Here is a 214,201-nt window from a genome sequence, read left to right as displayed (position 1 = left end):
ATTATCTTCAAACCAAATCAAACCCTAATACATTATATCTTACTTATTATTGTATCTCAGTTTTTAAGATACTATCTTTATTAATTTGAATAAATATTATAAAAAGAAATTCCAAACAAGGCCGAATCGTATAGCAAAATCTCTATAAGGGTAGTTTGGTGAAGAAAAATAATTATAACCTGAGAAAGCTGCGTTAAAATGTTCAGCCTTTAAAAAAATACGTGTTTGCCTTATTTTGGCATTAATAAAGAAATCTAATCTTGGAAAATTTCCAATCTCTGTATCGTTCTGAGCATAGAATTCTGCTAATACTGGATCATAAGCATCCATATTATACCCAGTAAAATAATTAAATGTTATACCGGTCTGAAGAAATAGAGCTTTTTTAAAGAAATGATTAGAATAGTATAATGTATTTCTAGTAATAAAATCAGGAACATTAAATATTTGTTCTCCGTTTAGAACATTTTGATACATTATAGTATTGTCTAAGGCAAATTTTCCATATTTAATTTCTTTAGATACCTTGATTTTAAAATAACTGATTTGCTCTGGGCTTTGAAATGGCTTTACTCCATCAATACCATCAACCTTTCCGAAAAAAGTATAATTGTCAATATTAGTAAAGTCAAATGCAACATTTGCTATTTTAGATGACTCTAAGTCAAAAACAAACTGTCTAGTACTTTCATTTTCAAAAGAATCTACATTATTCCAATTATAATTAATATAGTCACTCTTGTATAACAAATAATTATAATTAGGAGCAGACGATTTTAGAGTTACAGAAGCCTTAACTTTGATGTCATCATTAAACTTATATTTGCCATTTGCGGTAAGCATATTCCCTTCAAAATCTCCACTTATATTAGCTAAAAATTCTCCTGACAAATGAAATTCACCAAACTTCTTATTGTATTTAGCACCTAAAGAAACAGTACTACCTTTAATTCTATTAGGCAATACCTCATTATTTAAAACAGTAACACTATTATAACCATAATTATAATCGGTATAGTCCATGTTTAGTTGAAACTTTCCCAATGTTTTATTATCATAGTTCAAGTATAATCGATTGTAAAAATTTTCAAGTGTAGTTCTATCCACAATAGTGCCTACAAACGCATCTCCAAAGAAATCATTTTCGAGACTCTGATCAAATTGGTAATACTTGTCTTCAAAATAAATAATTTGTCCACCAGTCAAACTATTAGCTATTGAATCAGTTCCTTTACTAATCTTATATTCATGTTCTAGGTAAAAACGTTTTCCTCTTAAAATACTTTCTGCGTTTTCAAATTGAGGATCAAATACTGCTCTATCAATGAACTCTTCATTTCCCGATTCAAAATTTTCAATATCCTCATCTTTAATACCTCCATTTTCTTCATTTAATAAATCTTGAGTAACTATATGTGCTCTTAAATTATATCTATTACTCTTAGTATGATAATTAGTAGTAAATCTAAAATTACCAGTACTAGTTAAGGTGTGCTGATAACTACCAAGCGACCTCAAACCTTTATAAGCAACTGAAAAATTAAATTGTGGAGATGTATTAACAGAAAAAAAAGCGTCTAATACCTGACCTTGTTGAAATGCGGTTTTAAAAAAGAGTTCTGTAAACGGTGTAGGTACATAGTAATAATTAACATCCTCAATCTCCATGTAATTAAAATGACGAGCTCTAGCTCCAAACAAGGGTAAAGCTGAATTATTATCAAAATTTTTACCTAAAGAGTTATAGGTCTGTCCAATATTTGAAAACGATATTAATTCAAAATTATCTTTTCTAAGGTAATTAAACTTATAATCTTTATGGATTGATAAGGTGGTATCGACATAAGTACTATCCCTCTTATGTGAAATGATCATATATTGGTCTATAGTAGCTTTCTCTTTATATAAATCTTCGTTTTTAGTACTTGAACTTGATACACCAGAAGTGTCTAAAGCAGACGTGTTTTGCGCCTGTAGCCTCTTGTCCTTATTTTGAGAATTAGAACTTAAGCCAAACAAGAAAATAAAAAATAAAAAAAGTACTCTCATAATGGTCAAATATACTTTTAATACCAATAAGTAAATCTTAAAAAATTAATAATTTCCAACATAAACAACAAAAAAAAGCGCCTAAGGAAAACCTTAGACGCTTTTTTTATAAAACAAATATATTATATACTATTGTTTTGTAAATGTATAAACAGTTTCCTGTTCTCCAGTACTATCATCACATTGCGCTTCTATATCTTCAACAAATGTTAAACCAAAAGTACTATCATCATCATTGTCATAAGTTGATGGGTTTATAGCTGGACCGAATGAAATAGATCCTCCACAACCAACACCTGATGGGTCAAGAGTTCCATTAGCTAATACATTTCCACAGATCATTCCAAAAGAGAAATCAACTGGTGGATTAGCAAATCCAAAACTAGGGTAACATTTAACGTTGAATCTTCTTTCAGTAGGACTGTCGCCTTCAAATACATTAACTACCACACCAGTTCCTAATGCTGGAGCATTACCTGCAGCAGGAACACCACCAGTAACGAAGTCTATCATATAGTCACCTGTAAAATCAGCTCCTAATGGACAAAATCTAATGATATTTAAGTTAAACTGTACTCTATTTCCTAATTGAGAATCTTCAACTGAAGTTAAGTTTAATTTTAAAGACTTACCTTCTAGAGTAGATGCAGCATAAGGAGCACTTACTGTAATAAAACCAACAATTGAATTTGCTGGTACTTCAAGATTTGACAATAAAGTAAAATCTACACCTTCAACTGCAACAGATGAAGGATCTATAGTATAAGTAAATGTTCTTGCAAAAGATTTAGATTCAGACACACCAACTACCACATCATAAGTAGATGAAGGTGAGTCAGGAGATACTTGCAAAGTTCCAGAATCACCAGGCACGAAATAAGCAACAGATTGTCTGTCATCTAAGAAACTCGTATCATCATCTTTACTGTCACATGATACAAACACAAGTAACGCAGCGATGAAAAGGAGTCTAAAATTGAATATATATTTCATAATTATTATTATTTTAAATTAAAATTATTGAGGTACGTAAGTAGAAACTCCGTTTTCACCGTATCCAGTACATGTCCATGATGTAGTAATAACACCAGTCATTCCATCTACTGAGTTAGTTCCGTTTGGTAAAATATCTCCCCAAGGATCTACTTGACCGATCCAAGAAATATTTCCACAGATATCTGTAACTTCCATATCGAAACTTGTTGGACCTGTTCCATAAGCACCAGAATAAGGACCACCATCATATAAACCTCCTGAGAAATCTTGAATAAAATAAGCACCATTTCCTAAAGGAGCCCATGCCATCATTTGTGTATTCACATCGAAATCTGGTAAGAAATCATGAAAACCATAAGTAGTAGTAACTTCATACATACCACCTAAATCTGATTCACATAATTTAAAGATTCCTAATTCATATGTAGTATCAAATCCAGCTGCAGATGCACCTGAAAGGTTAAGAACAAGTGTAGAACCTGTTTCTAAAGCTCCAGCAAACAATCCATTTATTTCAAATGAACCTACGTATGATCCAGCAGGAATAGTTACAGAATTAGAACCTAAAGTAAATTCAACGCCTTCTACTGCTGTAGAAGCATCAGTATCAACTGATACTGTAAATGTTCTAGCTACTGCACGTGTTGTTGAAGACACAACTTCAATTGAAGTACTTGGATTATCAGAAGTCACAAATAAATTACTTGCTGTTTCTGTAAAATACGTTACCGTACCTTCGTTGTATACTTGTCTGTCATCATCTTCATCACATGAAAACATGAATGTTGATAAGACAACTGCTGTTAATAATAAAATTGTTTTTTTCATAATTTTTTTTTTTAGTAACAAGGGTTTTGAGAAGAAGCAGGATTTACATTAATCTCTGTAACTGGAATAGCCAATTCGAATAAGCAATCTCCAGCTGGTAAGTTTAAGAATAATGGTGGAGTACCCGTACCATCTGCAAGTTGACCTGCATTAGTTCTTTGAATAGATTGACCTTGACGTTTGATATCAAAGAATCTATGACCTTGGAAAGCAAGTTCTAAACGTCTTTCTAACTGAATAGCATCTTTAAGTGCTTGACCTGTTTCTCCTGCAGCAGGAATAACATATCTCTGACTTCTAACTAAATCTAATGCCGCTAAAGCTGGACCATCTTGATTTAAATTAGCTAAAGCTTCAGCTTTATTTAACTGAACTTCCGCAGCTCTTATAACTTTAATATCTACAACTCCTGAACCAGCATTTATTGAGCTAGAATTATGTATAGATACGTGGTTATAAAGAACACCATCAAATGGAGACGTTTCAATGAAAGCTCCAAGTCTTACATCCTGAGGACTATATAAGTTAAAGAAACCAAAGTCAATTACATACTCAGAGAAAATCCCACTTGTTAATGTTTGACTATAAGGAACTGCTGTTGAAACATCAGTATCAGCATCACGATTTATAAGTTTAAATAAAACTCCATCATCACTAGAATCATCCCATAAGCCAGTAAAATTACCAAACTGAGCAACTGAACCAGTCACAGCGTCTGCTGCATCTGAAGCTTGTTGATATTGACCATTGTATAAGTATACTCTAGACAATAAACCATTAATAGCATCCGCATTGAAACGTTCTATACCATTACTACCAGATATTTTTGCGCTTGCAGCAACTAAATCAGCAATTACAGAAGTATAAACTTGCTCAACAGTATTTCTACCTAGAGTCTGACGAATATCAGAACTAAAGTTAAGTGAAATACCTAATGAAGAATTAGCTCCAGCTTCTTGCGTTGGAATCATTCCAAACACATTGTTAATATCAAAATGTGCTAAAGCTCTAGCGGCTAAACATTGTGCTTCGATGTTATCTCTTTGCGCACCAGCAGACAACTTAGAAGTATTTTCTAAGATAAAGTTTGCATGTTGAACAACATCATAAGCATTTACCATGAAATTACCTCTAGTGTTATTCGGATTGTATCTCCACTCAAAAGTAGTTCTCTGAGTTTGTCTTGCATCTAAATTAATGATTAAGTTATCTGCCAATACATCTGGGAAAGACATAAAGTCTGCTCCATAATATGTTGATTCAATCATCATACTATATAGACCATTGACAGCGATCTCAAAATCATTAGCATTATTTAATGCTACATCTACACCCACCGCATTAAACGGGTTAAGATTTAAGTTCTCTTGATCACACGAGCTCATGAATGCCATGGCGAATATCGTGCTTAAAATTATTGTGTATTTTTTCATCTTTTTCATGTTTATTAAAATTGAATATCAAATCCAATAGCTATTGTAGCCGTTGTAGGGTAACTATATAAAGAGAATTCACCTGGAATTGTACCAGAACCTGCAGTTTGAGTTTCACCCGAACCGATACCTACTTCTGGATCACCTTTATATTCAGGAGCGTATGTCCAAAGGTTTGTTCCAGCAGCATAAATTCTAACATTATCTAAAGACATAGCATCAGTAAAACGTTTTGGTAAAGAATAACCAAGTTGTAATGAACGTAATCTGATATAATCACCTTTCTGTAGGAATCTATCTGAAGTTTGTGCAGCATCTGCAGCAAATCCTGCTGAAGATGGTCTTGGTAATACATTTGTGTCTCCTGGGTTTCTCCAGTAGTTAAATGCATCTAATCTTTGGTTACTACCTTCGATACCATCACCATCAGCTAACATATTAGACTCCATAGTGTTATAGATATAGTTTCCAACTTTCCAATAGAAGTTAGCATTTAAATCCCATCCTTTGTATGAAACACTAGTTCCAAAACTACCATCCATATCAGCAAATGGAGATTTACCAGATAAAGCAACTTCATTACCAGCGGCAACATTTGTTACATTACCATCAGTATCCAAGTATAAAGCTTCACCGTTTGCAGGATTAACTCCAGCATAACGAGTTAAAAAGAATGTATTTACTTCTTCACCAACTCTAAGTACTGAAAAGAAATTACCTGTTGAGAATAAATCACTTTCATCAATACCTGGAGTACTTGAATCATCAGTATCTACTAATTTAGTAACTTCATTATCATAAAGGTTTAAGTTAGCATTAACTGTCCATTTGAAATCTTGAGTTCTAATAATATCACCAGCCAATTCAAATTCCCAACCTTTGTTCACCATTTCACCCAAGTTACCTGTTACTGTTGGTCCACCAACTGAAAAAGGTAATTGTTCGTTTAATAGTAAGTCTGAAGTTGTTCTGTTGTAATAATCAACTAAACCTCTTACTCTGTTATTTAATAATCCGAATTCAACACCAATACCATAGTTCGTATTCTGTTCCCATCCTAAGTCTGGATCACCAAAATTTTGTGGTTCAAGAGTAGTCTGTCCGTTATAAGCGAAAAATCCATAAGTAGTAATAGGTTGGTAGTTACCAATTTGGTCATTACCAGAAGTTCCATAAGAAGCTCTTAACTTTAATGTATTTATTGTATTACTCTTAAAGAAAGCTTCATTGTTAATATTCCAAGCAACAGAACCACTATAGAAAGTACCATACTTAGTGTTAGCACCAAATTTAGAAGATCCATCACGTCTTACAGTAGCCGTTGCAATATATCTGTTGTCATAGTTGTAATCTACATTACCTGCTACAGAGAACAAAGCATTTTGAAATCTAGTACCACCAATATTATCAGGAGCAGCTGCTACATCTAATACTGAAGGGCCTCCAACAACGAAACCTGTACCAGAAGCTAAATATGATCTAAAGTCTCTTTTAACAAATTCTGTTAAAGCAGTAAGTTCTAAGTTGTGCTTTTCACCAAATGTATTAGAGTATGTTACCTTGTTTAACCAAGTGTAAGTAAAATCTGCCGATCCACTATCTGTTTTGTCTCCAGTAGGAATTCCAGCATTAATAATTAAATCTAAAGTAGATCCAGGTTGTAAGAAATTCTCTCTTCTAAACTGATCGAAAATACCAGACACTTGAGTTAAGAACTTCACATTATCATGTAATTTAAAATCTAAATACACGTTACCTAAGAATCTATTATTAATTCTAGTAGTTAAGTTTTCTCTAAGTTCACTAGATACAGGATATCCAGCCGAAGTTGGATTCAATACAGGTGCACCATTAGAATCAAATACTACATCACCATTAGCATCTCTTGAATAGAAAGGCTCGTATGGGTTGTAATCGTACATTGCTCTAAATGGGTTTTGCACGTTGTTTCTATCTCTTGGATCTCCTTGCTTAACACCTGAGAAAGCTAAACTTGTCCCAATTGTTAACCATTCTTTTGCATCATAATCAACATTTAAACGTCCAGATGATCTGCTATAACCATCAATATCTCTAACGATACCTGTATCTTCATCATATCCTAAAGAGAAGAAGTAACGCATGCGCTCTTCACCACCTGAAATAGACATAGAGAATGATTGTTGTAAACCATCTTGTAATAAATCTTCTTGCCAATCGTGATCTAAAGCTAGTAAAGCTTGTAATTCAGAGTTAGAAGAAATAGAAGCTCCTGTCCCAATCCCTAATTCTCTTTCATATTGAAGCTTTTGAGCCGAGTTCATCATAGTAAAGTTATCTTTAACTTTTCTACTACGACCTAATCTTGTGCTAATTTTGATAACGGCTTCTTTTCCTTTCTTACCACGTTTTGTAGTAATAAGTACAACACCATTACCACCACGTGCTCCATAGATAGAAGTTGATGCAGCATCTTTCAAGACACTAACAGACTCAACGTCATTAGGATTAATAGCGTTAACGTCATTTTCGTTTACTTGAGCACCATCCACAATATATAGTGGTTGATTACCAGCATTGATCGAACCAATACCACGTACTCTAATAAACGCCGTTTGACCAGGCTTACCATTTTGGGCAGTAACCTGAACACCCGCAGCAACACCTTGAAGCATATTATCTATACTTACTGATGGTGCAATTTTTTGTAAATCTTCAGCGGTAACATTTGATACTGCAGAAGTAAGTTCATCTCTAGATTTAGAACTGAATCCTACTACGACAATTTCTTCAAGGGTTTCAACATCCTCGTCCATTACCATATTCATTGTATTACTGGCAGCAACTAAAGCAGTTACTTCTTTCATACCTATAAATGAAAAAACCAAAGTTTCTCCAGTACTTGCTTTAATGGTATAATTACCATCAAAATCTGTTTGAACTCCTCTTGAAGTCCCTTGTACAATTACATTCACACCAGGCAATGGTAAACCATCTGCGGCCGATGTAACTGTTCCCGTGATCGTTTTCTCTTGTGCAAAAGAAAATTGCATCACAAACGCCATAAAAAGCGTCATTAACCATGTTAACTTTAATTTCATAAAACAATTATTTGAGTTAGTCTAGCGCAAACATCTTAATAATATATTAAATAAACAAGTATTTTTGCCAAAAAAATGTTAACAACCTAACAATTAAAATGTTCATTAAATAATTGCACAACCAATGCTTTTACTGACATTAAGATGCATTAGTTTATAAAAGGTTGCGTTAAAATTTTAACTTTGTCCAAACTTTAACATTATTGAACCTTTTAGCTAACTTTTCAAAATTAGATTTAGAATGCGGAACCGATGAAGCAGGAAGGGGCTGTTTAGCTGGTCCAGTGACCGCTTCTGCTGTTATTTTACCTAGTGATTTTGCAAATAATTTATTAAACGATTCAAAGCTACTTTCAGAAAAAAAAAGATTGCATCTAAAACCTATAATAGAAGCAGAAGCTATTTCATTTGCTGTTGATCATGTCTTTGAAGACGAAATTGATAAGATCAATATTTTAAACGCTTCCATTTTGGCAATGCATAAATCCATAGAAAAACTAAAGCAACAACCTAATTTTATAATTGTTGATGGAAATAGGTTTAAGCCATTTCATTCAATTCCATATCAAACTATAATCAAAGGAGACAGCAAATATCTTTCAATCGCAGCGGCTTCAGTACTGGCCAAAACTTACAGAGATGCCTACATGGCTAAAATTCATGAAGAATTCCCGATGTACAATTGGATAAAAAACAAAGGTTATCCTACTAAAGAACACAGACTGGCAATAAAAAAATATGGAGCTACTAAATACCATAGGAAATCTTTTAGATTATTGCCCGAACAATTAAATTTAGAACTGTAACTTTTTATATTTGTAAAAACCTTTTCAATGAAAAACATTTGGTTACTAATCGTTTTGTGCGTTTTAACTTTAGGTTGTCAGAGTGATAAAAAAACAGCAGCAGACCTTTTTAGTTGCATTCCCGAAAATTCTTCAGTAATTATAAAAACTAATTCCTTAGAAAGTTTAAAAAGTGCAATAAATTCAAATTCTTTAATCCAAGAACTACTTAATTATTCTCAAATTGAGAGTTTCAACAAACAATTAAAACCAATTTCATTCCTTAAACCAGAAAGTGAATGCTTCATTACGTTGTCTAAAGACCAAAATGACAGCATAGAAATTAGTTTCATCACAAATTTCAAGACTTCAATATTTGAATTGGATTCGATTCCGAATATAATCTCTGAAAAATTTACTTCAAACAACAAAACCATTTTAAAAACCGAAATAGACAACTCCATCTTCTACTCCACTATCAATGACAGTATTTTATTTATTTCGAATAGACTAAAATTGGCAGAAGCTTCTTTTGAACAAAAAGAAGTCGATCTTGAATTAAAAAAATTGCTCACCGTTTCTAACAAAAACAAATCACTTTCGGTATTAATCAATCTTAAGCAAAATGCATTTAATCCATTACACTTTAAAAATCCTGAATTAAATGCCGTTCAATTCTCAAATTATCTCCTTCTAGATGGTGATATTTCACAAAATGACATCGTTTTAAACGGAATCACAAAGGCGAGCGACTCGACTAAGAGTTTAATAAACATCTTTAAGAATAGTATTCCACAAGAGAATAAAATAGCGAACGTAATTCCATATGACAGTGACTATTTCCTAAGTTTCACGTTTAGCGACATAACCGTTTTTGAAGAACAATTACTAAAACGCAATCCTAACGATTCTATACTACCAGACATATATCCATTTGAAACTATAGTAGAAAGCGGTTTTGTTGAAAAAGACAATAAGAGAGCAATCATTCTTCAATCTATTGACGCAACATCAACTCTAGAAGATTTATCATTAAGTAATAATTCGACATATAGATCCGTTGATATTTATAATTGGGATGAATCTGAATTAATAAACAAATTGTTTTCACCTTTAATACCTGAAACAAACATTTCTTACTTTGCTAACATTGAAGACTTTTTCATTTTGACAGAAGATGTAGATTTCTTAGAAACAATTATTGCAAATTTTCAAAATAACACAACACTTTCTGAAACTAGTCGATTTAAAGACATGATGCTAAATCTGAGTGATGAATCCTCAGTGTTTATTTATACCAATGAAAAAGATCTCAACACTATTTTAAATTTGAATTTTAATGACGACAAAAACTTAAATTTAAAAGATTACAAAACCTCCGCGATACAATACATTTACGATACAGATTTTGCACATGTTAATGCTATTTTTAAAACGAATAAATCAAGAGCTAGAAACAATACAGTTGCTGAAGATTTAAACATTTCACTAGATGCTAGTATTTTAAATGAACTTCAACTCGTAAACAACCATACCAACAATCAAAAAGATATAGCTATCCAAGACGTAAATAATAACCTCTACCTCATTTCTAACCAAGGGAAAATATTTTGGAAAAAACAACTTGACGACAAAATACTTGGTAAAATCGAACAGATTGACATGTATAAAAACGGTCGATTACAGTTAGTATTTGCTACTCCAAAGAGAGTCTATGTATTGGATAGAAACGGAAGAGACGTTTCTTCTTTTCCTCTTAAATTTAATGACAAAATCACACAACCTCTATCTGTTTTTGACTACGATAATAAAAGAAAATACCGATTGATGGTTACCCAAGGCAAAAACATTTTAATGTACGATCAAAAGGGTAAAGTTGTAAGTGGGTTTACATATAAATCTGGAAAAAACATTATTGCAACACAGCCAAAACATTTCAGAATTTCCAGAAAAGACTATATCATATTTGCCGATGGTAACACTATGGAAGTTTTAGATCGTGTAGGTAAAAGAAGAGTTAACGTTAAAGAATCAATCGATTTTTCAGGAAATGAAATATTTCTTTATAAAAATAATTTTACCACTAGTAATTCATCTGGAGAATTGTTGGAAGTAAACCAAAAAGGAAATGTGAATCACAAAAATCTAAATCTTAGCGAGAAACATTCCATTACCACTACTAGTAAAACTTTAGTCGCATTATCAGATAATAAACTGACGATAAAAACCAATACTATTAATTTAGATTTTGGAGATTACACACCACCAAAAATATTTTATATCAATGATAAAATATATGTAAGTGTCACAGATTTACAAGCAAAAAAGGTATATGTTTTCGACAGTCAGGCAAAACCAATAAACAACTTCCCTGTATATGGAAATTCATCAATTGAAATGGATGATATCGATAATGATAATTCTATAGAAGTTATTGTGAAAGGTGACGACAATTCTATCATTATTTACGAAATAAATTAAACAAAAATCACATCTTTACTTAAGTAAAACGACAAAAATTCAGCATGATTAAACGTACTAAAGCCTCAATTTCAAAATGTATTCTTCACAAAGTTGGTAACAAATTTAATAGCACCAAAAATGCGTTTTCTGAAAAAGAACTTGAGTTTGACGAGATGAGCTACGATCTTATTTTACCATATCTTTTACGTCCTTTTAGCAACTTAGCTGAAACCTATCGTTTTAATCACCATTCTAATGTTGAACTCAATGAAATTAACAGTTATGCGTCACAATTATTAAATGATGATTCAAATTTTATAGAAACATCTAAACATATTGTCATGCATTTATTTGAACAATCAAATTCTGCTCAAATAAAAACTGGAGATGTCATTATTTGTAAAATTCATGATTTACAATATGAAGACTATGAAACTGATGCAATTGGCATTTTTAAAGTTGAAAATAAATCGCACTTTTTTCAGACTTATCTAGAGAACAATAGCTACGACCTTATTACACAAAAAGGCATCGCTACAAAAAAGGTAGACAAGGGTTGTTTAATCCTAACTGCGGCAGATGGTGAAGGTAAAATAGTATTAAGCGTTGACCACAATAATTATGACTCACAATATTGGATAAAAGGCTTTTTAAATGTAAAATATCCTGATGATTCTAATGAACATACTAAGAATTATATCGAGATGTGTCGTGAGTTTTCAAAGGAGGTAATGCAGCCTCAATTTGGCGGACAAGAACAAAGTAATTTCTTAGCAAAAACAGTCGATTTTTTTAAAGAAAATGAGATTGTAAATATTGAAACATTTAAAGAAGATGTTTTCGAAAAAGAAGATACAATTCAACTATTTGAAGACTACAAAAAAGTCTATGAAAGTGACCATAACATTTTGATTAGAAACCAATTTGATGTCTCTGAAATTGTACTAAAAAAACAGAAGCAGAAAATTAAAACTGAAATCAAATTAGATACCAATATTCAAATAAAACTGGATGTAGATGCACCTGATGCTTCCGCCGAATACCTAGAACGAGGTTACGACGAAGACAAGAAAATGCACTTCTACAAAGTGTTTTTTAATGAGGAAGCTTAGGTGAGTCACAAAAGGAAGGGCTAACTAAAAAAACTCCGCTTCAAATAGCACTTTAAAATGCTTTAAAAGCTTTTTCTTTACTTCAGCCTCATCTACCTTATCAACTCCTAATTCAACATTGAGAGACGTCACAGCTTTACCTCTAATACCACAAGGAATGATATTATCAAAATATCCTAAATCGGCATTTACATTTAGAGCAAAACCATGCATTGTTACCCAACGGCTAGCGCGAACTCCTAAAGCACATATTTTACGAGCAAATGGTGTTCCAACATCCAACCAAACACCTGTTTCTCCAGGACTGCGTTCGGTTTTTAAACCGTATTCGGCTAAAGTAAGAATAATCATTTCTTCTAAAAACCTGAGATATTTATGTATGTCTGTAAAGAAGTTATCTAAATCCAATATTGGATACCCAACTATTTGTCCAGGGCCATGATACGTAATATCTCCACCTCTATTTATCTTATAAAACGTTGCTCCTTTTTGAACCAGTTGCTCTTCTGATAACAACAAATTTGAAACATCACCACTCTTACCTAAAGTATAGACATGAGGATGTTCTACAAACAGAAAATAATTATCCGTTTGTAGGTTTAAACTTTCTCTTCTATTTCTGATTTTAGTATCTAGAATCCCTTTAAAGAGTTGTTCCTGATAATCCCAAGTATCTTTAAAATCTTTGGTGCCTAAATCTTGTAATTCTATGCTTTTATTCAAGGTCTAATCTTCTAAAATTACATCTAAAGTCATCGTTTCAGGTGACTTTATCATGTCTATAAAATTCGCTTTTAAAGTAACTGTTTTTCCATCTTCACTTATGACAGCGTTCTCATTAGTAACAGACTTAACCGCTTTTGGAAAACGATATAAAAGTGTATAACTCATTGATCCGAACATGTCTTTAGCTTCTCCCATATCTGAAACCTCTTTATCTAAAGCTTCAATATCTTCAGACGATTGTTTGTAATCCTTTTTTAAGGATCTAGAGAATGTCTTTCCATCGTATGAAAAATCAACATATTCAAACATATTCTCAGATGCTCTAGAAACTGCACTTTCGTCCATTTTAGAATACTGAGCATTATCTTTAGAGTTCAACTGTTTTGCTTGTTCTATTTTTTCTAAGACTTCAGGAAGCTCATCAAGACTGGTGAATGAAGACCCAAATCCAAAATCAAAAACACCATTAGCCTCATCCATATGCATTTTCATAACAACACTTTCTAAAGATTTTAATAGTTCTTGTTCTTCAACTGGTAATGTTGCAATACTATCGGCTTTTTCGACAAGCATATCTTTAAAATAAACAACACTATCTAGCTTAACTTGCTCTTTTCCTTCTTTATTTTGTCCACCACCCATTTCTTGCTCCATCTTTTTCATAACTTCACTCATATCGTAACGCATAAGGAATTCACCAGAGCCATCTTCATTAAAAGTGATCTCTTCAGTAAAATTACAACTGGTTAAAATTGAAAGACTAAAAAGCAAGAGTATAATACGTTTCATATCTTAAAAATTAAGTTGATAAATATGAAAACAAAGATACGTAATTTATCGTTCAGGATTGTTTAAAATAACTAGGGCTGCAATGACGCCTGGAACCCAACCGCAAAGCCATAATAAGAAGACAATAAAAATAGAACCACACCCTTTCCCTATAACAGCTAAAGGTGGACAGATAATAGCGAGAAGAACTCTCCAGAAACTCATAATATTAATTTTGATGATTGATGATGTAACTATCTGACGTCTTCTTTATTAATTTGTTACACTGAAATAATTATAGTTAAGTACATTTTCTATTAAAAGAAATTATAGTAGTTTAGTGCTGTGAGATATTTAACAGTATTAGCTGCTCTTGTTTTCTTCGGAAACTCTATGAATGCTCAACATCATTTTGATGGTTACATCGATAATGAACGTTGGCAAAGTGACGTGTATTTATCCGTAATTGAAGACTACCGAACGCTTCAAGGTATTAATGATGAACAAATTATCACCAAGGTCGCTTCAGACACATCTGGCTATTTTCAGTTTAAAGGGAATCAATTAGAGACACAACAAAAAATTTACAAACTACACGTTGACAATTGTGAGACTTACAATCAAGGCAGCAATCATTTTGATGGTCATTGTGCAGATAGTAGAGACATTCTTTTTATTGCTAAAAGCACTGATAGCATCACTTTCCCGCTATCCTTTGAAGCACAAATGTTTTGCGATATCATCTCTAACAACCCTAAAACCGCATCTTTTATAAAAATAGATTCATTAAAAGAAGAAATGAAGTTCGCTTATACCGAATTCAGAAGCAAGGCTAATAGAGACTTAAACAACAAAAAATGGTTTAAAACGCTCCAAGATTTTGGTCAAGATCTTAACGAACCACTTGCCGAACTCTATATTTATGCCTTTTTATCAGATAGAAGTAATCAGTTTCATAATTACTATCTCGAAGATTTAAAGACTAACACCTATTACGATGAATTATTAGAGCGATTACAGAACAACTATCCAAATTCATCTTATACAATACAATACAAAGCTGAATTGAATTCAGATAAATATATCATGTCTCCTTCGGCAGAAAAGAAATCAATTTTAAATTGGACCAATTTAGTCATCGGATTATTAATTGCATCTGTATTATTAAACCTTTGGTTTGTGTTTTCGGCTAAAAAAAGAAAGCTAAAAAAACATACCAAAGCTAAAGAACAATTGACCAAGCAAGAACAAAATGTTTTAGACCTTTTACTAGAAGATAATACCAATAAAGACATTGCAGAAGCTCTTTTTGTAAGTGTTAGTACTGTAAAAACACATGTAAACAACGTGTATAAGAAACTTAACGTTAATTCTAGAGATGAGCTAAAGCTACTGTTTAATAGCTAGTTACAAAATTCAACCTAAGGACTAGTACTCATTTCCAACCCCAAACAACCCTCTTTTTTTATTTCAAACCATGATGTTTGTGATCGTATTAATCAAAAAACGAACACTTATGAAACATCAAGTATGTATTAAAAAACGAAACAAATCAAATCACCTCATCTCAGCAGTAAGCTTATTATGTATTATGCTTTTTAGTTGTATTAATTTCGGACAAGAACTAGATTCTAGTGAGGACCTTGGTGTCTTCCATTTTGAAGAAGAGGTTATCGATTATGGTAGCATAGCCCAAAATGATAATGGCGTTAGAACTTTTAAGTTCACAAACAGAGGACGTGCTCCAATTGTTATTTCAAAAGTAAAAACAACTTGCGGATGTACCGTTCCGACTTACCCAAAAAAAGCCATATTACCTGGTGAATCTGGAACTATTGATATCAAGTATGCAACAAACCGAGTTGGTACATTCTCAAAATCAATAACGGTTATTTCAAATGCAGATAACGGTCAGAAAAAATTACGAATTAAAGGAAATGTCATTGCTAAACCTAAAGCATCTGTAAATTAAAAGTTATGAGAAACTATACTTTAATTCTAGTAACAATTTTGTTTTCAATTGTTACTAATGCTCAAGACATCAATAATGAAATTGCAATTGATGATGAAACCCCTTTTTTGCTCGGAAAAATTAATAAAGACGGTTTAACCTCGGAAAACTATAACCAATGGTTTTCAAAAAACTTTGAAAACTATGAGCTTGACCAAGCCACAATAAAAGCAATCGGTTCAAAACTCCAAGAGTATCAAATCACACTTTTTATGGGAACATGGTGTGGCGATAGTAAAAAGGAGGTGCCTCGTTTTTACAAAATTTTGGAGGCATGTGATTTTCCTGAAGACCAACTCACTGTGATCGCATTGAGCCGAAAATCATACATGTACAAGCAAAGTCCTAATCATTACGAAGCAGGATTAAACATTCATCGTGTACCAACTTTCGTCTTTTATAAAGACAGAAAAGAAGCCAATCGTATTATTGAACATCCAGTAGAATCTCTAGAAAAAGACATCTTGAGTATTCTAACTTCAGATGACTATCAATCTAACTATGAGATTGTTACTAAAATTAGTAATGTTTTAAAAGAAGACGGACTGAATGGCTTGAAAAAACAGAGAAAAAAACTGGTAAAAGCCTTTGATGGAAAAGTAAGTAGTATGTATGAATTAAATACCTATGGCCGCATCTTATACTCTACTAACAGAAGTAATGAAGCAATTGAGGTCTATAAATTAAATGCAAAATTGTTTCCAGAAAACCCAAGAACTCATATGAGTTTAGCAAATACTTTAGGCATTAATGGAAATCCAAAAGAAGCTGTAAAAGTTATTGAAAAGGCCATCAAGTTATTTCCGGACAACCAAGACCTTGTAGATAATTTAAAGGCTCTAAATAATTAGAATACCAAAGAAGTTATTGACATCGTCAACATAAAACTATAACAGAAACAGAATGAAAACAACCGGTATAATAGTAATATTATTAATATCTGTAAGCATTTCAAGTGCGCAAACGTCAATTCTAAATTTATACCCAGAAATTAAGCTTCCAAAAGACAGTTTAGAAAGTCAGAAATTAGTTTCATCATTAAATAAATTCTTGATTGCCGCTCAAGCAGATGCTAAAATAAATGAATGGGTCTATGAACCAGAGTTTTTGCAAACCACTCTTTTATTGGACGAAATTGAAGGCATTCATAAAAAAGAAGATTCCATTTTTTACAAACCTTACCTTCTTGATATTAATGCAATAGAAAAGGAGCAATATATTATTCAAATTGCTTATCTCGGAACAATAGACGAAACACCTTCAATTAGAGCAAGTATTGAATTAATCGCACATAAAATCGAAAATAAATACTTGTTTTCGTCGCCATTAGTTCGTAACACAAAACATTGGAAATCAACTTCAGTTGAAAACTACACCTTTTACTATCGAGACACAATAGATCTCAAAAAGGCTAAAGAATATCAAAGATTAACGGCTTTCCATGACAAAAAACTCAACATTGATCCCAAAAACACAAGCGTCTATCTTTTTGAAGACGATTTAATCTCACAAAAGTACTTTGGTTTAAATTATAAGCTAGATTACAACGGAAGAGGCGCAAGTATTGTTTGGAGTGTTCTACTTGAAAACCAAGATATTTATGTCATAAACAATTCTATTCTAATTGAATTTGATCCTCACGATTTATGGCATAATCGACTAAGCAAAGTAATATCCAGAAGAAAAGTAAATCATGCTGTAGATGAAGGCATTGCTACACTTCATGGTGGAAGTTGGGGTTTCAGTTGGCAAGAGATGTTTACTGAGTTTCAAAATCAGATACAAATTGACAAACATACTGATTGGTTAAAGTTAAGAGAGCAAAAATCATATTTTGAAACTCCAGGACATAAAAATCCAACAGAATTTATGATTACTGCTTTATTCGTAAAGAAAATTGAGAATGAAAAAGGATTCTCAGCTGTCTGGGAATTGCTAAATGCCAAAGAGGAAGACGCCTATTTCAAAACATTAGAAAAACTTACCGGAATTACCAAAAACAACTACAATAAGGAAGTTTGGAAATTGGTTAAACAAGAGATTACAAATAAAATATAAGTTATGAAAAAATTGAAAAGCCTATTTCTCATTTGTACTGTGTACTTTATATCAACCCAACTTATAAATGGACAGGAAAAGCAAAACTTTCTGTTTACAAAAGGAGATAATAACATTTCAGTAATCACAATGGGAGATACTAGTTCTCCTCACTGCACAATTATTGAATATCCCGAATATTTAGTCCTTCATGAAATTCCCAAGATTCCCGTCGAAAAGAATAAGGAAAACTCAATAACGACAGAGGATGACAAAGCCAAACCTCTTATTACTTTTATAGATAGTATTTACTTAAACAAACCCATAAAATATATTCTCAATTCTCATCATCATAGCCATAGCTTATCAATCATTACTCCATTTCTAGAAAATGGTGCAAAGTTGGTAACAACCAAAGAGAATATTAAAACCCATAACAAAAAAGGTCTTTTTGGTAATAAAACGAGTGATTCCTATTCTGAATCGATTATTCAAATTTCTTCTGATACTACTTTATTAGCGGAAACAAAAAATCCAATAGATGTATTATATCTGAAAAAATCAGACTACAATAGTATTCCTACAGAAACCTATTTGTTTTTCAACTTTCCTGAGCAAAAATTACTGGCCACTTCCTGCATGGTTTATCTGAAAGATATTAATGAAAAATATGGATATAAAGGAATTGTATATAACAATAGACTAATCGATGTAAATAAAATAATAACAGACAAAAATCTTAAAGTCAAAAACACTTTGCAGTTATATAAATTCACATACGATAACGGCAATCGAAAACCACCTATTTTCTCCATATCTCATCTTGAAAAAGTGTTGGAACATAGTTGGCATAGAAGGAAACTCTCCGAACATTTCCAAAGTATGAGCTATGAAGAACTTACGACAAATAAGGACAACTTATTGGAATACCATATTGAAAATAGCATATACCACATCATTTTAAATCATGCCGTTTATGAATTGATTGAGAAGAAAGACTACCCAAAAGCAGTATTACTAGCACAAATTTTACTTCTTTATGAACCAGATAGAATTGATTATATAGACACTTTAGGTGAAGCACATTTCAATAATGGACAAATCAACATGGCAAAGTATTATAATGAAATCATAAAGGAGTCAAAATCAAATACTGAGGAAATAGGTTTGGTCATGTGGGAAACAAACCAAAAGGATAGACTAAAAAACAGTAACTAAAAAACCATAATCAAGACTCAAAACTATTCTTAATCAAATTAGTACTATATTTTTTGTAAATAATGTAATTTTGCACCTTTAAAATACATTTAGCATGCAGCTTTCAGAACAAGAATTAGTACGACGCGAAAAACTCGCAAAATTAAGAGATTTGGGTATTAACCCATATCCTGCAGATTTATTTCCAGTAAATCATACATCCAAACAGATTAAGGAAACTTATGAAGAGGGTAAAAAGGTGATTATTGCTGGTCGTTTGATGCGTAAAAAAATTCAAGGAAAAGCTTCTTTTGGTGAAATCCAAGATTCTGAAGGTCGTATCCAAGTATATTTCAATCGTGATGAAATTTGTCCAGGAGAGGACAAAACTAAATACAATGAGCTTTTTAAAAAGTTACTAGATCTTGGTGATTTTATTGGAATTGAAGGTGAATTATTCACTACACAAGTTGGAGAAATCACTGTTAATATAAAAGATTATAAATTATTGAGCAAAGCCTTAAAACCTTTGCCGCTACCTAAGACGGATAGTGAAGGTAATACTTTTGATGAATTTAATGACCCAGAATTACGTTACAGACAACGTTACGCTGATTTAGTTGTTAATCCACATGTAAAAGAGGTGTTTGTAAAGCGAACAAAACTCTTCAATGCCATGCGTGATTTTTTCAACACGGCTGGTTATTTTGAAGTTGAAACACCAATATTACAACCTATACCAGGAGGAGCTGCTGCAAGACCATTTGCAACGCATCATAATACTTTAGACATTCCGTTATACATGAGAATTGCTAACGAATTATACCTTAAACGATTAATTGTTGGTGGATTTGATGGTGTGTATGAGTTCTCAAAAAACTTCAGAAATGAAGGAATGGACAGAACACATAATCCTGAATTTACAGCAATGGAAATCTATGTGTCTTACAAAGATTACAACTGGATGATGGATTTCTGTGAGCGTCTATTAGAGCATTGTGCAATTGTCGTAAATGGAACTACTGAAGCAACATTTGGAGAACACAAGATTGATTTCAAAGCGCCTTATGCTCGTATTACCATGGCAGATTCTATAAAGCATTTTACAGGTTTTGATATCATAGGAAAAACAGAAGATGAGATTCGCCAAGCTGCAAAAGGTATGGGAATTGAAGTGGATGATACGATGGGTAAAGGAAAGCTAATTGATGAAATCTTTGGTGAGAAATGTGAAGGAAATTACATTCAGCCAACCTTTATTACAGATTATCCAAAAGAAATGAGTCCGTTGTGTAAAGAACATCGAGATAATCCTGAATTAACAGAACGTTTTGAGTTAATGGTCTGCGGAAAAGAAATCGCAAATGCCTACTCAGAATTGAATGATCCAATTGATCAACGAGAACGTTTTGAACACCAGTTGAAACTGGCAGCAAAAGGAGATGATGAAGCTACAGAATTTATTGATCACGATTTCCTTCGTGCACTAGAATATGGAATGCCTCCTACATCTGGAATGGGAATTGGAATGGATAGACTAATTATGTTCTTAACCAATAACCAATCGATCCAAGAAGTATTATTCTTTCCTCAAATGAGACCAGAGAGAAAAGCAGTTGAAATGAGTGAAGAAGAGAAAGCCGTATTTGAAGTGCTAAAATCTAATTCGCCAATAGCGTTAAACGATTTAAAAGTGCAATCTGGTTTGAGTAATAAAAAATGGGATAAGACCATTAAAGGCTTGACTAGTAAAAAGGTCGCTAAGGTGATTAAAAATGATGATGGGTTATTTGTTGAAATAATTTAAAAACAATTCATAACAGTATAACTAAAAAGAGTCACAACAATGTGACTCTTTTTTTATTCAAAATACATATATTTAAAACCTCAACAGTAGTCACTAATCATACAACATGAATAAACCATTAATTTCGTCATTCTGCCTTGTATTCGCATTTTTTCAATTAACGGTGTCTGCCCAAAATGACACCATTTGGTACGATCAGGAATGGAATGAATCCACAAAGATATATGCTGAATTTTTTAGACCTACACCAAAAAAGGTAAAAGGAAAATTCATAATTAAAGATTACTATATCAGCGGTAAATTGCAAATGGAAGGTCCTTCTGTAGAGCAAGACACTACAGTTTTTGATGGTGAAGTCACACATTATTTCAAATCTGGAATCACACAAAGCACAGTTAATTACCTCAATGGTAAACCTCATGGACGAGCAACTGAGTTTTTCGAAGATGGACTACTTAAAAGCACAAGTTCTTTCGATAATGGAAGTATGAATGGTGAGTATAAAGAATACTATTCAAACGGACAATTAAGAGGAACTGTAAACTACAAGAACAATGTTTTAGATGGTCTTTATCAAGAATTTTACGACAATGGCAACAAAAAGACTTTCGTCTCTTATAAGGATGGAAAAAGGTCTGGAGATTACAAAGAATATTTTCAAAATGGTAACATCCAATATGCTGCATATTTTGAGAACGACATGCTTCAAGGTGATACAAAAATGTATGATTATGATGGCAAACTAAAGAATTCAGGCAGTTTTATAGACAATCAAAAAAATGGTGTCTGGACCAGTATTAGCAGTGATAATCAAGTCGTCACTAGAACCTATGAAAAAGAAGTTTTACAAGGTGAAATGACCTTTGAAATGGAACAGACAAAAATACCTTTTATACAATATTACAAAGGCACAGGTATGTATGAAAACGGAAAACTAACCGCTTGGAAGTTAGAAAAAACAATTAAAGACGATTATAAACCATTCCGAGTTATGGCTATTGAAAATGGTGTTGAGATTTGGAAAAACTATGATGATTACGGAAACCTCTATTCAGAAGTGTCTTATGACGAAAATAACGTTGAAAATGGAAATTGGAAGTTTTACCATTCAAATGGCCAACTCAAACATGATATAACTTTTGAAGCTAAAGATTGCTATAAAAAAATAAGAGAACAGGTTATTATAGAAATTGAAGAAATTGAAGAAACTGTAATTGAATCAGTTGAATCTGCTGAAGATAGTGATTACAATGACGCAAATGGTAAACCAGGAATACCTAGTTCGTATCTTCCAAATGAATTAACAAATCAAGAGGCATTTGATTTTACATACAAATGTGGAGCTTCTACTCAAGGTAATTATACACAGTATTACAAAAACGGAAAGCCAAAACTAAAAGCCACTTTTAAAAACGGAAAACCTATTGGAGATGTTCAATTTTTTGACGATTCAAATAAAAAAACAACATTTAATATTGTTAATGATTCTTTAGCCTTTAATAAGGCAATTAAAGTAACTGCAATTAAAACCGAATCCTATGTAAAGTTGGATTATTCTACCATTGAACCAGCACCTTTAGAAATGATTGTGTATTATGAAGATCATTATGGAGAATCAAACATTAGAAAGACTATCGTTCATCCATTACTTAAATATTACTTCAGTAACCTTCCAACAGATTCACAATTTTTCTTAGACATAAAAACAAAACTAAATGAAGATGAACACATGAGTTTTGAAACCAAAAGATTCAACTCAAGCCTCTATTATTCATTAGAAATCTATAAAGAAAATGTATATGACAATTAAAAAAATAGCCATAGTTTGTGCCTGCCTTTTCATGTTTACAAGCTGCCTTGAACAAGAGCTAGTTTTAAACATAAATAAGAACGGGAAAGCCAATCTTAAATACTCAGTAATTGTTGAAGACACTTATGCTGGTGAAGAAGCTCAAATTGCAGTTTGGGGAATGGTCAACAGCTTCCCAGAGTTAAAAGACAACTACACTATTGAGAAAAAAGCAATTGACGATGGTGGCTATTTCAACAACAAAACAGCTTATGAGTTTTCTAATAATGACTTAGTCGATTTGAAATCCAATCAGAATATTGACTTTTATGAAAAAGATGGCGTGTATTGGTTTGAAATGAAAATTCCTTCTTTAGAAATTGATAACGATGACGATGACGAAGTGATATACAGCCTTACGATTACACTTCCGAAAGAAATTGAAATGGCTACAACAAGTCGATTTTCATCAAATAGAGCAACCTGGAAAATTCATAAAAGTGACCTAAAAACCGGAATGGTATTAAAAGCATTTACCGTAAAGTAATTTTCAATTATATCATTTCAGTATCCTGATTAAACCATGAAATAATTTTTAATCAATCTAAATTGCTTAATTTCAAAGATTAAAAACAACTTCACATCGAATTTATCTTCTAAAAATCTACTTTTTCATTATCTTAGCAGAACGCTATTAATGAGAAAAAAATTAGACCCAAATTATGAAAAAGCTAAGTTTCCTATTCATATTTGCATGCACACTTTTAGCCTGTAATAATGACGACGACACAATAGATTCTTGCAATAAAGCAACAAGCCTTCTAGCAGAGGATATTACAACAACAAGTGCAACTATTAATTGGAACGATGCAAACAACGCATCGTCTTACTTTGTTGAATATGGTGTTTCAGGTTTTTCGATAGGCTCAGGAACAATACTTATTGAGAGTGATACAACCGCAGATTTACAAAACTTAACACCAGAAACGACTTATGATGTTTATATACAAGTGGTATGTAGCACAGATAATTTAAGTATGTATTCTGATGTATTTAGTTTTACTACTGCCATATTACCAGTTATTCCAGAATTTAGACCAACCCTATCCGAATTGAATTTATTCACGGGAAACTTGGGAGATTTGAATCCAACAGTTTTTGCGTTTGAATACGATTTAAACACAAAACTATTTACAGATTACGCACATAAACAACGTTTAATTGCTTTACCTGATGGAGAGAAAATGACTTATAATGGAGATGGATTCCCATTATTTCCTGACAATACAGTTATTGCAAAAACATTTTATTATAACAATAATGAAACCGACTTATCACAAGGAAGAAATATTATTGAAACTAGACTCCTGATTAAAATAAATGGCGCTTGGGAACTTGGAAACTACAAGTGGAATGAATCTCAAACTGATGCAGCATTAGACATTGATGGAGCAGTAGTCCCTGTAACTTGGATAAATGCTGAAGGTGAATCTCAAAGTATCGGTTACGAAATTCCTTCAAGTACCGATTGTTTTACTTGTCATAGTAACACTTCTGAAACCACACCTATTGGTCCAAGATTAAGAACATTAAACTTTAATATTAATGGCTCTAACCAATTACAAACCTTAATTGATAATGAAATGCTTGAAGGATTAACAGATCCCGCAACAGTAAGTGTTTTACCAAATTGGGAAGACACTAGTTTAGGGTTAGAAAGACGTGCAAGAGCTTACATGGATATTAATTGTGCCCATTGCCATATTGAAGGCGGATTTTGTGATCAACAGTCTGGTTTAAGACTGTCTTATGAAACAGATTTTGGTGAATCTAATATTTCTGCAAGCAGTAGCAGCATCTTGGCTAGAATTCAAAATACCATTCCAGAATACGGAATGCCATATATTGGAACCACTATACTTCATGATGAAGGTGTATCTCTACTTGTAGATTATATAAACTCATTAGAATAGACAATCAAAAATACAAAATAAAGAAAGCCTCTTTTTAGCGGCTTTTTTTTCGTTAAAAAAGTATTAAAAGCCTAGTTTGACAAGATAAATAAATTAGGATTTCTTATTTTCACGTACTAATTTAAAACTCAACCATTTTGAAAAATCTCTCCATTAAACTACTCTTCGTAGTTTCGGTTTTTTTTGTTGTATCCTGTTCTTCAACAAAAGAAGCCAGCAAATCAAAAAAAGGTGCTACTGAAGCAGCTAAAAAACCCACTAAAAAACCTGGCAAAAATGACATTCAACCTTATAGCAAGGTAATTACAAAAGACGCAAAAAGTGATGAAGGTTTATTTACTGTTCACACTTTAGACGAGAAATACTTTTATGAAATTCCAGATTCCTTATTCGATCGTGAAATGCTAATGGTATCTCGGATCTCAAAAACCGCAAGTGGCTTAGGTTTTGGTGGTGGAAAAATAAACGAACAAGTTTTACGTTGGGAGAAAAAAGGAAAAAAAGTAATAGTACGCGTTGTATCATACAACGTATTTGCTGCAGATTCACTTCCTGTAAATGAAGCTGTTAAAAACTCAAACTTTGAACCGGTATTATTTACGTTTCCAATAAAAGCTTTTGGGAAAGACTCAACAAGTACTATCGTAGATGTGACACCACTATTTGAAAAAGATGTAAAATCTCTTGGTTTACCAAATTTCGCAAGAAAACCTTATAAAATCTCACGTTTAGAAAGTGACAAATCATTTATAGAAAGTGTTAAGAGTTATCCAAGAAATATTGAAGCGAGACACGTAAAAACATACGCTGCTGGTTCTCCTCCATCTAATTCAAGTACTGGAAGTATTTCGATAGAAATCAACAATTCTATGATTCTTCTACCAGACACCCTTATGAAACGTCGTTATTTTGATGAACGCGTTGGATGGTTTGCAAGAAGTCAAACAGATTATGGTTTAGAAGATCAGAAAAGTAAATCTTTAGAATTTTTAGACCGTTGGAGACTTGAAGTACGTGATGAAGACCTAGAAAAATTTAACCGTGGAGAACTCGTTGTTCCTAAAAAACAAATCGTGTATTACATTGATAGAGCTACTCCTAAAAAATGGCGTAAGTATCTCAAACAAGGTATAGAAAATTGGCAAGTTGCTTTTGAAGCAGCTGGATTTAAAAATGCAATTATTGCTAAAGACCCACCAACGGTAGAAGAAGATCCTGAATGGAGTCCTGAAGATGTACGTTATTCTGTAGTACGTTATTTGGCTTCTCCAATTCCTAATGCAAATGGACCACACGTTAGTGATCCTAGAACTGGTGAGATTCTTGAAAGTGATATTAATTGGTATCATAACGTAATGACGTTATTACGTGGCTGGTTCTTTGTTCAAACGGCTGCAATCAATCCTGACGCTCAAAGTCCACAATTTAAAGATGAAGTTATGGGACGATTAATTCGTTTTGTATCTGCTCATGAAGTTGGACATACACTTGGCTTACCTCACAACATGGGAAGTAGTGTTGCTTATCCCGTTGAAAAACTGCGTGATGCAGCCTTTACTCAAGAATTTGGTACTGCTCCATCTATTATGGATTATGCACGTTTTAATTACGTTGCACAACCTGGAGATGAAGGTGTTGCTTTAATGCCAGATATTGGTGTTTATGATAAGTATGCTATTTCTTGGGGTTACAAACCTATTATGGGTAAAACTGCTGATGAAGAAAAGCCTGTTCTAAATCAATGGATTATGGATCATGCTGGAGATCCAATGTATCGTTTTGGACATCAACAAGTTGGTGATGTACATGATCCTAGTTCTCAAACTGAAGATTTAGGAGATGATGCTATGTTAGCTAGTGATTACGGAATCAAGAACTTAAAGCGTATCGTTCCTAATTTAATAGATTGGACCACAGAAGCTGGTGAAGATTATGATGACTTACAAGAAATGTATGGACATGTATTATCTCAGTTTAGACGTTATATGGGACACGTTTCTAATAATATTGGTGGTGTTTACGAACATTACAAAGCTGCAGATCAACCAGGTGCTGTTTATACTCCTGTAGCTAAAGATCATCAGAAACGAGCAATGACCTTTATACAAGAGAATTTATTTGATACACCAGAATGGTTAATTAATAAAACTATATTAGATCGTATCGAATATTCAGGTTCAGTTGATCGTGTTAGAGGTTTACAAGTAAGAACTTTGAATAACATCATGAGCTTAGGTAAAATGCAACGTTTAACTGAAGCTGAAACCTTTAATGGAAATGATGCTTATGCACTTACTGACATGATGAAAGATATGCGTCAAGGTATTTGGAGTGAATTGCGTAATGGAAGAAGAATTGACACTTACAGACGTAATTTACAACGTGCACATATTGATAGATTAGGATATTTAATGACTGCTGAAAATCAAAGAAAAGCTCCTGCTTTTGGAGGTTATCAAAAATCGACAGCTGTAAATACTAGTCAATCTGATATTAGAGCAGTTGTAAGAGCTGAATTAAAAACGCTTCGTAGTCAATTACGTTCTGCTCGTGGAGCGGATTCTATGAGTAGAATTCATATTGCTGATGCTTTAGAACGTATTGATGCTATTTTAAATCCGAATGGATAAAATTACAAGTATATAAATTGAATAAAAAAAGCTTCAGAGATTTCTGAGGCTTTTTTATTTTAAAATTGAAAGAATACCTTCTTTGTATAAATCAAAACTTATTAGGTTATTATGACCTCCTCCATCAATGGTAATAAATGAGGTGTTATCACTTGGAGCAACAGATTTTAATTTTTCCGCAGAACTATACGGAATTACTTTATCATCTGTTCCGTGAAACATCGTAATTGGACATTTTACGCTTGTAATAAATTCATTCGTTGGAAACTCATACTTCAGGAGTGCAGTTACAGGAAATAAAGGAAAACGATGCTTTGCTACATCTAAAATACTGTAATAAGGTGTTTCTAAAATGAGTTGATTAGGTTGGTGTTTTGATGCTAAATACGTTGCAATTCCTGTCCCTAGAGAACGACCATACAACACGATATCTTCTTCAGAGTACTGCTTCAACAAATAATCATAACAAAATTGAGCATCGTCATAAAACCCTTGCTCACTCAACTTACCTTTACTCTTTCCATAAGTTCTGTAATCCATAATGAGTACATCATAATTTTGCGACACAAAATGCTCTCCTATAATTCCCCAACGGCTTAAATCACCAGCATTTCCATGAAAATATAAAATGACGCCTTTAGGGTTTTCAGTTTTAAAATGTATCGCATTTATAGAGACATCTTCTGAAGTTTGAAAAAATAGCTCTTCAAAAGGATATCTAAATTCATATTGAAAATCTTGAGCCAAATTACTGGGCAGAAATAAAATCTTTTCTTGTAAAAAATAAAGTGAAGCTCCAATCATAATATAGAGTACTAAAAGAAATTTAAGAACTCTCTTAAGCCTTCTTCTTAGTCGGTTTTGATGAGTGAATAACATTAATGCTTGTGGTTTTTAAATCTATGGTTTTAGTCGTTTTATTTACAATATCATCCAACATGCTATGGTAAGACTCGAAATTATTTAAGTTTTTATGTCCACCTCCAATAACCGTGTGCAATTTTGTTAGCTTAGGATTCACTTGAGATAACTTAACACTGGTTTTGTATGGAATAAGTTTATCATGCGTTCCATGAATGATATGAATTGGGCATTGAACATATTTTAACCATTTGTATGTTGGCAGAGGATATTTCATGAGTAACGATAAAGGCATAAAAGGCGCATAACGAGCTGTTACTTTAGTTAAGCTATAATAAGGAGCATCGAGAACCAACATTTTAGGATGATTCATTGAAGCTAGCTTAGCTGCAAATCCAGAGCCAAGGGACCTTCCGTAGAGAATAATCCTATCTTCTGTAGTCATTTCTTTCAGTTTATTATAAACCAACTGCAAATCACGCTTAATTGCTTTTTGCGAACGTCTACCTGTACTTTTTCCAAACCCTCTATAATCAACCATCAATACATTGTAGCCATGTCTCGTAAAATCTACTGCAAATTTTCCCCAACCTTTTATACTCTTAGAATTACCTTTAAGATATAATACAACACCTTTACTTTCTCCTTTAGGGAAAAATCGTAAGCCATTGATTACAGCTCCATCTCTAGTTTCCAAATTATACTCCTTTGTTTCTTGGTTTTCATAATCAAATTGAAAATCTTTAGGAAGTTTTTCTGGCTTAAACAGCATGTAGTCTTGAAGATAGTATAGTGCAATACTAATAGCAATGTAAATTATTAATACTGGGATAAGAATAGACAACCAATATGGCATGCTGAGGATTTTATGTATAGACAAGATAGGAAATTAAATGAGAATCAGTTTTTGAATGCATACTGCTAAGATTTTCTAACCTAAAATCGTTTACTTTGTAATTCAATAATAGATGAAATGTATTTTTTACCTGAAAAACTAGATGAGTATGTTGTTGCGCATTCTCAAGGAGAACCTGAATTATTACAACAGCTCACTAGAGAAACGTACCAGAAAATTTTGCAACCCATTATGCTAAGCGGTCCTTATCAAGGTAGAGTGCTGAGTATGATTTCGAAATTGAAATCTCCAAAAACCATTTTAGAACTAGGTACTTTTACTGGTTATGCCACCTTATGTTTGGCTGAAGGATTACAAGCTGATGGTGAAATTGACACTATCGATGTTAATGAAGAGTTAATGGATTTTCAGCGAAAATATTTTGACAAGTCCGAATTTGGAAAGCAAATACATCAACATTTAGGAAGCGCAATAGATATTATACCCAAATTGAACAATACTTATGATTTGGCGTTTATTGATGCTGACAAACCTAATTACTCAAATTATTTTCATTTGATTGTAGACAAGATGAATCCTGGAGGAATCATTCTTTCTGATAATGTGCTATGGCATGGAAAAGTGGTTGAACCCCTTGAGGACAAAGATATTTCTACAAAAGCTGTGTTGGAGTTTAATACACTTTTAAAAAAAGATAATCGTATTGAAACCGTGATGCTACCTATTCGTGATGGATTGACTGTGAGTCGGAAAAAATAATAAAAACTATTGCTCTCTTTTTATAGATCCTGAGAAGTCTTCAATTTCATCTTTTACTTTATTGATTTCTTCTGTAATGTCTTCTGTGATTTTGGTATCTACTTTATGGTTTTCTGAAGATTTTTTAATTTCGGACTTTACTTCATTAGACGCGTCTCTTAGACTTCGCATCCCTTTACCTAAACCCTTTGCAACTTCAGGAATTTTATCTGCACCAAAGACCATCACAGCTATAAATAGTATGAACATGACCTCTGTGGTACCAATAAATAAAAATGTTGCTAATAGATTCACAATGCAAATATACTAAGATGTTTGGATTGGACGGAAATTGACGTCTAAATTATTTCTCAATTTTATTCTATTCTAATCTTCACTACCCTCAACTTGGATATTAAATGCAAGGAGTTTATCAATTAAAAACTCAAAAAGCTTAATATCGCTTTCTAGTTTACAGGCCTCTAAAAATTTTGGATCTTCTGACGCATAATAGAAAAATTCCATCTTTAAGGTTTCTTCCAATTCTATATGTCCAAAAAGCTCATCAGATAATTCGGCAATGGCCTTATCCATACAAGCATCTTGTTTTTCCAATCTTACCAGATGCTTTAATTTCTTGGTTCGCCCTGAAATTCTATTCAAAATCTTATGAATATTAACAGTTGCGATCAAGCCATAGTAATACACAAATTTACCTCCATCAGCTTCAAGTACTCGACGTTCTTTTTGAGTTTTAGGTTTTCCTGTATAACCTGGAATTCCCACATCATAAAAGTTAATATCAGCCTTTGCATCACTGTTATTTATATCAGACGATAAATCTCCTGTAAGCACCTTACCAACAATTACTTCATCTAGTTCGTTGACTCGATCTTCGAGGTTTATTATAATAAATTTAGCACTAATGATTTCTTTTGTAACTACTATTTTTCTTGTAATATACTGAACGCTAGACACTAGAATGGTATCATTAACTTGGGTAAGAATTTCAAACGCACCTTTACTATCTGTTATAGTATATTCTTCAGCAGAAATATTTAAAATATGAATCCCTTCAAGTTCTGAACTTGCTACAACTTGGCCTTTTAAATTAATTGTTTGTGATATACCCACAAAAGTAATAAGGCAAGCTACAAATGAAAATAATATACACTTAGTCGTTTTCAATTTGAGATTTAAATTTTTCTAATTTTTGCTGCAAAAACTCTAGCATTTGAAAGTCATTATTTAATTTACTCAATGGTAAAAATTTTGGATCATCAGTCACAAAATAAAAAAACTCTACTCTTTTTGACTCCTCTAGATTATCAATATCAAACAGCATTTCTGACAAATCAGACATGACCTCACGCATTGCAATATCAATATTTTCTCTTGCTATTTGTCCTTTTAATTGTTTGGTCCGACCAGAAAGCCAGTTAAGAATCGGAGTTAAAGGCACCAAACCTCCACCCGAAGTTGCTTCATGTAACCGCCGTTCGGACTGTGTTTTTTGTTTACCAGTATAACCAGGAATTCCTAAATCATAAAAATTTATTTCACGCTTAACTTCACTGTTTTCAATGTCAGACAACAAATCTCCAGTAAGTATTTTACCAACTACGACTTCATCTAACTCTGTAATCTCATCGACAAGATCAACCGTTATAAATTTAGATTGAATTATTTGTGGTGTTACTACAACCTCTAACGGTTTATATTGAATGGCAGAAATTAAAATGGTATCGTTTATAGATGCTGAAATTTTAAATTCTCCATCATCATTTGTGATGGTAAATTTATTTGCAGTTTTGTTTATGACATGAATACGATCAATATCTGAACTAGCAGAAACTTTCCCACGTATTTCAGTTGATTGAGAAAACACATAACCAAACTGAACAAAGCTTAAGATTAAAAAAGTAACTTCTTTAATCTTTATCATTCTTTTTATTTAAGAATGTTTTGCTTTTCTGATTCAAAACTTCAAGAAATTCTAATTCTTTTCCGTAGTTGAGCAAACTAAAATCAAAGTCTTTATCATCTTCTACATATCCAATAAATTCTTCTACACGATGCTCTGGAATATCAAAATTATCGACTAAAAACGAAGACCCAAAATAGTATTTAATAGAACTCACTGGTACTTCAGAAATTCCAGCTGCTTTTTTATCTTTCACTTTAGATCTAAATAAAGGAAGCAGTAATTGATCAACCACATTTCGGATATTTAAACCATTAACCATAGTTTGCGATTGTGAATGCATTGCTATGTTATTTATTTCAGATCTGTTATCATCGGAGAACTCATAATCATCACTTCTTTTAATTCCGAAATAAAGCGCATCTAATTTTGGATTATATGTTTTTACACTAGTAATATCCATATCTAAATCTCCCGAAAGCCCTTTAGTCATAACTAATACCTCATCTAATTTATTAATCTCAACGATCAAAATAACACGAATGCGTTTTGATTCTAGAATAGCTTTGCTGACTTTGAAATCAAAATTTTGATATTGTAAAGCTCTAACTTCAATAAAATCATTTAAAGCAACAGCAATAATAAACTCACCGTTTTCATCAGTTACAGCACCTTTATTAGAAGATGTATTATAAACTGTTATCCCTTCAATATCATTGCCTTCAACAATGATTTTACCTTCAACAACAACTCTTTTAATGTCTTGGGAAACAGCATAAAAACTTATGCAAAACAGTAATATTGACAATAGCTTTTTCATAGGTTAGTTATTTGATATAAAAATAATTTCAATTGATTTAATTTCAACATAAAGCCTTGTAAACTTTTGTTAAATTAAAGGTTTACTTAAATTTACAATAATTAAAATGAAGTCCATAATGAACCTTAAATGGTTTTAAATATTTAACAATGAAAAACATCATCATAGCTAGTACGTCAACAATTCATGGTAGTGGACCATTAGAATATTTATTAGATGAACTTTCTGTTTTTTTTAAAGATACTTCGGAAATACTTTTCATTCCGTATGCAAGACCAGGAGGGATTTCTCATGATGAATATACGTCAAACGTTAATAAAGCATTTAGTCAAATAGGGAAAGTAGCTCGTGGTATTCATGAATTTGAAGACCCAAAAGCAGCAATTGCAAATGCCAAAGCTATTTTTACTGGTGGAGGCAACACCTTTGTACTCGTAAATCAACTTTATAAAAATGATTTATTAGCTCCTATTAAAGCTGCCGTTAATTCTGGCACTCCATATTTAGGAACTAGTGCAGGAAGTAATATTTGCGGACTTACAGCCAACACGACTAACGATATGCCAATTATCTATCCACCAAGTTTTAAAACTTTTGGATTTGTTCCGTTTAACATAAATCCTCATTATTTAGATCCAGATCCAACAAGTACGCATAAAGGAGAAACAAGAGAAACTCGTATAAAAGAGTTTCATGCCTTTAATACACAACCTGTAGTAGGAATTCGCGAAGGAAGTTGGTTGGCAGTAAAAGGAGATGCTATTATTCTGAAAGGACCTTTAAGTGCAAGAATATTTGAACATAACAAAGCGCCTTATGAAGTTGATACTGAAACTGATTTAAGCCACTTGAAATAGTTAAAGCGTTTTCAAAAAATGATAGCCTAAAATTTCAAAACCTTCATTGTAATAAAACTTATGAGACGGATAGTTTTGAACGTAAGTATTTAGTTCTAAAGTTTCAACACCTTTTGTTTTTACATGACTGTAAATCCATTCTAAAAATTGTTTTCCCAAACCTTTATTTCTGTAATTTTCTGCAATGAAGACGTGATCTAGTTCTACACTTTTTCCAGCATAATGACGCGTACAATACCAAAGCCCAGATACACCAATTAATTGATCTTTATCATAAATTACGGCACATTCATAGTTTTCTGTTACCATGTCTGCAAAACGCTCTTTTAAAAGTGCATCAGAAGATTTATGGCTCGTTAATTGTTGTACCAAAGGTATGATGTCATTTATTTGTGAAGGGTTTAAAATCTGAAACTGAAATGACATAAATATTAATTTTAAAGTGAAGATAATTATTTTTAACTGAAAATGAATTAGTAAATTCACTTGTGTATTAATCTAAAACGCATTGAAACGTAGACAATTTATAAAATCAACTTTAGCTTCAGGCTTAGCAATATCGGTAATTCCACAATTAGCATTTCAAACTAATACAACTAAAATTAGTTATGAAGAATTGATAGGAAAGGGGAACCCTAACCTTTATGGTGATGGTTATCAATTACGAAAAGAAGCACATGATGCTTTAGTAAGCCTAAAAAAAGAAGCGCTTAAAAGTGACATTCGTATTCAAGTTGTGTCTAGTTATAGAGGATACAACCACCAAAACAAGATTTGGGAACGTAAATACAATAGAAATATTAATAATGGATTAACTCCACAAGAAAGCATCAATAAGATTATAGAATACTCAACCATACCAGGAACATCTAGACATCATTGGGCAACAGATATCGATATTATTGATGTCAATGTAGCACAACCGTCAACTGTATTGCGCCCTAGTCATTTTGAAGACAATGGTTGTTATAGAAAACTGAAACTTTGGATGGATGAAAATGCAAATGCTTTTGGGTTTTACTTAGTTTATACAAATGCACAAAATCGTCAGGGTTTTAAATATGAGCCATGGCACTATAGTTATAAACCACTTTCAAGTCAGTATTTATTAGAATACAAGAACTTGAATATTAAAAATATTATAGCGAATGAAAATTTATTAGGGAATGCATATTTTTATGATGATTTCATTTCTAAGTACTTAAACGAAAATATTTTGGATATAAATCCGGAACTTTTGTAAATTTAAAGCACAAATAACCGAAATCATGAGAGGAAAGAATTTTAAAATCAGACTGCTAATTGGTGTAGCAATAGCATTGTTTTTTGTTATAAAAAGATGTAGTCAACGTGAAGAAAATCCATATACTGGTCGCATGCAAACCATATCGATGACACCAGATAAAGAAATACAAATAGGTCTTGCCAGTGTTCCAGGTATGACACAACAGCATGGTGGCTTACATCCAAACGCTCAGTATCAGGCTCTAGTTGATGATATTGGTAACAAATTAATTAATAATAGTATCGCTAGCGAGACTCCATATGAATATGAGTTTCATTTGTTAGCAGATCCAAACTCCATTAATGCATTTGCATTACCAGGAGGTCAGATATTTATTACTTATGCCTTGTTTTCAAAATTAGAAAATGAAGATCAACTTGCAGGTGTTTTAGGTCATGAAATTGGTCATGTATTAGGTCGTCATAGTGCAGAACGTATTGCCGAAAGTGAATATTGGCAAGGTTTAGCAACAGCAGGTTCTGTTGGAGGAGATATTGGTAGTTTAGTTAGTGGTATTGGTCAAAATACATTGTTGACAAATGGTAGAGATGATGAATTAGAGAGTGATGATTTAGGTGTAAAGTTTATGTTGAATGCAGGATACCATGCAGAAGAAATGATTGATGTTATGGAAATTTTAAAAGCTGCTGCAGGTCCTAATCGAGTTCCAGAGTTTCAAAGTACACATCCAGATCCAGAAAATAGAATAGAAAAAATAAAAGAGTCTATTGCTAAATACAAAAAGACGCTTTAAAAAAAGCGTCTTTTCTACTAACTAACTCAAATAATTGTCATTTATAATGACTTGTATTTTAAGATTCTAAACTTCTTAAATATGATAAGGCATCTTTAGCATTTGATGCTTCTGCATATTTTTTTGCAGTCAAACCTTTGTCACTTTTAGCTTTCAATTTTGCTCCATTTTCAACTAAAAGTTTTAAAATATCTAAACGGTTATACTTTGCTGCATACATTGCAGGTGTCATACCTTTAGAAGATTTGTTTACATTAATTCCTAAGTCTATTAATTTTTGAACTGTTTCGATGTCTCCTTTTACAATAGAGATACAGAATGGACTTACGGTTGATTTTTTTACAACTACTTCATAAGTTGAAGTATTACTAATTACATTTTTTGCATTTAATGCTGTTACTGAAAACGCCATTGCGATTGCAACGATAATTACTGATTTTTTCATGATGAAAGATTTTAATTAATTGATTGTTTTTGATTATACTAAATAGACGCTATATTTCTTAAAGTGTTACACATAAAAAACATAAATAACATTTCTTTAACTATTTTAAACAAATATGTTAAGAGCATCTTAAATCTAAAAACAGCTATAACTACCTTTAAATCATTGCTTCATGTATTTTTTAAATACTTTATTTTATGATCTAATAATTATCATTTCGATTTATAAACTTTTATCTTTGAAACCAAATACAACACAATGAACAAAAAAGTTATTTTGATGATTCTTGATGGTTGGGGAAAATCTCCTGACCCAAAAGTTTCTGCAATAGACAATGCCAATACACCTTTTATAGATTCACTTTACCATACCTATTCTCACGCATCTTTAAGAACTGATGGACTTCATGTTGGCTTACCAGAGGGACAAATGGGAAATAGTGAAGTTGGCCATATGAATCTTGGAGCTGGAAGAATTGTTTATCAAGATCTCGTTAAGATTAACTTAGCTGTTGAGAATAATACATTAAAAGACGAACACGTATTAATTGATGCATTTGACTATGCTAAATCTAATAGCAAACCTGTTCATTTTATAGGATTAGTTAGTGATGGAGGTGTTCATTCACATATTAATCATCTATTTGGATTGGTTGACGCAGCAAATAATGCTGGCGTAGAAGAATCCTACATACATGCATTTACAGATGGTCGAGATGTTGATCCAAAATCAGGGTTTGGGTTTATTACTTCATTAGAATCTCACATTAAAGGTACCAAAACGAAACTAGCTTCTGTTACTGGCCGTTACTTTGCGATGGATAGAGACAAACGTTGGGAACGTGTAAAATTAGCATACGATGCGGTCGCTAAGGGCATTGGTGAATACTCTAAGAATGCAACGGATTCTATTCAAAACAGTTATGATAATGATGTAACTGATGAATTTATTAAGCCAATTGTAATGGTTGACGACCATGACAATCCACTAACCAAAATACAATCTGGAGATGTTGTAATCTTTTTTAATTTCAGAACAGATAGAGGAAGAGAACTTACCGAAGCACTTTCTCAGGATGATTTCCATGAGCAAAATATGCACAAACTGGATTTGTATTATGTGACCTTAACTAATTATGATGATTCATATAAAGGCATCAAAGTTGTTTACAATAAAGATAACCTCACAGAAACGTTAGGAGAAATATTAGAAAAACATCACAAACAACAAATTCGAATTGCTGAGACTGAAAAATATCCTCATGTTACTTTTTTCTTTTCGGGTGGACAAGAAAAACCTTTTGAAGGCGAAACACGTATTTTAAGAAACTCTCCAAAAGTAGCCACTTACGACTTAAAGCCTGAAATGAGCGCTTTTGAACTTCGTGATGCATTAATTCCAGAGCTTAAAAAAGGAGATGTTGATTTTGTGTGTTTAAATTTCGCCAATGGAGACATGGTAGGTCACACAGGAGTTATGGAAGCTGCGATTAAAGCATGTGAAGCCGTTGATATTTGTGTTAAAGATGTTATTGAATCTGCTTTAGAAATGGACTATACAACTATTCTAATTGCCGATCATGGAAATTGCGAAACTATGATTAATCCTGACGGTTCGCCACATACTGCGCATACTACTAATCCGGTTCCAATTATTTTAATTAATAATGACAAGACTGTTATTAAAGATGGGATATTAGGTGATATAGCACCTACAATTCTTAAACTTATGGATATTGATCAACCTGAAGCAATGACGCAAAAATCATTGGTAAACCTTTAAATCTAAAAAGATAATTATTGTATTTTTGCCACTTATAAGGATTAACCTATGAACTTTTTAGATAAACTTGTCATTGCCATAGATTTTGACGGAACTATTGTTGAGGATGCCTATCCAAAAGTTGGAAAAGCACGCATTTTTGCATTTGAGACTATGAAGCGTTTACAGCAAGATGGCCATCGTCTTATCTTATGGACTTATAGAAGCGGCTCTAAAGTTGATGACGCTGTAGAATTTTGTAAAGAGAATGGTATAACATTTTATGCCGTAAATCAAAGTTTCCCTGAAGAGCAATACGACAACAAAGTCAGTCGAAAAATTTATGCAGATATCTACATAGACGATAGAAATATTGGTGGTGTTTTAGGTTGGGGCGAAGTATATCATTTAATCGCTAATGAAACACTCGACATTAAAACTACCAAACCAAATAAAGGTTTTTTAGGACTCTTCAAGAAATAGTCAATTACATCATTTCAAAATAAGCTTTATCTATGTCTTCTCTGTGATCTGGGTGAGCAATATTCACTAAGGCATTAACACGCTCTTTAATCGTTTTGCCATATAAGTTAGCAACACCATATTCGGTAACTACATAATGTATATGTGCTCTAGTCGTCACTACTCCTGCTCCCATTTTTAAAGCCGGTACTATTCGGCTAATTCCTTTTTTAGTCACTGAAGGTAATGCGATAATGGCTTTACCACCTTCGCTTAATGATGCTCCTCTAATAAAATCCATTTGTCCACCAACACCTGAGTACATTTTTGAACCGATAGAATCAGCACAAACCTGACCTGTGAGATCGACCTCAATAGCAGAGTTAATAGCCACCATTCTTGGGTTTTGTTTAATTACCGATACATCATTTACATAATCTGAAGATCGCATTTCAACAAATGGGTTATTATCAACATAATCGTATAAGCGCTGAGAACCCATTAAAAAAGTAGCCATAGCTCGACCAGGATTTACGCCTTTGTAATTACCATTAATCACATCCTTTAGAATTAAATCTATAACGCCATCTGAAAACATTTCAGTGTGTAAGCCTAAATCTTTATGATTATGCAATTGTGATAACACAGCATTTGGAATATTACCAATTCCCATCTGTAAGGTGCTTCTATCTTCAATTAAATTAGCTACATAATCTCCAATTTTGGTTTCAATTGGTGTTGGCTCAGTAACTGGATGTGCAGGCAACGGTTCATCGCACTCCACAAAGGCATCAATTTCTGAAATATGAATAACGCCATCACCAAAAGTTCTTGGCATTTGTTTATTAATCTGAGCAATCACATGATCTGCATTGTCAATCGCAGCCAAGGTCGCTTCAACCGATACACCTAAAGAACAGTAACCGTGTTGATCTGGAACAGACACATGGATTAGAACCACTTTTAAATCAACTATGTTACGTTTAAATAGCAAAGGAACTTCGCTCAAAAAAACAGGCGTATACGAACCATTTCCCGCTTTTAAAGTATGTCTTACATTTCGTCCTATAAAAAAAGAATTCACATGAAAGCTTTCAGCATATTCTGGATTAGCATAAGGTGCATCACCTTCAGTATGTAACTGGCAAATAGTAACATTGCGCAATTCGGCATGTCTAGCTGCAAGTGCGTTAACAAGAACCGATGGTACAGCTGCTGCTGCTTGAATATAAATTTTATCGTTTGATTTTACAACTTTTAGAGCTTCTTCAGCACTGACTGCTTTATACATTTGATGTCGATTTAATAATGATACAAAGTTAGTATAGAATTGATATTTAAAAACTGTCAAATATCATGTTTAAGTTAAAACTTTTAAATTTTAAATTTAAGTATCTTTGCGCATATTTTTTAATGATGATTATAGTAAAAACAAAAGAAGAAATCGAATTAATGCGTCAAAGTGCATTAGTTGTTTCTAAAACCTTAGGAATGCTGGCTAAAGAAATAAAAGCTGGTGTTACCACAAATCAATTAGACAAACTCGCTGAAGATTTTATTAGAGAACAAGGTGCTATACCTGGTTTTTTAGGACTGTACGATTGTCCGTCAACTTTACTTTGTAGCGTTAACGAGGCTGTTGTTCATGGTTTACCTACAGATATTCCTTTAAAAGGTGGAGATATTGTTTCTGTAGATTGTGGTTCAATAATGAATGGTTTTTATGGTGATCATGCGTATACTTTCGAAATTGGAGAGGTAGCACCAGAAACAAAGAAACTGATTCAAATTACTAAAGAATCGTTGTATGTTGGTATTCGTGAATTAAAAGTTGGTAATCGTGTTGGTGATGTTGGTTATGCTATTCAAAACTATTGTGAAGCTCATGGATATGGTGTTGTACGAGAATTAGTTGGTCATGGCTTAGGTAGAAAAATGCATGAAGATCCTGAAATGCCAAACTATGGTCGAAGAGGTCGTGGAAAAAAATTCATTGAAGGTATGGTTGTAGCAATAGAGCCTATGATTAATGGTGGAACTCATAAGGTTAAACAACTTGACGATGGTTGGACAATTGTTACTCAGGACGGAAAACCAAGTGTTCATTTTGAACACGATATTGCTATAGTAGATGGCAAACCTGAAATTTTATCAACCTTTGCATATGTTCATGAAGCTTTAGGAATTACCTCTACTGAAGAAGATGAATTCAGAAAAGAAGACCTTGTACTCTAAAAGATCATGAAAATAAAGTATTTATTAGTTGTTATTTTAATTGGATTTTTGTGCACCATTGTTGGTACCTTATTTAAAATACAACATTGGCAATTTGCAGATGAAATTTTTACTTTAGGATCATTGATAAAAGTGATTTTTATAGTTCTTTTAATATGGAAAATCCTAAGTTCAGATAAATCTAAAGACTTTTTAAACTGGTAGTTTAATTTGAAAAAACTCTTCAAAATAATTCTAAATACAATTCCTAGACCTTTACTAATTAGGTTAAGCTATGTTGCTCGACCTGTTCTTGCTTTTTTTTTAAGAGGAAACACCTTTACAGATCCAATAGATGGGAAGGGTTTTAGAAACTTTTTACCTTATGGCTATGGCAATCAACGTAACAACGTCTTATCGCCTTCTACACTATCACTAGAACGCCACAGATTGTTATGGTTGTACTTGAAAGCGGAAACAGATTTTTTCTCAGCAGAAAAAAGTGTACTTCACTTTGCTCCAGAACAGTGTTTTTTAAATCGCTTTAAAAAACTTAAGCATATTAATTATACAACTACAGATTTAGAATCTCCAATTGCTGACGTAAAAGCAGACATTTGTGACCTTCCGTTTGAAGATGATAGTTACGATGTGATTTTATGCAATCATGTGTTAGAACATATACCTGATGACACGAAAGCTATGCAAGAATTGTTTCGTGTATTAAAACCTGGAGGTTATGGTGTTTTTCAAATTCCACAAGATTTATCACGAGCGGAAACGTTTGAAGATAATACAATTACAGACCGAAAAGAACGCGCAAAAATATTTGGCCAATACGATCATGTTCGTGTATATGGTCGAGATTATTTTGACAAACTTCGAAGTATTGGCTTTAAGGTAGAGGAAGTTGATTATACGGCTAAACTTTCCGAAGCAGACGTTACTAAATATTGCCTAGCAAACGGTGAGATTATCCCTGTAGTTTTTAAATAAAAAAAGCTAAACTAAATACATTTAGAACAACTTTTTATATAATAGATTAATAGCAATTATAGGACACACATATTTTAAAAGGTCACATAAAAACTACTTTTTAAGAACTTTATAAGTAGACTCTTTTCCGATACTAAACACTTTTACCAGATATAACCCTTCAGTTAAATTTGAAACATCAAGTGTTGTTGCATTGCTTTCTATAACTTGTTGACCTAAAAGGTTAAATACTTCTACTTTTTGTATTGGCACATTTGATTGTATGTGAAGTTCGTTTTGTGCAGGATTTGGGTAAATAGTAACGGTTTCGGTAAAAAACTCATCTGTGCTTAAGTTATCACAATCTTCATTGTAAGTAGCACTAGCATCTTTTAACCAAGTGACTGGAGGTGTAAACCCATCATCAATTTGTATACAATTTAAATCTACATTGCTTGTAGCATTAAAATCTAAAATATCCAAGTTATAGTCATTGGCAACATTTAAATTCGTTAGGACATTATTAGAACAATTGAAGTTAATTAAGAATAAATTAGACACATCTATACTTGTTAAAACATTATATGAACAATCTAAACTATAAAAAGATGGTGAGAAACCAGGTAGACTCAAACTTGTTAGTAAATTATTACTACAAAGGATGCTTTCTAATTGAGTATTATTTGAAACATCTAAATTCGTCAAATCATTTCCAGAACAACTTAAATACAACAAGTTAGCATTATTAGACATGTCTAAATTAGTTAATGCATTGTCATTACAAGATAAAGTCTCTAATAGAGGATTACCTACATCTAAAACTGTTAAATTATTACTATCGCAATTTAAACCATATAAGTTTGGATTGTTTGCAAAGCCAATTATATCTATTGCATTATAACTACAATCCAGATAGCCCAAAAATGTATTATTTGATAAATCTAAACCTGTTAGCGTATTATTAGAACAATTTAGAAACTGTAAATTAGTATTATTTGACACGTTCAAATCAAAAAGAGCATTATAATTACAAGATAAATCCGATAACATTGTATTATTAGAAATGTCTAAACTCGTTAAAGAATTGTTTGAACAGGATAAGGTAATTAATCCTGTATTAGTAGATACATTTAAACTTGTTAAATTATTGGAACTACAATACAAGTCTGTTAGCTGAACACAGTTTGAAACATCTATACTTGATATTGTATTGCTTTCACATCTTAATTCTTTTAATAGTGTATTACTTAAAACATTTAGACTATTCAAATTATTATTACCACATCTTAATTTATTTAATTGCGGACAATTTGAAACATCCAAATTAGCTAATGCATTGTCATTACAAAACAATTCCCGTAATATAGTATTGGTTGTTAGTTCTAAACTAGGTAAAGCATTATTGAAACAACTTAGCTCACGCAACATTGAATTACTTAAAACATCTAAGCTGGTTAACATATTACTACCACAATATAAAAATTGTAATTCAAGGTTGTTAGAGACATTTAAATTTGTTAATGTATTATTATTGCAGAATAACTCTAGCAATGCTACATTACTAGATACATTTAAACTTGTTAGTGTATTGTTACTACATATTAACCTACGTAATGCACTATTATTTGAAACATCTAAGCTAGTTAATGCATTATTATTGCAGGTTAACTCTCGTAATTCTGTATTACTTGAAACATCTAAACTAGTTAATTCAATATTACCACAATCTAACATTTCAAGATTAACAAATGCTTCCAATCCTGTCAAGTCCAAGATATTAACATAATTATTAATATCTATTTCTCCATCATAAGCCATTGCTTCTGTGCAACTAATTTCATCATCATTATTAGTATCTATACCTAACCAACTACTAAGCAAATATGATTTAAAGTCAGCGTCTGGAATATTTACAAAGTCTGTACATTGAGCATTTGAATTTAACGGAAAAGCACTAAGTAGTAAAAAAAGGAATATCGTTTTCATGATATAGCATTAAGAATTAGCACTTTAATATAACCTTTTTTTTTGTTAATAAGGAAATCCGTTTAAGGGCAGCGTTTCAAGTTCTTGTTCATTATTTTCAAATACTAAAAACACCTTTAATTCTTGATATCGACTTCAACTCATTTTAAAAAAATAACGTTATGATAAAACCTACAATTATATAGAATAGTACAAGAAATAGTTCTAATTTATTCTTTCTAAAATAATTCATATGTTATAAAAAAAGAGAAAGTTGAGCTTATAAACACAGCTCAACTTTCTTTAAATTAATTATTAGTTTTTTATAAATCGTTTTGTTGAAACAAATCCATTTTGATCTTCAATACTAATAATGTACATACCATTAGACAGATTTGAAATATCTATTTGTGTTGAAGTACTTTCTATTACTATTTGACCTTGAATATTCAAAATAGCAACACTTTTTAGAATAGTTTTCATTTGAATATTCAATTTAGAACTAGCTGGATTTGGATACAGTTTAATTTGATTTTCTCCTAAACTAAAATCATTAATTCCTAAAGTAGAACTATACTCATATGCTCCCATATCTACAGTAGTACCAAAAATTCGTTGGTTTCCTTGTAAATCGGCATTACCAATTACATAAGTATTATCTCCTGTGTTTACTGCTGGAGAACTTGCTGTTAATGTATAATCGTTGGTTAATACATTTGCAAATAATGGATCAACGTTAGAAGTATTATTCTTCACCGAAGGAGGAACTGTAGAAAAATCATCTTCTGCTATAGAATTATCAACAGAAATCGCATTAACAAATGTTGTATGACCTCTAGTTAATGCTGGAGTTACAACATTTGACGCGCCTTTATTTCCATAAAAAATAGTATTAGAAATTGTAGTACTATGTGCAGAACCAGTTCCTTTTGATAAACTTACAGCACCACGTTGCGTACTTGCTTGTGTACCAATATCTGTATTCTCTGCAAACGTACAATTAACAATATTAGATGTTAATGTTACTCCGCTTCCACTAGCTCTTAACCATATAGCGCTTCCTGTATACCCATTTGTTCCTGTATTATTTTGGGATGTATTACTATAGAATAAACTATTTGCTATGGTTACACTATATACTTGACTTGCTCCAGTAGCTGTATAAACTCCTCCACCATAAGAACATAGATTGTAGTGAAAACTACTATTTTGAATATCTAAATGTCCACCTGAATCGAATCTAGAATAAACAGCAGCTCCAGCAATAGCGAAATTGTTTCTAAATGTTGAATTTTTAAGACGCAAATCTGTAACGGTATAACTTTTAAAAATTGCACCACCAAATCTGTCGTCTCCAGATGTCGCATTGGCTTGCCCACCTTCAACTACAATACCGTCTAATAAGATGTTATTCCCGTCGATTTTCACTACATGATATGCATTTTCGTCACGTCCATTTCCGTTATACGAAACTCCTGAATCATCATTATTGATATCACCACTCATTATACTTTCTGTAGTAATAAAATTTCTTTCACTTAAAAGAGTTTCTGTTCCAACAAATCCACCATAAATTTCTAAATCGTTTTGAGTAATAGTAAATCTATTAGAGCGACTTCCTGTTGGTGGTGTATACGTTCCTCCAGCAATCCATATTTTATCTTCATCTTGTGCAACAGCTAATGCGTCTTCTAATAAAACAAAAGCGTTTTGCCAGTTTACACCAGTATTCAATCCAGTTGCATTTTCATTAACAAAAATTGGAGTATCGAAACCTACGGTTGTCATGGTGTATGCACCTGGAACTCCAGCACAATATGCTCTTACATAAATATCATAAAAACCAGCCGTTAAACCTACTACTTGATGGCTTGCTGTTGTTAAACCAGTTATTGATGCACCAATATTCATTGGTTGCCCACTTTCTACATAAATTAAATCATAAGGACCAGAAGAATTAAATGAATGCGCCCAAGTTATATTTGTTAGGTTGGTTCCGCCTTGTACTTCTGCAATTAGTATATTAAATATTTCGTTACATGCTGTTCTTAACTCATAAGCTCCTAGATCAACAGTAGTTGAAATAATACGATCTTCTCCTGCTAAATCTGTAATAACATCATTTAACACTTTAGAATTGTCTCCAGCATCTATTCCTGGTGAACCACCTTGTAACGAATAATCGCCTCCTGATAAATCTGTAAATAAAGGATTGTCTGTAGTAACATTAACTCTCCAAACTGCTGGGAAACTTAGTAAACCGTCCTCTGCAATAACATTATTTGCTCTTTCGATATTAGCACCAAATCCTTGAGAATTTAACACATTCCCATTTCGTGAGTTATTCCAGAAAATAGAATTGTATGCATAGAAAGCCATTTGTCCTTGTGTTCCATCTGTATATATCGCACCTCTAAACGCATAAGTTAATGTACCTTGATCTGTATTGTTTACGACTGTACAGTTACGCATATATAAGTTTAAATCTCCTGCATTATTAGCTTTAAAACCACCTGCTGGACCGGTTTGACCTTGTCTTCCTGGCGCATCTTCAATTTTATTCGCATCAAATAAAACATTTTGAAGGTTCACGTTGGCTATTTGACTTGATGATTTAAAAAAGTAAGCATATATACCTGAGTAGTATGTACTCAAATTATTTCTGAAAATAGCGTTTTCTATACGTACGTTATCTGTTCTATTTAATTGGCATAACATTCCTGCTCCAGAATTAACAGCTACGTTGTTCTGAACAATTATATTACGCATTACCAAATTGTCTGATTCTACATTTTTATGAATACCAGCACCACTTCCAATAGCCTCTCCACCACTTACCGTAAAACCATCTATCGTTACATCATCTGCTATTAAGATATGTAATACACGTAAACTGTTATCTGCTCTTGTTGTGTTACCAAAACTAAGTATAGCATCATCATTTGCAAAAAGATCACCAGATAATACAGTTGGATTTGCTGATATATCTCTTTGTGATAAGCTTGTTTCTGTTCCTGAAAAACCACCATATACTTTAGTATTATCTTCTGTAATATTGAAACTAATTGCTGTATCAATAAAATCTGGAACATATGTTCCTGTAGCCACCCAAATATCTGTACCAGTAGTATAATTTGTAAATGCTGTTTGTAAATCTGTATGAGCATTTGCCCAAGACGCTCCATCATTTAATCCTGTCGCTGTTTGATTTACATATACAATTCCTGAACTTGTTGTAAACTGATTAAAACCTGACCATGCTGATGGCGAGCCAGAATCACAATGTTTTCTTATATATACATTGTATGTTGTATTTGGAGCTAGATTAGGAATAACACCATTAATAGTACCTTGACTATTTATAATTGTAGCACTTGCAAATGCCATTCCATTTTCGACAACTGCAATATCATAAGTACCTGCTTCTGGAAAAATAATATCCGTTGCTGTTGTAGATGTATTGGTTATAGAAAACTCTGCTGTAGTTGGTGGAAAACAAAACCCTAAGTTGTTTGCTAACGCATTAACTTCTGGAGTTGATAATGCTCTTTCATATAAATAAATATCATCAATCTCATCTAAATATACATTTGCATTTGTTAATGGTGAAGCAGTAGTTTTGTTTGCTATCGTTAAGTTTTGATTCGCATTTAAAGGATTGTCTATAGAAAAAGAATTTTGATTCGTTTTTGTGAATGATTGTGAAACACCGTCTATAAAAATATGAAAATTATAAGTTAAGAGGTACTGTGCATTTGCAAAATTACCAACCTCTGGATAAGTACGAGTCATCGTTACAACAACATGATGCCACTCATCATCATCTATTAATTCTGTATTAGTATAATCAAAAGAGTTTTGTGTATTTGCGCCTCCTGGAGCATTACTTTGTACGTAAGAACCTTGAATTCCTACTTGCCCATCTTTTTGATAGATATGAAATCCTGTTTCAAATGTTCCGAAACCTGCTCCAGAACGAAAACTTTTATCAAAAATAGTTCTATAATTCGAATCGTTTGTTGCTGTTTTTATCCAAAAACTTAAAGAGCTATTTGTAGAATTAAAATTCCCTCTTGTAAGATAGTCTCCATTAAGTTGTTTAGCATTTGTTGTTGTCGCAAAGCGATCATTTACATTTAGTGTTGCTGTTCCTGTTTGCGCCAAATCTTCAGCTCCTGGTGTTACCTCATTTATAAGACTTCCGCTAGTAAAAGAATATCTAGCTATTTCGTCGGTAGGTAGTTGAGCAAAGCCAAAGAAGCTTGCCATTAAGCATAAGATTAAAAGTAATTTTGATTTCATAATAAATTTGGTTTTAATTATTGTTATAAAACAAATATCTACTATGAAGACTCAGTAATATCAAGCCAATTTCTGAAATGTTAGTTTCGACTTCTAAAACAAAAAATCTCGTAAGTTCAACACTTACGAGATTTTAAATACTGTTGAAGACTATGCTTTACTGTTTGATAAATCGTTTGCTTAAAACGTTTCCTGATTCGTTTTCAATTTTAATTAAAAAGAGTCCGTTTGACAAACTTGACACATCAATATTTTTATTTTGAGTCCTTAATATTTCCTTTCCTAACATCGAATAAATAATAGCTTGATTAAATCCTTGAGCGATTTCAATATTTAAAACTGAAGTTGTTGGGTTTGGATATAGAGATACTGTGTTCAATGTAAATTCATCTACGCTTAATGTAGAACAATTTGTACTAAAACTTGCCATGGTATCTTTGCCTACCGCCCAATTTGCATCACTCCAAGCAACATTATCTACTTCTATACACGTTAAGCTTGAATTGTCTGCAGCATAGAAATAATTAAAATTACTGTTATTTCCATTTGCTACATTTAAACTTGTTAAAGACGTATTATTATGACCATATAAAGTTGATAAGACTGTATTAGCAGACAGATCTATACTTGTTAGCGAAGTAGCGTTACAACGTAAATAAGTTAAAGCTGTATTGGTAGATAAATCTAAACTTGTAAATGGATTATCACCACAATATAATTCTAATAAAGCTGTTGCACCAGAAATATTTAAACTTGCTAACGAATTCTCATCACAATATAATTCTGTTAAAACTGTATTAGTAGAAACATCTAAACCTGTTAAAGAATTATCACTACAATACAATTCTGTTAAAGCTATGTTATTTGAAATATCTAAACTTGTTAAAGCATTAGTAGAACAAGATAAAGACATTAATACTGTATTAGCGGAAACATCTAAACTTGTTATAGCGTTCTGAAAACACGATAGCATAGTTAAAGCTGTATTAGCAGAAGTATCTAAACTTGTTAAGGTATAATTACTTCTACAATACAATTCTGTTAAAGCAATATTATTTGAAACATCTAAACTTGTTAAATCATTATAAACAACATTTAATATTGTTAAAGCCGTGTTATTCGAAACATCTATACTTGTTAATGAATTATAAGCAGTATTTAGTTCAGTAATATTAGTAAAAGCTTCAATACCTGTTAAATCTAATATAGATAGGTTATAAGCATATATAGTTCCCGTAAAAGCAGTAGCTTCAGTACAATCTATTTCTGTATCGTTATTAGTATTTATAGCTGTGTTTCCTACTAAATAAGATTTAAAATTTGCATCTGGTATGTTTACGGTACAAGTTGGTCCTGTATATGGCGTAAATACAATATCATCTATAGTAAATCTATCAACACCATTAGCACTTGTAATTGTAAATGCTGTAACATTTGTCCAGTTAACATTAACATTAACACCTATTGCCCCTCCAATACTTTGTACTACATTAGAATTTGTTCCTCCAATTGGTGTAAATGTCCAATCATCAGTAGCACTTGAATTTCCATCAAGCGTATAAATAGATTGAATATTTATAGCAGCATTAAAACTAACAGTCAATGAAGTTGTATTAGGTCCACTGCTTACAACATAACCACTAGATCCAGCAAAACCACCACCATGAATATGCTGAAGAGCATTTGAAGAGTTTGTACATTCAACTTGTACACCAGAAATAGTCTGCCTTACGTAAGTCCCACCTCCATTGATTGTGGTTCCGCCTTCCCAATTAAAAGTTTGAGCATTACTACTCATCGTAAATACTGTAAGTAACAGTAAAAGTATTCTTGTTTTCATAAAAGGTTTAATTTTAGATTTATGAGAGCAAATATCCTATAAGACATATTTAAAAAATAGAGGCAACTTCTGAAATACAATTGTCAACTTCTAAAACAAAAAAAATCTCGTAAGCTTAAAAAAACTTACGAGATTTTAACAAAAACTATAACTTACTGCTTGATAAAACGTTTTGTTGAAACGCTACCATTTTATGTTTCTAAACCATACTAGCCTATATTTTGAACAATAGTTAAGAACTCTTCCTTTTTGTCATTAGAGATCGATACGGTTTTGTTATTTTCCATCACGATATAACCACCATCTTTTTTAATATATTCTTTGATGTAAGATAAATTGATAAGGTGTGAGCGATGCGGACGATAAAAAGATTTTATATCATGAAGGATATCTACAAAGAACTTTAGAGGTTTACTAACTAAAATACTTCCATCAGAAGTAGTTGAAACATTAGTGTACATTCCATCTGCTTCTAACATAATAATGTCTGTAAAATCTACAAACTTAATACCATCGGCATTCGGTAAACCTATTTTTTTAAAGTTAGAATCTTGTAGACTTGATTTTAACTCAGCTAGGCGAGTATCAATTTGAGAGTTACCCAAAAATGCTATAGCTTTATTAACAGCTTCTTTTACTTGACTTGGTCTTACAGGTTTCAATAAATAATCTATTGCAGACAATTGAAAGGCTTGTATAGCGTATTCGCTATAGGCTGTGGTGAATATAATTTCAAAATTATAAACCTCTTTTTCAATAAAATTTAAAATCTCAAGGCCAGAATGTTCAGGCATTTCAATGTCTAAAAAAACAATACTAGGCGTTTCTTGTTTTATAAGTTCTACTCCAGAAAGCAGATCTTCAGCTTCAAAAATTTGTGTAATTTTTGGGCAGTTTTCTTCAATTAAAATGCGCAAAACTTGTCTTGCTTTTTTTTCGTCGTCTATTATAAGTGCCTTCATATTATTTTTTTAAGATTGGGATTTTCAACATCACTTTAGTTCCTGTAGCTATATCATTCTCTTTTAAATCTATAAACTCAACACCTATCTTTTTATCGCGACCATAGTTTAACAAATCTAACCGTTCTGTTGTTGCTTTTAAGGCAAAGGACTTATGCTGTGATTCTCGTTTCTGATTGATTTCTTTAGATTTTTCTCTACCAATACCATTATCTTCAATGACACATTCTACTATTTTATTAGAAAATTTAGATATAGAAACACTCAGTTTTCTATTATCTTTTTTGTGCAACAAGCCATGCTTTAAAGCATTTTCTATATAAGGCTGAATAAGCATTGTTGGAATTTTCATCATCTCAGAATTCGCTGCATCAGTTACTTCAAAAGTATATTCTAACTGTTCTTCAAAACGCAACTTTTCGAGTTCTAAATAAAGATTTAAATTATGAACTTCGTCTGGAATAGAAATGAAACCCGTATCACTAAAATGAAGATAATTACGGATTAAATCTGCAAACTTTCCTAAATAATCACTAGCTAGATTTTTTTGATTCAAAACAATATAATCTTGAATAGAATTTAATGCATTAAATATAAAATGAGGGTTCATTTGTGCTTTTAAAGCTTTTAATTCTGAATCTTTATACTGCTTTTCTATTGCTAATCGTTTTTGTGTTTCTCTAAGTTCAATCGTTACTAATTCTGCATTCTTTTCAGCTTTCAATCGACTAAAATAAAAGACTGATGCCAGTAATAATAGGCCTGCAATAGTTATAGAACCTATAAACAAGTTTTTATTTTTCTGACTCTCGAGTTTTGTGATAACAACTTGCTGTTCTGCTGTTTCTTTCTCTCTTCTCGTTTTTTCTGTATCGTACTTTATTTCAATATCGCTAATGGCCTTTTTCTTTTCTATACCTAAAACGCTATCACGTACAATCGTTTCTTTATTTGAATAATACAGAGCATTTTTGTAATCTAACTTCTTTTCATAAACTTCTGACAACACTCTAAAATTGACCTCTAGGTTAGCTAAATTTGGATGCTTCTCTTTTGATAACATTATCTCAACTTCCTTTAATTGTTGCACAGCCAAATCATATTCTCCTAAAAACATTGAATTATTTCCAATATTTTGCATAGTAGCAATGATTCGTGTTTGATCTCCCATGTCTTCAAAAACAGGAAGTGACTTTTTTAAATACTCGTTTGTCTTTTCATGATCTCCTTTTTCATTATATAATGAGCCTAAGACACTATAAATCATAGCCTTTAAATAAGGTCTCTTTTCAATAGACTCTGCATGTTTGGCATATGTTATAGCATCATCCGTTTCATCTAGTTGGTATTTAACTGCAGCAATTTGCAAACACACTTCAGACAAAAACTCATCATCTTCTTTAACTTTAGGGTTATTGTACAATGATTCTACTAAATCTAAGGATTTACGATATTCTTCAATAGCATAATAAGCACCTGAAAGATTATATTTAGTTATGAGATAGTTTTTTTCATCTTCTTTGCCTTGGTCCTCATGATCTTTAAGCATTTCAAGTGACAATTCTATTGCTTTAGTATAATCACCTTTAGATTGATAAGCAGAAGAAAGGGATGTTTTAGCATCAATTATTAGTTCAAAATTCTGTAGTTTTTCTCCTATTTCAAGAGCTTTTTTACTAAACACAAGAGAAGAATCAATATTACCCTGTATTCTATGATACAATGCTTTTTCTTTAATCCATTTACTTTGAAGGCTCTCATTTCCATCTTCAATACTTTTATTAAGCAACTTGGTTAAAACATATAAGTGTACCTCAGAATCTCTGTGACGGTAAAAATTAATAAATTCAACTGATTTTTGTCTTTTTAAGCTATCAACTTCTATTTTAGAAAGTATTTGTTCTAAACTGTCTATTTCTCTTTGTTGAGCATTAACAAATTGAAATGAAAGGATTGTGATAAATAATAGTAATGCGTTTTTCATAAGGGTAGCATAGAATGCAAAAGTGATGTAAAATTAGATATAACAACCCTTTGAATTGCTGAAATGCGACTTTGGGTTTGTAATACAAATATTCTATTGCTCTGGAAAGTTATTTATGGACAGTGTTTCAAATTCTTGTTTATCATTCTCAAAAACTAAAAATGCTTTTAATTCTGGATGCGATTTTAAAAACTCGGTCACTTTCTCAATTCCCATTGCTTGAAAGGCTGTAGCATACCCATCTGCGGTCATACAATCTTTAGCAATTACAGATACACTTAAGATATTGGTTTTTGTAGGATAGCCTGTTTTTGTATTAATAATATGTGCATACCGATTTCCGTTGTCATCCGTTTTAAATTTTCGGTAAGTGCCTGAGGTTGCCATACCAACATTGGACAATGTAATTCCTTTTAAAACCGATTGCTCACCATCAAATCGCGGCTCATCAAGTCCTACTCTCCAAGGTGTTTCTTTTTCCACATTCCTTCCACTCGCACGAATCTCTCCTCCTATTTCTACAAGATAATTCGTGATGTTTTTATGTTTTAAAAAATCAGCAATCACATCTACACCATAGCCTTTAGCAATAGCATTAAATTCAATATAGGTTTGTGGTTGTTTGTTGACGTTATTATCAATCATCATCACTCTATCAAATCCAACAAAGCGCATGAGATTTTCAATCGTTGTACTATCGGTTAAAAACTTATTTTTATCAGCTCCAAAACTCCATGCATTAACCACGTCTCCAATCGTTGGGTCAAAAGCGCCTTCTGTAGCTTTATAGATTTTTTTTGATGCTGAAAACACCTTTACAAAATGTTTATCCATCACAATAGTTTCATTTCTATTTAACTTAGAAATATCTGAATCGGGAATATAAGTTGACATCGATTGATTAACAACAGCAAACAAACTATCAAACTCTTTGGTATAATTAATTTCAGAATTATAAATTACAGAAAATGAAGTTCCAAAAACTGGACCTGAAACTTTAGTATTTTCTAGTGTTGACTGAATTTGTTTTGTTTCCTCTTTACAAGAAAACAATACGAATAGCATTAATACAAACGTAAATTGTTTCATTTAATTAAGATTATGTTCGATGACTTGAATACCATTGTATTCTATGAGATAGTCTTCATTGAGATAGACTGGCAAGTCTTCGCCATTAGGATTTCCTAAACCAACACCTGCATATAAGACTTTTGCGTCTTTATCAAACGCGTGCTTTTTAAAAGTTTCCATCCAGACCATATCAAAATTATTAGGATTTTCAGGAAGCAACACAGCTTTTACAATCACAAAAAAGTACTGACTATTTTTATCAATACACACAAATTGAGGGTGTTTTTTCAACTTGCTATTAATGGCTACAAACTCAAAACCTCGTTGTTCTAAATCTTTACCAACGTGATTCATTGCCAAGTTGTGAATTTCTTGCTTTGTAAGTGCTTTACTCATACTGCAAAGATACAAACTTGCTATTTAAATCTTACAAATTTTGAGCTACTGAATGTATAATTAGACACAGGAATCTCTGCATCTTTTTTAAGTTGATACCAAGGTGACATATTTGAATCTTCAAGATTCTTAACCAAATGCACACTTTGAGCAGGCGTATTGCCTTGAAATAGTAGAAATAACTTCTCGCCTTGATCGTTAACTACCTCATCGCAAATCATAACGATATGACCTGGAGAACCGCCTTTGATGAGCATATCACCAATTTTAAGTGTCTTAGCATTATTGACTTTAGCGAGTTCATTGTATAAGGACAAAGTTCCAGAATACATATAAATTAAATTGAGATATTTATAAAAATTGTCTTTTGTATGATTAGCCTGAGCTGTTTTACTAAAAGTAACTTTATTGCCATTGATTTTTGGCCGAAAGCCTTCTGCATATTTGTTCCATGAACAATAATGACCAGAAGTGAAATTAAAACCAATTTCATCTTTACGATTATTATCCCATAGGAATTCACTTCGTATTCTAATTAATGCATCTGCGCATTGTTGCAGACCATTTTTAGGGACAGGGATTTCCAATACACCAACATGTCCACCTTGCCAGAAATATTGAGAAGCGTCATAGTTAATTATTTTGCTTCCAAAAGGTTTAAGGTTATAGTTTCTAAGGTAATCTTGGAAACTACCTTCGGTATAGATAACACGTTTATAGCCTTTAGGAGCATTAACTCTAGATAAAATAGTGAGGTTGTCTTTATTTATTAAATTCGAAATTTCAATACTTTCTATACCTGAACCAATCGTATTTTCTACAGATTTATACTGCACTGCACCAGCACCTAAAACAATAAGTGTAATTAAAGTTGCAATAATCATAAGTAGATTTTTCATATATACTGGAACGCAATAATTTATATATTTCGTATTAAATACTGAAAAATTAACTTTTGATTATGATATATTACTTATTGATTATGAAATGATGGAGTACAAAAAAACCAACTCGATTGAGTTGGTTTTTTTATTTTGTATTACTTAGATATACTAATAATAAGTATACTCATATCTCGTTGCTTGACCTGGAGCACCTCCAGATTCTGTATACGTACGTTCTAATACTGTTGGGTAGTTATTTGAATTAAACTGGTAGCTAAAAGCTATTGTTCCCATTAATTCATCAGTATCTGCATTATACTCATTAGCTGAGTTTATATTATTAATTGTTGAAAACCCATAAAGTTTTCTAAATGCATCTGGTTTAACTTTAGCATAAGGATGATTTTTATCATCGTAAGTATACGTTAAATAACTAGGTGTCCAGAAGTAATCACTATTCTCATACCTTGACATATTTCCGCTTGCATTATATTCTAAATCTTCAGTATTTGACATACTAGATACATCATCACACGTATTAAACTCAGCGTCCTCTTCATAATAGTGTGTAAACATACTTACATACTGTGCGTTGTTATATTCAAATTCAATTTTATCAACCTCAGGATCATCAAATGAAGACTGTACGTTGTCATAAGTAATGTCTTGGCATATACCAATAATCAGATCATTATCATATTCAAGGTAATCTATCTCAGTTCTTACGTCATCAAACGGATCTGTTTTTACTTCTGTAAATGATATCATGATGTCATTTGCATCATATTGGAACGTCGTAATTGTTTGTCCATATATTGTTACTGAAGTCAATTTAGTAATATTCCCAAGAGCATTGTATTGGTAATCATACCGTTCTTCAACAACACCACCTGCTGCCACTTTTTTAACGGTTTTAATTAATGTACCGTTACTACCACCTGGTAACATGCCATCATCATCGCTACTACTACTATCATCTGATGAACAAGAAAATACAACTAGTGCTAGGGCAAATAAAAATAAATGTCTCATAAAGTAAATTTTAATTGATTTCAACAAATATAGAATAATGTTTTAACAAGCCAAATACTACAAAACTATTAAGGGCTTATATATAAAAAAACAACCAACTCATAATGAGTTGGTTGTTTTTTTATTTGATATCCGCATCAATAACGAATTCATAATTATCTTCAAATATAACTTAGTAGCCTAGCCTCCGAAATCATCGAATCTAATGTGTTCATCTGGAATACCAAAATCTTCACCCATTTTTTGAACTGCTTGATTCATTAATGGTGGTCCACAGAAATACAATTCAATATCTTCTGGTGACTCATGGTGATTTAAATAGTTATCAATTACACAATTGTGTATAAATCCTACAAAACCATCACCAGCTTCATCATTAATATCAGTTTTAACTTTCCAATTATCTTGTTCCATTGGTTCAGATAATGCTAAATAGAATTTAAAGTTTGGAAAATCTTTTTCTAATGCTCTAAAGTAATGTATGTAAAATAATTCAGCTTTAGAACGTCCACCATACCAATACGTTACTTTACGTCCAGTTTTTAAGGTTCTAAATAATTCGTATAAATGAGAACGCATTGGAGCCATACCAGCACCACCACCTACATACAACATTTCTGATTCAGAATCATTGATAAAGAATTCACCATAAGGTCCTGAAATTATTACCTTATCTCCTACTTTTTGATTAAAAATATAAGACGAAGCGATACCAGGATTTACATCCATCCAGCCACCTTTGGCACGATCGAAAGGAGGTGTTGCAACACGAACATTAAGCATAATTTTTCTTCCTTCAGCAGGATAAGAAGCCATAGAATAAGCTCTTTCAACGAGTTCTTCGTTTTTCATAACCAAAGGCCATAATCCAAACTTCTCCCAATCTGCTTTAAACTTATCTGGCTCTCCTGGATGATCTTGTGGATGTGCAGAAACATCCATTTCTGAAAACTTAATTTCACAATTAGGAATTTCAATTTGAATATATCCTCCAGCTTTATAATTCATGTCTTCAGGAATTTCAACAACAAATTCCTTAATAAACGTCGCCACATTATAATTAGAAACTACAGTAGCTTCCCATTTCTTAATTCCGAAAACTTCTTCAGGAATTGTAATTTCCATATTCTGCTTCACCTTCACTTGGCAAGATAAACGTGCACCATGTGCTAATTCTTTTCTGCTGAAATGTGGTACTTCTGTAGGCAATGCTTCACCACCTCCAGAAAGGACGTGACACTCACATTGTATACATGTTCCACCACCACCACATGCTGATGGTAAGAATATTTTTTCAGCTCCTAGAGTCGTTAATAATGTACTTCCAGATGCCACTTCAATTTCTCTTTCACCATTAATCAAGATTTTTACTGGACCAGATGGTGATAATTTTTGTTTTACAAATAATAACAACGACACTAGCACTAATGTTACTAGTAAAAACGCTGCTACTGTTGCTAAGACGGTTCCTAATGTTCCTGCTGCTAAAATCATACTACTCTTCTATTTTAGTGTTGTTAGCTAAATCTGTATTTTCTTCAGTTGCTACTACTTGTACTTCAACTGTTGTCTCTCCACTTGTTGTTTCTGTTGCTTCTTCGTCACCACCAGTTAACATTCCTCCAAAACTCATAAAACCAATAGCCATAAGTCCTGTAATAATAAATGTAATTCCTAATCCTCTTAATGCAGGTGGCACGTTAGAATATCTAATTTTCTCACGAATAGCTGCAATCGCTAAAATGGCTAAGAACCAACCTATACCTGATCCAATCCCGTAAGTAGTTGCTAAGCCTAAAGTTGCAATTTCTCTAGATTGCATAAATAATGAACCTCCTAAAATGGCACAGTTTACAGCAATAAGTGGTAAGAAAATACCAAGTGAGTTATATAATGATGGAGAGAATTTCTCTACCACGATTTCTACCAATTGTACCATTGTTGCAATGGTTGCAATAAACATGATAAATGATAAGAAACTTAAATCATAATCTGCATACTCTGCTCCTAACCAAGATAAAGCTCCAGGTTGTAATACATATTGATCCAATAACCAGTTCAAAGGCACTGTTATAGCTAGTACGAAAATCACAGCAGCTCCAAGACCAACTGCAGTAGTTACTTTTTTAGATACAGCTAGGTAAGAACACATCCCTAAGAATGTTGCAAATACCATGTTATCTATAAATATCGATTTAAAAAATAATTCTAAGTGTTCCATATTCTATATTTTGATGACATCCTGAACTACATTCAGAATGACAATTCAATTTTTAATCTTCTACTAATGCTTTATTTCTTGAACGTTGTACCCAAATAATAATTCCTACTACGATTAATGCCATTGGTGACAATAACATGAATCCGTTATTCTCATAACCAATAGAATACAATCCAGTTTTTTCAATTGGATCTCCCAATACAGGAATCCCTAATAAAGTTCCTGATCCTAAAAGCTCTCTAAAGAATCCTACTATAATTAATATCACAGCATAACCTAAAGCGTTACCAATTCCGTCTAAGAAAGATTTCCAAGGACCATTACCTAAAGCAAAGGCTTCAAAACGTCCCATGATAATACAGTTTGTAATAATTAATCCTACAAATACTGAAAGTGTTTTACTTAATTCATAAGCAAAAGCCTTTAATACTAAATCCACAATAATTACCAAAGTTGCCACAACGATAAGTTGTACAATAATTCTAATTTTTGAAGGAATAATGTTTCGCATTAAAGAGATCACCACGTTACCAACACCTAATACAAATAGTACAGATATTGACATAACTATTGATGCTTCTAATTCAGCAGTAATTGCTAAAGCAGAACAAATCCCTAATACCTGAATCGTAATCGGGTTATTATCTGCTAAAGGGTCTTTTATTAAAGCTGCGTCTTTTTTTGAAAGTAAGCCCATACTATTATTTTTTTAGGTTTTTGAAATAAGGTACATAAAGCTTCAAATCGCTTCTAATCATTGCAGAAACACCGTCACCTGTAATAGTTGCGCCAGCGATTGCATCGACCTCATTATCTGTTTTATCATTGTTTTTAGGATCAGCATTACCTTTAGCAACATTAATCCCTTTAAAACTTCCATTAGACATTAAATGTTCTCCAATAAAGTCGTCCATGAAGTAGCGTTGTTTGATATTAGCACCTAAACCAGGAGTTTCTCCTTTGTGATCAAAATAAGCGCCTTGTACTACCATGTTTTCATCCATAGCTACATAAGCCCAAATAGCATCCCAAAGACCTTTACCTCTAATTGGAGCGATGTAATATTTTTTACCTTTTTCATCTTCTCCAACAAATAATGGTAATTGTCTTACTCCACCATCTTTAGCTTTAGCTTGCTCTTTTTTTACATCAATTAAATACGCTTGATCATTCTCTGTTGCCTGACCATTATAGCTTACAACTAATTGCTGCTTAATGAATTTATCAAATAATTCAGGTGCTTCCTCTGTAGTTACAAAATTTGCAGAAGTCCCTTCATTATTATTAATTCCCATTGCATAGAGAATATTTTGTTGTTTCTCTAAACGTTTGTTTTCTGTAATAGTTGGTTCTAATGCTGAAGCTAAGTAAGCCAACAATGATCCTACTACTAATACCATGATTATGGCAAATATTAGAGTATACGAATTTTTATCTGTTCTCTTTTCCATCGTTAAGCTGTTTTAACTTTTAGACGTTTCATACGACGTTTTACATTTCCTTGCACTACATAATGATCGATAGTTGGTGCAAATACATTCATTAATAGAATGGCTAACATAACACCTTCTGGATATGCTGGATTAAATACACGAATCATGATTGAAATAAATCCAATTAGAAATCCGTAAATCCATTTTCCTTTATTAGTTTGTGAAGCCGTTACTGGATCGGTTGCCATAAAGACAGTTCCAAAAGCAAATCCACCAATTAATAGGTGATGCCAAAATTCTGTACTCATTAAGCCATAGAATTTACTTGATTCAGTAATCCATCCTGAACTCACAACACCATTAAATATTAATCCCATTACTAAAGCTCCTATAGCTGAAGACAACATGATTCTCCAACTTCCAATCTTCGTGAAAATCAAAAACAATCCAGCTAATAGAATTAATAATACTGATGTTTCTCCAACAGAACCAGGAATTAATCCATAGAACATATCCATGACCTCATAACCTACTTCTTTATTTTGTGCTAAGCTACCTAGAATAGTTTCTCCTGAAATTGCATCAAGATTTTCACCAGCTGCTATCATTTGATCACGCTCAACTGCGCCTTCAACCCAAACTTTATCTCCAGACATCCACGTTGGATACGCGAAGAATAAAAAGGCTCTAATAGTTAAAGCAGGATTTAGAATATTCATTCCTGTACCTCCAAACACTTCTTTACCAATAACAACACCAAAGGCAACTGCTACTGCTAGCATCCAAAGTGGTGTATCAATTGGTACAATTAAAGGCACTAACATTCCTGTTACTAGGTATCCTTCTTCTACTTCGTGACTATTTTTCATAGCAAATAGAATCTCAATAGCTAAACCCACACCATAAGAAACTATCACTAATGGAATCACCTTCCAGAAGCCAACCATAAAGTTGTCCATAGTCCAAAATGCTGAACTAAAGAAACCTCCTGTTGCTTGTTGAATGTCTCCAAAAGCTAAATGATGTTGATATCCAGCATTAAACATTCCGAAGATTAAACAAGGTACCATCGCCATAATAACGGTATTCATGGTACGCTTTAAATCATCGGCTACTTTAATGTGAGTCCCATTATGAGTTGTCTCATTAGGTAAGAATAAAAACGTATGTATTGCAGAAAATGCTGGCAACCATTTTTTGTCCTTATTCTTTTCTTTAAAATTATGTAAACTACTTTTTAAACCCATTATCCTATTTCTTTAAGCATTAAGTCTAAACCTTTTCTAATAATATCTTGATGTGGCTGTTTAGACACGCATATAAATTCTGTCAATGCAAAATCTTCAGGTGCAACCTCGTACATTCCTAAAGCTTCCATTTCATCTAAATCTTCATATTTACAAGCCTTTAATATTTGCATTGGATAAATATCTAATGGAAATACTTTTTCATAAGAACCTGTAACAACAAAAGCACGATGTTCACCATTGGTATTGGTGTTTAACGCAAATTTTTTCTTAGGTGTTAACCAAGAAAAAGTTAGAGCTCTTGACGTTGAAATTTTATTAAAAACTGGTTTAGTCCAGCCAAAAAGTTCATAATCGTCACCTTCAGGGATTACAGAAATCACATTATCGTAATACCCTAAACTTCCATCTGGCTTTAATTGTTTCCCTGATAATACATTACCAGAGATAATACGATCGTTACCATCTTTTTCTACTCCATTATCGTAGACCATAGTAGCAACTTCGCTTCCTATTCTAGTTTTGAAATATCTTGGTTTCTTAACGGAAGAACCTGCTAAAGCAACAACACGCTCAGCATTTAGTTTTCCTGTCATTAATAATTCACCAATAATAACCAAGTCTTGAGCATTAACAGTCCAAACAACTTCGCCTTTATTTACTGGATCAATTTTATTGATATGAGTTCCAACATTTCCTGCCGGATGAGGACCAGATACATTATGAATTGTTGCATCAGTCATACTCGCCAAAGGCGAATTTCTCGATCCAACACCAATATGCACTTGACCTTCAGTTAATTTTGAAAGCGCAGAAACAGCGGCTTGTAATTCAGCTTCTTTACCTTGTAAAACAAAGTCTAAATCAGCTGCCAAAGGCGCAGTTGCATAACCTGAAATGAAAATCGCTTTTGGTGATTTTTCAGGATTAGCAATAACGTCATACGGTCTTTGCTTTATAAAAGGCCAACATCCTGAGGCTAATAAATGAGCTTTAGTTGTTTTGGCATCTGAGTTCATATTGAACTTACCAAAATCGTTATAAGACTGTTCTCTGTCTGCTTGAATCTTAACAGCATCAATACGTCGTTTAGGACCTCTTAATACTTCAATCACAGTCCCAGAAACTGGAGAAACAAACTTTACCTCTTCATTTGATTTATCATAAAAGATAACATCGCCTGCTTTTAAGGTAGTTCCTTCTTTTGCAACAAGTTTTGGAATAACGCTGTGAAAATCTTCAGGTCTGATAGTGCAGAAATTACTTATAATGGCTTGTTCTACTGATTTCTCAGCTTCGCCTACAAGTTTTATATCTAGACCTTTTTTAATCTTAATGTCTTTTGACATACGCTTTTTATTGAAATTAGTTGTCTAAAAATCGGTGCAAAAATACGAATTAAATGAGTAAAAAAACAGCATATTTACGAAGTTTGTTATTTTTATTTGTTCTAAATAGAAGAATTTAAGCCAGATATAAAAACTGGCAACCATTAATTTGTTAAATGCTGTAATTAGAAATTTTACTGGAACGTAAAATTCAAGAAGATACCACGTGTTTTCATCGTAGTGACATTTCCAGTCCAAGGGCTATTTGGATCAACATCCTTTACAATTTCATCATTCATAGCGAATACACCTCTAATGGATGGCGAAAATTTAAACCACTGGTTATAAAAATCAACACCAAAGCCCAGCTCATAAAACAATACATTCTTTTTAGTTCTGAACTGACCTGAACTATTATCATCTGGATTCTCTTCGTTAGAAGATAAATTTAGTGATGCAGATATACCTCCAACAATAAAAGGTTTAAAATTATTAACTCGCTTTGTAGATATTTTTAGTAGTAATGGAAAATGCACATAAGTTGATTTCACCTCACGCAACAAATCTGAATCATTAAACTCTAAGCCATTGAAGTAGCTTGGATCATACATAATATTTCTCTGCGAAATAAATAGTCCTGGTTCAAATCTTAAATCTAAATAGTCATTGATCCGTAAGTTAGAAACCAGACCAACACTAAACCCAACACTTGTTTCAACAAGGATATCTTTTTTGTCTTCCTCATAATTAAATTGGTAATCATAACTATTAAGACCAAGGAAAAATCCCCATGACAATCGAGCTTTATCAAAATTTTCGTTGTTCTTAATTTTTTCCTTACTAAACAATTGTGCAGTCGCTGTTTGCGTTACAATTAATAAGGCTAAGACTATAAATACTCTCTTCATAAATTTACATTATGCTTTGGATGCACTGTAAATAGTTGCAACACCAAAGGTCTGTGGTTGATCTACAACGTTATTAAACCCAGTTTTACGTAAAATATTGTTTAATTCTTCACCAAAAGGAAAAACCGAAGCCGATTCACATAAATACGAATAGGCAGATTGATCTTTGGAGAACACTTTTCCAATAGTAGGCAAAATATATTTAGTATAAAAGTTATACCCTTGTTTAAATGGCGTTTTTGTTGGAACAGAAGTTTCTAGTATTACAAAAACACCTTCTGGTTTAAGAACGCGATAAATTTCGTCTAAACCTTTTTCTAAAGTTTCAAAATTCCGTACTCCAAAAGCTACTGTTATCGCATCAAATGAGTCATTTTCAAAAGGCAATTTTTCAGAATCACCAAGGACCATACTAATTTTATCTCCTAAATTTTTGGTTTTGATTTTATTTCTACCAACTTCCAACATGCCATCACTAATGTCTAATCCAACAATTGTTTCAGCATTCGTTTTAGCCAAACTAATTGCCAAATCACCAGTTCCTGTAGCAATATCTAATATGTTTTTGGGATTAGTTTTAGAGACAATATCAACAACTTTATTTCGCCATTTAATATCAATACCAAAAGAAATAACGCGATTCAACCCATCGTACTCTTTTGATATATTATCAAACATTTGAGTTACCTGCTGTTTTTTATTTAGGTCACTATCTTTATATGGTTTTACTTTTGACACCTTCAATTTTTTAGCAAATATAAATAACTATCTCATAGAATTTATAAATTTATGCTACGAATTATTATCAAGCTTCATTTACTTAAATTGAGATAATATTATAGTATATTTGTATGTTTTTTCAATACATTTTATTTAATGAAAATAATAATTGCTGGAGCAGGAGAAGTCGGGTTTCATTTGGCAAAACTATTGTCTTACGAATCTCAAGAGATTACACTTATTGACATTGACAAGGAGAATTTAACCTATGCTAATGACCATTTAGATATACGAGTTTTAAAAGGTGATGTAACCTCTATTGCTATTTTAAAGGAAGCAAGAATTAATACTTCAGAGCTTTTTATTGCTGTAACCTCTTCTGAAACTACTAATATTACGGCCTGCGTTCTTGCCAAACAATTAGGAGCAAAACGAACAATCGCCAGAATATCTAATTCTGAGTTTTTAGACAATAAAGACGAGGTTGGATTTACAAAATTTGGCATTGACGAGTTAATATCTCCAGAAGCACTTGCTGCTTCAGAAATAGAGTTATTACTTAATCAATACGGTTTCAATGACACTTATGAATTTGAAGAAGGTGCATTGACGATGCTTAGTTTGCGTTTATCAAGAACGGCATCATTTGTCGGCAAAACTGTTAAAGAAGCTGCCCAGGTATTTCCAGAATTACATTTTATTCCTATTGCTATTCAACGTTTCGGAACGCAATATACCATTATACCTAGAGGAGACACACAATTTAAAGAAGGAGATAAAGTCGTATTTATAACTTCTAAAGGTGGTGATGATGAACTTTTTGAACTTTCAGGTCGCGTAAAAGCTGATGTGAAAAATGTGATGATTCTTGGTGGAAGTAAAATCGGATTTAAAACGACAAGAGATCTTTGCGAGAGTAAATTCAATGTAAAAATTATAGAGAAAGATAAAGATACTGCTTTTGACCTAGCTGATGATTTACCAAATGCCTTAGTCATTAATGGTGATGGCAGAAATGTAGAACTTTTAGATGAAGAAAATATTGGTGATATGGATGCCTTCATTTCGGTCACTGGTAATTCTGAAACAAATATAATGTCTTGTTTAGTTGCTAAATCAAAAGGCGTTAGAAAGACTATTGCATTAGTAGAGAATATGGATTATTACCAATTATCACAATCTATTGGTATTGATACACTCATTAATAAAAAACTTCTTGCAGCAAACAACATATTTAGATATATTAGAAAAGGTGAAGTTTTAGCCATGACAAAATTGAGCAATATGAATGCTGAATTGTTAGAGTTTGAAGTCAATTCACCAAATTCAAAAATCACTAAAAAACCTATTAAAGATTTAGATTTTCCTCGTTCTGCAATTATTGGAGGGATTATTAGAAACGAAACAGGTGTTATTCCTTTAGGAGACTTCATTATACAAGAAGGCGACAAAGTTGTAGTCTGCTGTTTACCAAGATCAATAACAAAAGTTGAATCGTTTTTCTTCTAGATTATTAATTAGACAATAGAAACACACAAATGAAACTCAATTACAAAATCATTCTCCATTTTTTCGGGTTGTTATTGTTATTTAATGGTGGTTTCATGCTATTGGCTGCTTTAATAAGTTTTATTTACAAAGATGGTGTTACGACTGAAATTCTATTATCTGGAGTACTTATAATTTTAGTAGGCGTTATTTTGATGGTTGTTACTAAAAACCATAAAAAAGAATTAAATAAGCGCGAAGGCTATCTTGTGGTTTCTTTTGGCTGGATCGTGATGGCATTGACAGGAACGCTACCATACATCTTAACTGAATCTATTCCCAGTTTTACTAACGCATTTTTCGAGACCATGTCTGGTTACACAACCACAGGAGCCTCAATTTTAAATGATATTGAGTCTTTACCTAAAGGTGTTTTATTCTGGAGAAGTCTAACACATTGGATTGGTGGTATGGGAATTATCGTTCTCGCAATTGCTATTTTACCATTATTAGGTATTGGAGGTATGCAACTTTTTGCTGCTGAAGCTCCAGGTCCTAATGCAGATAAACTTCATCCTAGAATTACAGATACAGCAAAACGTCTTTGGCTCATTTACTTTGGATATACAGCGGCAGAAACAATTTTATTAAAAGTTGCAGGCATGTCATTTTTTGATGCCATAAATCACTCATTATGTACCTTATCAACTGGAGGCTTTTCAACTAAAAATGCAAGTGTTGCGTTTTGGAACGGACAACCAATCATTCAGTACATCATTATGGCATTTATGTTTTTGGCAGGCACTAACTTTGTTCTGAGCTACTTTGCGTTTAAAGGGAAAGTGCAAAAAGCCATAAGAGATGAAGAGTTCAAACTCTACTTTAAATTTATTGCATTATTTACAATAATCGCTGCACTTATTATCTATTTTAAAGCAGACTTCTCAATATCATCAATTGACCATCCAATGGTCTATGGTAAAGGCGAAGCATCTATACGACACGGTTTATTTCAGGTATTGGCCATTATTACAACTACAGGATTTGTAACAGCAGATTACACGCTATGGACACCATTTCTAGTTGTATTCTTTTTCGGATTAATGTTTTTAGGAGGATCGGCTGGAAGTACATCAGGAGGTGTTAAAGTTGTTCGCCATATGATCATGATAAAAAATGGCTTCCTTGAATTTAAACGTGCCTTGCACCCAAATGCAATATTACCTGTTCGCTACAACAAGAAAAGTGTTTCTGGAAACATTGTATTTAATATTTTAGGATTCTTTATACTCTACATGATTTCATTTATTGTTGGCGCATTGGTTTTTTCTATGCTTCAAATCGATTTTGAATCTGCAATAGGGCTTTCAGCTTCAAGTTTAGGAAATGTTGGACCTGCTCTTGGTAATTTTGGACCAGTAAACAACTATTCTGAATTACCTGCACTTGGAAAATGGTGGTCTGCTTTTTTAATGCTTATTGGACGTCTAGAACTCTTCACTGTCTTGATATTATTGACTCCATTTTTCTGGAGAAACAGATAAATTTTAAAATATTTTTCAATTTTAACAATTTCAAAATCTATTAGTATTGATAGGTAACTCGGGGAATTTAGCCTTTGATTTTTAATGATTTAGAACTTATATCGATGTAACATTTAATTCAATTGTACGTCTTATTAGTATAACCATTAATAATCAATCATCATGGAATTAACAATTACACAAGAATTAGAACCGTTACCCATACGTAGCTTAGAACCAGAATTTAAAACACCTTTCGGCTTATTAAATTCAAACTATAAAAACGTTGTTAAATGCAATTTTAATAACCACAATTCAACTTCAATCTTTGGTATTAAGCGACGTGTAAAAAGCAGACGATATCAATTTACTTCAAGTATTGAAACTCTTTTAAAAGTGTCTGTTTTTGTAATCGCCTTAGCAGTTATTATTTAGTACTGCCTTACAATTAGTCCTTTTAACTGGTACGATTGAGCACTTCCTCAAAAACTATCTTTTACATTCAGAATTAATGCTATTTCGTTTAGTGATTTATTACATCGAAACGCATTATATACTCTAGCTACAACGTATTGACGTCTGAAGTATTTCAGAATAAAAAAAGATATTATGGGAATTGCATCGATGAATGCCTCAATAAATAGTAATAGAAAATTATTAAAAAACGGAAAGCGTAAACCATTTACTAAAATGAATGGAGGCTCAAGTAAAAGTAAAGGCTACAAGCCTTATGTTTTACCTAAATTGCAGCCTCATGTACTAAAACGAATTCGATTAAAAGTAAAAAGAGAAAATCGAAAACTGTTAATCAAGAAATTAGTTATTGGTTTTATAACTTTAGTCTTAATGTTGTTATATGCCAAATATTTAATCAAATAATTATGCCATTAGGAGAATCAATGATAAGCTCACTAAAGAGCAACCAAAGCATTAAACTGGATAAATCAAAAAGATTTAAAAAGACTCTTGGAGGTTATGGGAAAAACAAAAAAACTGAGTTTGATTTCCCAGCAGCTAGTCCTGAATTTTTAAAACAAATAAGATCAAAAGCAGAAAAGGATCACAAAAGAAGTCAGATTATTTTTACTGCCTTTTTTATAGTACTTTTTATACTTGCGATTTATGCAGGGTACTTCTACAATATTATTTAAGTAAGAGCCTCTTTTATTCGTCTGATCGCTTCAATAATCTGCTCTTGCGATGCGGCATAAGATATTCTTATACAATTAGGGTTTCCAAAGGCTTCACCAGTAACAGTAGCAACATTAGCATACTCTAATAAAAATAACGACAATTCTGTAGCATTATTAATAGTTACACCTTGAATTGTTTTTCCGAAGTAATAAGACACATCAGGAAACACATAAAAGGCTCCTTCAGGAACATTTGTTTTAAACCCTTCAATATGACTTAGCAATTCTAAAATAAGCTCACGTCTTACTTTAAATTCGTCAATCATGAATTGCACTCGAGAAGGCGATGCATTTAAAGCAGTAATAACTGCTCTTTGTGCTATACAATTAGCTCCACTTGTAATTTGACCTTGCATTTTATTACACGCACGAGCAATCTCAGCAGGAGCACCAATATATCCTATTCTCCAGCCTGTCATTGCAAATGCTTTAGAAACTCCGTTTACTGTAACCGTTCTATCGTACATGTCTTCAAATTGAGCCATACTTGCATGTCCACCAACAAAATTGATGTGTTCGTATATTTCATCAGATACCACAATAATATTTGGATAGTTTTGCAAGACATCTGCCAAAGCTCTTAATTCTGATTTACTATATACAGAACCACTAGGATTACATGGAGAACTGTACCAAATCATTTTAGTTTTTGGAGTAATAGCAGCTTCTAATTGCTCTGGAGTGAGCTTAAAATCATTTTCAATTGAAGTTGTAACTTCAACAGGAACACCTTCATTTAATTTTACAATATCACTATAGCTTACCCAATACGGACAAGGTAAAATCACCTCATCGCCTTTATTTAAAATAACGGCAGCAATATTAGATAACGATTGTTTTGCGCCAGTAGAGGCCACAATTTGTGGTAAGGTATAATTAAGATGATTATCTCTTTTAAATTTTGTGATAATAGCTTCCTTTAATTCGACATAACCATCAACAGGAGTATACGAATTATAATTATCATCAATAGCTTGTTTAGCCGCTTCTCTTATAAAATCTGGAGTATTAAAATCTGGTTCTCCCAGACTTAAACCAATGATATCTTTACCTTCTGCTTTCAATTCTCTTGCTTTAGCAGCCATTGCAAGAGTGGCAGAAGTTGACATGTTTAAGACTCTTTCTGAAAGTAGACTCATTGTGATTAGTTATTTTTGAAATGCAAAATTGAATTAAGCCATGCTAGGCTTTCTACCTAATACTTTTAACTGATGATAATGCTCTGAAATAGCAGTCCATATAGAGTTGTATTCATTATAAGGTAAACTAAATTCATTGGCAGTTTCTCTAACTATTTTTGCTATGTTTTTATAATGAACATGACTAATATTAGAAAACAAGTGATGTTCAACTTGTCTATTTAAACCTCCAGTATAAAACTCTACCATCCAGCTTTTAGGAGAAAAATTAGAAGTTGTAAATAATTGGTGAATTGCCCAAGTGTTTTTCATATTACCATTTTCATCTGGTAAAGGCATTTCCGTATTTGGCATTACATGAGCCAATTGAAAAATGACACTTAGAATGATTCCAGCCGTGTAATGCATAATTAGAAATCCGATTAAAACTTGCCACCAAGCATAACCTAATGCTATTGGTAAAACAACCCAAATAGAATAATAAATTATTTTTCCAATAATTAATTTCGTCCATTGTGTTGCAGGATTAGGGAAATCGCCATAAGACAATTTTCTTTTAAGGTATATGTAGGTTTGTTTAAAATCTGTTGTAATAGCCCAGTTAACAGTTAACAAGCCATATAATAAAAAGGCATAATACTTTTGATATCTATGGATTTTCAACCATTTAGAATGCTTAGAAAAACGAATTATTCTTCCAGCATCAATATCTTCATCGTGTCCTTGAATATTTGTATAAGTATGGTGCAACACATTGTGCTGTACTTTCCAATTATAATCGTTTCCCGCTAATATATGAATACTACTTCCCATTAGCTTATTAACCCATTTTTTACTAGAAAAAGAACCATGGTTTGCATCATGCATGACATTCATTCCTACTCCTGCCATTCCGATACCAATAACCATCATACAAATAATTTGTAGCCAAGTTGGCACATCAACAGTTAATAATAAGACTAATGGTCCTAGTAATAATGAGAACATTACAATAGCTTTTATGTACAGCTTCCAATTACCTGTTTTTTTAATATTATTTTCTTTGAAATAGTCATTAACACGTTTGTTTAATGTCCTGAAAAATTTAGCAGAGTCTGTTCTTGAGAAAGATAGCGTTTGCTTTGTCATAGTATTGTTATTTTTAAAAACTAACGTAAATTAAGTAGCCTTCGTATAATGTCGCAAATATAAATAATTAATGCTTCCTTAATGCTAAATATATCGTAAAAATATACACATAAAAATGCATACTTTTGTTGAAAATTCGAAACGATGCAACTCTTGAAACAATATTTCACAGATTTAACTGACACTCAATTACATCAGTTTGAGCTGTTAGAAACCTTATATAAAGATTGGAACCTTAAAATTAATGTGGTCTCTCGAAAAGACATTGATGAATTATACTTACGTCATGTGTTACATTCGTTAGGCATTGCCAAAGTGATATCATTTTTGCCCAATACAAAAATTTTAGATGTTGGTACAGGTGGTGGTTTCCCTGGAATTCCGTTAGCTATATTGTATCCAGAAACTCAATTCCATTTGGTAGATAGCATTGCAAAAAAAATAAAAGTAGTCGATGAAGTTGTTGATGGATTGGGCTTAACTAATGTAAAAACAACTCATGATCGTGTTGAAAATATTGATGGCCAATATGATTTTATAGTTAGTAGAGCTGTTGCTGCAATGCCAACATTTGCGCATTGGGTAAAAGGAAAAATCGCAAAAGAGCAAAAGCATGAACTTAAAAACGGGATTCTTTATCTAAAAGGAGGCGACTTAACAGAAGAATTAGAAACCTACAAGACTGCAACAGTTTATAATTTAAGTGATTATTTCAATGAAGAATTCTTCGAAACTAAAAAAGTGGTTCATTTACCTTTAAAATATAGAGGATAAGTAAGCGACTGTTTGAAAATGCAAAAGAAATAATTGCAATTCCACACATAACCTTATAAAAAATCACATTATTGCTTTTTCTATTGTCGAAAACTGATATTGTAAGTGCTACAAGTCTCCAGTTAGTTATAAGGTTATTTTGCTTTATTATTTTAGTTCTAAAAAGAAGTAGTAAGGTTTAAAGACAAGCCTGTGTTTTCAGGCACAATTCTACATACACCTCCTACACAAAATAATCCACCGCGTTGTCTTCCATAGTTAAGTGCTACTCTTGTAGCTCCTTTTGTATAACTTCCTCCAAAATTATAATAATGAATTTGCTCATCCTTAATGTCATTACCATAATTATAAATATCTGCAACGTAAAAAGCCAAGTTACGATTCACAACATACTCTAGAGTACCTCCAGCCCAGTTTTTTTTATCTTCTTTAGTAGACAGATGTTGCGCTTCAAGTCTTATTGATTGTCCATTACTGAGTTTTCTAGTAGTTTCAACAACGATAATATTAGAATTGATTTGTTCATCATCAGGAATGTAAGAACCTTCAATAGCTAAATTTTTGTTTATTGCCAGGTTTTGGTAAAAAAACACGCTACTCCAATCTTTAGACCATTTTTTCTTAACTTCAAGATTAACATCTCTGTAAAGTTTTTCGCCAAATTTAAATAGCTCACTACTGTAAGACGAATTAGCTTGATCAAATGTAGCATCCAAAAGCGACCAGTACGACATATTTGCAGTTAATTTTGTACCATATTTGCCACCAATAGATGATCCTTTTTTAAAGGAATAGTACATATCTAATTGACCACCAATTTCTCCAGCTTGTCCTCCATAGTTTTGAATAAAAAGAGAAGATTGTGCTTGATATAAATAGATATTAGACAATGAGTAATCTTGTTGTTTTGTTAAGGCTGGAGTAAAATTAATACTTCCCATACCATAAGGGTTTTCACCTGGCTTTGATAATTGTCTGTCAGAGAAAAACGACATATTTTCTAAACGTCTAAAAGTACCAGATAGCCCAAAGCCTTTAACAGTATAACCTGTTGTTAATAACATGGCGCTACCATCAAAGTATTTCCCTTCAATGATTTTTGGTTGCCCTAAGGACGCAGAAGAAAACAAAACATCTTTACCCTTTAAAGAATATTCCGAGTTAACAAAAAACTTACCAAAGTCTACATCAAATCTAAATGCATATGAATTAATTAATTCAGGAAAATCTGTGGTGTCAAAAATGTTAGTTGGGTCAAACTCATCAATAGGAGCAGTAAAATCTTCATTTTTACCAACATAACTTGCTCCAAAGTTAAATGCAGACAATCCTTCGATATGTAACACTTCTTTTAAATCAACATTTAGATCTAGACCAAAAACGTCTCCCTCAGAATGTTCAAAACCAATTCTATTGTTACCATATAAAGCAGTTACATTTAAATAATTGGTTGGCATGTATTTGATACGTCCACCTCTTAATGCATTATTAAGACCTAATTGTCTTTCTTCAAAAGACCTTAATAATAATCCACTACCAAATTGCTCATAAAAATGACCTGCCGTAATATCAAGTTTTTTATTTCTAAAGTTGATATAATAATTAGATAATTCTGTCCCTTTATATTCTGGAAAGTAACTTAGAAGAGGCAATGGTTCGTAGCTTTCTGCTTGTAAACCAATAGTGAAGTTGTCTAAAAAACCATAATCTAATCTTAAATAACTGTTCGCTCTTAGATGTTTGTTTTCTAGTTCAAACTCAGGAATTGGATCATCGAAATCTCCTAAAACTGCATCATTTACGTACCATTGAGCATTAGTCTCAAAACTACCAGATAAATTATTTAAAAATTGTTTAACTATTGTTTTTGTCTTTGATTCCGTTTCTGTTTCTGTTTCTGTTTCTTGTGCAAAACTTACTATAGGAAGTATTAGCAAAAATAAAACCGTAATTTTTTTCATAAATAGGGATTGATAGGGATTGGTTAATTTGTGTATAGACTTAAGAGTGCTTTTTAATTTCTTCATAAAGGTCATCCTCAGAACCTGGTGTGTATCCTGAATGCCTATGAACAATCTTTCCGTTCTTAATTATTAATGTGAGTGGAACAGTAGATGCTCCTAATTCTCTTTTTAAATCGTTATTAGTATCTAATAATATTGTAAAGTCCCAGGCTTTTCCATTAACTAATGGTTTTACTTTGCTCACTGTTCTAGAATCGTCAACCGAAATTGCATAAACCTTAACGTTTGTTTCATCTTGCCAATCTATGTAGACATCATTTATTGCGTCTAATTCTTTTTTACAAGGAACGCACCAAGTTGCCCATAATGATACTACAATAAGATCATTCTCTTTACTTATTTCTTCTAATGTTGTGATATCACCATCTAAAGTTTTAATTTTTGCGCTAGGTAAGTTTTCTTGAGCTGTGAGATTAAAACTCACTGTAAATAGAAATATATAAAGAAGTTGTTTCATTAGTTAATTTTTGAATTATTTGATAAAATTAGTGTTTTATTATTGAAGATTTCAATAATAAAATTATAAATTGCTGGCTTATTTAAAAAAAAAAAAAAGAATATCAGATATACTGAATCTCTTTTAAATTATTAACAAAATATATACCAAAGATGAAAATTAAAAGTATTGTGAAAGAATTATTAGCATTATCCTTCGTGATTTTTGCATTTGCTTGTAGCAGCTCAGATGATGGAGATGGATCATCCTCATCCTCATCAATAACGGTAACCGGAAACTCATCATCTATTTTTCTTGGAGAATCTGTAACTTTTACAGTAGTAAACAATAATGGAAATAATGTGACAGCGAGTTCAGAGTTAAAAATTGGGGATACAGTAATTACAAACCCTTACACATTTAGTGCTCTTGGTAGCTATGAAGTTACGGCAACTAAAGGAAGTTTATCAAGTTCTACTACAATTACAGTATTAGAAGTGCCAGAGCCAACATCTTTGATACTTTCAGCAAATAACGAAGCTTTTTGGTATGATACTGGTAGTACACAGTTTTCAGTAGTGGATGATTTAGGCAATAACTTAACAGGACTGGTAGCTTATAGTGCTGATACAGTTACATTAAATAATCCTGCTACTTTCGCAAGTGCAGGCACTTACAATGTTGTAGCTACTTTTATATTGGAAGATAATTCTATAATAACTTCTAATACGCTTGTAATAAATGCAGTTGAGTCAACGCACACGACTAAAGTAATGGTTGAAGATTACACTGGTACTTGGTGTCAATATTGTCCAAGATTGGCGTATGCTTTAGAGCAAGCAGTTGCTACTGACGCAAATATCATTCCTGTAGCATTACACGACGATAATGATATGCCTTTTCCAAATATCAATACACTACTAAATACTTTTGGAATAACTGGATTTCCTTCAGGAAGAGTTAATAGAACCGTTAATTGGAACGAATCAACAACTCAACCAGTTAGTCTTTTAAATAACAGACAAAACATGGGATTAGCAATAAACTCTTCTATTTCAGGTAATACAATATCTGCAGAAGTAAAAGTTCATTATGATTTAAAGGCTGAATCTACAAACAGAATTGTAGTTTATTTATTGGAAAACGGCTTAGTATATCCTCAAGTTAATTTTTACAATGGAGATCCTTCTAGTCCTTACTTTCAACAAGGAAATCCGATTGCGAATTTTGTTCATAATCATACAGCGAGAACAACTTTTACAGATGTTTTTGGTGATATCATTCCTTTTCAAGAATCTGATACAGGTGATACTTATACTGTTAATTATGCTTTAACTGTTCCTGCTAGTGTTCAGAATACAGCTAATTTAGAGATTGTTGCTTTTACAGTTTCACCACTTAACCAGGTGTTAAATGTTCAAAAAGCAAATTTAGGAGAGAATAAAGATTTCGACTAAAATCATATTAAAATCTAATCCTAAATAATCGATACCGTTTATTAAGGGATTAAAAATTAATATTTAAAACCTGAGCAATATCTATATTGTTCAGGTTTTTTTTTGATACATCTAGTCTTCTTTTAGCCTATTTTACCAATGACGTGTTTTCGATGTTTGTTTTGTAATTGGACACAAATTATGGCTCTATACATTGTGAATTTTAATCGCATATTTTATGTTGCTAAAAGTAACACATGCTGAAAATTTGACGTTAATCAATACATAAATAGACAAGAAAATTATCCCGCCTTTTTATAACCGTTACTTTCTGTTTTCAAAACCACAAGCAAGAGTTTTATTTGAGAATTGATTATAAAAAAAGCCGAACAATATGTTCAGCTTTTTTTATAAATATGTACTAATTACTTTACTAATATTTTTGTTCTGTATTTCAAATTGTCTTTAGTCACTAAATTCAGAACATATAATCCAGAATCTAAATTTAAAGGTATTACAGTTCTACTTGAAAGCGAATTAAATTTCGTATTGTAAACTATCTTACCAGTAATATCAATAATTACAACTGTGGCATCATTAATAGGACTTCCACTTAAAATTACAAGTTCGCTATCTATTGGGTTCCTTTCAATCTTTATCAAATTTTCATTTTCAAAAGCTGAATTAGATAACGTTTCTGGTATAATTTCGTTTAAAGCGAAAGCTACATTTAGTTCAGTCAACTGAACATGGTTTTCATTGTCATCTGGCATATACCAATTAACAAAAGGCGTTTCATTTAAAGTATCTCCATTATTATCAGGATCACCAAGATCAATATTATGATACCAATCTACTTCACTATTCGTGATTTCTAGTGCCATTCCACTTACAGATGGTATAAAACTAAACGCATCACTATTAAAAGCATTTAAAAAATCTCCTGCAACTCCAGAAGTATCTAAACCTGCCGTTAACGCCGAAATATCAAATAAACCACCTGAAACAGCATCAACACCATCGCTAAACAAAGTTCCTTGAGAATCCGCTGATTTAGCTCCTCCCGTTAATACTGAACCTCCAAAAAAAGTAATATCAATAAAACTCACTGTACCAATACTTGGAGTCCCAGTTGATTTTAAAGGCGTAAAAGCAACATTAGTTACAAGTTCTGTAAATGCCGCTAAATTTATGCTTTCATTAATTAGAGGAAAACCAGGACTAATGTCCGCACCATTTGTATCCTGATATGGGCTACCTATACCACTACCATTAATAATTGCAACATTTCTTGTCGTTTCAGGAAACCCAGTTGATGTCAAACTATTTATGCTCGCATCAAATATTGCTTTATAAGGATGAGCCTCTGGAAGCAATAAAGCAGGATCAAAATCAATTGTACTACCAGTTGCTAAATGCGATTCTAAATGATCAACCAATAACTGTTTTGCAGCGGGAGACTTTAAAAGCGAATTGATTAACGGTTGTAATTCGACAATACTGTTATCACCTGCAACAGTTGTTTGTAATCCAAACGCTAAAACATTAAGCTGATGTTGTAAACCAATAGGCACATTAGCACCATGATGAGGAGAATCGAAAGATATCCATAATCTTGTTTCATGTGGAGGTGCACCATTCATTGCAGTATCATTCTCCATATAATTTAAAGCAAACCTAGAAATTAATCCACCCATACTTGGGCCAATAATTACTAATTCTTCATCTACGGTCGGTGCCGCATTTAAGGTGTTAATTAAATCAACTAGCAGCATAGCATTACGCTCCATAAAATCTGCTCCACCATCAATTAATGTACTTCCAGCTGGAAAATCTATTTCATCAATTATCATGTCGCCATTTGTATCCGCTACATCATCTAAATTTAATAACGAGTTATCGGCTAAACTTAAATAAGCAGGGAAATTTAAAACCACAACATCAAATCCTTCAGCTCTAACCAAGTCTGCCAAATTTTGAGAGCCACTAGAACCCGTAAAATCCAATAAACTGTAAAGACCAGGAATAGTTCTCCCGTCTCCTGGATCAAAGCCATCAACTAATATTATTGGCTTATCTAATACACCATTATCTGTATCTAAAAATATTTCATATTCACCAAGACCAGCAAAACTAGCAACACTAGGATAGCCTGATAAATCGGGAGTAATTGAAGATTCAAACTCAATCACCTGAGCGTTAGTCAAAAAGGGCAGTACTAATAAAATCCAAATGTATTTTTTTATCATAATGAATTAATTTAAAATTATGAATACAATATACGAAGAATCATGAAGTTAATTATGTGTTTTATAAGGTTTTAGGATGAAATACAAAAAAAATCCTCAAACTGTTTAAGCTGAGGATTTTGTATAAACTTTAATGATATTATTAAAGGAAACTAGTTTGATATTAAAAGTGAAAGAGTTATTTTACTATTATTTTTGTTCTAAACTTTAAATCATCTTTAGTTACGACATTTAAAATATATAGTCCTGAATCTAAATTTAAAGGAATGATAGTTCTACCAGAAAGCGAATTAAATGTATTTTTATAAACTACTTTTCCAGTAATATCAACCATTACAAAAGTTGCTTCATCAATAAGATTTCCAGTTATAATAACAAGTTCGTTATCTATTGGGTTTCGTTCAATCTTTATCAAATTTTCGCCTTCAAACGCCAAATTAGATAACGTTTCTTGGATAATTTCAGTTAAAGCAAAAGCCACATTAGCATTTGTTAATGTAACATGTGGTTCATTATCATCTGGCATGTACCAATTTACAAATGGCGTGTCATTTGTAGTTATTCCTGCGAGTGTGTCAAACCAATTAATTTCGTCATTTACAGTTTCCAAAGCCATGCCACTTACACTTGGGATGAAATTAAAATAATCTGTGCTTAAAGCACCTAAAAATTCACCAACAAGTCCGCCTGTATCCAAATCTGCCGTTAAACTTTGTATATCAAAAAGCCCACCTGACGCTGCATCTATTCCATTAGAATAACTTGGAGCTGCAGAACTAGCATTATTGATTCTATCATTAGCCAAAGGAAACCACCAAGCAAAATCTAAATGCACTTTACTTGTTTCTATTTGCGTTCCAGCATTTGGTGTAAGATATGTTTTGATTTTTAAATCGGCACCTGTCATTATATTTATGTCTGCATCTAAAATTTGACTTCCAGGTAATAAACTACTCGCTGGAGTAGTATTGTTCTGATAGCGATTATTAATTCCACTACCATTAATTATGGATACATTGCGAGTAAGCTCTGGAAAACCAGTTGTTGTGAGGTTCTTTAGTCTATTATCAAATATCTCTTTAAAATAATAGGGTTGTGGCAGTGCTAAAGCACTATTAAAAGTAACACCATCACTATTTGTAATGTGTGACTCAAATTGATCTGTTAGCATTTGTCTTGCAGCAGGAGACTTTAGCATACCATCTATAATAGGTTGTAACTCTTCTACATTTTGATCACCAAGTATCCAGAAATCATCCAAGCCAAAAGCTAAGAAATTAAATTGATGCTGAAAACCAATTGGAACATTTGCGCCATTATGTGGTGAATCAAATGAAATCCAAAGCCTAGTGTCGTGAATTATGTTTTGATTTTCCATATAATTAAGTGCATATCGAGAAATAATTCCACCCATACTTGGTCCAATAATAACGTTTTGTTCGTTGCCAACTTTATCATTGTTAATCGTGTTTATTAAATCTACTAACAGCATCGCATTACGTTCCATAAAATCTGCACCTCCATCAATAACAGCGGCATCTTGTGTTCTTGTGTAGGTAGGAAAGTTTAAAATAACAACATCAAACCCTTCAGCTCTAACTATATCTCCTAGATTAGAGGTTGTGCTTCCATCATTAAAATTTAATAAATCATATATACCTGCAATAGAACGTCCATCACCAGGATCAAAACCATCAACTAAAAAAATCGGTTTATCTAAGATATTGTCTGCACTTAAAAACAGTTCGTATTCACCTGTTCCTGGATAAGAAGTCGTTTCGCCATAAACAGATAGATCTGGAGTAATGCTTGAATTATAAGTGGTTATCTCATCGCTAGATCTCAAATATATGTCTGAATTAGAATACGAAACTTCGATAGTAGAGTTTCTTATAAATTCCTCTCCAGTATTAAGCGTGATTTTAAAGCGAATCAACTTTTTTCCGTCTTCTAGATAATTAACAGTTATGTTTTCATTTAAATTGATGGTTCTATAATTATTGTCATCATCAAAATCGATTTCTATAGATGCAATTGAATTGTTTGAAGTATTAAAAACATTTGAAGATGATAAGTTATATTTTGTTTGCAATCCTTTATGTTTAGTTCGTAAGGCTGAAGCAACTAATAATTGTTGTTTTTCAAAAATGGAAGAACCATTATTAACTAAATAACCTTGTGCATCTTTTGAAACTGAATTATTCTGTAAAGCCTCATCTGTTATCATATCATATTCAGATTGTAAAATTGCTAACGGAATAACATTAGTAAAATAGCTGTTCTCACTTAGTGCTTTTAAGCTTTGTAATGGTGCCAATCGCTTGTCTATGTCACCTTGAGCAATAGTCTTATAAGCTTGATAAAAAGCAAACTTATTTATCGTTTTTTCATTATAAATTTGAATGTCAACTACTGGAGATTTATGGACTAAAACAGAAGTCTCCATTTTTGAGGTATCAAATTTTAGTAGCGGATTATTTTTGTCTTGGGCAAAAACTGATACTGACACTAGTAATATAAATACAAGGTAATATTTTTTCATGTTTGAGTTAGTTGTTTTTATAAATATACAAAATTCCTAAAATCAAAAAACCCAAAGCTAATTGCTTTGGGTTTGATTAATCTGTTATGTAGATGAGTTTATTCGCCTAAAAAAGGATAACGGTAATCTGTAGGTGTTACAAATGTTTCCTTTATCATTCTTGGTGATACCCAACGTAATAAGTTAAGCGCACTACCTGCTTTATCGTTTGTACCAGAAGCTCTAGCTCCTCCAAAAGGTTGTTGACCAACAACAGCTCCTGTAGGTTTATCATTGATATAGAAGTTTCCAGCGCAATTTTGCAAAGCTTTTGTTGCTTCTTGAATTGCATATCTATCTGTAGACAAAATTGCTCCAGTTAATGCATATTCACTTGTTTCATCTACTAGTTTTAAAGTTTCAGAAAATTTATTTTCATCATATACATAAATTGTAATTACTGGACCGAATAACTCTGTACACATCGTTGTATATTTTGGGTCACTTGCTACAATTACTGTAGGCTCTATGAAATAACCTTTGCTCTTATCATAATTTCCTCCAACAATTATTTCGGCATCATTATCTGCTTTAGCTTGATCTATAAATTTTGCTAGCTTATCAAAAGACCCTTCGTGAATAACTGCAGTAATATAATTATTTAAATCTGCAGGAGATCCCATTTTGAAAGACTTTACATCTTCGATAACTTGACTTTTAACTTCATCCCAAATATTTGATGGAATATATGCACGTGAAGCTGCACTACATTTCTGCCCTTGAAATTCAAAAGACCCTCTAATTATTGCCGTTGCAACTTGCTTAGGATTTGCTGATTTGTGAGCAACGATAAAATCCTTACCGCCTGTTTCACCAACAATTCTTGGGTACGTTTTATAGTTATGAATATTGTTACCGATTTTTTTCCAAAGCTCTTTAAATATATATGTAGAACCTGTAAAATGTAATCCAGAAAAATCTGGACTATCCATAACTGTATCAGTTATCATTACAGGATCACCAAAAACAACATTGATTACACCTGGAGGAACTCCAGCTTCTTCAAAGACATCCATAATTATTTTTGCAGAAAATATCTGACTATCACTTGGTTTCCATACTACAACATTGCCCATCATTGCCATACAAGCAGGAAGATTTGCTGCAATTGCTGTAAAATTGAATGGTGTAACTGCATACACAAAACCTTCTAGTGGACGATACTCTAATCTGTTCCAAGCATCACTTGTACTATCTGGTTGTTCATGATAAATATCGGTCATAAACTGAACATTAAAACGCAAGAAATCTATCAATTCACATGATGCATCAATTTCTGCTTGATGAACAGTTTTTGATTGCGCAATCATTGTCGCTGCATTTATTTTTGCTCTATAAGGACCAGCAATTAATTCAGCTGCTTTTAGAAAAATCCCAGCTCGTTGTTCCCAAGGCAATTCAGCCCATTCACTTCTTGCTGCTAAAGCAGTTGAAATTGCCTCTTCAACATGAGACTTTTCTGCCAAATGATACGTACCAACTACATGTTGATGATCATGAGGTGCCGACATGGTTTTTGTATTTCCTGTCGTTATATGGTTTCCATTAATGTACATTGGTACATCAATTTGTGAATTCCACATAGTGTTATATGTCTTTAAAACTGCATCACGCTCAGGAGAACCTGGAGCATATGATTTAACAGGTTCATTTATAGCTACTGGTACATTGAAAAATCCTTTTCCCATCTTAAATTTTGATTTAAAAATTGGTTATTGTTTTGAAGTTGCAAAGGTACAATTTTTTGATAACAATTAGATTTAGCAACTATTAATTGGTAGTTAAAAAATTGAGTATTTTTTCGTAAGTTGCTTGCTTTAATTTTAATATGAACGACGGTATTATTCTTACACTTGCCTATCCTGAAACTATCGTGTCTCATTCTGAAGAATGGTATATTCCGTTTTTAAGATTTTTGTTTGTAGGTAACAAAAAACATGTGAGAGCTGGTCATGCAGCTTTGGTGTTGATTGATAAATCTACTGGTGTTTTAGAATATCATGACTTCGGAAGGTATATTACATCTTCATCTCATGGAAGACTTAGAGGACGAGAATTAGACTTCGAACTTAACATTCCTATTGTTGCCAAAATTGAAAACGATCAAGTTGTGAATCTGGACGAGATTTTGAAATTTATGGCATCTAATCCAAAACTCACTCATGGTGATGGTGATTTATATGCTTCTGTTTGTAATGCTATAGATTATAAAAAAGCAAGACAATATATTAGTGATATTCAAAATCAAGGATTCATTCGTTATGCTGCTTTTTTAAAAGAAGCTACTAATTGCTCTCGTTTTGTAACTGACTGTTTAATCACATGTATCACTAATTCTTCAATTAAATCTAGTCTTATAAGATCAAAATGGTTTACACCAAGTACGATTGGAAATGTTGTTGTTGCAGATACTGAAAATCATGTTTATGTGGTATCTGAATCTGAAAAAATTACAGAATTTGATTCAACTGTACGTAAAGAAAACAGACGTTTGTTTTTAGATATTCTAAAAGGTCATAAACCTAGTTTGGCAGGAACACTAGAGCCAAAACATAATGACATTATAAAAAGCCATGCACAATGGCTAGCTGGTATTGGAACAGGAGCTTGGTTTGAACTTTATGATTTAAATCATTTAGCTGAATTTAGATATAGACGCATTTCTCCTTACGGAAATGTAGATTGTGATGGAGTTTACAAACTCACAACTGAAGGTTTTGACATCAGCTCAATTTATGATTTTGTGTATTATTCTAATTGCAAATTCTTCCATATTAAACAGAATGAGGTCATCTACAGATTTGAATACCTAAGAGATTATAAATAACAATAAATGAATTTTGATTTTAATTAAGTGCAAAGGGTGCACTCAATTTAAATGAAGGAATGATAACTTTAAACTTATTGGTATTTGTAAAGTTAACCATGTTGTAATGCCCATGCATTGCTCCAAAAGGAGATGTCAATAAACAACCAGAATTATAAGTATGAGACTCACCAGGTTTTAAAACTGGTTTCTTACCAATGACACCTTCGCCTTCAATAACCTCAACATTATTAAGAGCATCTAGCACTTCCCAATATCTCGAATTTAACTGAACAGAATCTTTACTTTGGTTTTCAATAGTTACCTGATATCCAAACGCAAAGTGCACTTTATAATTTTTATAAAATGTGCCTTCGAAAGTAGTTTCGACAGAGATTTTTATACCACTAGTAACCTGTTGTACCATTAAATAATTTGCGTTAAGGCTGTAAAAATAGATAAATTTTGAATGAATATCGGCGTTTTTTTGAAATTAAGCAAATTTTTAACACGATAACCAACAGAATTGTAATTTGACCTATAAATCTTCAGAATCAACGAAATCTTCTAGCGTTTTAAAGAACGAAATCATATCTTTTTCTTCGACTAGAGTATTAATTGTCACCAATCTCACAAAAGTATCATCTCTAAATGAACCATAACCAACCATTAATTTTGAATGCTCATAAAGTTTCGTACACAAGGTTTTTGCAGAAATTCCTTTATAGTTAAAACAAACTGAAATAGAATCATCAAAACTATACAACGTATAATCTGAATTTGATTTAATATAATCTCTTGCAACATTCGCTAAATGAAACTGATGATCTACAATTTTTTCTAGTCCAAAATTACCTACAGACTTCCAAAGTGTCCATAATTTTAAAGCATCGTTACGTCTACCACACTGAAGCGAAGTCTTACCTAAATTAAATGCGTCATCATCTGTTTGATAGAGATAATCAGCATCGTTTGAAAATGATTGATATAAATGTTTTTTGTCATTTGTTACAATAATTGAACATCCTAAAGGAGTTCCTAACATTTTATGTGCGTTTAAACTGAAAGAATCAGTCAACTCAATTCCGTCTACCAAGTGTTTATATTGATTACTAAAAATCACAGAACCACAATAAGCACCATCTAAATGCAGCCAAAGATTATGAGTTTTGCAAATTTTACTAATACCCTTAACATCATCAAAAGCTCCTAAAACTGTTGTACCTGCTGTAGCATTTACAAAAAATGGATGATAGCCATTTTTAATATCGTTTTGAATTTGGGACTCTAAATCTTCTATTAATAGTTTTCCATGGTCATCTGTTTTTACAGACCTTACTTGATGCCTTCCAATACCAACAAATGATGCATTCTTAGTCACTGAGTAGTGAGAAGTCTCTGAAGTATATGCAATCATTTTTCTTGACACGCCTTCATTTCTGGCATTAGCATCAAAAGCATCTCTAGCCATTAACATAGCCATATAATTACACATAGAACCTCCTGGTGCTAATGTACCATCACTATTATTACCATAACCAATACGCTCACAAATTTTTTGCAATAACACTTTTTCAATTCCAACCTGAACTCCAGCAACTTTGTATGTGTACATACTATTATTAAGCATTACTGCGAGTAAATCACCTAATGTTGCCCTAGAAATCCTTCCTCCAAATAACTGGTTAAAAAATGCTTTAGACGCTGTTTTGGGAGTGCTTTTTATAATATCTTTTAAGGTCTCTTTAAAATCATCATCAATTGTTGGCTCGTCTCCAAGTTCAATATCTATTGTCTCGTATAGTATTTTAGTATCTATAGGAATTGCAACAGGATTATTTTCTTCTTCTGAAATTAAAAACTCCGCGAGTTCGGTAAACAATTTTAAGTCTTTGTGCATAAATGATTATGGTTCTAAAATTTTAGGGTTTGTGTAAATTTATCCCTATTTTATCGGAATATTAGATTAATCTCATTTAAATTTATTTAACGCACATTGAAATCTCTAGAAAACATTCAAGAACTAATACAACTTTTGTCGGAATCGTCAAAAACACAATACAATTCAATACTCAAAGGTTTTGATTTTGATGATATTGACTTCGAGGCCTTCCAAAGTTGGTCTTCAGAAAAATATACTAGAAATTGCTTGTATAAGGATGAACAATTTGAATTGCTTTTACTGTGTTGGAATGATGGTCAAGAAACTTCAGTGCATGACCATGACGGAGAAGATTGTTGGGTGTATTTACTAAAAGGCAAGATGGAAGAGGTCTTTTATTCCTTTGACAATTCGAATAATTTAAAAGAAGGACACTCACAATTCGTTCAACCTAATCAGTTATCATTTATGAATGATAGAATTGGTTATCATAAACTAAGAAACTGTTTTAAAGGAAAATCAATGAGCTTACATTTGTATGCAAAGCCAATAGAACAGTGTAATTTTTATTGTGAAAAATCGAAACAACTTCTGGAAAGAAAACTAAAGTACGATACGTTTAGTGAACTTATATTGGAAGCTAAACCCAGTTCTATTTAGTTAGAAATATTTACAGAACTCGCTTCACCAAATCCAATTAATTTATCATAACGAGCTCCAAGGTCTCTGTAATACACCAATACTTTATAATTGTTTTCTGTTTGCCAGAAATCGCCACTTATGCGACCTTCATCTAGATTCCCTTTTGAATCTACGACAACATATTTGTAGTTATAAAATCCTTGTTTGAGTTTAAATGAAGCTTGATAATAATTCTCATCTCTATTAAACACCATTCGGTTCATTTCTTCAAGAGCATAATTATTAAAATTCCCGTAGATATAAATTTTACTTCCATCGGTTAATTTAGGATATGACAATGCGAAATGGGTCATAGTATAATCTGCTTCAATACTTACGTCTTCAACATCAATTGCAGTAACTAAAAAGTTACCATTAATATCTGGATTATAAGTATAAGGTCGTCTACCTCTTTCAGAATTGACAAACAAATAATTATGATAAATATCTTTTAAATCAACAAATTGTACACCAACGTTTGACGCTCTAACATCTTTGTTTTCAAAAAAGCGAAATTCGTTTCCAGCCCAAAAGGATGTTTCATTAGTATATCTATATACAAGTTCTTTACCTAAAGTGTATTGCGGTTTTACATTTTTAATAGCTGTGCGCAAGTTGTTGTTTTGTATAATTAGAGTATTAATAGTCTGCAACGGGTTATTAATATTTAAACTATTTGTATTTATAACAATATCTACACTTTGCTTACCTGCTATAGATTTAACATCTCTCGAACGCTTTACAGCAACACCTACTCCAACCCTTTGCTCATAAATCATAAATTTTCTAGTAAAGACTAATTCTCTATCATCATCATAAATTGAAATAACATAGTTACCCGATTTAGTCAATCCTCTAGTTTGCTCATTAGGAATTCGTAACTCATAATGAGAATATAATTGGTAAGCATTATAAGAATTGTAGTAATCCACAATTCTATAATCATCAAACCCTTTCATGTACTCCATTTTAACAAGGTTGGATTTTGTCCAATCGTAATTATAATGTTCTATGGTATAATAAAAATCAGGTTCTGTAGCTAATAAAGCATCAAACTCTAAGAAAAAAGATTCATTTAATCTTAAAATAGGTAATTCTCCTTGTTGCGTATTTCCACTTTTAAAAGTAATTGTTTTAATATAGTCTGGAGGGTTGATTTCTTCCACTTGTGCTACTAACAATAAAGGGAGACAAAAAGCGAATAAAAATAGAGTTCTAAGCTGCATTTAAGATGGTTTTATGAGTAAAGATATGCAAAATCCATGCCTTTTTTAACAGTAATAACGGTATTTTAAAATGTTTATTGAAAAAATATCATTGGCCTTTGAAAGCACTCAATACAATTGCTGTCGCTGTTGCCACATTTAAGCTTTCAGTAGCTTTCAAATTTCCAAAACGAGGAATACCTAATTTCTTATGGACTAAGCTTTCAATTTTCGGAGAAACCCCGTTAGCTTCATTACCCATTATTATGATGCCTTTTTTTGGCAAGGTTTCTGAATAAATACTTTTTCCATCCATAAAAGTTCCATAGGTTTCAAGCTCCGAATGTTTAAGATAGTCATCCAAATCTATATAATTAATTTGTACTCGAGTTAACGAACCCATTGTGGCTTGCACAACTTTAGGATTGTAACAATCAACAGTTTCTAAACTACAAACAAGGTTTTCTATTCCAAACCAATCACACAGACGTATTATTGTTCCTAAATTCCCAGGATCTCTTACATCATCCAGAGCTAATACTAAAGACGATTCTTTTATAGATTTTGGTTCTGGCATTTTAAAAATAGCTAGTGCAGTATTAGGTGTTTTTAATGCACTAATTCGTTGAAGATCTTTTGGCGAAATTAAAGTTGTCTCAGCATCAAAAATAGCATCAGTTGCGAATAATTGGTACAACTCAAATTCCGAATCTAAAAATTCGCGAATGCCCTTTATTCCTTCTACTAAAAAAAGTTTCTCTTGATGTCTAAACTTTTTTTGACCTAAGGATTTAATTAACTTTATCTCATTTTTTAATATACTCACAATGTATTTACTTTTGTTACTTGAATAGGATTTACAAAGTAATACTTTTTTGGTCTATTTTTTGTTATGCTATAGAACATTAAAACAGTACATTTGAATTACGTCGTTTTTCTAATTGATTTTTGTTGAAAAAAAGCCTCTATTACATATCGCTTCTCTTAATGATTGTCTCATTTACAACCTCATGTAATGTCATGAAACATGTTGGTAAAAATGAACATTTATTAACTGAAAACACCGTATTGATTGATGGTAAAAAAGACAAGACTGAAACAGTTAGCAATCTTATTTACCAAAAACCTAATGGCGAATTATTAGGCGTACCTCTCCGACTTCATATATTTAATCTAGCTAGACCTAATATAGATTCCATTTTAAATAACAAATATCGAAACCCGGAAAACCCAAGAACTGGTCAAAAAAAATTACTCTCTTTAAAACAATATGAAGCCCTAATTAATTCAAAGAAAGGTTTTAATAATTGGATTAAAAAAACTGGTGAAGCTCCTGTTATTTTAAATGAGAATAAAGCAGAAAAAACAGCTGCAGGACTAAGAAAATATTTTTATAGTAAAGGGTGGTTTAATGTTAACACAAGTTTTGACATTCAAAAGGATAGCACTAAAAAAGCAACTGTCACCTATAATATTGTTCGAGGTAACCCATATTTTTTAGATTCTATTACCATCGATATAGCAACTCCAATAGTCGACTCGTTATACCGTTCAAAATTCAAAAAAAATTCACTTTTAAAACAAGGGCAACAATTTGACGAATTGAACTATACTAAAGAACGCAATAGACTAACTACAGAGCTTAGAAATTCTGGCTTGTACCATTTTGGACAAGACTATATAAGGTATGATATTGATACCATTTTACCAGGAGACAAGGTGAACACAGAGTTAATTATAGAAAACAGAGCTATTAGATCTGAAGATTCTATATCACGCGTTCCATTTAAAATTTATAAAATAAAAGATGTCAATATCTATAGCGATTATAGATTTGAGAACAAAGAGAAGACCATTACAGATTCTGTTGAATATGAAAATTATAATCTTTACAGTTATGAGAAATTAAAGTATAGACCAAAGGCCTTGACCGATGCTATTTTTATATCGAAAGGCAAAATATTTAGAGATATTGATAGAACCAGAACTTACAGGTATTTGAGTGAATTAAAAGCATTTAACTATCCGAATATTGAATACATTGAAAATGAACAAGACACCACATTAACAGCAAATATATATCTGTCACCCAAAAAGAAATATGATTTAGGTTTTGATTTTGATGTGACTCAAAGTAATATACAAACTGTAGGATTTTCTATAAGTACTGGACTTATTATCAGGAATATTTTTAGAGGTGCTGAAACTTTTGAAATATCTGGTTTGGGATCTATTGGAGCTTCAAAAGACGCCTCAGACAGTAAAGATCAATTTTTTGATATTAATGAATTTGGTGTGAACTTAAAACTCAATATCCCTAGATTTTTTGTGCCATTTAATACAGACAAAATTATTCCGAAATACATGTCTCCAAGTACACGAATTAGTGCAGGCACGACTAGTCAACGTAATATTGGGCTAGACAAACAAACTTTAACAGGTGCCTTAAACTATAATTGGTTCCCATCAGAAAAAGTGACTAATAATATTGATTTATTTAATGTACAGTTTGTAAAAAACTTAAATATAGATAATTACTTTGGCGTCTATCAAAATTCATATGATCGACTAAATCAAATTGCTAAAGACATTGACTATATAGACAATAATGATGATTTATCTATACCTGATGGAGCTGATATTTTTATTGATGATGTTTTAGCCGATAACACCTCATTAAATCCAGATGATGATAACTATGAGGATGTCAATAACATTTCACAACGTAAAGACCGTCTTACGGAAGACAACCTTATTTTTTCTACGAGCTTCAACTATGTCAAAGACCGAAGAGAAAATCTTTTTGATAATGATTTTTCAATTTTTAGATTTAGAGTTGAAACCGCTGGAAACTTATTTACAAGCTTAGCCAAACCACTTAATTTAAGTAAAAATGACAATGGTAAATATGAAATACTTGGCGTTCCTTTTTCACAGTTTATAAAAACCGAATTCGACTATGTTAAACATTGGGATTTAGGTAAGAAAAATGTATTAGCGATAAGAAGTTATTTCGGAATTGCAATTCCTTTTGGCAACTCTGATAACATTCCTTTTGCTGAAAGTTTCTTTGCAGGTGGACCAAACGACATTAGGGCTTGGTCGGCTTATAATCTCGGACCAGGAAGCTCATTATCTACAAATGAGTTTAATGAAGCAAATATGAAAATCACTTTAAGTATAGAACAACGTTTTAATCTTGTTGGTCGTTTTAATGGTGCCATTTTTGTTGATGCAGGAAATATTTGGAATGTTCTTGATGACGTCGAAGATAAAGCTGCTACTTTCGAAGGACTTAGTTCTCTAGAAAATATAGCCGTCGGTTCTGGATTTGGTTTACGATATGATTTTAGTTTCTTCGTTTTAAGACTAGATGCAGGGTTAAAAACTTATGACCCATCAAGACCACCTGGCTCTCGATGGTTTAAGGATTACAATTTCGGAAATGCCGTCTACAACATAGGTATAAACTATCCTTTTTAATCTTTTCAACAATAACGTTTGCGTAGATACATTAGTCATCTATGTGATAAATAGCGCTTAATTTATTTAAAAATTGTGTATTTTTGATAACTTAATTTTCAACTTATAAAATCACAATAATGAGTCATAATATCAAAGGTGGAGTTGCTACAGGACGTGAAGTTCAAGAGATTTTTAAACTAGCTAAAGAAAAAGGGTTTGCCTTACCAGCAGTTAATGTTATAGGATCGAATACCATTAATGGTGTTTTAGAAACTGCAAAAGAATTAAATGCACCAGTTATTATTCAGTTTTCAAATGGTGGTGCACAATTCAATGCAGGAAAAGGATTAAGTAACGAAGATCAAAAAGCAGCTATTGCAGGTTCAATAGCAGGAGCAAAACACATACATCTCATGGCTGAAGCTTATGATGTTCCTGTGATTTTACATACCGATCATTGTGCAAAAAAACTATTGCCTTGGATAGACGGTTTGTTAGATGCTAGTGAACTACATTTCAAAGAAACAGGAAAATCTTTATATAGTTCTCACATGATTGATTTATCTGAAGAACCTATTGAAGAAAATATAGAAATATGTAAAACATACCTTGAGCGAATGAGCAAAATGGGAATGACTTTAGAAATCGAACTAGGTATAACTGGTGGAGAAGAAGATGGTGTAGATAACACCGATGTTGATGATTCTAAATTATATACACAACCTGAAGAAGTTGCTTATGCTTATGAAGAATTAAGTAAAGTAAGTGATCAATTTACAATTGCTGCTGCTTTTGGAAATGTTCATGGTGTTTACAAACCTGGAAACGTTAAGCTGACTCCAAAAATCTTAATGAATTCTCAAGAATTTCTTTCCAGCAAACATAATTTACCTAATAATCATATTGATTTCGTATTTCACGGAGGTTCTGGTTCTACAGTAGAAGAGATAAGAGAAGCTATTGGATATGGTGTTATAAAAATGAATATTGACACAGATATGCAATATGCATTTATGAGCGGTATTCGTGATTATATGGGAGAAAAAGAAGCGTATTTAAAAGCTCAAATTGGAAATCCTGACGGTAGTGATGTACCTAACAAAAAGTATTATGATCCACGAGTTTGGTTACGAAAAGGTGAGAATGCATTTGTTGACCGTCTAAAAAAAGCATTTGAAGACCTTAATAATGTAAATACTTTATAACTTTGCACTCTAAACTAATTAACTAAATCTTATTAAATGGCTTGGTTTAAAAGAAAAGATAAGGGTATACAAACAACTACCGAAGAGAAAAAAGACACACCTAAAGGGTTGTGGTACAAATCTCCAACGGGTAAAATTGTTGACACCAAAGAATTAGAGAAAAACTTTTATGTGAGTCCAGAAGATGGATATCACGTAAGGATTGGAAGCAAAGAATATTTCGAAATTTTATTTGATGATAATAAATTCAAAGAATTAGACCCAGACTTAACTTCAAAAGACCCACTAAAGTTTGAAGACACCAAAAAATATCCAGACCGTTTAAAAGCGGCACAAGAAAAAACTAATCTTAAAGATGCTGTTCGTACAGCTGTCGGAAAATCTAATGGACAAGATTTAGTAATTGCTTGTATGGATTTTACATTTATTGGAGGTTCTATGGGAAGTGTTGTTGGTGAAAAAATTGCACGAGCTGCCGAATATGCTTTAAAGAAAAAAATACCATTTATGATCATTTCCAAATCTGGAGGTGCACGTATGATGGAAGCTGCTTTATCTTTAATGCAATTGGCAAAAACTTCAGTTAGATTGGCTCAATTAGCAGACGCTGGCATTCCTTATATATCTTTATGCACCGATCCAACTACTGGTGGAACTACAGCATCGTTCGCAATGCTAGGTGACATAAACATTAGTGAGCCTGGTGCTTTAATCGGTTTTGCTGGACCAAGAGTCGTAAGAGATACTACAGGAAAAGAACTGCCTGAAGGTTTCCAGACCTCTGAGTTTTTATTAGAACATGGTTTCTTAGATTTTATAACACATCGTAAATATTTAAAAAAGAAAATCAATTTATATATTGATTTAATAAAAAATCAACCTTTACGAACTGCATAAAAAAAAGCGAGCCAAATGGCTCGCTTTTTTTTTATCTCTAATCTTTAATTTCTAGTTCAATATAATAGGAATCTCAGTTCCATCATTAAAAGTAAATGTAGCTTCATTATCACAATCTCCATTTCCATAACCAAACGTGCCTCCAAAATTTGCACGTTGAATATCCACATTACCGCTCACAAAATAAGAACAACCAACTTCTCGTCTTAAAGGTGTTAACACCTCAAAAGTATGTGTGTTTCCATTCACAAAAGTTGTTGTCCAGTTTCCTATAACTTCAAACACATTATCACTAAAGACACCACTTCCGAAGCCCTCAACCCATTCTCTAATTTTGAGTCCTTCTCTACTCGCTTCAGCTCCATTTGGCCAGGTTACAGTAAGGTCTAAATTATGTGTAAATTGAGGATTACCATTGTCATTTGACAATTGCCTTAATATTGTTCTGCTTCCTATCATCTGTTTTGTGTCAAAATAGAAATCAACCAAAGCATAATTGATTAAAATTTCTTGTGCTTCTACATTTCTAGTGTATGACAACACAATTTGCCCTTTTAACAAATGTCCATTAACAATACAGCCTTCAGTTCCAAAATCTAAAGTAATCTCTCTAAACCCTTGTTCAACTATAATAGTAATAGTTACACAATCTGGTAAATTAGACTGGGAACTAGTTGTTCTGTTTAGTTCACTACTCTCTTGAAATTCGTATGAACCTATAATAATATCACTAATAGATTCACTTGCAACATCTACTTCCGCAGCGCGCATAACCTCAGTCATATCTAAATTTTGTTCTTCTGTTTCAGAAGAATCATCATCACTGCAGCTTACAAATGCAAACGCAATAAATACCAGCATAAAAATTGATTTCTTAAAAACGTGTCTTTCTTTCATGATTATTTCTTTTAATAGTTAATTATGATGTTAAGACCTAATCAATTAGAAAAGGTTTAATCTTTCCGTTCAAAATGGAAAAAACAGTGATTTCAAAATTTGTAAATCATTAAAAATTACTATATTTGCCGCTTGAAAGAACGACTTTCAACGTACATAAAAATCATTTACAACAATATTAGCATGTATTTATCAAAGACAGAAAAAGAGAAACTTTTTAAAAAACACGGTAAAAACGCACAAGACACTGGTTCTGCAGAAGGACAGATTGCGATTTTCACACAGAGAATTGAGCACTTAACTGCTCATTTAAAAAGCAATCGTAAAGATTATAACACAGAACGCTCATTAGTTATGTTAGTAGGAAAGAGAAGAAGCTTACTAGATTACTTAACTAAGAAAGATGTCTTAAGATATCGTGCGATAGTTAAAGAATTAGGATTAAGAAAATAATCTCAACAAAAAGACCACGCCTAACAGCGTGGTTTTTTGATATATAATAACTCGGTTTTGGACGAGTATAAAAACCAAAATTGAAGAAGCTAATTATAGTTTTTCATTGGTCACACAACAACTACACAACAACACAACGACCATTGTTTAACATTGTTCAAGCATCAACAATAGTGCTCGAACTAGAATTAAAAAATTTATGATTCCAAAAGTATTTAGAGAGGTCATTGACCTTGGTGACGGTAGAGAAATTTCTATCGAAACTGGAAAATTAGCAAAACAAGCGCATGGTAGCGTTGTCGTGCAATCAGGGAAATGTATGTTATTATGTACAGTTGTTTCCAATTACGAACAAAAAGACCTTGGTTTTCTGCCGTTAACTGTAGATTACAGAGAAAAATTTGCTGCTGCAGGTCGTTACCCAGGAGGTTTCTTCAAAAGAGAAGCAAGACCTAGTGATGGTGAAGTATTAACAATGCGTCTAGTGGATCGTGTATTACGTCCATTATTCCCAAAAGATTATACCGCAGAAACTCAGGTGATGATTCAATTAATGTCTCATGACGATGATGTTATGCCAGATGCTATGGCTGGATTAGCTGCTTCGGCTGCTATTCAATTATCAGATTTCCCTTTTGAATGTGCTATCTCTGAAGCTAGAGTTGGTCGTGTAAATGGCGAATTTGTAATCAATCCAACACGTGCGCAATTAGCAGAATCTGATTTAGATATGATGATTGGTGCTTCTGCAGATTCAGTAATGATGGTAGAAGGCGAAATGGATGAGATTTCTGAAGAAGAAATGGCTGATGCTATTAAGTTTGCTCATGAAGCTATTAAAGTTCAATGTGCTGCTCAATTAAGATTAGCTGAAGCATTCGGAAAGAAAGAAGTTCGTGAATATGAAGCTGATAGAGAAGAAGCCGATTTAGCCAAGAAAATTCATGATATGGCTTATGATAAAGTATATGCTATTGCAAAAGCTGGATCTGCTAAACATGAAAGAAGTGCTGCATTTAAAGAAATAAAAGAAGATATTAAAGCAACGTTTTCCGAAGAAGAAATGGAAGATTACGGTGGTTTAGTATCTGATTATTACAGAAAAGCAGAAAAAGCTGCGATTAGAGATTTAACCTTAAATGAAGGTTTGCGTTTAGATGGTCGTAAGACTGACGAGATTAGACCAATTTGGTGTGAAGTAGATTACTTACCATCTACACATGGTTCTTCAATCTTTACACGTGGAGAAACTCAAGCATTAGCTACTGTTACTTTAGGAACATCTAGAGATGCAAACAAAATAGATATGCCATCTCACGAAGGTGAAGAGAATTTCTATTTACATTATAACTTCCCTCCTTTTTGTACAGGTGAAGCTAGACCAATTCGTGGAACCTCTCGTAGAGAAGTTGGACATGGTAATTTAGCACAACGTGGTTTAAAAGGAATGATTCCTGACGACTGTCCTTACACAGTGCGTATAGTATCTGAAGTATTAGAATCTAACGGTTCGTCTTCAATGGCTACAGTATGTGCCGGAACAATGGCATTAATGGATGCTGGCGTACAGATGACAAAACCAGTTTCTGGTATTGCAATGGGATTAATTTCTGATGCTGAATCTGGAAAGTATGCTGTATTGTCTGATATTTTAGGTGATGAAGATCACTTAGGAGATATGGATTTCAAAGTGACTGGTACTGCAGATGGTATCACAGCTTGTCAAATGGATATTAAAGTAAAAGGATTATCATACGAGATTTTAGTTAACGCGCTTCAACAAGCTCGTGCTGGTCGTTTACATATCTTAGAGAAATTGACAGATACAATTGCTACACCAAATGCAGATGTAAAAGATCATGCTCCTACAATGGTAACAAGACGTGTTCCTAACGAATTTATTGGAGCCTTAATTGGACCTGGTGGAAAAGTGATTCAGGAAATGCAAAAAGAAACTGAGACGACTATCGTTATTAACGAGGATCCAGTAACTGAAGAAGGTATCGTTGAAATATTAGGTGTAGGAAGAGAAGGTATTGATGCTGTAATGGCGAAAATAGATGCTATCTTATTTAAGCCTACTGTTGGTAGCGTATACGAAGTAAAAGTAATCAAGATGTTAGATTTTGGTGCTGTTGTTGAGTATATGGATGCACCAGGAAACGAAGTTTTATTACACGTATCTGAATTGGCATGGGAACGTACAGAAAATGTATCTGATGTTGTAAACATGGGAGATGTATTTGATGTGAAGTATTTTGGTCAAGATCCAAGAACGCGTAAAGAGAAAGTTTCTCGTAAAGCTATCCTACCAAAACCTGAAGGTTATGTAGCAAGACCACCAAGAGATGATAAACGTTCTGGTGGACGTGATAGCAGAGGTAGTAGAGATAATCGCGGACGTGATAACCGTCGTGATGATCGTAAACCAAGAGAAGATAAAAAAGAAGATTAATTTCTTTTAATCATATTAAAAAGAGCCGCTTTTAAAAAAGTGGCTCTTTTTTTGTCCAAATAATTTAAATATTTTCGTGAATCATTTAATACTCCTTTTTCCTACATAATAATATTACTTTATGTATAATAGCTTGACTTGCATTAGTTTTTCTTATATTACAAGCTATGATACATGAAGATAAAGAAAAATATAAAGACATTTTAAAAGAGTCAGTAGATTATCTTGAGCAACATGGATTCGAAAATATTAAAGCGGATACTGAAGGTTATGAAACGCCTAAATCATTTATAAAAAAAGGTAGTGACATTACTGTAACTCCTGATATTGTAGCAGAAAAAAATGGAACAAAACATTACTTTGACATAAGTCTTAAAAGTGAAAAACCTAAATTATTAAAATCAAAATGGCTATTTTTAAATGCTCTAACAGCATTAAAATCACACCACTTTAAACTGATAACAACAAAAGGTCATTACAAATTCACTAATGAAATGCTAGCTGACATCAACTTAAACAATAAAACATTAATCAAATTATAAATTAATTTAATTTTCTTGTAACATTTTTTGCACTTGTTACGTATAACTATATAGTATAATACATTTACCTAAATTTAAGGAGAGAAATAAATGAGACAGTTAAAAATCACGAAGCAGGTTACTAATAGAGAAACCGCATCTTTAGATAAATACTTACAAGAAATTGGTAAGGTTGATTTAATTACTGCTGATGAAGAAGTTGAATTAGCTCAACGAATCAAATTAGGTGATCAACTGGCTCTTGAAAAATTAACTAAAGCAAATCTTCGTTTCGTAGTTTCTGTTGCTAAACAATACCAAAATCAGGGTTTAACATTGCCTGATTTAATTAATGAAGGTAACTTAGGATTAATCAAAGCTGCCCAACGATTTGATGAAACACGTGGATTTAAATTCATTTCTTATGCAGTTTGGTGGATTCGTCAATCAATTCTACAAGCTTTAGCTGAACAATCTCGTATAGTTCGCTTACCTTTAAACAAAATTGGTTCTATAAATAAAATTAATAAAACATTTGCGTTTTTAGAACAAAGTCATGAACGTCCTCCAAGTGCTGAAGAAATAGCAAAGGAGTTGGACATGACTATAAACGATGTTAAAGAGTCTCTAAAAAACTCTGGCCGTCATGTCTCAATGGATGCTCCATTGGTTCAAGGTGAAGATTCTAACCTCTACGATGTTTTACGTAGTAATGAATCACCAAATCCAGATAGAGATTTATTGCACGAATCTTTACGTACAGAGATCGAACGCGCTTTAGAAACCTTAACGCCTCGTGAAGCTGATGTAATTCGTTTATATTTCGGTCTTGGAAATCAACATCCAATGACATTAGAAGAAATAGGAGAAACCTTTGATTTAACACGTGAACGCGTACGTCAAATTAAAGAAAAAGCAATTAGACGATTAAAACATACGTCTAGAAGTAAAATATTAAAAACATACTTAGGTTAGTAATTACTACTATTTACGACCTAATAACAGTAACAAACAGTTACAAAATAACTGTTCGTTTTTTGATTGATGAAAGAACCCACGGCTGATTACCGTGGGTTTGTTTTTTTATTCTATTTTTGCAAAAAATAATTTATGTCTTCAAAGCTTATTGCTCCATCAATTTTAGCAGCTGATTTTGCTAATCTTCAACGTGACATCGAAATGGTTAATACAAGTGAAGCCGATTGGTTCCACATTGATATCATGGATGGCGTTTTTGTTCCAAATATTTCTTTTGGAATGCCAGTATTAAAAGCGATTACTTCACACGCGAAAAAGCTTGTTGACGTCCATTTGATGATTGTTGATCCAGACAGATATATCAAAACATTTTCTGATCTTGGTGCTCATAATCTAACCGTACATTATGAAGCATGTACTCATCTTCATAGAACACTGCAAGCAATTAAAGCGGAAGGCATGCAAGCTGGAGTTGCCTTAAATCCACATACACCAATATCACTTTTAGAAGATGTTATTATTGATATTGATTTGGTATGTTTGATGAGCGTAAACCCAGGATTTGGCGGTCAAAGCTTTATTGAAAACACCTATTCTAAAGTGAAACAATTAAAAGCCTTAATTAGCAAAAAAGGAGCGTCAACAAAAATTGAGATTGATGGTGGTGTCACAAACAAAAATGCAAAGCAACTTATTGATGCTGGTGCAGACATACTGGTTGCTGGCAGTTACGTTTTTAAAAGTAAAAACCAAAAGAACACCATTAAAAGTTTGAAAACTTTAGCTAATAGTTAAGTAGTTTCCTTAGCTCCATAACCATAACCATAGCCATAATTATAGCCATAACCGTAAGATCTACTAGCACCAACTCCATTAATCACATAGGCCATATTTTTAATCTTGCCCGATTCAAATAACTCTTCAGCAAAACTAAGAATCTTTTTTTCTGTATAATTGGCTCTCGAAATATAGACCGTAACATCCGCAAGCTGAGAAATCAACATCGTATCTGTCACTAGAACTGTAGGTGCTGTATCTACAATCACATAATCATAGAGATCTTTAGCTTCTTCGATAAGGGCTTTAAATCTGCCATTTGTCAATAAATTTGTTGGATTTGGCGGGATATTTCCAGACAACAGAATATCATGATTTTCATGTTGTTGAAATCCTTGAATAAGGACATCTTTCCAATCAACACTAGCATCATGTAAGTAATCTGAGAGTCCTACTGTGTTCTTATCAAATTTCGTGTGCGTATGAATTTGAGGATTACGCAAATCGGCTCCTATTAGCAACACTCGCTTATTCATGCTCGACAATGCTAACGACAAATTGATACTTATAAAGGTTTTACCTTCACCCTTTATGGTGGACGTGCAATAAATTATTTTACCTTTTTCATCCGCCTCTACAGGTAGTAAGTAATTCACATTGGAACTTAAAATCCTAAAAGATTCTGCTAATACGGTTCTATCATTTGGATCAACGAAAATAGCTTTTTCTCTTTTACTAATATCAGGGATTTCTGCGATGATTGGAATTCTATTATTGAGCTTCACAATATCCTCTTTCCCGTGAATTTTAGTATCCACCATAAAAATTAAATACAATATTGTAAAGGGCACAAACAAACCGGCTAAAATAGCTGCCGCATAGGCTATATTTGGCTTTGGAGTTACGGGACCCGGAGATGATAAGGCATAGTCAACCACTTTTATAGACGGTTCTACAATAGCTAAGTTTATCGCTGCTTCTTCTCTTTTTTGCAGCAAATAAAGGTATAAACTTTCTTTAATCATTTGCTGACGCTCAATGGCTCTCAGTAATTTCTCCTTTTCTGGTATTTGAGATACTCTACCCGCAAACTTTTGATTCCTGCTTTTTAACTGGCTTTGTGTTACTTTAATTTGCTGAAGATACGCACTCAAGGACTTTGTAATGTTAGATCTTAAATCAAAGATATAAGACTGTGTGAATTTCACCGTTGGATTGTTCTCCCCTCCACTTCTGATTAATTTATCACGCTCAAGAACCGCCACATTAAATTCATCAATTAGTGTATTTATGTTACCACTTTCTAAACCAATATTAGCAGGTAACAATCCACTTTCTAGATAATTATTCATTGCCTTTTGAAGCATTTCCACAATCACAACCTGACGTTCTACCTGAAAGACCTCTTCATCAGATTGAGAACGCTGCTGAAGACCCATTGTTACATCTGCAGCAAGATCTACTAAGTTATTGCGTTCCTTAAACTCCTTTCGGCCAACTTCAATAGAATCTAATTCAGTAGCCAGATAAAAAAAACGGTCATCAATAAAATCTAGGGTACGTTGTGATACCAACTGTCGATCTTTGATACCATCATTATCAAAGACCTCTATAAGCTTATTTAAAATACGCTCAGAAAGAAATTTACTCTGTCCCTTCATAGATAAACTTAACAAATCACTTTGTTCACCGACAAGTCCTATTGCCAAACTTGATTTTAAGTTTAAGGTTGCCGCTTTTAGCGGCTTAAAAATTACTGTATAGCGTTTACCTATCGATTCTTTTTTAGATTCTTCGTCATCCATCCGTATTTCAAATGGCAAATCATGAACAACTTCAAAGCTATTGTGATCTGGAATTTCAAAAACCTCTCTTGTTCTTGTATGTGTAATCTCAAAACTTTCTTTCTTAACGTCAATAATGTAAGACCTTACCATTGGAATACTATCTACGGCAATTCCTTGTTTAAAATAAAAAGGCAGCTCTGCAATTTGAAGCGTCTGTATGGTGCCTTCTTCAAAAAACAATGTATTGAGCTTTAATTCTTTGGCTACTTTTTCTAAAATTACATATGAATTAAGTATTTCAATTTCATTCGCTAAGTTAATATTAGAGCGTTTAAAAATAAAGGCAGCCGTAGGTAATGCTAATCCATCAGACTCATCTAACACTTTTATTTTAGCGGTCGTTTGATATATTCTTGGAGCATACCTAATATAGATGTAGGCACTTATCAACGTCATAATTAAAGCCAACACGAACCAAGGCCAATATCTTAGGTATTTTCTAAATTCCTGCTTTAAGTCAGACTTATCATCTTCTAGAATGGTAAAGCCATTATTTTGTGGAGTATTCATATCTATCGGGACAATATTATTGTGGTACTTAAAACTATAGAGGCGATTGCCAATAAAGTGGTCAAACTAGAAATATAACCCGAACTAGTAACACTAGGCTTATTTTGGTTGACAATAATAGTGTCATTAGGCTTAATGTAGAAAAACTCTGTACTCATAAAATCTGTATTGGTCAAATTGATGTGTGTAATAGTTCTAACGCCTTCTGCATCTCTGGTCATGATGATATCGTCTCGCTTCCCGTTAATTGTTAAATCACCCGCATAGCCTATGGCTTGTAAAAGGGTGATGTTCTCTTCTGCAAAATTATAGGTTCCAGGCGTATTTACTTCTCCCAAGACCGTTACTTTTGAGTTGACTACACGAACTCTAACGGTTGGGTTATTTAAATGACCTCCTTCAACCAGTAATCTCTTAATCTCAGATTCTGCTTCATTTACTGTAAGATTAGAAAGTACTATTTCTCCTAAAACAGGAAAATTAATCATACCCTCTTTAGATACTAAATACCCATCTAATTGAAAAACTAGCAGACTAACTTGTTGTAAATCTCCACCTATATTGTAGGGCTCGGCAGCTTCTGGAATTAAAGTTTCAATATCTATTTTTAAAATATCATTAGGTTGAATGTTTGTATCTTGAAAATTAATTTCAGAGGTGTTGTTTTCTTCTGCATCTTGTAAATACCAAATATCCTTCTTCGAGGCGCAAGACATAACCACAAATAGAAGTAGTACTGAGAAATACTTTAATTTCATAATTATAATATCAATTTAGAACGCAAATATAATCTATTTAGGGTAACCACAAAGCAGAGCTGGATTTGATTTTAGGGGAAAACAAGATTATACTTTAATACGAGTTTTTTTTTTAATCTTATTTAATGCTTTGGTAATTATAAACGGCATACCGTACAAAATAGAACCATATACAATTAGTAAGCCTATTTGCGTATTTAAATTTAAATGCAACATATTAAAAGCGATAATGACTATCAATACATTTAAAAAGACTATTGTAAACGTAGTCTGAATATGGGAAAAACCAGACTGTATAAATCTATGATGAATGTGATTTTTATCAGCCTCAAACGGGCTTTTTTTCATGATAAAAATTCTAATAAAAAATATTCTTAAGGTATCAATCAAAGGAAAAAACAACATGGCAAATGCCAATGCCGGCGATGCCCTATAGTATTCAGAATCTATGTTTAATTGGGATTGTGATATAAAGCTAATGGTAAAAAATGCTAGTAAGAACCCAACAATCATAGAGCCCGTATCACCCATGAATATTTTATTTTTGGTAGAGAAATTAAATTTCAAAAATGCTAATAACGCACCAATGAGCGCCACTGAAATTGTAGCCAAACTAAGGGCTCCTGAATTGTAAAACAGTAGTGTAAAAAACACACTTATTAATAAAGCAACACAACCTGCTAGACCATCAACACCATCGATAAGATTGTAAGCGTTTATTATTAAAATATACACAAACAACGTGAAGCCAATCGACACCCAATATGGGAGCATATCAACGTCAAAAATTTTCGAAAACCCAACAATACGCGTATCTGTAAAGACAATTAGCAATAAGGCTGCAAGTAATTGACCTGTAAACTTTTTGCGAGCCGACAACACCGTTAAATCATCTTTGAGACCCAGAAAAAACAGAATAGTCAAACCACCCATGACCAAAAGTAACACTTTGGTATTCAACATGGTACCAACAATAGTCATTACGACCACTAAACTAAAGAAAATACCGATACCGCCTAAGGTTGGCGTTTTGCTCGAGTGCATACTTCTGCTATCGGGCTCATCCATGAGGTGCTTTTCTTTAGCAACGTAAAGAATCGTTGGAAAGGTTTGATAAGCAATTATAAATGCTAACACAAACGCGCACACTAACCATATTAACGGACTGTTTTCCGGATTAAAATTTTCAAGTAATGTTTTAATCATAAGCAGAATATGATGTTTAAGGACATCATACTTTTAATTAATAGCCTAAGCAAGATACAAATTTTAAAACTAAGTCATATTAAGTTCGTTATAATGCAGAATTCTAACGAATATGTGCACGTATTAACCTTTTGGCAATAGCCCTTTTAAAGATTCGACAATTCTTAGGGCTGTTTTTCCATCCCATAAAGGAATATCATTACCTTCTTTCCAAAGACCTAAGAACAGCTTGTCTAAATACGGTTTTAAATTTTCCGGGGCTGTACCAACCAATTCATTTGTACCTAAAGTAATGGTCTCTGGTCGCTCTGTATTATCTCTAAGGGTTAAGCAAGGCACTCGCATTACAGAAGCCTCCTCGGTAATTCCTCCAGAATCTGTAATGACTGCTTTGGCGCGCTCCACCAAATAATTAAACTCTAAATAACTCAAAGGCTCAACCATGTGAAGCCTGGAATGCTTAATATTAAGACGTTCTAATATTTTAGCAGTTCTAGGATGCACAGGAAACACTAGTGGTAAGTTTTGTGTGTTGGCCGTAATTTCATCAATCATATCCTTAAGCTGAGACTCTTCATCAACATTTGCTGGTCTATGAAGCGTCATGACGATGTAGTTACCCTTTGAAAGTTGTAAATCGTCCCAAACTTGAGGTTGAATAAATTTGGGTTGTTGTTTTAGCAAGGTATCAATCATTGTATTACCGACGAAAAATATCTGATCCTCATCGACACCAATCTTTTTCAAATTATCGTTTGCAGTTTCAGAAGTCGTAAAAAAGTAATTGGTGATACTATCGGTTACCAATCTATTAATTTCCTCAGGCATGGTCCAATCATCTGAACGAATTCCGCCTTCCACATGTGCGACTTTAGTCTGTAACTTTTGAGCGACTAGAGCACAAGCCATAGTAGACGTTACATCACCAACTACAAGTACTAAATCTGTAGGATTAGCTAATAATTCTTTTTCAAAACTAATCATGATATTTGCTGTTTGTTCAGCTTGTGAACCACCACTGCACTCTAGATTCACATTAGGCTCAGGTATTTCTAGTTGTTCAAAAAAACTACCTGACATGTTTTTATCGTAGTGCTGGCCTGTATGAACCAATCTATACTCTAGAGGAAACCCTTCTTTTTTTGCTTTTTGAATGGCGTGAATAATTGGCGCAATTTTCATAAAGTTTGGTCTTGCGCCAGCAATTATTGTAATGTTATACATTAGTCTCTTTTTTTAGTTAGGGTATTGATCATTGATTACTCTACTTTTTTTGGTGGCTTAACAGAGAATAAGTAGGAATATTCTTAAAATCACATCTTAAAACATATTTATATATCTACTACTTAATTCCTTATATGTGTTTGACTTATTTTAATGCGTCATACACCTTTTTTGTTCGTTTGCACTATATTATCCAAATGTTTTATTAGTTCTAGTGTAAATCTGTTTGCTCCATCTGCATTTAAATGGTCCGCATTAAAGAACAATGAATCAGGATAAGCTAAGTCATTAGTTTTGTCAAAAATCACAGTGTGCCTTTCATATTTTTCTTTAAGAGAGTTATACTTTTTCATTATTAAGGGCGCAATATTTTCAAAATATCTGCTGTAGACGGGACTACTAGTTAGAACAACTGGTATTTCTCGATCTTGGCAGATTTTTAATATTGAATCTAGATAACCAACGTTTACTTTTGAAACTCCAAGTACTTTATCATTCCAATAATAATGCCGTTTAATTGCAGATTGCCAATCTGAAACATTACTACTTTTTGTGTTAGAATATTGTCCTAAGTAATTAATATGTGTTTTCTTTGGATAAAAAGCAGTTTGCTTCCACAATGTTTTATAAAAACCAGAATAGTCGATAGGAATGATATTTTCAATGTTTTTAAAGTTTTCGATTGGATAAATTCTTTTAAACATTTCACCAGACAATCGCTCATGGCTAAATTTATGGTCATTGAATTGAGAAATGTTTTGAGGCGCGAACCCTAAAATTAGGGTATCAGGCCTAATAGAATTAAATATTTTTTTTAATTTCCAATATGTTATAATATATGGTTCTGATAATTGAGATATATTTTGTGCATTTTCAAAAAAATCAGGATTTAAACTTTTTGCAGTGTGAGAGTCACCTGCAATTAATATTCTAGTAGTATCTATATTCAAAGATTCTGATGTATAAATGAAATAATTAATAATCATATTCCCTCCAAAGTAAAAAAGAAGAATTACTAAAAATAAAATTGTTCTTGTTATAAATCGTTTCATAAGTTAAAACTGAAAATAAATAAATTGTTGTTCTTTTCCACTAAACCATAATATTGAAAGAGTAATAACGAAATATGCGGCATATCTATACACTGGTTTCCATTTCTCACCCACATGAGCAATTGCAAATTGGCCTTCTCGTCCAATCCACTCTATTATGACAAATATTGAGATAAGCATAATAATTGTCTTGTATTTCCAATATACACCAACTAATAAAAATGAGCTAGGATTTTTAAAAATGTCTGAAATGTATTGTATCGCATGTTGGATATTTTCAGCCCTAAAAAATATCCATGCAAAAACAGTTAATGCAAATGTTAGACTCATTAAACCAAACTCCTTTAGAGTTGGCAATACTCTGCCTTGGGCGACTACATCTAAATTATTTCTATTGTTTTTAGTAAGTAAAAGAGGTAAAAAATAAATAGCATTTAAGGTTCCCCAGACAATAAATGTCCAATTGGCACCATGCCAAAACCCACTGACAATAAAAATTATAAACGTATTTCTTACTTTCATTAAAGTCCCACCTCGACTTCCACCTAATGGTATATAAAGGTAATCTCTAAACCAAGTTGATAGTGAAATATGCCATCGTCGCCAAAACTCTGCTATATCTCTAGAAAAATAAGGAAATGCGAAGTTTTGTTTCAAGTCAAACCCAAAAAGTCTCGACGTACCTATTGCAATATCTGAATACCCAGAGAAATCACCATAAATCTGAAAAGTAAAAAACAATGCGCCTAAAACCAAAGTACTTCCAGAATAGTCTGTTGAGTTATTAAAAATATGGTTAGCAAATTCAGCACAGTTATCAGCAATTACAATTTTTTTAAATAAACCCCATAGTATTTGACGCATGCCACCAACAGCCTTATTATAATCAAAATGTCTTTTTTTATAAAATTGAGGTAATAAATGCGTCGCTCTTTCAATTGGACCTGCAACCAATTGTGGAAAGAAACTAACAAATGCCGAAAATGCAACAAAATCTTTAGTTGGCTCTAATCGTCTTTTGTAAACATCAATAGTATAACTTAAGGTTTGAAATGTATAAAAGCTAATACCTACAGGTAAGATAATATTTAAAGAATTTGCTTTTATAGTAGTTCCTAAGAATGAAAAAGCAGTAATAAAATTGTCTAAAAAAAAGTTGTAATATTTAAAAAACCCAAGAAATCCCAAATTTACGCAAATACTTATCCATAGCAGAAGTATTCTTTTTTTTTGATTGTTTTCGGTTTTAAGTTTAGTTCCAACTAAATAATCAACTAAGGTACTAAACAGAATTAAAGATAAGAAACGCCAGTCCCACCAACCATAAAACAAATAACTGGCTGCAACAATTAATAAATTTTGTAGCTTTAAGTTCTTGTTCGCAACAAACCAATAGAGTATAAAAACTATTGGTAAGAAAATAGCAAAGTCAATTGAGTTAAAAAGCATTCCTTTTTTCTATTCTTTATTGTTAATTATTAGCAGTGTCTGTCATATCAAAATGACTCACAACTGTTCTAAAATAAATAAATGTTTTAATCAAATCTAATCATTATTTAAAATGATACTCATTCTTTTTTGTGTCGTTCAAAAAAGAAACTATTAAAACATCTAAAATATAATGTGATCTTGCATTAGTCGAAAAACGTTTAGGACACCATTGGTTAATACTTATCCAAATGCAAGTTTACAAAAAATCTTACTAAATGTATTTGACGTTTGATTCTCGAGGGCTGGCTTAATAATCTGTAAGTCCATTCCATATTATTTTTCACCCACCATTCTGGAGCTCTTTTTACATTTCCCGTATAGACGTCATAACTTCCACCTAAACCTTGATAAACCGCTAGATGTGATTGCTGAATTTTTTCCATTAAATCTTCTTGTTTTGGAGAGCCCATGGCCACAAAAACCACATCTGGTTTGTGTTTTTTAATGTCTTCAATTAATACCTGCTCCTCTTCTTGGGTTTTAATATATCCATTTCTAAAATTACAAATTGTAATCCCTTTAAAATCAGATTTCAATTTATTTACGGTCTCTTCAATGACCTCTTGTTTCCCTCCAACTAAATAAAAAGATTTTGTCTTGTAATACGTCTCAACAACATCGAGCCAAAGTTCACACCCCGGAATTTTAACCACATGTTTAGCACCTTTTTTTTGAAGTGCCCAAACTGCTCCAATTCCGTCAGGATATCCAAGATTTCTATTAATCAGCGCTCGACTTTCGTCAGTGGCATGGAGAATTTTCTCAGCATTTACAGCTACCATAATCTTATGATTATCGAAAGCATACTGCATCAATTCGTCTCTAGACTTTGGAGCAAAAGTCATAACTCCGTTTAATGACTTAGCTTCCATGATTTACCGATTTAGTTTCCAATAAAAAATGTGACATTGCATTAAACATAAAAGCATTGCTCCATCTCATATATGATATTTTTGAGCTCATTCCTTTTTTTAATTGGTAATAAAAGTAGCCTTTTTTATGTTGCATATTGTCAATAGTCCAATCTAATACTTTTGACAACAAAGCTTCATTTTTCTTAAAAAGCTCAAGCTTAGACAAGGTTACAATAACTTGCGCAGGACAATGAATATCAATAGGATAGGTTTTATTATGGTAATACTTAGGCATCCCATTTGCTTCAAAGAAATGTTCTAAATAATAGTCTACGCCTTTTTGTATGTATTCCTGAAAGCTAGTATCTTCAGTATTTTGTTGATAGGTTTCAATCGCATCTAAGTTAAATCCGGTATGAAAACTATCTTTCCATGATTGCACAGGAAGTAATCCGTAAATCCAAGACCCATCGTCTTCCTGCAAATCACAAGCAGCAGTAATCGCCTGCTTTGCCATATCTGCATGCTCTTTATTTTTAGTGTATTTGTAAGAATAACTTAATATCTTGGCACCTAACAAAGACGCATTAATCACTGTATTATTACCATCTTTAATGCTGTACGAAAATATAACGCCTTTACCATAAGGTGTCCTTGACAAGTCGTCAAGCACAAAATCGGCAGCGGATAAAGTTTCCTTTAAAACCGTTTCGTCTTTTGAGATTTCATAGCTTTCTATTAAAGCTTCAACACAAAAACAAGTTGCTACAACAGTTGGTGTGTGTTTTTTGAAGAGGAATAAACGTCGTGCTTGCCAATCGAAATTGTAACCCCAAGCTGATCCAGAATACCCTTCGCTTCTTAAGTCAAGTAGCAATTTGGTAATATCCTTGATATGTTTTAAGAGTTCTGCTTTTGTTCCGAAGTCTTCACAACCATTTTCTGCTAATTTATATAGTCGACAGTAGCCTAAAAGGAATAAAGCAACACCTTTAGCATTGTGTTCTTTTGGCACTAATAATAGTTTTCTGAAATTTATCGGACTTCTTTTGAATCCTTGAATCCAAGCTAATCGCGCTAAATCCCAATGTTTTAAAGGTAATGCTTGGAATACTTTGGAATTCATACCATCGTAAGGATCCCAACCTTTAAAGTTTTCAGCTTCACAATAGGCTTTCAGTTTTAGAAAACTTGAGTCCACTTTATTATATATCAACTTGTTGTCCGCCACGCTTTATAGATTCTAAAACTTTAAATGATGCTTTGGTGACACCAACAATATCTTCAAAAGAGATTGGTGCTTTTCCGTTAGTTAGTAAGCCATTGACAAATGCATTTACCATTTCTTTCTGACCTTTATTTTGATTGAGGATTTTGTCCTTTTTAGGTTTTCCTTTTCCGTAAACCTTCAATTCTTTAAAATCATTTAGAGTAGCTGACATTCCCGCTGAAAAGACCTCAACGTATTCTTTAGTCATAGATTTTGATCCGTTTGCATAATAACCAATCACTCCTGATGATCCATTTTCAAACTGTACTAAAATATTTAAAGTATCGTTTAATTGACTGGCATCTGGAAGCGCTGTGGCTGATATTTTTGTTGGAAGGCTACCATTTAGAAAGGTTAAATAATCAATAAAATGACACACTTCCCCTAACACTCGTCCGCCTCCAATTTCTAAATCTTGAATCCAATTATCTCCTGGTATTTCACCAGCATTAATTCTATAGATCATGGTCATTGGATTATTTCCGATCGCCTTTTTTAATTTAGTCGTCAATGGTGAAAATCGTCTATTAAATCCAACCATTACTGCTTTATTGGTTTTTGATTGTAACTCAATAATAGATTCTAATTCAGATTCTAAAAGACATAGTGGTTTTTCAACAAACACATTTTTATTTGCCTCCAAACTTTTTATAACATAAGGCCCATGAGAATCATGACGCGTTGCCACAAAAACCGTATTTGTTTTATCATCTAAAACATCGTCTTCATTAGTTGCACAAAACTGAAATTTAAACTTTTCAGCCACACGTTTAGACGTTGTACCTGTATTGGTTAAAATACCAACGCGTCCAACGTCACTTGTTTCAGGAATATTAGGCAAAAGATTTCCTTGCGCATAACTACCTGCTCCTATGAAGGATACGTTAATCTTACCTAATTTATCATTGTCGGAAGTAGAAATTTTAGCTTTTGAAACTGTTTTTTCTAAGTCATATTTCAAAGCGATTCCTGTAAACGGCTCTGCTTTAGATACTACAAGGTCGAAAGCCTCTTTAGCGTTTTCAAACTCAAACTCATGCGTTGTTAGGTAATCAATATTAATGCGTTTCGTAGCAATTAAATTTTGAAACGCTTCCATGTTTCGTTTTTCCGTCCAACGCACATAAGGCAACGGATAATCGATTCCTTTTTCTTCATAATTTAAATCATAACGACCAGGACCATAAGAGCATGCCATTTTTAGTTCTAATTCTTTACGATACCAAAATGGATCACGATCAAAACCTGTAGGAACAGCACCTAGAACAACCACTTTTCCTTTTTTACGTGCAATAGCACCTGCAAAATTTATAGGATCTAGGCTAGCAGTTGCCGCTGCAATAATTACGGCATCTGCACCATAACCGTTGGTTGCACTCTGAATCTGTTCTTCAACACCAGCAGCATTTCGCGTAAGACCTAAGTCTACAACATTATTATCGACCGCTTGTTTAACAGCTGCTTCAGAAACATCTATTCCGATAACAGTTACTCCAGATGCTTTTAAAATGAGAGCTGCTAATTGACCAAGAAGGCCAAGACCAATAATGACGCAAGATTCTCCAAGACGCAAATCCGCTTGGCGCACCCCTTGCATCGAAATGGCACCCAACGTATTATATGCTGCATCTTTGAGATTTGTATTGGCATCTAACTTAACGCAAAGGTTAATTGGTACTGATACAATTTCAGCGTGATTTGCATATCCTGCTCCTGCACAAGCGACTTTGTCTCCTAATTCAAATTCGGTTACTCCTTCTCCAACTTCAATAACTTCTCCAGCAGAACTATAACCTAAAGGTGAATAGGCATCCAATTTTTTCATAACAGCTCTGTATGTTTGAATAGGTCCTTGCTTTTTTAAGGTATCAATGACTTGCTTCACTTGTTGCGGACGCTCTTTTGCCTTTCCAAGTAAACTTTTTCGAGCTGCGACTACAGTTGAACCCTCTGTACCAGCACTTATGATGGAATAGTGATTTTTGACGATAACCATGCCTTTTCCTGCTTGTGGATAAGGCACGTCTTGAATGATCATATCACCAGAACCTAGTTTTTGTGTCAGTTGTTGCATTATGCAAAGTTATTTTATTGGATTAGTTTATTTAAAATAGGAACTTTCCTAATTATGTATTTGTAAATGAATATTGGTAAAAAAATTCCGGACAAAAATAGTACTAATATTATCAACGGATTAAATTCTAACTTAAAAAGTGAGTTTAGAGTTACATATAATGTACCTGTAACGAGCGTATTCATGAGGTAAATATAATATGTATAACGTCCAATATTTGCCAAACTATCAGCTATTTTGAGTTTTTGTAATTGAACAGCTATATAATGAATGGAAGGAATAGATAATAACCCTAAAACCAATTTTGTGACTTCTAGTACATTGGTGAAAATTTGTATTAAAAAAGCCAGTAAAAAGATCCAGCCAAATTTAACAATGAACTTATAATACATTTTAAAATACTTGTAAGCTAGAATACCTAGTGCAATAAAAATAAAATAATAACTGAATAAATCTAAATTTAAAAAACTACTAAATGGTAGGAGGTGTAAAATTATACCTATTGTCAAAATCAAAACCCAATGTTTTTTTTCTAGCCACATAATTAAAGGCAGAATTACATAATATTGGAGCAGTACATATATATACCATAAAAATCCTGCTGGAGCTTTTGAAGGCGTAAACAAAATATCTAATACATCAACTTTTAATTGCTCGATTGTAAATCCGTTGCGAAACGTCTCAAGACAGCAGAAAACTAGAGAAAAGAACAAATATGCCGGAATGAACTTCTTGCCCTTTTTCAAAAGAAAACTAAAATAATCTTTTTTATTGAGGATTGGCTTGTAACTCAATGCCATTAAAAACCCAGAAAAAAACATAAATAGAGGCATGTGAAAATTGTAGACTACTGCTCTGGATTTCATATACCATAACGGAAAATCACTATCAAATAACAAATGACCATACACCACTAATACAATAGATAAAGCGATAGCTATGTCTATATCTAACAGTCTTTTTTTAATCATTTTACAAATTCAAATTTGTTATTTTATTAAAACCCATGAGCTATATTGTAGTATTTTTTATAAATAATTGTGGTCTTAATAACAATATGCCAAGGATGCCCCAAACTAAAATATTATAGTAGAAATATTTACCCGGATCTAAGCCTGTGCAATCAATTAAATACATTCCAAAGAACATCATAGCATAAACACGAGTAATTTTGCTAACCCGAAATACATTACTAATCATTTTAAAGATAAAGACTATTATCAATATCAATCCAATAATACCATTCAACAATAATATTCTTAAAAACTCATTATGAGTAGGTCTTTCAACACCGTCACCAAACCATTGCGCAAAAAATGTTTGTTCAGTTATCCAAAACTGCCACAACGTCTCCCAAACGTAACCTCTCCCAGCCAAGGTGTTTTTCACATCTTCATCATCACCCGCTTGGTACCTTACCTCTTTACTAAATAGCTGTTCTATATTACTAGAGACTTCATCTCCAAAAACCAAAAATAAAACTAAAAGCCCCATTAGTAACAAAAAAAAATGCTTGACTTTTGACTTTGAAAACAACAATAGCAGCACGGTCCATAGGCATATAATTGCAACAGCCGCTTTGCTAAAGACGGCATAAACAGACACAAAAGCACCTACTGCTAGGATTACCATAAAGCTTTTAAGAAAGGGATCTTTAACTTTAAATACAGCTTGGTATAATAAAATAGACATTAAAGTCATTAAACCATACATGCGCACAGGAAACGCATCGTGATAAAACCCTACAAATCTTATTAGGCCAACGGTTTGACGTTCCTGAAAAATGACCCCTGTCTTTAATTGATAAATACTCACAACAATGGGGAAAATTCCACATATCATCATGGCCAATAATAATTGTTTTAATCGTTTTTTATTAAAAACAAGCAATGGAATTAAAAAAAAACCAATATAAATATTTAGATTTCCTATTAATAGTTCTAAAAAAGTTAATGGACTTTTTAAAACTACCCATACAATACCAAATGATATGGCTGCAATATGAATATTTGCCGTTCTTAACCATTCTGCGGGAATTTTTTTTCTACCTAAAAGGGTTTTATAATATAAGATTGGAATTAAAAGCCCTTGAATACCCAGAATAGATAATGCACCAATCCTGTACGACCAAAAAGCATCAATTATAGATTTTGTAGCAACCAATAATAAAAAAGAGACGAATATCCCTTTTTGTACTTTGGCAATGATAATGGCTAAAAATATAAGAAAAGGAATTACAATCATGCGAGGCTAAATTGTTTCTGAGATAATGATTAATGGTCTGTATGTCTTTTCTAGTTCTTTAATTATATTTATATTATAACAAGTTAAAAGCTAAAACAAATAGACATCAAATTTAAGTAAAATATTTACGTTTAACTAAAATACAATAGAACATTAGCCTTATAAATATAATAAGTAAATGGTTTTATTTATAACGGAATTATGCGAAAAGAGCAAACCATATACATCTTACAGCAATCAGTAACTAAAAAAATCTAATTTGCCTTAATTTTTTATTCAGTATTATTCTTAATGTTTAGTTACAATAATGAATGAAAAATATCCGAATATTTATCTTCAATATTTTTTATATAAAAATTCTTTCTGTACAAGATATTATTATATGCTATTTGATTTCTAAGTGCATTATTCCCTAGTAGCTCAAGTATCGCATTTTCTAAATTATTTAATTCACCTGGAAGAACTAGTAAACCATTTACATTGTGTTTGATTACATCTTTCAAACCACCAACGGGAGTGGTCAAAATGGGTTTTCCTGTTGCAATTCCTTCCAAAACTGCTGTAGAAAATCCTTCCGAATAAGACGGTAATAAAAAGAAATTACATTTTTTAAGCCAACTAATTTTATCATTTTCGCCTAATTGCCCCAAGTACTGATAATTTTTTTCAAATTTTCCTTTTATATACTCTTTATATACATTTTCAGGATTCTCAAATAGAATAGATTCCCCAGTAGAATCATTAAATGTGATATTTCTTTCAATTTCCTTTTTTGTCCCTGCAAAAACAAATTTAATTTTTGGATACTTTATCGATATCCGCGGTATTACTTTTAAAATATCGTTATAACCTTTGGCATGACTTAAATGACCTAAAAAAAGTATTATATTTTCGTCGTACTGAGTATTATCTATACAAGCGTACTTTGAAATATCTATCATATTATATATAAACCCAATTTTATTTGAGTCTTTTACAACACCACTATATTGCTGAGCTAAACTAAACGATTGGGCTAAATTGTAATCAACCCTATTAAGTGAATTACTGATAATCCATTTGAATACATTATTTGTTCTATCAAAATTCCTTCTGAAATGTCCAGCGCGCATATGAATAACCACTTTTGATCCCAATAATTTAGACAAAAAAATAACCCAGATATCCTTTCCTATCCAACCTAAAATAGTTGCAGTTACGTAAAAGTAAACGATATCAGGCTTTTCTTTAGTTAGGACTACTATAAGTTTCCTATTCAGTTTGAAAAATGCACTAACCATTTTTAAACCAACTCTACCTTTATCAGCATTAGAATTTCTAAAATTTGTATTAAATTTTATAATATCAAACTGGTTATTTAAATCTGATTCTAAAAATGTCTTAGCAGAATTTTCAGGTCCAGCATAAGGGGGAGGAAAAGGTGCAATAAATAATATTTTTGGTTTTTTACTTTTCATTTACGAGACTTTGTTTCATCTGTTCTACCCACTTTTCGACTGAAAGGCACTCTCCTTTTTGTCGAGCATTGTTACAAAACCGCTCTAATATTGCTCTGTTAGACAAAAGGTTATTTATTGTGGCAATGTTAGCTTCAAAATCACTATTAAGCACATAGCCATTTTTTCCTTCTTCAAGATATTCCAATTCTGGAGCATGACTTGGCCCTTGTACTGTTATGTAAGGTCTGCCATACGAAAAAGCATGATTTACAGACAATCCGGAATGGCCAGGAATAAAAACTAGTGACGCTCTTTTCATAATAGGAGCAATATCTGCTTCGTCTATTAAAGTACCATGCCAAATAATGCTAACATCTGATTTTATAGCAGATTTAACATGATGACTTTCAGGTCCGTCACCAATAATCTCAAGTATTAAATTTGGAATACTTTTTTTTAATTCTAAATAATACCTTATTAAATCTGGTATTCGTTTTGAAGAAATTAAACGACCAATAAAAACGATAATACTTGAATTTTCTGGAGGTAATTGATAGGTGTAGTGCTTTTTAATTTCAGCAGTATCAACGGTATTGTTTGCCCAATACGCTTTGTTTTTGTTGACAAATCCATTTTTTAGTGCCCATTCACAACTATGCTCGGTATAAAAAACAACACGATCAAACATTCTAAAATAGAATTTTGTCATAAATTTATCTAGACGTGTAACCTTGCCTTTACCTGATTTAAGCACAGGGTGATTGTAAGAAAATAAACGCACATTTTTATGTAGTAGCCTTAACTTTATGGCGTACAAAAAAAGAGTAATGTTCTTTTTCTCCGCAGGAATCATGACCCAATCAAACTCATTAAAAATAGTTTTTAATTTCGCTTTTACAACTTGAGATTTTCCAAATTCTTTTTTAGGAATATCCAAACTGATTTGTTTGAAGCTCCATTCGCCTTTTAATTCTTTGTCACCCATTTTTTCTCGTCCTGAACCAGAAAATACACAAAGATCTAAAGAAGCATCAACTGCAAGGTGGTTCAAAAATCTAGATTTGTAATGATTTAAGTTTGGTGCGAGCCAAAGCACTTTAATAACGGTTAACTTTTTAGATCTTTTCATCAGTTATCTTCTAGGGATTTTTTCCAAAAATAAAAAGGTAACAAACGTTCCGCTTCTATCTGTTTTTGAGAATTATTTTCTTTTAAAAAAAAATACGCTTCAGACATCTTAATAAGCTTGATGTGATCATTAATAAATTCTTTTCCTATTTTACTCTTTTTTATATACTCATATGAGTTTTGCAAACCTATTTTTGATAAATTCCAATAACCGTCGTCAATTTTTAATTTGGCAGATTCCCTTAAGACCATTTTAGTTGTTTGTTTATGAAGTTTTTGATTTACTGGAATACTTAAAGCTAAACTAACCATTTCATCAGACCAAAATTGTGGATTTGAAACTATTTTATGCTTTAACTGCAATTCATATGGCGTATGAAAAAAGAAGGCAGGCGTATAATACACACTAAATAATGAGAAAAAAAGCCACCCATCAATTGTATTCGTTAATTTTTTTAATGGTTTAGGAAGCGCTAAATTATTTAATATAATTTCAAATTCAGAAACATAGTTTGCTTCATTAGATAACTTGCGTTCACCATAAAACGGATAACCTTCATTAAACTTTTTAAAATAGAAGCTTAATTTACTGGCTGATGGGTGCTTGATCACGGACAATACCTTCGCCATCAAACCATTTATTTTTAAATTCTTCGCAGTTTTGTAAAGGTTTAATATCTGTTGTAATTGTAAATATTTATTCATGCCAAGAAATAGGCGATCTGCACCGTCTCCATCAAACATAATATCAACATTATCTGCAGTGGCATGCTTGTAAATAATATTTAAAATTGAATTATTAAATCCTACGGGGAAACTTGAATTATTCGAAACATCTACATAATTATCGATAATCTCTTTGGAATCAATGATGATTTTTTTTGCTTTAAAATTTAATTTTTCTGATAAATAATCTATTCTATCAAATTCATTGTAATCATCTTTAAAGCCTAAAGTATAGGCGTTAAAATCACGACCAGATTCGTTTATTTTCTGGGCTAGATATCCCGAATCCACACCTCCACTTAGCGCAATCCCTATTTGATTAAAGCTAGCTATAGTTTCCTTAGTAGATTTTAAAAGCTCTTGGTCTATTAACTGTATATTTTGATGTAATGTATTACTATTATCTGAATAGTTCCCTACTCTAAAAATATCAAAATATGCATTTTGCTTAAACGAACTGTTTTTTAAAGAAAAACTTAAACGTTGACCACCGCTTACCGACTTTATAGTTTTAACTAAATAATTATTGTAATTGCTAAACCCATAATGATAGTAAAATAGAAGTCCGCTATTATCAATATCAATTTGGTGCATTTTTTTTAATGTTAGTAATATGTTTAAAGAGCTGGCAAAGAAAAGAACATCATCCTGAAGGCTGTAAAAAAGTGGTATTTTAGAAAAATGGTCGGAAAAAAGTTCTAAACGAACCGCATCAAAACGAAGGTAAATAAATTTATGCTCGCAAAGTTGATAGTCAAAATTATCAAGTGATTGATTTGCTTTAGTTTTATACCCACCTGTCCAAAGAAAGCTTTTGTCATCTAATGAATAATAATCACCAAAATCACTCGTGGTATTCATATTAACATTTGAGTATAATCTTAAGTTATCACTAAGATAAATTCCGTTTAAACTTGGCATATCTGGATTACTATTTAAACCCTTTGAAGACGTTAAACCGCCAAATGCCGGAATGCTGTTTTTAATACTATAACTCATCTAATAACGATTTGGTGTTTGATAAATGGTATCTCGTTAAATTCATATTTTTTATATTCATTTTAAGTTGAGCTCTTAAATCAGCTGCATTCAATTCGCAAATGCGCTGACTAAGTTCAAAAATACTGTTTACAATGAAACCATTTTTATTTGGAATAATAAAATCAACACAGGCACCAGTATCGCTAAAAACGATAACAGGTATATTATTTGAAAATGCTTCTAAAACTACTAAACCATAAGATTCCCCAATTGACGGTAAAATTAAGACATCTATATTTAAAAAAAAACTAGACATGTCTTTAACATGCCCTTCAAATACAGATGTTATTTGTTTATCAATAAAAGTTAGTGAGGTTTCTTTTAAATCCTTTAATAAAGGACCTGTACCCGCAATTCTGAAATTAATAACAGGATGACATTCTAGTAATTGAAAAGCTTCATAAATTTTATGTATTCTTTTTTGACCTACTAATCTACCTGCAAAACCAATATTTAAAGTTTGAGATGTTTGTGAAACGGATGTATTGTGTTTCAAGTTAACACCAAAAGGGATAATTTTTATTAATCTATCATTTAAGATTAAGATTTGGCTTTTTAATTTTTTTTTAGCAAAATCGGAAGAGCAAATTATTTTAAACCTAATAATATTAACGACTAAAAAATATATGCTACGTTTGTATAGTCGTCTAAAACCACTTCCAAAGGTCATTCCGTGTTGAAACAAATAAACACGATCTCTTCTTCTCAATAATGTAGGTATAAAAGATAATTTAAGAGAATGAACAAATATGAGTTCATAATCATCAACTATTTGATTGAATACCGTACGCTGATTTTTACACTTACTTATATCTGTTACAAAATGATCTTTCGTCTCTTTTTGCCATACTAAAATGTGATGATTAATATTGTCATCCGTATTCAAATTCACGAGATCCTTTACAAACGTAGTAATACCGCCTACAGATAGAGAATGACATATATGTAGATGCTTTTTATTCAAATTAAGTTTAAATTATCCATGAATTTCATTTTATGTCTAAGGATATCAATATTTTTCACGCCTTTGTTTAAATAATAATTCATTAGCTTATTTTGGGCAGCAAAAGCAAGATATTTTAAAAATTCTATAGGTTGTTTTGAGATTACTTTCTTAAATTTAAAGTTCTGATAATTTAAAATCAGCCACTAAATTCTTTCTCCGATTCTTTTTATTGGTGCACCTCCATAAATATGATATTCCAAGGTTTTATTTTTTGATAGAACTACGCTATTTGCAGCAATCACACAACCCTTATTAATCAAGCTTCCTTTTAATACTCTTACACCAGCGCCTATCCATACATCATCTTTAACTTGAATTGGTAACGAAACAAGTTCTTGGCTATTAATAGTATTAATTTTTTTAGTACCATGGTCAGAATCTCGAATACTCACATTTTCAGCAATAAGTGTATTGTTTCCAATCTCTACACTCTTATTAGAGCTTATTATTATATCTTGGGTAAGCGTAGTATGATTACCTATTTTTAACATCCCTGAATTTGACACATCAAAAGTAATTCGATAACCAATTGTTACGTTTTTTCCAATTTTTATGTTACCCTTCGGAATTGTTCTAAAAACTGGAAACTGTTTACATTTTATACTTCCGGTTACTTCACAATTATTAATTCTTAAATAGCTTTTTAATAAGGCTCCTTTGAATTTAAATAGCAAATTCCTTAAAATCATTCGTATTTTATATAATTGTTCAGCCACGTCTAATAATTTTCTTTACCAACTTGACCATTCTACAATAACAGTAACTATATACATATTGAAAATGGTTACCAGTATTATGTGTTTTATGAATGTGAAATGCTTCTTTATGACTATAACAATTATGACTTACTCTATCTTCAGTTCCGACAATCATGACGCATATTGGAAATTTTAATTTGTGAAAGCTACAATTTTGTGTTTTCAGCCTAAGTAATAATTCGTAATCTGATGCACTTCTAAACCGTGTATTATATGTTCCAAATTGTGTAAATGCGCTTTTGCTTATAAATGTTGCTGGATGATAAAAGCGTTTTAGGTTATTTTCTAATTCTAAGACTGGTACTAATTCATCACTTATGATATTATCATGTAATGTAAACATACTGCCATAATATACATCAGCGTTTTGTTCGCTATGTGCTCTTGCCACTTCCTGCAACACTTGGTCATTAAATAACCAATCGTCTGAATGGCAAATTCCAATTAAATCTCCGCTTGCGACTTCTATTCCTCGATTTAGGGCGTAATACATCCCATTATCTTTTTTCGATTCAAAAAAATCAATTTTATCAATGTACTTATTAATTATATCAACAGATTTGTCGCTGGAATTACCATCAATGACGATGTACTCAATATTTTCATAGGTTTGATTAATTACACTCTTTAAGGCTTTTTCAATAGTTTTCTCTCTGTTAAATACAACAGTAATTATAGATATTAAGGGTTGTTTCATAAAATTATAAGTTTCGTATAAATTGTGCTGGATTACCTCCCCATATTTGATTAGGTGGTATAGACTTTGTGACTACACTGCCAGCTCCAATAATAGAATTCTCACCTATTGTTACTCCTTTCAGTATTGTGACTCCTCCACCAATAAAAACCTGATCTTTTATGATTACAGGAGCATTAAGCACTTCTCGATCCCCATTAAAACACCTTTCCATTGGGTCGATACTATGGAAATTTGTATCCCATATTTTGCAACTATTTCCGATGAAAACGTAATTACCAATACTGATTTTATTTGAACAATAAATAGTGCTATTTGAAATACCAACGTGGTTTCCTATTTCCAAAACTGCATTTTTTTTTGTAATTATTTTCAATTTAAAATCGCCTCCTATTGGCGTAAATGATATACCAGAGTTGGCATTAAAACCATCTCCTATTGTAATACTTCCCTCATTTCTTATAAAAATGGTTCCATTTATTTTGTAATTCTTTATTTCTATATCTTCTCGAAGAAATATTAATTTTGTAGTCATCTTATTTAAAAGTTGCCATACTTTATTTCTGATAATGAGTATTTTACTTAAAATAAATCGCATGGACTATCTTTTTTGAATAATTGTGTTATATGTTTTCAATATTTCGTCCACAACCTTAGAAGGTCTATGCCTCTCCATTGCTCTTTTTCTTCCATTTTCACCATACTTTTTAGCCTTTTTAAAATCATTTAGCAACTCAATAATAGCACCTGCATATTCATAAGGCTCACCTTCCTGGACAAGTATCCCTTCAAGGTTATTCTTTACCATCGAAGACGTTCCACCGACATTTGTCGCAATTAGGGGCATTCCTAATATCATTGCTTCGCACAAGCTATTAGGGCTATTCTCGATATGACTGACCTGACAGTAAACATCTGATACTAATAAAATTCTTATAAGTTCCTTTTCGTTCATAACCCCTAGTAATTTAATTCCGATGTCTTCAACATTGTATTCTAACCAAGTTTTTACCGCTTTCGGTACAACGTTACTTTCGTTTAAGCCCACCACATACCACTCAATTTCAATTCCATACTCATGTAATATTTTTGCAGTTTTAACGATCAATTCAAAACCCTTATAGGCAACATCACCTGTGGTGGTAATTAATTTTAAAGGTTTGTCAAAACTCGTTTTCTTCCATTTAAGTTTATCACTATAGAAGTGTTCACGAAGAATTTCATTAGCTACAAAATAACTACTCTCTGGAGCCAACAGACGTGTCACTCGTTTATCCCAAGCTGTGCGTCCCATAATGTAATTTGAAACTTTAAGAATATTTCGTTCTCTTTTTGCATTTATTCTGAAAGAGCTGTTAAGTTCGTTAAAAAACGAAATAAAGTTCCGCTTTTTTATTCTTTTCAAATATTTTTCTGGTATACCAGAAAAATACTTTTCATAGTATGGACTTAAAATACCTTGAATTGAAATCACAACCGGTATAGAGGTTTCATACTGAATTAAACCTAGGTTTAACTCCGTTCCATGAACATGAATTAAATCAGGATTTACTTTGTCTACAATATCCTTTATCTTTTTAATATTGAGATCGTCATCTTTATAACCTGATACTCTGGAAATAATCTTTTGTAATAAATTTTCAGGTTTAGCTTTAGTTACTGGATAATATGTTGTTTTGCGGAATTCAAAAGAATCTAAAGGCACAGGCCAATAGAAACAAACACTAAGTTCAACATCATCTTTTTCAACCAAATGATAATTTAAAGCTTTTAACCAACCACCAGACTGCGTATCTGGAGAAAGTTTTTTTATGGCATAACATGGATTATTTGACAACCACAATATTTTCATGTATTGATTTTAATTTCGTTAGTATTTTAAAACTGATAATCAAAAAGCTCTATGTCTTTTTTATAAACAGATCTCACAATTTCTTTTGATTTAGGCGAGTAATAATCGCGATATTTAGTCTTCCTATTTGTATTTTGATTTTCATGTCCTAAATCTATGGTTATATTTAGTTTTTCAGATAACTTGTTAATATCATTGCCAATATTTTCTAATTTATAGACATCATCCACAAGAACTTTATTATTCACTGTAATAAATTCATATTGAGGAATAAAGTGAATCCATTTATAAATATTTTCGTCATTCAACCAATTCAAAACGAACTCTTCAAAATTTTGAAATTGAGATAAATTGTCATCAAACCAAGCTTTATCGTTTTCATGAAAGCCTCCATTTTTTAAAAAAAAGTAGGTCGAAACCAATCGATCCCAAGGATTCCTGACAAACGTGAACTTATGATACTCATAAAACTCTTTTTTATTGAAAATTAATTGATAATCTTTTAATTTATGATGACTCCCTCCAAAATTACCAAAAAGAGCTTTATTTACAGAAATTCCTGCTGCCTTCGGAATATGAACAAATATACATTTTAAATCGTCAAACCCTTTCAGTGACAGATGGTCACCTTTACTTTTTATTTGGCGTAAGGCTTGCTTCTGTTTAAAACCTTTAGGGTGTTTAAATTTAAAAAAGTAATATTTAACGTTGTAGGGTAGTCTCCAAATTAAATTGTTGTAAAATATTTTTTTTATTTGTTCCATACGCCATGTGCTCTTAAATTGATGATCTTGTTGTACTGAATTGTTTTAATTACCGCGCTCAACAACATGGAAATAGTAGTTGCCATGATAACACCAGACACTCCCATATTCAATGTTTTTGCTAAAAAAATAGATGCAGGAATATTAAAAATTATAGAAAACACAGTAATATACAATTGAACTCTAAGTTTACCTACACCATTAATAAAATAGGTATAAATCATATTGTAGGACTGAATCACAACAAAGACAAACCAAGAAACAGATAGGATAAATGAAATATCAACTTTATCACCTAGCCATAATTTGAAAAAATAGGGCGATATGATAAGCAGTAATAGTGATCCGATTGAAAATAGTATCCATATTTTTTTCATTTTTTTCATGGCACTTTTAATCCAAATCAAATCATCTTTGTGATAAGCGTCAGTAACAGCAGACCAAAGAGGCTGAACTATAATGGCAAATAGCATTAAAGATATGCCAAAATATTTATTAGCTATTTGATAAGGTGTAACTTGCTCTGGGCCATACAACTGAGTGATAATTAAGTTATCTGTTGAAAAAAGTATAATTCCGGCGAGGGTAATGAAAAAGAATTTAATACCTACGTTCATAAGATCATTTAGATAGGAAAAATTAACGTAGGCAATTTTAGGTCTAATGTGAGCATAATCCTTACTGAAATAATAAATTGTTAAACCGAGTAAACTGACAATAGGAATCATACTAAATGCAGCACCTAATAAAACTAGAGACCCTTCTGTAAATTTTATTAAAATAATAATTATTGAAACTTGCAAGCATTTTATTAAGAATCCTTGTAAATTTATTATGGATGGTCTTTGGTCGGCTGTCAAAATTGTGATAATAATTTTAAAAACAAATTGTAAGGAAAACGCCCCAAAAACAAATAATGCTAATACAGATAAATCATCATTTAAAACAATTTTAGTATTCAAAATTCTTTCCCAATTGACAAAGGAATTCACCATTAAAAAAATAACAAAAAAAATGCTGCTAATGATAGCCAACAAAGCATAAGTCGTGCTCACATAATATCTCAATTTTTCGATTTCATTTTTTGCTTTGGCCTCTGCGAATTTATTTCTTAAACCGTGACTCAAACCAACATCCATAAAACTGAAATATCCTGTTAAGGAAAACAATAGTATCCAAACGCCATATTGCTCTTCATTTAAATAACTTAAAACTAGAGGAATAAGCAAAAATCCTAAAGAAATATCAAGTCCTTTAAACACATAAGAAAAAAGAATATTTTTTTTAATCAACTGATCTCGTTGATGCCCCTGAAAAAATCGCTTTTTTAACTTTTTTATCAAACTAGAATTATCAAACATTAACTTATTTATTGATTATAGATTTCATTTGGTTTTACTTACTGAATAGTTCTAATTAGATTGGTAAATCACCATTATTATGAAAAAAGCTTTGATTCTCAAGGCACAAATCTTGATCGAGGTGGTCGATACGATCTTTAATAAACAAGGAAAGCCCACAATTGATGATATTCACCCAACAACCTTTTTTAAATGAAAGTTCAATTAAATATGTGGCAATCTGGTCTGCTACTTCGGTTATTAATGCTATCAACTATCACTCTTACCTGAGTTTCAAACATAAGCTATTTTCTTGTAAACAAAAAAAAACCTCAATGATTTTAGTCAAAATTATTAACAACATTTTTATCGGGTTGTTCCTCTTGTTAATGATAGGTTTTTGGATTGCAATAGCTTATAATTTAGACGTTCATTATACATGTCTTTTAACGCCTATTACCAACTATTTATCAAAAGCAATAATCAGTAGTTTTAGGTTACAGCCTTTTGGAAAAAAAAATCAAAAAAGACAGATAAAGCTATTAAAATCCTAATCATTCTGGTGAGACCAAATTGCCAAGTCGTAAGTTTTGATAAAATTAAAAGCTAAATTGTCTGTTTAAATTGTGTTTAATTCGAAGTGATTTTCTTTAAATAATCAAAATAATCGCCTTTAAGGTTTTTAACCTGTTTAGCTAATGCCTCTTTGGTAATCCATTTATAATTCAATGCAATTTCTTCTAAACATGCTATTTTAAGGCCAGTTCGTTTTTCAACAGCCTTAACAAACTCAGTTGCTTCTGTAAGCGCTTCGTGCGTACCAGTGTCTAGCCATGCAAACCCTCTACTTAATAATTGAAGTTTTAAACTGTCTTGTTCAAGATACGTTTGGTTTACTGTTGTTATTTCTAATTCACCTCGATGAGAAGGCTTAACATTCTTTGCTATTTCAACAACAGAATTAGGATAAAAATACAATCCAACAACAGCAAAATTCGATTTAGGATTTTCAGGTTTTTCCTCAAGACTTAAAACATTCTGTTCTTTATCAAATTCTGCCACTCCATATCGTTCTGGATCTCTTACGTAATTACCAAAAATAACCGCCTTGTCTTCGTTATTTACAGTATTTATAGCTTCCTTCAATATTTTTTGTAAACCTGCTCCGTAAAATATATTATCGCCTAACACAAGGCATACATTATCATTCCCGATAAATTCTTCTCCTAAAATAAAAGCTTGTGCCAAACCATCTGGATTGGGTTGCTCTATATAGCTTAATTCAATTCCAAACTGACTTCCATTTCCTAGTAATTGTTTAAAATTTGGAAGGTCGTGTGGTGTAGATATTACTAGGATCTCTTTTATTCCAGCCAACATCAAAACCGATAACGGATAATAAATCATAGGTTTATCGTAAATTGGCAAAAGCTGCTTACTCACTACCAATGTTAATGGGTGAAGACGTGTTCCTGATCCTCCAGCTAAAATAATTCCTTTCATCTTTCTTGTGTATTAGGGTTTACCAATTTAATAGACTAAATAAATCCATACTATTGATATTGTTTATTATAGTATTTTAAGTAATCACCACTAGTTACATTATTTAACCAGTCAGCATTACTCACATACCAATCTATTGTTTTAGTTAAACCTTCTTCAAATGTTACTGTTGGTTTCCAACCTAATTCTTTGCTAATTTTACTAGCATCAATGGCATATCTTAGATCATGACCTGGTCGATCTTTCACATAGGTAATAAGCGTTTCGCTTGCACCTTGTTTTCTGTTTAATTTAGTATCCATTTGACTACATAACAATTTAACTAAATCTATGTTTTTCCATTCATTGAAACCTCCAATGTTATACGTTTCTGTTAATTTTCCTTTGTGAAAAATTAAATCTATAGCAATTGCATGATCAATAACATATAACCAATCTCTAGTATAATTACCATCGCCATACACTGGCAATGCCTTGTTATGAATAATATTGTTTATGAATAATGGAATTAACTTTTCTGGAAATTGATAAGACCCATAATTATTTGAACAATTGGATATTAAATACGGTAAATTATAGGTTTCACCATAAGCTCTTACAAAATGATCTGAACTTGCTTTTGAGGCAGAATATGGCGAATTTGGACTATAAGGTGTGGTTTCTTCAAATAAACCTTCACTACCTAATGAGCCATAAACCTCATCTGTACTTATATGATAGAACAATTTATCATCTATATTATTCTTCCATAAATCCTTAAATGCGTTAAGCAAGATCATTGTCCCTAAAATATTTGTCTTTGCAAAAGCTAAAGGATCTGATATAGATCTATCAACATGAGATTCTGCTGCTAAATGAATAATACCATCTGGTTTCTCAGTTTCAAATAAGTGATTTACAAAAATTTCATCTGTAATATCTCCTTTTATAAACTTATAGTTTTCTTTATCCTCAATATCTGCAAGATTCATAAGATTCCCTGCATAAGTTAGACTATCTAAATTTATTATTTGATAGTTTGGATACTTATTGACAAACAGTCTGACAACATGAGAACCTATAAAACCAGCACCTCCAGTAATTATAATTCTTCTTTTCATACTAATATGTTTTTACATCTTAAATACTATTCATGAGTCAAGGACAACGTCTTCAGGCATTCCTAACCTGTACACCAAAATTAATTTTCTTAATCTAGAAACAGACCTCCTTTCTACATTACGCAGAAGAAAACCCTCTTAGTTAAACTCTATTTTGTCCTTTAAAATAAGTCAACAAAGGAATTTTATTCATGAATTTAATATCTCCTTTAAGAATGGCAAGTTATTTATTAATATGTTAAAAACCTAAAGCAAAATTATTGACAAATTGAATCTATTTTTAATATTCAAAAAAACGAATAAACCTACATTAAAGGGTTCAATTATAAAAAGACACCTCAATAACCCTAACCACACAATCCATCATAAAACACAAAAAGTTATTATCAACTAAGTAATAACTGTTTTGAATACAAAAAGCACACTTATTTTAAGTGTGCTTTTTTTGGTTTAGACTGAAAACAGTTATCTGAAACCAAAGCAGTATTGAAGTATTAACCATTTCCAAAATTAGAGATAGTGACTTCATAGAAAACAAAGTGTCTTAAATACATAAGATATTTGCTAATATTTATACCATTTAATCATTTGTTAATATGTTGATGTTTCATCATTAACAACTTTATGCTATATTTGTAGTCGCTCCACGTTCAAAGTTAACCTACAATCAAGACATTTTAGATTACAAAACAACAAAACTATGAAAAAAATTTACACACTTTTATTTGCCCTAATGATGACTGGTTTAGGGTTTGGACAGATTTTAACCTTTGACTTTAGTGGTCTTGCAGGAAGCGAATTAACCGCTGGTTCTAATTCAAATGACACTAATATATCTAGTTCAACTATTTCTCGAGGATCTGGCTTAAATAATTCTGCGAATGGAAATAGATTTAATGGAACAGGTTGGACTACATCTCCAAATATTGAGAATGCTGTTAGTCAAAATGATTATATGGAATTTACAATAACACCTGATTCTGGTTTTGAACTTAACATCACTTCAATTATTGTTAATATTCAAAGATCTGGATCTGGACCTAGAGAAGTTATACTTCGAAGTTCTGTTGACAACTACATACAAAATCTTGGTAGCAGTCAATCAATTACAGATAACACTAGCGTTCAAGTTAAAACCTTTACATTTTCCCAAACCAATAATTCAAGCCCAGTGACATATCGATTCTATATGAGAGCTGAAGGCAGTGGTGGTTCAGGTGGATTTGAAGGTACTGGAAATGACATAATAGTTAATGGATCTGTACTTGCAACATCTTCTTGTACAGCACCAACAACCCAAGCTTCAGCATACAATACAACATCTATAGGAACTACAAGTGCTACATTAAATTGGACTGATGGTAATGGAGATGGAGTATTAGTACTTGTTAAATCAGGTTCGGCTGTTGATACAGATCCTACTAACGGAACACCTTACACAGGTAGTACTGCTTTCACTTCAGGTGACCAAATAGGCACAGGTAATTATGTTGTACAATCTGGTTCTGCTACAAGTTCAGTGAGTATAACAGGTTTAAGCCCATCCACCACATACCATGTAGCTGTCTATGAATATAACACTACAGGTACTTGTTACGAACTAACGCAATTAACGGGTGATTTCACTACGGGTTGCTCAACACCTAATGATGTAACTGTATTTACTGCAACTGCAGGTGACACTGAAGTTGATTTAAGTTGGACAAATGGGAGTTGTTATGATGAAATTTTAGTAGTAGCTAAAGCAACTTCTGCTGTAACGGTAACACCAACAGGTGATGGTACTACATACAATGCTAATGCTGCTTTTGGTTCTGGTACAGATTTAGGAACAAGTGAGTATGCCGTTTATAAAGGTTCTGGTACTTCGGTAACAGTAACTGGTTTAACTAATGGCACAACCTATCATTTTGAAGCCTTTGCTCGTAAGGTAACAACTTGGAGTTCTGGTGTAACTGATTCGGCTACACCAAATATGCAATTAGGCGCAGGAGATATTGCTTTTACGGCCTTTAATGCTGATGGATCTGATGAATTTTCTTTTGTAGCTTTAGCTGACATCGCAGCCAATACTACTATTTGGTTTACAGATAACGAATGGGATGGAAATTCATTTAATAACATAGATGAAGGCGAGATAGAATGGTCTCACACAAGTACTGTTCTAGCTGGTTCAGTAATCATAATTGAAGACACTATTGGTGGTTCTCCTAGTGTTAATATAGGAACTGTATCTGGTGGAGATATTAATTTGGATGCTTTTAATGAAGAATTATTTGCATTGTTAAGTGAACCATCTGCTTCCACAATGGCTACACCTGGGTTTTTAGCTGGAATCGCTAATGACTTAGGTTTTTCAACACTTATAGGAACTGGGCTTACTGATGGGATAGATTTTATTGACTTTAATGACGATCATGACGGCTATGAATACACTGGCTCTAGAATTAGTGAATCTGCTTTTGCTGATTATTTACCTCTTATTATGAATACAGCTAATTGGCAGAATGAAACTTCAGATGGTTTTAATATATTACCTATCTCAACTACAGTTTTTACATTAGCTTGTACTGCTCCAACAACGCAAGCAATTACTTACAATACAACAGCTTTAGGCACGACTTCTGCAACATTAAACTGGACGTCAGGAAATGGAGATGAAGTATTGGTCGTAGTAAAAGCAGTCTCGGCTGTAGATACAGATCCTACTGACGGAACATCTTACACAGGAAATACAGTTTTTACATCAGGTAACCAAATTGGTACAGGAAATTATGTTGTACAATCTGGTTCTGCTGCAAGTTCAGTTGGTATTACAGGCCTAAGTCCAGCTACTACATATCATGTAGCTGTATATGAATACAATACGATTGATACCTGCTATGAATTATCTGAACTAACTGGTAATTTCACTACACTAGCAACTACAAGTATAGAATTCGCTTCTACTTCAGAATCAGTTGCTGAAGATTCGGGTACGTATGACTTAGTGATTTCAATTACTGATGAAGATACTGCTGCAACTGATTTTGATGTCGTTCTTACAGGTGGCACTGGTACTGCTGCAGATATTAATAGTTATGTGACACAATCTGAATCATTTCCTGGAAGTTCAACTACCGACATAACGGTAACTGTTACAATTACTGATGATGCTATTGTTGAAGCTGATGAAACATTTACGTTTGAAATTCAAAATGTAGCTGGTGGAAATAGTGCAGCAGTTGGAACAAATAACTCATTTGATTTAACAATATTAGCTAATGATGCACCTCCAATTACATTACCATATACAGAAGATTTTTCTACTTGTGGGACTGCAGAATGGACCGCATTTGACGAAGCTGAGCCATTGAATACTTGGACTTGTGGTTCTGATGAATTTGCAATGAATGGTTTTTCAGGAGCTGACGATATTGATTGGTTAATTTCAGATTTCAGTATTGATTTTGATGCTAATTCTAATGTATTCATTGATGTTTCTACTTATGAAAGATATGGAAACACTATAAATGAATCTGAAGAATTTGAATTGCGTTATTCTACAGACTATTCAGGAAGTGGTGATCCAACTTTAGCGACTTGGACAGCTTTGACTTTTAACCCTAGTAACACATCATCAAGCCCAACTCCTTCTTCTGAAACCACTACATCTGTTGATGCATCTGGTATTACAGGTGTTGCATACCTTGCTTTTGTTTACGATATGACGAATGCTGCTAGTGCTGAAGATTGGAGAATAACAAATATATCCATAGAAGATGTACCACTTACAACAACTGTTGAGCTTGTTAGTACATCAGCAACTGTTGCAGAAGGTGTTGGAACATATGACTTAGAGTTTTCAATTACAAATGAAGACGCAACCAATGCAACAACACTTGATGTTGTTTTAACTGTTGGAGATGCAGCAGATATTAATGCATATTCAACCCAAACAGTAACATTTCCTGCAAATACAAGTGCAAATCAAACATTAACGTTAACAGTAACAGATGATGCTATTAATGAAGGTGATGAAATTTTAACTTTTGAAATTCAAAATGTTGATGGAGGAAACTCTGCTGCTGTTGGTACAAACGACACATTCAATTTAACTATTTCTGCAAGTGATGTACCTGCAGTTGCTGCTGGATGGCAAATCTCAGCTGAAGATACTGCATTTGTTATCGATTTTGATAACACTGTGGCTGATGTTAATTTAGGAGCATTTGATGGTACTGGATTTACATCTTCGCCTGCAAGTGGTCAATTAGATTCTGATGCTTGGGAAGTTACGGGATTAAGTGAAGGTGCATTAGTTTATGGTGGCACTCGTACATCAGGTGATTATACTGGCTCCAGTACTGGTGGTGGTGCTTCAGGAATAAATGCTTTTGATACTGGTGGAAGCAATAGCTCTTTAGGCGTGCAACCAGCTGGTAGCGACTTTACACCTGGAACTATTACGTTAAGAGCACAAAACCAAACAGGAAGTACAGTTACTGCAGCAGATTTAGCATACTTAGTGTATGTATACAATGATCAACCAAGAGCGAATTCGTTTAATTTCTCATACAGTACAGATGATACTACTTATACTGATGTAGCTGCATTAGATTTAACAAGTGGTGAAGTTGCAGATGGACCTACTTGGGTTTCAAATTCAAGATATACAAGTTTAACAGGCTTATCTATTGCTGTTGGAGAATACTTATACTTGCGTTGGATAGGTGACGACGTTTCAGGTGGTGGCAATAGAGATGAGTTTACTCTTGATGATATTAGTGTTACTTTTAACCCTGGACCTCCTGAAACTTATACATATAGTGGTTCATGGGCTCCAAACGATCCAAATGGTGTTGCTGCGGCAGGTGATGATATTGTAATTGCTTCTGGTAGTGCAACTATTGACACGAATACACTATGCAATAGCGTAACTGTAAATGCTGGAGCTGGACTTACAGTTGATACTGGTATTACACTTACATCTGCCAATGGATTAGCGATGGAGTCTACATCAACGACGTATTCTAGTTTGATTTTAGATGGAACTATTTCCGGAACTTTAACTTATGAGCGCCACGTCAATATCAATGGCTCTGGAACAACTGGAAGTAACGATTTAATATCTGCGCCTCTAACAGGACAAGCTTTTAATGACTTTGCAACTGCAAACCCAAATATTTTAAGTAATACGGGAAGCACATTATATCTATTTGGTCCTTTTGATAAAACAACTGCAGAATATATTACGTATGCCAATACTGAAACAGCAACTTTAGATGCTGGTGTTGGTTATAGAGCTGCGTCTGATGACAACTCTACATTTACATTTACTGGTACTGCAAATAATGGCACTGTTACTAATGATATTACAAATAGTGGACCTGAAGCGGCAGAATGGAACCTTGTTGGTAACCCATACCCTTCATATATGAATGTTCAAGCATTTCTTAACCATGAAGTAAGTACTGGTACTGGCATAACCAACCTTGATTTATTTGAAAGTGGAACAGCCGCTATTTATGGTTATGATGGTAGTGCTCTAAATGGTTGGACTATTTATAACTCAGCAAATACAACTGCTTCAACAGTAATTGCACCTGGACAAGGATTCTTTGTAAGTGCTGATGCAACTAATGCACCACTTCACGATTTAGAGTTTACACCAGCTATGAGATCAACGGGTACAACTGATGATTTTATTGCGGGACGTCTTGGTCAATTAATCTATTTTACACTTCATGCGAGTACTGCTAGTGATTCATATAGCACAGATTTTTATTTTAACACAGATGCAAGTGCTGGCTTTGATTTAGGCTATGATGCTGAATTATTTGGTGCTCCGCCTGCTTTTTCAATTTATTCACTCTTAGTGGAGGATAATGAAGGTGAGCCTATTACCTTACAGGCAGTTAACCTGACTGATCTTGCTAATATAACTATTCCCTTAGGAGTAAATTCTAGTCAAGGTGTACAAGTAACTTTTACTATTTCGGTTAATTCATTACCAGCAACTACTGAGGTGTATTTAGATGACACTGTTGCTAACACTAGTACTCTTTTAAATGACTCAGACTATGTTTTAACACCGAGTACAGCATTATTTGGAACTGGACGCTTCTTCATTAGAGTTACTGATGATACGCTTTCAACTACTGAAAATAGTATTGATACGTTGAATGTTTTCGCATTAAATGATTCTAAAGAAATTATGGTTAGCGGACAGTTATTAAACAATACAATGTTTAATCTTTATGATATTCAAGGACGATTAGTACTAAGTACTCAACTTGACAATACGCTTTTACAAAATCGTATTGATGTGTCATCATTAAGTGGTGGTGTCTATGTTGTAAATGTTCAAAATAACACACAACAAATATCACAAAAAGTGATTATTAAATAAACGTACTTTTTAAGTATCTAAAAAAAGCGCACTACAATTGTAGTGCGCTTTTTATTTGTGCTCAAATCACTTTTCGGTTTCATAACAATGTCAAACATGGTAATTAATAAATTTTGATATATTTGTAATCCCTTATTTTCAGTGACTTAATCTCATTTTATCCACTAGACAGTAACTTTCAACGCTATATGAAACATTTTTACACATTTTTAGTAGTTCTTTTAATAGGGAATTTAGGCTTCGGACAACAAAATATCGATAACGTTGATTCTGATGGAGCAGATATTAATACAACACCCTCGGGAACTACTGACGATATAATCGCAGAACGTAACGATGAATTAGTTTTTATAAAATTAAGAGCGAGCGCTAATAGTAATTCTTACGGAACTGATATCTATTTTAATGACAATGCAAGTCTTGGATTCGATTTAGGATATGATGCTGCAATTTTTGGAATTGTCCCAAATTTCGCCCTTTATTCCCAATTAGTACAAGATAACACTGGTTTAGATTTATCTTTAGCTTTACAAGCAGTTAATTCAACCGATATTTCAAATGTTAATATTCCTTTAGGTGTTAATGCAAATCAAGGTGAGCAATTAACTTTTAGTATTTCTAATTCAACATTACCAGAAACTACTAATGTATATCTTGATGATACCGTTGCTAATACATCAACATTATTAACCAACTCAGATCATGTGTTTACGCCAGCAACAGCATTATCTGGAACTGGACGTTTCTTTCTTAGAATTTCTGAACCAAGCATAACCTATACCTATAATGGTTCTTGGTCTCCTAGTGATCCAAACGGTATCGCTGCTGCTGGTGATGATATTGTAATTGCTTCTGGAAATGCTATTATAGATACAAATACAACTTGTAATTCGGTAACCGTAAATCCTGGTGCTGGTCTTACAGTAAATGCTGACGTAACTTTAAATACTAACGGTTTAACTTTAGAATCTAGCTCTACAAGTTATTCAAGCTTAATACGTAATGGATCAATTACTGGTACATTAAATTATGAGCGTCATGTAAATGAGAATGGTTCTGGATCAACTGGAAGTAACGATTTAGTGGCTGCACCATTACATGGTCAAGCATTTAATACGTTTGCTGCAGCTAACCCTAACATTTTAAATAATGGTACACTATACTTATTTGGCCCATTTGATAAATCACTAAGTGCTTATGTTAATTATGCAGCTACTGAAACAGCAACACTTGATGCTGGTGTAGGATATAGAGCAGGAACTACTGACAACGGTACAGTTACATTTACTGGAACGGATACTAATGTTGTCGTAAGTCATGATATCATTAATTCTGCAGGAACAAATAATCCTGAATGGAACTTAGTTGGTAATCCTTATCCATCTTACTTAAATTTTCAGCAATTCTTTCTACATGATGTAGGTGGAGTTCTTAATTTCCAATTATTCGATGCAGGTTCTGCTGCGATATATGGATATGATGGAAGTGCACTTAATGGTTGGACGATTTACAATTCGGCAACAACAACTGCATCAACAGTACTGGCTCCTGGTCAAGGATTCTTTGTAAGTGCTGATGCTACTAATGCTCCACTTTACAATTTAGAGTTTACTCCTGCGATGCGTTCTATGGGTAGCGGAGATGACTTTATAGTAGGCCGTAATGCTGAATTAAGTTATGTTCAAATTAAAGCAAGTACTAACACGGATTCATTCGGTACAGATATTTATTTTAATAATCAAGCAAGTCTTGGATTCGATTTAGGATATGATGCAGCAGTTTGGGGAGAAGTAACTCCTGATTTCGCTATCTATTCTCACTTAGTACAAGATAACGTTGGCAAAGCAATGGCATTACAAGCAGTTAATTCAACTAACCTTTCTGATGTAGTTATCCCACTTGGAGTCAATGCTAATCAAGGTGAGCAATTAACGTTTAGTATTGCTGATACAACATTACCAGCATCTGTTAGTGTGTATCTAGAAGATGCTGTAGCTAATACATCAACTAGGCTAAACGAAGGTGATTATATCATTACACCAGTTGAAGCTTTATCTGGAACAGGGCGTTTCTTCTTGAGAACTTCAGAAGATGCCTTATCTTCTAAAAACAATAATCTTGATACGTTGAATATTTTCACTTTAATAAACTCTAAAGAACTTGTTGTAAGTGGTACGCTAAAAGAAAACACAATGCTTAATCTTTATAATATTGATGGGCGATTAGTATTACGTACTCAACTAGACAATACCTTGTTACAAAATAGTATTGATGTGTCTTCAATAAGTGGAGGCGTGTATATTGTAAATGTTCAAAATAGGACACAACAAATATCACAAAAAGTGATTATTAAATAAACGTACTTTTTAAGTATTTAATTAAAGCGCACTACAATTGTAGTGCGCTTTTTTTGTTGAAAAACAGATCATTACCACATTAATGATTTTTAATTCGTATCTGTTAATTTATCAACACGAAAACGTTTGCGTAAGGATATTGTATAAAAACTTTTATATATTTACATGACTAATTACTTAAAATTTAAACTAATTTAATTATGAAGAATTTATACGTTCTACTCATTTCTATTTTACTCTCTTATAGCGCACAAGCACAATTAGGTACTGATGTTTTTTCAGTAGGTGATGATGACACCGGAAATTACGGATCTTGGAATAATGGAGACAATCAAGGTACTGGGTTTGCACCATGGGTACTTACATCTAATGGTAGTGCAGGTCATTACAGAGGTACTAGCGGACAAGGGGATCCTAGCTTTGCCATGTGGTCAGATGGATCTGGGAATTATGCTAGTGCAACACGTAACTTCAATTCTGAATTAAAAAAAGGTGATAAATTTAGTGTAGACCTTGGCCATTCATCCACCATAAATGGCGAGGTATTTATTCAATTATTAGATGATGGCGCTCCTGTTATTACACTAAAATTTGTAGGTGGTTCTAGTGAATGGGAATTAAATGACGGAGGTTCTGATTTCGGTAGTGGTCAAAATTATGATGATTTTGCTAGTATTACATTTACATATACTTATAATGAAGATGGGTCATATGGTTATACTTTTGGAACTGGAGGTAATTCTAGTATTTCAACATCTCCTAATGATCTTTCACATATAAACGGCTTTAAGTTTCAATCAACAAACCAAGGTACTGGTGCGAATTTTGGAATTGACAATTTAGCTATCCAAAGTAAATACACAATTACAGAGAACAGCACTATTAGTTCTTCTGGAGATATGACTGTACCTTATTTAGATATCCAAAGTGGAAGTACATTAAATATTCCATCAAACAGTAACGTAACTGTTTCTGGAAACTTAAATAATTCTGGAACTTTAAACTTAACATCAACAAGTACAGACTACCCAAGTGTAATACCAAATACTAGTAGTGGAAGTGGAACTGCTACCTATAGCCGATTTGTAAATTCAAATTCAAATGGAAATGATTTAGTATCTTCACCTTTATCTGGGCAAACATGGGCAAGTTTCTTAGACCCTATTAATTCTACTGCACTTTTAGATGACGGCAATATTGCTCCAACTGAATATGCATTTGGCCCGTTTGATAAAACTACTGGTGATTTCGAAAACTATACTGATGCAACATCTGCGACGCTTACTAGCGCAACAGGGTATAGAGCAGCTACTGATGATATCCTTGGATTGAACCTAACCTTTACAGGAACCATTTCTGCTGGAACTGAGACTGCAACTATTTCAAATTCTGGTCCTTCTTTTGCTGAATGGAACCTTATTGGTAATCCATATCCATCTTACATTAATGTTGAAGATTTCTTAAACAACACTGCAAATGGAACTTTATTAGACGAAACGAATGTTGGTGTTTATGGCTATGATGGTGATGCATCTGATGGTTGGATAATTTACAATTTAGCAAACTCAACTAGCTCATTGGTTATAGCTCCTGGTCAAGGATTTTTTGTTGCTGCTGAAAGTAGTGGTAATATTGAATTCACTTCAAACATGAGAAGAACTGGAATATCTGGTGACTTTATACCTTTTAGAAATGCAGAACTTGTGTATCTGATGCTTCAACTAAGCAGTGGTTCAAAAAACTACAAAACTGATTTTTATTTCAATACTAATGCATCATTAGGTCTTGATGCTGGATATGATGCTGGTGTTTGGGGTGGTATTGCTCCAAGTTTTGCTGTGTACTCGCATCTTGTTGAAGATAATACTGGATCAGAACTAGCAATTCAATCTTTAAACTCTTTAGATGTTAGTGAGGTTACCATACCATTAGGAGTAAATGCAAATCAAGGTGAGCAATTAACGTTTAGTATTGCAGATTCAACGTTACCAGCTTCAGTTAGTGTGTATTTAGAAGATACTGTTGCTAACACAACAACATTGCTAAATAACTCAGATTATGTGATTACTCCAACTACAGATTTGTCTGGAACTGGACGTTTCTTCTTGAGAACTTCTGAAGATGCATTATCAACTATTGAAAATAGTCTTGATACTTTAAATATTTTCGCGCTACATACCTCTAAAGAATTAGTAGTAAGTGGACAATTACAAGAAAATACTGTATTAAACCTTTACGATATTCAAGGTAGAAAAGTAGTATCAACTAAACTTGATAGCACATTGATTCAAAACCGTATTGATGTGTCTAATTTAAATACTGGTGTTTACATGGTTACTGTTCAAAATAACAGTCAAGAACTCACCAAAAAAGTGATTATTAAATAATCACACAGGTTTAATAATTTTTTATAAAAGCGCACTAAGAAATTAGTGCGCTTTTTATATTTTTAATATGTTCTAATTTTCTTATAAAAAATTCACAAAACCTAAGAAAAAAGCACTTAATAGAATTTATTTCACCTTTTTTTAACAAAACAGTTAAAAATTGTTAACTTTTCTTATATTTGTTTTCCGATTTAACTTAGATTTTATTCATCTATTTGTTAAATCTCTCCCAAACTTACCGGAAATCCTATGTTTTGTTATTATTGCATTCTTGCATATACTAAGCTATTAACTATAACTAAATTAATTATGAAAAAATTTACATTACTGATTTTTCTACTAACAACATCAACGTTACTTTCTCAAGTAGCTATTGATAAAAACTTCGACTCAGGAACTCCAGCTGGCTGGACTGATTCGTATACTAACACAACAACAGGAGCTTGTGATGGTTCGTCAGAAAGAGTTAACATTTGGTCTAGTACACCAACTGGTGACCTGACTACTAGCAATCAAGTAGCAGTATCTAATGGTACTGATATTACATTCTCTATAGATTATAAAGTAGTAGAATATTCTCCTATCACTACTCCTGCACCTGATGGATGGGGAACTGCAGACTTGGAATATTCAACTGACGATGGATCCAATTGGATCACAGCAGGTACAATTGACGATTCTAATGATAGTAACTCAAACGTTTGTGAAACGTTTAGTGTAACCATTCTTGGAGCAGCTGTACCAGCTAGTTCAGACCTTAAATTCAGAGTAAGTAACACTAGGGTTGGTGGAGATTATTATTTTTATATTGATAATTTTTCTGCTACTCAAGTTACTGTGTTACCACCAAATTGTGATTCTACTTTAACATCTGCAACAACTGATTTCTCTATATCTGGAGATGTTACTTGGAGTGCTGCAACAGGACTTGCAACTGGTTATAAAATCACAATGGGTTCTAGTATGGGAGGAACTGATATTGCTAACAATGTTGATTTAAGTAATACAACATCTTATACTCCTGCGGGATTAGCATATAGTACTCCGTACTATATAACTATTACACCATATAATGCTAACGGTGATGCTACAGGTTGTATTGAGCAATCATTTACAACTATAGCGGCTCCACCAGCAGGAAGTGTCTGTGAGGACCCTATACTTGTTGGCACCTTACCTTATACAGCTTTAGCTGAAACTACCGCTGGATTTTTTGACGATTATGATGGATCACCAGGTTCTACTGGTTGCGGTACTACTAGTGGGTATTTACTTGGAGATGATATAGTGTATGCGTATACATCTGATGAAGATGGTAATATTGATATTGATTTAACTAATATTACTGATACTTATACAGGTGTATTTATTTATAATAATTGTGCTGATATTGGCACAGTTTGTGCAACAGCTGGAGCTTTTAGCTCTGATACTTCAGATAGAGGTATTTCATCCTTTCCAACTTTAAACGGTGAGACCTATTATATAGTTGTTTCTACTTGGGCTAGTCCACAAACAACAACATATGATCTTTCTATAGCTAAAAGCGCTTCATGCCTTGAGGTTACAGGATTATCAATTGATAGTTTTACAGATTCATCAGTTACATTTAGCTGGACAGAAAGTCCATCTGCAGAGGCAGCATGGGAAGTTCTAGTACAAGCCGTAGGAGCAGGTGATCCTAGCACAATTAACGGGACTGGTACAAATGTACTAACAACGCCTACTTTTACTAAAAACTCTTTAACTGAACAATTAGGTTATGAAGTTTGGGTAAGAGCAGAATGTACTAATAATACAGATTTAGGTGAGTGGGTAGGACCTGAATTATTTACAACATCTTGTTCGGCAATTACACCAAACTATATAGCAAATTTCACAACTAACGTACCTGATTCTTGTTGGGATGAAGCCGCTGATGGCGAAGTTGCTACTGGTCCTACTGGACTAGGAGGTTCGCTCTGGGGAACAGGCTCTTATGGTGTTGGAAATTCTAACAAAGTTAATCTTTACACAAGTTCAAGAAGAGAATGGTTATTATCACCAACGTTTGATTTAACTGGTGGTCCTTTCCAACTTGAAGTAAATGTAGCTGTTACTCAATACAATAATGGATTTGAAGCCGACAATGATGGAATGGGAGCTGATGACGAAGTGCAACTATTAAGAAGTACAGATGGTGGTACAACTTGGGATAATATTACAACTTGGAATAATACTAACGAACCTGTTTTTACAGGTACAGAATATATAGCAGATTTAACAGCTTACTCAGGTAATATACAATTTGCAATTTGGGCTTCAGATGGATCTGCAACTGGTTCAGATTATGATTTCCATGTTGGTAAATTTAGAGTAAGAACAATTCCTTTATGTCCAGATATTAGCGGAGTAACTATTGATAGTTTCGATGGTGTAAGCGTAGATGTTAGTTGGACAGAGGATGGTTCAGAAAGTGAATGGGAAGTAGCAGTAATACCTGCTGGTGACCCAGAACCAACTACCGGAACATCTACAACAACTAATCCTTATACTTTCTCAGGATTAACTGGATTTACAGACTATGATGTATATGTAAGATCTCTTTGTGGTGTTAATCCTGGCGAATGGAGTGGTCCAGTTCCCTTTACAACGCTTGCAACAGTAATACCTGATTGCCCTGCAAATGTTTTGGCAACTCCAGATGCTGTTTGTGGTACTTATGATACTACTATTACGTGGGATGCTTCTGTTAGTGCAACTAATTATTATATCAAAGTAGGAACTACTTCTGGTGGAAGCGATGTTGTTCCTTTCTCAAATATAGGTGATGTTACTTTATATACAGTGACTGCTCAAACTCCTAATACAACATATTTCTATACTATTACTCCTGAAAATGCTATAGGCCAAAATGCAACATGTACTGAAGGTACTTATTCAACATTTGCAACAGGATGTATATGTATTTCAGAACCTACTTCTAATAGTGGTTTAGGAATCTCTAATACAAAAGTAGGCCTTACAAATTATGCTAGTGGTGATGTATTTTATATCGATCACTCTGGAGGAACTCCAGATCCTTTAGGACAAGGTGTATTAGCAAATGTTCAATTAACTATTGAAACCACTACAGTTCAAAATGTAGCTATATGGATTGACTTAGATGACAATTTAATTTTAGACGATAATGAAGGAGAATTAGTGTTTAGTGGTCCTTCTGCTGGTGGTACCACTGGAGAAGTATTTGATGCTTCTTTTACTATGCCTGGTGATCCGGCTTTTTTAGGCATTCACAAAATGAGAATCGTTACAGATACTGATCTTGCAAATTCTCTTGATCCTTGTAACTCAACTACATTAGGTGTTACCTTAGATTTTGATATAGAAATTATATTTGTAGCTTGTACACCTGCAACAGTAACTAGTACAACTGTAGTAGAGGATTGTGCTAATGGAGAGTATTCTGTTGAAGTAGTAGTATCTAATACTGGCACTAGTTTTGCCTTTGTTTGGGGAGCGGAATCACCTACCTTAATAGTGGGTACAAACATAGCAGGTCCTTTTAATACTGGAGAAAGTTCTGGTGAAATTTCACTTTTTGATTTTGATGGTGCTTGTTCTACTGTTATAGGAACTTTTAATTATGACGATTGTCCTCCACCAGCACCAATTGGTGTAACATGTACATCAGGTGGCTCAACAACTGTTTTTACTGAAGATTTTGAGACCATTGCTGATTGGACTGGAGACGTTACAACTTCTAACACAGGTGGTGCTTGGGAATTTGGAACTGGTGGTGCTGGTTCAGCAGATACAGGACCTGATGTCGCGCATAGTGGTTCAGACACTAGTTATATGAACTTTGAAGCTTCTAGTGGAGTTGGAATTACTGCTTCTGCTGTAAGTCCTGCAATTGACTTGACAACTGCTATTGATGGTGCAGAACTAGCATTCTTTATGCATGCTTATGGAGCAGAAATAGGTGATTTAGTTGTAGGAGTTAGTACTTCTCCAACTGGACCATTTACGCCAGAATTCACATGGTCAGGTGATTGGCAAACAACTGAATTAGAAGCTTGGGTACCAGTAGGTGTCAATTTAGATTCATATATGGGTTCAATAATTTATATAGAATTTAGCCACACTGGAATCGCTGGATTTTTAGGAGATATGTCTATTGATTTAATGACAGTTACAGCTTGTGGTTCTTTTTGTATTGATCCAACTGCTACAGTAGCATCTAACATTGCTACAACTACAGCAGATATTGCATGGACTGCAAATGGAACAGAAACGTCTTGGGAAGTAGCAGTAGTACCTGCTGGTGATCCAGAACCTACTTTTGGTGCAACTACAACTAATCCATATAGTGCATCTAGTTTAACTGAAAATACAGCATACGATGTGTATGTTAGAGCAGATTGTGGAGCAAGTACGTTCTCTGATTGGTCTACAGTATATACATTTACAACTGCTTGTGCTACTATCAGTTCTTTTCCTTGGACTGAAGATTTTGAAAGTATCACAACTCCTGCCCTACCAAGCTGTTGGTCTGAATTAAATGAGAATGCTGATGGTGATTTCTTTGTGACTGAAAATGGTTTTGGTGTCGGTGACTCTAATGCAGCTAATTTATATACTGATTTTAATGGTGCTGGGGGTAATGATGATTATTTAATTTTACCACAGTTCACATTAACTGGGAACGAGCGATTGAAATTTAGTGTAAGAGATAGAGCTGATGAACCAAACGAGTATCGAGTTGTTTTATCAAGTACAGGAACAGCTGCAGTTGACTTCTCAACTGAATTAAGAGCTTTAGACCAAGTAGGAAATGATACACCTACTGAAATAGCACCTATTGACTTAAGTGCTTATACTGGAAATGTGTATATCGCTATACATGTGCCTTCTACTACTACAGTAGATGGTTGGGATATTTATTTTGACAATTTTGTAGTTGAAGCAATTCCAGCTTGTCTAGATGTTAGCGCAATAACTATCGATAGCTTTGATACTGATACTGCAACATTTAGCTGGGCTCCAGGTGATACTGAAATTTCTTGGGAAGTTGAAGTACAAGCATTTGGAGGAGGACTTCCGGCTGTTACACCAGGAACTGGTACAATAACAGCAAATAACATACTACATACTGAAATAGGCTTAATGTCTAATACCGCTTACGAAGTGTATGTGAGATCTGATTGTGGTGGTGGAGATTTAGGTGCTTGGATAATTGGTGGCTCATTCACAACTGCTTGTGATGCTATATCAGATTTTTCTGAGAATTTTGATTCTGCGACTACACCAAACTTACCAGATTGCTGGTCAGGTATTGTTGAAGGAGCTTCAAGTTTTGCATATGTTGAAACTAGTACTTCTGCAGATAATACGGCTCCAAATGGAGTGAGTTTATATAATTCAGATTCTGGTTCATTAGCGAATATTATGCTTGTTTCACCTAATTTAACTAATTTAGGTGATGGTACGCATAGACTTCGTTTTTCAGCTAGAAACTCAACTGCAAGTCAAGACATTGAAGTAGGTACTCTTTCTGATCCTACTGATGGTTCTACATTTACGCTATTAAGCGCTGTAGATTTAAGCACAACACATACGGCATACGAAGTATCTTTTGCAGGTTATTCTGGATCAGACACATATATTGCTATCAAAAGATTATCAACATCTACTTATACTTATGTGTATTTAGATGATATGATTTGGGAAGCGATACCTTCTTGTGAAGCTGTATCAAACATTGTTGTTTCAAATCTCACTTCAACTTCAGCCGATATTGACTGGACTGCAGGTGGAACTGAAACCGATTGGGAAATAGCAGTATTAGCAGCTCCTAGTACAGCTCCTGGCGCAGCTGATAATACAGGAACAGATATAACAACTAATCCATACACGGATTTAGGTTTAGCTGAATTAACACTTTACGATGTATACGTAAGAGCAGACTGTGCTGGTGATGGTTCTGATTTAAGCTTATGGAGTAGCCCAGTGAGTTTCACTACACCTGCAACTCCTCCTAACGGACCAGTTGGTGTAACATGTACAGTTGCTACTTCTTCTATTATTTTTACCGAAGAATTTGATGATTATTTAGCTACAGGTTGGACAGGAAATCTATCAACTACTAGTTCAAATGGTTTATGGGTGTTCCCTGAAACTGGAGGAACAACTTCAGGTAATACTGGACCAAGTGCTGCTTCTAGTGGTTCTAACTATATGTATTATGAATCTTCTGGAACAGCTACAACTGCTTCTGCAGTAAGTCCTGCAATTGACTTAACTCCAGCTGCTTTTGGCGATGCTATTGAACTAGCATTCTATATGCATGCTTATGGAGCAGGAATGGGTACACTTAATGTAGGTGTCTCTAACTCTGCTGCTGGTCCATTTGCCAATGAGTTTACTTGGACAGGAGAATTACAATTAGATGAAACTGATGCTTGGGTACCTGTAGGTGTAGATTTATCTGCTTACCAAGGTCAAACTATTTATATAGAGTTTAGTCATACTGGTTTAGGTACTGCAACAGGAGACATGTCTATCGATTTGATGACAGTTGAAGCTTGTGGTGCTTATTGTATTGACCCATCTGCAATTGTAGCATCAAACGTAACAGGAACTACAGCTGATATAGCTTGGACTGCAAACGGACCTGAATCATCTTGGGAAATTGTAGTACAAGAAGATGGCGGAGCATTTCCTGCTACTGCACCAGGTACTGGTGAAGTAACAACTAATCCATATAGTAAAACTGGTTTATCTGCGACTACAGCTTACGAAGTATATGTAAGAGCAGATTGTGGATCAAGCACATATAGTGATTGGTTTGGACCTTATGACTTTACAACAACAGAGTTATGTCCTGAAATGACAGGCTTTAACTTTGACAGTGTAACTGATGATTCAGTTACTGTGAGTTGGACAGCTGGTGGATCTGAAACAGCTTGGGAAATTGTAGTACAAGCAGATGGCGGAGTAGCTCCTACTGGTGCTGGAACAGCAACGACAAATAATCCACATACTGAAAGTGGCTTAACTGAACAATTCGATTACGAAGTTTGGGTAAGAGCAGATTGTACCTTTGCATCCAATGGATATAGCAACTGGGTAAATGCTGGTTCTTTTACAACACCTTGTGCGCCTCTCGTACCAGAATATCTTGCAGATATGACTACTAATGTACCTGATGCATGTTGGGATGAAGCTGCTGATGGTGAAGTTGCCACTGGTCCTACTGGTCTAGGAGGTTCGCTCTGGAGAGGCGGTAGATCTTATTTTGGTATACCTTCTAATGCTATTAATTTATATGCTAGTTCTAAAAGAGAATGGTTATTATCACCAACGTTTAATTTAACTGGTGGTCCTTTCCAATTAGAACTTAATGTGGCTATCACTGCTTGGACTACTTCAGGTAATAGTACATCAAGCGCAACTATGGGTTCTGATGACGAAGTGCAACTATTAAGAAGTATAGATGGTGGTACAACTTGGGTTAATATTACAACTTGGAATGCTGCTAACGAACCTGACGCTTCTGGTACAGAATATATAGCAGATTTAACAGCTTACTCAGGTGACGTACAATTTGCAATTTGGGGTTCTGAAGGAACTGCAGATGATTCAGAAGATTATGATTTCCATGTTGGTAAATTTAGAGTAAGAACAATTCCTTTATGTGGTGATGTTTCAGTTGTATCTATTGACAGTTTCGATGGTGAAACCGTAGATGTTAGTTGGGATCCTGCAGGTGGAGAATTGGCTTGGGAAGTTAAAGTACAAGCAGATGGAACAGGAATTCCTGCTTCTGCTGGCACAGCAACAACAAATAATCCACATACAGAAATAGGTTTAACACCTGAAACGGCTTACGAAGTTTGGGTAAGAGCAGATTGTGGTGGTCCTTTAGGTACATGGATTCCTGGTGGATCTTTTACAACTACAGTTATATGTCCTGCTGTTACTGATTTAACGGTTGATTCAACAACAACTACATCAGCTGATATTAGCTGGATAGCTGGTTCTTCAGAAGCAGCTTGGGAAATTGTAGTACAACTTGATGGCGGAGCAGCTCCTACAGGTGCTGGAACAGCAACGACAAATAATCCACATACTGAAAGTGGCTTAACTTCTAATACAGCTTACGAGGTGTATGTTAGAGCAAATTGTGGTGCTAACGGATTTAGTGATTGGTCTACAGCTTATTCATTTACAACAGCTTGTGACACTATCACTGCTTTCCCTTGGACTGAAGATTTTGAGAGCATTACAACTCCTGACCTAGCAGATTGCTGGTCTGAATTAAATGAGAATGCCGATTTTGATTTCTTTAAAACATGGACAACTTATGGTGTCGGTGGTTCTAATGCAGCTGGATTGTATACTGATTTTAATGGTGGAGATAATGATGATTATCTGATTTTACCACATATGACATTAACTGGAAATGAACGATTGAAATTTAGTGTAAGAAATAGATCATCTTCTGAAGATGACAACTATAGAGTTGTTTTATCAACTACTGGAACAGCAGCAGCTGATTTCTCAACTGAATTACAAGCTGTAATAATTCCAACTAATGTACATGTTGAAGTAGAACTCGACTTAAGTGCATATACAGGAGATGTATATATAGCTATGCATGTACCTGCAGCTGGATCAGATGGTTATTATATCTATTTTGACAATTTTACAGTTGAAGAAATTCCAGGTTGTGAACCTGTATCAAACATTGTTGTTTCAAATGTTACTACAACATCAGCTGACATTGGCTGGGATTTAGGTGATATTGAAACAGCTTGGGAAATAGCAATACTAGCAGCTGGTGATCCAGCTCCTACAGGTGCTGGAACAGCAACTACAACTAATCCACATACTGATAGTGGTTTAACTGCAAATACTGCATACGAAGTATATGTAAGATCAGACTGTGGTGTTCCTGGCTTTGGAAACTGGGTTGGACCTGTTGCTTTTTCAACTCTTCTACCTCCAGTTACAGCTTTCCCTTATACTGAAGATTTTGAATCTGGCCCAGGTGGTTGGATTGCAAGTAGTTCTTCTTGGGAATTAGGTGTACCTGCAAATGCTATAATAAATAGTGCAGATTCTGGTGCTAATGCATGGGTGACTAACTTAGATGGAAATTACTCAGATAGTGATAATTCTGAAGTAACAAGTCCTACATTTGATATGTCAAGCTTAACTGCTCCTATTATTGAATTTAGTATTTGGTATGAAGCTGAGAATAGTTATGACGGTATGGTATTACAATCATCAATAGATGATGGTGCTACATGGCAAAATGTTGGATCAGATTCTGATGGAATTAATTGGTATAACGATACTAGTATTACAGGAGGCCCTGGAGGGCAACAAATTGGTTGGACAGGTAGAAATGGTGGTGGATCTAATGGATGGCTATTTGCTAGAAATGATTTAACTGGTCTTGGAGGACAAAGTAATGTATCATTACGTGTTGCCTTTGGATCTGACTTTTCTGGTACTGATGAAGGTGCCGCATTTGACTCGGTTACCATTAGTGAATTTGCTCCTTTAGCTTATACTTACGACGGAGGCACTTGGTCTCCTAGTGATCCAAATGGTACAGCTACAGCTGCAGATGACATTATGATTATCTCTGGTGATGCAGTAATAAATGCTAATACAACATGTAATACTATGACCGTAAACCCTGGTGCAAGTCTTACTGTTGATTCAAGTATGACACTTACAGCAACTAACGGTTTAACATTAGAATCTAGTTCTACAAGTTATTCAAGCTTAATACGTAATGGTTCTATTGTAGGTACAATGAACTATGAGCGTCATGTAAATGAGAATGGTTCTGGAACAACTGGAAGTAACGATTTAGTGTCTGCACCATTACATGGTCAAGCATTTAGTGATTTTGCTTTAGCTAATCCAAATATCTTAAATAATGGTACACAATACTTATTTGGACCATTTGAAAAAGTAACTGGTTCTTATCTAAATTGGGCTAGTACAGAAACTGCAACACTTGAACCTGGAGTAGGATATAGATCAGGAACAACTATTCCTGGTGGCTCTACAGTTACATTTACTGGAACAGATTCTAATACTAACGAATTTCATGATATACAATATTCTGGACCTAAACCACAATGGAACTTAGTGGGTAATCCTTATCCTTCTTATATGAAAGTTCGAGATTTCCTTAATCATTTTGTAGACGCTGGTGTGAAAAACCTAACGTTATTAAATGAATCAACAGCTGCTATCTATGGATATGACGGAAGTGCTATTAATGGTTGGACTATCCAGAATTTAGCAAATACAGTTCCTTCAACAGTAATGGCTCCTGGACAAGGATTCTTTGTAAGTGCTGATCCTGCTTTAACTGGTAGTTATGATTTAACGTTTACTTCTGCAATGCGTTCTACAGGTAGTGGAGATGACTATATTGTAGGTCGAAATCCTCAATTAAGTTATGTTGCATTAAAAGCTAGTACTGCTAATGATGTATTCGGTACAGAAATTTACTTTAATACTGAAGCAAGTCTTGGATTCGATTTAGGATATGATGCTGCTATTTGGGGTGATACAACTCCTGATTTTGCAATCTATTCTAACTTAGTCGAAGATAACACTGGTAAGGCTATGGCATTACAAGCTGTTAATTCAACTAACCTTTCAGATGTAGTTATTCCATTAGGAGTAAATGCAAACCAAGGAGAGCAATTAACGTTTAGTATTGATGAAAGTACATTACCAGCATCTGTTAATGTATATCTTGAAGATGTGGTTGCTAATACAGTAACTCTATTAAATAACTCCGATTATATTATCACGCCAACTACAGATTTATCTGGAACTGGACGTTTCTTCTTGAGAACTTCTGAAGATGCATTATCAACTATAGAAAATAGTCTTGATAAGTTAGATATCTTTACATTAAAAGCTTCTCATGAGCTTGTAATTAATGGTCAGTTAATAGACAACACAATGCTAAATCTTTATGATATTCAAGGTAGATTAGTATTAAGAACTGAACTTGATAATGCGCTTATACAAAACCGTATAGATGTATCAAGTATTAACTCTGGTGTTTATATTGTTACTATTCAAAATGGTAATCAAGAAAGAACTAAGAAAGTTATAATAGACTAATTATTAAAAATTAAAGGTCAAAAATTAATGACATTAAAATAATTTTATTATTTTTGACCTTTATCATTAACATAGTATGAAAAAATTTAACTCACCAAATAAAATAACTCGCAAGGAGGCTATTACAAAAATGAGCAAATATGCTGCTTTAACAGCTATAGGAACGTTCATTATTTTAAACCCTAAACAAGCGCAAGCTTCTTCTCCACCTGATCCAGGAGGAAACCCTTTCGATTAATCCTATTTTATTAATTTGAAAGCGAATCTGTCTCCAAAGCTAATTCATGATATTGATGAAGATGCTGTTTTACTTTGGTTTGAAAAAGCAAATAGATACGTTGTTACATCAAGAATAAATAGTGATTTTATTAAACTATATATGAATCCTGACGAAAGTCGGGATTCATTTGTTAATAATTTATCAAAAGACTTTGATCTAAACTCTAGCGAAGCAAACACGATGTTTAATGATATATCGAGATTTTTGAAAGATGTTAATATCGATACTGATATTGACACAATTTCAAATAAAGTTCAAGTTGCACCAACTTCATTTATTGAAGAATATTATCAATTTATTGATAAAGTGGTTTGCATACGTTTCGAGTCTGACATCATAAAAAGCTTAGTTCATCCTCAAATTGCTCATCATTCAATAAAAAGCACTGTAGAATACGATGTATTATTCGATGTTTTCAGATTAAATGATGATTTACATCTCTTAAAAAATGGAGTGCATGTAGGAAGCTATAAGACGAAAGCTTTCCATTTTCTTCAGGGTAAATTTGCTTTAGAGCTTACAAACACGATACATGACACTAATATTAGTAACTGGGTAGCAACATTTCATGCCTCAACTATTTCAAACGGTAAAGAGTCAATTATGATTATTGGAGATTCTGGTAATGGTAAAAGCACACTTTCCGTTTTATTAATGGCTCATGGATTTGACATCCTCAGTGATGACTTTACCCCTCTTTATGAAGATAATCTGCATCTCTATCGATATCCTGCAGCAACATCAATTAAAAAAGGAGCTTTTGAAGCTTTAAAACCATATCTCAACGGTATAGATTTACTAAAAACCCATCATAATGGACCAAAAAAAGTAAATATTAAATATGTACCACCGATTTTAAGTTATGAAAGTCAACCCGCAAGCTTTCCTTGCAAAAAAATTGTATATGTCAAATACGATTCATCCAAGAGCGATAGTTTAAATCTCGTTTCTCCAGAAAAAATTCTAGAAACTTTAATTCCAGATTCTTGGATATCACCAAAAGAAAAACATGCTTTAAAATTCATAAATTGGTTTAAGGAAGTTGATTGCTACCAATTGAATTACAACAGTAATGACTTTGCAATTACAAAATTTAAAGACCTATTCGAAGAATCATAAAAGTTTTACTTACTTTTAAGTACTTAATAAGAACTATTGTCTGTACAAAAAAATTCATATAAATATACTCTCCAAGTAATTGCAGATATATTGGGCTTTGAAAACTCAATTGAAGCCTTACAATATAAGATGACTTCTAATGCTATCGATTGGGAAAAATTTGTTTTTATAGCTAGTGATTACCTAGTTTTAACAACCTGTTATTGTAAGCTAAAACAAAAGAATTTATTAGCTTATATACCTGAAGAATTAGCATTATATCTAGAGGAAATTACAACCATTAATAGAAATAGAAATGAAACTTTAAAAGATGAGATTAGTCAAATTTCAAAAATTTTAAGAACAAACAAGATTGATCATGTGTTTTTAAAAGGGAGTGCACTATTAGTTAAGAATTATTATGAGGATTTGGGCGAAAGAATGTTAGGAGATATTGATATTCTTGTTGATGAGACTAAAATGGAGACTACATATCAATTACTTATAGATAACAACTATATCGGCACAGCTCAAGGCATTAGCTCAAGGTATTTTGACCACAAGCATTTACCAAGACTCCAATCTGATGTAAATTTAGCAGCTGTAGAAGTTCATAAAAAAGTGTTATCAAAAACTTATAAAGGCATTTTAAACACTAATAAAATTTTAGACACCAAAGAGTCCGTTCAAGACATTTACGTACCATCAGATAAGCATTTATTGTTTCATTCAATTTTAAATTTCCAGGCAAATGATTCAGGATATATGTATAGCAAAATAAGTTTTAAATCTATTTATGATCTACTTATCCTTAAAAGAAAAACAAATTTAGAATTTGACGACACATTTAAACCAGCTTATTTTAAAAACTATTTCTCAATCGCCAAACTTTTCTTCAGTGATTTGAATTCTTTTGAATCTAATGCATTTATAAATAATCTCTTTTTAATAAAACTAAAGCATCCATTTTTAAGAAAATTTATTGATTATGTTTTAAGAAATTTTCAATTCATTAAGGCCTTGTTCACGAGTAGAATATGGGCTTTTATTAATAATAAAAGATATAGAAAAGATCTTTTTAAAGATTATAAAAGAATAATTGGATTTTCAGGATTAAAAAAATCTTAAGTCATTACTTTTAAATGTAATATGTTTACTGTTTCTTTGTAAATTAGAGCTTAAAGCATATATTTGAGTTAACGTATTTTATAACCATGAGAAATATAGTATTATTTTTATTCTTAGTGTCATTATTTTCTTTTGATGCTCAATCACAAACGACTTCTGATACTAAATATGATACTGCAGAAGAAGAAATACAGGATCCATGGAAACTTAGTGTTGGTGTAAATGCTATTGGAAGCCTAGGAGAGAGACAACCTTTTTCACGTTTAGGTGACTTTCAATTTAGAAACCCTTTAGCTTTAGCTATTGAAAATAGATGGTCAAAGACTTTTTCATTAGAACAAGATTTAACCTTTAATGGATATAAAAAAGGGGAAGAAATTGATGGTGGAATTTTAAAAGAAGATTACACTTATATTTCTACTAATACGTATATTAAATACTATTTCTCTGATGTGCTTTTAAATGTTGATTGGTTAGATCTTTATGTTGGTGCTGGATTTGGAATTTTCACAATTGACGAAGTGAACACTTCTGGAAATTTAGCTCTTGGAGGTACTGTTTGGGTTTCTGATGATATTGGAATAAGACTTCAAGGTGTTGGAAAATTTGCAGTTCATGCAAAGGATAGACAATTTGATAACAACCACTTTCAATATATGTTACAAGTAGTTTTTAAACTATAAGTATCAATAGCCTTTAAAGTTAAAATTAAGCATTCCTTTTACCTTTTTATATACATCTGGAAATTCAGATCTAAACTCTTGTGGTGTTTCTATAAAGGTCTCTATAATAACTGCTAAGAATTCAAACTGATTAGTAAAAGCATAGTCTCTTATATAATCTGAAGACACCAATTCTTCTTTTAAACTAGCATTATTGTTTAAATCCTCAGTAAGCTCATAATACGAATCTAAAAAAATAGCAGAGCTCGTACTTCGCTTCCTTACATTCATGTAATAAAAGTGAATGGCATGTATAAATTCATGGACTGCCAAATTGAGGTTGTCATCTTCAATGTGATAACCATGTAAAACATCTTTCCAAGAAAGCACTAAAGCTTTATAGCCTAGATTAAATTCACCTTTGTGATAAGCTTTATTAGTTTGAGAATAAAACTCTTCTGGGTATATCAGAATACGCTCTACAGAATCAATCTTATAATCTCTTAAGCCAAAAGTAAGTTTAACTAATGTAGCAGAAATCACAACCTTCATTTCATCGCTAACAAACAATTGTTTACCAATAAATTCTGTACGATTTATTGTTTTATACACCCTATGTTCGAAATAGGATTTATGTTTTAGTGATAAACTATTATAAAATTTAATTTTTTGTTTCAGAATAGACTTGTGATCTTTAGAAAGTGTCTTTTTATTAATATATAAATGAGTGAAAAACAAACGTTTATTAACGTACTCAACATAAGCCATTTCAAAGAAATAAAACGTCTTATTTATAACAAGTAGAACGATACCTGCAGCAAGCAGGCTAGCAAGAAAAAAAAAGACTCCCTGAAATATTATTGGATCCTCATTGTCCTTTTGAAGTGCAAAAAATAGAATTAGGGCATTTAGCATTGTATAAATATAGTGAAAAGACCTTTTCTCTTAATAGTATTGCTATTTAATTGATAAACTAAAATTTGTAGTATTTAGAGTTATTTATGAATTTTCATATCCTTAGAGCTCCGCTTTGAAATACTAGGATTAACTCAATAAATTTCGCTTTCCCTCAGAGCTCCGCTTTGAAACACCAGGATTAGCTCAATAAATTTCGCTTTTCCTCAGAGCTCCGCTTTGAAATGCCAGGATTAGCTCAATGAATTTCGCTTTTCCTCAGAGCTCCGCTTTGAAATACCAGGATTAGCTCAATGAATTTCGCTTTTCCTCAGAGCTCCGCTTTGAAAATACTAGGATTAGCTCAATAAATTTCGCTTTTCCTCAGAGCTCTGCTTTGAAAATACTAGGATTAGCTCAATAAATTTCGCTTTTCCTCAGAGCTCCGCTTTGAAAATAGAAAACTTCTGATTATAAATTCAAGCAAGCCTGATTTAACACAGAAGTTTTCTATTTATTCGTGACCTCGAGAGGATTCGAACCTCCAACCCTCAGAGCCGAAATCTGATATTCTATCCAGTTGAACTACGAGGCCTTTAATTTATGATAATTTCTCCTTTACAATGGTTGAAATGGTTTTACCATCAGCCTGTCCAGCTAATTGCTTATTAACCATACCCATGACTTTCCCCATGTCTTTCATCCCTTCTGCTCCAATTTGCTGAATCGTAGCCAAAACAACTTTTTCAATTTCTGCTTCACTTAATTGGGGAGGTAAAAACTGAGAAATAATTGCAGCTTGAGCTATCTCTGGATCTGCTAAATCATTTCGGTTTTGCTCAGCAAATATAGCTGCACTATCCTTACGTTGTTTTACCAACTTAGATAGAATTTTTATTTCTTCATCTTCAGTTATGTCTTCTCCAGAACCAGAGGTTTGTGCCAATAATAATTCAGATTTAACAGCTCTCAATGCTGCCAAAGCAACTTGATTCTTTTCTTTCATTGCTGCCTTCATAGCAGTCATTATATTATTTTGCAAACTCATAATGTGGTATTTAATTTAGATTGCGAAGATAGGAAAAACTAGATGTATTTAGTCGGTCTAATAGCATTAAAGCATAAAAAAACCCGAAAAGTTTATCTCAACTTTTCGGGTTTAACAAAGTGTAAAACACTAAACTAAATTTGCTATTAATCTACGTTGTCGTGTAAAAATGAATTATTGCTTCTTAATTGAATATCGTCGTTGTCATCAGTAGTAACAGAAGTTCTTGAAGCCTTGGTATCTGAAGAATGTTGAGATTCTTCTAAACTCACACCTTGTCTTTTATATGCAGGTTCTTTTTCAATTTCGTCAATTTTAGCTGTATTGAATTTGTAATTGAAATCTTTCATCTTACGTCTACGTTCATCAGCTCTTTCTTTAAGCAATTCAGAAATTGGACTGTTCATTGGATCAATCTCTTCTCTTACCTCTTCTTCAGAAACTTCAGATTCAAGAGTCTTTTTCTCAAATACAATTTCTTCTTCTACTTCTGGTTGAACTTTCGTTTTCGTTTCATTAATTGAAGACTCATACGTCATAAAATCATCAAGGGCATAACGTGTCTCTCCATCTTCATTAGCTTCTGTTACAGGCACAATTTCAATATGATCAGTAACATCTAAATCTTTTACTTCTTCTAGTTCAAAAACGGTCTTTTCTTCAACCTCGATCGTCTCCTCTTCTTCTTGTCCAAAAGATAATGGTAAGTCAAAAGTTAATGTAATTTGTTCCTCTTCAACATCTTCTATAATCTCTTCTTCAATTTCTTGAACAGGAGTTATAATAAACTCTTCTTCTTTAGTTACATGATCTAAGACTTCATCATATACTACATTTATATTTTTAATAATTTCTGTAGTTGTGATTAGATCTGTTTCAAAACTTTCAACAACAGCATCCAAATCTTCGTCTTCTACTAATGTATGAACAACCACCTCTGGTTCTGCTTCATCATTTTCTAGAACGATATCTGGAGTTATAATTGCCGGATCACTTTCTTTCACATATACATCATTTCTATCGTCTTCTAAAGCATGAACTACTTTCGTTTGTTCTGTATTAGAAATCTCATGTTGTTGATCTATATCGAAACCAGTAGCGATAATAGTCACAGAGATAGACTCTTCTAAAGACTCGTCTTCACCAACACCCATAATAATGTTTGCACCATGACCTGCTTCGTTTTGAATGTGGTCATTAATTTCTCCAATTTCGTCAATAGTAATTTCTTGAGACCCAGAAACGATTAGCAACAATACGTTTTTGGCTCCTGTAATTTTATTATCGTTTAATAATGGTGAGTCTAAGGCTTTCATAATCGCTTCTTGCGCTCTAGCTTTACCTGAAGACGTAGACGAACCCATAATTGCAGTTCCACTATTACTTAAAACTGTTTTAGCATCACGCAAATCAATATTTTGCGTATAGTGATGAGTAATCACTTCTGCAATACCACGTGAAGCCGTTGAAAGTACTTCATCTGCTTTAGAGAATCCAGCTTTAAATCCTAGATTACCATAAACTTCACGAAGTTTATTATTATTGATTACAACCAAAGAATCAACATGAGAACGAAGTGTGTCAATGCCTTTTGCGGCTTGTTCGTTTCTCATTTTTCCTTCAAACTGAAATGGCATCGTTACAATACCAACAGTTAGAATATCCATTTCCTTAGAAAGTTTGGCGATAATTGGTGCAGCCCCAGTACCTGTACCTCCACCCATTCCTGCTGTGATGAATACCATTTTTGTATTAGTACCTAACATACGTCTTAAATCTTCTAGACTTTCAACGGCTGCCTGTTCTCCTACTTCAGGATTTGCTCCTGCTCCTAACCCTTCGGTTAAATTCACTCCCAATTGGATCTTGTTTGGGACACCACTATTCTGTAACGCTTGGGCATCTGTATTGCAAATAACGAAGTCAACACCTTTAATCCCTTGTTGAAACATGTGATTAATGGCATTACTTCCACCTCCACCAACTCCAATCACTTTGATAACGTTTGATTGGTTTTTTGGCAAATCGAATGCAATATCTGCTAATTCAATGTTGTTGCTCATAAATATTCTTTTTACTGGTTGTTGTTTTGTACTATATATGTTTTATTCAATAGATTTAATTCTTTGGCTACTCAGCATTGTCTAAAAAATCTTTGACACGCTCAGTTAGTTTATCCAAGAACGATTTACGTTCCTTTTTTGGTTGCTGAATGCGTTCTTCTTCTTGAGTTGAATGTTCTTCAGAATGCTCTTCCATAGCAAGCTCCATTTCTTCAACTTCTTTTTCAACACGTCTTCTTTCTTGACGTTTTAAGCCATCCATTACCAAACCAACTGCTGTCGCAAATAATGGGCTAGCAATATCATCATCACTATCTCCTGCTAAATGCTCATTAGGATAGCCAATTCTGGTATCCATTCCTGTTATGTATTCTACTAATTGCTTTAAGTGTTTTAGTTGGCTTCCACCACCTGTTAATACAATACCAGCAATTAATTTCTTTTTTTGTTCTTCGTGACCGTAATTCTTAATCTCAACATAAACTTGTTCCACGATTTCTACAACTCTTGCGTGTATAATCTTAGATAAGTTCTTTAAAGTAATCTCTTTTGGTTCACGACCTCGCAAACCCGGAATAGACACAATCTCATTGTCTTTATTCTCTCCTGGCCATGCAGAACCAAATTTTATCTTAAGTAATTCTGCTTGTTTCTCAATTATTGAGCAACCTTCTTTAATGTCTTCAGTAACAACATTTCCTCCAAAAGGAATTACAGCTGTATGGCGAATAATACCATCTTTAAAAACAGCTAAATCAGTTGTTCCGCCACCTATATCAATTAAGGCTACTCCTGCTTCTTTTTCTTCTTGACTTAAAACAGCATTAGCTGATGCCAATGGTTCTAATGTGATGCCTTCCAATTCTAAACCAGAACTTTTCACACAGCGACCAATATTTCTAATCGATGATACTTGACCAACAACCACATGAAAGTTCGCTTCTAAGCGTCCTCCATACATTCCAATAGGCTCCTTAATTTCTGGCTGACCATCAATTTTGTACTCTTGTGGAAGTACATGAATAATTTCTTCTCCTGGTAACATTACCAGCTTATGAACTTGGTTAATTAATCGATCAATATCTTCTTCATCAATAACTACTTCAGAATTTGCTCTTGTGATATAATCACTATGCTGCAAACTTCTAATATGCTGACCAGCAATACCAACAGTTACATCTTCAATTTTTAATCCTGCCTCAGCTTCTGCTTCTTGAACAGCTTGCTGAATTGATTGTATAGTTTGTGTAATATTATTTACAACACCTCTATGCACACCTAAGCTTTTGGATTTACCAATACCCAAAATTTCTGCCTTTCCGTATTCGTTCTTACGACCAATCATAGCCACAATTTTTGTGGTTCCGATATCTAATCCTACTGAAATTTTATTGTTCTCCATTACTTATTTTTTGGTGCAAATAACTTGCTTATCAAACTTTAAATTCACTACGCTATAATTATCTAATGCTTTATCTTTTATTGCTTTCAAATAAAACGCTTTGAGATTATTAATTTTTTTGTCCAATAACTCTAAACTTCCTAAATGGACTTTAAAATCATTATCACGTAATCTCAAATCGATTGATTGATCTTCATTTTGATGAATCTCAACAACGTGCTTTTTCAAAAACTCATCCCCTTTAACTTTTTTAGCTATAGTGAATACATTTGACAAGTTATTTTTTTCAATTGCTCCAGTTACTAAAGGTACACGTGCAGTGTAATTCGTTGATAAAGGCATATACGAGCCTTGATCATCAATGTAATAGGAAGCATTTGTACTAACTCTTGCTATAGGTTTTTTTTGTTCAATATTTGCAGTGATTGAGCCATCAACACTCATAAACACTTGCGCATGCTTAATCATTGGATTGGAATTTAGGGCAGTCTCCAACGCGTTCAAATCTATAATATCTTTAGGCTTGTTCGTAACACTCTCTTGATTTTGTATTAACAATTTACTAACAGTCTCTTGAGTAACGAATAGATTATCATTACCAACAAATTGTATCAATGGCGTATTCACGGTTCTAGTAGAATTTCTAAACGATGAAAACACGAATAGAAAGCCAACTAGTAGCGCTAATAAAAAGACCTTTATGTAATTATAATTAACTCGCAATGCTCAATGCTTCTTTAATATGTTTTACTTCTTCTCCTATATCTCCAGCTCCAATTGTTAAAATTACTTGTGCTGAAGATTCTTTTATATGTTGAATTAATTCTGATTTTTGAATTAACTTCTTACAATCATTATCTATTTTATTTAAAAGCCATTCTGAATTTACTCCTTCAATCGGCAATTCTCTTGCTGGATAAATATCTAAAAGTATAACCTCATCAAAACGCGATAAGCTCTTTGCAAAATCGTCAACAAAATCTTTTGTTCTACTAAATAAATGCGGCTGAAAAACAGCTAGTACTTTTTTAGTTGGGTACATTTCTCTAACGGCTTGATGCACTGCGTTTATCTCTTCTGGATGATGTGCGTAGTCATCAATAAATACTAAATCTTCACTTTTAATCTGGTAGGTAAATCTACGTTTAACTCCCTTATAAGATGCTAAAGCTTTGGCGAGCTGCGGTTTAGGGATTCCATATTCTACAGTCATCGCCAAGGCAATTAAAGCATTCGACAGATTGTGTCTACCAGGTAGGCTAAATTTAAAATCTTCGAGTAGCGCATTTGGTGTTTTTACATCAAATACATAGCTACCATTTATTATTTTTATGTTTTGTACGGAATAATCTGAATCGTCTTCGATGCCATAGGTAATCCCTTTTATTGGCAATCCTCTTTTAACGAATAGTTTTCCGTTTGGTTTAATTTTCTTTGAAAAATCCTCAAAAGATTTAACTAGTTCTGAAGCATCTCCATATATATCTAAGTGATCTGGATCCATAGATGTAATGCAAGCATAATCTGGAGATAGTGTCAAAAATGAACGATCAAATTCGTCAGCTTCAACAACTGTGACATCCGTTCCATTAAGGATAAGGTTAGAATTATAGTTTTCACTAATTCCACCCAAAAACGCTGTAACTTTCACATCGCATGCATTAAGCAAGTGACCTAAAATACTTGTTGTTGTAGTTTTTCCATGTGTACCAGCTACTGCTAAACAGAATGTTTGTCTAGTAATTTCTCCAAGAACAGCTGAGCGCTTTAAAACTTCAAAACCCGCTGAATTAAAGTAATTTAATTCAGTATGATCTTGTGGGATTGCAGGTGTATAAACAACAAGTGTATCTTCTTTATTTAAAAATGTGTCTTGAATTAAATCTACATTGTCTTCAAAATGAATAAAAACATTCAATTCTTCTAATGAATTTGTAATATCAGTTTTGGTTTTATCATAACCGCCAACAGTTAACCCTTTAGCCACAAAATAACGTGCTAAGGCACTCATACCTATGCCTCCAATTCCAATAAAATAAACGTTATTTGTGTGCTTTAAACTCATTTATTGTTTTAACAATTTTTCCACTTCGTTTGCTATGTCTTTTGTAGCATTTACTAATGCTAACTCTTTTATTTGCTTACTTAAATCTTCTCGTTTCTCTTTTGAATTCAACACTTCTGAAAATTCATTTTCAAACTGCTCATCTAAATCACTTTCCTTAATCAGAACAGCTGCTCCTTTATCTGAAATAGATTTTGCGTTTTTCGTTTGATGATCCTCGGCTACATTAGGAGAAGGAATAAAAATCACTGGTTTTCCTACGACACAAAGCTCGGATACAGAACTCGCTCCTGCTCTTGAAATAATAACGTCTGCAGCTGCGTAAGCCATATCCATATTATTTAAAAAGGCATGAACCTGTACGTTTTCTAACTTATTATATTGTCTATATTGTTGATAGTATAGTTTCCCGCATTGCCAAATCAGCTGTACATTTAGCGACTTAAAATACTCTAGTTTACTTTCTATCAATTCATTAATTCGTCTAGCTCCTAAACTTCCTCCTAAAATCAAAAGCGTGTGCTTACTATGAATTAATGTAAAAGCATCTTTTCCCTGAATATGTTTATTCTCGACATCTAGCAAGTCTTTGCGAATTGGGTTACCTGTCAATACTATTTTTTCTTTTGGAAAGAACTTCTCCAGACCTTCATAGGCCACACAAATGGTATCTACTTTTTTACCTAAAAGCTTATTGGTAATTCCCGGATATGAGTTTTGTTCTTGTATTAAACTTGGAATCCCTTTAGAGGTTGCCATTTTCAATAATGGACCACTCGCAAAACCTCCAGTGCCTATAGCAATATTAGGGTTGAACGTCTTTATTATTTTTCTAGAGCGTAATAAACTAACCAACAATTTAAAAGGAAACATTAAGTTCTTCAAAGTCAGCTTACGTTGAAGTCCTGAAATCCACAAACCTTCAATCTCGTATCCTGCCTGAGGCACCTTCTCCATTTCCATGCGATCTGAAGCTCCAACGAATAAAAATTCAGCATCTGGAAAACGAGATTTTAACTCATTTGCAATAGCGATTGCAGGATAGATATGACCTCCTGTTCCTCCACCAGACAATATGATTTTATAGTTACTCATTAAATCGTTTCGCTCAATATCTCAAGCGGATTATCTTCATTAATTTCTTGCTCTTTTAATTGCTCACGCTTTGCGCTTACACTTAATATGATTCCGATAGCCAAACAGGTCATCCAAATCGATGTTCCTCCACTACTTATTAATGGTAATGTTTGTCCTGTAACTGGAAATAATTCTACTGCAACAGCCATGTTAATTAACGCTTGAAATACTATAGGCAATCCTACACCTAAGACTAATAACTTCCCGAAAATTGTATCTGACTTCTGTGACACGATTACAATTCTAAACAATAGCCAAGAGTACATCACCAATAAAAACAAACCGCCAATTAATCCGTACTCTTCAATAATTATCGCGAAAATAAAATCTGAAGAAGACTGTGGTAACACGTTCTTCTGCGTGCTTTTACCTGGGCCTTTACCTTGAATTCCGCCTGAAGCAATAGCTATTTTAGCATTTTCAATTTGATAATCACCTTCGGTATCTTCTCCGTTTGCAAAGTTTTCAACTCTACTCATCCAAGTATCAATACGGTTAGGCATAGCATCTGGAAATGCTTTTGCTACTAGTACAAAAAGCGAAAGGGCCAAAATTCCTGTACCAATGATTACCACTAAATATTTAATCGGATAACCTCCAATAAACGCCAACACCATAACCATTAAAAACATAATAGCGGTCGTAGAGAAATTGGCTGGCAATATCAGTATCAAAACAAAAAAAACGGGAACCCAAAGTGGCAATAATGTCTCTACAAATGACACCTTCCTATCTTGAATTTTAGATAAATATCTAGCCACGTATACCATTAGGACAACAGCTGCTAAAGTTGATGTTTGAAACGACATCCCAACAAAAGGAATTTGTATCCATCTACTAGCATTTGCACCATCAATAGTTGTGCCTTGAAACATAGTTACAATAAGCAACACCAAAACAATTGGAATCATCACCATTGACAGTCCTCTGAAATAACGATATGGGATTTTGTGTACACCATACATAATTGCAAATCCTAAAAAGAGGTGCATAAAATGCTTGATAAAAAACCCAAAGGTATTCCCGGAACCTCCAACATATGCTAAATTGCTCGCAGCACTATACACAGGAAGGAATGAGAAAATTGCCAATAAAGCAGCAATTGCCCATATTAATCGATCTCCTTTTATGTTTTTAAATAGTGTCTGCACTTCTTAATTTATTATAAGTTTCTTACAGCGTCTTTAAACTGACGACCTCTATCTTCATAGTTTTCAAACAAATCAAAACTTGCACAAGCGGGTGACAACAAAACGTTTTCTCCAGCATCTGCAATTTTATAGGCGATTTTTACTGCTTCACTCATGAATTGAGTTTCAACAATAACATCTACCATGTTTCCAAAACTATTCATGAGCTTTTCATTATCAACTCCTAAACAAATGATAGCTTTTACCTTTTCGTTTACAAACTGAAACAACTCATTATAATCGTTGCCCTTATCTTCTCCTCCAACGATCCAAACTGTTTGAGCATCCATACTTTCTAAGGCATAGTAGGTAGCATTTACATTTGTCGCTTTTGAGTCGTTTATGTATTGGACTTTATTAATTTTAAGCACATGCTCTAATCGATGTTCAACACCTTGAAAATTCTCTAAACTTTCACGAATGGTCTGCTTTCTTATTCTTAATAAGTGAGCCACTGTTGAAGCAGCCATTGCATTTTTAATGTTGTGTTTTCCCTCTAATGCTAAATTTGCTGTTGGCATAATTATCTGATTGTTATCTATTGTTATTTTTATATTGTCTTTGTCCAAATACGCGCCATTTTCAATTTGTTTTGTAAGTGAAAATGGCAATAATGTTGATTGAATAGAATGTTGTTTTAACCAAGATTCGATGACTACATCATCGGCATCATAAATGAAATAATCCTCTTTGGTTTGATTGTCTATAATTCTGAATTTTGAAGCGATATAGTTTTCGAAAACGCAATCATATCGATCCAAATGGTCTGGCGTGATATTCAGTAAAATCGCGATTTTAGGCTTAAAATCTATAATATCGTCCAACTGAAAACTACTGACTTCAAGCACATAGTTTGGAAAATCTTTTTCCAATATTTGCTTAGCAAAACTGTCACCAATATTACCTGCCAACCCAACATCTAATTCTTGTTTAAGCAAATGATGTGTTAGACTAGCAGTTGTTGTTTTACCATTACTGCCAGTAATTGCGATCAAAGTAGCTTCAGTATATTTTGAAGCAAACTCAATTTCAGAAACGACCTTTATACCATTTGCCCTAACTTGTTTTACTAGTGCAACTTTCTCTGGAATTCCAGGGCTTTTCATGATTAAATCTGCGTTCAGAATTTTAGTTTCTGTATGCTGACCTTCTTCAAATTCAATCTCATTATGTAAAAGAACTTTTTTGTACTTTTCTTTAATTATTCCTTTGTCTGAAACAAATACGTCATAACCTCTGTCTTTCCCTAAAAGTGCTGTTCCAACACCACTTTCTCCACCTCCAAGAATCACTAACCTTTTCATTTATCGTATTTTCAATGTCACAATTGAGAGTATGGCTAATAGAATACCTACAATCCAAAAACGTGTAACTATTTTACTTTCGTGATATCCAGATTTTTGGTAATGATGATGTAAAGGCGACATTTTAAATATGCGTCGTCCTTCACCATGTTTCTTCCTTGTGTATTTAAACCAGCTTACTTGCATGACTACAGATAAATTCTCTGCTAAGAAAATTCCACATAACAATGGAATTAGCCATTCTTTACGAACTGCAATTGCAATAACTGCTATGATTCCACCAATTGTCAAACTACCTGTGTCACCCATAAATACTTGAGCTGGATATGTGTTGTACCACAGAAACCCAATTAACGCTCCAACAAATGCTGCTATATAAATAGTAATTTCTTCAACTCTTGGGATATACATAATGTTGAGATAATCTGAAAAAATGATATTACCAGAAACCCAAGCAAAAATCCCTAACGTGAGTACAATTATGGCTGAAGTTCCAGCTGCTAAACCATCAATCCCATCAGTTAGATTAGCTCCATTGGAGACTGCAGTAATGATAAAAATCACAACTAAAATAAAAACCAACCAAGCATATTTTTCAAGATCAGGACTGATCCATGTTACTAAATCTGAATAATTAAATTCGTTGTTTTTAACAAACGGAATTGTTGTTTTTGTAGATTTCTCTTCAACTTGAAACAACTTAAAAGGTGAAATATTTGGGTTTTCAGCTAGCAATTCTTGTTGTACTTCTACAGGTAATTTTTCCTTAATAGTTACGTCGTTATGAAAAAATAATGTCGCTCCAACTATAATTCCTAACCCAATTTGACCTAGAACTTTAAAACGCCCTTTCAGACCATCTTTATCATTTTTAAACTTCTTAATATAGTCATCGATAAAACCAATGACTCCCATCCAAAGTGTAGTAACTATCAGTAAAATGATGTATACATTTTCTAGTTTCGCTAATAACAATACAGGGATTAAGGTGGCAAGGATGATAATTACTCCTCCCATTGTTGGTGTGCCAGCCTTTTGAGCCTGCCCTTCTAATCCTAAATCTCTAATGGTTTCACCTACTTGTTGTTTTTGTAGAAAACGTATGATTCGTTTCCCGTATACTATAGAAATTAACAACGATAAAATCATTGCAATAGCAGCTCTAAATGTTAGAAACCCAAAGAGTGTTGCTCCAGGAAACTGAAACTGTTGTTCTAAATATTCAAATAGGTAATATAACATTGGTTAATTTATTTCTGTAACTGCTTTAAAAATTCTTGTACTATTTGGTAATCATCAAAATCAAATCGTTCACCTTTTATTTCCTGGTAAGTTTCATGTCCTTTTCCAGCTATTAAAATGATATCATTAGAACTCGCCATTTGGCAAGCCGTTTTTATAGCTTGGTTTCTATCTGTAATTGAAATTATTTTTTTAAAATTTTGAGGTTCAACACCTTTTTCTATGTCTTGAATGATTGTTTCAGGCACTTCACTTCTAGGATTGTCACTAGTAAAAATCACTTTATTACTCAAAGCTGAAGCGATGTGTCCCATTTTTGGACGCTTAGTTTTATCTCTATCTCCTCCACAACCAACAACAGTTATTAATTCTTCATTTTTAGTTCGAATACTATTAATGGTTTCCAATACGTTTTTAAGAGCATCAGGTGTATGTGCATAATCTACAATAGCAGTAATTTTTTCATCTGAAATCAGATATTGAAAACGACCACTTACGCTTTCTAATTCGCTAATCAATCTCAATATTTCAACTTTTTCAAGGCCTAACAATTCAGCAGTACCATAAATAGCTGCGACATTATATGCGTTAAATGTTCCAATAAGTTTAGTCCACAACTCACTATCGTTGAGTTTCAATAACAATCCGCTTAATTCATTTTCAAGAACTTGGGCTTTATAATCTGCATACGTTTTTAAAGCATACGTAAATGTTTTGGCTTGTGTGTTTTGCAACATTACCAAACCATTTTTATCATCAATATTTACTAGTGCAAACGCTTGCTTTGGTAAGTGATCAAAAAATGATTTTTTAACATCTCTATATTCAGCAAACGTATTGTGATAATCTAAATGATCATGAGACAAATTCGTAAACACACCTCCTTCAAACTGTAATCCTTCTGAACGCTTTTGATGTATTCCGTGTGAGCTTACTTCCATAAAACAGAACTCTACACCTGCATCATTCATTAATTTTAAATACTTATTAATGGTTAATGAATCTGGAGTGGTGTGCGTTGCTTTAAATTCAGTATTGTCAACCATAATTTTCACGGTAGATAACAAACCAACTTTATAACCTGCTTTTTTAAACAGCTGGTATAAAAGCGTTGTAATGGTAGTTTTTCCGTTAGTTCCGGTAACACCAACTAATCTTAAATTACCAGATGGATTTTCATAATAGTTAGAAGCCATAAAAGCTAATGCACTGTTTGTGTTTTCAACTTCTATATAAGTAATTCCATTTTGCAAATTCTCTGGAAGCGATTCGCAAACTACAGCTATAGCTCCTAGTTTAATTGCTTTTTGAATGAAATTATGACCATCAACTGTTGTTCCTTTTATAGCAACAAAGACATCACCATTTGAAACTGCTCGAGAATCAAAATGAATAGCATTAACATCAACACCTGTGCTTCCAACAACTGCATTGATAGTAACCTTATATAATATGTCCTTTAACTCTGCCATTAAATATTTAATACAACAACTTGATTAGGTTTTACTTTTACCCCTTTATTTATAGATTGTTTTTTTACCACTCCAACACCTTCAAGGCTAACTTTTAATCCCATATTTTCTAATAAGGCTAAAGCGTCCATAGCAGGCAAGCCAACAACATTTGGCATTATCGTTTTGTAAGTGTTTGCAATATCGTAGTAGGCCTCAAAAGATTCATTAACCTGATTATTGACGACTTCTAATGATTCCACTTCATCTATCAAAGGTGTTTCTGTATATATTTTTTGTGCTATTCTTTTAAATACTGGTCCAGATACATCAGCTCCATAAAAACCAACTTTAGTACTAGGCTTATGGATAACTACAATGCAAGAATATTTAGGGTTATCGGCTGGGAAATAACCAGCAAAAGAAGACACGTATTTTCTATCCTTACGCCATTCTTCATAATTACTGTAGTCTGTTCTTGCAGTTCCTGTTTTTCCTGCCATTGAAAAATTTTCAGAATACATTCTAGAACCCGTACCTCTAATGACAATATTTTTGAGGATATCACGAATTTCACCCAAAGTTTTATCTGAACAAATCTTCTGATTGATTACTTCTTTATTAAAGGTTTCAATTTCTCTATCAAACTCTTTTACGGCTTTAATAAATCTTGGCTTTACCATTTCGCCATCATTTGCAATAGCATTATAGAATGTCAAAGTCTGCAAAGGCGTCATTTGTAAATTATAACCATACGCCATTGACGGCAAAGCATTTCGACTCCAATTTGCTTTTCCAGGCTCAGCAATATCAGGAATTCCTTCACCTATAATTGATATACCTAAAGGCTCATGAAGATTCCAACTCTTCAATCTATTAATGAATATTTTTGGTTTTTTAGAATAAGCTTCATCGATTATAGTGGCTAAACCAATATTTGATGACACTTCTAATGCACGTGCAGCAGATATTTTACCATGACCACGTGAATCACTAATTGTTCTTCCGTAGAAACGCTTTGTGCCTTGAAACGTATTTATAATAGTAGAAGTATCAATGACCTTATCTTCCAAAGCGGCCATAAATGCCATAACTTTAAACGTAGAGCCAGGTTCATGACTTTCTCCTACAGCATAATTTAATCGCTCATAGTAGTTTCCATTTTTATTTCTTCCGAGATTTGAAATCGCCTTAATCTCACCAGTTTTAACATCCATCACCACAGCACATCCATGCTCAGCCTCGTATTTTTCTAATTGACCTAGTAAAGAATGATGTGCAATGTCTTGAATATTAACATCAATTGTTGTGTAAACGTCATAACCATCTTGAGGATCAACTTGATTATAATCCACAATAGGTTTCCATTGTCCATTACCAATTTTCTGTTTCAGACGCGAACCATTAATTCCTCTTAAATATTTTACACCAAAAGCACCATCGATACCAGGACGTGTTACATTGCCATCTTCATCAATACGCTCATACCCAATTGTACGCTCAGCGATTCCACCCATTGGATGTTCTCGTCTAGTTGTTTGCTCAACGATAAGTCCGCCTTTAATAGCACCAAGCTGAAGCATAGGGAAATTCCGTAATCTGATGTAATCGGAATAACTAATATTACGAGCTAAAAGGAAGTATCTATTTTTATTAGATCTCGCCTTAGTTATCGAGTTTTGATGATAACTTGAAGATTTGCCAGAATAGTTTGCCAACGAATCTGACAAGGATTTAATATACTTATTAAACGTTGCCTGTTTGGGCTGAACAACATCAAGTCTGATATCATATTTAGGAATAGAAGTTGCTAATAAACTACCATCAGCAGAATACACATTACCTCTATTAGCTGGGATTTCATGATTTTTAACAGTACGCTCTTCGGCAAGAGCTCTATACTCATCACCTTGAACAAATTGAATAGTACACAATTTAAAAACAACCGCAAGAGCGAAGACAAACATACATCCAGCTATGAAATACAATCTGTTTAATATGTTAGTTTCGGTTGTTGCCACGATTTCAATCTTGTGATTTTACTTTTATTTTTTTTGGTGGAATCTCTGATATTACAATTCCTTTATCTGCTACTTTTTTTATTATTGATGATTCCATTTTAATCCTCATCAATTTTGATCTGCCATCTACAAAAGCTGACCTTAACTCTTTTACTTCATTTTTAAGTCGTGCAATCTCATATACTTTCTGATCTGCACTATGCGAACTTGCAATCATTATTATGGCTAGAACAGAAATGAAAATGATGATTCTCCAGTTTTTAAAGGAGTCATCACTCACTAAAAATTTACCTCTTAAAATGCTGTAAATATTTTTTTTCATAATTTTTCAGCAATACGAAGCTTTGCGCTTCTAGCTCTATTATTTATGGCTATTTCTTCTCTAGCTGGAACAATTAAATTGCCTGCTTTTTTTAAAGGCACTTCATAGTTTCCAAAGACATCTCGTTCAGGTTCTCCTTCGAACATGCCATTTCTTATAAAACGTTTTACCAACCTGTCTTCAAGTGAATGGTATGAGATTAAACTCAATCGTCCGCCTTTGACTAAAATTTCTGGAGTTTGCAATAAAAACTCTTTTAAAGCTTCAATCTCCTGATTTACCTCAATTCTTATCGCTTGATAAATTTGAGCTAATACTTTATTTTCTTTTTTATGATTTAAAAACTGTTTCAAAACAGTTTTTAATTGTTGGCTCGTTTTTATCTCGCCATTTTTTCGTTCTTCAACTATTTCTTTTGCCATTGCTGGCGCTTGTCTTAATTCTCCATACTGAAATAAGACTTGTCTTATTTGTTCTTCATCATATTCGTTTACAACGTGATAAGCAGAAACGGCATCATCTTGATTCATTCTCATATCTAAATCAGCCTCGAATCGTGTTGAAAATCCGCGTTCGGCTACATCAAACTGATGAGAAGACACTCCAAAATCGGCTAAAACTCCATCGACTTCTTTGGCACCATAGAATCTTAAAAATCGTCTGACAAATCTAAAATTCTCATTGATTAACGTAAATCGATCATCATCAATAGTATTTAAAAGAGCATCTTTATCTTGATCGAAAGCAAACAGTTTCCCGTTAGGACCTAACTGGCTTAAAATCTCTTTGCTATGACCACCACCACCAAAAGTCACATCTACATAAACTCCATCAGGTTTAATATTCAAACCATCAACGGATTCTTTTAGCAATACTGGATTATGATATTCCATCGTCATCATCTTGTCCCATAACTTCTTCTGCTAAATCAGCAAAATCACCTGTGGCATCATCAATAGCTTTCTCGTACTTATCCTTGTCCCAAATTTCAATAATGTTAATTGCAGAAGACACTACAATTTCTTTGGCAATACCTGAAAAAGCCACTAAATCTTTTGGAATCAATAATCGACCAGCAGCATCAACCTCAACCATCTTCAAACCTGCAGTGAAACGACGTATAAAATCGTTATTCTTCTTTTTGAAACGGTTGAGTTTGTTAACCTTTTGCATTAAAACTTCCCATTCACTCATTGGATAGAGTTCTAAACACGGCTGAAAAACAGCACGCTTTAAAACAAAACCATTTTGCAAAACTGGAAGCAACTGCTTTTTAATTGCAGCAGGAAGCATTAGCCTTCCTTTGGCATCCACTTTGCATTCATAAGTTCCAATTAATGGGTTCAAACTGATTGATTTAGCGCAACTAGCGATTAAGATTCAAATATATCGAAAATTATCCCACATTTTACCACTCTACTCCACTTTTGTTAATAAATTTTCGATGAACTGTATTATTTCAACTATTTTACCACCCTTTGCAGAGGCTAAAAATTTAAAAATCAGACAGCTAAAAAATAAATTCATTATCCCAGAAGCATTGTTAATATCTCATTAACATTCATTTATGTTCGGTTGAAATATTATCGGAAAGTTTTAATTGAAATACCTATATTTGTTTTTGACAAAATGACCAATAATTAATGGCGCATCATTTAAAGAAGGAAAAAGAATTCAGTTATATTGAAGTTGGTGAAGGCACTCCAATTATTGTCTTACATGGCCTGATGGGTGGATTAAGCAACTTTGATGCGGTCACTACTTTTTTTAGTGAAAAAGGCTATAAAGTTCTTATTCCAGAACTACCTATTTACTCGATGTCATTATTAAAAACAAACGTAAAAAGTTTCGCAAAATACCTTCATGATTTCATTGAATTTAAAGGTTTTGACGAAGTTATTTTGTTAGGAAATTCACTAGGAGGACATATTGGTCTCTATCATACAAAATTATATCCAGCTAAAGTGAAAGGGTTAATCATTACAGGAAGCTCTGGCTTATATGAAAGTGCAATGGGTGGAGGTTACACAAAGCGTGGCGACTATGAAGTGATTAAGAAAAAAGCACAAGAGGTTTTTTATGATCCTGAGGTTGCAACCAAAGAAATTGTTGATGAAGTTTACGAAACAGTCAATGATAGAAATAAACTAATAAAAACACTTGCCATTGCAAAAAGTGCCATAAGACATAATATGGCAAAAGATTTGCCGAAAATGGTTTTACCTGTTTGCATCATTTGGGGTAAAAATGATACTGTTACACCTCCTGAAGTTGCTAAAGAATTCAATGAACTTTTACCAGATTCTGACTTATTTTGGATTGAAAAATGTGGACATGCTGCAATGATGGAGCATCCTGAACAATTCAACGACATATTATACTCTTGGCTTAAAGACCGTAATTTCTAATACAATCGCTTTCGCGAAAAATTTATTTTATGCTTATTAAAACTGCTGAATTCGTTATAAGTAATTCTGATGTAGATAAATGTCCAAAGGATTATCTACCAGAATATGCATTTATTGGAAGAAGTAACGTTGGGAAGTCATCTTTAATCAACATGCTTACCAACCATAAAAATCTCGCGAAGACTTCGGGAAGACCAGGAAAAACACAACTAATAAATCATTTTATTATCAATAAAAATTGGTTTTTAGTTGATTTACCAGGATACGGTTATGCTAAAGTTTCAAAGACTGCAAAGCGAAAATTTCAGAAGTTTATTACCAATTACTTCGAGAAAAGAAAACAGTTAGCTTCAGCATTTGTATTGGTTGACATAAGACACGAGCCTCAAAAAATTGATTTAGAATTCATGGAATATTTAGGTGTAAGTGAAATACCGTTTTCTATCATTTTCACTAAAGCGGATAAATTAAAGCCAAAGGCAATTGAAAGAAACGTTGAGGAATATTGTCAGGAACTCCTAAAGAATTGGGTGGAATTACCTCCTTACTTTGTAACCTCATCTTCTAAAGCTATTGGGAGAGATGAAGTAATTCAGTTTATCGAAGAGACAAATCAACAGATTAACACAATGCGATAATTACATAAACAGTGGTTGTAGATTTTTTACTTATTGGAGCAGCAAAATCAGCAACTACAAGCTTAAGTAATGCGCTATCACAACATCCTGATATTTGTTTTAGCGATCCAAAAGAGCCACAGTTTTTTAGTGATGAAAATTGGAGAGGCAACTTAGATAATTACCATTCATTGTTTAAAAAAAATTCCGCTAAACTTTTTGGTGAAGGCTCCACAAACTATTCTAAATTTCCACATTATAACAAGAATATTCATCAAGACGTTTTTGAATACAATCCTCAAATGAAAATCATTTATATGATGAGGCATCCAATAGATCGTATTGTTTCTCACTACATACACGCTTATAATCGAGGACATGAGCCTATAAGTAATATTAATAAAGCTTTAACCTCTAACAATCACTATATTGATACAACTCGATATGCGATGCAAATTGAACCTTATATTAGTCATTTTGGAAAGCACAATATACTAATGCTATTTTTTGAAGATTTTATTTCTAAACCACAACATGTATTAGATTCTACTTTTGAGTTTTTAGGTGTTGATAGAATATCTGTAAATAAAAAAGTGTTGGATACTAACAAAAGCTTCAATAGAAGAGTCATACATTACAAATATGACAATCCTAAAACTGTATTTGAAAAGATTAGAAAGGTCGGATTTATTATTAAAAACTATTTTAATCGTGATTTCATAAATCGAAAACCAAATTTACCTTCAGAAACTAAGTCCTATATTTTAAATAGTGTCAAAGATGATATTCAAAAAATAGAGAAATTATCCAATAGAGATTTATCACATTGGTTAGACTAGGTTTTTACATCTAAGGCATCTCTAAGCGCATTCCCTATTAACATAAAAGCCATAACCAAAATCATTATACATAATCCTGGTATTAAGGCTAAGTAAGGTTTTCCTAAAATAATATAATTATAATGATCCTTAATCATTGCTCCCCAACTTGACATGGGTGGCTGTGCTCCTATTCCTAAAAAACTAAGTCCGCTTTCAATAAGAATTGCAGCTGCAAAATTTGCTGCAGAAATCACAATAATTGGAGCCATTATATTTGGCAATATATGTTTAGTTATAATTCTATAATCATTAAAACCTAGTGCTCTGGCCGCAGTAACATATTGCATTTCTTTTGCACTTATTATTTGCCCTCTAACTACTCTAGCTACTTCAACCCACATGGTTAAACCAACTGCAATAAACACCTGCCAAAACCCCTTTCCGAGGGCTAATGTAATTGCTATTACTAGTAGCAATGTAGGAATTGACCAAGTCACGTTTATAATCCACATTATAACGGCATCAACTTTACCACCATAGTAACCAGCTATACTTCCCATAACAATACCAATTACTAAAGAAATAAAAACGGCAATAAAACCAATGAAAAAAGAAATACGAGAACCTATCAATACTCGACTTAGTAAATCTCTTCCGTATTTATCTGTTCCAAAAATAAAGGTCTTTTCTTTGATGAAAGCCTTATAATCTTTATTTGTAAAACGGCTTATATCAATTGATTTCTCTACTCCAATTAAACCGTCTGATGCATATTCGGTATATATTAATTTTTGATTATAAATTTTGTGTTTCGATATTGGTATTTCGGTGTCCGTCTTAAGTTTTCCATAAAAAAGTTTAGACACAAAACTTTGTTCAATTTCTAATTCTGAAGGCACACTCAAAAGAGTTACTTTAAACCCAGGAGATTTTGAATGAATTGATAAATGCATTTGATTTGCATTTTGGGAATCGTCTGGTGCAATAACATATGCAAAAACAGAAATGAGACCAATAATTACAATGAGCCAAAAACTTAAAACGCCCCAAAAGTTTTTTTTAAACTTTTGAAGCGCTAATTTGGTTAATGAGCCACTATTATTACTCATATTAATTCTTTACTGAAGTCGCAACTTTTGATTTTATTCCGTACGTCATTTTCAAGTCGTTTAAAACATTCAATGCCTCTTCGATATAAACATCTTTACTTAAGCTTGTATGCCAGCGCTCACGCTTATCTCTTAAAACAGAATCTTGTTCCATTAACTTTATCTCTTGAGATAATGACTCAAAAGTTAAGTTCGTTTGATAATTTGAAAGTTCTTCAAAACGTTTCGCTTCTTTTTCACTTATATCAAGTGACGTTCTATAATCATTATAGTTTAGAGAAAATAGTTCCTTATCTCTAATTTTCTTGACCCATTGAGCGTTTTCATCAATTAGGTTTAATTGTTCATTGCTTGCCATACGTTCTTTGCTCTTTGCAATAGTTGTATCGTAATCAAAATAGCTATCCCAAACATCATACTGCGCTGGTTCAATTTGACTCCAAGGCAGAGGATTCTCCTGGTTCTTTTCACCTATATCAATATAGCTGTATCGATTTGGAATAACAACATCACTTTTAACACCTTCTAATTGATTTGATCCTCCATTAATTCTATAGAATTTTTGAATAGTCAATTTTAAAGCACCAATATCACCACTCGTATTGTTTCTAACCATACGATTAAGATCTACGACAGTTTGAACAGTTCCTTTTCCATAAGTTTGATCACTACCAATTATAATTGCTCTTTTATAATCTTGCATCGCGGCAGCTAAAATTTCTGAAGCTGATGCAGAAGATTCATTAACTAAGATAACAAGTGGTCCATCCCAAACTATAGATCTATCTCTATCCATCAAAACTTCTTTTGGTTCTCCAGATGTTTTAACCTGAACTACTGGACCTTCTTTTATAAAAAATCCTGCCATATCGACAACGGTCTGTAAAGATCCACCACCATTATTTCTAAGATCTATAACAAGACCTTCCATACCTTCAGCTTTTAATCTTTCAATTTCGATTTTCACATCTGAAGCAGCATTACGATTATTCACGTCATTAAAATCAACATAAAATCCAGGTAAATCAATAATACCATATTTTTTTCCATCCTTAATAACTGTAGATGATTTAGCATAGACTTCACCCATTTCTACAATATCTCTGGTAATTGTAATATCTTGAATTGAGCCATCTACTTTTCTAACAGTAAGGGTCACATCTGTTCCTTTAGGTCCTTTAATAAACTTAACGGCATCACTAGTTCTCATACCTACCACATTAAGAGGTTCTTCTTCATCCTCCTGTTTTACTTTTAAGATTTGATCTCCAGCCTCAAGTTCTTTTTGTCTCCATGCTGGTCCTCCTGCAATGACTTCCATAATAGTAATGACATCCATCTTTTTTTGAAGTCTAGCTCCAATACCTTCAAACTTACCAGATATACTAGCATCAAAACGTTCTTTATCTTCTGGTTCATAATACGCTGTATGTGGATCGTATTCACGCACTATTGCATTTACATAAACTGATAGCAAATCTTTTCTTCGTCTATCTTCCATGTATTCATATAATTCATTTAAAGATTTTAACGTGATTCCGCGAGATTCCTTCTCAAGTTCGACAAGCGATTTTTTAGTAAAATCAACATCCTTATCATCTTCCGAATCAGACTCACTTACTCTTTTAATATCTCTTTCCTGTTGTGCTATTAAATCATCATAATTAGCAATAGTTGAAAATTTAAGTTGATGTCTCCAGCGTTCTTTTAATTCTTTTTTAGAGTTAACGTAAGTCAATTCCTCGTATTTTGTAGAAAACTCTTCCTCCATTGTAAAATCAAAAGGATTTTCTAATACCTCTTTATATATTTCTTTAGACTCTGCCAGTCTTTGCTCATAACGATCAAAGGTTAGGTCGAAAAAAGTAACTTCATAAGCCTTGATCTGATCATCCAAATCCGTTTTATACTTTTCGAATTCTTTAATATCAGACGCATAAAAATAACGTTTTAAAGGGTCGAGTTGTTTTAAATAATCATCAAAGATCTCTTTCGAAAAATCGTCATTAATGTCTTTCGGATTAAAATGCATTTCATCAAGTAGATATGTCACTAATTGAAAAACTAACTTGTCTTTATCTGGATCTTCAAACTTTTTAGATGTAAAACTGCATGAAGCAAATGCCAACAGTAACACCAAAAGCAATAATTTATAATTCCTTTGCATAATATTTTTCATATTTCATTTTTTATGTAACCCGACGTTCTTATGACCTTAACTAGTTCAAAAACGGTAATTACATAGAATTCATAATTTCTACTAAAGTAAAAGAAAAAACCATGCCAATTAAGTCAAGTGCTACTAATTTTTTGTTAAACCTCTATTTATAGGATTTTCAAGCGTGTTTGTGTATTTTTGTATGAGTCAAAAAAACAAATAAATGTCAAAGAAGCCTCTTATTTTAGTCACTAACGACGATGGTATTACTGCTCCAGGTATTAGAGCACTAATTGAAATAATGACAACTATTGGTGATGTAGTGGTTGTAGCACCAGACAGTCCGCAAAGCGGGATGGGTCATGCCATTACGATAAATTCCACCTTACATGTTGAAAAAGTAACGATAGACAAGGGTTTACAAAAGGAATATAGCTGTTCTGGAACTCCTGCAGATTGTGTGAAACTCGGTGTAAAACAAATTTTAGACAGACGACCAGATTTATGTGTGTCTGGAATTAATCATGGATCCAATTCATCGATTAATGTTATTTATTCTGGAACTATGAGTGCTGCTATTGAAGCTGGTGTTGAAGGTATTCCTGCAATAGGGTTTTCACTTTGTGATTATAATTGGAGTGCAAATTTTGATTCTTGTAAGACCTATATAAAATCAATTACCGAAAACGTTTTAAACCATGGTTTAGATAGTGGTACTGTACTCAATGTGAATATTCCGAATCTAAGCAAAAAAGAAATAAAAGGAATCAAAATCTGTCGTCAAGCAAAAGCTAATTGGGAAGAAGAGTTTGACAAGCGTACTAATCCTCAAGGCCGAGAATACTATTGGTTAACGGGGAAATTTGTAAATCTAGATCATGGAGAAGATACAGACGAATGGGCTTTAGCCAACGGTTATATTTCTGTTGTTCCTGTTCAATTTGACCTGACCGCACATCATAGCATTCAACAACTAAATACTTGGAAATTTGAAGAATAAAGAAGTAATCATAGGAATCATTATTGGCTTAATAGCTAGTGTTATTGGACTGACATTGTCGCTTTTGTTTTTTGGAACAGGAGAATCTCTAAAGGACTCTTTAAACATTTCTCGTGCTCAAGGTGTATTTACAAAATTGGTAAGTATTGGTGCTCTTTTGAATTTAGGTGCTTTTTTCCTTTTTATAAATACTAATAAAGAATCACGAGCCAAAGGCGTACTTATTGCAACCATTATTGTAGCTTTAATAACCATTATTATTAGATTTACATAAATGAAATACTACATCATTGCTGGCGAAGCCTCTGGAGACTTGCATGCTTCCAATCTGATGAAAGCATTACTACAACAAGATGTAAATGCCGAATTTAGATTTTGGGGAGGCGACCTTATGCAATCTGTAGGAGGAACTTTAGTAACACATTACAAGAATCGTTCATTTATGGGTTTTGCTGAAGTGATTTTTAATCTTCGTAAAATTTTAGGCTTAATTACCTTCTGCAAAAAGGATATTGAAAGCTATCAACCTGATGTTATTATTTTTATAGATAATTCTGGGTTTAATCTTCGTATTGCAAAATGGGCAAAAGATAAAAACTTCAAAACACATTATTATATTTCACCGCAGGTATGGGCATCTAGAGCTGGTCGAGTTGAAAAAATAAAACGTGACATTGATGCAATGTATGTTATCCTTCCTTTTGAAAAGGAATTTTATGCCAAGTATGATTATGACGTGCATTTTGTTGGCCATCCTTTGATTGATGCAATATCAGATCGTCAACAAGTTGATGAGCAAACCTTCAGAAAAGATTTTAATCTTACTGACAAACCCATTATTGCCCTATTACCAGGAAGTAGAAAACAAGAAATCACAAAAATGCTTGGTGTCATGCTGAGTTTGGTAAATGATTTTAAAGATTACCAATTTGTAATCGCTGGTGCTCCCAGTCAAGAATTTAGTTTTTATGAATCTTTTATTAAACAAGATAATGTAGCTTTCATTTCAAATAAAACTTACGATTTATTAAGTGTTTCTCATGCTGCTCTGGTTACATCTGGAACAGCGACTTTAGAAGCTGCTCTATTTAAAGTACCACAAGTCGTTTGTTATAAAGCGAATAGTATATCTTATCAAATTGCTAAACGAATTATTACCTTAAAATTTATTTCTCTGGTAAATTTAATAATGGATCGAGAAGTGGTCACTGAATTAATTCAAGGTGATTTAAACAAAAAGCGACTGAAGAAAGAATTGTCAAATATTCTTGATGAGAATGAACGTAGTAGATTGTTTATTGATTATTACGATTTAGAAAAGAAATTGGGAGGAAAAGGTGCAAGTGATACTGCTGCTAAATTAATTTATAAAAGTATCGCATAGTCTAATTCAAAAAGGAAAGCACGACCATTGATAAACATATTCTTTAGGTCGCAATGTTTCAATAAATTCGTATAAAGGCGTCATGATTATAAGAACTGATAATGAAACTAAAACTGTTTTTGATACTACTGATAACTTATTAACCTGATGTATTTCATTGTTGAAATTTAAAGTATAATTTTCAGCAACTAATTCTTCTTCAAGATACAAACCAATTGTTTCTGTAACACCATCTAAGGATTTTAAAGTTTTATATATCCAATTTAAAACTAAAATAGAAGAAATTATAGCAATAAAATACCAAACAATTTGGCCATCTAAATCAGAATTTAATAGAATTCTATTTTTCATGTAATGAATTTACAAAAACATTTTGATTTTTTTACTATTTTCGGCTTAATGAAAAAGATAGTCCTACTTCTCGTATTATGTATCAGTTTTGGTAGTTGTAATTCCTCAAAAGGAATTAAAACTAAAAAGTCTAAAACGACTAAAGTCAATACTCGAAAAAATAACACAGCTTCACCAAAACCATCCAAAACAATTGAGAGCATTATTGATTATGCTCAAACTTTTGAAGGTACACGGTATAAATATGGCGGAACAACTAAACGAGGAATGGATTGTTCTGGTCTGGTTGTAGTAGCTTTTCAGAAAGAAAACATCAATTTACCAAGAACGACGGCAGATCTAAAAAAGACAGGCGAATGGATTGATGTCAAAAACGTAAAAGAAGGTGATCTTTTATTTTTTGCTACAAAGAAGAACAGCCGGAAAGTAAATCATGTAGGTATTGTGACAAAAAGCAGACCTGGTTATGTCGAGTTTATTCATTCTACAAGCAGCAAAGGAGTTATTACTTCTAATTTATCTGAACGTTATTGGTACTCAGCTTATGTTCAAGCAAGACGAATGATGTAGATTATTTTCTATTTATATAGTTTATTTACTATATTAAGGAAGTGAAATCTCTCAATTTTATTATCATCAAGTTAACGTTCTGCCTCATAGCAGGCATCCTGCTTTCTCATTTCTTTCAAATAATATTACTTCATACGTATTACTTAACTATTGGATTACTCATGGTTTTGCTTCTAGCAAATCGTATGGCAAGACACATATTACATAAAACCATTTGGTTTGGACTTGTTGCTTATGTTTTGATGTTCTCTTTAGGCATATTAACCTATACTACACACCATCATAAAAATTTCCCTCAGCATTACATCAATAATAAAAACATTGAATCAGCTGTCTCCAATCAAATAGTTTTCAGAATAAAAGAACGGCTTAAGCCTACTAGATATCACACTAAATACATAGTAGAAATACTAAGAATTGACGAGCAAGTTGTTCAAGGCAAAACGTTATTAAACATTGAAAAGAAAAGCAACTTAAAATTATATGATGTAGATGACATCTTACTAATTCATTCAGAATTTCAAGAAATTAGAAGTCCGTTAAATCCAAATCAATTCAATTACAGAGCATATTTAGAAAAACAGCAGGTCTATCATCAACTTTTCACAGAACAACATCTCTTGTTTGAGATAAAATCAGAGACACAAACGGTCTTTGGATATGCAGATACTTTAAGACAGACCATCAATACACAATTAAGTGGTTTTGATTTTAAACCTGAAGAATTAGCGATCATCAATGCACTCATCCTTGGTCAACGACAAGACATGGATCGTGATATGTATACAGAATATGCAAATGCTGGAGCGATTCACATATTAGCAGTATCAGGGCTGCATGTTGGTATTATTCTTATGATGTTGAATTTTGCTTTAAAGCCCATTGAGAACTTAAAACGAGGCAACACCATTAAAGTCCTAATCATTCTAATTTTGCTATGGAGTTTTGCTGTTATTGCTGGATTATCAGCATCTGTTACAAGAGCAGTAACTATGTTTAGTATTGTGGCTATAGCGATGCATTTGAAACGTCCTACAAATATTTACAACACCTTATCTATTTCAATGTTTATGCTGCTATTGGTAAAACCCATGTTTTTGTTTGATGTCGGGTTTCAAATGAGCTATTTAGCAGTATTCGCTATTGTATCAATTCAACCATTAATGTATAAATTATGGTCACCTAAATGGAAAACTATAGATTATTTATGGCAAATTTTCACAGTGACTATGGCTGCTCAATTAGGTGTAGCTCCAATTAGTTTGTTTTATTTTCATCAATTTCCTGGATTATTTTTTGTTTCTAATATGGCTATTATTCCGTTTTTAGGATTGATATTAGGCATTGGGATTTTAGTGATTATTCTATCGCTTTTGAAAATACTTCCAGAACTATTAGCTAACGCGTATGGAAGTCTTATTAGCGCAATGAATCATGTAGTGTCTTGGGTATCCAAACAAGACACATTTCTAATTAAAGACATTTCGTTTGAATTAACACATGTAATAGGAACTTACCTGCTGTTACTTGCTATGGTTTTGGTTTACAAGAAATTTCATTTTAAGAGCATCTTGATTCTCTTAGTTTCAATACTGTCATTACAATGCAGTTTAATTTATACAAAAAGAAAAAATAATTCTGAAGCTTTTATCATTTTCCATAAAAGTAGATATAGTGTCTTTGGAAAAAAGGAGAATACCAATTTAATAATCTGGCATAATTTAGATAGTACCACAATAAAAAACGAAAAAATGATAAAAGACTACAAAGTTGGAAACTTCATAAAGTCTATCACATTTGATTCCTTACGAGATGTGTATAAAACGCCTCATAAGACATTTTTGGTAATTGATAGTTTAGGTGTTTATAAGGTAAGTTTTAAGCCAGACTTTATTGTTTTACGGAACTCACCTAAAGTTAATTTGAAACGTCTTATTGACACACTACAACCTCAATTTATCATTGCTGATGGTAGTAATTACAAATCTTATATAAAACGCTGGAAAGGAACTTGTTTAAATGAAAAACTCCCTTTCCATCAAACGTATGAAAAGGGAGCATTTATAATAAAATAATTTTTTCTATTGTTGAAACTCAGGTTTAAAAGCTGAGTAATACGCATTAAAATCCTCTTGAGTTGTCATTGACTTATAGTCATCACCAAGAAATAATTTTAAGTATAATTCAATTTGTTGGGGTTTTTGGTAGCCTTTAATTGGTGAAATAACCTTGGCATCTGTATCAAAAAACACAATAGTTGGATACGCATTCACTTTTAAATATCGTGTTAAATCGTGCACTCCGTTTCTTCTGTTTTTTAATTCAGCTTTGTAGCCTGGATTACTGAATGTTCTTCCGTCGTAATCGATAGTAGAGTCACCTTCAGCATCAAACTTAACAGCATAATAATTTTTATTCACAAAGGCTACAACATCCTGATTATGGAACGTGTTTTTATCTAACATTTTACATGGACCACACCAATTTGTGTATACGTCCATCATAATTTTCTTTGGGTTTTTCTTTTGAAGCTCTAAAGCCTCATCTAAAGTTACCCAGTTTATTTCTTGTGACTGAGCAAAACCACTAACCGAAGTTAACAGTGCTAAAACGAATATGTAAGTTAATTTTCTCATGATTTGTTTGTTGCAATTTCTGTTCCGAACTTACAAAAAATGCTCCAAAAGTGGAGCATTTTGCGTTTATTTTAACGATTTATTCGATTATCGAACACCATGCATTAACTTTTTAAGCACAGGATTCAATAAAATTGATATCAGTCCAACACCAATTGGTATTACCGTAAATATTAAAAAGAAGGTTCCTAAGGAATATTCTGCAGATATCTTATCAATCATTCCTCCCATAGTTCCTGCTGCTTTTTGACCTACTGCAATCGCCAAATACCAGACACCAAACATGAATCCTATCATACGAGCTGGAACCAACTTACTTAAATAAGAAAGTCCAACAGGTGATAAACACAGTTCTCCCATAGTATGAAATAAATATGCAATAATTAAAAATATCATGCTTATTGAAGCCGTCTGAGCTCCTGAAGGAATATCTGATGCTCCATATGATAACACAGCAAATCCAATTCCTAATAAAATTAAGCCTAAGCCATATTTCATCGCTGCGCTTGGATTGTATTTACTCTCCCACCATCTTGAAAACAAAGGTGCCAATGTGATAATAAAGAACGAATTTAATATTCCAAACCAAGTTTCTTCAACTTCCGTTACTTCTGCAGTGAAGTTCTTATATAATCTAAAAATCACCAATACCCATAACCCAGCAAAGATTATCCAAAGTATAACATTTGATAAGGCTATTTTTGAAAAGGTTTTTTTCGACAATATTGCTAGTACCCAAGTAATTATAATAAGCGGAATAGTAGTAAGTAGAGCATCAATAATTTTAAATACCGTTGCAGAATCACCTTCCAAAATACGATTTGTATAATCTCTCGCAAATAAGGTCATCGACCCCAAAGACTGCTCAAAAAACGCAAAGAAGAACACGGTAAATAATCCAAATATAGAAACTGCAATTATTTTATCTCTTACTATAGGTAAGTACCTAGAAATTCTAGTCACTAATAAAACCAGAAAGAAAGCTAAAGCACATAATACAATAACATTAGACCCGCTCATTCCACCAATTTCAAAAGGTGCTAAACTTGTTCCTTTAATCTTTTCTAAAGGATCATTAAACAAATAAAGTAATCCTCCAACAGATGATAAAACAATTAATATCTTGTCAAATGTGGTGAACGGATTTAATTTCTCATTCAATTGAGCATCTTCTTGATCTACTGGACTCTCTTCATTAATATTCTGTGGTAATTCTACTTCATGTTTAAGACTTGGCTTTCCACCAATATCACCAAAAATCTTTTTAGAAAACAAGAATTGAAGCATTCCAAAAAACATAAAAATTCCGGCTATCCCAAATCCCCAAGACCATCCATAAGTCTTAGCAAAATACCCGCAAAGTAACATTCCAAAGAAAGCTCCAGCGTTTACACCCATATAAAAAATCGTGTATGCACCATCTTTTTTAGATTCTTTGCCTTTATACATTTCTGATATAATAGATGTAATATTAGGTTTAAAAAACCCAGTTCCTATCACTAATAAGGCTAATCCAAGATAAAATGTCATTGTTGTTTCAAGAGCCATAGCGGCATGACCAAGGGTCATTATTAAACAACCAATCACAACAGCTATTCTATAACCTGTAATTTTATCAGCTATCCAACCACCAACTATAGGTGTGAGATATAACAACGAAGCGTAGGTTCCTATTAATGCTAAAGCATGCTCTCGTGGCCAATCCCAACCAGGATTATCACTTGCAAATGGAGCTGTTAGAAAAAGAACCAATAGAATACGCATTCCATAGAATGAAAAACGTTCCCACATTTCGGTAAAAAAGAGTACGAACAAGCCTGCAGGATGCCCAATAACCTTGTCTTTAAAAAGATTTTCGATATCAGTATTCATAAAAGAAAGAATTTAGTTAGAAAAGACAAACCCTTGTAAATAAAGTTTTACAAGGGTTTAATTTTATATAAGTGTTAGTTATTAATATCTGGATCAGCAAGTTCAAAACCTTCGGTCTCATCATTATGCATTTCAACTTCATTATCTTCAGCTCCATGCGTTAGGCGCTTTAATGGTTTTAACAATGCTATAACCAATAAACCAAAAGCAACTGTAAAAATTACAATTCCTATAAAAATAGTGTACTCTCCAAAATGTTCAGATTTTTCACCTAAAATACCAGCAACTTTTCCTCCAAGTCCAGTAGCAGCAAAATATAATCCCATCATTAAGGACGCATACTTTACAGGTGCTAATTTTGTTACAAACGATAATGATACAGGAGAAGAGCATAACTCTCCAATTGTATGAAATAAGTAAGCTAATACTAACCACTGCATTCCCGAACTTCCATTAGCATCATATTCTTTAACTGCAAAAATCATGAATACAAAGCCTAAGCCCATAATTATTGTTCCTGTAGCCATTTTAAACAATGAAGAGGCTTCTTTATTTTTTAATTTACGTTTTGCCCAGATATTTGCTATCCAAACTGCAAGTAATATAATAAATCCAGCATTTAATCCTTGAAACATTGGTGTTGGGACTAACCAACCAAATAACATTCTATCTGTCTTTGTTTCTGTATAAACACTCATCAATCCACCAGCCTGTTCAAAAGCTCCCCAAAAAACAATTACCAATAAAAATGAAAGTAATAATACTAAGAAACGATCTTTTAATACTTGTGTCTCTAAACTTTTAAAAATCATCATTAATAATCCTACTACAAAAGAAAGAAAGATAAATAAGGCTCCATAACCCCAATGATCAACACCTTCAAAGGTAAATCCTGCATAAAGTGAAAATGCCAATAGAACAACAAAAATTGCTAATTGTACTGGTGATTTAAAAATATTTGAAAATAGTTTAACTATAGAAATATCATTTTTCTTTTCTTCAACTGTAGGTTTATTACCTACATGAGAAATATATTTTTGTCCCCATATATATACAAAAAGTCCTAGTAACATTGCAATTCCTGCCATACCAAAACCTGCGTGCCATCCCCATTTTGCAACAACCATTCCTACAAATGTAGTTGCTAATAATGATCCTAAATTAATACCTATATAAAAGATACTAAAACCTTTATCACGTCTTATGTCTCCTTTTTTATAAAGACCTCCAACCATTGTTGAAATGTTAGGTTTTAAACAACCTACACCCAAAATAATTAAGCCTAAACCAGTAAAGAAAGCCCAATCAGCCTCTATTGCCAACGTACCATGACCAAGACACAAAATAATTGCTCCTAGCATGACTGTCTTCCTTTGTCCTAAGACTTTATCGGCTAAAATACCTCCAGGAATTGATATTACATACACTAACATAACATACCAACCATATAGTTGATAGGCTTCAATATTAGACCAACCTAAACCAGGACCATCTGCGTGAGATGCTTGAGCAATCATGTAAATTACTAATAGTGCTCGCATTCCATAATATGAAAAGCGTTCCCACATTTCAGTAAAAAATAGAACATAAAGCCCTATAGGATGTCCCCAAAGTTCTTTTTGGTGAGGTTTTAGTGTTGTTGTAGACATAAAAATTTGTGTTAGTTAGTTTTTTTCACGGTTCTTGAAAAAGCATCAAGAATCGTGCTATTTTTTGATAAAAATATGTCAAGTTTACTAAAAATTACGCAAAAAACCCTAACTATTAACAGTTAAATGTGCAATAATCATAACTGTAAAGAGAATTACATACAAGAATAGTATCTTTGTATCCTTAAATTCAAGTTAATGCATAAAACTATTACTGGCTTTTCTAAATTGTCTAAATCTGAAAAAATTGATTGGATTGTTGATACTTATTTTTCAAATAATGACAATGCTGAAATTATTTTAAAGCAATATTGGAATAGTGATGATAAAATCCAACAACTGCATGATGAATTTATAGAAAATACAATTACCAACTATTACCTGCCTTTTGGTATTGCGCCTAATTTTTTAATTAACGGGCAAACTTATACAATACCAATGACTATTGAGGAGAGTTCAGTTGTTGCCGCTGCAAGTAAAGCTGCAAAATTCTGGTTTGATCGAGGTGGATTCCAAACTAAAGTCATTTCATCCACAAAAATTGGTCAAGTCCATTTTACTTATGATGGTAATACGGAAGACTTAACTTCGTTTTTCAATGTGGTAAAACCAAAATTCTATGAAGACACTTCATCTATTACCAAAAGTATGGAGAAACGTGGAGGTGGCATTTTAGATATTGAACTTAAAAACAAAACTGAAGATCTCGAAAATTACTATCAATTACATGCCACGTTTGATACCGTGGATGCTATGGGAGCAAATTTTATAAATAGTTGCTTAGAACAGTTTGCAACAACCTTAAAAGCAAATGCAGAACCTTCATTGTCTGGTAATATTAATATTATCATGAGTATTCTGTCTAACTATGTGCCCAATTGTTTAGTTAGAGCTGAAGTCAGTTGCAAGGTTGAGGATTTAACTGAAAACCCAAATATATCACCTGAAGCGTTTGCAGAAAAATTTATTCAAGCTGTTAATATTGCAGAAATAGAGCCATATAGAGCAGTAACACATAACAAAGGTATTATGAACGGCATTGATGCAGTCGTTTTAGCTACTGGGAATGACTTTAGAGCTGTTGAAGCAGGAGTTCATGCCTATGCATCAAGAAATGGAACTTATAGCAGTTTAACACATGCAGAAGTGAAAGATGGTATATTCAAATTTTGGATGGAAATCCCTTTAGCTCTTGGAACTGTTGGTGGCTTAACAAGTTTACACCCATTGGTAAAACTAGCTTTAGAAATGCTTGGTAAACCTTCTGCAAAAGAACTCATGCAAATTGTTGCAGTCGCTGGATTAGCTCAAAACTTTGCTGCATTACGTTCGTTAACTACTACTGGCATTCAAGAAGGTCATATGAAAATGCATCTCATGAATATTTTAAACCAGTTTGAAGCAACTCCAGAAGAAAAAGAGACACTTGTATCACATTTTAAAACAAATGCTGTAACGCATAGCTCAGTATTAGAAAACATTAACAAGTTAAGAGCCAACAACTAGTGAAAAGCTATTATAGTCATGGGAAATTACTCCTTACTGGAGAGTACGTCGTTCTTGATGGTGCTTTCTCTTTGGCTATTCCAACTAAATTCGGTCAAGACTTAACCGTTAAACCTTTAGAAGCTTCAAAACTTTATTGGAATAGCTTTGACGAGAATAATTCAAATTGGTTCGAAGCCGAATTTGATTTAAGTCACCAAAATATTTCGTGTAACAAAAACAATGATGAGAAGGTTTCAGAACGACTTTTACAAATTCTGAAAGCTGCTCAATCTCTTAATCCTAAGTTTTTAAGTAATCGCCAAGGTTTTGAGATTACTACGCAACTTGAATTTCCAAAAAACTGGGGTTTAGGCACTTCTTCTACTTTAATACATAACATTTCCAATTGGGCTAATATCAATCCATATAGTCTGCTTGATTTAACATTTGGTGGCAGTGGTTATGATATTGCTTGCGCTGAAGCTAAACAACCAAAAACATATCAGATTCTTTTAGACGGCAAAAAGGATATAAAATCTGTGAATTTTAACCCATCCTTTAAAAGCTCATTGTATTTTGTTCATCTGAATCAAAAGCAAAATAGTAGAGATGGAATAGCAAAGTATAGGTCTAATGGTTCAGACTTAAAGATTGACATTGAATACATTAACCGAATCACTCAAGACATGATTGATTGTGATTCATTAGAACACTTTCAACAATTAATAGATCGTCATGAACAAATCATTTCGAAAATCATAAAACAAAAACCAGTTAAAGAGCTTCTATTTAATGACTTTAACGGCAGCATCAAAAGTCTTGGGGCTTGGGGTGGAGATTTTGTTTTAGTCGCTTCACAAAACAATCCTAGCTCTTATTTTAAAGACCAAGGGTTCTCAACTATTATTGATTACGAGGACATGATTTTAAAATAAAAAAGCTCCACATAAAGTGAAGCTTTTTAAATCTATAAAATTTTAAAGTCTAGAAAAATCTAGCTCTGTTATCTTCAATCTCAGCTGTTTCTTTTAAAGCTTGGTATACTTTAGTTTCTGACGCACTAGTTCTTGCTGTACTCAAACGGTTTGCGATAGCTTGGTAGTTATCTAATGAAGTCGCTTCATTAACCTTAGTAACTTCAACTACATACACACCTTTGTTTCCAACAATTGGTTTAGAAACTCCTCCTTGCTCTAATCCGAAAGCAGCTCCAACAACCTTAGGTTCTGCACCAGCTCCAGATAATGTTGGGTTTTTCATGTTAACAGCAGACGCTTTATTAGAAGCCTTGCCTTGATTTTTAGCAACATCAGCAACTGTTGTTCCTGTGATACCTTCTAAAATCATTTTAGCTTTTTTCTCATTTCTTATTTCAGTAAGAACTGTTGCAGAAGCACTCTCAGTATCCATTAAACCTTTTTTAGTCGCTTTAACAACTTGAACTACGGCATAACCTCCACTAGGAATAGAAAAACGCTTGTAGTCTCCTACTTTAGTTCCATCTTCGAATGCCCAACGAATAATTGTTCTTTGACTTCCTAAACCTGGAATATTTTCATCAAGAACTTTAATTCCGTTAACTGGCTTAGTATCAAAATTACGTTCTTTAGCAGCATCTTGATAAGCTTCTTTTTGTAAAGCCAATTCAAACTTAGATGCTTCTGTAAATGTTGCATCAATAGTTTTCTCAGAAGGTTCAACCTTACGAGATATAGTTGCAACTTTTACTGCTCTTGATTTATTTTTTTGGTCAAGTATTTCAATAATATGAAAACCGAATACAGTTTGAACCACATCAACATCACCTACTTCCTTTTGAAATTCAAAATCACTAAATGGCTTAACCATTTGAGTAATTGGGTGAAAATCATATTCACCACCATTACTAACACTTCCTAGGTCTGAAGAATAAGTAGTTACTAATTCTGGAAATTTAGAAGGATTAGCAGTAACAACTGTTTTAATACTATCTGCCAATGCTCTTGCATCATCAATAGTTGTTGTTACATCTGGCTGAGCACTTTGAGCTCCAAGGTGTGGAACTAAAATATGTCTTACTTTAACTGAATCTGGCAATTGCGTTTCAGCAACTACTTTAGACAATTTGTAGAATCCGTTATCCTTATAAGGACCGTAAACTCCACCAACGTTAGTTCCGTAAATTGCATCTGCAGCAACTGTAGGCAATTGACCTTTAGTTAAAAATACATCGTTATAAGAAACATCTGAATTAGAATTTACAAAGTTTTCTACGTCAGTAGTATTTGCAAAACCGATAATCGTATCTGTATTTTTTGTAGTGTCGTTAAATTCTGCCTTGTTATCTAATAAGGCTAATAAATCAGCTTTAAGATTATCTTCATCTTCAACACTAGCAACTTCTTTAAACTCTACAAAGCTGATGTCTCTTGTCGCTTCAACTTCATATTTATCTTTATGCTGACCAATGTATTTAGTGATATCTGCTTTAGAAACATCTACTAAACTATCTGTGATAGACGTAAAAGGTATTTGAACATAATTCAAATCTCTTGTTGCGTTTTCTAACATATAATCAACTTCAGCTTCACCTAAAGTAGCATTTACTCCAGCTTTAACCATTGCATAGTATGCTCTTTCTTGAGCTCCTAAAGCAATATTGTTTTCAGTACTTACCCATTGTTGGTAGTTAATTTGAAACGTTCCTAACGGAGCACTTTGACCGTTAAGTGCTTTTAGGTTATTTACAAACTCAGTAAGTTTGTTTTCATCAAAAACACCAGCTGCATTTTGAAGCTCTGGATAACTAGAGAAACTTTGTTTAAGTAAATCTTTCATTTGATCTCCTTCAACACTTAAGCCAAGGTTTTCAAATTGAGATGCCATAATTGCTTTTCTAACTTCTTGATCATAAACTCTAGACATTGCTTGAGTAGATGTAGAATTTGGACCTAACTGACTTTGCATTTGCTCAACTCTGTTCATAAAGTCAGTTCTGTTGATGTTTGTACCATTAACGGTAGCAACTACATCTTGAGAACCGCCAAAAAGCGCATCACTGTTTCTAAACAAATCGGTAAGTACAAATGAGAACAATGCTAGTGCAATGATTAGAATCAAGAACAAAGAACGTTGTCTAATTTTATTTAAAACTGCCATTTTACGTATATTTTATCGAATAATAAGTGGGCGAAAATACCATTTTCTATTAAATAATGAAAGTAGATTTATGTTTTTATTGCTTAAATAGCAAGGTATATTCAAGTCTTGGGATGAGCGTCGGATTTTATCGGCTAAATACTGAAGAAAAGTAATCCATATTAAAACAACTTTTCGTGTGAATTGGCTTACGTTATTTCGAACATATTAGTCCATTTCAATAATATGTAATTCTACCACATCTATCTTAGTAGAAGAGACTTCTAATATCTTAAATTTGAACACGCCAATAATAACTACATCACCTTCTTGTGGAATTTCTTCAGCTTCATCAACGATTAGACCTCCAAGTGTTTCGTAATTTTCGCCTTCTGGAAGATCTAATTTATATGTTTCATTAACATAATCAACTTCTAAACGAGCAGAAAACCTATAGTTATGATCATCAATCTTTTCTTCAGTTAATTCTACGCTATCGTGTTCATCCTCAATTTCACCAAAAAGTTCTTCAACAATATCTTCTATTGTCATAATACCTGCAGTTCCACCATACTCATCAATTACAACAGCGATGCTCTTTCTTTTTTTAGTTAAGATATTAAGCACATCTTTTACTAGCATTGTTGATGGCACAAATACCACCGGAAATGTAATTGCTTTTACAGATTTCGGTTTTTTAAATAGTTCAAACGAATGTACATAACCCAAAATATCATCAATTGAATCTTGATAGACCAATATTTTAGACAATCCGCTATCAATAAACATTGTACTAATGTTTTTTACTGATTCTTTTACGTCTACAGCAATAATTTCAGTTCTAGGAACCATTACCTCGCGAGCTTTTACATCTGAAAACTCTAAGGCATTCTGAAAAATTTGAATTTCACTATCAACCTCATCATGTTCTTCAACAGACTGCATTTGTTCGCTAATATAATTTCCCAACTCTACTTTGGTTAAAGCCAATTCTACATTATCACCATCCGTTTTAAAGAACACTTTTAATATTCTATCTGAAATCCAAATGATAAATGATGATATAAACCAGAATAGTAAATAAAATAAGTATGCAGGAAAGGCAAATATTTTTAAGAATGAATTCGCATAAATCTGAAAAAATACTTTAGGTAAAAATTCGGCAGTTATTAATATTACAACTGTAGAGATTACAGTTTGTGTTAACAGACTTAAATCAGTTAACAAATAATCTACCACTTGATATTCTGTTGGGAGTTTAGATTGAAACCAATCTACCAAAACATCTCCCATAATAAAGCCATAAATAACCAGTGCTATATTATTACCAATAAGCATCGTTGCAATAAATTTGGAAGGCTTTGCAGTTAATAGGGTTAAAATTCTAGCAAGAAAATCGTCTTGCTTTTTTTCAATCTCAATATGGATTTTATTCGAAGATACATAAGCAATCTCCATACCTGAAAAGAAGGCAGAGAGTAATAACATTACAATAATGATTAGGATGCTTAAGTCCATACTTATTTAGTATTCCTATCGTCAAATTTTTTCCTAAAACGTTTTCTGAAGAAAAACATAAAAATAGCTAGAGCAGCGAAAACGAAAGAAATATAAGACCTATTAGTACCATCATTCCAACTAACAAATCCATCATAAATAAAAAGCACACCAAAAAAGAGGTATATGTATTGAAAAAATTGAAGAATCTTCATTTTGAATATAAATATTTGCTACAAAGATAGAGATGTTTTAGTAAACTACTTTAACTATTGGTCTTTTAAAAGCATATCACCACTTCCTTCCAGAATGGTATAATTTTTAAATTTAGTATCGGAATCAAAGATATTTCCTCTACCATTATTTGAGGTTGCAGACTTCAACCTTACCTGCTGATTAGTAAATAACCATTCTAATTTTTGATCGTAATATAACTGATCTGCAAAAAGACTGTCATTTTGAGGAGTAATAAGAATAACATTCCCTTGTAAATCGATTAAATCGGTTTTATTGTATACAATGGCATAATCAGCTAGAATAACATTTTTCTCTCCATTTTCATCATAGAGTGCTAAGTTCACACCATCTGGAAACTCAGAAAACGCAAATTCTCTATTAGAGTAATCTAGCATTTTAGGGCTTTTAAGATTTGCGATTACTTTACCATTAACATCTTCTGTTTCAGTATATCTTAAATCGATATTTTTCGCTTCACCAATAGGTTGATTTTGAAGGATACCTATTTGCTGAACATCTTTAAAATTGTTCTTACATGAAAAAAACATAGTCACAACAATTGTTGTGACTATGTATATATTTATATGTAAAAACTTACTTTTCATTTTACAGATTAGGAACTTTTACACTTCCACCAATCCAACAACCAATAGAGATTGTTGTTCCTGCATTTCCTTGTTGGAAAATCTCAGCTTTTGTTGGTGCATTTGCGTTGTAAGAAGTAGCAGCTTGTTGTGCACTAGATTTCATTCTTGCATCAACTCTTCCTGCTTTTAAAGCTTCTTGAGCAGCATACCAAAAGACAGCTCTTTTATTAAAGTTAGTGTCTCCACAACTGTTTGCACTTTTAGCATACATAGACGCAATTTGTAAATGCGGTGTTCCATCTGAAGGATTCAACTTTAATGCTTCTCTATAATAGTTTCTTGCAGAACCATAGCTTCCACGTTTCTTATAACCGTTAGCAATTTTCTTAGCTAAACGACCTTTTTTGAATACATCTGTTTCTAATTCATAAGCTTGCTTGATGTAATCATCTCCTTCTTTGTTTTTATTTTGCTTGTACAAGATTGTTGCCACAAAGTATTTAGTGTCTGCAGAAGGTGCTGTTGCATCATATGCTTTTACTAATTCAATATATAAGGGATCATCAGTACATTCTTTGTTATACATTCTGCTAACAGCTCTTTTCAACCAAACTGCATCATTTTTGTACGTTGAAAAATCTTTCTGATACAACGGAATCAAATTCTCACAATTTGCTAACTGACCAAGATACGTATCTAAACTCCCTGAGATTTTACCATTAGCTTCTAAAGATTTCTGATAAAACGTTTTGTATTTACCTTCTTTCTTAGTCAATACTGTTCCTGCATCTTCTTTTTCAATTAGTTTATTCAACTTTACAGTAAATTTTGCATTAATCGTTTCTAATTGCTCAGATACATCATCGTACTTATTAAACACATCTTGTATTGGTTCTTGTTCAGCTTTGTATAAATCAACTATTTTAGTAAAGTATACATATAATCCTTTAGCACTTGTAAAGTTTTCTAAATCTTGTGTGTACGCTTTATCAAAACCATCATAAATCTGCTTATCTGTAAGACTCATGTCTTTTTGGTTGTCGTACATTTTAAGTGCTTTCTTTGCTAGCACTTCACCTAAATCATATTTACTAGGGAAAAATTCCATTCCTTTATCCCAAACAACCATTAGGTCACTAATGTAATCTAGTTTTTCTTGACCTGTAGAGTTTTTGATTTTATAATTAAGTATTTTTTCACCATAAGCGTAAATAGCATAACTAAACTTTGGACATTTGTTTCTCACTTTCATCCAAGGCTCGAAAGCCTCGTCATATTTTTTACTCTTAACGTAGTCATTCATTAACGTTAAGTTAAGCATACACTCTTCATCTTGTTGAGCGAAACTGAAGTTTGCCGTTAAGAACAAAGTAGCTAATACTAAAATAATTCTCGTTTTCATTGTATTAATTTTTCGTTAGTTATATTTTCTCTTTTGGAACCATCTATCATTTAATGATAGACTTAGTTGGAAATTCACAAAATTTTCTTGTATTAAATTCTGATTTGTTGTCCCTTTTCTTCCAACTTCTAATCCAAGATTAGCATTTGAAAACCATTTCCCAACTGGTAGTCCTACTCCAAAAGATATGCCAAACTCATTTATTTTTTCATTATTAATTTCTAAGCCTGTGCTTTCGAAATGAATACCAGCTCTATAAGTAGCTCTTTTCCAGTAACTAGCAAAAGAATCATAATCTGGCACAAAGAAACCTCCTATTGATATATTTGATGCATTTACATATTTAGCATTATCTATAGAAACAATTGGATTTGAAAATTCACTTGTATTTTGATAGGTATATTCTGCTCCTAAAAACCATTTTCTTGGTGCTCCAATTCCCGCTCCAATAGACATTCTGTATGGCAAGGTCAAATCAGTTCTTTCCAGGCCAAGAGCGTCTAAATCTGCCTCGATTGAATTTGCTACAAGTTCTTGACCATTTGTTTGATTAATCACAATTGTAGCAAACGTTCTTTCATTTATTGATTGTATTTCGCTTTGTGGTGAGAAAGTAAACCCAGATTGTAATTCAAGTTTTTCATTAATCATGGTTTTATAAGTCAAACCAAAATTAATATTTACTCCACTAAGATCAGATCTATTTTGTTCTCTAGATTGATATTGTATTACATTTCCATCGTCATCATACAAAAACTCTATAGCTGTATTTTGAATATTTCCAAAATTATAATTCACATCAATTCCTGCACTCAATTTATCTGTAATTCGATAGCCAAGACCAATAAAAGCTTTATTTAGTCCTCCTTCTCCTCTATATCTATTTAGAATTTGATCACTACTGTTTGTGTCTTCTAATTTATAACCAACAGAAGTATAAGGCATTATTCCCATACCAAATCCAAGCTTATCGCTTAACGGCATTGCCAAAGCCATATAATCAATTGTAGTAGCGCTTGTTTTCTCTCTACCAGAATCTGCTTTTAAATTGATGCTATTATGACTTGCTGCTATTGAAAATTTAATTGGACGATTTTCATTATTAAAAATCTTTAAATTTGGACCTACATATGCAGCAGGATTTCTAAGATTAACATGAATACTATCCGAATAGATACTCAATCCTCCCATACTTCTATTTTCGACTGTCCCTTTAAATTTTAAAGATCCTATTCCATAAAAAGAATATGGCGAAGCTGTACCTTCCTGAGCATTCATTTGTAATGCAAAAAAAGCAACTAAAACTATTACAAGTTTTTTTATCATTATTGTGTATTATATTCTAAAATAAAATTCAAACCTTCTAAAAGAAAATTTGAATTCGCAAATATGCCATTTTTTAATTGTTTTGACAAGAAATTGGTATCACCTCCTGTTAAAATAACTGTTAAATCCGAATATTTTTCTTTATAGTCGTTAATAACACCATCTATTTCTTTCAAAACACCAAATACTACTCCTGAATGAATCGAACTATTTGTTGTATTACCTATTAGAGATTCAGGGAGTTCAGACTCAAGTAACGGAAGATTTGCCGTTAAATTATGTAGACTATGGTATCGCAATCTTATCCCAGGCGAAATAGCGCCTCCAAAATATTCATTGTTAGTATTTATGAAATCGTAGGTGATACAAGTTCCCGCATCAATAATAAGAACATTCGAGTTAGAAAACTGCCGAATTGATGCGCTAACCAAGGCTATACGGTCTACTCCAAGGGTTTTAGGTGTTTTGTATAAATTTTTGAAAGGTTGTTTCGTTTCAGATTTTAATATCAATAAATCAATTTCTGATTCTACAACTTGAACATCTTCTTTATTTAATTTACCTACCGAAGATATTATACCATTTGAGATAATAGGATATTTATTTAGCACTTGCTTAACAGCCTTTAAAAACCCATCATGCTGTGTGGTTACCTTTTCAAATAACACATTGTCTTGAAAAACAGCTAGTTTCACCAAGGTATTTCCTACGTCCATTATTAAATTCATTGTAAATCAATAAGCGGTAAACATACAAAATGATTAAAAAACTTAAAGTCGGTTTAACCAAAAAATAACATATTAATTGCCTGTATTTATTGACGCTATCATCTTAAATGAATAAAGACGATAAATTTTTAAAGTTTCCTTTTGCCAATAATAAAAATGCATATATATTTGCACTCTCGTTTAAAACGACTGGTGCCTTAGCTCAGTTGGTAGAGCAATGGACTGAAAATCCATGTGTCCCTGGTTCGATTCCTGGAGGCACCACCACTAAAAGCCCGATTCTATTGAATCGGGTTTTTTGGTTTTAATAATTTATTTCTTTTTTAATTGAGCATAATAATAATAACCACTTGTCGTTAAATCACTAATATTCAATTGTTTAAATTTATCAGACAAATCTTCAGCACTTAACTCATTATCGCTAGAATCTTTAATTTCCTGGATAATTTCAAAACCATTAATTTCTAAAAATTTTAAATGCGATGACAAAGGCTCTCTATTAATCAAGTTTGTTCCGCCAGTAACTATTTGCCATTCTGCGTCATTAAGCGTCCAATGCTGATTCCACAGCTTTGTTGTGTTCATAGATTTAAAGTCAATTTTATGAGAAATGCAACCTCCATTTTTCAGCCATTTATTCATTGCTTTGTATGTATTTGGTAAATCATCAATATGCTGTAAGACGGTATGCGAAAAGATATAGTCGACTTTATTATCTTCTATTGCATCTATGCTTTCCCATGGTATCACAGAATGAATATGTGCATTATTGGGATTAGAAGGATCGGAAAGTTCTTTACGGATTTTTTTAAGTCTTTCGGTGTTCAAACACTGTGACAAATAAACTTTAGTAAGAATATCTGAAGGAAAACCTAATTCTTCATCAACAGTTCTTACAGATTCTATATTAATCTTTTTAGTTTTTTTCTCTGTTTTAAATAAAGCTACTAACTCATCAAAAACTCGAATGTTAGTTTCTGTGTTCCAAAATTGAGTTCTCTCCAAAGCATATAGTGTCTCAGATCCAGAAATCAAGGCAGCCAATCCAACACCAAGAGAGTTCCCAGGACCAATCTCTACAACAACTTCAGGCGTTTTATTGTTAAGCAGTGACCAATATTTTAAATGTTTCATCCAAATTCCATAACAATAAAGGCTATTGCTTCCAGCAGTATCAGATTTTCTTAAATACTTTCTAGCAATTGATGAGTTTGATAATAATAATTTATAAACACTTCTCAATTTCCCTTTTACATAACCCTTCAACAAATAAACCATTTCCATCTTTGATGTGTTTTAATTAATCATTAACTGTCCCAACCCAAATTGCTATTATTCTATATACTTGTTTTATCAAAAAATTATGACAATGAGATGGAAAAGATTTCGCTTTTTTTTCTTATTCGGAAAAAAGTATCACCAAAAAATCCTATTAAAGCTATAAAAATAAAAAAACACATTCGAAATACTGTCTTGTTCTTTAGACTTCCGAAGCTAAGCATTTTTTAAAATAAATAATCCAAATTTACCACAACTCTTAAAATGATTTGTATTTTTCCAGTAAAATATTTTTTAAAATGTGCAAAGACAAATTTATGCAAGAAGCTGTAAACGCAGCTCTTAAAGGAATGAACAACAACGAAGGCGGACCATTTGGATGCGTAATAGTTAAAGACGGAAAAGTCGTTGGACGCGGAAATAATAAAGTGACATCAACTAATGACCCAACTGCACATGCAGAAGTGACAGCAATTAGAGATGCTTGCAAAAATCTAGGCTCATTTCAATTAGACGGTTGCGAGATCTATACCTCATGCGAACCTTGCCCTATGTGTTTAGGTGCAATTTATTGGGCTCGTCCTGATAAGGTCTACTACGGAAGTAACCAAGTAGACGCCGCGAATATTGGGTTTGACGATGAGTTCATTTATAAAGAAATTCCACTACCTTATGCTGAGAGAAGTATTCCTTTTGAGCAATTGGCTCGAGAGATTGCTTTAAAGCCATTTCAAGAATGGTCAAGAAAAGAAGATAAAACAGAATACTAGTTAATGATAACCTTCATACTCAATAATAAAACCATAAAAACGCCAGAACATTCTGGGATGACGTTACTAGATTTTGTGCGATATGAACAACGCCTTACCGGAACTAAAATTGGGTGTCGTGAAGGTGATTGTGGAGCTTGCACAGTTTTAGTTGGGTCTTTAAATAATGATACAATTGAATACCAAAGTATCACGTCTTGTATTTCTCCTTTAGGAAATGCACATGGAAAACATATTGTAACTGTTGAAGGCACTAATCTAAAAAACAAACTTACCACGACTCAAGAAGCCATGAAAGCTAATTATGCTACGCAATGTGGGTTTTGTACGCCAGGTTTCGTTGTGTCCTTGACAGGGTTTGCTTTATCAAATTCTGAAAAGAATTACCGTAACGCTATTAATGCTATTAGCGGAAACATCTGCAGATGCACAGGCTATAAAGCCATTGAAAAAGCAGCACATCAAGTAGTATCAGCATTGCAAAACCAAAAGATTGACAATTCATTTAACTGGTTAATTAAAAATGGTTTTGTTCCTGAGTATTTTAACAGTATTCATAAACGATTAAAAGATCTAGAAGCTAAAGATATCAACCAACCTAAAGGGAAATATGTCTCTGGTGGTACTGATTTATATGTGCAACAAGCCGATCATTTGGCTGATAATTCGGTACACCTAATTGCTGAAAAAGATTATTTAAAAGGCATTAGCATTGAAAATAATCGATGTACGATTGGTACTAACTCAACAGTGTCTGATTTATGGAATCATATTGAAATCAACAATCATTTTCCTAATCTAAAAAAATACCTTAAGCTCGTATCTTCAGAACAAATTAGAAACATGGCTTCTTTTGGAGGCAACTTGGCTAATGCCTCACCTATTGGTGATATGACTATTTTCTTCTTAGCACTTAATAGTGATCTTATAATTACAAATGAACAAGAAGAAGAACGAACATTGCCACTTAAAAATTTCTATCAAGGCTATAAAACTTACGATTTAAAAGATGGCGAGTTATTAAAGGCTATTAGTTTTAAATTACCAACTACGCAATCATTTTTCAATTTCGAAAAAGTTTGCAAACGAACGCATTTAGATATTGCTAGTGTCAATTCTGCAATTCATATGTCTTTAGAAAACAATACTATTTCAGAAGTACATGTATCAATTGGAGGTGTGGCTGCAATTCCGAAATATTTACACGACACTGCAAAGTTTTTAACTGGAAAACCATTGACTTCAGAAACAATACTTGAAGCTAGTAATGTACTTCAAAATGAAATAGCACCTATTAGTGATGTTCGTGGTACAAGTGATTATAAACGTCTTCTAGGGCGGCAATTATTTTATGCGCATTTTACCGAATTATTTCCGAAGCAATTCACTTTAAAAGATTTTGTACAGCATGCATAAACACAAATCAAATAACGCTTTAGAATCTAAATTAGATGCTGTATCAATATCGATAAAGCAGAGCATTAAAAATTTAGATTCGTATACGCATGTTCGAGGTGAATCCATATATGTAGATGATGTAAATGTTAAACAAGGTACTTTTCATGCTGTAGTTTATGATTCACCAAAAGCACACGGAAAAATTAAACATATCGACTATTCTAAAGCGGAAGCCTTAGAAGGTGTAGAACGCATTTTTACATACAAAGATGTTCCAGGTAAAAACCAAATTGGAGGCATCATTCCTGACGAGCCATTATTTGCAGAAGATGAAGTCCATTTTTGGGGAATGCCAATTGCCTTAATTGTTGCAGAATCTGAATTTATTGCAAGGAAAGCTAGAGAGTTAATCGAAATCGACATTGAAGAATTACCAGTTATCACAACAGCGAAAGAAGCCAAAGCAAAAGGTAGTTTTATCAATGCTCCAAGATCTTTTAGTTTAGGTGATACTGAAAAAGGTTTCAACGATTGCGAGTATATTTTTGAAGGCGAAACCTTTTCAAACGGACAAGAACATTTATATATCGAATCGCAAGGTGCTTACGCCGAACCTCTCGAAAACGGAAACATAAAAATTACCTCATCAACTCAAGGACCAACAGCTGTTCAAAAGATGGCTGCTCAAGTCTTGGGTGTTGCCATGCACAAAATTGAAGTAGATGTAACACGACTTGGTGGTGGATTTGGTGGTAAAGAAGACCAAGCCACACCTTGGGCTGTAATGGCCGCTTTAGCCTCGTATCATTTGAATCAATCGGTAAAATTAATTTTGAATCGACATGACGATTTACGAATGACAGGAAAGCGTCATCCATACGAAAGTACTTATAAAATAGGCTTATCAAAAGACCTTAAAATTTTAGCTTACGAAGTTGAGTTTCTTCAAAACTCTGGTGCAGCTGCCGATTTATCACCAGCTATTGCAGAGCGAACTTTATTTCATGCTACGAACAGTTATTTTGTTCCAAATGTAGAGACAACAGTAATAAGTTGTAAAACGCACTTGCCTCCCAATACTGCTTTTAGAGGTTTTGGAGGTCCACAAGGAATGTTTGTTATAGAATCTGCAATTGCGAAAGCTGCAAATGAGATTGGAGTGCCTCCTAGACAAATTCAGGAAGCGAATCTACTAGATGAAAACGACACTTTCTCTTATGGCCAAATTGCCAAAAAAGTGGAAGCTAAAAACACTTGGGATTCAGCAAAATCTATTTACAATATTGAAGCCTTAGAACGCGAAGTTGAAAATTTCAATAAGGACCATTCAAATTTCAAAAAAGGATTAGCTTTTATGCCAATAACTTTTGGAATTTCATTTACGAATACACCAATGAATCATGCTCGAGCATTGGTTCATATTTATCTCGATGGAAGTGTTGGAATTAGTACAGCTGCTGTTGAAATGGGACAAGGCGTGAATACCAAAATGATACAAATTGCTGCACAAGTATTTTCGATCCCAATTGAAAAAATAAAAATTGAAACCACAAATACAACTAGAGTTGCTAACACCTCTCCTTCTGCTGCTAGTTCTACTGCAGATCTCAACGGAAAAGCAACACTAAAAGCGTGTACTGCTTTACTTGGTCGTTTGAAAAAAGTTGCTTCTGAAGACCTAGACATTTCCGAAGATTCAATCGAATTAAAAGATGAATACATTTATGTAAACCATAAAAAATCAGAATTGTCTTGGACAGAACTCATCAGTAAAACAATGATGAAACGGGTTGCTTTAACCGAAAATGCACACTACGCTACACCAGAGATTCATTTTGATAAAACGAAAGAAAAAGGCCATCCTTTTGCCTACCATGTTTACGGTACCGCAATTATAACAACTACTGTAGATTGCACCCGTGGCACTTACGAATTTGATTCGGTTAAGATTGTTCACGACTATGGAAAAAGCATGAGTGAAGGAATTGATTTAGGTCAAGTTGAAGGCGCTTTAATCCAAGGTATAGGTTGGATGACTATGGAGGAAATAGCCTATAATGATCAAGGTCGATTACTTTCAAATGCATTGTCAACTTATAAGATTCCAGATATATTTTCAGTACCTAAAGACGTTGAAGTTATTCCTGTAGAAACGGATGGTAATGACATGGCAATTTTAAAATCTAAAGCTGTAGGAGAGCCTCCATTAATGTATGGAATTGGTGCTTATTTTGCGCTTCAAAATGCTATTAAAGCCTTTAATCCTAATTATGAATTGAAGTTTCATGCACCTCTGACTCCTGAGAAAGTATTGATGAGTTTATACAGCAAGTAATCTATGACAGAATTTTTAATATACAGCAAGCGTTGTTTTCTAGTGGATTTTTTTACTGAAGCTACGATACATGTAAAAGAGCAAAAAATTCAAAACATCTACAAAGGCTATCATAAAATTGAAACTATTTCTTTTTTAGACTATGAAAACCTGATTGTTATGCCTGGAATAATTGATGTTCACGTTCATATTAACGAACCTGGACGTGAAGATTGGGAAGGGTTTGATACAGCCACAAAAGCGGCAGCAATTGGAGGAATTACCACACTTATTGAAATGCCGTTAAATGCAAGTCCGGTTACAACAGATTTAAAAGCCTTCAAACGAAAACAAGAAGCCTCAAAAGATAAACTTCATGTTAATTGTGGGTTTTATGGCGGAATCATTCCTTCAAATAAAGATGATATTGAAGACTTAATAATAGAGGGCGTTTTTGGCATCAAAGGTTTTTTAACACATTCAGGAATTGATGAATTTCCAAATGTCTCAAAAACAGACTTAGAAGCTATTGCTCCTATTCTAAAAAAACACAATATACCATTGCTACTGCATTGTGAATTAACAGACGACAATGTTCCTGAAGTAACAAATCAGAAAAGCTACCAAAACTATTTAAAATCTAGACCTCAACATTGGGAATCTAATGCTATTGATTTGGCTATAGATATTCAAAAAAGGTTTGATATAAAAGTACATATTGTACATCTTTCGGCTTCTGAAGGCATTGAACGAATTAAACAACGCCAAAAAGAAACCAATAAACTTACAGTTGAAACTTGTCCGCATTATTTATACTTTAATGCAGAAGACATTCCAGACGAATCACCCATTTATAAATGTGCACCTCCAATAAGAGAGACAACAAATAATGATGCACTTTGGGAATATCTTTTAGATGATGGATTTAACTTTTTAGCATCAGACCACTCACCTGCTCCACCTGAACGCAAGCAATTAGAAAGCGGCAATTTCTTTAAGGCTTGGGGTGGAATTTCAGGATTACAATTTACACTTCCTATTTTGTTTAGTGAAGGCAAAAAGAGAGGATTATCTACTGAAAAATTAATTTCTTTACTCACAAGTAAGCCTGCTGAGTTTTTAGGCATTGATTATAGAAAAGGTTCTTTACAAGCTGGATTTGATGCAGATATTACGGTTTGGGATGATTCTCAAAAGTTTCAAATTACAGAAAACGCTGTTCAACACAAGCACAAAGCAACACCATACTTAAACGAAACTGTTTTTGGAAAAGTAATTCATACATTTGTTAATGGTGTTCAAGTGATTGAAAATTCAAAACTCAAAACACTTCAACAAGGAAAATTATTATTAAAAGATAAATGATAGAAGACAGACTAAAACAATATATAGACCTCGCTTCAGAAAAAATAGGTGGACAAGTATTATATTCTACTGATGATTTTTTCGCTGAAAAGGAAAATTTAATCAAAGAAGGTCGAGGAATTTTTATTGCAGATAAATATACCGATCGCGGAAAATGGATGGACGGCTGGGAATCTAGACGGAAAAGAACTTCAGGACATGATTGGGCAATTTTAAAATTAGGAGCTGAAGGAAAAATTAGAGGTTTTGATATTGATACCAATCATTTTTTAGGTAATCATCCTCCTTTTGCTTCTGTAGAAGCGATTAATTTAGATGAAGATATTTCAGATTGGGCTAATGTAGACGATTTACCTTGGGAAGAAATCTTACCAAAATCAGATTTAGATCCTGGAAGTCAACATTTTTTTGAAATCGATTCAGATAGAATTTTTACACATGTTCGTCTTCACATTTATCCTGATGGTGGAGTCGCACGTTTTAGAGTATATGGAGAAGTTTACAAAGATTGGTCTAAAATAAATCCTGAAGACTTAATTGATTTAGCTTTAGTAAACAATTGTGGAAAAGCTTTGCATTGCAACGATATGTTCTTTAGCGTAATGGATAATCTTATTTCTCCTACTACTGGTAAAAATATGGGAGATGGATGGGAAACCAAACGCAATAGAACACCAAACAATGAGGATTTTGTAATTCTGCGATTGGGACACCCTGGAATGGTTCATAAAATTATAGTAGACACAAAACATTTTAAAGGGAACTACCCAGATTCTTGTGCTATTGATGTTTGTAATTGCGATAGTGATGATGATATTTTAAGTGGAAACCATGAATGGAAATCATTATTACCTCAGCAAAAATTAGAAGCAGATAAAGAACATCATTTCGAAAAAGAAATTATACAAACTGAACTACCTGTTACACATGTTAAATTGAAAATTTATCCGGATGGTGGTATTAGCAGGTTACGAATTCTTGGAACAATTAAATAAATTAAATGATTGAAGTAACCTTACTTATAGCTTGGCTCGTTATTTTCTTAGTAATTGTTGCAATTACTTATAAATTACATCATTTAATTAAAGAGTTAAAAGCTCAAGGGAATGATGAAAAGGTAGATACCATTCAAACATCACAGAACTGGCTTTATGCCTTAATTGTAGTTGCTTCAGTAGCTGGAATTGGAATATTGTATCTGTTTTTAAAAGGAACCATTTACGAAAGCCACTTTTTTGAATGGCTAAACTTAACTGTTAGGCTAATCCATATTACCTTTGGTATAGCTTGGATTGGTGCTTCTTTCTATTTTGTGTTTTTAGAAAATGCTTTGAATAGAACTGAGAATGTTAGAGATGAATTGGCTGGAAATCTTTGGGCTGTTCATGGAGGTGGATTTTATTATGTTGAAAAATACAAACTAGCACCTAAAAAAATTCCTAAGCATTTACATTGGTTTAAATACGAAGCCTATTTTACTTGGCTATCTGGTTTTTGTTTACTCTCAATCATCTACTATTTTAATGCCAGCTCGTACTTAATAGATCCTGAAGTTTTAGATATCCTGCCTTCAACGGCAATAACCATTAGTATATGTTCTTTAATTATTGGTTGGGTTTTATATGACCAAATCTGTAAGCGACTAAGCAATAATAAAGTCGTATTCACTTTGGCGATAACAGCCTTAGTCTTTCTTTTTGCATGGTTCTATTCGCAAGTATTTAGTGGTCGCGCTGCATACATTCATTTTGGTGCTTTTCTAGGTACTTTAATGGCTGCTAATGTGTTTTTTATTATAATCCCTGGACAAAAACGCATGGTTGCTGCTGCAAAAAAAGGATTACAACCTAATCCAGCAGATGGAAAAGCTGCTTTTTTAAGATCATACACTAATAATTATTTTACGCTGCCAGTACTATTCGTGATGATAAGTAATCACTTTCCGAGTACTTTTGGAAACTCTTACCAATGGTTGATACTAATGGGTATTACTTTAGGAACGGCAGGCGTAAAACATTATTTAAACATTCGTGAAAAAGGAGAACTTTCAGTTTGGGTGATGCCTATTTCTGTAATTATTTTATTCGGTATGGCATTTATGACAGCTCCTACACCTCCAAAATATGAAAATTGCAAAGAAATTGTTTCCTTTACAGAAGTTCAAACAATTATTAATAACAGATGTACCGCTTGTCATTCATCAAATCCTACTGATGCCATTTGGAAAGTAGCTCCTAATGGTATAAAATATGATACTGCAGAACAGATTTATAATTTACGTGATAAGATCTTTCAACGTGTAGTTGTGAGCAAGAACATGCCTTTTAACAACAATCAAACTGGCATGACACAAGAAGAACGCGACATGATTAATTGCTGGATCAGTCAAGGCGCACCAAACTAAAGATTATGATAACACTCAACCAACTTAATTCACTTTCAGACCAAGACGCGTTTTCTAATTTAGAACAATGCTGTGTTTCTAAAACTTGGATTAATAAAATGGTTCAAAGCAGACCCTTTTCTTCTGAAAATGAACTGATAAAATCAGCTTCTTCAATTTGGTACAACGATTGCTCAATAGCAGATTTTAAAGACGCTTTTACTGGTCATCCAAAAATCGGAAACATAAACACCTTAAAAGAGAAATTTGCACATACATCTGAATGGGCTGGAAACGAACAATCTAAAGTTACTGAAGCGGACACAGAAACGATTGAAGCTTTAATAAAAGCAAACGATTTATATGAAGACAAATTTGGATACATTTTTATAGTAAGCGCAAGCAGGAAAACTGCTAAAGAGATGCTCGCTATAATAAATACCAGATTGAATAATCAAAGTGAAGATGAAATTTTCGTTGCGATGAATGAGCAACACAAAATCACAGTTATTCGCTTAGCAAAACTAATTGAAAGCATTTCACAAAAAGCAGACTTAAGCAGTCATTTAACCACACATGCTTTAGACACATCTATTGGTAAACCAGCAATGCACATGCTCATTACCTTAAAAGGTTTACGTAACAATCAATGGAAACCCATGAGTGTTGGCATTACTAATGCTGATGGTCGGATTTCTGATGTATTGCCACCAGGAAGGCTATTAGAACCTGGAATTTACACGATGACCTTTAACACAGCAAACTATTATATAAACAATAATCAAAAAGGTTTTTATCCCGAAGCTTCAATACAATTTGAAGTGTCAGATGATAGCCATTATCATATTCCATTATTAATTAATCCATTTGGATACTCAACGTATAGAGGAAGTTAGAATTAAATATTATTAAGCATGAATTTAAGTATTTCAGAAAATAAAAAAGAGAACATTTTTGACGATTTAAAAACGGCAAATCAAACGTTCAACAAAATATATAGAGGAGACAGAGAAGATAGACAACCCATTCATACAGTTTATGGTGGAGCAAATCTTTTCAAATCTAATACTACCCAAGTTTTAGGTTCTATTGCCTTAAAATCGTTATTGCATTACGCTCCTAATTGTATTGAATTTGGTAAAGCCTTTAAATTAAAAGGAAGCAAAAAATTACCTTCAAAAAACAAAAAGCAACTAAAACTTATAAAAGAATTAGAAGGTCTATCTAAGGAAGACTTAAAAAACCATCATGCTGGGTTTTCATATAATATCTACCAAAAAGTTATTGCAAAATTAGAAAAAGAAGGCGTTGAAGATTTTAGAATCGATTTTGAAGATGGCTTCGGAAATCGTTCGGATAAAGAAGAAGATGATACTGCTATTTTTGCAGCAAAGCAAGTTGCTATTGGTCTAAAAGATGGTACACTTTCTCCTTTCATAGGCATTAGAATTAAACCTTTTACTGAAGAATTAAAACATCGTGGACAAAGAACACTTGATTTATTCTTAACAACGTTACTCACTGAAACAAACGGAAAACTACCCGATAACTTTATAGTGATGCTACCTAAAGTTACTATACCAGAACAAATTGTAGCTCTTGTATCCTTTTTTGAAGTCATAGAAGATGCTTTCAATTTAGAGTCTGGAACACTTAAAATGGAAATGATGGTAGAAACTACACAATCCATCATGGACCATAACGGAACAAATCCATTATTCAGATTTATAGTAGCAAGTAAAGGTCGCTGTATTGCAACCCATTTTGGAACTTACGATTATACAGCTTCTAATAATATTACTGCATCCTATCAAGAAATGGATCATGATGTTTGTGATTTTGCACATTACACTACAAAAGTGGCGCTAGCTCATACTGGTATTTGGCTATCTGATGGTGCAACTAATACGATGCCTATTGGACCTCATCGTGGTGATTTAACCAAGGAACAAGAACATGAAAACAAAAAAGTGGTACATCGTGCATGGCTTAAAGGCTATGATCATATTCGTCACTCATTATACAAAGGTTTGTACCAAGGATGGGATTTAAATCCAGCACAATTACCAATGCGTTACACAGCTGTTTATGCATTCTTTTTAGAGAGTTATGATGATGCAGTTTTGCGTTTAAGAACCTTCGTAGAAAAAGCGGCTCAAGCGACTTTAATTGGTGATACATTTGATGATGCTGCAACTGGCCAAGGTCTTTTAAATTATTTCTTAAAAGCTTTAAATAGTGGTGCAATTACAATTGATGAAGTTCTAGTAACTGGTTTAACTCTTGACGAAATTAGAACGCGATCATTTGCGAAAATATTAAAGGATAGACGTGCTAAACTTAAATAATATTTATTATTCAGAAGGTATTTTAAAATGAATACAATTTGAGATGCTATTTGCAATGAAATGTTTGAAACGCGCATAGCCTTTTAAGTGTTTTGTTTCTTTCCATGTGTATAAAATAATCTGCCTGAAATACGGAAACAAGTCCATTGCATTAGAAATATCTTCCTGGTATTGTGATTTCTTTTTACTGAGATACTTTTGAACCACTTTCAATAGAAAAGGTCCTATTACTAAGTACCAAAGCAATAAAATTAATAAGCTACGAAGCATTATATAAACGCCCTTTTGCCAACCAAACAAATCGCCTCCAAAAAATGCAAACGCAGAAACAATAATAGCGACTGTTATCAACCAAATCCAAATCACCTTAAATTTAAAGGATGCCTTTGATGTTCTCTTTTCAGGGTTTATACTATCGGGTTCTAAATAAAAATCAACTTCCTTTTTGCTAGAGATTATCTTAATCATACTTCTAATGAATAGACCTGCTAGTATTCCGCAGATTCCGTAGACCAAAAGATAAGTAGTCACTAAAACCGAAGCTGCAGATGTTTCTGAAACAAAGTCCATTTTCCTCTGGACATAAGCGCCGTAAATATCTATGGCGTCCCAAAGTTCAGTTCCGTAAATAATAGTGAGTATTAATATTTTCTGAAGTGCAGATTCCAAAAACGTAACCATTCCTAAAACCATCAAAGTAGCTCCTTTCCATGAAAACTTAGTAAACAGTAACGCTCCAAAAAGCGCTTGAAAACTCACCGCAATATAAGCTCCAAAAGGAGAATATGGACTAACAGCCATCTTTATAATTAAAACGATAAGAAGTGCTTTAAAAATGGCCTTCCATTTGTTTTCAGCATAATACGCAATTAAACTAATGAGTAAAATCGCAATTCCTCCTACAATCAATCCTGTAAAAGGCGTTTTAAACACATGTAAAAAACCACCAAGTCCTGACTCATTTAAAGCCCAAAGTGCAGTTAATTTATCTATGACAGATTTGTTATTCTTCATACTTTGTAATGCACTTCTAGTAATTGTGCAACAACGCTAATAGCAATTTCTTTAGGTGTGTCACCTCCAACTTGCAACCCAATAGGACAAACTACATTGCTCATTCCTTCTTCAATATTCATCTCTTTTATGAGCATATTATTAAATCGAACGCGCTTAGTTTTACTTCCAATTAAGCCTAAAAATTTTGTTTCATTTTTTAGTGCCATTGCAATGATTTCGAAGTCAATAGAATGATCATGAGTCAAAACCAAAACATAGCAGTTTTTTCCCCATTTCACAACTTCTCTAAATGTCTTAAAGTCATCTATATTAACTTGACAACAATCGATGCTTTCATCAAAAGTCAAATTCTTAAACCATTCTTGACGAGAATCGATAAGATTGACTTTAAAAGGTGTATCGATTAATATTTTGGCGATTTCACATCCAATATGTCCTGCGCCAAATAAAAATAATTCTGGTAATTGGTTCAAAGGCTCTATTATAAATTCAACTTTTCCACCGCAACATTGTTCAAACTCTGGACCTAAAGTATAACTAGATTCGATAAGTCTATTGTCACGAAGCGCAGTCATGGCTTCATCTGTTGCCAGAAATTCTAATTTACCTCCTCCTATTGTGCCATGAAGCTCTTTTTTATTTGTAATAATCATTCGTGAACCCACAACACAAGGTGTTGACCCTAAACACTTTGTAACTGTAACTAGAGCCACAGGTTGTTGCTTTTTTTTAAATTCCGATAATAGTTCGATCCAATTTTTCATTCTTATCAAAAAGAGAATTTAAAAGTAAGACTTTTTTAATGCAAACCATATCTCATTTCAGTGATTAAAAATTAATTACATCATAAAAAATTGAAAGGAATCATCGATTGGAAAGAATAAAGACAATAAAACCGAATACTAATTGCTATAATAATTAGCATCAAGTTTCTTTTTTTTCAATATGACATCCAACGTCATATTATACTATAAACTATACAGTTAAGTTTGTATTGTGTTTATATCATAATCCCTATATATGAATAGCTAACTAAAAAAGAGAGAAGCAACGGCAACTTAAAAAGATTGATTGAGGATACGTGTTGATTAATAGCAAACAGCTTCTCTCTTTTATTTCCAACTATCCTTTTTATTCTACATCCATTATTTTAAAAATACCATTATAATATTCGCTATTTTAGTCTTTTAATTTTTATGAAAAAATATAAGACTTTAGGCGATTTAATGACTGATTACAGATCATACCATAGTATATCTCAATCAGAACTAGCCTCTGAATTTGATGTAGATATTCGTTCTGTGATACGATGGGAAAAAAACGAAACACTGTTAAGTAGTGATAAAGAAAATGCAATGGCAGACATCACTTTTATTCCTTATCAAGTGATACGAAACTTAAACACAACAACTCAAATTCCAACATTTTACGATTTCGATTTACGTAAATACTCATTATCGGCTATTTCTAGTGATTTACCAGATGCCAACTGGATTAAATCAAGGATTAACAATGAAACAGATCGCATAAAACAGATTTCATTACATAATGATTTAAAAAATATCATACGCTTTATTGAACTTCAGAAAAACCCATTAAAAAGCCAAAATATAGACTTGATAACTGAAGCTTGTAAACTCTTACCAGAATTAAATATTGCTATACATGACCAATCTGGCTACTATTCTGGACACTGCATTTATTTTCCATTAAGCATGGAGACTTATCTAAAAATTAAGAATCGTGAAATTGATGAAAATCAGCTTAAACCACGTGACTTAATCAATTATAAAAATCACGATAACCCTGTTTTTTATTGTCATAGCATTACTGCAGATTGCAACGAAAATTTTTTCTACATCATTGGAACTGTTTTAAAATTTTACAGAGACACACCAATTAAAAACTATCTGTATGCTTTACTAACATCTAGATACGACTCACACCTCATGAGTGATCAACTTGGTGTAAAAACAGTTTGGAAAGATGAAGAAGCTCAGAAAAAATACAACCTTTTAGACACACCGAGATTAGTTGAAGGTAACTTCAGTGCTTTTTTAAAATCTTAAATATTTACCGCTTAAACATTGCATTTAAAAACCTCAATAAAATTTAATTTTTTGTGTAATCTTTAAGGATTTACTACGACAAAAAACAGTAACTTGAAATTTTCTTACATCTATTTAATACACACATATGTCAAAGACTTACTACGACCCAGCAGATCTTAAAAAATTTGGTAAAATCACAGAATGGAGTGAAGAATTGGGAAATAAATTTTTTGAATACTACGGAAAAGTATTCGAAGAAGGCGCATTAAGTGCTAGAGAGAAATCACTAATTGCTTTAGCAGTTTCACATACCGAACAATGTCCATATTGTATAGATGCTTATTCTCAAGACGGTTTACAAAGAGGTATTACAAAAGAAGAAATGATGGAAGCTATTCATGTTGGAGCAGCAATAAAAGGTGGAGCTACTTTAGTACATGGTGTTCAGATGATGAATAAAATAAATAAATTAGATGGTTAACCTAACTACCTCATATCTGACCAAATTCATTTTTTAAAGCTTACAAACCCTATACATTTAATGGCAACAAAGTCCCTACATAAAAAAGGAAGCGATTTAGCAAATAGCAATAGACAATTAGAAATATTATCAAATGGTATTTTTCAAAACGGAGAATTACCAACTTTTAAAAATAAGATTTCTGAAACAAGTCAATTTCCACTAAAAGCAAAAAAGCTTGAAATTTTGCAGATTAATGTTGGCTATATGTGCAATCAAGTTTGCGATCATTGCCATGTTGATGCTGGTCCAGACCGAAAGGAAATTATGACTAGAGACACTATGAAGCAGTGTTTGGAGGTTATAAAAAATTCAGGTGCACATACACTAGATTTAACAGGAGGAGCTCCAGAAATGAATCCAGATTTCAGATGGTTTGTTGAAGAAGCTGCCAAAGTTGGAATTAAAGATTTTATTGTTCGATCTAACTTAACCATTATTAGAGCTAACAAAAAATATTACGATTTACCTGAATTTTTCAAAAAACATAATGTTCATGTCGTAAGTTCAATGCCACATTGGACAAGAGGAAAAACAGATAAACAAAGAGGCGATGGTGTTTTTGACAAATCAATTAAGGCATTACAAGAACTAAACGCTATTGGTTATGGCATACCAAATAGTGACTTAAAATTAGACTTGGTTTATAATCCTTCAGGAGCATTTTTACCTGGAGACCAAATGTCTATGGAAAAAGATTTCAAAAAAGCATTACTTGATGACTTCGGAATTCAATTTCACAACTTATTCGCTATCACTAACCTACCAATTTCTCGTTTTCTAGACTACTTAATTGCATCTGAAAACTATGAAGATTATATGTATCAATTGGTAGAAGCTTATAATCCTACAGCAGTTGCAAATGTCATGTGTACAAATACCTTATCAATAAGTTGGGAAGGATATTTATTCGATTGTGATTTTAATCAAATGCTAGAATTACCTGTAAACAGTAAGGTAAAGCATATTTCAGAGTTTAATGAAGACTTGCTAGAAGGACGCAATATTGTAATTTCTCAACATTGTTATGGCTGCACAGCTGGAGCAGGAAGTAGTTGTCAAGGTGAAGTTACTTAAAATGAAAACAGTATTATTCTACATATTATGCCTTTTTTCTGTTTATAGTTTTTCTCAAGACAAACTATCTCAGCTTCTAGAAAAACACAATACCGAAGAGGTGCCATACATCTATGTTCAAGATTTAGACAGACTCCAAACAGAACCTACTTATTTAGATGCTAGAGAAGTACAAGAATACAGAGTAAGCCATATAAAAGATGCGCTTTGGGTTGGATATGACGACTTCAACATAGAAACTATCGAGAAGCAAATAACAAATAAAGATCAAGAAATCGTTGTGTATTGTTCACTAGGAATTCGTTCAGAAGTGATTGCAAGTAAATTAAAAAAAGCAGGGTACTCCAATGTAAAAAATCTTTATGGTGGAATTTTCGAATGGAAAAACAACAACCATTCAGTTTATAACAATCAAAACAATGAAACCGATAGCATTCATACATTTTCAGAAAAATGGAGTAAATGGTTAAACAATGGAATCAAAACACATGAATAAGGAACTCGTCATTGTTTTCGTGAAAAACATAAAACTAGGAAAAGTAAAAACTAGGCTTGCAAAAACCATTGGTAATCAAGCTGCATTTGAAGTTTATAAAGAGTTATTGAAAGTTACAGAACAGGCTACTAAAAAGCTTGACACATCTCTATGCATCTATTTCTCTGACGCCATAGTAAATACCAAATGGAATAATGCAAATAAGGCGGTTCAAGAAGGTGTTGACTTAGGTGAGCGAATGAAAAATGCATTCTTGAAAGGTTTTGAAGATGGCTACGAACGTATTGTCTTAATCGGTTCAGATTTGCCAGACATTCATGCATCTCATATTAAAAATGGATTAGAAGCATTAGAAAACTCTGAAGTTGTCTTTGGACCTGCAGAAGATGGTGGTTATTACCTAATTGGAATGTCTAAAATGAACAACAATGTGTTTCAAAACAAACCATGGAGCCAAAGTCATTTGTTATCAGAAACTCTTTCAGAATTAAAACAAAACAATACAACATTTAGTACCTTAGAGGTCTTAAATGACATCGATACTTTTGAAGACTTAGAAGCATCGGATTTTTATAAAAACAATACAGAATTACAACATAAAATCAAACAACTTAATGATTAAATTCATAACAGAAACTGCAGATTATTTAGCTGATAAAGGTTTTGAAAACCCTGAAATCGGAATCATTTTGGGAACAGGTTTAGGCCAACTCACAAACGAAATTGAAGTGATTAGCGAGGTGAGTTATAATCACATTCCTAATTTCCCAACAGCAACAGTCGAATTTCATAAAGGGAAATTGATTTATGGAAATCTGGCAGGAAAGAAAGTGGTCGTAATGCAAGGTCGTTTTCATGTATATGAAGGCTATTCTTTACAAGATGTTACCTTTCCAGTTCGTATCATGGAAAAGTTAGGAATTAAAACATTATTAGTTTCGAATGCTGCTGGCGCGATTAACCTCAACTTTAAAAAAGGAGAATTAATGTTGATTGATGATCACATCAATTTACAAGGAAGTTCACCATTAGCATTTAAAGGTGTTGAAAATTTAGGAGAACGTTTTACAGACATGAGTGCACCTTACAATTTGGAAATAAATACCAAGTTTAAAAGTATTGCAAAAGCACATAATATAAAATTACATGAAGGCGTATATGCCAGCGTAGTTGGACCTCAATTAGAAACCAGAGCAGAATATAGAATGCTCAAAATTATAGGTGCCGATGCTGTTGGCATGAGTACAGTACCTGAAATTATTGTTGCTAATCATTTAAATATGAAAGCAGCTGCTATTTCAGTATTAACAGACGAATGTGATCCAGATCATTTAGAACCTGTAGATATTGCAGCAATAATAGCAATGGCTGGAAAAGCAGAACCTAATATGATTACGCTTTTTAAAGAACTAATAAAATCCATTTAATCGTGTAATCTATGTTACACACTAATATTGATAAAGGGCTTACCTTTATAAAACTAAATATCAAATAAAAATCTTAAGCTATGAGCTACTTAAACGCTACTAACGATTTATATAAAGAAGCAGCATTAACACCTGATGTTGGGTTATGCTGTACTACGAATCCTATTTGGGAATTACCAGGATTGAAAATCCCGAGAATCATGCAAGAAATGAATTACGGCTGCGGAAGTACAGTTCATGCTCGTGATTTAACAAACAATCCAAAAATGCTATATGTTGGTGTTGGAGGTGGTATGGAATTATTACAATTCTCATATTTCAATCGTCAAAAAGGAGGTGTTATTGGTGTTGATGTTGTAGACGAAATGTTGGAAGCTTCTCGTAAAAACTTCGTTGAAGCTGAAGAACAAAATGATTGGTTTAAATCTGAATTTGTAGACCTTAAAAAAGGTGATGCCATGAATCTTCCTGTTGAAGATAATAGTATTGATGTTGCTGCTCAAAATTGTTTATTTAATATTTTCAAGGCAGAAGATTTAAAGCAAGCTATTGAAGAAATGCATCGCGTTCTAAAACCTCATGGTCGTTTAGTGATGAGTGACCCAACTTGTGAGCAACCTATGAACGACGAATTGCGAAATGACGATCGTTTAAGAGCTTTATGTTTAAGCGGAAGCTTACCTATTTCAGAATACGTAAAAGCACTAACTGATGCAGGCTTTGGAACTATAGAAATTAGGGCGAGAAAACCTTATCGTATTTTAGATCCTAAGCACTATCCTACAGATGAACTCATCTATATTGAATCTATTGAAGTTGCTGCAATTAAAGATCCTATGCCTAGTGATGGGCCATGTATTTTCACAGGAAAAGCTGCAATCTACTATGGTGAAGAAGATTATTTTGATGATAAAGCAGGACATGTATTACTTAAAAATCAACCTTTAGCAATTTGTGATAAAACTGCTGGAGCTTTACAAGCTTTAGGAAGAGACGATATCTTTTTTAGCGAATCTACATTTCATTATGATGGTGGTGGTTGTTGCTAGTAACAACATTCTATTAAAATATGAAGAACGCCTAATTAGGCGTTCTTTTTTTGTGTAATATCTAGGAATCACTGTAAGCTTAAAATTATTCTTTCGTCCAATAAAAACAAAAGTTGCTCCCTATGATTTTAGTCTTATTATTTATTTCAGCATGT

Annotated in this window: 172 protein-coding genes and 2 tRNA genes (1 of these 174 only partly in view); 74 read left to right on the top strand and 100 right to left on the bottom strand. The window is 32.9% G+C overall.

Translation table 11 applies throughout. The features are described from left to right. Window positions 1-96: 96 nt before the first annotated feature. The 5 genes from RH81_RS10770 to RH81_RS10750 all read right to left on the bottom strand — a co-directional run bounded on the left by RH81_RS10770 (window position 97) and on the right by RH81_RS10750 (window position 8,386). Window positions 97-2,049, bottom strand: a complete 1,953-nt coding sequence (locus RH81_RS10770) for a putative porin (RefSeq protein ID WP_033960222.1) — start codon at window positions 2,047-2,049, stop codon at window positions 97-99. Window positions 2,050-2,178: 129 nt separating this feature from the next. Next, a complete protein-coding gene (locus RH81_RS10765; protein WP_033960221.1) occupies window positions 2,179-3,042 on the bottom strand; it encodes a hypothetical protein in 864 nt (287 codons plus the stop codon). A gap of 24 nt (window positions 3,043-3,066) precedes the next feature. Continuing rightward, entirely contained in the window at window positions 3,067-3,873 is an 807-nt protein-coding gene (locus tag RH81_RS10760; RefSeq protein ID WP_033960220.1) for a DUF4843 domain-containing protein, read from the bottom strand. An 11-nt stretch (window positions 3,874-3,884) separates the two neighbouring features. After that, window positions 3,885-5,306, bottom strand: a complete 1,422-nt coding sequence (locus RH81_RS10755; RefSeq protein WP_161791984.1) for a RagB/SusD family nutrient uptake outer membrane protein — start codon at window positions 5,304-5,306, stop codon at window positions 3,885-3,887. Window positions 5,307-5,320: 14 nt separating this feature from the next. After that, window positions 5,321-8,386, bottom strand: a complete 3,066-nt coding sequence (locus RH81_RS10750; RefSeq protein WP_033960218.1) for a SusC/RagA family TonB-linked outer membrane protein — start codon at window positions 8,384-8,386, stop codon at window positions 5,321-5,323. Between the two features lie 203 nt (window positions 8,387-8,589). Between RH81_RS10750 and RH81_RS10745 the strand changes: the two genes are divergently transcribed. Genes RH81_RS10745 through RH81_RS10735 form a run of 3 tightly spaced genes read left to right on the top strand, consistent with a single transcriptional unit; the run spans window position 8,590 to window position 12,746 of the window. Continuing rightward, window positions 8,590-9,192 carry a ribonuclease HII gene (locus tag RH81_RS10745; RefSeq protein ID WP_033960217.1) on the top strand — a complete coding sequence of 201 codons (603 nt, stop codon included), beginning with the start codon at window positions 8,590-8,592 and terminating at the stop codon, window positions 9,190-9,192. A 27-nt stretch (window positions 9,193-9,219) separates the two neighbouring features. Further along, window positions 9,220-11,652 (top strand): hypothetical protein, encoded by a 2,433-nt coding sequence (locus RH81_RS10740; protein ID WP_033960216.1) that lies wholly within the window; start codon window positions 9,220-9,222, stop codon window positions 11,650-11,652. A gap of 44 nt (window positions 11,653-11,696) precedes the next feature. Further along, the gene (locus RH81_RS10735; RefSeq protein WP_033960213.1) at window positions 11,697-12,746 is read left to right on the top strand and encodes a nucleoid-associated protein; all 1,050 of its coding nucleotides are present in this window, start codon (window positions 11,697-11,699) and stop codon (window positions 12,744-12,746) included. Window positions 12,747-12,770: 24 nt separating this feature from the next. Here the strand turns inward: RH81_RS10735 and lipB are convergent, their stop codons facing one another. The 3 genes from lipB to RH81_RS16775 are packed head-to-tail and all read right to left on the bottom strand — an operon-like array spanning window position 12,771 to window position 14,465. Beyond that, window positions 12,771-13,469 carry a lipoyl(octanoyl) transferase LipB gene (lipB, locus tag RH81_RS10730; protein ID WP_033960211.1) on the bottom strand — a complete coding sequence of 233 codons (699 nt, stop codon included), beginning with the start codon at window positions 13,467-13,469 and terminating at the stop codon, window positions 12,771-12,773. A 3-nt stretch (window positions 13,470-13,472) separates the two neighbouring features. Continuing rightward, on the bottom strand, window positions 13,473-14,261 hold the full coding sequence (locus tag RH81_RS10725; protein WP_033960209.1) for a hypothetical protein: 789 nt from the start codon (window positions 14,259-14,261) through the stop codon (window positions 13,473-13,475). Window positions 14,262-14,306: 45 nt separating this feature from the next. Next, window positions 14,307-14,465, bottom strand: coding sequence for a YqaE/Pmp3 family membrane protein (locus tag RH81_RS16775; protein WP_081988281.1), 159 nt, complete (start codon window positions 14,463-14,465; stop codon window positions 14,307-14,309). Between the two features lie 120 nt (window positions 14,466-14,585). On the opposite strand from RH81_RS16775, the gene RH81_RS10715 reads away from it, so the two are divergent. From RH81_RS10715 to RH81_RS10670, 10 genes are all read left to right on the top strand, one after another. Beyond that, window positions 14,586-15,647, top strand: a complete 1,062-nt coding sequence (locus tag RH81_RS10715; RefSeq protein WP_033960206.1) for a helix-turn-helix domain-containing protein — start codon at window positions 14,586-14,588, stop codon at window positions 15,645-15,647. A gap of 109 nt (window positions 15,648-15,756) precedes the next feature. Further along, window positions 15,757-16,212 carry a DUF1573 domain-containing protein gene (locus RH81_RS10710; RefSeq protein ID WP_081988279.1) on the top strand — a complete coding sequence of 152 codons (456 nt, stop codon included), beginning with the start codon at window positions 15,757-15,759 and terminating at the stop codon, window positions 16,210-16,212. A gap of 5 nt (window positions 16,213-16,217) precedes the next feature. After that, window positions 16,218-17,102: a thioredoxin family protein gene (locus tag RH81_RS16540; protein WP_052172519.1), complete on the top strand. Its 885-nt coding sequence runs from the start codon at window positions 16,218-16,220 to the stop codon at window positions 17,100-17,102. A 52-nt stretch (window positions 17,103-17,154) separates the two neighbouring features. Further along, complete coding sequence (locus tag RH81_RS10700; protein ID WP_033960205.1) at window positions 17,155-18,309, top strand: hypothetical protein; 1,155 nt, start codon at window positions 17,155-17,157, stop codon at window positions 18,307-18,309. A 3-nt stretch (window positions 18,310-18,312) separates the two neighbouring features. Continuing rightward, complete coding sequence (locus RH81_RS10695; RefSeq protein ID WP_033960204.1) at window positions 18,313-19,506, top strand: tetratricopeptide repeat protein; 1,194 nt, start codon at window positions 18,313-18,315, stop codon at window positions 19,504-19,506. 94 nt (window positions 19,507-19,600) lie between these two features. After that, the gene (gene lysS / locus RH81_RS10690) at window positions 19,601-21,292 is read left to right on the top strand and encodes a lysine--tRNA ligase (protein ID WP_033960203.1); all 1,692 of its coding nucleotides are present in this window, start codon (window positions 19,601-19,603) and stop codon (window positions 21,290-21,292) included. A gap of 106 nt (window positions 21,293-21,398) precedes the next feature. Continuing rightward, the gene (locus RH81_RS10685; RefSeq protein WP_033960202.1) at window positions 21,399-23,102 is read left to right on the top strand and encodes a toxin-antitoxin system YwqK family antitoxin; all 1,704 of its coding nucleotides are present in this window, start codon (window positions 21,399-21,401) and stop codon (window positions 23,100-23,102) included. Further along, complete coding sequence (locus RH81_RS10680; RefSeq protein WP_152604821.1) at window positions 23,092-23,628, top strand: hypothetical protein; 537 nt, start codon at window positions 23,092-23,094, stop codon at window positions 23,626-23,628. Before RH81_RS10685 ends, RH81_RS10680 begins: the two co-directional genes overlap by 11 nt. A 175-nt stretch (window positions 23,629-23,803) precedes the next feature. Beyond that, the gene (locus tag RH81_RS10675; protein WP_152604820.1) at window positions 23,804-25,054 is read left to right on the top strand and encodes a fibronectin type III domain-containing protein; all 1,251 of its coding nucleotides are present in this window, start codon (window positions 23,804-23,806) and stop codon (window positions 25,052-25,054) included. Between the two features lie 134 nt (window positions 25,055-25,188). Continuing rightward, entirely contained in the window at window positions 25,189-27,684 is a 2,496-nt protein-coding gene (locus tag RH81_RS10670; RefSeq protein WP_033960199.1) for a zinc-dependent metalloprotease, read from the top strand. Window positions 27,685-27,738: 54 nt separating this feature from the next. On the opposite strand, the gene RH81_RS10665 is transcribed toward RH81_RS10670, so the two are convergent. Both RH81_RS10665 and RH81_RS10660 read right to left on the bottom strand, forming a co-directional pair. Beyond that, window positions 27,739-28,488, bottom strand: coding sequence for an alpha/beta hydrolase (locus tag RH81_RS10665; RefSeq protein ID WP_241478982.1), 750 nt, complete (start codon window positions 28,486-28,488; stop codon window positions 27,739-27,741). Between the two features lie 34 nt (window positions 28,489-28,522). Continuing rightward, entirely contained in the window at window positions 28,523-29,401 is an 879-nt protein-coding gene (locus RH81_RS10660; protein WP_033960195.1) for an alpha/beta hydrolase, read from the bottom strand. Window positions 29,402-29,518: 117 nt separating this feature from the next. On the opposite strand from RH81_RS10660, the gene RH81_RS10655 reads away from it, so the two are divergent. After that, the gene (locus RH81_RS10655; protein WP_033960194.1) at window positions 29,519-30,160 is read left to right on the top strand and encodes an O-methyltransferase; all 642 of its coding nucleotides are present in this window, start codon (window positions 29,519-29,521) and stop codon (window positions 30,158-30,160) included. A gap of 6 nt (window positions 30,161-30,166) precedes the next feature. On the opposite strand, the gene RH81_RS10650 is transcribed toward RH81_RS10655, so the two are convergent. The 4 genes from RH81_RS10650 to RH81_RS10635 form a co-directional block, all read right to left on the bottom strand. Beyond that, on the bottom strand, window positions 30,167-30,454 hold the full coding sequence (locus RH81_RS10650) for a twin-arginine translocase TatA/TatE family subunit (RefSeq protein WP_033960193.1): 288 nt from the start codon (window positions 30,452-30,454) through the stop codon (window positions 30,167-30,169). A gap of 72 nt (window positions 30,455-30,526) precedes the next feature. Next, complete coding sequence (locus tag RH81_RS10645) at window positions 30,527-31,273, bottom strand: carboxypeptidase-like regulatory domain-containing protein (protein ID WP_052172518.1); 747 nt, start codon at window positions 31,271-31,273, stop codon at window positions 30,527-30,529. A 40-nt stretch (window positions 31,274-31,313) separates the two neighbouring features. Beyond that, window positions 31,314-32,084, bottom strand: coding sequence for a carboxypeptidase-like regulatory domain-containing protein (locus RH81_RS10640; RefSeq protein ID WP_033960192.1), 771 nt, complete (start codon window positions 32,082-32,084; stop codon window positions 31,314-31,316). Then, entirely contained in the window at window positions 32,071-32,883 is an 813-nt protein-coding gene (locus RH81_RS10635; protein WP_033960191.1) for a carboxypeptidase-like regulatory domain-containing protein, read from the bottom strand. Before RH81_RS10635 ends, RH81_RS10640 begins: the two co-directional genes overlap by 14 nt. 149 nt (window positions 32,884-33,032) lie before the next feature. Between RH81_RS10635 and pepE the strand changes: the two genes are divergently transcribed. Next, on the top strand, window positions 33,033-33,740 hold the full coding sequence (gene pepE, locus RH81_RS10630) for a dipeptidase PepE (RefSeq protein WP_033960190.1): 708 nt from the start codon (window positions 33,033-33,035) through the stop codon (window positions 33,738-33,740). On the opposite strand, the gene RH81_RS10625 is transcribed toward pepE, so the two are convergent. Then, window positions 33,741-34,166, bottom strand: coding sequence for a GNAT family N-acetyltransferase (locus RH81_RS10625; RefSeq protein ID WP_033960189.1), 426 nt, complete (start codon window positions 34,164-34,166; stop codon window positions 33,741-33,743). 82 nt (window positions 34,167-34,248) lie between these two features. On the opposite strand from RH81_RS10625, the gene RH81_RS10620 reads away from it, so the two are divergent. Further along, window positions 34,249-34,983: a M15 family metallopeptidase gene (locus RH81_RS10620; RefSeq protein ID WP_033960188.1), complete on the top strand. Its 735-nt coding sequence runs from the start codon at window positions 34,249-34,251 to the stop codon at window positions 34,981-34,983. A 25-nt stretch (window positions 34,984-35,008) separates the two neighbouring features. Then, window positions 35,009-35,779 carry a M48 family metalloprotease gene (locus tag RH81_RS10615; protein ID WP_033960186.1) on the top strand — a complete coding sequence of 257 codons (771 nt, stop codon included), beginning with the start codon at window positions 35,009-35,011 and terminating at the stop codon, window positions 35,777-35,779. A gap of 58 nt (window positions 35,780-35,837) precedes the next feature. Here the strand turns inward: RH81_RS10615 and RH81_RS10610 are convergent, their stop codons facing one another. Continuing rightward, complete coding sequence (locus tag RH81_RS10610; RefSeq protein ID WP_033960184.1) at window positions 35,838-36,224, bottom strand: ankyrin repeat domain-containing protein; 387 nt, start codon at window positions 36,222-36,224, stop codon at window positions 35,838-35,840. A 258-nt stretch (window positions 36,225-36,482) separates the two neighbouring features. On the opposite strand from RH81_RS10610, the gene gpmI reads away from it, so the two are divergent. Next, entirely contained in the window at window positions 36,483-38,006 is a 1,524-nt protein-coding gene (gene gpmI / locus RH81_RS10605; RefSeq protein ID WP_033960182.1) for a 2,3-bisphosphoglycerate-independent phosphoglycerate mutase, read from the top strand. A gap of 48 nt (window positions 38,007-38,054) precedes the next feature. Then, on the top strand, window positions 38,055-38,468 hold the full coding sequence (locus RH81_RS10600; protein WP_033960180.1) for a BT0820 family HAD-type phosphatase: 414 nt from the start codon (window positions 38,055-38,057) through the stop codon (window positions 38,466-38,468). Window positions 38,469-38,472: 4 nt separating this feature from the next. On the opposite strand, the gene RH81_RS10595 is transcribed toward RH81_RS10600, so the two are convergent. After that, window positions 38,473-39,738: an acetyl-CoA hydrolase/transferase family protein gene (locus RH81_RS10595; protein ID WP_033960179.1), complete on the bottom strand. Its 1,266-nt coding sequence runs from the start codon at window positions 39,736-39,738 to the stop codon at window positions 38,473-38,475. Window positions 39,739-39,863: 125 nt separating this feature from the next. On the opposite strand from RH81_RS10595, the gene map reads away from it, so the two are divergent. From map to RH81_RS10580, 3 genes are read left to right on the top strand one after another with little or no spacing between them, the layout of a single operon-like run. Next, complete coding sequence (gene map, locus RH81_RS10590) at window positions 39,864-40,682, top strand: type I methionyl aminopeptidase (RefSeq protein ID WP_033960178.1); 819 nt, start codon at window positions 39,864-39,866, stop codon at window positions 40,680-40,682. A gap of 6 nt (window positions 40,683-40,688) precedes the next feature. Next, window positions 40,689-40,886 carry a GldL-related protein gene (locus RH81_RS10585; protein ID WP_033960177.1) on the top strand — a complete coding sequence of 66 codons (198 nt, stop codon included), beginning with the start codon at window positions 40,689-40,691 and terminating at the stop codon, window positions 40,884-40,886. A gap of 6 nt (window positions 40,887-40,892) precedes the next feature. After that, window positions 40,893-41,657, top strand: a complete 765-nt coding sequence (locus RH81_RS10580) for a class I SAM-dependent methyltransferase (RefSeq protein WP_033960176.1) — start codon at window positions 40,893-40,895, stop codon at window positions 41,655-41,657. A 93-nt stretch (window positions 41,658-41,750) separates the two neighbouring features. On the opposite strand, the gene RH81_RS16535 is transcribed toward RH81_RS10580, so the two are convergent. The 17 genes from RH81_RS16535 to ubiE all read right to left on the bottom strand — a co-directional run bounded on the left by RH81_RS16535 (window position 41,751) and on the right by ubiE (window position 63,947). Beyond that, window positions 41,751-43,622: a leucine-rich repeat domain-containing protein gene (locus RH81_RS16535; RefSeq protein ID WP_052172517.1), complete on the bottom strand. Its 1,872-nt coding sequence runs from the start codon at window positions 43,620-43,622 to the stop codon at window positions 41,751-41,753. 294 nt (window positions 43,623-43,916) lie between these two features. Next, entirely contained in the window at window positions 43,917-47,903 is a 3,987-nt protein-coding gene (locus RH81_RS10570; RefSeq protein WP_033960174.1) for a choice-of-anchor Q domain-containing protein, read from the bottom strand. Window positions 47,904-48,060: 157 nt separating this feature from the next. Continuing rightward, a complete protein-coding gene (locus RH81_RS16530) occupies window positions 48,061-49,743 on the bottom strand; it encodes a T9SS type A sorting domain-containing protein (protein WP_052172516.1) in 1,683 nt (560 codons plus the stop codon). A 209-nt stretch (window positions 49,744-49,952) separates the two neighbouring features. Then, a complete protein-coding gene (locus RH81_RS10560; RefSeq protein ID WP_033960171.1) occupies window positions 49,953-50,705 on the bottom strand; it encodes a LytR/AlgR family response regulator transcription factor in 753 nt (250 codons plus the stop codon). Window position 50,706: 1 nt separating this feature from the next. Next, a complete protein-coding gene (locus tag RH81_RS10555; RefSeq protein ID WP_033960170.1) occupies window positions 50,707-52,689 on the bottom strand; it encodes a tetratricopeptide repeat-containing sensor histidine kinase in 1,983 nt (660 codons plus the stop codon). A 93-nt stretch (window positions 52,690-52,782) separates the two neighbouring features. Beyond that, window positions 52,783-53,778: an FAD:protein FMN transferase gene (locus tag RH81_RS10550; protein WP_033960169.1), complete on the bottom strand. Its 996-nt coding sequence runs from the start codon at window positions 53,776-53,778 to the stop codon at window positions 52,783-52,785. Then, a complete protein-coding gene (locus RH81_RS10545) occupies window positions 53,779-54,156 on the bottom strand; it encodes a hypothetical protein (protein WP_033960168.1) in 378 nt (125 codons plus the stop codon). A gap of 20 nt (window positions 54,157-54,176) precedes the next feature. Then, entirely contained in the window at window positions 54,177-55,040 is an 864-nt protein-coding gene (locus tag RH81_RS10540; RefSeq protein ID WP_241478981.1) for a DUF4846 domain-containing protein, read from the bottom strand. Between the two features lie 168 nt (window positions 55,041-55,208). Next, complete coding sequence (locus tag RH81_RS10535; protein ID WP_033960164.1) at window positions 55,209-56,072, bottom strand: hypothetical protein; 864 nt, start codon at window positions 56,070-56,072, stop codon at window positions 55,209-55,211. A 180-nt stretch (window positions 56,073-56,252) separates the two neighbouring features. Next, the gene (gene nqrF / locus RH81_RS10530; protein ID WP_033960163.1) at window positions 56,253-57,566 is read right to left on the bottom strand and encodes an NADH:ubiquinone reductase (Na(+)-transporting) subunit F; all 1,314 of its coding nucleotides are present in this window, start codon (window positions 57,564-57,566) and stop codon (window positions 56,253-56,255) included. A gap of 1 nt (window position 57,567) precedes the next feature. Further along, the gene (nqrE, locus tag RH81_RS10525; protein ID WP_081988277.1) at window positions 57,568-58,293 is read right to left on the bottom strand and encodes an NADH:ubiquinone reductase (Na(+)-transporting) subunit E; all 726 of its coding nucleotides are present in this window, start codon (window positions 58,291-58,293) and stop codon (window positions 57,568-57,570) included. Between the two features lie 52 nt (window positions 58,294-58,345). Continuing rightward, window positions 58,346-58,990 (bottom strand): NADH:ubiquinone reductase (Na(+)-transporting) subunit D, encoded by a 645-nt coding sequence (locus tag RH81_RS10520; protein WP_033960161.1) that lies wholly within the window; start codon window positions 58,988-58,990, stop codon window positions 58,346-58,348. Window positions 58,991-58,994: 4 nt separating this feature from the next. Then, window positions 58,995-59,744, bottom strand: coding sequence for a Na(+)-translocating NADH-quinone reductase subunit C (locus RH81_RS10515; protein ID WP_033960160.1), 750 nt, complete (start codon window positions 59,742-59,744; stop codon window positions 58,995-58,997). Between the two features lie 2 nt (window positions 59,745-59,746). Continuing rightward, window positions 59,747-60,973 carry an NADH:ubiquinone reductase (Na(+)-transporting) subunit B gene (locus tag RH81_RS10510; RefSeq protein WP_033960159.1) on the bottom strand — a complete coding sequence of 409 codons (1,227 nt, stop codon included), beginning with the start codon at window positions 60,971-60,973 and terminating at the stop codon, window positions 59,747-59,749. After that, complete coding sequence (locus RH81_RS10505) at window positions 60,973-62,322, bottom strand: Na(+)-translocating NADH-quinone reductase subunit A (protein ID WP_033960158.1); 1,350 nt, start codon at window positions 62,320-62,322, stop codon at window positions 60,973-60,975. Before RH81_RS10505 ends, RH81_RS10510 begins: the two co-directional genes overlap by 1 nt. A 173-nt stretch (window positions 62,323-62,495) precedes the next feature. Continuing rightward, entirely contained in the window at window positions 62,496-63,209 is a 714-nt protein-coding gene (gene porT / locus RH81_RS10500; protein ID WP_033960157.1) for a type IX secretion/gliding motility protein PorT/SprT, read from the bottom strand. Window positions 63,210-63,218: 9 nt separating this feature from the next. Beyond that, window positions 63,219-63,947 (bottom strand): bifunctional demethylmenaquinone methyltransferase/2-methoxy-6-polyprenyl-1,4-benzoquinol methylase UbiE, encoded by a 729-nt coding sequence (gene ubiE, locus RH81_RS10495; RefSeq protein ID WP_033960153.1) that lies wholly within the window; start codon window positions 63,945-63,947, stop codon window positions 63,219-63,221. Between the two features lie 138 nt (window positions 63,948-64,085). On the opposite strand from ubiE, the gene trkA reads away from it, so the two are divergent. The 5 genes from trkA (at window position 64,086) to RH81_RS10470 (ending at window position 68,091) form a co-directional block, all read left to right on the top strand. Next, window positions 64,086-65,438, top strand: coding sequence for a Trk system potassium transporter TrkA (gene trkA / locus RH81_RS10490; RefSeq protein WP_033960152.1), 1,353 nt, complete (start codon window positions 64,086-64,088; stop codon window positions 65,436-65,438). A 29-nt stretch (window positions 65,439-65,467) separates the two neighbouring features. Beyond that, a complete protein-coding gene (locus RH81_RS10485) occupies window positions 65,468-66,961 on the top strand; it encodes a TrkH family potassium uptake protein (RefSeq protein WP_033960151.1) in 1,494 nt (497 codons plus the stop codon). A 162-nt stretch (window positions 66,962-67,123) separates the two neighbouring features. Beyond that, window positions 67,124-67,375, top strand: coding sequence for a hypothetical protein (locus RH81_RS10480; RefSeq protein WP_033960150.1), 252 nt, complete (start codon window positions 67,124-67,126; stop codon window positions 67,373-67,375). Window positions 67,376-67,549: 174 nt separating this feature from the next. Continuing rightward, the gene (locus tag RH81_RS10475) at window positions 67,550-67,819 is read left to right on the top strand and encodes a hypothetical protein (protein ID WP_033960149.1); all 270 of its coding nucleotides are present in this window, start codon (window positions 67,550-67,552) and stop codon (window positions 67,817-67,819) included. Window positions 67,820-67,821: 2 nt separating this feature from the next. Beyond that, complete coding sequence (locus tag RH81_RS10470) at window positions 67,822-68,091, top strand: hypothetical protein (protein ID WP_033960148.1); 270 nt, start codon at window positions 67,822-67,824, stop codon at window positions 68,089-68,091. Here RH81_RS10470 and RH81_RS10465 read toward each other — a convergent pair. Then, window positions 68,088-69,272, bottom strand: a complete 1,185-nt coding sequence (locus tag RH81_RS10465) for a pyridoxal phosphate-dependent aminotransferase (protein WP_033960146.1) — start codon at window positions 69,270-69,272, stop codon at window positions 68,088-68,090. The two genes, RH81_RS10470 and RH81_RS10465, sit on opposite strands and share 4 nt — an antisense overlap. 33 nt (window positions 69,273-69,305) lie before the next feature. Then, a complete protein-coding gene (locus RH81_RS10460) occupies window positions 69,306-70,400 on the bottom strand; it encodes a fatty acid desaturase family protein (RefSeq protein WP_033960144.1) in 1,095 nt (364 codons plus the stop codon). Window positions 70,401-70,544: 144 nt separating this feature from the next. On the opposite strand from RH81_RS10460, the gene rsmG reads away from it, so the two are divergent. After that, window positions 70,545-71,174, top strand: a complete 630-nt coding sequence (gene rsmG, locus RH81_RS10455; protein ID WP_033960142.1) for a 16S rRNA (guanine(527)-N(7))-methyltransferase RsmG — start codon at window positions 70,545-70,547, stop codon at window positions 71,172-71,174. A gap of 158 nt (window positions 71,175-71,332) precedes the next feature. Here rsmG and RH81_RS10450 read toward each other — a convergent pair whose 3' ends face one another. Next, on the bottom strand, window positions 71,333-73,135 hold the full coding sequence (locus tag RH81_RS10450; RefSeq protein WP_033960333.1) for a DUF6029 family protein: 1,803 nt from the start codon (window positions 73,133-73,135) through the stop codon (window positions 71,333-71,335). 40 nt (window positions 73,136-73,175) lie between these two features. Next, the gene (locus tag RH81_RS10445) at window positions 73,176-73,655 is read right to left on the bottom strand and encodes a TlpA family protein disulfide reductase (RefSeq protein WP_033960139.1); all 480 of its coding nucleotides are present in this window, start codon (window positions 73,653-73,655) and stop codon (window positions 73,176-73,178) included. Window positions 73,656-73,807: 152 nt separating this feature from the next. On the opposite strand from RH81_RS10445, the gene RH81_RS16525 reads away from it, so the two are divergent. Continuing rightward, the gene (locus RH81_RS16525) at window positions 73,808-75,091 is read left to right on the top strand and encodes an Omp28-related outer membrane protein (RefSeq protein WP_052172514.1); all 1,284 of its coding nucleotides are present in this window, start codon (window positions 73,808-73,810) and stop codon (window positions 75,089-75,091) included. 404 nt (window positions 75,092-75,495) lie between these two features. On the opposite strand, the gene RH81_RS10435 is transcribed toward RH81_RS16525, so the two are convergent. The 3 genes from RH81_RS10435 to pruA form a co-directional block, all read right to left on the bottom strand. Then, window positions 75,496-77,319 carry a T9SS type A sorting domain-containing protein gene (locus tag RH81_RS10435; RefSeq protein WP_033960138.1) on the bottom strand — a complete coding sequence of 608 codons (1,824 nt, stop codon included), beginning with the start codon at window positions 77,317-77,319 and terminating at the stop codon, window positions 75,496-75,498. A 178-nt stretch (window positions 77,320-77,497) separates the two neighbouring features. Further along, window positions 77,498-79,861, bottom strand: coding sequence for a T9SS type A sorting domain-containing protein (locus RH81_RS10430; protein WP_033960137.1), 2,364 nt, complete (start codon window positions 79,859-79,861; stop codon window positions 77,498-77,500). Between the two features lie 98 nt (window positions 79,862-79,959). Continuing rightward, entirely contained in the window at window positions 79,960-81,588 is a 1,629-nt protein-coding gene (gene pruA / locus RH81_RS10425) for an L-glutamate gamma-semialdehyde dehydrogenase (protein WP_033960136.1), read from the bottom strand. Between the two features lie 140 nt (window positions 81,589-81,728). Between pruA and RH81_RS10420 the strand changes: the two genes are divergently transcribed. Continuing rightward, window positions 81,729-82,727 carry a DUF6695 family protein gene (locus RH81_RS10420; RefSeq protein WP_033960134.1) on the top strand — a complete coding sequence of 333 codons (999 nt, stop codon included), beginning with the start codon at window positions 81,729-81,731 and terminating at the stop codon, window positions 82,725-82,727. A 19-nt stretch (window positions 82,728-82,746) separates the two neighbouring features. Here RH81_RS10420 and apaG read toward each other — a convergent pair whose 3' ends face one another. Both apaG and RH81_RS10410 read right to left on the bottom strand, forming a co-directional pair. Then, window positions 82,747-83,133 carry a Co2+/Mg2+ efflux protein ApaG gene (apaG, locus tag RH81_RS10415; protein ID WP_033960133.1) on the bottom strand — a complete coding sequence of 129 codons (387 nt, stop codon included), beginning with the start codon at window positions 83,131-83,133 and terminating at the stop codon, window positions 82,747-82,749. Window positions 83,134-83,244: 111 nt separating this feature from the next. Continuing rightward, a complete protein-coding gene (locus RH81_RS10410) occupies window positions 83,245-84,606 on the bottom strand; it encodes a pyridoxal phosphate-dependent decarboxylase family protein (protein WP_033960132.1) in 1,362 nt (453 codons plus the stop codon). Window positions 84,607-84,702: 96 nt separating this feature from the next. On the opposite strand from RH81_RS10410, the gene RH81_RS10405 reads away from it, so the two are divergent. Then, window positions 84,703-85,248 (top strand): cysteine dioxygenase, encoded by a 546-nt coding sequence (locus tag RH81_RS10405; protein WP_033960131.1) that lies wholly within the window; start codon window positions 84,703-84,705, stop codon window positions 85,246-85,248. Here RH81_RS10405 and RH81_RS10400 read toward each other — a convergent pair. Together RH81_RS10400 and RH81_RS10395 are read right to left on the bottom strand one after the other, a co-directional pair. After that, window positions 85,245-86,495, bottom strand: a complete 1,251-nt coding sequence (locus tag RH81_RS10400; RefSeq protein WP_033960130.1) for a type IX secretion system plug protein — start codon at window positions 86,493-86,495, stop codon at window positions 85,245-85,247. The two genes, RH81_RS10405 and RH81_RS10400, sit on opposite strands and share 4 nt — an antisense overlap. A gap of 88 nt (window positions 86,496-86,583) precedes the next feature. Then, a complete protein-coding gene (locus RH81_RS10395) occupies window positions 86,584-87,300 on the bottom strand; it encodes a TrmH family RNA methyltransferase (RefSeq protein ID WP_241478980.1) in 717 nt (238 codons plus the stop codon). Between the two features lie 161 nt (window positions 87,301-87,461). On the opposite strand from RH81_RS10395, the gene tamL reads away from it, so the two are divergent. From tamL to accD, 3 genes are all read left to right on the top strand, one after another. Then, window positions 87,462-89,957 (top strand): translocation and assembly module lipoprotein TamL, encoded by a 2,496-nt coding sequence (gene tamL / locus RH81_RS10390; RefSeq protein ID WP_081988275.1) that lies wholly within the window; start codon window positions 87,462-87,464, stop codon window positions 89,955-89,957. Window positions 89,958-90,076: 119 nt separating this feature from the next. Further along, the gene (gene fbaA / locus RH81_RS10385) at window positions 90,077-91,144 is read left to right on the top strand and encodes a class II fructose-bisphosphate aldolase (RefSeq protein WP_033960128.1); all 1,068 of its coding nucleotides are present in this window, start codon (window positions 90,077-90,079) and stop codon (window positions 91,142-91,144) included. A 36-nt stretch (window positions 91,145-91,180) separates the two neighbouring features. Then, on the top strand, window positions 91,181-92,041 hold the full coding sequence (gene accD, locus RH81_RS10380) for an acetyl-CoA carboxylase, carboxyltransferase subunit beta (protein ID WP_033960126.1): 861 nt from the start codon (window positions 91,181-91,183) through the stop codon (window positions 92,039-92,041). Window positions 92,042-92,092: 51 nt separating this feature from the next. Here the strand turns inward: accD and RH81_RS10375 are convergent, their stop codons facing one another. Continuing rightward, window positions 92,093-92,938 (bottom strand): hypothetical protein, encoded by an 846-nt coding sequence (locus RH81_RS10375; protein WP_052172513.1) that lies wholly within the window; start codon window positions 92,936-92,938, stop codon window positions 92,093-92,095. 183 nt (window positions 92,939-93,121) lie between these two features. Here RH81_RS10375 and rpsO point away from each other — a divergent pair, with 183 nt between their 5' ends. From rpsO to rpe, 5 genes are all read left to right on the top strand, one after another. After that, complete coding sequence (gene rpsO, locus RH81_RS10370; RefSeq protein ID WP_033960124.1) at window positions 93,122-93,391, top strand: 30S ribosomal protein S15; 270 nt, start codon at window positions 93,122-93,124, stop codon at window positions 93,389-93,391. A 199-nt stretch (window positions 93,392-93,590) separates the two neighbouring features. Then, window positions 93,591-95,846 (top strand): polyribonucleotide nucleotidyltransferase, encoded by a 2,256-nt coding sequence (locus RH81_RS10365; protein WP_033960122.1) that lies wholly within the window; start codon window positions 93,591-93,593, stop codon window positions 95,844-95,846. 167 nt (window positions 95,847-96,013) lie between these two features. Continuing rightward, window positions 96,014-96,388 carry a hypothetical protein gene (locus RH81_RS10360; protein WP_033960120.1) on the top strand — a complete coding sequence of 125 codons (375 nt, stop codon included), beginning with the start codon at window positions 96,014-96,016 and terminating at the stop codon, window positions 96,386-96,388. A 90-nt stretch (window positions 96,389-96,478) separates the two neighbouring features. After that, window positions 96,479-97,342, top strand: coding sequence for a sigma-70 family RNA polymerase sigma factor (locus RH81_RS10355; RefSeq protein ID WP_033960119.1), 864 nt, complete (start codon window positions 96,479-96,481; stop codon window positions 97,340-97,342). 135 nt (window positions 97,343-97,477) lie between these two features. Further along, complete coding sequence (gene rpe, locus RH81_RS10350; RefSeq protein WP_033960118.1) at window positions 97,478-98,140, top strand: ribulose-phosphate 3-epimerase; 663 nt, start codon at window positions 97,478-97,480, stop codon at window positions 98,138-98,140. Here rpe and RH81_RS10345 read toward each other — a convergent pair. The 23 genes from RH81_RS10345 to rfbB form a co-directional block, all read right to left on the bottom strand. Further along, window positions 98,137-100,479: a GumC family protein gene (locus RH81_RS10345; RefSeq protein ID WP_052172512.1), complete on the bottom strand. Its 2,343-nt coding sequence runs from the start codon at window positions 100,477-100,479 to the stop codon at window positions 98,137-98,139. The two genes, rpe and RH81_RS10345, sit on opposite strands and share 4 nt — an antisense overlap. A gap of 2 nt (window positions 100,480-100,481) precedes the next feature. Next, entirely contained in the window at window positions 100,482-101,237 is a 756-nt protein-coding gene (locus tag RH81_RS10340) for a polysaccharide biosynthesis/export family protein (RefSeq protein WP_033960116.1), read from the bottom strand. Between the two features lie 87 nt (window positions 101,238-101,324). Then, window positions 101,325-102,443 carry an MraY family glycosyltransferase gene (locus RH81_RS10335; RefSeq protein WP_052172511.1) on the bottom strand — a complete coding sequence of 373 codons (1,119 nt, stop codon included), beginning with the start codon at window positions 102,441-102,443 and terminating at the stop codon, window positions 101,325-101,327. A 123-nt stretch (window positions 102,444-102,566) separates the two neighbouring features. Beyond that, window positions 102,567-103,667 carry a non-hydrolyzing UDP-N-acetylglucosamine 2-epimerase gene (gene wecB / locus RH81_RS10330; RefSeq protein ID WP_033960114.1) on the bottom strand — a complete coding sequence of 367 codons (1,101 nt, stop codon included), beginning with the start codon at window positions 103,665-103,667 and terminating at the stop codon, window positions 102,567-102,569. 158 nt (window positions 103,668-103,825) lie between these two features. Next, window positions 103,826-104,719, bottom strand: a complete 894-nt coding sequence (locus RH81_RS10325) for a hypothetical protein (protein WP_033960112.1) — start codon at window positions 104,717-104,719, stop codon at window positions 103,826-103,828. A 3-nt stretch (window positions 104,720-104,722) separates the two neighbouring features. Beyond that, complete coding sequence (locus RH81_RS10320; RefSeq protein WP_033960111.1) at window positions 104,723-106,168, bottom strand: MBOAT family O-acyltransferase; 1,446 nt, start codon at window positions 106,166-106,168, stop codon at window positions 104,723-104,725. Window positions 106,169-106,383: 215 nt separating this feature from the next. Continuing rightward, window positions 106,384-107,082: a WecB/TagA/CpsF family glycosyltransferase gene (locus tag RH81_RS10315; protein ID WP_033960110.1), complete on the bottom strand. Its 699-nt coding sequence runs from the start codon at window positions 107,080-107,082 to the stop codon at window positions 106,384-106,386. Then, window positions 107,072-108,295, bottom strand: a complete 1,224-nt coding sequence (locus tag RH81_RS10310) for a delta-aminolevulinic acid dehydratase (RefSeq protein ID WP_206539387.1) — start codon at window positions 108,293-108,295, stop codon at window positions 107,072-107,074. Before RH81_RS10310 ends, RH81_RS10315 begins: the two co-directional genes overlap by 11 nt. Beyond that, window positions 108,270-110,408 carry a bi-domain-containing oxidoreductase gene (locus RH81_RS10305; protein WP_033960109.1) on the bottom strand — a complete coding sequence of 713 codons (2,139 nt, stop codon included), beginning with the start codon at window positions 110,406-110,408 and terminating at the stop codon, window positions 108,270-108,272. The genes RH81_RS10310 and RH81_RS10305 overlap by 26 nt, the downstream gene beginning before the upstream one ends. A gap of 14 nt (window positions 110,409-110,422) precedes the next feature. Next, window positions 110,423-111,379, bottom strand: coding sequence for an acyltransferase family protein (locus RH81_RS10300; RefSeq protein ID WP_033960108.1), 957 nt, complete (start codon window positions 111,377-111,379; stop codon window positions 110,423-110,425). A gap of 40 nt (window positions 111,380-111,419) precedes the next feature. Then, window positions 111,420-112,652, bottom strand: a complete 1,233-nt coding sequence (locus tag RH81_RS10295) for an O-antigen ligase family protein (RefSeq protein ID WP_033960107.1) — start codon at window positions 112,650-112,652, stop codon at window positions 111,420-111,422. 299 nt (window positions 112,653-112,951) lie between these two features. Further along, on the bottom strand, window positions 112,952-114,109 hold the full coding sequence (locus tag RH81_RS10290; protein ID WP_033960106.1) for a glycosyltransferase family 4 protein: 1,158 nt from the start codon (window positions 114,107-114,109) through the stop codon (window positions 112,952-112,954). Continuing rightward, window positions 114,099-115,220, bottom strand: coding sequence for a glycosyltransferase family 4 protein (locus RH81_RS10285; RefSeq protein WP_033960105.1), 1,122 nt, complete (start codon window positions 115,218-115,220; stop codon window positions 114,099-114,101). The genes RH81_RS10290 and RH81_RS10285 overlap by 11 nt, the downstream gene beginning before the upstream one ends. Then, a complete protein-coding gene (locus RH81_RS10280; protein ID WP_033960102.1) occupies window positions 115,220-116,944 on the bottom strand; it encodes an asparagine synthase-related protein in 1,725 nt (574 codons plus the stop codon). Before RH81_RS10280 ends, RH81_RS10285 begins: the two co-directional genes overlap by 1 nt. Beyond that, window positions 116,934-117,872, bottom strand: a complete 939-nt coding sequence (locus tag RH81_RS10275) for a glycosyltransferase family 4 protein (RefSeq protein ID WP_033960100.1) — start codon at window positions 117,870-117,872, stop codon at window positions 116,934-116,936. The genes RH81_RS10280 and RH81_RS10275 overlap by 11 nt, the downstream gene beginning before the upstream one ends. A 263-nt stretch (window positions 117,873-118,135) precedes the next feature. Beyond that, a complete protein-coding gene (locus RH81_RS10270; RefSeq protein ID WP_052172510.1) occupies window positions 118,136-118,708 on the bottom strand; it encodes an acyltransferase in 573 nt (190 codons plus the stop codon). Continuing rightward, window positions 118,701-119,447, bottom strand: a complete 747-nt coding sequence (locus RH81_RS10265; RefSeq protein WP_052172509.1) for a glycosyltransferase family 2 protein — start codon at window positions 119,445-119,447, stop codon at window positions 118,701-118,703. The genes RH81_RS10270 and RH81_RS10265 overlap by 8 nt, the downstream gene beginning before the upstream one ends. Window positions 119,448-119,451: 4 nt before the next feature. Next, entirely contained in the window at window positions 119,452-120,045 is a 594-nt protein-coding gene (locus RH81_RS10260) for an acyltransferase (protein WP_033960098.1), read from the bottom strand. Window positions 120,046-120,048: 3 nt separating this feature from the next. Continuing rightward, window positions 120,049-121,299: a glycosyltransferase family 4 protein gene (locus RH81_RS10255; RefSeq protein ID WP_033960097.1), complete on the bottom strand. Its 1,251-nt coding sequence runs from the start codon at window positions 121,297-121,299 to the stop codon at window positions 120,049-120,051. A gap of 26 nt (window positions 121,300-121,325) precedes the next feature. Continuing rightward, entirely contained in the window at window positions 121,326-122,063 is a 738-nt protein-coding gene (locus tag RH81_RS10250; protein ID WP_052172508.1) for a sulfotransferase family 2 domain-containing protein, read from the bottom strand. Continuing rightward, a complete protein-coding gene (locus tag RH81_RS10245; RefSeq protein ID WP_052172507.1) occupies window positions 122,051-123,424 on the bottom strand; it encodes a lipopolysaccharide biosynthesis protein in 1,374 nt (457 codons plus the stop codon). Before RH81_RS10245 ends, RH81_RS10250 begins: the two co-directional genes overlap by 13 nt. Window positions 123,425-124,033: 609 nt before the next feature. Continuing rightward, window positions 124,034-124,906, bottom strand: coding sequence for a glucose-1-phosphate thymidylyltransferase RfbA (rfbA, locus tag RH81_RS10235; protein WP_033960094.1), 873 nt, complete (start codon window positions 124,904-124,906; stop codon window positions 124,034-124,036). Window positions 124,907-124,956: 50 nt separating this feature from the next. Beyond that, window positions 124,957-126,006: a dTDP-glucose 4,6-dehydratase gene (gene rfbB, locus RH81_RS10230; protein ID WP_033960092.1), complete on the bottom strand. Its 1,050-nt coding sequence runs from the start codon at window positions 126,004-126,006 to the stop codon at window positions 124,957-124,959. A gap of 700 nt (window positions 126,007-126,706) precedes the next feature. Between rfbB and RH81_RS16520 the strand changes: the two genes are divergently transcribed. The 8 genes from RH81_RS16520 to RH81_RS10195 all read left to right on the top strand — a co-directional run bounded on the left by RH81_RS16520 (window position 126,707) and on the right by RH81_RS10195 (window position 151,478). Beyond that, a complete protein-coding gene (locus RH81_RS16520) occupies window positions 126,707-132,397 on the top strand; it encodes a T9SS type A sorting domain-containing protein (RefSeq protein WP_081988273.1) in 5,691 nt (1,896 codons plus the stop codon). 188 nt (window positions 132,398-132,585) lie between these two features. Further along, the gene (locus RH81_RS10220; protein ID WP_033960091.1) at window positions 132,586-134,754 is read left to right on the top strand and encodes a T9SS type A sorting domain-containing protein; all 2,169 of its coding nucleotides are present in this window, start codon (window positions 132,586-132,588) and stop codon (window positions 134,752-134,754) included. 200 nt (window positions 134,755-134,954) lie between these two features. Further along, entirely contained in the window at window positions 134,955-137,141 is a 2,187-nt protein-coding gene (locus RH81_RS10215) for a T9SS type A sorting domain-containing protein (protein WP_033960090.1), read from the top strand. A 309-nt stretch (window positions 137,142-137,450) separates the two neighbouring features. Continuing rightward, entirely contained in the window at window positions 137,451-148,289 is a 10,839-nt protein-coding gene (locus tag RH81_RS10210) for a T9SS-dependent choice-of-anchor J family protein (protein ID WP_033960089.1), read from the top strand. Between the two features lie 76 nt (window positions 148,290-148,365). Beyond that, window positions 148,366-148,527 (top strand): hypothetical protein, encoded by a 162-nt coding sequence (locus RH81_RS17145; protein ID WP_173424370.1) that lies wholly within the window; start codon window positions 148,366-148,368, stop codon window positions 148,525-148,527. Window positions 148,528-148,542: 15 nt separating this feature from the next. Beyond that, complete coding sequence (locus RH81_RS10205; protein WP_033960088.1) at window positions 148,543-149,688, top strand: phosphoenolpyruvate carboxykinase (ATP); 1,146 nt, start codon at window positions 148,543-148,545, stop codon at window positions 149,686-149,688. A 36-nt stretch (window positions 149,689-149,724) separates the two neighbouring features. Continuing rightward, window positions 149,725-150,795, top strand: a complete 1,071-nt coding sequence (locus RH81_RS10200) for a nucleotidyltransferase family protein (protein ID WP_152604817.1) — start codon at window positions 149,725-149,727, stop codon at window positions 150,793-150,795. Between the two features lie 86 nt (window positions 150,796-150,881). Beyond that, window positions 150,882-151,478 (top strand): hypothetical protein, encoded by a 597-nt coding sequence (locus RH81_RS10195; protein ID WP_033960084.1) that lies wholly within the window; start codon window positions 150,882-150,884, stop codon window positions 151,476-151,478. A 3-nt stretch (window positions 151,479-151,481) separates the two neighbouring features. Here RH81_RS10195 and RH81_RS10190 read toward each other — a convergent pair whose 3' ends face one another. The 16 genes from RH81_RS10190 to mraZ form a co-directional block, all read right to left on the bottom strand. Further along, window positions 151,482-152,372 (bottom strand): zinc-dependent peptidase, encoded by an 891-nt coding sequence (locus RH81_RS10190; RefSeq protein WP_052172505.1) that lies wholly within the window; start codon window positions 152,370-152,372, stop codon window positions 151,482-151,484. Between the two features lie 500 nt (window positions 152,373-152,872). Further along, a tRNA-Arg gene (locus RH81_RS10185) sits at window positions 152,873-152,946 on the bottom strand. A gap of 6 nt (window positions 152,947-152,952) precedes the next feature. Further along, window positions 152,953-153,399 carry a GatB/YqeY domain-containing protein gene (locus RH81_RS10180; RefSeq protein WP_033960083.1) on the bottom strand — a complete coding sequence of 149 codons (447 nt, stop codon included), beginning with the start codon at window positions 153,397-153,399 and terminating at the stop codon, window positions 152,953-152,955. 146 nt (window positions 153,400-153,545) lie between these two features. Continuing rightward, window positions 153,546-155,462, bottom strand: a complete 1,917-nt coding sequence (gene ftsZ / locus RH81_RS10175; RefSeq protein WP_033960082.1) for a cell division protein FtsZ — start codon at window positions 155,460-155,462, stop codon at window positions 153,546-153,548. Between the two features lie 67 nt (window positions 155,463-155,529). Then, window positions 155,530-156,864 carry a cell division protein FtsA gene (gene ftsA / locus RH81_RS10170; protein WP_033960081.1) on the bottom strand — a complete coding sequence of 445 codons (1,335 nt, stop codon included), beginning with the start codon at window positions 156,862-156,864 and terminating at the stop codon, window positions 155,530-155,532. Between the two features lie 3 nt (window positions 156,865-156,867). Beyond that, window positions 156,868-157,587, bottom strand: a complete 720-nt coding sequence (locus tag RH81_RS10165) for a cell division protein FtsQ/DivIB (RefSeq protein WP_033960080.1) — start codon at window positions 157,585-157,587, stop codon at window positions 156,868-156,870. After that, window positions 157,577-158,929, bottom strand: a complete 1,353-nt coding sequence (gene murC / locus RH81_RS10160) for a UDP-N-acetylmuramate--L-alanine ligase (protein ID WP_033960079.1) — start codon at window positions 158,927-158,929, stop codon at window positions 157,577-157,579. Before murC ends, RH81_RS10165 begins: the two co-directional genes overlap by 11 nt. Beyond that, window positions 158,930-160,024, bottom strand: coding sequence for an undecaprenyldiphospho-muramoylpentapeptide beta-N-acetylglucosaminyltransferase (gene murG / locus RH81_RS10155; RefSeq protein ID WP_033960078.1), 1,095 nt, complete (start codon window positions 160,022-160,024; stop codon window positions 158,930-158,932). Continuing rightward, complete coding sequence (locus tag RH81_RS10150) at window positions 160,024-161,217, bottom strand: FtsW/RodA/SpoVE family cell cycle protein (protein ID WP_033960077.1); 1,194 nt, start codon at window positions 161,215-161,217, stop codon at window positions 160,024-160,026. Before RH81_RS10150 ends, murG begins: the two co-directional genes overlap by 1 nt. Before the next feature lie 11 nt (window positions 161,218-161,228). Then, on the bottom strand, window positions 161,229-162,560 hold the full coding sequence (murD, locus tag RH81_RS10145; protein WP_033960076.1) for a UDP-N-acetylmuramoyl-L-alanine--D-glutamate ligase: 1,332 nt from the start codon (window positions 162,558-162,560) through the stop codon (window positions 161,229-161,231). Beyond that, a complete protein-coding gene (gene mraY, locus RH81_RS10140; RefSeq protein WP_033960075.1) occupies window positions 162,561-163,802 on the bottom strand; it encodes a phospho-N-acetylmuramoyl-pentapeptide-transferase in 1,242 nt (413 codons plus the stop codon). It lies immediately after the preceding gene. 8 nt (window positions 163,803-163,810) lie between these two features. After that, on the bottom strand, window positions 163,811-165,274 hold the full coding sequence (locus tag RH81_RS10135) for a UDP-N-acetylmuramoyl-L-alanyl-D-glutamate--2,6-diaminopimelate ligase (protein WP_033960074.1): 1,464 nt from the start codon (window positions 165,272-165,274) through the stop codon (window positions 163,811-163,813). Next, window positions 165,274-167,220: a penicillin-binding protein gene (locus tag RH81_RS10130; RefSeq protein WP_052172504.1), complete on the bottom strand. Its 1,947-nt coding sequence runs from the start codon at window positions 167,218-167,220 to the stop codon at window positions 165,274-165,276. The genes RH81_RS10135 and RH81_RS10130 overlap by 1 nt, the downstream gene beginning before the upstream one ends. A gap of 58 nt (window positions 167,221-167,278) precedes the next feature. Then, on the bottom strand, window positions 167,279-167,596 hold the full coding sequence (locus RH81_RS10125) for an FtsL-like putative cell division protein (protein ID WP_033960071.1): 318 nt from the start codon (window positions 167,594-167,596) through the stop codon (window positions 167,279-167,281). After that, window positions 167,593-168,489, bottom strand: coding sequence for a 16S rRNA (cytosine(1402)-N(4))-methyltransferase RsmH (rsmH, locus tag RH81_RS10120; RefSeq protein ID WP_033960321.1), 897 nt, complete (start codon window positions 168,487-168,489; stop codon window positions 167,593-167,595). The genes RH81_RS10125 and rsmH overlap by 4 nt, the downstream gene beginning before the upstream one ends. Continuing rightward, complete coding sequence (gene mraZ / locus RH81_RS10115) at window positions 168,476-168,943, bottom strand: division/cell wall cluster transcriptional repressor MraZ (RefSeq protein ID WP_033960070.1); 468 nt, start codon at window positions 168,941-168,943, stop codon at window positions 168,476-168,478. The genes rsmH and mraZ overlap by 14 nt, the downstream gene beginning before the upstream one ends. A 296-nt stretch (window positions 168,944-169,239) precedes the next feature. Here mraZ and RH81_RS10110 point away from each other — a divergent pair, with 296 nt between their 5' ends. The 3 genes from RH81_RS10110 to RH81_RS10100 are packed head-to-tail and all read left to right on the top strand — an operon-like array spanning window position 169,240 to window position 171,460. After that, the gene (locus RH81_RS10110) at window positions 169,240-170,004 is read left to right on the top strand and encodes an alpha/beta fold hydrolase (RefSeq protein ID WP_033960069.1); all 765 of its coding nucleotides are present in this window, start codon (window positions 169,240-169,242) and stop codon (window positions 170,002-170,004) included. A 29-nt stretch (window positions 170,005-170,033) separates the two neighbouring features. After that, window positions 170,034-170,642: a ribosome biogenesis GTP-binding protein YihA/YsxC gene (gene yihA / locus RH81_RS10105; protein WP_033960067.1), complete on the top strand. Its 609-nt coding sequence runs from the start codon at window positions 170,034-170,036 to the stop codon at window positions 170,640-170,642. An 11-nt stretch (window positions 170,643-170,653) separates the two neighbouring features. Beyond that, on the top strand, window positions 170,654-171,460 hold the full coding sequence (locus tag RH81_RS10100) for a sulfotransferase family protein (protein WP_052172503.1): 807 nt from the start codon (window positions 170,654-170,656) through the stop codon (window positions 171,458-171,460). Here RH81_RS10100 and RH81_RS10095 read toward each other — a convergent pair. Together RH81_RS10095 and RH81_RS10090 are read right to left on the bottom strand one after the other, a co-directional pair. Beyond that, window positions 171,457-172,551, bottom strand: a complete 1,095-nt coding sequence (locus tag RH81_RS10095) for an ABC transporter permease (RefSeq protein WP_033960066.1) — start codon at window positions 172,549-172,551, stop codon at window positions 171,457-171,459. The genes RH81_RS10100 and RH81_RS10095 overlap by 4 nt on opposite strands. 1 nt (window position 172,552) lies before the next feature. Next, window positions 172,553-174,718 (bottom strand): carboxy terminal-processing peptidase, encoded by a 2,166-nt coding sequence (locus RH81_RS10090; RefSeq protein WP_033960319.1) that lies wholly within the window; start codon window positions 174,716-174,718, stop codon window positions 172,553-172,555. Window positions 174,719-174,932: 214 nt separating this feature from the next. On the opposite strand from RH81_RS10090, the gene surE reads away from it, so the two are divergent. From surE to lpxB, 3 genes are read left to right on the top strand one after another with little or no spacing between them, the layout of a single operon-like run. After that, on the top strand, window positions 174,933-175,709 hold the full coding sequence (surE, locus tag RH81_RS10085; protein WP_033960065.1) for a 5'/3'-nucleotidase SurE: 777 nt from the start codon (window positions 174,933-174,935) through the stop codon (window positions 175,707-175,709). Continuing rightward, a complete protein-coding gene (locus tag RH81_RS10080; RefSeq protein ID WP_052172502.1) occupies window positions 175,699-175,983 on the top strand; it encodes a hypothetical protein in 285 nt (94 codons plus the stop codon). Before surE ends, RH81_RS10080 begins: the two co-directional genes overlap by 11 nt. Continuing rightward, window positions 175,984-177,093, top strand: coding sequence for a lipid-A-disaccharide synthase (gene lpxB / locus RH81_RS10075; RefSeq protein WP_033960063.1), 1,110 nt, complete (start codon window positions 175,984-175,986; stop codon window positions 177,091-177,093). It begins immediately after the preceding gene. A gap of 6 nt (window positions 177,094-177,099) precedes the next feature. Here lpxB and RH81_RS10070 read toward each other — a convergent pair whose 3' ends face one another. Further along, entirely contained in the window at window positions 177,100-177,444 is a 345-nt protein-coding gene (locus RH81_RS10070) for a hypothetical protein (protein WP_033960062.1), read from the bottom strand. Window positions 177,445-177,492: 48 nt separating this feature from the next. On the opposite strand from RH81_RS10070, the gene RH81_RS10065 reads away from it, so the two are divergent. Next, window positions 177,493-178,014, top strand: coding sequence for a C40 family peptidase (locus tag RH81_RS10065; protein ID WP_033960318.1), 522 nt, complete (start codon window positions 177,493-177,495; stop codon window positions 178,012-178,014). Window positions 178,015-178,055: 41 nt separating this feature from the next. After that, entirely contained in the window at window positions 178,056-180,089 is a 2,034-nt protein-coding gene (locus RH81_RS10060) for a ComEC/Rec2 family competence protein (protein ID WP_033960060.1), read from the top strand. 6 nt (window positions 180,090-180,095) lie between these two features. On the opposite strand, the gene RH81_RS10055 is transcribed toward RH81_RS10060, so the two are convergent. The 3 genes from RH81_RS10055 to RH81_RS10045 form a co-directional block, all read right to left on the bottom strand. Then, on the bottom strand, window positions 180,096-180,650 hold the full coding sequence (locus tag RH81_RS10055; RefSeq protein WP_173424369.1) for a thioredoxin family protein: 555 nt from the start codon (window positions 180,648-180,650) through the stop codon (window positions 180,096-180,098). An 87-nt stretch (window positions 180,651-180,737) separates the two neighbouring features. Then, entirely contained in the window at window positions 180,738-182,522 is a 1,785-nt protein-coding gene (locus RH81_RS10050; protein ID WP_033960057.1) for a peptide MFS transporter, read from the bottom strand. Window positions 182,523-182,596: 74 nt separating this feature from the next. Beyond that, complete coding sequence (locus RH81_RS10045; RefSeq protein ID WP_033960056.1) at window positions 182,597-184,171, bottom strand: peptide MFS transporter; 1,575 nt, start codon at window positions 184,169-184,171, stop codon at window positions 182,597-182,599. Window positions 184,172-184,369: 198 nt separating this feature from the next. Here RH81_RS10045 and RH81_RS10040 point away from each other — a divergent pair, with 198 nt between their 5' ends. Both RH81_RS10040 and RH81_RS10035 read left to right on the top strand, forming a co-directional pair. Next, the gene (locus RH81_RS10040) at window positions 184,370-185,677 is read left to right on the top strand and encodes a hydroxymethylglutaryl-CoA reductase, degradative (protein ID WP_033960055.1); all 1,308 of its coding nucleotides are present in this window, start codon (window positions 184,370-184,372) and stop codon (window positions 185,675-185,677) included. Further along, the gene (locus RH81_RS10035) at window positions 185,677-186,594 is read left to right on the top strand and encodes a GYDIA family GHMP kinase (RefSeq protein ID WP_033960054.1); all 918 of its coding nucleotides are present in this window, start codon (window positions 185,677-185,679) and stop codon (window positions 186,592-186,594) included. The genes RH81_RS10040 and RH81_RS10035 overlap by 1 nt, the downstream gene beginning before the upstream one ends. 49 nt (window positions 186,595-186,643) lie before the next feature. On the opposite strand, the gene RH81_RS10030 is transcribed toward RH81_RS10035, so the two are convergent. From RH81_RS10030 to RH81_RS10000, 6 genes are all read right to left on the bottom strand, one after another. Continuing rightward, a complete protein-coding gene (locus tag RH81_RS10030; RefSeq protein ID WP_033960053.1) occupies window positions 186,644-188,797 on the bottom strand; it encodes a peptidylprolyl isomerase in 2,154 nt (717 codons plus the stop codon). Window positions 188,798-189,004: 207 nt separating this feature from the next. Further along, a complete protein-coding gene (locus RH81_RS10025) occupies window positions 189,005-190,294 on the bottom strand; it encodes a hemolysin family protein (protein ID WP_033960051.1) in 1,290 nt (429 codons plus the stop codon). Window positions 190,295-190,542: 248 nt separating this feature from the next. Continuing rightward, window positions 190,543-191,115, bottom strand: a complete 573-nt coding sequence (gene lptC / locus RH81_RS10015) for an LPS export ABC transporter periplasmic protein LptC (protein WP_033960049.1) — start codon at window positions 191,113-191,115, stop codon at window positions 190,543-190,545. Between the two features lies 1 nt (window position 191,116). Then, complete coding sequence (locus RH81_RS10010; protein ID WP_033960048.1) at window positions 191,117-192,499, bottom strand: tetratricopeptide repeat protein; 1,383 nt, start codon at window positions 192,497-192,499, stop codon at window positions 191,117-191,119. 15 nt (window positions 192,500-192,514) lie between these two features. Further along, the gene (bamG, locus tag RH81_RS10005; protein ID WP_033960047.1) at window positions 192,515-193,825 is read right to left on the bottom strand and encodes a BamG family beta-barrel-assembly machinery protein; all 1,311 of its coding nucleotides are present in this window, start codon (window positions 193,823-193,825) and stop codon (window positions 192,515-192,517) included. Further along, window positions 193,825-194,553, bottom strand: a complete 729-nt coding sequence (locus tag RH81_RS10000) for a type III pantothenate kinase (RefSeq protein ID WP_033960046.1) — start codon at window positions 194,551-194,553, stop codon at window positions 193,825-193,827. The genes bamG and RH81_RS10000 overlap by 1 nt, the downstream gene beginning before the upstream one ends. Before the next feature lie 191 nt (window positions 194,554-194,744). On the opposite strand from RH81_RS10000, the gene RH81_RS09995 reads away from it, so the two are divergent. Next, window positions 194,745-194,820 (top strand) — tRNA-Phe (locus tag RH81_RS09995). A gap of 45 nt (window positions 194,821-194,865) precedes the next feature. Here RH81_RS09995 and RH81_RS09990 read toward each other — a convergent pair. Continuing rightward, window positions 194,866-195,837: a class I SAM-dependent methyltransferase gene (locus RH81_RS09990; RefSeq protein WP_033960045.1), complete on the bottom strand. Its 972-nt coding sequence runs from the start codon at window positions 195,835-195,837 to the stop codon at window positions 194,866-194,868. 293 nt (window positions 195,838-196,130) lie between these two features. On the opposite strand from RH81_RS09990, the gene RH81_RS09985 reads away from it, so the two are divergent. From RH81_RS09985 to RH81_RS09950, 8 genes are read left to right on the top strand one after another with little or no spacing between them, the layout of a single operon-like run. Further along, window positions 196,131-196,601, top strand: a complete 471-nt coding sequence (locus RH81_RS09985; RefSeq protein WP_033960044.1) for a nucleoside deaminase — start codon at window positions 196,131-196,133, stop codon at window positions 196,599-196,601. 3 nt (window positions 196,602-196,604) lie between these two features. Further along, window positions 196,605-198,017 (top strand): FAD binding domain-containing protein, encoded by a 1,413-nt coding sequence (locus tag RH81_RS09980; protein WP_033960042.1) that lies wholly within the window; start codon window positions 196,605-196,607, stop codon window positions 198,015-198,017. Further along, the gene (locus RH81_RS09975; RefSeq protein WP_081988269.1) at window positions 198,010-200,334 is read left to right on the top strand and encodes a xanthine dehydrogenase molybdopterin binding subunit; all 2,325 of its coding nucleotides are present in this window, start codon (window positions 198,010-198,012) and stop codon (window positions 200,332-200,334) included. Before RH81_RS09980 ends, RH81_RS09975 begins: the two co-directional genes overlap by 8 nt. 3 nt (window positions 200,335-200,337) lie before the next feature. After that, the gene (allB, locus tag RH81_RS09970; RefSeq protein ID WP_033960041.1) at window positions 200,338-201,678 is read left to right on the top strand and encodes an allantoinase AllB; all 1,341 of its coding nucleotides are present in this window, start codon (window positions 200,338-200,340) and stop codon (window positions 201,676-201,678) included. Next, complete coding sequence (gene alc / locus RH81_RS09965; RefSeq protein WP_033960040.1) at window positions 201,675-202,673, top strand: allantoicase; 999 nt, start codon at window positions 201,675-201,677, stop codon at window positions 202,671-202,673. The genes allB and alc overlap by 4 nt, the downstream gene beginning before the upstream one ends. Window positions 202,674-202,678: 5 nt before the next feature. Continuing rightward, complete coding sequence (locus RH81_RS09960) at window positions 202,679-204,082, top strand: urate hydroxylase PuuD (RefSeq protein WP_052172501.1); 1,404 nt, start codon at window positions 202,679-202,681, stop codon at window positions 204,080-204,082. A gap of 5 nt (window positions 204,083-204,087) precedes the next feature. Continuing rightward, the gene (uraD, locus tag RH81_RS17210) at window positions 204,088-204,957 is read left to right on the top strand and encodes a 2-oxo-4-hydroxy-4-carboxy-5-ureidoimidazoline decarboxylase (RefSeq protein WP_052172500.1); all 870 of its coding nucleotides are present in this window, start codon (window positions 204,088-204,090) and stop codon (window positions 204,955-204,957) included. 18 nt (window positions 204,958-204,975) lie between these two features. Beyond that, window positions 204,976-206,409 (top strand): DUF6986 family protein, encoded by a 1,434-nt coding sequence (locus RH81_RS09950; RefSeq protein ID WP_033960039.1) that lies wholly within the window; start codon window positions 204,976-204,978, stop codon window positions 206,407-206,409. 6 nt (window positions 206,410-206,415) lie between these two features. On the opposite strand, the gene RH81_RS09945 is transcribed toward RH81_RS09950, so the two are convergent. Continuing rightward, window positions 206,416-207,423 carry a hypothetical protein gene (locus tag RH81_RS09945; RefSeq protein WP_033960038.1) on the bottom strand — a complete coding sequence of 336 codons (1,008 nt, stop codon included), beginning with the start codon at window positions 207,421-207,423 and terminating at the stop codon, window positions 206,416-206,418. Beyond that, window positions 207,420-208,190 (bottom strand): xanthine dehydrogenase accessory protein XdhC, encoded by a 771-nt coding sequence (xdhC, locus tag RH81_RS09940; protein ID WP_033960037.1) that lies wholly within the window; start codon window positions 208,188-208,190, stop codon window positions 207,420-207,422. The genes RH81_RS09945 and xdhC overlap by 4 nt, the downstream gene beginning before the upstream one ends. A gap of 432 nt (window positions 208,191-208,622) precedes the next feature. Between xdhC and RH81_RS09935 the strand changes: the two genes are divergently transcribed. The 8 genes from RH81_RS09935 to RH81_RS09900 form a co-directional block, all read left to right on the top strand. Beyond that, window positions 208,623-209,495 carry a helix-turn-helix domain-containing protein gene (locus tag RH81_RS09935; RefSeq protein WP_033960036.1) on the top strand — a complete coding sequence of 291 codons (873 nt, stop codon included), beginning with the start codon at window positions 208,623-208,625 and terminating at the stop codon, window positions 209,493-209,495. Window positions 209,496-209,622: 127 nt separating this feature from the next. Next, complete coding sequence (locus tag RH81_RS09930) at window positions 209,623-209,958, top strand: arsenosugar biosynthesis-associated peroxidase-like protein (RefSeq protein ID WP_033960035.1); 336 nt, start codon at window positions 209,623-209,625, stop codon at window positions 209,956-209,958. Window positions 209,959-210,018: 60 nt separating this feature from the next. After that, window positions 210,019-211,074 (top strand): arsenosugar biosynthesis radical SAM (seleno)protein ArsS, encoded by a 1,056-nt coding sequence (arsS, locus tag RH81_RS09925; RefSeq protein WP_033960034.1) that lies wholly within the window; start codon window positions 210,019-210,021, stop codon window positions 211,072-211,074. Window position 211,075: 1 nt separating this feature from the next. Further along, window positions 211,076-211,570 (top strand): rhodanese-like domain-containing protein, encoded by a 495-nt coding sequence (locus RH81_RS09920; protein ID WP_033960033.1) that lies wholly within the window; start codon window positions 211,076-211,078, stop codon window positions 211,568-211,570. Further along, on the top strand, window positions 211,548-212,192 hold the full coding sequence (locus tag RH81_RS09915) for a TIGR04282 family arsenosugar biosynthesis glycosyltransferase (RefSeq protein WP_052172499.1): 645 nt from the start codon (window positions 211,548-211,550) through the stop codon (window positions 212,190-212,192). Before RH81_RS09920 ends, RH81_RS09915 begins: the two co-directional genes overlap by 23 nt. Then, the gene (locus RH81_RS09910) at window positions 212,185-212,997 is read left to right on the top strand and encodes a purine-nucleoside phosphorylase (RefSeq protein ID WP_033960032.1); all 813 of its coding nucleotides are present in this window, start codon (window positions 212,185-212,187) and stop codon (window positions 212,995-212,997) included. Before RH81_RS09915 ends, RH81_RS09910 begins: the two co-directional genes overlap by 8 nt. 80 nt (window positions 212,998-213,077) lie before the next feature. Beyond that, window positions 213,078-214,046 carry an arsenosugar biosynthesis arsenite methyltransferase ArsM gene (arsM, locus tag RH81_RS09905; RefSeq protein WP_033960031.1) on the top strand — a complete coding sequence of 323 codons (969 nt, stop codon included), beginning with the start codon at window positions 213,078-213,080 and terminating at the stop codon, window positions 214,044-214,046. 122 nt (window positions 214,047-214,168) lie between these two features. Beyond that, on the top strand, window positions 214,169-214,201 hold the 5' portion of the coding sequence (locus RH81_RS09900; protein WP_033960030.1) for an inorganic phosphate transporter. Its footprint extends 1,083 nt past the window's final position; 33 of the gene's 1,116 nt are visible here — the first part of the coding sequence; the start codon lies at window positions 214,169-214,171; its stop codon lies beyond the right edge, outside the window.

It is taken from the genome of Psychroserpens jangbogonensis, assembly GCF_000797465.1.
In the GTDB taxonomy this organism is placed as follows: domain Bacteria; phylum Bacteroidota; class Bacteroidia; order Flavobacteriales; family Flavobacteriaceae; genus Psychroserpens; species Psychroserpens jangbogonensis.
Note: the sequence above shows the minus strand (reverse complement) of the source record. Positions and strands in the feature narration are given on the sequence as shown.

Coding starts and splice junctions, on each gene's coding strand:
- RH81_RS10770 (WP_033960222.1), bottom strand. CDS start 2,049: ATGAGAGTACTTTTTTTATTTTTTATTTTCTTGTTTGGCTTAAGTTCT.
- RH81_RS10765 (WP_033960221.1), bottom strand. CDS start 3,042: ATGAAATATATATTCAATTTTAGACTCCTTTTCATCGCTGCGTTACTT.
- RH81_RS10760 (WP_033960220.1), bottom strand. CDS start 3,873: ATGAAAAAAACAATTTTATTATTAACAGCAGTTGTCTTATCAACATTC.
- RH81_RS10755 (WP_161791984.1), bottom strand. CDS start 5,306: ATGAAAAAATACACAATAATTTTAAGCACGATATTCGCCATGGCATTC.
- RH81_RS10750 (WP_033960218.1), bottom strand. CDS start 8,386: ATGAAATTAAAGTTAACATGGTTAATGACGCTTTTTATGGCGTTTGTG.
- RH81_RS10740 (WP_033960216.1), top strand. CDS start 9,220: ATGAAAAACATTTGGTTACTAATCGTTTTGTGCGTTTTAACTTTAGGT.
- RH81_RS10735 (WP_033960213.1), top strand. CDS start 11,697: ATGATTAAACGTACTAAAGCCTCAATTTCAAAATGTATTCTTCACAAA.
- RH81_RS10725 (WP_033960209.1), bottom strand. CDS start 14,261: ATGAAACGTATTATACTCTTGCTTTTTAGTCTTTCAATTTTAACCAGT.
- RH81_RS16775 (WP_081988281.1), bottom strand. CDS start 14,465: ATGAGTTTCTGGAGAGTTCTTCTCGCTATTATCTGTCCACCTTTAGCT.
- RH81_RS10710 (WP_081988279.1), top strand. CDS start 15,757: ATGAAACATCAAGTATGTATTAAAAAACGAAACAAATCAAATCACCTC.
- RH81_RS16540 (WP_052172519.1), top strand. CDS start 16,218: ATGAGAAACTATACTTTAATTCTAGTAACAATTTTGTTTTCAATTGTT.
- RH81_RS10700 (WP_033960205.1), top strand. CDS start 17,155: ATGAAAACAACCGGTATAATAGTAATATTATTAATATCTGTAAGCATT.
- RH81_RS10695 (WP_033960204.1), top strand. CDS start 18,313: ATGAAAAAATTGAAAAGCCTATTTCTCATTTGTACTGTGTACTTTATA.
- lysS (WP_033960203.1), top strand. CDS start 19,601: ATGCAGCTTTCAGAACAAGAATTAGTACGACGCGAAAAACTCGCAAAA.
- RH81_RS10685 (WP_033960202.1), top strand. CDS start 21,399: ATGAATAAACCATTAATTTCGTCATTCTGCCTTGTATTCGCATTTTTT.
- RH81_RS10680 (WP_152604821.1), top strand. CDS start 23,092: ATGACAATTAAAAAAATAGCCATAGTTTGTGCCTGCCTTTTCATGTTT.
- RH81_RS10675 (WP_152604820.1), top strand. CDS start 23,804: ATGAAAAAGCTAAGTTTCCTATTCATATTTGCATGCACACTTTTAGCC.
- RH81_RS10665 (WP_241478982.1), bottom strand. CDS start 28,488: ATGATTGGAGCTTCACTTTATTTTTTACAAGAAAAGATTTTATTTCTG.
- RH81_RS10660 (WP_033960195.1), bottom strand. CDS start 29,401: ATGCCATATTGGTTGTCTATTCTTATCCCAGTATTAATAATTTACATT.
- RH81_RS10655 (WP_033960194.1), top strand. CDS start 29,519: ATGTATTTTTTACCTGAAAAACTAGATGAGTATGTTGTTGCGCATTCT.
- RH81_RS10640 (WP_033960192.1), bottom strand. CDS start 32,084: ATGATAAAGATTAAAGAAGTTACTTTTTTAATCTTAAGCTTTGTTCAG.
- RH81_RS10635 (WP_033960191.1), bottom strand. CDS start 32,883: ATGAAAAAGCTATTGTCAATATTACTGTTTTGCATAAGTTTTTATGCT.
- pepE (WP_033960190.1), top strand. CDS start 33,033: ATGAAAAACATCATCATAGCTAGTACGTCAACAATTCATGGTAGTGGA.
- RH81_RS10625 (WP_033960189.1), bottom strand. CDS start 34,166: ATGTCATTTCAGTTTCAGATTTTAAACCCTTCACAAATAAATGACATC.
- RH81_RS10615 (WP_033960186.1), top strand. CDS start 35,009: ATGAGAGGAAAGAATTTTAAAATCAGACTGCTAATTGGTGTAGCAATA.
- RH81_RS10610 (WP_033960184.1), bottom strand. CDS start 36,224: ATGAAAAAATCAGTAATTATCGTTGCAATCGCAATGGCGTTTTCAGTA.
- gpmI (WP_033960182.1), top strand. CDS start 36,483: ATGAACAAAAAAGTTATTTTGATGATTCTTGATGGTTGGGGAAAATCT.
- RH81_RS10600 (WP_033960180.1), top strand. CDS start 38,055: ATGAACTTTTTAGATAAACTTGTCATTGCCATAGATTTTGACGGAACT.
- RH81_RS10595 (WP_033960179.1), bottom strand. CDS start 39,738: ATGTATAAAGCAGTCAGTGCTGAAGAAGCTCTAAAAGTTGTAAAATCA.
- map (WP_033960178.1), top strand. CDS start 39,864: ATGATTATAGTAAAAACAAAAGAAGAAATCGAATTAATGCGTCAAAGT.
- RH81_RS10585 (WP_033960177.1), top strand. CDS start 40,689: ATGAAAATAAAGTATTTATTAGTTGTTATTTTAATTGGATTTTTGTGC.
- RH81_RS16535 (WP_052172517.1), bottom strand. CDS start 43,622: ATGAAAACGATATTCCTTTTTTTACTACTTAGTGCTTTTCCGTTAAAT.
- RH81_RS10570 (WP_033960174.1), bottom strand. CDS start 47,903: ATGAAATCAAAATTACTTTTAATCTTATGCTTAATGGCAAGCTTCTTT.
- RH81_RS16530 (WP_052172516.1), bottom strand. CDS start 49,743: ATGAAAACAAGAATACTTTTACTGTTACTTACAGTATTTACGATGAGT.
- RH81_RS10560 (WP_033960171.1), bottom strand. CDS start 50,705: ATGAAGGCACTTATAATAGACGACGAAAAAAAAGCAAGACAAGTTTTG.
- RH81_RS10555 (WP_033960170.1), bottom strand. CDS start 52,689: ATGAAAAACGCATTACTATTATTTATCACAATCCTTTCATTTCAATTT.
- RH81_RS10550 (WP_033960169.1), bottom strand. CDS start 53,778: ATGAAACAATTTACGTTTGTATTAATGCTATTCGTATTGTTTTCTTGT.
- RH81_RS10545 (WP_033960168.1), bottom strand. CDS start 54,156: ATGAGTAAAGCACTTACAAAGCAAGAAATTCACAACTTGGCAATGAAT.
- RH81_RS10540 (WP_241478981.1), bottom strand. CDS start 55,040: ATGATTATTGCAACTTTAATTACACTTATTGTTTTAGGTGCTGGTGCA.
- RH81_RS10535 (WP_033960164.1), bottom strand. CDS start 56,072: ATGAGACATTTATTTTTATTTGCCCTAGCACTAGTTGTATTTTCTTGT.
- nqrF (WP_033960163.1), bottom strand. CDS start 57,566: ATGATTTTAGCAGCAGGAACATTAGGAACCGTCTTAGCAACAGTAGCA.
- nqrE (WP_081988277.1), bottom strand. CDS start 58,293: ATGGAACACTTAGAATTATTTTTTAAATCGATATTTATAGATAACATG.
- RH81_RS10520 (WP_033960161.1), bottom strand. CDS start 58,990: ATGGGCTTACTTTCAAAAAAAGACGCAGCTTTAATAAAAGACCCTTTA.
- RH81_RS10515 (WP_033960160.1), bottom strand. CDS start 59,744: ATGGAAAAGAGAACAGATAAAAATTCGTATACTCTAATATTTGCCATA.
- RH81_RS10510 (WP_033960159.1), bottom strand. CDS start 60,973: ATGGGTTTAAAAAGTAGTTTACATAATTTTAAAGAAAAGAATAAGGAC.
- RH81_RS10505 (WP_033960158.1), bottom strand. CDS start 62,322: ATGTCAAAAGACATTAAGATTAAAAAAGGTCTAGATATAAAACTTGTA.
- porT (WP_033960157.1), bottom strand. CDS start 63,209: ATGAAGAGAGTATTTATAGTCTTAGCCTTATTAATTGTAACGCAAACA.
- trkA (WP_033960152.1), top strand. CDS start 64,086: ATGAAAATAATAATTGCTGGAGCAGGAGAAGTCGGGTTTCATTTGGCA.
- RH81_RS10485 (WP_033960151.1), top strand. CDS start 65,468: ATGAAACTCAATTACAAAATCATTCTCCATTTTTTCGGGTTGTTATTG.
- RH81_RS10480 (WP_033960150.1), top strand. CDS start 67,124: ATGGAATTAACAATTACACAAGAATTAGAACCGTTACCCATACGTAGC.
- RH81_RS10475 (WP_033960149.1), top strand. CDS start 67,550: ATGGGAATTGCATCGATGAATGCCTCAATAAATAGTAATAGAAAATTA.
- RH81_RS10470 (WP_033960148.1), top strand. CDS start 67,822: ATGCCATTAGGAGAATCAATGATAAGCTCACTAAAGAGCAACCAAAGC.
- RH81_RS10465 (WP_033960146.1), bottom strand. CDS start 69,272: ATGAGTCTACTTTCAGAAAGAGTCTTAAACATGTCAACTTCTGCCACT.
- RH81_RS10460 (WP_033960144.1), bottom strand. CDS start 70,400: ATGACAAAGCAAACGCTATCTTTCTCAAGAACAGACTCTGCTAAATTT.
- rsmG (WP_033960142.1), top strand. CDS start 70,545: ATGCAACTCTTGAAACAATATTTCACAGATTTAACTGACACTCAATTA.
- RH81_RS10450 (WP_033960333.1), bottom strand. CDS start 73,135: ATGAAAAAAATTACGGTTTTATTTTTGCTAATACTTCCTATAGTAAGT.
- RH81_RS10445 (WP_033960139.1), bottom strand. CDS start 73,655: ATGAAACAACTTCTTTATATATTTCTATTTACAGTGAGTTTTAATCTC.
- RH81_RS16525 (WP_052172514.1), top strand. CDS start 73,808: ATGAAAATTAAAAGTATTGTGAAAGAATTATTAGCATTATCCTTCGTG.
- RH81_RS10435 (WP_033960138.1), bottom strand. CDS start 77,319: ATGATAAAAAAATACATTTGGATTTTATTAGTACTGCCCTTTTTGACT.
- RH81_RS10430 (WP_033960137.1), bottom strand. CDS start 79,861: ATGAAAAAATATTACCTTGTATTTATATTACTAGTGTCAGTATCAGTT.
- pruA (WP_033960136.1), bottom strand. CDS start 81,588: ATGGGAAAAGGATTTTTCAATGTACCAGTAGCTATAAATGAACCTGTT.
- RH81_RS10420 (WP_033960134.1), top strand. CDS start 81,729: ATGAACGACGGTATTATTCTTACACTTGCCTATCCTGAAACTATCGTG.
- apaG (WP_033960133.1), bottom strand. CDS start 83,133: ATGGTACAACAGGTTACTAGTGGTATAAAAATCTCTGTCGAAACTACT.
- RH81_RS10410 (WP_033960132.1), bottom strand. CDS start 84,606: ATGCACAAAGACTTAAAATTGTTTACCGAACTCGCGGAGTTTTTAATT.
- RH81_RS10400 (WP_033960130.1), bottom strand. CDS start 86,495: ATGCAGCTTAGAACTCTATTTTTATTCGCTTTTTGTCTCCCTTTATTG.
- tamL (WP_081988275.1), top strand. CDS start 87,462: ATGATTGTCTCATTTACAACCTCATGTAATGTCATGAAACATGTTGGT.
- fbaA (WP_033960128.1), top strand. CDS start 90,077: ATGAGTCATAATATCAAAGGTGGAGTTGCTACAGGACGTGAAGTTCAA.
- accD (WP_033960126.1), top strand. CDS start 91,181: ATGGCTTGGTTTAAAAGAAAAGATAAGGGTATACAAACAACTACCGAA.
- RH81_RS10375 (WP_052172513.1), bottom strand. CDS start 92,938: ATGAAAGAAAGACACGTTTTTAAGAAATCAATTTTTATGCTGGTATTT.
- rpsO (WP_033960124.1), top strand. CDS start 93,122: ATGTATTTATCAAAGACAGAAAAAGAGAAACTTTTTAAAAAACACGGT.
- RH81_RS10365 (WP_033960122.1), top strand. CDS start 93,591: ATGATTCCAAAAGTATTTAGAGAGGTCATTGACCTTGGTGACGGTAGA.
- RH81_RS10360 (WP_033960120.1), top strand. CDS start 96,014: ATGATACATGAAGATAAAGAAAAATATAAAGACATTTTAAAAGAGTCA.
- RH81_RS10355 (WP_033960119.1), top strand. CDS start 96,479: ATGAGACAGTTAAAAATCACGAAGCAGGTTACTAATAGAGAAACCGCA.
- rpe (WP_033960118.1), top strand. CDS start 97,478: ATGTCTTCAAAGCTTATTGCTCCATCAATTTTAGCAGCTGATTTTGCT.
- RH81_RS10345 (WP_052172512.1), bottom strand. CDS start 100,479: ATGAATACTCCACAAAATAATGGCTTTACCATTCTAGAAGATGATAAG.
- RH81_RS10340 (WP_033960116.1), bottom strand. CDS start 101,237: ATGAAATTAAAGTATTTCTCAGTACTACTTCTATTTGTGGTTATGTCT.
- RH81_RS10335 (WP_052172511.1), bottom strand. CDS start 102,443: ATGATTAAAACATTACTTGAAAATTTTAATCCGGAAAACAGTCCGTTA.
- wecB (WP_033960114.1), bottom strand. CDS start 103,667: ATGTATAACATTACAATAATTGCTGGCGCAAGACCAAACTTTATGAAA.
- RH81_RS10325 (WP_033960112.1), bottom strand. CDS start 104,719: ATGAAACGATTTATAACAAGAACAATTTTATTTTTAGTAATTCTTCTT.
- RH81_RS10320 (WP_033960111.1), bottom strand. CDS start 106,168: ATGCTTTTTAACTCAATTGACTTTGCTATTTTCTTACCAATAGTTTTT.
- RH81_RS10315 (WP_033960110.1), bottom strand. CDS start 107,082: ATGGAAGCTAAGTCATTAAACGGAGTTATGACTTTTGCTCCAAAGTCT.
- RH81_RS10305 (WP_033960109.1), bottom strand. CDS start 110,408: ATGCAACAACTGACACAAAAACTAGGTTCTGGTGATATGATCATTCAA.
- RH81_RS10300 (WP_033960108.1), bottom strand. CDS start 111,379: ATGATTAAAAAAAGACTGTTAGATATAGACATAGCTATCGCTTTATCT.
- RH81_RS10295 (WP_033960107.1), bottom strand. CDS start 112,652: ATGATTGTAATTCCTTTTCTTATATTTTTAGCCATTATCATTGCCAAA.
- RH81_RS10290 (WP_033960106.1), bottom strand. CDS start 114,109: ATGAAAAGTAAAAAACCAAAAATATTATTTATTGCACCTTTTCCTCCC.
- RH81_RS10285 (WP_033960105.1), bottom strand. CDS start 115,220: ATGAAAAGATCTAAAAAGTTAACCGTTATTAAAGTGCTTTGGCTCGCA.
- RH81_RS10280 (WP_033960102.1), bottom strand. CDS start 116,944: ATGAGTTATAGTATTAAAAACAGCATTCCGGCATTTGGCGGTTTAACG.
- RH81_RS10265 (WP_052172509.1), bottom strand. CDS start 119,447: ATGAAACAACCCTTAATATCTATAATTACTGTTGTATTTAACAGAGAG.
- RH81_RS10260 (WP_033960098.1), bottom strand. CDS start 120,045: ATGCGATTTATTTTAAGTAAAATACTCATTATCAGAAATAAAGTATGG.
- RH81_RS10255 (WP_033960097.1), bottom strand. CDS start 121,299: ATGAAAATATTGTGGTTGTCAAATAATCCATGTTATGCCATAAAAAAA.
- RH81_RS10250 (WP_052172508.1), bottom strand. CDS start 122,063: ATGGAACAAATAAAAAAAATATTTTACAACAATTTAATTTGGAGACTA.
- RH81_RS10245 (WP_052172507.1), bottom strand. CDS start 123,424: ATGTTTGATAATTCTAGTTTGATAAAAAAGTTAAAAAAGCGATTTTTT.
- rfbA (WP_033960094.1), bottom strand. CDS start 124,906: ATGAAAGGAATTATTTTAGCTGGAGGATCAGGAACACGTCTTCACCCA.
- rfbB (WP_033960092.1), bottom strand. CDS start 126,006: ATGAAAAGAAGAATTATAATTACTGGAGGTGCTGGTTTTATAGGTTCT.
- RH81_RS16520 (WP_081988273.1), top strand. CDS start 126,707: ATGAAAAAAATTTACACACTTTTATTTGCCCTAATGATGACTGGTTTA.
- RH81_RS10220 (WP_033960091.1), top strand. CDS start 132,586: ATGAAACATTTTTACACATTTTTAGTAGTTCTTTTAATAGGGAATTTA.
- RH81_RS10215 (WP_033960090.1), top strand. CDS start 134,955: ATGAAGAATTTATACGTTCTACTCATTTCTATTTTACTCTCTTATAGC.
- RH81_RS10210 (WP_033960089.1), top strand. CDS start 137,451: ATGAAAAAATTTACATTACTGATTTTTCTACTAACAACATCAACGTTA.
- RH81_RS17145 (WP_173424370.1), top strand. CDS start 148,366: ATGAAAAAATTTAACTCACCAAATAAAATAACTCGCAAGGAGGCTATT.
- RH81_RS10195 (WP_033960084.1), top strand. CDS start 150,882: ATGAGAAATATAGTATTATTTTTATTCTTAGTGTCATTATTTTCTTTT.
- RH81_RS10190 (WP_052172505.1), bottom strand. CDS start 152,372: ATGCTAAATGCCCTAATTCTATTTTTTGCACTTCAAAAGGACAATGAG.
- RH81_RS10180 (WP_033960083.1), bottom strand. CDS start 153,399: ATGAGTTTGCAAAATAATATAATGACTGCTATGAAGGCAGCAATGAAA.
- ftsZ (WP_033960082.1), bottom strand. CDS start 155,462: ATGAGCAACAACATTGAATTAGCAGATATTGCATTCGATTTGCCAAAA.
- ftsA (WP_033960081.1), bottom strand. CDS start 156,864: ATGGAGAACAATAAAATTTCAGTAGGATTAGATATCGGAACCACAAAA.
- murC (WP_033960079.1), bottom strand. CDS start 158,929: ATGAGTTTAAAGCACACAAATAACGTTTATTTTATTGGAATTGGAGGC.
- murG (WP_033960078.1), bottom strand. CDS start 160,024: ATGAGTAACTATAAAATCATATTGTCTGGTGGAGGAACAGGAGGTCAT.
- murD (WP_033960076.1), bottom strand. CDS start 162,560: ATGAAAAGGTTAGTGATTCTTGGAGGTGGAGAAAGTGGTGTTGGAACA.
- mraY (WP_033960075.1), bottom strand. CDS start 163,802: ATGTTATATTACCTATTTGAATATTTAGAACAACAGTTTCAGTTTCCT.
- RH81_RS10135 (WP_033960074.1), bottom strand. CDS start 165,274: ATGGCAGAGTTAAAGGACATATTATATAAGGTTACTATCAATGCAGTT.
- RH81_RS10130 (WP_052172504.1), bottom strand. CDS start 167,220: ATGTTTGTCTTCGCTCTTGCGGTTGTTTTTAAATTGTGTACTATTCAA.
- RH81_RS10125 (WP_033960071.1), bottom strand. CDS start 167,596: ATGAAAAAAAATATTTACAGCATTTTAAGAGGTAAATTTTTAGTGAGT.
- rsmH (WP_033960321.1), bottom strand. CDS start 168,489: ATGGAATATCATAATCCAGTATTGCTAAAAGAATCCGTTGATGGTTTG.
- RH81_RS10110 (WP_033960069.1), top strand. CDS start 169,240: ATGGCGCATCATTTAAAGAAGGAAAAAGAATTCAGTTATATTGAAGTT.
- yihA (WP_033960067.1), top strand. CDS start 170,034: ATGCTTATTAAAACTGCTGAATTCGTTATAAGTAATTCTGATGTAGAT.
- RH81_RS10095 (WP_033960066.1), bottom strand. CDS start 172,551: ATGAGTAATAATAGTGGCTCATTAACCAAATTAGCGCTTCAAAAGTTT.
- RH81_RS10090 (WP_033960319.1), bottom strand. CDS start 174,718: ATGCAAAGGAATTATAAATTATTGCTTTTGGTGTTACTGTTGGCATTT.
- surE (WP_033960065.1), top strand. CDS start 174,933: ATGTCAAAGAAGCCTCTTATTTTAGTCACTAACGACGATGGTATTACT.
- lpxB (WP_033960063.1), top strand. CDS start 175,984: ATGAAATACTACATCATTGCTGGCGAAGCCTCTGGAGACTTGCATGCT.
- RH81_RS10070 (WP_033960062.1), bottom strand. CDS start 177,444: ATGAAAAATAGAATTCTATTAAATTCTGATTTAGATGGCCAAATTGTT.
- RH81_RS10065 (WP_033960318.1), top strand. CDS start 177,493: ATGAAAAAGATAGTCCTACTTCTCGTATTATGTATCAGTTTTGGTAGT.
- RH81_RS10055 (WP_173424369.1), bottom strand. CDS start 180,650: ATGAGAAAATTAACTTACATATTCGTTTTAGCACTGTTAACTTCGGTT.
- RH81_RS10050 (WP_033960057.1), bottom strand. CDS start 182,522: ATGAATACTGATATCGAAAATCTTTTTAAAGACAAGGTTATTGGGCAT.
- RH81_RS10045 (WP_033960056.1), bottom strand. CDS start 184,171: ATGTCTACAACAACACTAAAACCTCACCAAAAAGAACTTTGGGGACAT.
- RH81_RS10040 (WP_033960055.1), top strand. CDS start 184,370: ATGCATAAAACTATTACTGGCTTTTCTAAATTGTCTAAATCTGAAAAA.
- RH81_RS10030 (WP_033960053.1), bottom strand. CDS start 188,797: ATGGCAGTTTTAAATAAAATTAGACAACGTTCTTTGTTCTTGATTCTA.
- RH81_RS10025 (WP_033960051.1), bottom strand. CDS start 190,294: ATGGACTTAAGCATCCTAATCATTATTGTAATGTTATTACTCTCTGCC.
- lptC (WP_033960049.1), bottom strand. CDS start 191,115: ATGAAAAGTAAGTTTTTACATATAAATATATACATAGTCACAACAATT.
- RH81_RS10010 (WP_033960048.1), bottom strand. CDS start 192,499: ATGAAAACGAGAATTATTTTAGTATTAGCTACTTTGTTCTTAACGGCA.
- bamG (WP_033960047.1), bottom strand. CDS start 193,825: ATGATAAAAAAACTTGTAATAGTTTTAGTTGCTTTTTTTGCATTACAA.
- RH81_RS10000 (WP_033960046.1), bottom strand. CDS start 194,553: ATGAATTTAATAATGGACGTAGGAAATACCTTGGTGAAACTAGCTGTT.
- RH81_RS09990 (WP_033960045.1), bottom strand. CDS start 195,837: ATGGAAATGGTTTATTTGTTGAAGGGTTATGTAAAAGGGAAATTGAGA.
- RH81_RS09985 (WP_033960044.1), top strand. CDS start 196,131: ATGTGCAAAGACAAATTTATGCAAGAAGCTGTAAACGCAGCTCTTAAA.
- RH81_RS09980 (WP_033960042.1), top strand. CDS start 196,605: ATGATAACCTTCATACTCAATAATAAAACCATAAAAACGCCAGAACAT.
- RH81_RS09975 (WP_081988269.1), top strand. CDS start 198,010: ATGCATAAACACAAATCAAATAACGCTTTAGAATCTAAATTAGATGCT.
- allB (WP_033960041.1), top strand. CDS start 200,338: ATGACAGAATTTTTAATATACAGCAAGCGTTGTTTTCTAGTGGATTTT.
- alc (WP_033960040.1), top strand. CDS start 201,675: ATGATAGAAGACAGACTAAAACAATATATAGACCTCGCTTCAGAAAAA.
- RH81_RS09960 (WP_052172501.1), top strand. CDS start 202,679: ATGATTGAAGTAACCTTACTTATAGCTTGGCTCGTTATTTTCTTAGTA.
- uraD (WP_052172500.1), top strand. CDS start 204,088: ATGATAACACTCAACCAACTTAATTCACTTTCAGACCAAGACGCGTTT.
- RH81_RS09950 (WP_033960039.1), top strand. CDS start 204,976: ATGAATTTAAGTATTTCAGAAAATAAAAAAGAGAACATTTTTGACGAT.
- RH81_RS09945 (WP_033960038.1), bottom strand. CDS start 207,423: ATGAAGAATAACAAATCTGTCATAGATAAATTAACTGCACTTTGGGCT.
- xdhC (WP_033960037.1), bottom strand. CDS start 208,190: ATGAAAAATTGGATCGAACTATTATCGGAATTTAAAAAAAAGCAACAA.
- RH81_RS09935 (WP_033960036.1), top strand. CDS start 208,623: ATGAAAAAATATAAGACTTTAGGCGATTTAATGACTGATTACAGATCA.
- RH81_RS09930 (WP_033960035.1), top strand. CDS start 209,623: ATGTCAAAGACTTACTACGACCCAGCAGATCTTAAAAAATTTGGTAAA.
- arsS (WP_033960034.1), top strand. CDS start 210,019: ATGGCAACAAAGTCCCTACATAAAAAAGGAAGCGATTTAGCAAATAGC.
- RH81_RS09920 (WP_033960033.1), top strand. CDS start 211,076: ATGAAAACAGTATTATTCTACATATTATGCCTTTTTTCTGTTTATAGT.
- RH81_RS09915 (WP_052172499.1), top strand. CDS start 211,548: ATGGAATCAAAACACATGAATAAGGAACTCGTCATTGTTTTCGTGAAA.
- RH81_RS09910 (WP_033960032.1), top strand. CDS start 212,185: ATGATTAAATTCATAACAGAAACTGCAGATTATTTAGCTGATAAAGGT.
- arsM (WP_033960031.1), top strand. CDS start 213,078: ATGAGCTACTTAAACGCTACTAACGATTTATATAAAGAAGCAGCATTA.